Source organism: Sphingomonas sp. AC411, assembly GCF_979253035.1.
Genome location: NZ_CEEDAQ010000001.1, coordinates 285,410 through 514,561 on the forward strand (window position 1 = coordinate 285,410; position 229,152 = coordinate 514,561).

181 protein-coding genes, 2 tRNA genes and 56 pseudogenes (2 of these 239 only partly in view) are annotated in these 229,152 nt (G+C 64.7%); 107 read left to right on the top strand and 132 right to left on the bottom strand.

Going from position 1 to position 229,152, the window contains the following annotated elements; genetic code table 11:
* Positions 1–29 carry the 3' end of a hypothetical protein gene (locus tag AC0IX7_RS01490; protein ID WP_471810133.1) on the top strand. It extends 205 nt beyond the left edge of the window, so the window shows 29 of its 234 coding nt (coding positions 206–234); its start codon lies beyond the left edge, outside the window; it ends in the stop codon at positions 27–29.
* Between the two features lie 180 nt (positions 30–209).
* Here the strand turns inward: AC0IX7_RS01490 and rpoC are convergent, their stop codons facing one another.
* Entirely contained in the window at positions 210–4,496 is a 4,287-nt protein-coding gene (gene rpoC, locus AC0IX7_RS01495) for a DNA-directed RNA polymerase subunit beta' (RefSeq protein ID WP_471810134.1), read from the bottom strand.
* A 125-nt stretch (positions 4,497–4,621) separates the two neighbouring features.
* Positions 4,622–8,776: a DNA-directed RNA polymerase subunit beta gene (rpoB, locus tag AC0IX7_RS01500; protein WP_471810135.1), complete on the bottom strand. Its 4,155-nt coding sequence runs from the start codon at positions 8,774–8,776 to the stop codon at positions 4,622–4,624.
* A gap of 466 nt (positions 8,777–9,242) precedes the next feature.
* Here rpoB and AC0IX7_RS01505 point away from each other — a divergent pair, with 466 nt between their 5' ends.
* Entirely contained in the window at positions 9,243–9,665 is a 423-nt protein-coding gene (locus AC0IX7_RS01505; protein WP_471810136.1) for a hemerythrin domain-containing protein, read from the top strand.
* A gap of 160 nt (positions 9,666–9,825) precedes the next feature.
* Here AC0IX7_RS01505 and AC0IX7_RS01510 read toward each other — a convergent pair whose 3' ends face one another.
* A complete protein-coding gene (locus tag AC0IX7_RS01510; RefSeq protein WP_471810137.1) occupies positions 9,826–10,575 on the bottom strand; it encodes a M15 family metallopeptidase in 750 nt (249 codons plus the stop codon).
* A 47-nt stretch (positions 10,576–10,622) separates the two neighbouring features.
* Here AC0IX7_RS01510 and AC0IX7_RS01515 point away from each other — a divergent pair, with 47 nt between their 5' ends.
* From AC0IX7_RS01515 to AC0IX7_RS01530, 4 genes are all read left to right on the top strand, one after another.
* Complete coding sequence (locus AC0IX7_RS01515; RefSeq protein WP_471810138.1) at positions 10,623–11,342, top strand: RluA family pseudouridine synthase; 720 nt, start codon at positions 10,623–10,625, stop codon at positions 11,340–11,342.
* A gap of 18 nt (positions 11,343–11,360) precedes the next feature.
* Positions 11,361–11,786 carry an alternative ribosome rescue aminoacyl-tRNA hydrolase ArfB gene (gene arfB, locus AC0IX7_RS01520; RefSeq protein ID WP_093399511.1) on the top strand — a complete coding sequence of 142 codons (426 nt, stop codon included), beginning with the start codon at positions 11,361–11,363 and terminating at the stop codon, positions 11,784–11,786.
* A gap of 167 nt (positions 11,787–11,953) precedes the next feature.
* Complete coding sequence (locus AC0IX7_RS01525) at positions 11,954–12,445, top strand: GAF domain-containing protein (RefSeq protein ID WP_471810139.1); 492 nt, start codon at positions 11,954–11,956, stop codon at positions 12,443–12,445.
* A gap of 118 nt (positions 12,446–12,563) precedes the next feature.
* Positions 12,564–13,682 (top strand): RcnB family protein, encoded by a 1,119-nt coding sequence (locus AC0IX7_RS01530; RefSeq protein WP_471810140.1) that lies wholly within the window; start codon positions 12,564–12,566, stop codon positions 13,680–13,682.
* Here the strand turns inward: AC0IX7_RS01530 and AC0IX7_RS01535 are convergent.
* The 5 genes from AC0IX7_RS01535 to AC0IX7_RS01555 all read right to left on the bottom strand — a co-directional run bounded on the left by AC0IX7_RS01535 (position 13,669) and on the right by AC0IX7_RS01555 (position 19,002).
* Complete coding sequence (locus AC0IX7_RS01535) at positions 13,669–15,111, bottom strand: hypothetical protein (RefSeq protein WP_471810141.1); 1,443 nt, start codon at positions 15,109–15,111, stop codon at positions 13,669–13,671. The genes AC0IX7_RS01530 and AC0IX7_RS01535 overlap by 14 nt on opposite strands.
* A gap of 418 nt (positions 15,112–15,529) precedes the next feature.
* Positions 15,530–16,924: a dihydrolipoyl dehydrogenase gene (gene lpdA / locus AC0IX7_RS01540; protein WP_471810142.1), complete on the bottom strand. Its 1,395-nt coding sequence runs from the start codon at positions 16,922–16,924 to the stop codon at positions 15,530–15,532.
* 19 nt (positions 16,925–16,943) lie between these two features.
* On the bottom strand, positions 16,944–17,285 hold the full coding sequence (locus tag AC0IX7_RS01545) for an acyl-CoA thioesterase (protein ID WP_093399601.1): 342 nt from the start codon (positions 17,283–17,285) through the stop codon (positions 16,944–16,946).
* Between the two features lie 43 nt (positions 17,286–17,328).
* Complete coding sequence (locus AC0IX7_RS01550) at positions 17,329–17,541, bottom strand: hypothetical protein (RefSeq protein WP_248521393.1); 213 nt, start codon at positions 17,539–17,541, stop codon at positions 17,329–17,331.
* A 108-nt stretch (positions 17,542–17,649) separates the two neighbouring features.
* Positions 17,650–19,002 (bottom strand): pyruvate dehydrogenase complex dihydrolipoamide acetyltransferase, encoded by a 1,353-nt coding sequence (locus AC0IX7_RS01555; RefSeq protein ID WP_471810143.1) that lies wholly within the window; start codon positions 19,000–19,002, stop codon positions 17,650–17,652.
* A 134-nt stretch (positions 19,003–19,136) separates the two neighbouring features.
* Here AC0IX7_RS01555 and AC0IX7_RS01560 point away from each other — a divergent pair, with 134 nt between their 5' ends.
* Complete coding sequence (locus AC0IX7_RS01560) at positions 19,137–19,592, top strand: universal stress protein (protein WP_471810144.1); 456 nt, start codon at positions 19,137–19,139, stop codon at positions 19,590–19,592.
* A gap of 59 nt (positions 19,593–19,651) precedes the next feature.
* Here the strand turns inward: AC0IX7_RS01560 and AC0IX7_RS01565 are convergent, their stop codons facing one another.
* Positions 19,652–20,224: a hypothetical protein gene (locus AC0IX7_RS01565; protein WP_471810145.1), complete on the bottom strand. Its 573-nt coding sequence runs from the start codon at positions 20,222–20,224 to the stop codon at positions 19,652–19,654.
* Between the two features lie 300 nt (positions 20,225–20,524).
* On the opposite strand from AC0IX7_RS01565, the gene AC0IX7_RS01570 reads away from it, so the two are divergent.
* Positions 20,525–21,829, top strand: coding sequence for a M20/M25/M40 family metallo-hydrolase (locus tag AC0IX7_RS01570; RefSeq protein ID WP_471810146.1), 1,305 nt, complete (start codon positions 20,525–20,527; stop codon positions 21,827–21,829).
* Between the two features lie 34 nt (positions 21,830–21,863).
* On the opposite strand, the gene AC0IX7_RS01575 is transcribed toward AC0IX7_RS01570, so the two are convergent.
* Positions 21,864–24,167 (bottom strand): putative bifunctional diguanylate cyclase/phosphodiesterase, encoded by a 2,304-nt coding sequence (locus AC0IX7_RS01575; protein ID WP_471810147.1) that lies wholly within the window; start codon positions 24,165–24,167, stop codon positions 21,864–21,866.
* Positions 24,168–24,357: 190 nt separating this feature from the next.
* Positions 24,358–26,117 (bottom strand): annotated as a pseudogene (locus AC0IX7_RS01580) (fatty acyl-AMP ligase).
* 106 nt (positions 26,118–26,223) lie between these two features.
* On the opposite strand from AC0IX7_RS01580, the gene AC0IX7_RS01585 reads away from it, so the two are divergent.
* From AC0IX7_RS01585 to AC0IX7_RS01610, 6 genes and pseudogenes are all read left to right on the top strand, one after another.
* Positions 26,224–26,445, top strand: a complete 222-nt coding sequence (locus AC0IX7_RS01585) for a hypothetical protein (protein WP_471810148.1) — start codon at positions 26,224–26,226, stop codon at positions 26,443–26,445.
* An 11-nt stretch (positions 26,446–26,456) separates the two neighbouring features.
* Complete coding sequence (locus tag AC0IX7_RS01590; protein WP_471810149.1) at positions 26,457–26,798, top strand: hypothetical protein; 342 nt, start codon at positions 26,457–26,459, stop codon at positions 26,796–26,798.
* A gap of 150 nt (positions 26,799–26,948) precedes the next feature.
* A complete protein-coding gene (locus AC0IX7_RS01595) occupies positions 26,949–27,659 on the top strand; it encodes a cold-shock protein (protein WP_471810150.1) in 711 nt (236 codons plus the stop codon).
* Between the two features lie 68 nt (positions 27,660–27,727).
* Positions 27,728–28,153, top strand: a complete 426-nt coding sequence (locus tag AC0IX7_RS01600) for a DUF192 domain-containing protein (RefSeq protein WP_471813684.1) — start codon at positions 27,728–27,730, stop codon at positions 28,151–28,153.
* A 379-nt stretch (positions 28,154–28,532) separates the two neighbouring features.
* Positions 28,533–28,924: pseudogene (locus AC0IX7_RS01605) on the top strand (NADH:ubiquinone oxidoreductase subunit NDUFA12).
* Between the two features lie 197 nt (positions 28,925–29,121).
* Positions 29,122–29,355: pseudogene (locus AC0IX7_RS01610) on the top strand (DUF2155 domain-containing protein); the annotation flags it as partial.
* Positions 29,356–29,390: 35 nt separating this feature from the next.
* Here AC0IX7_RS01610 and aat read toward each other — a convergent pair.
* The 4 genes and pseudogenes from aat to AC0IX7_RS01630 form a co-directional block, all read right to left on the bottom strand.
* A complete protein-coding gene (aat, locus tag AC0IX7_RS01615; protein WP_471810151.1) occupies positions 29,391–30,122 on the bottom strand; it encodes a leucyl/phenylalanyl-tRNA--protein transferase in 732 nt (243 codons plus the stop codon).
* A pseudogene (locus AC0IX7_RS01620) lies at positions 30,119–30,827 on the bottom strand (ParA family protein). Before AC0IX7_RS01620 ends, aat begins: the two are co-directional and overlap by 4 nt.
* A 134-nt stretch (positions 30,828–30,961) precedes the next feature.
* Positions 30,962–31,345 carry a hypothetical protein gene (locus AC0IX7_RS01625; RefSeq protein ID WP_187503350.1) on the bottom strand — a complete coding sequence of 128 codons (384 nt, stop codon included), beginning with the start codon at positions 31,343–31,345 and terminating at the stop codon, positions 30,962–30,964.
* A 179-nt stretch (positions 31,346–31,524) separates the two neighbouring features.
* Entirely contained in the window at positions 31,525–31,746 is a 222-nt protein-coding gene (locus tag AC0IX7_RS01630; protein ID WP_471810152.1) for a hypothetical protein, read from the bottom strand.
* Between the two features lie 233 nt (positions 31,747–31,979).
* Here AC0IX7_RS01630 and AC0IX7_RS01635 point away from each other — a divergent pair, with 233 nt between their 5' ends.
* From AC0IX7_RS01635 to AC0IX7_RS01735, 21 genes and pseudogenes are all read left to right on the top strand, one after another.
* Positions 31,980–32,948: a cysteine synthase A gene (locus AC0IX7_RS01635; protein ID WP_471810153.1), complete on the top strand. Its 969-nt coding sequence runs from the start codon at positions 31,980–31,982 to the stop codon at positions 32,946–32,948.
* Between the two features lie 71 nt (positions 32,949–33,019).
* Positions 33,020–33,289, top strand: coding sequence for a hypothetical protein (locus AC0IX7_RS01640; RefSeq protein WP_471810154.1), 270 nt, complete (start codon positions 33,020–33,022; stop codon positions 33,287–33,289).
* Between the two features lie 1,260 nt (positions 33,290–34,549).
* Positions 34,550–35,498, top strand: a pseudogene (gene rsmH / locus AC0IX7_RS01645) (16S rRNA (cytosine(1402)-N(4))-methyltransferase RsmH).
* Positions 35,495–35,992 (top strand): hypothetical protein, encoded by a 498-nt coding sequence (locus tag AC0IX7_RS01650; protein ID WP_471810155.1) that lies wholly within the window; start codon positions 35,495–35,497, stop codon positions 35,990–35,992. The pseudogene rsmH and the gene AC0IX7_RS01650 overlap by 4 nt, the downstream one beginning before the upstream one ends.
* A 6-nt stretch (positions 35,993–35,998) precedes the next feature.
* Positions 35,999–36,193 (top strand): hypothetical protein, encoded by a 195-nt coding sequence (locus AC0IX7_RS01655; protein WP_471810156.1) that lies wholly within the window; start codon positions 35,999–36,001, stop codon positions 36,191–36,193.
* Positions 36,190–37,909 (top strand): annotated as a pseudogene (locus AC0IX7_RS01660) (peptidoglycan D,D-transpeptidase FtsI family protein). Before AC0IX7_RS01655 ends, AC0IX7_RS01660 begins: the two are co-directional and overlap by 4 nt.
* A gap of 10 nt (positions 37,910–37,919) precedes the next feature.
* Positions 37,920–39,334: pseudogene (locus AC0IX7_RS01665) on the top strand (UDP-N-acetylmuramoyl-L-alanyl-D-glutamate--2,6-diaminopimelate ligase).
* Positions 39,335–39,457: 123 nt separating this feature from the next.
* A pseudogene (locus AC0IX7_RS01670) lies at positions 39,458–40,846 on the top strand (UDP-N-acetylmuramoyl-tripeptide--D-alanyl-D-alanine ligase).
* Positions 40,847–41,917 carry a phospho-N-acetylmuramoyl-pentapeptide-transferase gene (mraY, locus tag AC0IX7_RS01675; protein WP_332797461.1) on the top strand — a complete coding sequence of 357 codons (1,071 nt, stop codon included), beginning with the start codon at positions 40,847–40,849 and terminating at the stop codon, positions 41,915–41,917.
* A pseudogene (gene murD / locus AC0IX7_RS01680) lies at positions 41,914–43,288 on the top strand (UDP-N-acetylmuramoyl-L-alanine--D-glutamate ligase). The gene mraY and the pseudogene murD overlap by 4 nt, the downstream one beginning before the upstream one ends.
* 65 nt (positions 43,289–43,353) lie before the next feature.
* The gene (locus tag AC0IX7_RS01685; protein WP_254686375.1) at positions 43,354–44,535 is read left to right on the top strand and encodes an FtsW/RodA/SpoVE family cell cycle protein; all 1,182 of its coding nucleotides are present in this window, start codon (positions 43,354–43,356) and stop codon (positions 44,533–44,535) included.
* Positions 44,532–45,673, top strand: a pseudogene (gene murG / locus AC0IX7_RS01690) (undecaprenyldiphospho-muramoylpentapeptide beta-N-acetylglucosaminyltransferase). Before AC0IX7_RS01685 ends, murG begins: the two are co-directional and overlap by 4 nt.
* A pseudogene (gene murC / locus AC0IX7_RS01695) lies at positions 45,670–47,099 on the top strand (UDP-N-acetylmuramate--L-alanine ligase). Before murG ends, murC begins: the two co-directional pseudogenes overlap by 4 nt.
* A gap of 68 nt (positions 47,100–47,167) precedes the next feature.
* Positions 47,168–48,031: pseudogene (gene murB / locus AC0IX7_RS01700) on the top strand (UDP-N-acetylmuramate dehydrogenase); the annotation flags it as partial.
* Between the two features lie 127 nt (positions 48,032–48,158).
* Complete coding sequence (locus AC0IX7_RS01705) at positions 48,159–49,082, top strand: D-alanine--D-alanine ligase (protein WP_471810157.1); 924 nt, start codon at positions 48,159–48,161, stop codon at positions 49,080–49,082.
* The gene (locus AC0IX7_RS01710) at positions 49,079–50,053 is read left to right on the top strand and encodes a cell division protein FtsQ/DivIB (protein ID WP_471810159.1); all 975 of its coding nucleotides are present in this window, start codon (positions 49,079–49,081) and stop codon (positions 50,051–50,053) included. Before AC0IX7_RS01705 ends, AC0IX7_RS01710 begins: the two co-directional genes overlap by 4 nt.
* 1 nt (position 50,054) lies before the next feature.
* Positions 50,055–51,315 (top strand): annotated as a pseudogene (ftsA, locus tag AC0IX7_RS01715) (cell division protein FtsA).
* A 113-nt stretch (positions 51,316–51,428) separates the two neighbouring features.
* A pseudogene (gene ftsZ, locus AC0IX7_RS01720) lies at positions 51,429–53,017 on the top strand (cell division protein FtsZ).
* A gap of 354 nt (positions 53,018–53,371) precedes the next feature.
* A complete protein-coding gene (locus AC0IX7_RS01725) occupies positions 53,372–54,736 on the top strand; it encodes a tetratricopeptide repeat protein (RefSeq protein WP_471810161.1) in 1,365 nt (454 codons plus the stop codon).
* Positions 54,676–55,581, top strand: coding sequence for an SPOR domain-containing protein (locus AC0IX7_RS01730; protein ID WP_471810163.1), 906 nt, complete (start codon positions 54,676–54,678; stop codon positions 55,579–55,581). Before AC0IX7_RS01725 ends, AC0IX7_RS01730 begins: the two co-directional genes overlap by 61 nt.
* Positions 55,578–56,744 carry a deoxyguanosinetriphosphate triphosphohydrolase gene (locus AC0IX7_RS01735; protein ID WP_471810165.1) on the top strand — a complete coding sequence of 389 codons (1,167 nt, stop codon included), beginning with the start codon at positions 55,578–55,580 and terminating at the stop codon, positions 56,742–56,744. The genes AC0IX7_RS01730 and AC0IX7_RS01735 overlap by 4 nt, the downstream gene beginning before the upstream one ends.
* Before the next feature lie 199 nt (positions 56,745–56,943).
* Here AC0IX7_RS01735 and AC0IX7_RS01740 read toward each other — a convergent pair whose 3' ends face one another.
* Complete coding sequence (locus tag AC0IX7_RS01740; RefSeq protein WP_471810167.1) at positions 56,944–57,237, bottom strand: hypothetical protein; 294 nt, start codon at positions 57,235–57,237, stop codon at positions 56,944–56,946.
* Positions 57,238–57,705: 468 nt separating this feature from the next.
* Between AC0IX7_RS01740 and AC0IX7_RS01745 the strand changes: the two genes are divergently transcribed.
* From AC0IX7_RS01745 to AC0IX7_RS01765, 5 genes and pseudogenes are all read left to right on the top strand, one after another.
* Positions 57,706–57,882, top strand: a complete 177-nt coding sequence (locus AC0IX7_RS01745) for a hypothetical protein (RefSeq protein ID WP_471810169.1) — start codon at positions 57,706–57,708, stop codon at positions 57,880–57,882.
* Positions 57,883–57,927: 45 nt separating this feature from the next.
* Positions 57,928–58,857 (top strand): annotated as a pseudogene (locus AC0IX7_RS01750) (DUF1800 domain-containing protein); the annotation flags it as partial.
* 120 nt (positions 58,858–58,977) lie between these two features.
* Positions 58,978–60,131: pseudogene (locus AC0IX7_RS01755) on the top strand (DUF1501 domain-containing protein).
* Between the two features lie 227 nt (positions 60,132–60,358).
* A complete protein-coding gene (gene argS / locus AC0IX7_RS01760; protein ID WP_471810171.1) occupies positions 60,359–62,083 on the top strand; it encodes an arginine--tRNA ligase in 1,725 nt (574 codons plus the stop codon).
* Positions 62,083–62,814 carry an SPOR domain-containing protein gene (locus AC0IX7_RS01765; protein ID WP_471810173.1) on the top strand — a complete coding sequence of 244 codons (732 nt, stop codon included), beginning with the start codon at positions 62,083–62,085 and terminating at the stop codon, positions 62,812–62,814. The genes argS and AC0IX7_RS01765 overlap by 1 nt, the downstream gene beginning before the upstream one ends.
* A gap of 328 nt (positions 62,815–63,142) precedes the next feature.
* Here the strand turns inward: AC0IX7_RS01765 and AC0IX7_RS01770 are convergent, their stop codons facing one another.
* Positions 63,143–63,412, bottom strand: coding sequence for a hypothetical protein (locus AC0IX7_RS01770; RefSeq protein WP_471810175.1), 270 nt, complete (start codon positions 63,410–63,412; stop codon positions 63,143–63,145).
* Between the two features lie 254 nt (positions 63,413–63,666).
* Here AC0IX7_RS01770 and AC0IX7_RS01775 point away from each other — a divergent pair.
* Both AC0IX7_RS01775 and AC0IX7_RS01780 read left to right on the top strand, forming a co-directional pair.
* Positions 63,667–65,972, top strand: a pseudogene (locus AC0IX7_RS01775) (ribonuclease R family protein).
* 49 nt (positions 65,973–66,021) lie between these two features.
* Entirely contained in the window at positions 66,022–66,318 is a 297-nt protein-coding gene (locus AC0IX7_RS01780) for a hypothetical protein (protein WP_471810177.1), read from the top strand.
* Between the two features lie 179 nt (positions 66,319–66,497).
* Here the strand turns inward: AC0IX7_RS01780 and AC0IX7_RS01785 are convergent.
* Positions 66,498–67,654: pseudogene (locus AC0IX7_RS01785) on the bottom strand (saccharopine dehydrogenase family protein).
* Between the two features lie 110 nt (positions 67,655–67,764).
* On the opposite strand from AC0IX7_RS01785, the gene AC0IX7_RS01790 reads away from it, so the two are divergent.
* Positions 67,765–68,136 carry a TfoX/Sxy family protein gene (locus AC0IX7_RS01790; RefSeq protein WP_471810179.1) on the top strand — a complete coding sequence of 124 codons (372 nt, stop codon included), beginning with the start codon at positions 67,765–67,767 and terminating at the stop codon, positions 68,134–68,136.
* Positions 68,137–68,574: 438 nt separating this feature from the next.
* Here the strand turns inward: AC0IX7_RS01790 and AC0IX7_RS01795 are convergent, their stop codons facing one another.
* Positions 68,575–70,350: an ABC transporter transmembrane domain-containing protein gene (locus AC0IX7_RS01795; RefSeq protein WP_471810181.1), complete on the bottom strand. Its 1,776-nt coding sequence runs from the start codon at positions 70,348–70,350 to the stop codon at positions 68,575–68,577.
* Between the two features lie 162 nt (positions 70,351–70,512).
* On the opposite strand from AC0IX7_RS01795, the pseudogene AC0IX7_RS01800 reads away from it, so the two are divergent.
* Positions 70,513–71,744 (top strand): annotated as a pseudogene (locus AC0IX7_RS01800) (polyhydroxyalkanoate depolymerase).
* Positions 71,745–71,781: 37 nt separating this feature from the next.
* On the opposite strand, the gene AC0IX7_RS01805 reads toward AC0IX7_RS01800, so the two are convergent.
* The 3 genes and pseudogenes from AC0IX7_RS01805 to AC0IX7_RS01815 form a co-directional block, all read right to left on the bottom strand.
* Complete coding sequence (locus tag AC0IX7_RS01805) at positions 71,782–72,264, bottom strand: pyridoxamine 5'-phosphate oxidase family protein (protein ID WP_471810183.1); 483 nt, start codon at positions 72,262–72,264, stop codon at positions 71,782–71,784.
* 384 nt (positions 72,265–72,648) lie between these two features.
* A complete protein-coding gene (locus AC0IX7_RS01810; RefSeq protein ID WP_471810185.1) occupies positions 72,649–73,827 on the bottom strand; it encodes an acetyl-CoA C-acyltransferase in 1,179 nt (392 codons plus the stop codon).
* 131 nt (positions 73,828–73,958) lie between these two features.
* Positions 73,959–74,392: pseudogene (locus AC0IX7_RS01815) on the bottom strand (MaoC family dehydratase).
* Positions 74,393–74,549: 157 nt separating this feature from the next.
* Between AC0IX7_RS01815 and putA the strand changes: the two are divergent.
* Positions 74,550–77,553 (top strand): annotated as a pseudogene (gene putA / locus AC0IX7_RS01820) (bifunctional proline dehydrogenase/L-glutamate gamma-semialdehyde dehydrogenase PutA).
* Between the two features lie 357 nt (positions 77,554–77,910).
* On the opposite strand, the gene AC0IX7_RS01825 reads toward putA, so the two are convergent.
* On the bottom strand, positions 77,911–79,086 hold the full coding sequence (locus AC0IX7_RS01825; protein WP_471810187.1) for a mechanosensitive ion channel family protein: 1,176 nt from the start codon (positions 79,084–79,086) through the stop codon (positions 77,911–77,913).
* A gap of 11 nt (positions 79,087–79,097) precedes the next feature.
* Positions 79,098–80,152, bottom strand: a pseudogene (locus AC0IX7_RS01830) (DNA topoisomerase IB).
* Positions 80,153–80,214: 62 nt separating this feature from the next.
* Here AC0IX7_RS01830 and AC0IX7_RS01835 point away from each other — a divergent pair.
* Positions 80,215–80,778: a type 1 glutamine amidotransferase domain-containing protein gene (locus AC0IX7_RS01835; RefSeq protein ID WP_332797440.1), complete on the top strand. Its 564-nt coding sequence runs from the start codon at positions 80,215–80,217 to the stop codon at positions 80,776–80,778.
* Here the strand turns inward: AC0IX7_RS01835 and AC0IX7_RS01840 are convergent.
* On the bottom strand, positions 80,732–82,135 hold the full coding sequence (locus tag AC0IX7_RS01840; RefSeq protein WP_471810189.1) for a putative O-glycosylation ligase, exosortase A system-associated: 1,404 nt from the start codon (positions 82,133–82,135) through the stop codon (positions 80,732–80,734). The genes AC0IX7_RS01835 and AC0IX7_RS01840 overlap by 47 nt on opposite strands.
* A complete protein-coding gene (locus tag AC0IX7_RS01845) occupies positions 82,128–82,283 on the bottom strand; it encodes a hypothetical protein (protein ID WP_254686305.1) in 156 nt (51 codons plus the stop codon). Before AC0IX7_RS01845 ends, AC0IX7_RS01840 begins: the two co-directional genes overlap by 8 nt.
* A 97-nt stretch (positions 82,284–82,380) precedes the next feature.
* Between AC0IX7_RS01845 and AC0IX7_RS01850 the strand changes: the two genes are divergently transcribed.
* From AC0IX7_RS01850 to AC0IX7_RS01865, 4 genes and pseudogenes are all read left to right on the top strand, one after another.
* Complete coding sequence (locus AC0IX7_RS01850; RefSeq protein WP_471810190.1) at positions 82,381–83,592, top strand: TIGR04063 family PEP-CTERM/XrtA system glycosyltransferase; 1,212 nt, start codon at positions 82,381–82,383, stop codon at positions 83,590–83,592.
* 118 nt (positions 83,593–83,710) lie between these two features.
* A complete protein-coding gene (locus AC0IX7_RS01855; protein ID WP_471810191.1) occupies positions 83,711–83,896 on the top strand; it encodes a hypothetical protein in 186 nt (61 codons plus the stop codon).
* Positions 83,887–84,450, top strand: coding sequence for a hypothetical protein (locus AC0IX7_RS01860; RefSeq protein WP_471810192.1), 564 nt, complete (start codon positions 83,887–83,889; stop codon positions 84,448–84,450). Before AC0IX7_RS01855 ends, AC0IX7_RS01860 begins: the two co-directional genes overlap by 10 nt.
* Positions 84,451–84,689: 239 nt before the next feature.
* Positions 84,690–86,257: pseudogene (locus AC0IX7_RS01865) on the top strand (spinster family MFS transporter).
* A 327-nt stretch (positions 86,258–86,584) separates the two neighbouring features.
* On the opposite strand, the pseudogene AC0IX7_RS01870 reads toward AC0IX7_RS01865, so the two are convergent.
* Together AC0IX7_RS01870 and thpR are read right to left on the bottom strand one after the other, a co-directional pair.
* A pseudogene (locus tag AC0IX7_RS01870) lies at positions 86,585–87,120 on the bottom strand (superoxide dismutase family protein).
* 84 nt (positions 87,121–87,204) lie between these two features.
* A pseudogene (gene thpR / locus AC0IX7_RS01875) lies at positions 87,205–87,729 on the bottom strand (RNA 2',3'-cyclic phosphodiesterase); the annotation flags it as partial.
* Positions 87,730–87,850: 121 nt separating this feature from the next.
* On the opposite strand from thpR, the gene AC0IX7_RS01880 reads away from it, so the two are divergent.
* The 6 genes from AC0IX7_RS01880 to AC0IX7_RS01905 all read left to right on the top strand — a co-directional run bounded on the left by AC0IX7_RS01880 (position 87,851) and on the right by AC0IX7_RS01905 (position 91,056).
* The gene (locus AC0IX7_RS01880) at positions 87,851–88,600 is read left to right on the top strand and encodes a Bax inhibitor-1/YccA family protein (protein ID WP_187503400.1); all 750 of its coding nucleotides are present in this window, start codon (positions 87,851–87,853) and stop codon (positions 88,598–88,600) included.
* An 87-nt stretch (positions 88,601–88,687) separates the two neighbouring features.
* Positions 88,688–88,918 carry a hypothetical protein gene (locus AC0IX7_RS01885; RefSeq protein ID WP_471810193.1) on the top strand — a complete coding sequence of 77 codons (231 nt, stop codon included), beginning with the start codon at positions 88,688–88,690 and terminating at the stop codon, positions 88,916–88,918.
* Entirely contained in the window at positions 88,915–89,088 is a 174-nt protein-coding gene (locus AC0IX7_RS01890; protein WP_471810194.1) for a hypothetical protein, read from the top strand. Before AC0IX7_RS01885 ends, AC0IX7_RS01890 begins: the two co-directional genes overlap by 4 nt.
* Positions 89,089–89,096: 8 nt before the next feature.
* Positions 89,097–89,465, top strand: coding sequence for a transglutaminase-like domain-containing protein (locus tag AC0IX7_RS01895; protein WP_471810195.1), 369 nt, complete (start codon positions 89,097–89,099; stop codon positions 89,463–89,465).
* Positions 89,466–89,966: 501 nt separating this feature from the next.
* Positions 89,967–90,227, top strand: a complete 261-nt coding sequence (locus AC0IX7_RS01900) for a hypothetical protein (protein ID WP_471810196.1) — start codon at positions 89,967–89,969, stop codon at positions 90,225–90,227.
* 274 nt (positions 90,228–90,501) lie between these two features.
* On the top strand, positions 90,502–91,056 hold the full coding sequence (locus tag AC0IX7_RS01905; protein ID WP_471810197.1) for a hypothetical protein: 555 nt from the start codon (positions 90,502–90,504) through the stop codon (positions 91,054–91,056).
* A gap of 367 nt (positions 91,057–91,423) precedes the next feature.
* On the opposite strand, the pseudogene AC0IX7_RS01910 reads toward AC0IX7_RS01905, so the two are convergent.
* The 4 genes and pseudogenes from AC0IX7_RS01910 to AC0IX7_RS01925 form a co-directional block, all read right to left on the bottom strand.
* Positions 91,424–92,150 (bottom strand): annotated as a pseudogene (locus AC0IX7_RS01910) (extensin-like domain-containing protein).
* Between the two features lies 1 nt (position 92,151).
* A complete protein-coding gene (locus AC0IX7_RS01915; RefSeq protein ID WP_471810198.1) occupies positions 92,152–92,889 on the bottom strand; it encodes an NUDIX domain-containing protein in 738 nt (245 codons plus the stop codon).
* Positions 92,890–92,995: 106 nt separating this feature from the next.
* Positions 92,996–93,646 (bottom strand): FAD:protein FMN transferase, encoded by a 651-nt coding sequence (locus AC0IX7_RS01920; protein WP_471813685.1) that lies wholly within the window; start codon positions 93,644–93,646, stop codon positions 92,996–92,998.
* Positions 93,535–93,971: pseudogene (locus tag AC0IX7_RS01925) on the bottom strand (FAD:protein FMN transferase); the annotation flags it as partial. The pseudogene AC0IX7_RS01925 and the gene AC0IX7_RS01920, both read right to left, overlap by 112 nt.
* On the opposite strand from AC0IX7_RS01925, the gene AC0IX7_RS01930 reads away from it, so the two are divergent.
* Complete coding sequence (locus AC0IX7_RS01930) at positions 93,877–94,071, top strand: hypothetical protein (protein ID WP_471810199.1); 195 nt, start codon at positions 93,877–93,879, stop codon at positions 94,069–94,071. The pseudogene AC0IX7_RS01925 and the gene AC0IX7_RS01930 overlap by 95 nt on opposite strands.
* Here the strand turns inward: AC0IX7_RS01930 and AC0IX7_RS01935 are convergent.
* From AC0IX7_RS01935 to AC0IX7_RS01990, 12 genes and pseudogenes are all read right to left on the bottom strand, one after another.
* Positions 94,038–94,889: a DUF4198 domain-containing protein gene (locus tag AC0IX7_RS01935; RefSeq protein ID WP_471810201.1), complete on the bottom strand. Its 852-nt coding sequence runs from the start codon at positions 94,887–94,889 to the stop codon at positions 94,038–94,040. The two genes, AC0IX7_RS01930 and AC0IX7_RS01935, sit on opposite strands and share 34 nt — an antisense overlap.
* A 25-nt stretch (positions 94,890–94,914) precedes the next feature.
* Positions 94,915–95,407 (bottom strand): annotated as a pseudogene (locus tag AC0IX7_RS01940) (DUF2271 domain-containing protein).
* A gap of 11 nt (positions 95,408–95,418) precedes the next feature.
* Positions 95,419–96,069, bottom strand: a complete 651-nt coding sequence (locus tag AC0IX7_RS01945) for a PepSY-associated TM helix domain-containing protein (RefSeq protein WP_471813686.1) — start codon at positions 96,067–96,069, stop codon at positions 95,419–95,421.
* A gap of 237 nt (positions 96,070–96,306) precedes the next feature.
* Complete coding sequence (locus AC0IX7_RS01950) at positions 96,307–98,628, bottom strand: lanthionine synthetase LanC family protein (protein ID WP_471810203.1); 2,322 nt, start codon at positions 98,626–98,628, stop codon at positions 96,307–96,309.
* Complete coding sequence (locus tag AC0IX7_RS01955) at positions 98,519–99,676, bottom strand: hypothetical protein (protein WP_471810205.1); 1,158 nt, start codon at positions 99,674–99,676, stop codon at positions 98,519–98,521. The genes AC0IX7_RS01950 and AC0IX7_RS01955 overlap by 110 nt, the downstream gene beginning before the upstream one ends.
* A gap of 73 nt (positions 99,677–99,749) precedes the next feature.
* Positions 99,750–100,718: a hypothetical protein gene (locus tag AC0IX7_RS01960; protein ID WP_471810206.1), complete on the bottom strand. Its 969-nt coding sequence runs from the start codon at positions 100,716–100,718 to the stop codon at positions 99,750–99,752.
* A 576-nt stretch (positions 100,719–101,294) separates the two neighbouring features.
* Positions 101,295–102,730 (bottom strand): annotated as a pseudogene (locus AC0IX7_RS01965) (NAD-dependent succinate-semialdehyde dehydrogenase).
* 188 nt (positions 102,731–102,918) lie between these two features.
* Positions 102,919–102,993, bottom strand: a tRNA-Glu gene (locus AC0IX7_RS01970).
* Between the two features lie 82 nt (positions 102,994–103,075).
* Positions 103,076–104,448: pseudogene (locus tag AC0IX7_RS01975) on the bottom strand (class II 3-deoxy-7-phosphoheptulonate synthase).
* 98 nt (positions 104,449–104,546) lie between these two features.
* On the bottom strand, positions 104,547–105,485 hold the full coding sequence (locus tag AC0IX7_RS01980) for a D-2-hydroxyacid dehydrogenase (protein ID WP_471810208.1): 939 nt from the start codon (positions 105,483–105,485) through the stop codon (positions 104,547–104,549).
* Between the two features lie 234 nt (positions 105,486–105,719).
* Positions 105,720–107,186, bottom strand: coding sequence for a cysteine--tRNA ligase (gene cysS, locus AC0IX7_RS01985; protein WP_471810210.1), 1,467 nt, complete (start codon positions 107,184–107,186; stop codon positions 105,720–105,722).
* Between the two features lie 23 nt (positions 107,187–107,209).
* A complete protein-coding gene (locus AC0IX7_RS01990) occupies positions 107,210–108,121 on the bottom strand; it encodes a dioxygenase family protein (RefSeq protein WP_471810212.1) in 912 nt (303 codons plus the stop codon).
* A 249-nt stretch (positions 108,122–108,370) separates the two neighbouring features.
* Between AC0IX7_RS01990 and rpsU the strand changes: the two genes are divergently transcribed.
* Both rpsU and AC0IX7_RS02000 read left to right on the top strand, forming a co-directional pair.
* Positions 108,371–108,577: a 30S ribosomal protein S21 gene (gene rpsU, locus AC0IX7_RS01995; RefSeq protein ID WP_055878578.1), complete on the top strand. Its 207-nt coding sequence runs from the start codon at positions 108,371–108,373 to the stop codon at positions 108,575–108,577.
* Positions 108,578–108,720: 143 nt separating this feature from the next.
* Entirely contained in the window at positions 108,721–109,290 is a 570-nt protein-coding gene (locus AC0IX7_RS02000; protein WP_471810214.1) for an FKBP-type peptidyl-prolyl cis-trans isomerase, read from the top strand.
* A gap of 520 nt (positions 109,291–109,810) precedes the next feature.
* On the opposite strand, the gene AC0IX7_RS02005 is transcribed toward AC0IX7_RS02000, so the two are convergent.
* Together AC0IX7_RS02005 and AC0IX7_RS02010 are read right to left on the bottom strand one after the other, a co-directional pair.
* Complete coding sequence (locus AC0IX7_RS02005) at positions 109,811–110,038, bottom strand: hypothetical protein (RefSeq protein ID WP_187503383.1); 228 nt, start codon at positions 110,036–110,038, stop codon at positions 109,811–109,813.
* Between the two features lie 127 nt (positions 110,039–110,165).
* Positions 110,166–111,014, bottom strand: coding sequence for a metallophosphoesterase family protein (locus tag AC0IX7_RS02010; RefSeq protein ID WP_471810216.1), 849 nt, complete (start codon positions 111,012–111,014; stop codon positions 110,166–110,168).
* 243 nt (positions 111,015–111,257) lie between these two features.
* Here AC0IX7_RS02010 and AC0IX7_RS02015 point away from each other — a divergent pair, with 243 nt between their 5' ends.
* Positions 111,258–111,584, top strand: coding sequence for a PDZ domain-containing protein (locus tag AC0IX7_RS02015; protein WP_471810217.1), 327 nt, complete (start codon positions 111,258–111,260; stop codon positions 111,582–111,584).
* Positions 111,581–112,156 carry a M48 family metallopeptidase gene (locus AC0IX7_RS02020; protein WP_471810219.1) on the top strand — a complete coding sequence of 192 codons (576 nt, stop codon included), beginning with the start codon at positions 111,581–111,583 and terminating at the stop codon, positions 112,154–112,156. Before AC0IX7_RS02015 ends, AC0IX7_RS02020 begins: the two co-directional genes overlap by 4 nt.
* Here the strand turns inward: AC0IX7_RS02020 and wecC are convergent.
* Together wecC and wecB are read right to left on the bottom strand one after the other, a co-directional pair.
* Positions 112,113–113,433, bottom strand: a pseudogene (wecC, locus tag AC0IX7_RS02025) (UDP-N-acetyl-D-mannosamine dehydrogenase). The gene AC0IX7_RS02020 and the pseudogene wecC overlap by 44 nt on opposite strands.
* On the bottom strand, positions 113,423–114,565 hold the full coding sequence (gene wecB / locus AC0IX7_RS02030; protein WP_471810221.1) for a non-hydrolyzing UDP-N-acetylglucosamine 2-epimerase: 1,143 nt from the start codon (positions 114,563–114,565) through the stop codon (positions 113,423–113,425). Before wecB ends, wecC begins: the two are co-directional and overlap by 11 nt.
* A gap of 147 nt (positions 114,566–114,712) precedes the next feature.
* On the opposite strand from wecB, the gene galU reads away from it, so the two are divergent.
* Positions 114,713–115,585 (top strand): UTP--glucose-1-phosphate uridylyltransferase GalU, encoded by an 873-nt coding sequence (gene galU, locus AC0IX7_RS02035; protein ID WP_471810223.1) that lies wholly within the window; start codon positions 114,713–114,715, stop codon positions 115,583–115,585.
* A gap of 253 nt (positions 115,586–115,838) precedes the next feature.
* Here the strand turns inward: galU and AC0IX7_RS02040 are convergent, their stop codons facing one another.
* From AC0IX7_RS02040 to AC0IX7_RS02070, 7 genes and pseudogenes are all read right to left on the bottom strand, one after another.
* Positions 115,839–116,600, bottom strand: coding sequence for a HesA/MoeB/ThiF family protein (locus AC0IX7_RS02040; protein WP_471810225.1), 762 nt, complete (start codon positions 116,598–116,600; stop codon positions 115,839–115,841).
* Positions 116,597–116,839: a hypothetical protein gene (locus AC0IX7_RS02045; protein WP_471810227.1), complete on the bottom strand. Its 243-nt coding sequence runs from the start codon at positions 116,837–116,839 to the stop codon at positions 116,597–116,599. The genes AC0IX7_RS02040 and AC0IX7_RS02045 overlap by 4 nt, the downstream gene beginning before the upstream one ends.
* A 228-nt stretch (positions 116,840–117,067) precedes the next feature.
* A pseudogene (dut, locus tag AC0IX7_RS02050) lies at positions 117,068–117,504 on the bottom strand (dUTP diphosphatase).
* Positions 117,501–118,687 (bottom strand): annotated as a pseudogene (gene coaBC, locus AC0IX7_RS02055) (bifunctional phosphopantothenoylcysteine decarboxylase/phosphopantothenate--cysteine ligase CoaBC). The pseudogenes dut and coaBC overlap by 4 nt, the downstream one beginning before the upstream one ends.
* Before the next feature lie 10 nt (positions 118,688–118,697).
* The gene (locus AC0IX7_RS02060; protein WP_471810229.1) at positions 118,698–119,777 is read right to left on the bottom strand and encodes a hypothetical protein; all 1,080 of its coding nucleotides are present in this window, start codon (positions 119,775–119,777) and stop codon (positions 118,698–118,700) included.
* A 2-nt stretch (positions 119,778–119,779) separates the two neighbouring features.
* Positions 119,780–121,313 (bottom strand): annotated as a pseudogene (gene ubiB, locus AC0IX7_RS02065) (2-polyprenylphenol 6-hydroxylase).
* A 295-nt stretch (positions 121,314–121,608) separates the two neighbouring features.
* Positions 121,609–122,373, bottom strand: coding sequence for a class I SAM-dependent methyltransferase (locus AC0IX7_RS02070; protein ID WP_187503372.1), 765 nt, complete (start codon positions 122,371–122,373; stop codon positions 121,609–121,611).
* A 56-nt stretch (positions 122,374–122,429) separates the two neighbouring features.
* Here AC0IX7_RS02070 and mutM point away from each other — a divergent pair.
* From mutM to dnaA, 3 genes and pseudogenes are all read left to right on the top strand, one after another.
* A pseudogene (mutM, locus tag AC0IX7_RS02075) lies at positions 122,430–123,243 on the top strand (bifunctional DNA-formamidopyrimidine glycosylase/DNA-(apurinic or apyrimidinic site) lyase).
* A gap of 106 nt (positions 123,244–123,349) precedes the next feature.
* Positions 123,350–123,612, top strand: a pseudogene (rpsT, locus tag AC0IX7_RS02080) (30S ribosomal protein S20).
* 446 nt (positions 123,613–124,058) lie between these two features.
* The gene (gene dnaA / locus AC0IX7_RS02085) at positions 124,059–125,555 is read left to right on the top strand and encodes a chromosomal replication initiator protein DnaA (protein WP_471813688.1); all 1,497 of its coding nucleotides are present in this window, start codon (positions 124,059–124,061) and stop codon (positions 125,553–125,555) included.
* Positions 125,556–125,761: 206 nt separating this feature from the next.
* Here the strand turns inward: dnaA and trpS are convergent.
* The 3 genes and pseudogenes from trpS to secB all read right to left on the bottom strand — a co-directional run bounded on the left by trpS (position 125,762) and on the right by secB (position 128,889).
* Positions 125,762–126,770: pseudogene (gene trpS, locus AC0IX7_RS02090) on the bottom strand (tryptophan--tRNA ligase).
* Between the two features lie 8 nt (positions 126,771–126,778).
* Positions 126,779–128,342: pseudogene (gene murJ, locus AC0IX7_RS02095) on the bottom strand (murein biosynthesis integral membrane protein MurJ).
* Between the two features lie 25 nt (positions 128,343–128,367).
* Positions 128,368–128,889 (bottom strand): protein-export chaperone SecB, encoded by a 522-nt coding sequence (gene secB / locus AC0IX7_RS02100; protein WP_471810231.1) that lies wholly within the window; start codon positions 128,887–128,889, stop codon positions 128,368–128,370.
* A 166-nt stretch (positions 128,890–129,055) separates the two neighbouring features.
* Between secB and AC0IX7_RS02105 the strand changes: the two genes are divergently transcribed.
* The 3 genes and pseudogenes from AC0IX7_RS02105 (at position 129,056) to AC0IX7_RS02115 (ending at position 131,678) form a co-directional block, all read left to right on the top strand.
* Positions 129,056–129,700, top strand: coding sequence for a Tim44/TimA family putative adaptor protein (locus tag AC0IX7_RS02105; RefSeq protein WP_248525037.1), 645 nt, complete (start codon positions 129,056–129,058; stop codon positions 129,698–129,700).
* A gap of 46 nt (positions 129,701–129,746) precedes the next feature.
* On the top strand, positions 129,747–131,060 hold the full coding sequence (gene mltA / locus AC0IX7_RS02110; RefSeq protein ID WP_471810233.1) for a murein transglycosylase A: 1,314 nt from the start codon (positions 129,747–129,749) through the stop codon (positions 131,058–131,060).
* Positions 131,035–131,678, top strand: a pseudogene (locus tag AC0IX7_RS02115) (Smr/MutS family protein). The gene mltA and the pseudogene AC0IX7_RS02115 overlap by 26 nt, the downstream one beginning before the upstream one ends.
* Before the next feature lie 159 nt (positions 131,679–131,837).
* Here the strand turns inward: AC0IX7_RS02115 and dapE are convergent.
* The 9 genes and pseudogenes from dapE to AC0IX7_RS02160 all read right to left on the bottom strand — a co-directional run bounded on the left by dapE (position 131,838) and on the right by AC0IX7_RS02160 (position 138,976).
* A pseudogene (gene dapE, locus AC0IX7_RS02120) lies at positions 131,838–132,952 on the bottom strand (succinyl-diaminopimelate desuccinylase).
* Positions 132,949–133,620, bottom strand: coding sequence for a glutathione S-transferase (locus AC0IX7_RS02125; RefSeq protein WP_471810235.1), 672 nt, complete (start codon positions 133,618–133,620; stop codon positions 132,949–132,951). The pseudogene dapE and the gene AC0IX7_RS02125 overlap by 4 nt, the downstream one beginning before the upstream one ends.
* A gap of 67 nt (positions 133,621–133,687) precedes the next feature.
* Positions 133,688–135,115: a S41 family peptidase gene (locus AC0IX7_RS02130; RefSeq protein ID WP_471810237.1), complete on the bottom strand. Its 1,428-nt coding sequence runs from the start codon at positions 135,113–135,115 to the stop codon at positions 133,688–133,690.
* An 82-nt stretch (positions 135,116–135,197) separates the two neighbouring features.
* The gene (gene yihA, locus AC0IX7_RS02135; protein WP_187503431.1) at positions 135,198–135,815 is read right to left on the bottom strand and encodes a ribosome biogenesis GTP-binding protein YihA/YsxC; all 618 of its coding nucleotides are present in this window, start codon (positions 135,813–135,815) and stop codon (positions 135,198–135,200) included.
* Positions 135,816–135,874: 59 nt separating this feature from the next.
* A complete protein-coding gene (yidC, locus tag AC0IX7_RS02140) occupies positions 135,875–137,584 on the bottom strand; it encodes a membrane protein insertase YidC (RefSeq protein WP_471810239.1) in 1,710 nt (569 codons plus the stop codon).
* Positions 137,581–137,837 (bottom strand): annotated as a pseudogene (gene yidD, locus AC0IX7_RS02145) (membrane protein insertion efficiency factor YidD). The gene yidC and the pseudogene yidD overlap by 4 nt, the downstream one beginning before the upstream one ends.
* A gap of 201 nt (positions 137,838–138,038) precedes the next feature.
* Positions 138,039–138,396, bottom strand: a pseudogene (rnpA, locus tag AC0IX7_RS02150) (ribonuclease P protein component).
* A 56-nt stretch (positions 138,397–138,452) separates the two neighbouring features.
* The gene (gene rpmH, locus AC0IX7_RS02155) at positions 138,453–138,587 is read right to left on the bottom strand and encodes a 50S ribosomal protein L34 (RefSeq protein WP_031393806.1); all 135 of its coding nucleotides are present in this window, start codon (positions 138,585–138,587) and stop codon (positions 138,453–138,455) included.
* Between the two features lie 92 nt (positions 138,588–138,679).
* Positions 138,680–138,976: a hypothetical protein gene (locus tag AC0IX7_RS02160; RefSeq protein WP_471810242.1), complete on the bottom strand. Its 297-nt coding sequence runs from the start codon at positions 138,974–138,976 to the stop codon at positions 138,680–138,682.
* Between the two features lie 129 nt (positions 138,977–139,105).
* On the opposite strand from AC0IX7_RS02160, the pseudogene AC0IX7_RS02165 reads away from it, so the two are divergent.
* Positions 139,106–140,242 (top strand): annotated as a pseudogene (locus tag AC0IX7_RS02165) (YifB family Mg chelatase-like AAA ATPase); the annotation flags it as partial.
* Between the two features lie 168 nt (positions 140,243–140,410).
* Here AC0IX7_RS02165 and AC0IX7_RS02170 read toward each other — a convergent pair.
* From AC0IX7_RS02170 to AC0IX7_RS02310, 29 genes are all read right to left on the bottom strand, one after another.
* Complete coding sequence (locus AC0IX7_RS02170) at positions 140,411–140,770, bottom strand: hypothetical protein (protein ID WP_471810244.1); 360 nt, start codon at positions 140,768–140,770, stop codon at positions 140,411–140,413.
* 56 nt (positions 140,771–140,826) lie between these two features.
* A complete protein-coding gene (locus tag AC0IX7_RS02175; RefSeq protein WP_471810245.1) occupies positions 140,827–141,039 on the bottom strand; it encodes a hypothetical protein in 213 nt (70 codons plus the stop codon).
* A gap of 81 nt (positions 141,040–141,120) precedes the next feature.
* On the bottom strand, positions 141,121–144,885 hold the full coding sequence (locus tag AC0IX7_RS02180) for a hypothetical protein (protein ID WP_471810246.1): 3,765 nt from the start codon (positions 144,883–144,885) through the stop codon (positions 141,121–141,123).
* A gap of 39 nt (positions 144,886–144,924) precedes the next feature.
* On the bottom strand, positions 144,925–147,309 hold the full coding sequence (locus AC0IX7_RS02185; RefSeq protein ID WP_471810248.1) for a gp53-like domain-containing protein: 2,385 nt from the start codon (positions 147,307–147,309) through the stop codon (positions 144,925–144,927).
* Positions 147,246–148,013, bottom strand: a complete 768-nt coding sequence (locus AC0IX7_RS02190) for a hypothetical protein (protein ID WP_471810250.1) — start codon at positions 148,011–148,013, stop codon at positions 147,246–147,248. Before AC0IX7_RS02190 ends, AC0IX7_RS02185 begins: the two co-directional genes overlap by 64 nt.
* Before the next feature lie 39 nt (positions 148,014–148,052).
* A complete protein-coding gene (locus AC0IX7_RS02195; RefSeq protein ID WP_471810252.1) occupies positions 148,053–148,751 on the bottom strand; it encodes a hypothetical protein in 699 nt (232 codons plus the stop codon).
* A gap of 68 nt (positions 148,752–148,819) precedes the next feature.
* Positions 148,820–149,182 (bottom strand): hypothetical protein, encoded by a 363-nt coding sequence (locus AC0IX7_RS02200; RefSeq protein ID WP_471810254.1) that lies wholly within the window; start codon positions 149,180–149,182, stop codon positions 148,820–148,822.
* A 7-nt stretch (positions 149,183–149,189) separates the two neighbouring features.
* Positions 149,190–149,795 (bottom strand): hypothetical protein, encoded by a 606-nt coding sequence (locus AC0IX7_RS02205; protein WP_471810256.1) that lies wholly within the window; start codon positions 149,793–149,795, stop codon positions 149,190–149,192.
* On the bottom strand, positions 149,752–153,234 hold the full coding sequence (locus AC0IX7_RS02210) for a tape measure protein (RefSeq protein WP_471810258.1): 3,483 nt from the start codon (positions 153,232–153,234) through the stop codon (positions 149,752–149,754). The genes AC0IX7_RS02205 and AC0IX7_RS02210 overlap by 44 nt, the downstream gene beginning before the upstream one ends.
* Positions 153,235–153,241: 7 nt before the next feature.
* Complete coding sequence (locus tag AC0IX7_RS02215) at positions 153,242–153,634, bottom strand: phage tail assembly chaperone (RefSeq protein ID WP_471810260.1); 393 nt, start codon at positions 153,632–153,634, stop codon at positions 153,242–153,244.
* Entirely contained in the window at positions 153,564–154,016 is a 453-nt protein-coding gene (locus AC0IX7_RS02220; RefSeq protein ID WP_471810261.1) for a hypothetical protein, read from the bottom strand. The genes AC0IX7_RS02215 and AC0IX7_RS02220 overlap by 71 nt, the downstream gene beginning before the upstream one ends.
* Positions 154,017–154,143: 127 nt before the next feature.
* Complete coding sequence (locus AC0IX7_RS02225; RefSeq protein ID WP_471810263.1) at positions 154,144–155,064, bottom strand: phage tail tube protein; 921 nt, start codon at positions 155,062–155,064, stop codon at positions 154,144–154,146.
* A 78-nt stretch (positions 155,065–155,142) separates the two neighbouring features.
* A complete protein-coding gene (locus AC0IX7_RS02230) occupies positions 155,143–155,541 on the bottom strand; it encodes a hypothetical protein (RefSeq protein ID WP_471810265.1) in 399 nt (132 codons plus the stop codon).
* Between the two features lie 53 nt (positions 155,542–155,594).
* Entirely contained in the window at positions 155,595–155,879 is a 285-nt protein-coding gene (locus AC0IX7_RS02235) for a hypothetical protein (protein WP_471810267.1), read from the bottom strand.
* A 17-nt stretch (positions 155,880–155,896) separates the two neighbouring features.
* The gene (locus AC0IX7_RS02240; protein ID WP_471810269.1) at positions 155,897–156,085 is read right to left on the bottom strand and encodes a hypothetical protein; all 189 of its coding nucleotides are present in this window, start codon (positions 156,083–156,085) and stop codon (positions 155,897–155,899) included.
* Positions 156,086–156,245: 160 nt separating this feature from the next.
* Positions 156,246–156,536 carry a DnaT-like ssDNA-binding protein gene (locus AC0IX7_RS02245; protein ID WP_471813690.1) on the bottom strand — a complete coding sequence of 97 codons (291 nt, stop codon included), beginning with the start codon at positions 156,534–156,536 and terminating at the stop codon, positions 156,246–156,248.
* Positions 156,533–156,724, bottom strand: a complete 192-nt coding sequence (locus AC0IX7_RS02250; RefSeq protein ID WP_471810271.1) for a DnaT-like ssDNA-binding protein — start codon at positions 156,722–156,724, stop codon at positions 156,533–156,535. Before AC0IX7_RS02250 ends, AC0IX7_RS02245 begins: the two co-directional genes overlap by 4 nt.
* A gap of 74 nt (positions 156,725–156,798) precedes the next feature.
* A complete protein-coding gene (locus tag AC0IX7_RS02255) occupies positions 156,799–157,767 on the bottom strand; it encodes a hypothetical protein (protein WP_471810273.1) in 969 nt (322 codons plus the stop codon).
* A gap of 104 nt (positions 157,768–157,871) precedes the next feature.
* A complete protein-coding gene (locus AC0IX7_RS02260) occupies positions 157,872–158,510 on the bottom strand; it encodes a hypothetical protein (RefSeq protein ID WP_471810274.1) in 639 nt (212 codons plus the stop codon).
* Positions 158,511–158,616: 106 nt separating this feature from the next.
* Entirely contained in the window at positions 158,617–158,826 is a 210-nt protein-coding gene (locus tag AC0IX7_RS02265; protein WP_471810276.1) for a hypothetical protein, read from the bottom strand.
* Positions 158,807–159,334, bottom strand: a complete 528-nt coding sequence (locus AC0IX7_RS02270; protein ID WP_471810278.1) for a hypothetical protein — start codon at positions 159,332–159,334, stop codon at positions 158,807–158,809. Before AC0IX7_RS02270 ends, AC0IX7_RS02265 begins: the two co-directional genes overlap by 20 nt.
* A complete protein-coding gene (locus tag AC0IX7_RS02275; protein ID WP_471810280.1) occupies positions 159,331–159,657 on the bottom strand; it encodes a hypothetical protein in 327 nt (108 codons plus the stop codon). The genes AC0IX7_RS02270 and AC0IX7_RS02275 overlap by 4 nt, the downstream gene beginning before the upstream one ends.
* Positions 159,658–159,814: 157 nt before the next feature.
* Complete coding sequence (locus AC0IX7_RS02280) at positions 159,815–161,008, bottom strand: minor capsid protein (protein WP_471810282.1); 1,194 nt, start codon at positions 161,006–161,008, stop codon at positions 159,815–159,817.
* A gap of 7 nt (positions 161,009–161,015) precedes the next feature.
* Entirely contained in the window at positions 161,016–161,573 is a 558-nt protein-coding gene (locus AC0IX7_RS02285) for a DUF4055 domain-containing protein (protein ID WP_471810284.1), read from the bottom strand.
* Positions 161,570–162,436: a hypothetical protein gene (locus AC0IX7_RS02290; protein ID WP_471810285.1), complete on the bottom strand. Its 867-nt coding sequence runs from the start codon at positions 162,434–162,436 to the stop codon at positions 161,570–161,572. Before AC0IX7_RS02290 ends, AC0IX7_RS02285 begins: the two co-directional genes overlap by 4 nt.
* 128 nt (positions 162,437–162,564) lie before the next feature.
* A complete protein-coding gene (locus tag AC0IX7_RS02295) occupies positions 162,565–163,809 on the bottom strand; it encodes a phage terminase large subunit (protein WP_471810287.1) in 1,245 nt (414 codons plus the stop codon).
* A gap of 40 nt (positions 163,810–163,849) precedes the next feature.
* A complete protein-coding gene (locus AC0IX7_RS02300; RefSeq protein WP_471810289.1) occupies positions 163,850–165,484 on the bottom strand; it encodes a collagen-like domain-containing protein in 1,635 nt (544 codons plus the stop codon).
* Positions 165,481–165,789, bottom strand: coding sequence for a hypothetical protein (locus AC0IX7_RS02305; protein WP_471810291.1), 309 nt, complete (start codon positions 165,787–165,789; stop codon positions 165,481–165,483). The genes AC0IX7_RS02300 and AC0IX7_RS02305 overlap by 4 nt, the downstream gene beginning before the upstream one ends.
* A gap of 27 nt (positions 165,790–165,816) precedes the next feature.
* Positions 165,817–166,818, bottom strand: coding sequence for a hypothetical protein (locus tag AC0IX7_RS02310; protein WP_471810293.1), 1,002 nt, complete (start codon positions 166,816–166,818; stop codon positions 165,817–165,819).
* Positions 166,819–166,986: 168 nt separating this feature from the next.
* Here AC0IX7_RS02310 and AC0IX7_RS02315 point away from each other — a divergent pair, with 168 nt between their 5' ends.
* On the top strand, positions 166,987–167,631 hold the full coding sequence (locus AC0IX7_RS02315; protein WP_471810295.1) for a hypothetical protein: 645 nt from the start codon (positions 166,987–166,989) through the stop codon (positions 167,629–167,631).
* Positions 167,632–167,680: 49 nt separating this feature from the next.
* Here the strand turns inward: AC0IX7_RS02315 and AC0IX7_RS02320 are convergent, their stop codons facing one another.
* The 6 genes from AC0IX7_RS02320 to AC0IX7_RS02345 form a co-directional block, all read right to left on the bottom strand.
* Positions 167,681–167,929: a hypothetical protein gene (locus AC0IX7_RS02320; protein ID WP_471810297.1), complete on the bottom strand. Its 249-nt coding sequence runs from the start codon at positions 167,927–167,929 to the stop codon at positions 167,681–167,683.
* Between the two features lie 22 nt (positions 167,930–167,951).
* Positions 167,952–168,458 carry a hypothetical protein gene (locus AC0IX7_RS02325; RefSeq protein ID WP_471810299.1) on the bottom strand — a complete coding sequence of 169 codons (507 nt, stop codon included), beginning with the start codon at positions 168,456–168,458 and terminating at the stop codon, positions 167,952–167,954.
* A gap of 227 nt (positions 168,459–168,685) precedes the next feature.
* The gene (locus tag AC0IX7_RS02330; protein WP_471810301.1) at positions 168,686–169,354 is read right to left on the bottom strand and encodes a recombinase family protein; all 669 of its coding nucleotides are present in this window, start codon (positions 169,352–169,354) and stop codon (positions 168,686–168,688) included.
* A gap of 338 nt (positions 169,355–169,692) precedes the next feature.
* Positions 169,693–170,064 (bottom strand): hypothetical protein, encoded by a 372-nt coding sequence (locus tag AC0IX7_RS02335; protein ID WP_471810303.1) that lies wholly within the window; start codon positions 170,062–170,064, stop codon positions 169,693–169,695.
* An 83-nt stretch (positions 170,065–170,147) separates the two neighbouring features.
* The gene (locus AC0IX7_RS02340; protein WP_471810305.1) at positions 170,148–170,714 is read right to left on the bottom strand and encodes a hypothetical protein; all 567 of its coding nucleotides are present in this window, start codon (positions 170,712–170,714) and stop codon (positions 170,148–170,150) included.
* A gap of 22 nt (positions 170,715–170,736) precedes the next feature.
* Positions 170,737–171,576 (bottom strand): hypothetical protein, encoded by an 840-nt coding sequence (locus tag AC0IX7_RS02345; protein WP_471810307.1) that lies wholly within the window; start codon positions 171,574–171,576, stop codon positions 170,737–170,739.
* Positions 171,577–171,658: 82 nt separating this feature from the next.
* Between AC0IX7_RS02345 and AC0IX7_RS02350 the strand changes: the two genes are divergently transcribed.
* On the top strand, positions 171,659–172,396 hold the full coding sequence (locus tag AC0IX7_RS02350) for a hypothetical protein (protein ID WP_471810309.1): 738 nt from the start codon (positions 171,659–171,661) through the stop codon (positions 172,394–172,396).
* A 91-nt stretch (positions 172,397–172,487) separates the two neighbouring features.
* Here AC0IX7_RS02350 and AC0IX7_RS02355 read toward each other — a convergent pair whose 3' ends face one another.
* Positions 172,488–172,790: a hypothetical protein gene (locus AC0IX7_RS02355; RefSeq protein WP_471810310.1), complete on the bottom strand. Its 303-nt coding sequence runs from the start codon at positions 172,788–172,790 to the stop codon at positions 172,488–172,490.
* A gap of 702 nt (positions 172,791–173,492) precedes the next feature.
* Between AC0IX7_RS02355 and AC0IX7_RS02360 the strand changes: the two genes are divergently transcribed.
* Positions 173,493–173,672 (top strand): hypothetical protein, encoded by a 180-nt coding sequence (locus AC0IX7_RS02360; RefSeq protein ID WP_471810312.1) that lies wholly within the window; start codon positions 173,493–173,495, stop codon positions 173,670–173,672.
* Positions 173,673–174,024: 352 nt separating this feature from the next.
* Here the strand turns inward: AC0IX7_RS02360 and AC0IX7_RS02365 are convergent, their stop codons facing one another.
* Both AC0IX7_RS02365 and AC0IX7_RS02370 read right to left on the bottom strand, forming a co-directional pair.
* Positions 174,025–174,885 (bottom strand): hypothetical protein, encoded by an 861-nt coding sequence (locus AC0IX7_RS02365; protein WP_471810314.1) that lies wholly within the window; start codon positions 174,883–174,885, stop codon positions 174,025–174,027.
* Complete coding sequence (locus AC0IX7_RS02370) at positions 174,882–175,196, bottom strand: hypothetical protein (protein ID WP_471810316.1); 315 nt, start codon at positions 175,194–175,196, stop codon at positions 174,882–174,884. The genes AC0IX7_RS02365 and AC0IX7_RS02370 overlap by 4 nt, the downstream gene beginning before the upstream one ends.
* Positions 175,197–175,495: 299 nt before the next feature.
* Here AC0IX7_RS02370 and AC0IX7_RS02375 point away from each other — a divergent pair, with 299 nt between their 5' ends.
* From AC0IX7_RS02375 to AC0IX7_RS02385, 3 genes are all read left to right on the top strand, one after another.
* Entirely contained in the window at positions 175,496–175,726 is a 231-nt protein-coding gene (locus AC0IX7_RS02375; RefSeq protein ID WP_471810318.1) for a hypothetical protein, read from the top strand.
* Between the two features lie 166 nt (positions 175,727–175,892).
* Positions 175,893–176,144, top strand: coding sequence for an HNH endonuclease signature motif containing protein (locus AC0IX7_RS02380; RefSeq protein WP_471810320.1), 252 nt, complete (start codon positions 175,893–175,895; stop codon positions 176,142–176,144).
* A gap of 9 nt (positions 176,145–176,153) precedes the next feature.
* Positions 176,154–176,312 carry an AP2/ERF family transcription factor gene (locus AC0IX7_RS02385; protein ID WP_471810322.1) on the top strand — a complete coding sequence of 53 codons (159 nt, stop codon included), beginning with the start codon at positions 176,154–176,156 and terminating at the stop codon, positions 176,310–176,312.
* On the opposite strand, the gene AC0IX7_RS02390 is transcribed toward AC0IX7_RS02385, so the two are convergent.
* Positions 176,309–177,073, bottom strand: coding sequence for a hypothetical protein (locus tag AC0IX7_RS02390; RefSeq protein WP_471810324.1), 765 nt, complete (start codon positions 177,071–177,073; stop codon positions 176,309–176,311). The two genes, AC0IX7_RS02385 and AC0IX7_RS02390, sit on opposite strands and share 4 nt — an antisense overlap.
* A 75-nt stretch (positions 177,074–177,148) precedes the next feature.
* On the opposite strand from AC0IX7_RS02390, the gene AC0IX7_RS02395 reads away from it, so the two are divergent.
* The 4 genes and pseudogenes from AC0IX7_RS02395 to AC0IX7_RS02410 all read left to right on the top strand — a co-directional run bounded on the left by AC0IX7_RS02395 (position 177,149) and on the right by AC0IX7_RS02410 (position 179,399).
* The gene (locus tag AC0IX7_RS02395; protein ID WP_471810326.1) at positions 177,149–177,463 is read left to right on the top strand and encodes a hypothetical protein; all 315 of its coding nucleotides are present in this window, start codon (positions 177,149–177,151) and stop codon (positions 177,461–177,463) included.
* A gap of 212 nt (positions 177,464–177,675) precedes the next feature.
* Positions 177,676–177,963, top strand: coding sequence for a C40 family peptidase (locus AC0IX7_RS02400; protein WP_471810328.1), 288 nt, complete (start codon positions 177,676–177,678; stop codon positions 177,961–177,963).
* 70 nt (positions 177,964–178,033) lie between these two features.
* Positions 178,034–178,306: pseudogene (locus AC0IX7_RS02405) on the top strand (DUF1064 domain-containing protein); the annotation flags it as partial.
* A gap of 208 nt (positions 178,307–178,514) precedes the next feature.
* Positions 178,515–179,399 carry a hypothetical protein gene (locus AC0IX7_RS02410; RefSeq protein ID WP_471810330.1) on the top strand — a complete coding sequence of 295 codons (885 nt, stop codon included), beginning with the start codon at positions 178,515–178,517 and terminating at the stop codon, positions 179,397–179,399.
* Positions 179,400–179,632: 233 nt separating this feature from the next.
* On the opposite strand, the gene AC0IX7_RS02415 is transcribed toward AC0IX7_RS02410, so the two are convergent.
* The 7 genes from AC0IX7_RS02415 to AC0IX7_RS02445 form a co-directional block, all read right to left on the bottom strand.
* A complete protein-coding gene (locus AC0IX7_RS02415) occupies positions 179,633–180,466 on the bottom strand; it encodes a hypothetical protein (protein WP_471810332.1) in 834 nt (277 codons plus the stop codon).
* Positions 180,467–180,498: 32 nt separating this feature from the next.
* On the bottom strand, positions 180,499–180,804 hold the full coding sequence (locus AC0IX7_RS02420; protein WP_471810334.1) for a hypothetical protein: 306 nt from the start codon (positions 180,802–180,804) through the stop codon (positions 180,499–180,501).
* 112 nt (positions 180,805–180,916) lie between these two features.
* Entirely contained in the window at positions 180,917–181,429 is a 513-nt protein-coding gene (locus AC0IX7_RS02425) for a hypothetical protein (protein WP_471810336.1), read from the bottom strand.
* Entirely contained in the window at positions 181,426–182,223 is a 798-nt protein-coding gene (locus tag AC0IX7_RS02430; RefSeq protein WP_471810338.1) for a hypothetical protein, read from the bottom strand. The genes AC0IX7_RS02425 and AC0IX7_RS02430 overlap by 4 nt, the downstream gene beginning before the upstream one ends.
* Before the next feature lie 419 nt (positions 182,224–182,642).
* Positions 182,643–182,903, bottom strand: coding sequence for a hypothetical protein (locus AC0IX7_RS02435; RefSeq protein ID WP_471810339.1), 261 nt, complete (start codon positions 182,901–182,903; stop codon positions 182,643–182,645).
* A 73-nt stretch (positions 182,904–182,976) separates the two neighbouring features.
* On the bottom strand, positions 182,977–183,657 hold the full coding sequence (locus tag AC0IX7_RS02440; RefSeq protein ID WP_471810340.1) for a hypothetical protein: 681 nt from the start codon (positions 183,655–183,657) through the stop codon (positions 182,977–182,979).
* A gap of 365 nt (positions 183,658–184,022) precedes the next feature.
* The gene (locus AC0IX7_RS02445) at positions 184,023–184,757 is read right to left on the bottom strand and encodes a recombinase family protein (protein ID WP_471810342.1); all 735 of its coding nucleotides are present in this window, start codon (positions 184,755–184,757) and stop codon (positions 184,023–184,025) included.
* 29 nt (positions 184,758–184,786) lie between these two features.
* Between AC0IX7_RS02445 and AC0IX7_RS02450 the strand changes: the two are divergent.
* From AC0IX7_RS02450 to AC0IX7_RS02465, 4 genes and pseudogenes are all read left to right on the top strand, one after another.
* Positions 184,787–185,170 (top strand): annotated as a pseudogene (locus tag AC0IX7_RS02450) (magnesium chelatase subunit ChlI family protein); the annotation flags it as partial.
* Positions 185,171–185,236: 66 nt separating this feature from the next.
* Positions 185,237–185,321 (top strand) — tRNA-Leu (locus tag AC0IX7_RS02455).
* Positions 185,322–185,486: 165 nt separating this feature from the next.
* A pseudogene (locus AC0IX7_RS02460) lies at positions 185,487–185,948 on the top strand (alpha-hydroxy-acid oxidizing protein); the annotation flags it as partial.
* Between the two features lie 41 nt (positions 185,949–185,989).
* Positions 185,990–186,598 carry an alpha-hydroxy-acid oxidizing protein gene (locus AC0IX7_RS02465; RefSeq protein ID WP_471810344.1) on the top strand — a complete coding sequence of 203 codons (609 nt, stop codon included), beginning with the start codon at positions 185,990–185,992 and terminating at the stop codon, positions 186,596–186,598.
* Between the two features lie 6 nt (positions 186,599–186,604).
* Here the strand turns inward: AC0IX7_RS02465 and AC0IX7_RS02470 are convergent, their stop codons facing one another.
* Together AC0IX7_RS02470 and gntA are read right to left on the bottom strand one after the other, a co-directional pair.
* Entirely contained in the window at positions 186,605–187,192 is a 588-nt protein-coding gene (locus AC0IX7_RS02470) for a DUF1989 domain-containing protein (protein ID WP_471810346.1), read from the bottom strand.
* A complete protein-coding gene (gene gntA, locus AC0IX7_RS02475) occupies positions 187,185–187,694 on the bottom strand; it encodes a guanitoxin biosynthesis heme-dependent pre-guanitoxin N-hydroxylase GntA (protein ID WP_471810348.1) in 510 nt (169 codons plus the stop codon). The genes AC0IX7_RS02470 and gntA overlap by 8 nt, the downstream gene beginning before the upstream one ends.
* Positions 187,695–188,042: 348 nt before the next feature.
* Between gntA and AC0IX7_RS02480 the strand changes: the two genes are divergently transcribed.
* From AC0IX7_RS02480 to AC0IX7_RS02495, 4 genes are all read left to right on the top strand, one after another.
* The gene (locus AC0IX7_RS02480) at positions 188,043–188,717 is read left to right on the top strand and encodes a Crp/Fnr family transcriptional regulator (protein ID WP_413243621.1); all 675 of its coding nucleotides are present in this window, start codon (positions 188,043–188,045) and stop codon (positions 188,715–188,717) included.
* A 54-nt stretch (positions 188,718–188,771) separates the two neighbouring features.
* Positions 188,772–188,966, top strand: coding sequence for a hypothetical protein (locus AC0IX7_RS02485; protein WP_471810350.1), 195 nt, complete (start codon positions 188,772–188,774; stop codon positions 188,964–188,966).
* A 106-nt stretch (positions 188,967–189,072) separates the two neighbouring features.
* Positions 189,073–191,208: a M3 family metallopeptidase gene (locus tag AC0IX7_RS02490; protein WP_471810352.1), complete on the top strand. Its 2,136-nt coding sequence runs from the start codon at positions 189,073–189,075 to the stop codon at positions 191,206–191,208.
* Positions 191,208–192,503, top strand: coding sequence for an MFS transporter (locus tag AC0IX7_RS02495; RefSeq protein ID WP_248521788.1), 1,296 nt, complete (start codon positions 191,208–191,210; stop codon positions 192,501–192,503). The genes AC0IX7_RS02490 and AC0IX7_RS02495 overlap by 1 nt, the downstream gene beginning before the upstream one ends.
* A gap of 41 nt (positions 192,504–192,544) precedes the next feature.
* Here the strand turns inward: AC0IX7_RS02495 and AC0IX7_RS02500 are convergent.
* The 6 genes and pseudogenes from AC0IX7_RS02500 to AC0IX7_RS02525 all read right to left on the bottom strand — a co-directional run bounded on the left by AC0IX7_RS02500 (position 192,545) and on the right by AC0IX7_RS02525 (position 197,779).
* A pseudogene (locus tag AC0IX7_RS02500) lies at positions 192,545–193,860 on the bottom strand (ATP-binding protein).
* A gap of 60 nt (positions 193,861–193,920) precedes the next feature.
* Positions 193,921–194,622: a response regulator gene (locus AC0IX7_RS02505; RefSeq protein ID WP_471813692.1), complete on the bottom strand. Its 702-nt coding sequence runs from the start codon at positions 194,620–194,622 to the stop codon at positions 193,921–193,923.
* Positions 194,508–194,924 carry a hypothetical protein gene (locus AC0IX7_RS02510; RefSeq protein ID WP_471810353.1) on the bottom strand — a complete coding sequence of 139 codons (417 nt, stop codon included), beginning with the start codon at positions 194,922–194,924 and terminating at the stop codon, positions 194,508–194,510. The genes AC0IX7_RS02505 and AC0IX7_RS02510 overlap by 115 nt, the downstream gene beginning before the upstream one ends.
* Positions 194,885–195,238, bottom strand: a complete 354-nt coding sequence (locus tag AC0IX7_RS02515; protein WP_471810355.1) for an EF-hand domain-containing protein — start codon at positions 195,236–195,238, stop codon at positions 194,885–194,887. Before AC0IX7_RS02515 ends, AC0IX7_RS02510 begins: the two co-directional genes overlap by 40 nt.
* A 133-nt stretch (positions 195,239–195,371) precedes the next feature.
* Positions 195,372–196,148 (bottom strand): acyl-CoA thioesterase, encoded by a 777-nt coding sequence (locus AC0IX7_RS02520; RefSeq protein WP_471810357.1) that lies wholly within the window; start codon positions 196,146–196,148, stop codon positions 195,372–195,374.
* A gap of 128 nt (positions 196,149–196,276) precedes the next feature.
* Positions 196,277–197,779, bottom strand: coding sequence for a class I adenylate-forming enzyme family protein (locus AC0IX7_RS02525; protein WP_471813694.1), 1,503 nt, complete (start codon positions 197,777–197,779; stop codon positions 196,277–196,279).
* Positions 197,780–197,940: 161 nt separating this feature from the next.
* On the opposite strand from AC0IX7_RS02525, the gene AC0IX7_RS02530 reads away from it, so the two are divergent.
* Complete coding sequence (locus tag AC0IX7_RS02530) at positions 197,941–198,555, top strand: glutathione S-transferase family protein (RefSeq protein WP_248521778.1); 615 nt, start codon at positions 197,941–197,943, stop codon at positions 198,553–198,555.
* Positions 198,552–199,349 (top strand): SDR family NAD(P)-dependent oxidoreductase, encoded by a 798-nt coding sequence (locus AC0IX7_RS02535; protein ID WP_471810359.1) that lies wholly within the window; start codon positions 198,552–198,554, stop codon positions 199,347–199,349. The genes AC0IX7_RS02530 and AC0IX7_RS02535 overlap by 4 nt, the downstream gene beginning before the upstream one ends.
* Before the next feature lie 441 nt (positions 199,350–199,790).
* Here the strand turns inward: AC0IX7_RS02535 and AC0IX7_RS02540 are convergent, their stop codons facing one another.
* Positions 199,791–200,486 carry a glutathione binding-like protein gene (locus AC0IX7_RS02540; protein WP_471810361.1) on the bottom strand — a complete coding sequence of 232 codons (696 nt, stop codon included), beginning with the start codon at positions 200,484–200,486 and terminating at the stop codon, positions 199,791–199,793.
* A gap of 554 nt (positions 200,487–201,040) precedes the next feature.
* On the opposite strand from AC0IX7_RS02540, the pseudogene AC0IX7_RS02545 reads away from it, so the two are divergent.
* A pseudogene (locus AC0IX7_RS02545) lies at positions 201,041–202,305 on the top strand (spinster family MFS transporter).
* 98 nt (positions 202,306–202,403) lie between these two features.
* Here the strand turns inward: AC0IX7_RS02545 and AC0IX7_RS02550 are convergent.
* Both AC0IX7_RS02550 and AC0IX7_RS02555 read right to left on the bottom strand, forming a co-directional pair.
* Positions 202,404–202,778, bottom strand: coding sequence for a hypothetical protein (locus tag AC0IX7_RS02550; protein ID WP_471810363.1), 375 nt, complete (start codon positions 202,776–202,778; stop codon positions 202,404–202,406).
* A 96-nt stretch (positions 202,779–202,874) separates the two neighbouring features.
* Entirely contained in the window at positions 202,875–204,119 is a 1,245-nt protein-coding gene (locus AC0IX7_RS02555) for a TetR/AcrR family transcriptional regulator (protein WP_471810365.1), read from the bottom strand.
* Between the two features lie 155 nt (positions 204,120–204,274).
* On the opposite strand from AC0IX7_RS02555, the gene AC0IX7_RS02560 reads away from it, so the two are divergent.
* The 8 genes and pseudogenes from AC0IX7_RS02560 (at position 204,275) to AC0IX7_RS02595 (ending at position 211,512) form a co-directional block, all read left to right on the top strand.
* The gene (locus AC0IX7_RS02560; RefSeq protein ID WP_471810367.1) at positions 204,275–205,558 is read left to right on the top strand and encodes an acyl-CoA dehydrogenase family protein; all 1,284 of its coding nucleotides are present in this window, start codon (positions 204,275–204,277) and stop codon (positions 205,556–205,558) included.
* Between the two features lie 183 nt (positions 205,559–205,741).
* Positions 205,742–206,824: a Zn-dependent alcohol dehydrogenase gene (locus tag AC0IX7_RS02565; RefSeq protein ID WP_471810369.1), complete on the top strand. Its 1,083-nt coding sequence runs from the start codon at positions 205,742–205,744 to the stop codon at positions 206,822–206,824.
* Positions 206,825–206,844: 20 nt separating this feature from the next.
* Positions 206,845–207,888, top strand: a complete 1,044-nt coding sequence (locus AC0IX7_RS02570; protein ID WP_471813696.1) for a phosphotransferase family protein — start codon at positions 206,845–206,847, stop codon at positions 207,886–207,888.
* 118 nt (positions 207,889–208,006) lie between these two features.
* The gene (locus tag AC0IX7_RS02575; protein WP_471810370.1) at positions 208,007–208,771 is read left to right on the top strand and encodes an SDR family oxidoreductase; all 765 of its coding nucleotides are present in this window, start codon (positions 208,007–208,009) and stop codon (positions 208,769–208,771) included.
* A 15-nt stretch (positions 208,772–208,786) separates the two neighbouring features.
* Positions 208,787–209,582 (top strand): annotated as a pseudogene (locus AC0IX7_RS02580) (SDR family NAD(P)-dependent oxidoreductase).
* A 235-nt stretch (positions 209,583–209,817) separates the two neighbouring features.
* On the top strand, positions 209,818–210,849 hold the full coding sequence (locus AC0IX7_RS02585) for a TonB family protein (RefSeq protein ID WP_471810372.1): 1,032 nt from the start codon (positions 209,818–209,820) through the stop codon (positions 210,847–210,849).
* Positions 210,850–210,896: 47 nt separating this feature from the next.
* Positions 210,897–210,974: pseudogene (locus tag AC0IX7_RS02590) on the top strand (superoxide dismutase); the annotation flags it as partial.
* Positions 210,975–211,074: 100 nt separating this feature from the next.
* A complete protein-coding gene (locus AC0IX7_RS02595) occupies positions 211,075–211,512 on the top strand; it encodes a superoxide dismutase (protein ID WP_471810374.1) in 438 nt (145 codons plus the stop codon).
* A gap of 115 nt (positions 211,513–211,627) precedes the next feature.
* Here the strand turns inward: AC0IX7_RS02595 and AC0IX7_RS02600 are convergent, their stop codons facing one another.
* From AC0IX7_RS02600 to AC0IX7_RS02615, 4 genes and pseudogenes are all read right to left on the bottom strand, one after another.
* Positions 211,628–212,206 (bottom strand): septation protein A, encoded by a 579-nt coding sequence (locus AC0IX7_RS02600; RefSeq protein WP_471813698.1) that lies wholly within the window; start codon positions 212,204–212,206, stop codon positions 211,628–211,630.
* Between the two features lie 213 nt (positions 212,207–212,419).
* Positions 212,420–213,353 (bottom strand): annotated as a pseudogene (gene ftsY, locus AC0IX7_RS02605) (signal recognition particle-docking protein FtsY).
* Positions 213,350–214,596: pseudogene (gene mtaB, locus AC0IX7_RS02610) on the bottom strand (tRNA (N(6)-L-threonylcarbamoyladenosine(37)-C(2))-methylthiotransferase MtaB). Before mtaB ends, ftsY begins: the two co-directional pseudogenes overlap by 4 nt.
* A 398-nt stretch (positions 214,597–214,994) precedes the next feature.
* Complete coding sequence (locus AC0IX7_RS02615) at positions 214,995–216,539, bottom strand: putative bifunctional diguanylate cyclase/phosphodiesterase (RefSeq protein WP_471810376.1); 1,545 nt, start codon at positions 216,537–216,539, stop codon at positions 214,995–214,997.
* Between the two features lie 317 nt (positions 216,540–216,856).
* Here AC0IX7_RS02615 and ffh point away from each other — a divergent pair.
* The 3 genes and pseudogenes from ffh to rimM all read left to right on the top strand — a co-directional run bounded on the left by ffh (position 216,857) and on the right by rimM (position 219,824).
* A pseudogene (ffh, locus tag AC0IX7_RS02620) lies at positions 216,857–218,404 on the top strand (signal recognition particle protein).
* Between the two features lie 122 nt (positions 218,405–218,526).
* Positions 218,527–218,973 carry a 30S ribosomal protein S16 gene (gene rpsP / locus AC0IX7_RS02625; protein ID WP_187504196.1) on the top strand — a complete coding sequence of 149 codons (447 nt, stop codon included), beginning with the start codon at positions 218,527–218,529 and terminating at the stop codon, positions 218,971–218,973.
* 350 nt (positions 218,974–219,323) lie between these two features.
* Positions 219,324–219,824: a ribosome maturation factor RimM gene (gene rimM / locus AC0IX7_RS02630; protein WP_471813700.1), complete on the top strand. Its 501-nt coding sequence runs from the start codon at positions 219,324–219,326 to the stop codon at positions 219,822–219,824.
* A 64-nt stretch (positions 219,825–219,888) separates the two neighbouring features.
* Here the strand turns inward: rimM and AC0IX7_RS02635 are convergent.
* A pseudogene (locus AC0IX7_RS02635) lies at positions 219,889–220,793 on the bottom strand (NAD(P)/FAD-dependent oxidoreductase).
* An 82-nt stretch (positions 220,794–220,875) separates the two neighbouring features.
* On the opposite strand from AC0IX7_RS02635, the gene AC0IX7_RS02640 reads away from it, so the two are divergent.
* The 4 genes and pseudogenes from AC0IX7_RS02640 to rplS all read left to right on the top strand — a co-directional run bounded on the left by AC0IX7_RS02640 (position 220,876) and on the right by rplS (position 222,638).
* Entirely contained in the window at positions 220,876–221,148 is a 273-nt protein-coding gene (locus AC0IX7_RS02640; RefSeq protein WP_471810378.1) for an AbrB/MazE/SpoVT family DNA-binding domain-containing protein, read from the top strand.
* A complete protein-coding gene (locus AC0IX7_RS02645; protein ID WP_471810380.1) occupies positions 221,141–221,524 on the top strand; it encodes a PIN domain-containing protein in 384 nt (127 codons plus the stop codon). Before AC0IX7_RS02640 ends, AC0IX7_RS02645 begins: the two co-directional genes overlap by 8 nt.
* Positions 221,521–222,220, top strand: a pseudogene (trmD, locus tag AC0IX7_RS02650) (tRNA (guanosine(37)-N1)-methyltransferase TrmD); the annotation flags it as partial. The gene AC0IX7_RS02645 and the pseudogene trmD, both read left to right, overlap by 4 nt.
* Positions 222,221–222,245: 25 nt before the next feature.
* Positions 222,246–222,638, top strand: a complete 393-nt coding sequence (gene rplS, locus AC0IX7_RS02655; protein WP_055878492.1) for a 50S ribosomal protein L19 — start codon at positions 222,246–222,248, stop codon at positions 222,636–222,638.
* A 932-nt stretch (positions 222,639–223,570) separates the two neighbouring features.
* Here the strand turns inward: rplS and AC0IX7_RS02660 are convergent.
* Positions 223,571–224,110, bottom strand: a complete 540-nt coding sequence (locus AC0IX7_RS02660) for a pseudouridine synthase (protein ID WP_471810382.1) — start codon at positions 224,108–224,110, stop codon at positions 223,571–223,573.
* A gap of 119 nt (positions 224,111–224,229) precedes the next feature.
* Between AC0IX7_RS02660 and AC0IX7_RS02665 the strand changes: the two genes are divergently transcribed.
* Both AC0IX7_RS02665 and AC0IX7_RS02670 read left to right on the top strand, forming a co-directional pair.
* Complete coding sequence (locus AC0IX7_RS02665) at positions 224,230–224,727, top strand: DUF488 domain-containing protein (RefSeq protein WP_471810384.1); 498 nt, start codon at positions 224,230–224,232, stop codon at positions 224,725–224,727.
* 193 nt (positions 224,728–224,920) lie between these two features.
* On the top strand, positions 224,921–225,484 hold the full coding sequence (locus AC0IX7_RS02670; protein WP_471810386.1) for a hypothetical protein: 564 nt from the start codon (positions 224,921–224,923) through the stop codon (positions 225,482–225,484).
* Between the two features lie 109 nt (positions 225,485–225,593).
* Here AC0IX7_RS02670 and rpoD read toward each other — a convergent pair whose 3' ends face one another.
* Both rpoD and dnaG read right to left on the bottom strand, forming a co-directional pair.
* Entirely contained in the window at positions 225,594–227,621 is a 2,028-nt protein-coding gene (gene rpoD / locus AC0IX7_RS02675) for an RNA polymerase sigma factor RpoD (RefSeq protein WP_471810388.1), read from the bottom strand.
* Positions 227,621–229,152 (bottom strand): annotated as a pseudogene (gene dnaG / locus AC0IX7_RS02680) (DNA primase) (it continues 329 nt past the right edge of the window). The gene rpoD and the pseudogene dnaG overlap by 1 nt, the downstream one beginning before the upstream one ends.

The following is a 229,152-nucleotide window of genomic DNA, read 5'->3' on the forward strand; positions in this document are numbered from 1 at the left end:
CATTCGCCGGGGGCGGGGGTGCGTTGTAGCATCGTCGAGGTGGGAGGGCTGGCCACGTACGTCGTGCCCTCACCCTCGCCGCCTTCGGCGTCTCTCCCTCTCCCGCTGGGAGAGGGAAGGGGCCCGTTCGCACAAACGAAAAGGCCGCCGTCCGGTGTCCCGGACGGCGGCCTTGTTTCAGTCAGCGCCTGAGCGTCCGACGGAACCGATTACTCGGCTTCGTTCAGATACTCGCCGGCATCCGCGTCGGTGCCGGTGCCCGAGGTGACGACCGCTGCGAGCGGATCTTCACCCACACCACCAGCGTCACGCGGCGAGCGCGCGAGTTCGGCGGCGTGCTCGTCGGCAGCCGACATCGGTGCCACGATCGACACCTCCGCCATCTTCCGCTGGGCGACGCGCATCGAGGCGTCGCGGCTGTTGGCCACGACCCGCAGGCGGTTGAGGCCTGCACCGGTGCCTGCCGGGATGAGCCGGCCGACGATCACGTTCTCCTTCAGGCCCATCAGCATGTCCTGCTTACCCTGGACAGCCGCTTCGGTGAGGACGCGGGTGGTCTCCTGGAACGATGCCGCCGAGATGAAGCTGCGGGTCTGCAGCGACGCCTTGGTGATGCCGAGCAGGATCGGCTTGCCCTGTGCGCGGGCCTGCTTCTTCTCGAGCTTCTCGTTGGTCGCGTCCATTTCCTCGCGATCGACCTGCTCGCCCTTAAGCAGCGTCGTGTCGCCGCCGTCGGTGATCTCGACCTTCTGCAGCATCTGACGAACGATCGTCTCGATGTGCTTGTCGTTGATCTTCACGCCCTGGAGACGATAGACCTCCTGGATTTCCGACACGAGATACTCGGCGAGGGGTTCGATACCCATCGTCTCGAGGATGTCGTGCGGATCGGGCGAACCGCCGATCAGATTGTCGCCGCGCTTGACGTAATCGCCTTCCTGGACGTCGATGACCTTCGACTTCGGCACCAGATACTCGACGACGTCGCCGCCATCCTCGGGCTGGATGCCGATCTTGCGCTTCGCCTTATAGTCCTTGCCGAACACCACGCGGCCCGAGATCTTGGCGATGATCGCCGAGTCCTTGGGGATACGTGCCTCGAACAGCTCGGCGACACGCGGCAGACCACCGGTGATGTCGCGCGTCTTGGCGCTCTCGCGGCTGACGCGGGCCACGACGTCGCCGCCCTGGACCTGTGCGCCGTCCTCGACCGACAGGGTCGCACCGATCGCCAGCATGTAGCGACCGGTCTCGCCCGACGTCTCGTCAAGCAGGGTCAGGCGCGGACGCAGATCCTCCTTCGACTTGGTCGCCGCACGATATTCGATCACGACGCGCTGGGCGATACCCGTGGCTTCGTCGGTCTGCTCGGTGAGCGTCTTGCCCTCGATCAGGTCGACATACTTGATCGTGCCCGGGTTCTCCGTGATCACCGGCATGGTGAACGGATCCCACTCGGCCATCCGGTCGCCCTTCGACACGATGTGACCATCGTCGAACAGCACGTACGCACCGTAGGGGATGCGATCGACCGAGAGCTCGCGGCCGTCCATGTCGACGATCGCGATTTCACCCGAGCGGCTGAGCACCACACGACGACCACGCTGGTCGACGATGATACGCAGATCGCGGAACTGCACCGTACCGTCGGCATGCGCCTCGAGGTTCGACGTTTCGTTGAGCTGCGCCGCACCACCGATGTGGAACGTACGCATCGTTAGCTGCGTGCCCGGCTCACCGATCGACTGCGCGGCAATGACGCCGACAGCTTCACCGATGTTCACCGGCGTACCGCGGGCGAGATCGCGCCCGTAGCACTTGCCGCAGACGCCGATCTTCGACTCGCAGACCAGCGGGCTGCGGATCTTGCACGATTGCGTGCCGAGGCCTTCGATCGTCGTGATCATCGGCTCGTCGAGCAGCGTGCCCGATGGGATGACGACCTTGCCGGTCTTCGGATCGACGATGTCCTCCGCGGTCGTACGACCGAGGATGCGCTCGCCGAGGCTTGCGATGGTCGAACCACCCTGGAGAATGGCCTTCATCTCCAGAGCGCGGGTCGTGCCGCAATCCGGTTCGATGATGACGCAATCCTGCGACACGTCGACCAGGCGACGCGTCAGGTAGCCCGAGTTCGCCGTCTTCAACGCCGTATCCGCGAGGCCCTTGCGAGCGCCGTGGGTCGAGTTGAAGTACTCAAGGACGGTCAGGCCTTCCTTGAAGTTCGAGATGATCGGCGTCTCGATGATCTCGCCCGACGGCTTGGCCATCAGGCCGCGCATGCCGGCAAGCTGCTTGATCTGCGCCTGCGAACCACGAGCACCCGAATGGGCCATCATGTAGATCGAGTTGATCGGCTTTTCACGGCCGGTCTCCTCGTCGACCTTCACCGCACGGATCTCGTCCATCATGGCGTTCGCGACCTGATCGCCGCAACGGCTCCAGGCGTCGATCACCTTGTTGTACTTCTCCTGCTGCGTGATCAGGCCGTCCTGATACTGCTGCTCGAAGTCCTTCACGAGCGCCTTGGTGTCGTCGACCAGACCAACCTTGGCGTCCGGAATGATCATGTCGTCCTTGCCGAACGAGATGCCGGCGCGGAACGCGTGGCGGAAACCGAGCGTCATGATCGCATCGGCGAACAGGACGGTCTCCTTCTGGCCGGTGTGACGGTAGACCTCGTCGATCACGTCGCCCACGTCCTTTTTGGTGAGGAGGCGGTTGACGGTGTCGAACGGCACCTTGTGGCTATGCGGCAGGCATTCGCCCAGCAGCATGCGGCCCGGCGTCGTTTCGTACCGCTTGAGGTACTGCTTGCCCTTCTCATCGGTCTGCGGAACGCGGCTGATGATCTTGGTATGCAGCGTGACCGACTGCGCGTTCAGCGCCTGATGCACTTCCGCCATGTCGGAGATCAGCATCCCCTGGCCCGGCTCGTTCTCCTTCATCATCGAAAGATAATAGAGACCGAGGACCATGTCCTGCGACGGCACGATGATCGGCTTGCCGTTGGCGGGCGACAGGATGTTGTTCGTCGACATCATCAGGACGCGCGCTTCCAACTGCGCTTCGAGCGACAGCGGGACGTGAACGGCCATCTGATCGCCATCGAAATCGGCGTTGAACGCGGAGCAGACCAGCGGGTGAAGCTGGATCGCCTTGCCCTCGATCAGAACCGGCTCGAACGCCTGGATGCCAAGACGGTGAAGCGTTGGCGCACGGTTCAGCATGACCGGATGCTCGCGGATCACCTCGTCCAGGATATCCCAGACTTCCTTGCGCTCCTTCTCGACCCACTTCTTGGCCTGCTTCAGGGTCATCGACAGACCCTTGGCGTCGAGGCGTGCGTAGATGAACGGCTTGAACAGCTCGAGCGCCATCTTCTTTGGCAGGCCGCACTGGTGCAGCTTCAGCTCAGGCCCGGTCACGATGACCGAACGACCCGAATAGTCGACGCGCTTGCCGAGCAGATTCTGGCGGAAGCGGCCCTGCTTGCCCTTGAGCATGTCGGACAGCGACTTCAGCGGACGCTTGTTGGCGCCCGTAATCGTGCGACCGCGGCGACCATTGTCGAACAATGCGTCGACGGCCTCCTGGAGCATGCGCTTCTCGTTGCGGACGATGATGTCCGGCGCACGAAGCTCCATCAGGCGCTTCAGGCGGTTGTTGCGGTTGATGACGCGGCGATACAGATCGTTCAGATCCGACGTCGCGAAACGACCACCGTCCAGCGGCACCAGCGGGCGCAGCTCGGGCGGGATGACCGGCACAACCTCGAGGATCATCCACTCGGGGCGGTTACCCGAGTCGATGAAGCTCTCGACGACCTTCAGGCGCTTGATGATCTTCTTGGGCTTCAGCTCGGACTTGGTAACCGCGAGCTCTTCGAGCAGCGCGGTGCGCTCACCGACGAGATCGAGCGATTCGAGCATGATGCGGACCGCTTCGGCACCGATACCGGCCGAGAACGCGTCCTCGCCATACTGGTCCTGTGCGTCGAGGAGTTCGTCCTCGGTCATCAGCTGGTACTTTTCGAGCGGGGTCAGGCCCGGCTCGATGACGATGTACGCCTCGAAGTACAGCACGCGCTCGAGCTGCTTCAACTGCATGTCGAGCAGCAGGCCGATGCGCGACGGCAGCGACTTCAGGAACCAGATGTGCGCGACCGGGGCGGCGAGCTCGATATGGCCCATCCGCTCGCGGCGGACCTTCGAGACGGTAACCTCGACGCCGCACTTCTCGCAGACGATGCCCTTGTACTTCATGCGCTTGTACTTGCCGCACAGGCACTCGTAGTCCTTGATCGGACCGAAGATACGCGCACAGAACAGGCCGTCACGCTCGGGCTTGAACGTGCGATAGTTGATGGTCTCGGGCTTCTTGATCTCGCCGAACGACCACGAACGGATCTTGTCCGGGGACGCGATGCCGATCTGGATCTGGTCGAACGTCTCGGCCTTGGCGACCGGATTGGCGAAGGGGGTCATCTCGTTCATTTTATTCTCCATTCCCCTTCCGCAAGGCGGGAGGGGCTAGGAGGGGATGTCGTAGCCTCTCGGGGTGGCGCCTGTGGTCAGGCCCTCCTCGACCCCTCCCGCAAGCGGGAGGGAGGAGTTGAGGCTTACTCCGCCGCGATCTGGATGCCGTCGCTGTCGAAGCCGGGCTCCGACTGCTTCAGGTCCACATTCAGGCCGAGCGAGCGCATTTCCTTGACGAGCACGTTGAAGCTCTCCGGAATGCCGGCCTCGAACGTGTCGTCGCCCTTGACGATCGCCTCGTAGACCTTGGTGCGGCCGACAACGTCGTCCGACTTCACCGTCAGCATTTCCTGCAAGGTGTACGCCGCGCCGTAGGCCTGGAGTGCCCAGACCTCCATCTCGCCGAAGCGCTGCCCACCGAACTGCGCCTTACCACCCAGCGGCTGCTGCGTGACCAGCGAGTACGGCCCGATCGACCGTGCGTGGATCTTGTCGTCCACCAGATGGTGGAGCTTCAGCATGTAGATGTAGCCCACCGTCACCTTGCGATCGAACTTGTCGCCGGTACGTCCGTCGAACAGGTCCGACTGGCCCGACGGATCGAGACCCGCCAGTTCCAGCATCGCAGACACGTCCGCTTCACGCGCACCATCGAACACCGGCGTCGCCATCGGCACGCCGCCCTTCAGGTTCTTGGCCAGCTCGACGATCTCGTCACCCGAACGGGCGTCGATCTCGGCGTGATACTGCTCGCCGTACACCGTCTTGAGGCGATCGCGGACCGCCTCCGGCATCGCGCCGGGCTTGGCCTCGGGGTTCTCCTCGCGCCAGGTCTCGAGCGCCTGGGTGATCTGCTGACCAAGGCCACGTGCGGCCCAGCCCAGATGCGTCTCGAAGATCTGCCCGACGTTCATGCGCGACGGCACGCCCAGCGGGTTGAGCACGATATCGACCGGCGTACCGTCGGCGAGGAACGGCATGTCCTCCGCCGGCAGGATGCGGCTGATGACGCCCTTGTTGCCGTGACGGCCGGCCATCTTGTCGCCCGGCTGCAGCTTGCGCTTCACCGCGACGAACACCTTGACCATCTTCAGCACGCCCGGCGACAGCTCGTCACCACGCTCCAGCTTCTCGCGACGATCGTGGAACTTGTCCGTGATCAGCTTGGCTGCGTCGTCGTACTGGATCTTGACCGCTTCCAGATCGCTCTGGACCTTGTCGTCGGCGACCGCGAACTTCCACCACTCGTGGCGGTCGACGCTGTCGAGCAGATCCATGTCGATCACGACGCCCTTCTTGACGCCCTTCGGCGCCGAGGTGGCGGTCTGGTCGAGCAGCATCTCGCGAAGACGCGACCACGTCGCACGGTTCAGGATCGAACGCTCGTCGTCCGAATCCTTCTTCAGGCGCTCGATCTCCTCGCGCTCGATCGCCATCGCGCGCTCGTCCTTGTCGATGCCGTGACGGTTGAAGACGCGAACGTCGACGACCGTACCCGACACGCCCGGCGGCAGGCGAAGCGACGTATCGCGCACGTCGCTGGCCTTCTCGCCGAAGATCGCGCGGAGAAGCTTCTCCTCCGGCGTCATCGGCGATTCACCCTTCGGCGTGATCTTGCCGGCGAGGATATCGCCCGGCTCGACCTCTGCACCGATGTAGACGATGCCCGCCTCGTCGAGGTTGCGAAGCGCTTCCTCGCCGACGTTCGGGATGTCGCGCGTGATGTCCTCAGGCCCGAGCTTCGTGTCGCGAGCCATCACCTCGAACTCGTCGATATGGATCGACGTGAACACGTCGTCCTTCACGATCCGCTCGGAGATCAGGATCGAATCCTCGTAGTTGTAGCCGTTCCACGGCATGAACGCGACGAGGCTGTTGCGACCCAGCGCCAGCTCGCCGAACTCGGTCGACGGGCCGTCGGCGAGCACGTCGCCGGCACGAACCGCATCGCCCACCTTCACCAGCGGACGCTGGTTGATGCAGGTCGACTGGTTCGAACGCTGGAACTTCATCAGCGTGTAGATGTCGACGCCCGACTTGCCGGCATCGATCTCGCCGGTTGCCCGGATCACGATACGCGCCGCGTCGACCTGGTCGACGATGCCCGCACGCTTGGCCGAGATCGCGGCGCCAGAGTCACGTGCCACGGTCTCTTCCATGCCGGTGCCGACGAACGGCGCCTCGGCCTGGACGAGCGGCACGGCCTGACGCTGCATGTTCGAGCCCATCAGTGCACGGTTGGCGTCATCGTTTTCCAGGAACGGAATGAGCGATGCGGCGACCGAGACGAGCTGCTTGGGGCTGACGTCCATCAACGTGATGTTGTCGGGCAGCGCCATTAGGAATTCGCCAGCCTGACGCGACGACACCAGTTCTTCGACGAAGCCGTTCGACGAATCGAGCTCGGCGTTGGCCTGCGCGATCGTGTGCTTGGCCTCTTCCATCGCCGACAGGTACACGACGTCGTCGGTGACCTTGTGGTCGACGACCTTGCGGTACGGCGTCTCGATGAAGCCGTACTTGTTGACGCGCGAGAAGCTGGCGAGCGAGTTGATCAGACCGATGTTCGGGCCTTCCGGCGTCTCGATCGGGCAGATGCGGCCGTAATGCGTCGGATGAACGTCGCGGACTTCGAAGCCAGCGCGCTCACGCGTCAGACCGCCTGGTCCAAGTGCCGACACGCGACGCTTGTGGGTGACTTCCGACAGCGGGTTGGTCTGATCCATGAACTGCGACAGCTGCGACGAGCCGAAGAATTCGCGGACCGCGGCAACCGCAGGCTTCGCGTTGATCAGGTCGTTCGGCATCACGGTCGAGACGTCGACCGACGACATGCGCTCCTTCACGGCACGCTCCATGCGGAGCAGGCCGACGCGGTATTGGTTCTCGAGCAGCTCGCCGACCGAACGGACACGACGGTTACCGAGGTTGTCGATATCGTCGATTTCGCCCTTGCCGTCCTTGAGGTTCACGAGCGTCTTGATGACCTCGAGAATGTCCTCGGTGCGCAGCGTCGTCACGGTATCCTCGACGTCGAGGTCGAGACGCATGTTGAGCTTCACGCGACCGACGGCCGACAGGTCGTAACGATCCGGATCGAAGAACAACCCTGAGAACAATGCCTCGGCCGTCTCCAGCGTCGGCGGCTCGCCGGGACGCATCACGCGGTAGATGTCGGACAGCGCCTGCTCGCGCTCCTCGGCCTTGTCGACCTTGAGCGTGTTGCGGATCCACGGACCCGTCGCGACGTGATCGATGTCGAGCAGGTCGAGACGCTCGATGCCTGCCTGGTCGAGCAGTTCGAGGTTCTCGGCGGTCACTTCGTCACCGGCTTCGATGTAGATGCGGCCGGTCGACTCGTCGATCAGGTCGTATGCCGAATAGCGGCCGAAGATTTCCTCGGTCGGGATCAGCAGGTCGGTCAGGCCGTCCTTGAACGCCTTGTTCGCAGCGCGGGGGCTGATCTTCTGGCCGTTCGGGAACACGACTTCGCCGGTCTTCGCATCGACGATGTCGAACATCGGCTTCTGGCCACGCCAGTTCTCGACCTGGAACGGAACGATCCAGCCACCCTGGCCGCGGACAAACGTCACGCGGTTGTAGAAATAGTTGAGGATCTCTTCCGAGGTCATGCCGAGCGCGTAGAGCAGCGCCGTCACGGGCAGCTTGCGCTTGCGATCGATGCGGACGTTGACGATGTCCTTCGCGTCGAACTCGAAGTCGAGCCACGAACCGCGATACGGGATCACGCGGGCAGCGAACAGATACTTGCCCGATGCGTGGGTCTTGCCGCGATCGTGATCGAACAGGACGCCCGGCGAACGGTGCATCTGCGAAACGATGACACGCTCGGTGCCGTTGATGAAGAACGTGCCGTTCTCGGTCATGAGCGGCATGTCGCCCATGTACACGTCCTGCTCCTTGATATCGATGACCGACTTGGCCTCGGTATCGGGATCGACCTCGAACGCGGTCAGACGCAGCGTGACGCGCATCGGCGCGGCGTAGGTGATGCCGCGCTGGCGGCATTCCTCGACGTCGAACTTCGGCGGCTCAAGGACGTAGTCGTCGAAATCGAGATAGGCGGTGCCGGCGAAATCCTGGATCGGGAACACGCTGCGCAGCGTCTTCTCGAGACCCGAAACGTGGCCGATCGACTTGTCGGAGCGCAGGAACTGCTCGTAGCTCTCGCGCTGGACTTCGATCAGGTTCGGCATCTGCACCACTTCGTGGATGTTGCCGAAAACCTTGCGGATACGGCGCTTTGCAGTGCCGTGTTCGATCGCCTTGGATGCCATAGGTTTTATTTCGCCCTATAAAAACTGATCGGGTCAGCCGTAAATTCGTGCTTAGGAACCCCTAAGCGGGACGCACGTTAACGCAGAAAGGCCGCGCGCATCGTGTGCGGCGGCTCTCAGCGTATGAAACCTCGGTATCCAATACGATCGACACGCTGCGCGACGGCATGTCATTTCCCGGATGCTGGGGTGAGAGGCGGATATAGGCGCGGCACCGCGTTCTGTCAAAGGGCTGGTGTCGAAATGCGGCACGATACGTTGCCGCCGGGGCTCGCAATGGGTGGTTTTGGAGCGTCGCCAGTGACGAAAATACTATAGATTGTGGATCGCCTGCACCGCTAGGCGCATCCGCAGCAAGGCGTCGATCGTATACGTACGGGGGATACGACAGGATGAACGACAAGGTGGCAAGCGACAGGGTGATGGTCCAGGCGGCCTCGGACGAGGATCGCGCAACTGGGCGCAGTTGATCGACGATCACAAGCAGATCGCCGAGCAGTGCATCGTCCTCGCCGACCTGGCGCAGGGCTCACGCGAACAGAGCGGCCTCGCCTCGCGAAAGCTGATCGAACTCGCGGTCACCGTCGCCAGGCATCTCGACCTCGAGGACGAAGTGATCGACCGCACCGTGGTGGCGATGGAGGCGAAATATTCGCCCGACACGATCGCGACGATGGAGGAGAATCTCGACATCCTCCGGTCCGACTGGAAAGCGTTCATCGGCCGCTGGTTGCCGGTCATCAAGCCAGACGAATGGGAAAAGTTCGGCGTCCAGGCGGAGTCGATGCTCGACCGGCTATCGAGCCAGGTGATGCTCGAGACCGAGATCCTGTACGATTATGCGCTGCGTGACGGCGTGGTGCGTCCGGGTGGCGCGGTGCTGCACTGATCGGGCTGCAGGATCGCTGATTGAACCGATCCTCCCCGCCAGGGGAGGTGGCACCGAAGGTGAGGGAGGGGAGGCAAGCGCGACCTCTGTTCCGTGTCTTCCCCTCCGTCTGGCAAGGGCGAGCCACCTCCCCTGGCGGGGGAGGATCGACCCCTTGGCGTCAGCGGCGCCTTTTCTTCGACCGGGACGGCGGTGGCGCAACCGGCGTGGGCAGCGGCGGCGGTGCGCTGAACTTCACTACCAGAGGCACCACCCCAGGGTCCGCCGGGTATTGCCGTCGCGCGCGCGCGAACACGAACCGCGCCTTCGCTGCCCCACGCGCATTACCGCTCGCGCCCACCCAGCGCCAATGCCAGGGCTCCCACTTCACGTGCTGCTTGTTCCCACCCGGAAAGCTCTGTTCGAACCCGAACCGCGGGGCGTTCAGGCGAAGCCAACGCGCAGCAGGGGTCGCGGCCATGCACGCCTCCGCATCGGGACACCCGTTCGCCGGCCGCACCGCGAAATCCAGAGCATAGCCGGTCGAATGCTCGCTATACCCCGGCGGAGCGACCGAGATCGCGCGATCGGCCGCGCTGCTGGTCTCGCCCCGGCAGAAGACGCTGCGCTGGCGGGCGATCGACCGCTGGCACGACAGCGCGCGGAGCTGGCCCATCACCGAGGGATCGCCCTGCGCCGCCGCGAACAGTCGCAACAGATCGGGCAGCATGTCGGCACGCACCACGCACGGATTGCCCACCGAATACTCCGACGGCAGCGTGACCAGCTCGCTTTCGGGCGCATCGCCATAGGGCAAATGCCCGAACGCGCGGCCATCCGGCGCGATCGCCGCGCTCTGGCCTTCGCACAATTGTGCCTCGGCGACCGTCGGTGCCAGGACCAGAACAAGGGCAACTATACGGTGCAACATCGTGACGGCTCTGGCACGCAGGCGCTAATGATGGCAAGGGCGGCGCCATGCATGGTGAACGCGTACTCTTCCTCGACGGCGAGGCCCTGGTAATCGACAAACCCGCGGGGTTGCCGGTCGATCCACCCCGCGATGGCTCGCTGAGCCTCGAAAATCATCTCGAAAGCCTGAAGTTCGGCTTCCAGCGCTGGCCGAAGGCGGTCCATCGCCTGGACCGCGATACGAGCGGATGCCTCCTCCTGTCGCGCAACCCGAAGGCGCATGCCCGGCTGCAGCAAGCGTTCGAACAGGGTCTCGTGTCGAAGCGCTATGTCGCGCTGCTCGACGGCGTGGTCGAAGGCACGTCCGGCCTGATCGAGATGGCGCTGGGCAAGGTCAGCACCGCCGAGACCGGCTGGCGGATGGTCGAGGATCCCGACGGCAAGAAGTCGCGCACCAAGTGGCGCTTGCTCGAGATCAAGGACGGCCGCTCGCTGGTCGAATTCCTGCCCGAGACCGGCCGCACGCATCAGATCCGCGTCCACGCCGCGAGCGGCCTCGGCGCGCCGGTGGTCGGCGACGGCGTGTACGGCCAGGCGGACGGGCTCGGCATGATGCTCCATGCGCAGCGGCTGATCGTACCGCGTCCGGGCAAGCCCGACGTGCTCGCCGAAGCGCCGCTGCCCGAAAGGTTCGCCAAGGCCGGTTTCGCCGACGAGGTGACGCCAGCCGCCGACGTCGCTCCGGTTGCCAACGCGGTGACGACGCCCGATTCCACCGACGGCTGAGAGCCGAGGGAGGGGCTTATGGTCGCGATCCCGATCACCCGGTCGATCTCGATCGACGACAGCGAACTGATCGAGAGCACGACCCGCTCGGGCGGTCCCGGTGGCCAGCACGTCAACACCACCGACAGCGCGGTGATCCTGCGCTTCGACGTCGGCCTCTCGCCCGGCCTGCCGCTGGCGGTCAAGAACCGCATTGCCGTGCTCGCGGGATCGCGCCTCACCCGCGACGGCGTGCTGGTGCTGCGTAGCGAAGGCTCGCGCTCGCAGCTGCTCAACCGGCAGGAAGTCCGCGAGCGGCTGGTCGCGCTGATCAAGGAAGCGACGATCGTCCCCAAGGCCCGCCGCGCGACCAAGCCGTCCAAGGCGGCGAAAGCACGACGGGTCGATACGAAGAAGGTGCGGAGCGGGGTCAAGGCGGGACGCGGCAAGGTCCGCGACGATTGAGCGGCCATGCCCGTGGGCGGGTCGTCGACGTTCGTTGGGCGGGGCTAGCCCACGACCTTGCGATCCTCCCTGGCGGGGAGGATCACCACATTGCCGTTGGGTCACCCTAGCGTTTGCCGGGTGACGGATTTGAGGAGCGTTAGCTGCCTCTCAATCAAGGAAGACCGATGTACCAGTTCGATATCTCCGCCGGCACCAAGGCCGATCTCTACCGCGACCTGCTCGCCGCGCTCGACGCGCTGACCGCGGACGAGCGTGACCCGATCGCCAACATGGCCAACGCCGCCGCACTGATGTGGGAATATCTCCCTGACCTGAACTGGGCGGGCTTCTACCGGCTGGTGCCCGAAGCACAGGGCGGCGAACTCGTGCTCGGGCCGTTCCAGGGCAAGGTCGCCTGCATCCGCATCCCGGTCGGCAAGGGCGTCTGCGGTGCCGCCGCCGCGACGCTGACGACGCAACTGGTCGAGGACGTGCATGCGTTCCCCGGCCACATCGCCTGCGATGCTGCGAGCCGCTCCGAACTGGTCGTGCCGGTGACCAAGAACGGCACGCTGGTCGCGGTGCTCGACCTCGACAGCCCCGAACCCGCGCGGTTCGATGCCGAGGACGCGGCGGGGTGCGAGGCGCTGGCGGCACTGCTCGGCGAGCGGCTGTAGGACCTGATCCGTTTCGGGACGGTACGCTCGCTGGTGACTCCTCTGCGGCTTTGGTAAGCAACCCGTTAAGAAATCCGGCGTTTGCGCGGGATAGGGTGGCGGAACCAGGGAGACGGACATGCGGAGCCTTTTGATCGCGAGCGCAGGGCTTGTCGTCGTCAGCGGCGCAGCGGAGGCCCAGCAGCGCCCCGGCACCAGCTACGGCGTGCCGGGTGCGACGATGCAGGCGCCGATGGCAAACCCTCGTCGCCCGGGACCTATCGCCGCGCGTCCGCCCGTCGTTCACACGTCCTCCCGACCGGTCGGATCGCAGCGGGCCGCAACGCGCCGCCAGCCGCGCTGGGGCAGCAAGATCGGCGGGCGCTGGTGGGGCGGCGCCAACGCGCCCGGCGGTTGGGCAGGATACCGTCGCCCGCATCGTGGTTGGGCCGTGCCGACCTATTGGAACGCACCGCGCTTCTATATCGGCGACTGGTCGACCTATGGCCTTTCCCGACCGCCGCAGGGTTATAACTGGGCGCGCTATTACGACGATGCGGTGCTGATCGACTCGCGCGGATCGATCTACGACACGGCGAGCGACATCGACTGGGATCGCTACGACTCCAACGGCTACGTGGCCGTGAGCCCCCGCGACTATGCCGCCAACGACTCGGTCTATGCCGGGCCGAGCGACCGCGGATACGCCGCGCCCTATGACGATCGCGGTGCGCCTCGGCGTGACACCGGTCTGGGTGGCGCAGCGATCGGCGCGGTTGCCGGCGGCGTCGCGGGCAACGTCATCGCGGGTCGCGGCAATCGCCTGGGCGGGACCCTGATCGGTGCTGGCGTCGGTGCCGCGGCGGGATACGCGATCGAAAAGACCGAGGACCGGGGCCGCCTTGCGTCACCTCCGCCACCGCCCCCTCCACCAGCACGCGTTTCAGGATACGGAGCCGGCTATCCGCCCCCGCCGGCCTACGCAGCCGAGTACGCACCGCCGCCGCCCGCTTATGCCGACGATTACGCGCCCCAGCCCTACGGCGGGGACTATGCCCCGCCGCGCAGCTATACGGTCGCGCCGGGCGGCACATGGGTCTCACCCGACGGCGCGACGACGGTTACGACAACGAGCGGCGGCGCATATCCGGCGGGTTCGACGACGGTGATCGTCCAGTCTGTACCGGTTACCACGACGACAACGACGACCACCCAATATTACGATGCGTATCCTCGACGGAAGGTCAGGCGGCGCTAAAGGGCGGCTCAGCCGAGCATACCCGCGTAACTCTGCGGTGGCAGGGAAGCGTCGCGCGCGCGGCTAGCCCGCCGAAGATCACCAGGATGAGAGCCCCGCCGCCGATGGTCAGCGTTCGCAGCGGTGGGGTTCGGTCGGCGAGCAGGACCACAGCCACCGCCGTCGCGATCATCGGCCACAGGTGATAGCGCAGATCCGAGGCGATGCTGAGGACCGCGAAACTCGCCTCCAGGGCAAGCGCGGACACCAGCAGCGCGGTGGCGAAGTCGCGCACGGCGTCGCGTCGGCGCGACAGGCATGTCGCCAGTGCGGTGATCGCGACGACGATCCATGCGATCGGCCAGCCCAGCGGCGTCTCGACGGTCGCGGCGGTCATGCCTTCCCAGGTGCGGGCGGCGGCATTGGGGTCGGCGAGCCCGAGCGTATTGGGTTCGGACGCGGTCGGTGGCGCGGCGCTCGGCCAGTGGAACGGTACGAGCCAGCGGTCGGTCGAGTTCAGATGCGCGAAGCGGTGCGTGGCGTAGGCGATCGGGTGATGCAGCGCCGCGGACGCCAGCGTGACGTAGAGCGTCGCGGTCGGCAACGCTCTCAGCCGCGCCATCGTCGTCCCGCAATGTACGTCGTCGCCGAGCGGATCCCAGAAGAACGGTTTAGCGCAGTGGCGGGCGATCACGGTCGCCGCTTCCGCCTGCGTCAGGCCGGTAGTGGTGCTGTCCGGCACGCGGGCGGCGATGCCGGCCGAGTCGTAGAGTGCCTGCGTCGCCTCGACGCCGCTGCGTTGCGCGTCCAGGACTTGATGGTTGATGATCGGCGCGACGCCGAGGACGACGACCACCGCGATCAGGCCGGTGACGGTCTTGGCGAATAGGCCGGCGGGCGCGGCGCGAGCATCACCACCAGCGGCACGACGATGAACACGGCGTTCGCCCGGACCAGCACGGCATAGGCGAGCAGCAGCGTCACCGGTATCCACATCGCGCCGGGCAAAGGGCGGCCCGCGAGGCGCCACCAGCCCACGATCCCGACTGCGGCGAGCAACGCGCCGGCAAGTTGCGCGTCCTTGAGCACGACACCCTGCCAACCGAGGAACGGCGGTAAAGGCCGATGACGAGGATCGCGAGCGCGCTGCGGGGCGCCCGAGGCGGGCAAGCGCACCGGCGATCAGGCCGAGGCCGAGCCAATAGGTGACGAGTTGCACGACGAGCATCGGCGTCGCGCCGGGCCCGAACGGTGCCATCACCGTCCAGATGCGCGCCATGATCGGCGGGTGCCAATCGTCGTACACGCCCGACAGGACCTGCTGATATTGCGCGACGGTATCGTACATCGCGGTGCCCGGCCAAAAGAGCGCGAGCGACGCGACGCACAGCGCGGTTGCGGCGAGAATGGCGATGCGAGCGGTGGCGCGTGGTACGGGTTCGATCGACATTCGCGGGTCCTGCACCGGGGGCTTGTGTTCGCGAAATCGTGGAGCGCTGGACCCCACGACCGCCACGCCCCTTCGATGGGACATGAGCGACGGTCAAGCAAGATAGGGCCGAAACGGGATGGTTTGCCCGACTTAACGGGTCGGCCGGGTGCAAAATGGTCGGGGGTGGGCTGCGTGCACCCGCCTGCCGTCATCCTGACGAAAGTCAGGACCCAGAGCCAAGGGCGCTGCGGTTGGTACCCTGGGTCCTGACTTTCGTCAGGATGACGGGGAAGGGCGGTATAAGCGCGTATCCTCCCCGCCAGGGGAGGTGGCGCCGAAGGCGTCGGAGGGGAGGACACGGAACCAAGGTTGGCGTTTACCGCCCCTCCGTCTGGCAAGCGCCTGACACCTCCCCTTGCGGGGGAGGATCGCAGGGTCAGTAGTGGATCGCGCGGCCGTACGCCGCCAGCACGCTCTCGTGCATCATCTCGGACAGCGTCGGATGCGCGAACACCGTCTCCATCAGTTCGGCCTCGGTCGTCTCGAGCTGGCGCGCGACGACATAGCCCTGGATCAGCTCGGTGACTTCCGCGCCGACCATGTGTGCGCCGAGCAGTTCGCCGGTCTTCGCATCGAACACGGTCTTGACGAAGCCTTCCGCCTCACCCAGCGCGATCGCCTTGCCGTTGCCGATGAAGGGAAATTTACCGACCTTCAGCTCGTAGCCGGCTTCCTTGGCCTTCGCCTCGGTCATGCCGACGCTCGCGACCTGTGGGCGCGAATAGGTGCAGCCGGGGATGTTGGCCTTGTCCATCTGGTGCGGCGAACCGCCGGCGATCTTCTCGACCGCGATGATGCCCTCATGGCTGGCCTTGTGCGCCAACCACGGCGCGCCGGTGACGTCGCCGATCGCCCAGATGCCGTCGACGTTCGTACGTCCATAGCCGTCGGTCTTGATGTGCCCGCGGTCGGTCTCGACGCCGAGCGCCTCCAGCCCGATATTCTCGGTGTTGGGGACGATGCCGATCGCGATGACCGCGTGGCTGAAGGTCTCTTCCGAAACCTTGCCGTCCTTCGCCTTGATCTTGGCGGTGACGCCGTTCGCCGACGGGGCGAGCCCTTCGAGGCCGGTCTGGGTCAGCAGCTTGATGCCCTGCTTCGTCAGCGCCTTGTCCATGAACGCGGAGACTTCCTCGTCCTCGACGGGAAGGATGCGCGGGAGCATCTCGACGATCGTCACGTCGGCGCCCATGTCGTTGTAGAAGCTGGCGAACTCGACGCCGATCGCGCCCGAGCCGATGACCAGCAGCTTGGTCGGCATCTCGGTCGGCACCATCGCATGACGATAGGTCCAGATCCGCTCGCCGTCGGCTTTGGCGAACGGCAGGTCGCGCGCCCGCGCGCCGGTCGCGACGATGATGTTCTTGGCTTCGAGCTCGACCGTCTTGTCGCCCTGCTTGACCGACAGCTTGCCCTTCGCCGTCACGGTGCCGACGCCTTCGACGACGGTCACCTTGTTCTTCTTCATCAGGCCCTTCACGCCCGCATTCAGCTGGCCCGCGACCTTGCGCGACCGGTCGACGACCTTGGCGAGATCGAAGCCGACATTGTCCGCCTTGAGGCCATAGCTCTCGGCGTTCTGCATGTAGTGATAGATTTCCGAGGTGCGGAGCAGCGCCTTGGTCGGGATGCAGCCCCAGTTGAGGCAGATGCCGCCCAGCCGCTCGCGCTCGACGATCGCGACCTTGAGGCCGAGTTGCGACGCGCGGATCGCGGCGACGTAGCCGCCGGGGCCGGAACCGAGGATGACGAGGTCGAAAGTATCAGCCACGTGAGAGTCCTTCAGAAAATCAGTTGGTTTCGGGCGGCACGGGCCGCGGTTTGCGGTCGTCGCCGACCGCCACGAAGATGAAGCGCGCCTGGGTCACCTTGCAGCTGTCGTTGCTGTGGCGCGCGCGACGCCAAGCCTCGACTTCGATCGTCATCGAGGTGCGACCGACCGCGATCAGGTCTGCGTAGACCGACACCTCGTCGCCGACGACGACCGGCATGTGGAACTTCATCGCGTCCGCCGCGATCGTGACGGCACGGCCGCCGCTACGCCGCGACGCTACCGAGCCGGCCGCGAGATCCATCTGGCCCATCAGCCAGCCGCCGAAGATGTCGCCGTAAGGGTTGGCGTCGGCGGGCATCGCGGTGACGCGGATCGTCGGGGCCTTATTGGGGGCAGGTCGGTCACGCTTCACTCCTGCGGGTCGTTTGGTCGAGACGACGCGCGCGGCGCAAAGGCCCCACGCCCATCAGCACGGTCGCGACCATCGCCGCCGCACCGCACGCCCAGATCACGTCCTGCCCGAGCGGATAGGACCATGCCGCCGCCCAGGTGATCGCGATTGCGACGACGAGGCCTGCAAGGATGTGCAGGATCTCGATGGTCGTCTGCTTCATGTCGAACACCCCTAAACCGTTCGTGCCGAGCGTAGTCGAGGTACATGGGTCTCATGCCCTTCGACTTCGCTCAGGGCGAACGGGGTAGGGGAGGCGGTCGTCACGATCTTACGCCAGCATGCCCAGCGGGTTCTCGACGAGGTGCTTGAACGCCTTCATGAACTGCGCGCCGTCGGCACCGTCGATCGCGCGGTGATCGAAGCTGCCCGTTGCCGACATCACGGTCGCCACGGTCAGTTCGTCGCCGACCACGAACGGACGCTTCTCACCCGCGCCGACCGCGAGGATCATCGCCTGCGGTGGGTTGATGACCGCATCGAACTGCGTGATCCCGAACATGCCCATGTTGCTGATCGAGGCGGTACCGCCCTGATATTCCTCGGGCTTCAGCTTGCCGTCGCGGGCGCGGGCGGCGAGATCCTTCATCTGCGTCGAGATCGACGACAGCGACGCGGTGTCGGCACCGACGATGATCGGCGTGATCAGCCCCGACGGCGTGCTCACCGCGACCGAGATGTCGGCGCGCTGGAACGTGATCAGCTGGTCGGGCGTGAACATCACGTTGCAGGTCGGTACCTGCATCAGCGCGACGGCCTGCGCCTTGATCAGCAGGTCGTTGACCGACAGCTTTACGCCGCGCGATTCGAGGCTCTTGTTCAGCTCGCCACGCAGCTTGAGCAGCGCGTCGAGGCGGATGTTCACCGTCAGATAGATGTGCGGAACGGTCTGCTTCGACTCGGTCAGGCGACGCGCGATCGTCTTGCGCACGTTGCTGAGCTTGGTCGCCTCATGCGGGATATCCGGCACGGTCGCAGGCTTGGCGGCAGGTGCCGGAGCAGCGGAGACGGTCGGCGCAGCAGCTTCGGTCTTTGCAGCGGCAGGCGCCGCACCCGGCTTCGCGCTCTCGACGTCGGCCTTGACGATCCGACCCTTCGGCCCCGAACCCGATACGGCACCGAGATCGATACCCTTGTCGGCGGCGAGGCGACGCGCGAGCGGGCTGGCCTTCACGCGGTCACCGCTGGCGGCGGGCTTTGCCGCACCGGCGTCGTCCGGACGACCATGATCCTCGGCCGAAGCCTCGGTGCGCTCGACCGGCTTGGTCTCGCTGCCGGTGTCGTTGGGATCCTTCGGGTCGGGCTTGGCTTCCGATTCCTTGGCGGCGGGCTCGGGCGTCTCGCTCTTCGCAGGTGTCGAAGAAACGGAGGACGCATCCTCGCCCTCTTCGGCGATGATCGCGATGACCGTGCCGACCTTCACGTTGTCGGTACCCTCGGCAACGAGGATCTTGACCACGGTGCCTTCGTCGACGGCTTCGAATTCCATCGTTGCCTTGTCGGTCTCGATCTCGGCCATCAGGTCGCCGGATTTCACGACGTCGCCTTCCTTGATCAACCATTTGGCGAGGGTACCCTCCTCCATGGTCGGGGACAGGGCAGGCATCTTGATCTCGATCGACATGGATTTCCCCAGGGCGTGACGTAACGGCATGCCTACTCGCGCTCTCGTCCGCTCGGGTCAACCCCGTCGGCGCAACTCGGCGGTCTTGCGTCGTGCACGGCTTCGGGCCACCTACGTCGCATAACGGGGCCAAAATGCGCATTTATCTGGTGGTTATCGACGACAGTCCCGAAGCCGGCATCGCGTTGCGCTTTGCCGCGCGGCGTGCCGTGAAGACCGGCGGCGGCGTCGAGATCCTGACGGTGATCCCGCCGCAGGAGTTCATCGCGTTCGGCGGCGTCCAGGCGACGATCGAGGAAGAGGCACGGCTGCATGCCGAAGGGCTGGTCGCGGGGGCAGCTGGTACATTGCTGGAGGAATCGGGGCTGCGCCCGTCGATTACGGTCCGCGAAGGCGAGGGGCCGAAGATCATCCGCGAGATGATCGAGGCAAATCCCGAGATTGCCGCGCTGGTGCTTGGGGCCGCGGCGACCGGTGCGCCGGGCGAACTGATCGCGCATTTCACCGGTGCCGATGCTGGGGCGCTGCCCGTGCCGGTGATGATCATCCCGGGATCGCTGACCCGCGAGGCGATCGACCGGTTGAGCTGAGCCCGGTCAACTGCCTGTGTCAGCCGGCCGCCTTGAGTGGGCCCCGTCAGCCAGCCGCCTCAGCCAACCGTAACCGGCGCCTTGGTCGAGAGCAGCCGCTCGATACGCTCGATCCCGGTCCGGGTCAGCTGGACCGCGTCGAGGTCCCTGTCGATCTGTTCGATCAGAGACTTCGCCTGGAGCACGTGCAGCCAGCGCATCAGCGTGGCGCGTGACAGGCTGAGCTGCGCGACGAGCGATTCCACCGTCGCGATCCGGCTCTCGGCCTCTGCGACATAGACGATCAGCAAACTGGCCCAGGCGTGATCCGCAAACAGGTCGGCCCCCAATATCGTATCGCGGGACCGCATGACGTCGAGCAGATCCCTAGCCCGACGCCACAGCCGATAGGGCACAGTATCGGCAGCGGCGAGGCTGGTAACCGCGGGCAGGGCGCGCGGCACGGTCGACAGCGTACCGAAGAGATATCCGTCGCTGCAACTGCCGATTCGCGAAACCTGGACTTCGAGCGTGATGACCGCACCGTCGCCGCCGATATACCGTTTTCGTATTCGCGCCGAACTCCCATTGGGTTGCAGTGCGGCGACCTGTGCAAGGTTGCGCGCAATGTCTCCCGGGTGGGTGATGGACATATACGACCGGCCGACCAGCTGTTTTTGTGTGCGCTGCAATGTCGTCGCGACGGATCTCGTCGATCGTCTGGATAACCCCTGCAGCGGTCGAAATCGAATGCCCCAATATCATCTCGGCTCCCTGTAACCTCGACGGCGCTTTTAGTGTTTTGCTTTATCTGTCTGAAACATAGATCATAACCATTAAGCGAACTTATATTGAGCTGTGTGCCGAGTTACGGTTCGGGATGCGCGGCGGACGCAGTTCGATTGCTGCATTTCCCGGCTTGAGCCGCGCCGCCGATACGGGCACGATTGGCCATGCCCTTATTCGCAGTCCCGCTGCTTCTCGCAGCCGCCGCCCCGATTTCTTCCCCGCCCGCCCGTCTGCCCGCGCCATCCGCGGCCCGGCTCAAGGCCGACGTCACCGCGATGGTCGGCTTCGGCACGCGCCACACCGCGTCGACTACTACCGATCCCAAGCGCGGCATCGGCGCCGCGCGGACCTGGGCGGCGCAGCGTTTTACCGAGATCGGCGCGACCTGCGGCGGCTGCGTCACGGTCGAGCGGATCGCGCGGACCTTCACCGGGCCGCGTGCACCGATCGGGGTCGTCGTCGAGGACGTACTCGGCATCCAGAAGGGCCGCGACCCGAACCGCGTGGTGATCGTCGGCGCGCATATCGACAGCCGGGTGACCGACGTGATGAACGTCACGTCCGATGCGCCGGGCGCGAACGATAACGCGTCGGGCGTTGCGCTGGTGCTGGAGGCGGCACGATTGTTGTCCCAACGCCAGTTCGATGCGACGATCGTCTACGCGGTATTCTCGGGCGAGGAACAGGGGCTCTGGGGCGCTGAACTGCTCGCCGACACCGCCAAGGCGCGCGGCTGGAAGGTGTCGGCGATGCTCAACAACGACATCGTCGGCAACACGGTCGGGCACGGCGGCGTACGCGTCGCCGACAAGGTCCGCGTGTTCTCGGAAGGTATCCGCGCCTCCGAGGATCTGGTCGCGCAGCAGGGCCGCCGGGCCGAGGGTGGCGAGGACGATGGCCCCAGCCGCGCGCTGGCCAAGGCGATCGACGGGATCGCGGGCACCGTTCCTGGCGGGCTCGACGTGATGCTCGATCGTCGACCGGACCGGTTCGGCCGTGGTGGCGATCATGAGCCCTTCCTCAAACTGGGCTATCCTGCCGTGCGCTTCTCGGTCGCCGCCGAGAATTGGGACCGCCAGCACCAGGACCTCCGTACCGAGAACGGCGTCGTCTACGGCGACACCATCGAAGGCATGGATTTCCCGTATCTTGCGAAAGTCACTGCGATCAACGTCGCCACCCTGGCACGTATTGCCGGTGCACCCGCTGCGCCGGACGAGGTGACGATCGCCGGTGCCTTGTCGCGCGACACGACGGTCAAGTGGACCGCTGTACCCGGCGCGGCGGGATACCGGGTCCGCTGGCGCCGCAACGACGCGCAGGACTGGGCGGAGACGCGCGACGTGACGGGGACGCAAACGCTGCTCGTGCAGGTGCCGGTGGACGACAATTTCGTCGGCGTCTCGGCGCTGTCGGCGAATGGCGCGGAAAGCTTGGTGAGTTTCGGGGGACGAGAGCGGCGGCGGTAACAGCGCTCCATGGGTAGCCGTCCGCCAGGCAAGGTCAGGCGGCGGCCGATGCTTTCCAACGGCGATTGACGAGGGCACGCGCGTCCGTGACCGACATCGGGCGCCCGAAATAATAGCCTTGGGCCATGGTGCAGCCGAACTCTTGGACCATCTTATGCTCCGCGGCAGTTTCCACGCCTTCCGCCGTCGTCGCCATGTCGAGGCTTTCGGCAAGCGCAATCACTGCGCGGACGATCGCGACGGCTTCGCGAACGCCTTTGGCCGCGTCGTGAATGAAACTGCGATCGATCTTGATCGACGAGAACCGCGTACGGCTGAGATAGCCGAGCGAGGAATAGCCGGTGCCGAAATCGTCGAGGCTGAGATGCACGCCGAGACCGAGCAGTCGGTCCAATACTCGAGTCACCCCGAGCCCTTCGTGAAGGAACACGCTTTCGGTCACTTCCAGCTCGAGGCGTTCGGGAGAAAGTCCGGCGTTCGACAGTGCCGATGCGATCGTGGTGAGGAAGCCGGGATTCTGCAGTTGGTTTGCCGATACATTGACGGCGATGCGGATATCCGACGGCCATTTCGCCGCCTCGGCGCAGGCGGTGCGCAATACCCAGGCACCGATCGGCGCGATCAGTCGTGCGTCCTCGGCGAGCGGGATGAACTTGCTCGGCGGAATCGTACCGAATTCCGGACTTTTCCACCGCAGTAGCGCTTCGAAACCCCTGAGTTGTCCAGCTTCTGCATCGACGACAGGCTGATATTCGAGGTGCATTTCGCCGTTTTCGACCGCGGTTCGCAGCGCCAGTTCCAGCACGCGGCGTTCTTCGGCCTGTACGTGCAATTCGGGCTCGTAGGTACGAAACACGCCACGACCCGCATCCTTGGCGCGATACAGCGCCAGGTCCGCAGAGCGCACCAGCATTTCCGCGGTACGCCCGTCCCGAGGGCCGATCGCCAGGCCGATGCTCGCGCCGATATACAGCGTGTGGGCGTCGATCTCGTACGGCAGCGACAGCGACTCGATGATACGCTGCGCAAGTCGTTCGATCGCGACGGTGTCGCTGGCGTCCCGGACGACAACGGCAAATTCGTCGCCGCCCAACCGACCGCATAGATACGCCTCGCCCATCAGCTGATCGAGGCGCTCGGAGACCTGGCCGAGCAGGCGGTCACCGATCGGATGGCCGAGCGTATCGTTGACTGCCTTGAAGCGGTCGAGATCGAGCATCATGAACGCGTAACGTCCGCCGGACCGGTCGGCCTCGGCGATCGTCTTCACCAGCGTTTCGTTGACCATCAGGCGGTTGGGTAGTCCGGTGAGCGTATCGAACCGCGCCATGCGATTTATCCGGTCGGCCGAGGCGCGTTGTTCGGTTACGTCGGAGGCCACACCAAGAAAACCGACAAATTCGCCGAGATCGCCGAACCGGGGCGAAGCCGCGAGTTCCCACCAGCGGTCCTCCCCGTCGATCTGCACCGGCAAGCGCAGATCCCGGAAACTTTCGCGCGCCTTCAGCTTTTCGGCGAGCGTGCGCAGCCCCGCGGCGAAATTGCCCGTCTCCCAGGTCGGCCCCGCGAGAACCTGGAGGAACGGCATGCCCTCGATCCCCGCCGGATCGAGCCGGCAGGCATAGGCGAACCGCGCCGAGGCCCGGACGATCCGACGCGCGGTATCGGTTTCCCACAGCCAGTCGGCATCGGTCTGCTCGAATTCGCGGAGCAGCAGGCTGACGGTCTCGTTGCGTTCGCCGAGCGCGATCTCGCCGGCGCGGATCAGCACGAGTGTCCGCGCACGGCTGACGCAGATGATCATCAGCATTGCCGTAAAGGCGAATATCCCCATCGCCGCCGCGACCGTCCCCGCCATCGCAAGCTGGATGACCATCGCGGCGCCGAGATACCCGAGGAACACCAGCGTCGCGAGCACCAGCGGCGCCATCGCGAACGCCGCCGCCGTCATCAGTACCGCGAGCGTTATCCCCAGCCCGGCGGTCGTCCCCGACGGCGCATGCGTGCAGAACAGCACGGGTACCGCGGACCAGGCCAGGGCGAGCGCCAGTCCGTCCCATCCGGTGTTGCGCACGTCGCGGACGCTCGCATAGCTGTCGCCGCGATGGTGGGTCGCCAGACGACGAAATGCGACGGTGAGGGCAATGGCGACGACCGCCGCGAACCACGTCGCGATCTCCCAGAATGGCGAGAGGCCGTCGAGCAACGCCGCGGTCGTCAGCGCCGCGAGGAGATTGGCCGTGAGCAGGAACAACGCCATCCGTCGGCCTGCGAACAACTGTGCGGCGCGAATTCGGCTCCATTCGGCCGGGTCCGCGCCATCGCGCAAGCCCAGCAACGTAGGAATATCGACCGTGGTCCGGCTCGATAGAAAAGGCGATCTGGTACTCACGACGTCAGTTTTAAGACACGTTGGTTAGCGGAACGTTCGCATAGCACCGAAATGGATGCAATCGCTCGGCAGAAAGGGGCTAAGTTACGGCTCGGTCAGTCTTTCTCGGCTGCAGTTTATTTACAGGACGGCGATGTTACGCCGCGATGTCATACGGCTTTATGTCGCCGCTGAGATACAGGTTGCGCGCCTTCGCCCGGCTGAGCTTGCCCGAAGAGGTGCGGGGCAGGGTGCGCGGCGGGATCAGTTCGATCAGGCAGTTCATGCCCGTCACCGACCGCACCCGCTCGCAGATCTCGTCGCGCAGGCGCAGCCGTTCGGCCTCGTCCGAGCTGCGGCACTGGACCAGCACCGCGGGGTTTCCTCGCCACCGGGGTCGTGATCGCAAACGCGGCGATGTCGCCGGCCTTGAAGCCTGGAAGCTGTTCCACCGCCCACTCGATATCTTGCGGCCAGTGGTTCTTGCCGTTGACGATGATCATGTCCTTGGCGCGGCCGACGATGTAGATGTAGCCGTCCGACATATAGCCCATGTCGCCGGTATCGAGCCAACCGTCCGACATGCACGCCTCGGTCGCCGCGTCGTCGCGGAAATAGCCGACCATCACCGACTTGCCCTTGCACCAGACCTTGCCGATCGCGCGCTCGGGGAGGGGTACCGTCCTCTTCGCGGATCTCGATCTGCATGTCGCGGACCGGCTTGCCGCAGTTGACGATCGCACGGTAGCGCTGAGGACGGTCCCCGCCACGCGAGCCGCCCGACAACTGCGTTTCCTCGACCAGCTCGACGCGGATGCCTTCGCCCGGCGGCATCAGCGAGACCGCGAGCGTCGCTTCGGCGAGGCCGTAGCTCGGCAGGAATGCGCTCGCCTTGAAGCCCGCATCGGCGAACGCGTCGACGAACGACTGCATCACGTCGGGACGGATCATGTCGGCGCCGTTGCCCGCGACGCGCCAGCGCGACAGGTCGAAGCGGTCGCTCGCCTTGGTCTGCGACGACATGCGGCGCGCGCAGATATCGTAGCCGAAGGTCGGCGAATAGCTGAGCGTCGTGCCAGTGTTGCGGCTGATCAGATCGAGCCAGGCGAGCGGACGGCGCGCGAAATCCTCGGTCTTGAGATAATCGGTCGAGACCTGGTTGGCGATCGGCGACAAGAAGCAGCCGACCAGCCCCATGTCGTGATACCAGGGCAGCCACGAGACGCAGCGATCGGTGTCGCAGACTTCCATGCCGTGGCTGTGCGCGGCAAGGTTGTTGAGCAAAGCGGCGTGCGTGATGACGACACCGTGCGGGAAGCGGGTCGAGCCGCTGGAGTATTGCAGATACGCGATGTCGTCGGGCTTGGCCTCGGGCAGCGTCGCGACCGGCGCGTCCTTGGCGGCGAACTCGGACCAGTCGATGCCGATGGTGCCGGACAGGCGCGCGGCTTCGCCGGCCATCTGCGCGAGTTCGGGCGGGAAGATCAGCATCTTCGGGTCGCAGCTGGCCAGCTGGACGCGGAGCTGTTCGATATATGAATCGCGGCCGCCGAACGAGGTCGGCAGGGGCAGCGGCACGGGCCATGCGCCGGCATAGACGACACCGAAGAACAGCGCTGCGAATTCGGGGCCGGTCTCCGCGACCAGCGCGATGCGGTCGGCAGGGGCAACGCCGGCGGCGATCAGGCGGTCGGCCATCGCGCGGGCGTCGGTGCGGAGCTGCGAATAGGGGTAGGGCTGCGACAGCGTGCCGCGCGCGTCGTGGAAGTTCAGGCCGCGGTTGCCGCTCGCGGCGTAATCGAGCGCTTCACCCAGCGTGCCGAAATCGGCGAAACGGCGCGGCAGGGCGTCCTCGGTCGGCGTCGCGACGATCGTCGCCGCGGTCTGGCCGTCCTTCTGAAGCGTCTCTGTCGTCATCGCAGTTCCTGTCTTTGGCGTCTTGCCCGGCATGGCGGCTGAACGCAGCACACCTATTTCTAGTCTAGCCGTTCAACTTCGGGTGTCAGTGTGGCACAATGATGGCGTGTCCGACGATGACGACCCCGATCGCGCGACTGGGCGCCCCAAAAGCCGTGGCAAGTCGGGCGCGCCAGGGTTTGGACCAGGGTTTGGAAGCGCACGCGCGGGTACCGGTGGACGTGGGCGTACTACCGAACGTGCTCCGCCCAAACCGCTAGACGCCGCGGCGCTCGAGCGGATGGCGCTGCGCTATGTCGAGCGGTTCGCGACGACGCGGGGCGGCTGACCGATTATCTGATGCGCAAGATCCGCGAGCGCGGCTGGGACAGGGGCGCCGCCGCGGCACTGGCCGAGCCCGCCGAACTGGCGCAGCGGATGGCCGATCTCGGCTATGTCGACGACCGGGCCTTTGCCGAACAGCGGGCTGCTGCGATGCAGCGACGCGGGCTCGGCGCGCGGCGGGTCGCGGGAGCGTTTCGCGAGGCGGGGATCGACGAGGGCGATGCGGAGTCGGTGGCGCCCGCGATCGCCGATCGCGCCGTCGAATCGGCGCTCGCCTTTGCACGGCGCAAGCGATCGGGCCTTACGGGAATGGCGACGGCGACCGGAAGCTTCACGAAAAACAGCTCGCGGCGATGATGCGGGCGGGCCACCGGTTCGATCTCGCGCGCAAAATTGTTGCTGCGCCGCCGTCCGACGCGCCCGAATCGATGGATTTCGACTGAGGATCGCATCGGGTTCGTTGCGGTTGCGACGAAGCGTGCTAGCAAGGGGCTCAGGGGTGTAACAATGCGTAACGACACGCAGCAGGATGCGAACATGACGGCGCAGGCCGTATCGGCGATGATCAGAGTCCCGGGATCGGTTTCGCAACCTGTCCTGGAGGCGGCGGAGGAATCGGTTTCGGCTGATGCCGTGGCTACCATCGACGAGGGTGGGGGCGATGGGCGCGCGGTCGATGGGCGCGGGGTCGATGGGCGTGCGGTCGACGTGCGCGCGATCGGCGGCGTGATCAAATGGTTCGACGTCACCCGCGGGTTCGGGTTTGCGGTCGCGGACGACGCGGCCGTCGGCGATATCCTCGTGCATTTCTCCGTCCTGCAACCGCATGGTCGTCGCAGCCTGCCCGAGGGCGCGCGGGTCGAGACGCTGGCGGTGCAGCGCGGGCGCGGATTCCAGGCGCGTGAGATCGTCTCGATCGATATGACCAACGCGGTCGAGGAAACGGTTCGTCCTCCCACCTCGCCTGATCGGATCGATCCGATCGCGATGATCGACGCCGCCGGGCCGTATGAAGCGGCGGCAGTCAAATGGTTCAACCGTTTGAAGGGCTATGGTTTCCTGGTACGGGGCGCCGATGGCAGCGACATCTTCGTCCACATGGAAACGCTGCGCCGCGCAGGGATCGAGTCGGTCGAACCCGATCAACCGCTGCGCGTGCGCGTCGTCGCCGGGCGCAAGGGGCCGCTGGCCGTTGCGGTCGAAGAGGATCTGGGATGAGTTTTGTTGCCAAGGCCGTGTTGGCGGGGGTGCTGGCGCTGGGCGTCGGCGCCGGGGGTGTCGCGTACATGAACAGCGACGCTAAATCGGATGTGGCGACCGTCGCCACGTTGCCGCTCTCGATCAAGAGCACGAACGGGACTCACACGTTCAAGGTGGAGAGCGCCAAGACGCAGGACGAGCAGGCGCGCGGGCTGATGTTTCGCACCGACCTGAAGCCCGATGGCGGCATGCTGTTCTGGCCGTATCCGCCGACTGGCGGCGCACCGGTCGCGGCGAGTTTCTGGATGAAGAACACGCCGAGCTCGTTGGATATCCTGTATATTCGCGCTGACGGCACGATCGCCCGGATCGCGGAGAATACGGTGCCGTTCTCGGAAACGCCGATTCCCTCGGGCGAGCCGGTCGGTGCGGTGCTGGAACTGATCGGCGGCAGGGCTGCGGAGCTGGGGATCGCCGAGGGTGATCTGGTGACGTGGGACAAGGCGAAGTAAGCAGGCGAACCGTTCGATCGATTACACCACCCCGGCCTTCGCCGGGGTGGGTATTTGGCTAGCCGACGTCTCCAGCGAAGTGTCTCCCCGCGAAGGCGGGGACCCAGCCTGGGCTCCCGCCTTCGCGGGAGAACAAGTGGGGTTGCATCCAAGGCATAACGATCGCCTCCACGGCGGACCTTTACGATCCTCCCCCGCAAGGGGAGGTGGCAGGCTTCAGCCTGACGGAGGGGAGGTAGGCGATACCTCGGTTCCGTGTCCGCCCCCTCCGTCGCCTGCGGCGCCACCTCCCCTTGCGGGGAGGATCTTGCAGGCGCTATGCGCGCGCCTTCCGATGATCATGGTTGAAGCCCGCCCCCACTCGGGTTAAGCGCGGCGCATGGGCTTTCTCGCATCGACATTCACGTGGTGGAACGGCGCCACCCTCGGCACCAAATTCGGCCTGCGCAGCATGGCGAAGATGGGGAGGACGCGCTCGGCAACGTCTATTACCAGGGCGGCAAGGACACCGCGGGCAACCCGCGCCGCTGGGTGATCTACCAGGGCGCGACCGACGCCAGCCGGGTGCCGCCGGCGTGGTTCAGCTGGCTGCACCACCAGGTCGACGACGTGCCCGATCGCGCGCTGCCGCCGGTCCGCACCTGGCAGAAGCCGGCGGTGCCGAACATGACCGGTACCGCGCTCGCCTATCGTCCCGCCGGTGCGCTCGAAAAGGGTGGCAAGCGCGCCACCGCGACGGGTGACTACGAAGCCTGGACGCCCGAAGGGTGATCATGCGCTGGCTCGCCGCGGCCGTGTTGGTCGTGGCGTTGGCGGTGGGCGGCTGGTTCGGATACCGCGCGCTCACCACGCCTGCGACGCCGGTTGCCGCAGTCCAGCAGGACCTGCCGGGCGCGGACGAGCCGGGCAATTCGTCGATCGAGACGATCGAGACCGGTGCCGCGGCGATCGCCAATGGCGGCACGCCGATGGCGCAGCGCGTCGCGGTGCTGGGCCTGCTCAACAAGCGTAATGGCGAAACCCGCGAGGTGACGCTGAAACCCGGCCAGGCGACGCGGATGGGCGATGTCGTGCTGCGGCTGCGGGCGTGCGAACAGACCGCGCCGTGGGAGCAGGAGCAGCTGACCGGTGCGTTCGTGCAGGTGCTGGTGCGCGGCGTCGACACGCGCTGGCGGCGGACGTTCTCGGGCTGGCTGTACAAGGAACGCCCCGCGCTGAACGCGGTGCAGCATCCGGTCTACGACGTCTGGACCAAGAGCTGCGCGATGACTTTCCCGGCGACCGGCCCCGATACCGCACCGCCCGCCGAAGCCTTGCCCGCCAAGCGATCGAGCGCACGGAAATCGCCGGCTGCCGAGGCTGCCCCGGCGGCGGACGACGGCTTGAGCGCACCGTCGAGCGCCGCGCCCAGCAACGCGACGTAATCCGCCCGGTCGATCTCGATCGCGCCGAGCGAGGCGAGGTGCGAGGTCTGGAACTGGCAATCGAGCAAGGTGAAGCCGCCGGCGCGCAGCCGTGCGACGAGGTGCGCGAGCGCGACCTTCGACGCGTCGGTGGCGCGGCTGACCATGCTTTCGCCGAAGAACGCGCGGCCGAGCGACAGGCCGTAGAGCCCGCCGACCAGCTTGCCGCCGTCCCAGCATTCGACCGAATGCGCGAACCCCATCGCGTGGAGGGTCTGGAAGACGCGTTCGATACCGTCGTTGATCCAGGTCTCCGGGCGGCCCTCGACGCTCTCGGCGCACATCTGCACGACGCGGTCGAAGGCGGTGTCGACGGTGACCTGGAAGCGGTCGGCGGCGATCGTCTTCCTGAGCGAGCGCGAGAGTTGGAAACCGTCGAGCGGGAGGACGGCGCGGCGCCGCGGCTCGACCCAGTAGACGCTGGCGGCGTCGCGGCTGTCCGCCATCGGGAACACGCCGACCGAATACGCGCCCAACACCAGTTGCGGGTCTAAAATATCGCTCATGCGGTCAGCCGGTGTTCGATCCGGCGCCAGAGGTCCGCGAACGCGAGCGCAGCGGCGGACTTCGGGGCGAACACGCCGACCGGGGCACGCTTGACCGCCATCGACTCGATCCCGCTCGCCATCGGGATGACCGGCCAGTCGGGATGGCGTGCCAGGGCGTCCGCATGCAGCGCGCGGCGCTTGTCGACCATCACGTGGACGGGGAGCAGCGGCGTGCGACCGCCGAGATGCTGGACGACCGCGTCGTACGCGCGGGTCGAGAGCGGGGAGGATGACGGGAATGACGATCAGGTCGGCGGCGCGCATCACCTGGTCCGCGGTCTCGGTCAGCCCCGGCGGGCAATCGAGGATCACGCGGTCATAGGCCTTCAGGTCGGCGAGCAGCTTCGCGAGGCGCTTCTTCTTGTCGAGATCGTGGAACAGCTGGTCGAGCCCGCGCAACGACGCATCGGCGGCGATCAGGTCGAGATGCGGATAGGCGGTCGGCCGCGCCTGCTTGGTGACCGCGACGTCCTTCGAGAACATCGCCTGCGCCTGGTCGACCCTATTCGCGCCCCCGAGCACCCAGGTCGAGGCGGCCTGCGGGTCGAGGTCCCAGAGCAGGGTGCGGCGGGCGGACAGGGTTGCGGCGCACCACGCCAGGTTCACCGAAAGCGTCGTCTTCCCGACGCCGCCCTTGAGGCTGTAGATCGCGACTGTTGCCATGCCGCTACGGTGCCGGTCCGCGGCGGCGAGGGCAAGAGCGTGCGACACAAAGAAAAACGGCCGGCGAATGATCCGCCGGCCGTCAGGACTATCGATATAGCGCCTAAATCAGGCGGTTAGATCGGGCGCCTAGATCACGCGTGGCAGATCTGGGCCGACTTGCCCGGTGCGGTCAGCGTAACCTTGGCGTCGTCACCGGTCATCGACCAGCCACCCTCGGCGGTCATCGGCGCACCGGCGACGTCCGACTTCAGCGTGGTTGCGGTTCCGTCCTTCTTGGTGCGGACCCGAGCCTGCTTGTCGCCCTGGAAGAACGTCACGTAGAGCAGGCTGTTGTCCTTGCAGCGCAGCGTCACCTCGGACTTGATCGCGGGCGGCAGCTCGACCGGCGCGGCGTTGGCCAGCGTGTTCGCCATCGGATCGGGATTGGTATCCACCACCTCGGGCGCGGCGGGCTGGGAGTTGCAGGCGGCCAGCGCAAGCAGCGCGGCAACGGCGGAGATGGGGAGGATCTTCATAACGGAATCTCGCTTCGCGCATGCAGCATGGAGCGTCAAGGTTAATGGCCCTTTCCCACCACGGCCAGCGACCAACGCGCGACGAACGGGTGCCTACCGGTGACGAACCGGAGGGGTATCAAGACCACAGACACCAATTCACGCGATAGAATCAGGCCGACGGAATCCGCCCGGGGGAATCAGGCCGGGTCATCCCGTTCGGCGATACCGTTCTGTGCCGCCACCCGGTCTTCGAGCAGGGCCAGCGGAGTCGCGATATGCGCCGCGATCAGCGTATCGCCGACCGCCTCCATCATGGCCAACGCTTCCCGCAACAGGGCCAAGGCATCCAGATAAGTTTCCACGGTGACTACCCCCTGCAGGCAAAGGCCGCTTCGCGTAGCCGAAAGCGGCGAGACCAAGTCGTATGAATTAACATAGGTTAGACTTCGTTCCACGCTGTTTTATTACAGCGCGACTGGTAGATTGGCGCGTCGGCGATGTCATTACGGCAAATGGACGTGGTGAAAATCGACCGAAACCAATCGGGACCTTGGGGGCGGGGCGGGGGTATCCAGGCTGGCGCGGCGACGCGTTTAACGGCGCAAACTTTCCCTCGCTTGCTCCGGGCGGGTCGCGGCGCCACATATCGACGATGCAAACGACACCCGACACGCTCGCCCTCATCGGCAATACTCCCCTGGTCCGGCTGAAAGGACCCAGCGACGCCACCGGCTGCGATATCTTCGGCAAGTGCGAATACGCCAACCCCGGTGCGTCGGTGAAGGATCGCGCCGCGCTGTTCATCGTCGAGGACGCCGAGCAGCGCGGGTTGCTCCAGCCCGGCGGCACGATCGTCGAGGGGACCGCGGGCAATACCGGGATCGGCCTCGCGCTGGTCGCCAATGCGAAGGGCTACAAGACGATCATCGTCATGCCCGAGACGCAGAGCCGCGAGAAGATGGACACGTTGCGCGCGCTTGGTGCCGAACTGGTACTGGTCCCCGCCGCCGCCTTCTCCTCGCCCTGCCATTTCGTCCATACCTCGCGGCGGATCGCCGAGGAGACGCCGGGCGCGATCTGGGCAAATCAGTTCGACAACACCGCCAATCGCCGCGCGCACATCGTCGGTACGGCCGAAGAGATCTGGGCGCAGTTGGAGGGCCAAGTCGACGGCTTCACCTGCGCGGCCGGAACCGGCGGGACGATCGCCGGGGTCGGCCTGGGGTTGAAGGCGAAGGACGAAAGCGTCTGCATCGCGCTCACCGATCCGCACGGCGCGGCGCTGTATAACTATTATGCGCACGGCGAGTTGAAGTCCGAGGGATCGTCGGTCGCCGAGGGGATCGGTCAGGGGCGTATCACCGCCAATCTCGAGGGCGCGCCGATCGATACGCAGTTCCGGATTTCCGACCAGGAGGGCTATGCCTGGGTCCGCCGCCTGCTCGACGAGGAAGGGCTGTGCCTCGGTCTCTCGTCGGGCATCAACGTCGCCGGCGCAGTGGCGCTGGCACGGCATCTGGGACCGGGCAAGCGGATCGCGACCATCCTGTGCGACACCGGATTCCGCTATCTTTCGACACTGTATGACCCGACGTGGCGCGAGGCGAAGGGCCTCGCTTGAGCGTCCAGCCCGGCGGAAAACCGCCCCGGCATCGACAGGCGGGCGGTGGTCGGGTATCGGAACGCGGTAAGATGAAGTTACCACACGAACCCTCGCAGACCATGCAGCGGATCAAGGTCGGGATGATCGGCCTGGCGGCGGTCGTGCTGCTGATCGGACTGGCGAGCGCGATCATCGGTTCGACGAATCGCGAACGACCGGTCGCCACCGCGGGCACCGCGCAGGCGGACGTGGTGGCGAACATGGTCGTTTCGAACAGCGTCGCGGTGGCCGGCTCGGGCGAGCCGCTCGCGGAGATGGGCGTGGCACCGAGCGCGAACGTGCAGGCTCCCGCACAGTAATACCAGCGTAGCGCCGCACTATCTCGCTCCCCCTGGAAGGGAGGGGCTGGGGGTGGGTTGGTCCGCTTGGTCACTGGCGGTCGATCATGCGGAAGCCGACCCACCCCGACCCCTCCCTTCCAGGGAGGAAGCGTTGTCCTTCGATGACGTGTAACGCGCTCTGGCTGCCGGCCTCCGAGGGACGAGCGCTCATGGTCGATTCTGACAGCGTGGTGGTGGCCGGTGCGGGCGAGCCGCTCGCGGAGATGGGCGTGGCACCGAGCGCGAACGTGCAGGCTGTCGCACAGTAATCGTCAGCCTAACGCCGCAGTATCTCGCTCCCTCCCTGGAAGGGAGGGGCTGAGAGTGGGTTGGTCCGCTTGGTCACTGGCGGTCGATCTGCGGAAGCCGACCCACCCCGACCCCTCCCTTTCAGGGAGGGGCGAGCGTCGTCCTCTGATGACGGGTGGCGAGCCCTCGCTGTCGCTGGCCGCAGGGCAGGCGCTTCCCTTTGGACTATCCCCGAATTTCCCCAGGACTGATCGGGCTCTGCAGCAGGTAACATCCAATCTGCGGGTAAATTCCCCCGGACTGCCCCCGGACTGAACGTCGAAACCGGCGTGAAATCCGTCCAATCCCCAAAAATCCCGTTGCGTCCCCGCATGGCTATGATAGATGGAGGTTAATAGGGGCACGTTCACCGTTAGCTTTAAAGCGCGGCCGGAGCGCGACGATGGTCGCTTTCCGGGATGGTGAAACGTGTGCGCCATTTCGAAGGGTTTTGGCGTGTCGGTTCGTGGTCGCTATCAAGGAGACGGTATCGGCCTTGTCGACGACAAGGGCCGGGTAGCCATCCCTTCGGCACTCCGCGCCACCCTCTCCGCAAATGCGCCCAAGGCGAACGGCAAGGACGGCGGGACCATCATCATCGGCGCGCATCAGAAGAATCGCTGCCTGGTCGCGTATGATCCCGGTTACGTCGACATCCTCGCCGATCGACTCGATCGCCGCGAATCCGAGAACACGTCCGAGAGCGGCGAATACGACTATAACATCAAGCGCGCCGCCGCGTCGGGCGAAGCGGTGCCGTTCGACGGCTCCGGGCGCTTCATCATGCCTGCGTTCCCGCGCTTCTATGCGGGCATCAAGGGCCATGCGTTCTTCTACGGCGTGCTCGATTACATCGAGATCTGGGACCCTGCGACGCTGATCGCCACCGACGGCATGCCCCCGTCGTCAAGGAAATGGCGCGCTTCTATATGGCCGAGAAGGGGTTGCGCTGTGAGCACTCCTGAAGCTCCGCATATCCCGGTATTGCTCGACGAAGTTCTGGCCGCGCTTTCCCTGAGCCCGGCGAGACGATGGTCGACGGCACGTTCGGTGCGGGCGGCTACACGCTGGCGCTGCTCAAGTCCGGTGCGCGGATCGTCGCGTTCGACCGCGATCCAGACGCGATCGCGAATGGTCGCGCGATGGAAGAAGCCGAAGAAGGCCTGACGCTGATCGCCGCGGACTTCTCGGCGATGGCCTCGGAACTCGAAGCGCGCGGGCTGGCACCGGTCGACGGCGTGACGCTCGATATCGGCGTGTCTTCGATGCAGCTCGACCAGGCCGAGCGTGGCTTCTCGTTCCAGTCGGATGGCCCGCTCGACATGCGGATGGCGCAGGCCGGCATGTCGGCGGCGGATTTCGTCAACGAAGCGGACGAGAACGAGATCGCCGACGTGCTCTATCAATATGGCGACGAGCCCAAGTCGCGACGCGTCGCGCGCGCGATCGTCGCGGCGCGCCCGCTGACGCGGACCGGCGAGCTGGCGCACATCGTCCGCCGCGCGCTCGGCTATAAGGCGCACGACAAGAAGGACCCCGCGACGCGCGCGTTTCAGGCGATCCGCATTCACGTGAACCGCGAACTGGGCGAGCTGGCCGACGGATTGCTGGCGGCCGAGCGCGTGCTCAAGCCCGGTGGCCGGCTCGCCATCGTGACCTTCCACAGCCTCGAGGACCGGATGGTGAAGCGCTTCCTGCGCACGCGTTCCGGCGGCTCGCCTTCAGGTTCGCGTCATCTTCCGCAGGTGAAAGCCGTTGCGGAACCTAGTTTTTTCACGTCGGCCGCGGTGTTCGCGCCAGCGAGGCCGAGATCGCACGCAACCCGCGTGCGCGCTCGGCGACATTACGGACGGCGCGGCGGACCTCCGCGCAACCCTGGACGGAAGAGGTGACGACATGACGGCGGCGTATCGGATGAAGGGTGTGGGCTGGTTCGGGGGCTGCGTGGCCGTCGTGCTCGGTTTCTACCTCGTGTCGCTGCAGGTCGCCGCCGAGCGCAAGAAGCTGGAGGCGGTCAATGGTCAGATCCGCGTCGCCCAGCGCGATATTCGTGCGCTCGAGACCGAGTTCGACACGCGCGGCAATCTGGCGCAGCTCGAGCGCTGGAACGGTGACACGCTGGCGCTGTCGGCGCCGACCGCCGGCCAGTTCGTGGTGAGCGAGGCCGCGCTCGCGGCGCTCGACGTCAACAGCCTTCGCGCGGACGGGGTCCAGACCGCCGCGCTGCTCGTGCCGTCGGGGGCGGGGGCCGTCGTTTCCACGTCGACCGTCCCGGTGACCGCTGCTCCGCCAGTCGTGAAGCTTTCCCCCGTTGCTCCAATTCAGATGGCGCAGGTCAGCGCACCGCGCGCGATGAACGTCGCGATCCAGGCTGCGTCGAAGACCGCGCTCTAGCCGGTCGTGATCCGCGCGTCGGTATCGACGCCACGCTCAGCCGAGGCTGCGCTCGTCCGCGCCGCCAAGACCGAGCGCCTCGCCGCCGTCGCGAAGGTTCGTCCGCAGGCGGTTGCGATGCTCGACCGCAAGCTGCTGTCCGATACGACGCTGGGTGACATCATGAGCGGGGCCCGCTCCGAGAGCCGTAAGCGGCGGTGACCGCCTTGGTCGCCCGGCCTGTCTCGCAACAGCGTAGCGCCAACCAGCGTCACGCCCTGGTGGCGACGGCGCACACACGCCTGATGATGTTGATGTTCCTGTTCGGCGCAGCGGTGCTGGTGGTGGTCGGACGGCTCGGGATGCTGGCGGTGCAGGCATCGCTGGCCGATCCGCAGGCGCGCTCGGTCGCGATCGCGGCGCGCGGCGATATCGTCGATCGCAACGGCTCGCCGCTCGCGCGGACGATCGATGCGTGGACGGTCGCGGTTCACCCGAAGAAGCTGATCGGCGATCCGACCGAGATCGCCAGCAAGCTCGCGGCGTTGATGCCCGAGGCCGGCGACCAGGCGCATTATTATGCGCTGCTGACGTCGCGAAAGAACTTCATCTATCTCCAGCGCCGTGCGTCGCCGGCGCTCGTCGAGCAGGTCAATGCGATCGGCGAGCCTGCGATCGTGTTCGACCGCGATACGCAGCGGTTGTACCCGCAATCGACGATGGCGGCGCATGCGCTCGGCTTTCTGTCGACCGCGGGTCACGGCATGAGCGGGATGGAGCGCGTGCTCGACGAGCGGCTGACCAACCCCGCGCTCAACGGCACGCCGGTCGCGTTGTCGCTCGACAACCGCGTCCAGGCGGCGATGGAGAGCGAACTCGGCCGCGCCATGACCACCTTCTCGGCCCGCGGCGCTGGCGGCATCGTCCTCGACGTGGCGACCGGCGAGGTGATCGCGATGGTCTCGCTGCCGACCTTCAATCCCAACCGGGTCGGCATGTCGGGCAGCGAGGAACTGCGCAACGTCACGACGCAGAGCGTGTTCGAGCTGGGATCGACGTTCAAGCCGATCACGATGGCGACCGCGATGGATACCGGCGTGGTGACCTCGTTCGCCCGGCGTTTCGATGCGACGCATCCGCTCCAGGTCGGGCGTTTCACGATTCACGACGAGCGCGGCGATCCGAAGCGCTGGCTGAACATGGCCGAGACGCTGATCTATTCGTCGAACATCGCCACCGCGCGGGTTGCCGACGAGGTCGGTCCCGCGAAGATGCAGGCGATGTTCAAGAAGCTGGGCTTCGATACCAAGCCCGACATCGAACTGCGCGAGAAGGGCCGGCCGTTGTGGCCGAAATACTGGGCGCGGACGACGACGATGACCACCGCCTATGGCCACGGTATCGCGGTGACTCCGCTGCATCTGGCGAGCGCATATGCCGCGCTGGTCAATGGCGGGATCTGGCGGCCGGCGACCTTGCTGAAGGTCGCGCCGGGGCATGCGCCGGTCGGGCGTCGCGTGATCAGCGAGCAGACCAGCGCACGGATGCGGCAGATGTTGCGGTTGATCGTGCAGCGCGGCACCGGTCGCAAGGGCGATGCGCCGGGTTACCGCGTCGGCGGCAAGACCGGGACGGCCGAGGCGGCAGTCTCTGGCGGGTATGATCATTCGCGCAACGTGGCGACATTTGCCGCGGCATTCCCGATGGATGCGCCGCGCTATGTCGTGCTGGCGATGCTCGATCTCGCCGCTCGGTACCAAGGAAACCTTCGGGTGGAAGACGGCGGCGTGGAATACCGCGCCCGTCGTGGGCCGGACGATCTCGCGCGTCGGGGCGATCCTGGGCGTGGTGCCCGATGCGCACCGCGATATCGACGTGTCTGACATCGTGCCGACTTTGTGGCAGGACCCGTCGCATACGCAGCCGACCGGGCAATGAGGACTATTGCATGAAACTCGCAGCGCTGACCGACGGGACGGAAGAGGCGCAGGTGACGGGGTTCGCGATCGATCACCGCAAGGTCGCGCCGGGCACCGTGTTCGGCGCGTTCGAAGGCGCACGCGTGAACGGCGAGGATTTTATCGCCGACGCGATCCGTTCGGGCGCGATCGCGGTGGTCGCGCGGCCGGGGCTGACGGTCGAGGGCGCGACGTACATCGCCGACGACAACCCCGCGAACGGTTCGCGCAACTGGCCGCGAAGTTCTTCGCGCCGTTTCCCGAGACGTCGGTGGCGATTACCGGCACGAACGGGAAGACGTCGTGCGTCGAGATGACCCGGCAGTTGTGGCGGATGGCGGGGTTCCATGCGGCCTCGATCGGGACGCTCGGGGTTACGACGGCTGACGAGCGGGTGACGACCGGGCTGACGACGCCTGACGTGGTGACGTTCCTGTCGAACGTGGCGGGGCTCGCGCGCGAGGGTGTGACGCATCTGGCGTTCGAGGCGTCGAGCCATGGGCTGACGCAGTACCGGACCGAGGGGCTAAAGGTGACCGCGGCGGCCTTCACGAACCTCAGCCGCGACCATCTCGATTATCACGGCGACATGGCAGCGTATTTCACTGCCAAGATCCGGTTGTTTTCGGAAGTGTTGTCGCCGGACGGTACGGCGGTTGTGTGGGCGGACGATCCGCAGTCGGCGCGGGTGATCGATCTGGCGCGGGAGCGTGGCAATCGGCTGGTGACGGTCGGGACGCAGGGCGAGACTTTGCGGCTGGTGGGCCGCGATCCGACCTTGCTGGGGCAGGGGCTGGCGATCGAGGCTGAGAAGCGGACCTACGAGGTGACGCTGCCACTGATCGGCGCATATCAGGCGGCAAACGCGCTGGTATCCGCCGGGCTCGTGATCGCGACCGGCGGCGACGTGGCCGCGACGATCGCCAACCTTGCGCGGTTGCAGCCGGTGCGCGGGCGGCTGGAGCGTGCGGTGATCGCGAAGTCGGGTGCGCCGGTTTATGTCGATTACGCGCATACGCCCGATGCGCTGGAGGCGGCGATTGCGGCGCTCAAGCCCCATGCTGGAGGCAAGCTGATCGTGGTGTTCGGTGCAGGCGGCGACCGCGACACCGGCAAGCGCGAGACTATGGGGCAGGTCGCGGTGCAGCACGCCGACCGGGTGATCGTCACCGACGATAATCCGCGGACCGAGGATGCGCGGGCGATCCGCTGCGATGTCCTGAAGGGCGCGCGCGGGGCTGAGGAGATCGGCGACCGGCGGGCGGCGATCGGGGCTGCGGTGCGCGAGGCTGGGCCCGAGGACATCGTGTTGATCGCGGGGAAGGGCCACGAGCAGGGCCAGATCGTCGGCGATCTGGTCCTGCCGTTCGATGACGTGACAGTGGCGCGGGAGTGCGCGGCGTGAGGGGGCGACGTCTTCATTCCCCTCCCGCTTGCGGGAGGGGCTAGGGAGGGCGCGACGTACGTACTGGCGTCCGGTTCGTTTGGCTCGCCCCTCCCGACCCCTCCCGCAAGCGGGAGGGGAGCAGTGAGTCTCTGGACTTCCGCCGAGATCGCGGCCGCTACTGGCGGTGTCGCGTCTGGTGATTTCTCCGTCAGCGGCGTCGCGTTCGATTCGCGCGAGGTTGGCGCGGGCGACTTGTTCGTGGCGATGAAGGGCGAGGCCAGTGACGGACACCTGTTTCTCGACCAAGCCTTCGCACAGGGCGCGGCGGGGCGATCGTGTCCGAGCCTTGCGATCATCCGCACGTGCTTGTCGCGGACAGCTTCGTCGCGTTGCAGGCGCTTGGGCGGGCGAGCCGGGCTCGGAGCGGTGCCAAGATCATCGGCGTCACTGGCTCCGTGGGCAAGACCAGCGCGAAGGAGGCTCTCTTCGCCTGTCTCGACCGCGCAGCCCCCGGCGAGGTGCATCGGTCGGTCAAGAGCTACAACAATCATACCGGCGTGCCGCTCAGCCTCGCGCGGATGCCTCGGGATGCGAAGTTCGGCGTGTTCGAGATGGGGATGAACCATGCCGGTGAACTCGCCGAGCTGACGCAACTCGTCCGCCCGCATATCGCGATGATCACCGCGATCGCGCCTGCGCATACCGCGTTCTTTCCCGACGAGAGCGCGATTGCGGATGCCAAGGGGAGATCTTCGCCGGGCTTGATCCGGGCGGAACGGCGATTGTGCCTTATGACAGCCCGCACCGCGATCGGCTGCTCGGTCACGCCGCGCCGCATGCCGCGCACATCGTCACGTTCGGTAGCGAGAAGGGCGCCGATGTCCGCGCGATCGAGGCGATGCGGCTGCCGACCGGCGGGACGTTCGTCACCGCGCGCATGGGGCAGGGGGCCGAGCACGAACTGAGCTTCACGGTCGCGCAGCCCGGCGCGCATTGGGTATCGAACGCGCTGGGCGTGTTGGCGTGCGTGCGGGCGGCGGGGGCGATCTCGGTTTGGCTGGGCTCGCGCTGGCCGAGCTTGGTGGGCTGCAAGGTCGCGGCGCGCGGTCGCTCGTCGAGGTTGGCGACGGGCAGGCGCTGGTGATCGACGAGAGCTACAACGCCAACCCCGCCTCGATGCGTGCAACGCTCAGCGTCCTCAGCCACGAACCCGGCCGGCACATCGCGGTGCTCGGCGAGATGCGCGAGCTGGGCGAGGGCTCGGACGACTATCATGCCGGCCTCGCCGAGCCGATCCTCGCCGCGCGCGTCGAAATGGCGCTGCTCGTCGGTGAAGCGATGGCGCCGCTTGCGCAGGTGCTTGAGGGACAAGTCGAAACCGTCCATGTGGGCGACGCTGCGGCCGCGCTCGCGTCGTTACGGACGATCCTGGCGCCGGGCGATGTCGTGCTCGTCAAGGGATCGAACGGGGTGGGCCTCGCCCGCGTCGTGGCTGGTCTTCAAGCTGGCCTCAAAGGCGGGATTAACTGAATGTTGTACTGGCTCGCCGAGCATCTGGGGTTTCCCGGCCTGCTGAACCTCATCCGTTACCAGACGGTGCGGACCGGTGGTGCGGTGGCGACCGCCTTGATCATCGGCCTGATCATCGGGCCGAAGTTCATCGGCTGGTTGCGCGTGCGGCAGGGCAAGGGGCAGCCGATCCGCGCCGACGGCCCGCAGACGCATCTGTCGAAGCGCGGCACGCCGACGATGGGCGGGCTGATGATCCTGACCTCGATGTGCCTGGCCATCTTCCTGTGGATGGATCTGAGCAACCCGTATGTCTGGGCGTGCGTGTTCGTGACGCTCGGCTTCGGGACGATCGGGTTTCTCGACGATTACGACAAGGTGCGCAAAGCGAGCACTGCGGGGATTAGCGGGCGGACGCGGCTGCTGCTGGAGTTCGCGATCGCCGGGATCGCCGCGACGATCATCATGTCGCAGAACGGGCCGCATCTGTATCTGCCGTTCACGTCGCGCATGTATCTCGACCTCGGCTGGTTCTTCCCGGTGTTCGCGGCGTTCACGATCGTGTCGTTCGGCAATGCCGTGAACCTCACCGACGGGCTCGACGGTCTGGCGACGATGCCGGTGATCATCGCCAGCGTCGCGTTCATGGTGATCGTGTACCTGGTCGGGAACGTGAAGTTCGCCGATTATCTCGGTATTCCGCATGTGCCGCGTGCGGGTGAGCTGGCGATCTTCTGCGGAGCGATCGTCGGGGCTGGGCTCGCGTTCCTGTGGTTCAATGCGCCGCCGGCGGCGGTGTTCATGGGTGATACCGGGAGCCTCGCGCTCGGTGGCGCGCTGGGGACGATCGCGGTCGTCGCGCATCATGAGATCGTGCTGGGGATCATCGGCGGGCTGTTCGTGATCGAGGCGCTGTCGGTGATCATCCAGGTGTTCTTCTACAAGCGCACCGGCAAGCGCGTGTTCCGGATGGCGCCGATCCACCATCATTTCGAACAACTCGGCTGGGCCGAGGCGACCGTCGTGATCCGGTTCTGGATCATCGCGCTGGTGCTGGCGCTGGTCGGCCTCTCGACGTTGAAGTTGCGGTGATTATTGCGAAGGCCTGGCGCGGGAAACGCTATGCGGTGCTGGGGCTGGCGCGGTCTGGGGCTGCGACTGTGCGGGCGCTTGTGGCTGGTGGGGCGAGCGTTGTCGCTTGGGATTCGGATGAAGTTCGGCGTGACGTCTTTGCTCCCTCTCCCCTCAGGGGAGAGGGTTGGGGTGAGGGGCAGCCCAGCAATGCTGCGCCTGGAACAGCTCCTCACCCAACCCTCTCCCCGGAGGGAGAGGGCTTTTAGAGATCGCACCGCTTGATGACCTCGCCGGGTTCGACGCGCTCGTCGTGTCGCCGGGAGTGCCTCTGAACACGCATCCGCTCGCGGCAACCGCGCGTGCGGCCGGCGTGCCTGTCATCGGCGACATCGAACTCTTCGCGCAGGCCCGCGCAGACCTCCCCCGCACAGGGTCGTCGGCATCACCGGCACCAACGGCAAGTCCACCACCACCGCGCTCGTCCACCACATCCTCAAGACCGCCGGCATCCCGACGCTCATGGGCGGCAACATCGGCCTGCCGATCCTCGAACAGCAACCGCTCCCCGAGGGCGGCGTCTATGTGCTCGAACTGTCGAGCTACCAGATCGACCTGACGCAGACGCTTGATTGCGACGTCGCGGTGCTGCTCAACATCACGCCGGATCATCTCGATCGCTATGACGGCTTCGAAGGCTATGCGGCGTCGAAGGCGCGGCTGTTCGCGATGCAGTCGGTCGAGCATGACGCGGTCATCGGGATCGGCGATGCGCCGTCCGCGCAGATCGCGCGCGGGCTGTCGGCGAAGGGCGAGCATCTCACCAAGATCGCGCCGGGCGTGTGCATGGATCAGAGCAACTGGCCCGCGCTCCAAGGCCCGCACAACGCGCAGAACGCGCTCGCTGCGATCGCGGTCGTGAAGGCGCTGGGGGTTAGCGAGGTCGATATCGATCGTGGCCTCACCAGTTTCTCCGGCCTGCCGCACCGGATGCAGCAGATCGCCTCCTATGGCGGCGTCGCCTATGTCGACGACAGCAAGGCGACCAATCCCGAGAGCACCGCGCCCGCACTCGCTGCGTTCGACCGGGTCCACTGGATCGTCGGTGGCCGCGCGAAGGGGGACGACCTCGACGCCTGCAAGCCAGCCTTTGGTCACGTCGTTCGCGCTTACACCATCGGTGAAGCGGGGCCGCGGTTCGCTGAAATCCTGAAAGACTCCATGCCCGTCGAGAATGTCGGCACGCTCGACGCCGCCGTCCGCATCGCCGCCGCCAACGCCAAGCCCGGCGACACGGTGTTGTTATCCCCAGCCTGTGCTAGCTTCGACCAGTTTCGCGATTACGAAGCGCGCGGGGCGGTGTTCCGCGCTGCGGTGGAGTCGCTGGCATGACCGATATGCGCGCTGGGACCATGGATATGGGTGTGTCCGGACAGAAGAACGGGATCGTCGCGAAGATGAAGCGGCGCGGCGGGCGGGGCGACCAGTCGCCGCTCGGCACGTGGTTCTGGGATATCGACCGGATGCTGCTGTTGCTGACGCTGTTCCTGATCGCGATCGGGCTGATCGCGGTCGCCGCGGCGTCGCCGGCGAGCGCGGTTCGCTATTCGGGTGAGCATCACAAGATCGCGCCGCTCTATTATTTCTGGCGGCAGTTGATGTGGGTCGGGGTGTCGCTCCCCGTGCTGTTCGGCGTGTCGATGATGCCCGTCTCGATGGCGCGGCGGATGGCGATCGGCGGGTGTGCGCTGTTCGTGCTGATGTTGATGGTGACGCCGTTCATCGGGGTCGAGGCGAACGGCGCGCGCCGCTGGCTCGGCGTCGGGTTCGCGCAGTTCCAGCCTTCGGAGTTCCTGAAACCGCTGTTCATCGTTACCGTCGCGTGGCTGTTGTCGTTGCGTGCGAAGGATGCCGAACTCCCGACCGTGTTGATTACCGGCGCGATGACCGCGGGGGTCGCGGTGCTGCTGATGCTGCAACCCGATTTCGGCCAGACGATCATCTTCTGCTCGGTATGGCTGGCGCTGCTGATGATCGCGGGGACGCCCGTGCGGATACTCGTCGGGCTCGTCGCGCTCGCGCCGGCCGGGCTGGTCGCAGCCTATATATTCTACGGCGTGGCGCGGTCGCGGATCGATGCGTTCCTGTTTCCGGGCGTCGAGGGCGAGGGTGCGTCGGATCATTTCCAGACGAATGCCGCGCACAACACGCTGACTGCGGGCGGCTGGACCGGCACTGGGCCTGGCGCGGGGGCGGCGAAATTCGGGCTGCCCGAGGCGCATACCGACTATATCTTCTCGGTGATCGGCGAGGAATTCGGGCTGATCGCGTGCTCCGTGATCGCGGTGATCTTCCTCGCGATCGTGGTGCGCGTGTTCGTCAAGCTGCTGGACGAGCAGGACGAATTCAAATTGCTCGCCTCGGCCGGGCTCGCGACGCAGTTCGGTGCGCAGGCGCTGGTGAGCATGGCGGTGAACACCGGCCTCGCGCCGTCGAAGGGTATGACGCTGCCGTTCATCAGCTATGGCGGCTCGTCGATGGTGGCATTGTCGGTCGGCATGGGGTTGCTGCTGGCGTTTACCCGGCGCAATCCGTTTCTCACGCGGAGCCCCTATGTCGTCCGCTGGAGTGGTGAATGAGTAAGCATTACGTCTTAGCGGCCGGTGGCACGGGCGGACACATGGTCCCGGCAGCGGCGCTCGCGGCCGAGCTGACCAAGCGTGGCCACCGCGTCGCTCTCGTGAGCGATGCGCGCGGCGTGCGGTTTCCGGGGCTGTTCGAGGAAATCCAGACGCATGTCCTGCCGGCTGGGCGGTTCAGTGGCGGGCCGCTGGGCTGGGCGAAGGCGACGCGCGAGATGTGGCGCGGGCGGGCGATGGCGCGCGAGCTTTACCGGACGTTCAAGCCCGCTGCGGTGATCGGCTTCGGTGGGTATCCCGCGCTGCCGGCGTTGCTGGCTGCGTTCGCGGACAAGATCCCGACCGCAGTGCATGAGCAGAATGCGGTGCTGGGCCGGGTGAACCGCTTTGTTGCAGGGCGCGTGGATGCGATCGCGACGTCGTCGGAGCCGACCGAGCGCCTCGCGCCGAAGCTGCTGGGCAAGACGCATCTGGTCGGCAATCCGGTGCGCGAGGCGGTGCTGGCATTGCGTGCGCGCCCGTATCCGTTGCTGGAGGAAGACGGCATTTTCCGCGTGCTCGTGACCGGGGGAGCCAGGGGGCGAGCATCCTGTCGCAGGTGGTGCCCGATGGTCTGGCGATGCTGCCGGTGACGTTCCGGCGGCGGTTGCAGGTGACTCACCAGGCGCGGATCGAGGATATCGACGCGGTGCGCGCCAAGTACGCCGAGCATCATATCCCGGCCGAACTGGCGACGTATCTGCCCGATATGCCCGAGCAACTGGCGTGGGCGCATCTGGTGATCGCGCGCGCGGGGGCGTCGACGATCTCTGAGCTGACTGCGGCGGGGCGGCCGGCGATTTTGGTGCCTCTGCCGAGCGCGACCGACGATCACCAGACGGTGAACGCGCGCGAGATCACGAAGGCGGGCGGCGCGCGGACGATCGCGCAGGGAGACTTTACCGCAGTGGAACTGGCCAAGCAGATGCAGAAACTCGGGCTCGATCCGGCCGCGTTGCAGAACGCCGCGGGGCGTGCGCGGAGTTGCGGACGGCCCAATGCGGCGAGCGATCTGGCCGATCTGGTCGAGAGCCTGGATGCGCCGGTGTCGCGTATTCCGGTCGGCGCCCCCTCCAAGCCCAAGGCGCAGTTCGCATGAAGGGCGTCGCGACGGATATCGGCACGATCCACTTCGTCGGGATCGGCGGGATCGGCATGTCGGGCATCGCCGAGGTGATGAAGAACCTCGGCTACCGCGTGCAGGGATCGGACGTGGCCGAGGGCTATGTCGTGCAAGGGTTGCGCGACAAGGGCATTCCGGTGGCGATCGGTCACGCCGCGTCGAACATCGGCGACGCCGCTGTGGTGGTCGTGTCGACCGCGATCGTGCGCTCGAACCCGGAGGTCGAGGCGGCGCTCAATGCGCGCGTGCCGGTGGTGCGGCGCGCGGAAATGCTCGCCGAGCTGATGCGGTTGAAGTCGACGGTTGCCGTGGCGGGGACGCACGGCAAGACCACGACGACGTCGATGGTGGCGGCGTTGCTCGATGCGGGTGGCGTCGATCCGACCGTCATCAATGGCGGCATCATTAACTCGTACGGGTCGAACGCGCGACTGGGTGCGAGCGACTGGATGGTCGTCGAGGCGGACGAGAGCGACGGCAGCTTCCTGCGGCTCGACGGGACGATCGCGGTGGTTACCAACATCGATCCCGAACATCTCGATCATTACGGCTCGTTCGACGCGGTGAAGGATGCGTTCGTCGAGTTCGTCGAGAACGTGCCTTTTTATGGCGCGGCGCTGCTGTGTCTCGATCACCCGGAGGTGCAGGGGATACTGCCGCGGGTGCGCGATCGTCGGGTCGTGACCTATGGTTTTTCGGCGCAGGCTGACGTGCGCGGCGTCGAGGTAACGCCGATCCCGGGCGGCAATCGCTTCGATTGCGTTGTTCGCGAGCGCGACGGCGCGACGCGGACGATCGCGGGAATCGAGATGCCGATGCCGGGGCGGCATAACGTCCAAAACGCGCTGGCGGCGATCGGCGTAGCGCTGGAACTCGGGATTGCGGATGCGACGATCCAGCAGGGGTTCGCCAAGTTCGGCGGCGTGAAGCGGCGCTTCACCAACGTTGGCGAAGTGGCCGTCGAAGGTGGGAGCGTCACGATCATCGACGATTACGGCCATCACCCGGTCGAGATCCGCGCGGTGCTGGCGGCGGCACGTGAAGGCGTGAAGGGGCGCGTGATCGCGGTGGTGCAGCCGCATCGGTATTCGCGGCTGGGCAATCTGATGGAGGATTTCCAGACGGCGTTCAACGACGCGGACCGGGTGCTGGTGACGCCGGTCTATGCGGCGGGGAGGCCCCTGTGGAAGGCGTCGATGCGGCGGCTCTGGTCGAGGGGTTGAAGCGGCGTGGGCACCGGTTTGCGGGTGTGGTCGCGGACGCTGACGCACTGGCGGTGGAACTGGCGGCGACGATCGAGGCTGACGACATGGTTGTTTGCTTGGGGGCTGGCGACATCACGAAATGGGCGGCTGGCCTCGCCGATGCGATTGCCATTGAGCGCCCAAAGGTGCTGGCGTGAGTTCTGCATCTCCTTGTTTCCCCGCGAAGGCGGGGACCCAGACTGGGCTCCCGCCTTCGCGGGAGAACATCAGGGGGAGTGTCGAGGCTAGTGGTTCGCTCGCCGACTTTATCTGGTTTCGTACCGGTGGTCCGGCCGAATTGCTTGTGCGACCAGCGGACGTTGATGATCTTGCCGAAATGCTGAAGACGCTCGATCCTTCGACGGCCGTCCTACCGGTCGGCGTAGGCTCGAACCTGATCGTGCGCGACGGTGGCGTACCCGGTGTGGTCGTGCGTCTCCCCAAGGCGATGGCGAAGGTTTCGGTGCAGGACGGTCGCGTTCGTGCCGGGGCTGGGGCAATGGGGATTACGGTCGCCAGCGCCGCGCGTAATGCTGGGATTGCCGGGCTCGAGTTTCTGCGCGGGATTCCGGGCACCGTCGGCGGTGCGGTTCGGATGAACGCGGGTGCTTATGGCCGCGACGTCAGCGATATTCTGGTTGAGGCCACTGTGGTTACGCGGGACGGTTCGGTCGAAGTCTGGCCTGCTGAGAAGCTTGGTTTTACCTATCGCCATTCGGACTTGCCGGCCGGCGCGGTCGTGGTCGAAGCCGTATTCTCCGGCACTCCCGGAGATCCGGCGGTGATTGGTGCGGAGATGGATCGGATCGCGGCCGAGCGCGAGGCTTCGCAGCCGCTCCGCTCGCGGACCGGTGGGTCTACGTTCAAGAATCCCGAGGGGCACAAGGCTTGGGCTTTGATCGACGCGGCGGGGTGTCGGGGGCTGACTCGCGGCGATGCGCAGGTCAGCGAGAAGCATTGCAATTTCCTGCTGAACCTCGGGTCCGCGTCGAGCGCGGAGATCGAGGCGCTGGGTGAAGAGGTACGGGACAGAGTGAAGGCGCATTCGGGGGTGACGTTGGAATGGGAAATCCAGCGGGTTGGCATTTCTCTCCCTCCCGCTTGCGGGAGGGGTCGGGGAGGGCGGTCTGGATACCGGCATCTCGCATCAACCCCTCCCGACCCCTCCCGCAGGCGGGAGGGGAGCAGTGAGAGGTCCTCTTCACATCGCGGTTCTCATGGGCGGCTGGTCGGCGGAGCGTGAGGTTTCGCTGATGTCGGGCAATGGTTGTGCGGACGCGCTGGAGTCGCTCGGGCACCGGGTTACGCGGATCGACATGGGGCGCGATGTTGCTGCCAAGCTGGCTGAGGCGAAGCCTGACCTCGTGTTCAATGCACTGCATGGGACGCCTGGCGAGGATGGGTCTGTGCAAGGGCTGCTCGACCTGATGGGTCTGCGCTACACGCACTCCGGTCTTGCGACTTCCGTGATCGCGATCGACAAGGTGCTTACCAAGCTGCTGCTCGTCCCGGCGGGAGTGCCCATGCCGGGTGGGCGGATCGTCAAGTCGGCGGACCTGTTCGAGAGCGATCCGATGGCGCGGCCGTATGTGCTGAAGCCGGTCAACGAGGGATCCTCGGTCGGCGTGGCGATCGTCACCGACAGCGGCAATTACGGCAATCCGATTTCGCGCGACAGCGTCGGGCCTTGGGGCGAGTTCGAGGAACTGCTCGCCGAGCCGTATATCCGTGGGCGGGAGCTGACGACGGCCGTGCTGGGCGGCAAGGCGCTCGGCGTGACCGAGTTGAAGCCCAAGAGCGGCTGGTATGATTACGACGCGAAATACACCGACGGGATGACGGTGCACATCTGCCCGGCGGAGATTCCCGACGAAATCACCGACGCCTGCAAGAGCCTTGCGCTCGAAGCGCACCGGCTGCTCGGCTGCAAGGGCGCGTCGCGGTCGGATTTCCGCTGGGATGACGAGCGCGGCGTCGACGGGTTGTTCCTACTCGAGGTCAATACGCAGCCGGGGATGACTCCGCTGAGCCTCGTTCCCGAACAGGCGCGGCATATCGGCATGAGCTATGCCGAACTGGTGCAGGCGATCGTCGACGAGGCGCTGGCGGATCATCCGCTTGCGCAAAGCGGGGCGCCATGAGCCGCACGATCAAGCGCGGTCCGCCGCCCAAGCGGCCCGCCCCGCGGCGGAAGGTCGCGGTCAAGAAGGTGTCGGTGATGGACCGGCTGGTCGGGATGCTCCCGGTCAGCGAGGAGACGCTCAAGAAAATTGCGACCTGGTCGATCCTCGGCGCTGGTGGGGCGGTGGCGATTGCGGCGGCGACGTGGGTCGGCATCCCCGGCATGATCGGTGCCGCTCTGGCCGAAGGCGCCGGGCGCGCGGGTTTCAAGGTCGAGCAGATCGAGGTGACCGGCCTCAAGCGGATGGACCGGATGTCGGTCTACGCGGTCGCGCTGGAGGACAAACAGAACCAGACGTCGATGCTGTCGGTCGATCTGGAGGCGGTGCGGCAGAAACTGCTGCGCTACGGCTGGATCGCGGACGCGCATGTGTCGCGGCGGCTGCCCAACACGATGCTGGTCGATATCGTCGAGCGCACGCCCGCGGCGGTGTGGCAGGACAATGGCCAGCTCACACTGATCGATTCGTCGGGTGTGCTGCTGGAGCCGGTGCAGCCCGATGCGATCCCGAATCTCCCGCTGGTGATCGGGCCGGGCGCGGATCGGCAGGAGGCGTCGTACCAGATTCTGCTCGCCGCCGCGCCCGCGCTGAAGCCGCGCGTGAAGGCGGCGACCTGGGTCGGCAATCGGCGCTGGGACCTCACCTTCGAGAGCGGCGAGACGTTGGCGCTACCCGAGGACGGAGCGCCCCGAGCGCTTGTGAAGTTCGCCGAGCTGGACGGCGCGCGGCCGTTGCTCGGGCGCGGCTGGATCCGGTTCGACATGCGCGATCCGACCAAGCTGGTCGCGCGCAAGCCGGGCGCGAGCCTGGCGCACAGCGTCGACGTGCCGGCCCCTGCCAGTGTGGGGGCCAGCGTGCCGGAAACGGGCGAGACTACGAATACCCCGTCGCAAACGGCGGGCGCGAACGTAACGGGCGGGGAGGGATGACATGGCAAAGGTGGCACCGGAAGGGCTGATCACGGCGCTCGATATCGGGTCGTCGAAAGTTTCGGCGATGATCGCGCAGAAGGGGACGGGGGCGAGCTGATCGTGCTCGGCACCGGCCAGCGCGAGAGCCGCGGCGTCAAGCGCGGCTATATCGCCGACATGGCGACGACCGAGGCGGCGGTGCGCGAGGCGGTCGAGCAGGCCGAGCGGATCGCGGGGATCAACATCGAGAATGTCTGGGTCGGGTTCTCGGCTGGCGGGCTCGTATCCGATGTCGCCGAGGTCGAGTTCGAACTGGGCGGCCACCGCGTCGAGCAGCAGGATATCGATGCGTTGCTCGCTGCGGGGCGCAACTCGATCGATCCGCAGGGTCGCATGGTGCTGCACGCGCAGCCCGCGCTCTATACGCTCGACGGGCTGACGGGGGTGAAGACGCCGCTCGGTCTGCATGCGGATCGGCTCGGGGTGCATATCCATGTCGTGGCGGCGGACGGTTCGCCGGTGCGCAATCTCGATCTGTGCGTGCGGTCGGCGCATCTCGAGGTGAAGTCGATCATCGCCTCGCCGGTCGCGACGGGCCTTGCGTGCCTTAGCGACGAGGAGCGCGAGCTTGGCGTCGCCTTGGTCGAGATGGGGGCGGGGATCACCAACGTGTCGCTGTTCGCAGGGGGCATGCTCGTCGGCCTGACCTCGATCCCAATCGGCGCGCAGGACATCACCGACGACATCGCCAGCGCGTTCGGCACGCGGCGGCAGAATGCCGAGCGGATGAAGTGCTTCCACGGCTCGGCCAACGCGTCGCCCCGCGATAATCACGACATGATCCCGGTCATGCCGATCTCCGCCGAGGACGGCGCGGGCGAGGGGCTCAGATCACCAAAGCGCAGCTGATCGGGGTGATCCGCCAGCGGCTCGAGCATCAGATGGGTGAGGTGCGCAACGCGCTCACCAAACTGAAGTTCGAGGGGCCGGTCGGGCGTCAGGTCGTGCTGACCGGCGGCGGCGCCGAGCTGAAGGGCATCGCCGACTATGCGCAACAGGCGCTCGGGCGGTCGGTGCGGATCGGTCGACCGCGCGGGCTGACCGCGCTGCCGGAAGCGCATGGCGGACCGGCGTTCGCGACGCTAGCGGGGTTGGCCTTCTATGCGGCGACCAACCCGATCGACCTTCGCGGGCTCGCGCCGCAGCGGACGACGGTGCACCGGCCAAAGGGAATGGGCATGGTCCGCAAGTTGATTCAGGCGGCACGCGCGAATTATTAAGAGTTTCGAGGGCGCTGGCGTTATTTCGGCTGGAACCGGCCGTGGCGTTGGTGCACACAGATTAATCAGGGGCCCGGCCGTAGCGTATCTACCGGGTTGTGCGGAGAACGGCGATGAGCATCGAATTCCTTAGTCCCGAAGTGGACGATCTGGCCCCCGCATCGCGGTGATCGGCGTCGGCGGCGCGGGCGGCAACGCGATCGCCAACATGATGCGGGCCGACGTCCAGGGCGTCGACTTCCTCGTGGCGAACACCGACGCGCAGGCGTTGAAGCAGTCGACCGCACCGCAGCGGATCCAGCTGGGTACCAAGATCACGCAAGGTCTCGGCGCCGGTTCGCGTCCCGAGATTGGGCGTGCGGCCGCCGAAGAGACGATCGACCAGCTCGCCAAGATGCTCGAAGGCGCGCACATGTGCTTCATCACCGCCGGCATGGGCGGCGGCACGGGCACGGGCGCGGCACCGGTCATCGCCAAGGCGGCGCGCGACATGGGCATCCTGACCGTCGGCGTCGTGACCAAGCCGTTCGCGTTCGAGGGCAACCGTCGCGCGAAGTCGGCCGAGGGCGGCATCGACGAGCTGCAGAAGTATGTCGACACGCTGATCGTCATCCCGAACCAGAATTTGTTCCTCATCGCCAACGCAAACACGACCTTCAAGGAAGCGTTCACGATGGCGGACGAGGTGCTCCAGCAGGGCGTCCGCAGCATCACCGACCTGATGGTGATGCCGGGCCTCATCAACCTCGATTTTGCCGACGTCCGCTCGGTGATGCAGGAGATGGGCAAGGCGATGATGGGCACCGGCGAGGCAAGCGGCGACAACCGCGCGCTCGAGGCGGCGCAGAAGGCGATCTCGAACCCGCTGCTCGAAGGCGTGAGCATGCGCGGCGCGAAGGGTGTCATCATCTCGATCACCGGCGGCGACGACATGCGCCTGCTCGAAGTCGACGAAGCCGCGAATCACATCCGCGACCTGGTCGATCCCGATGCGAACATCATCTGGGGTTCGGCGTTCAACCAGGAGCTGGAGGGCAAGATCCGCGTCTCGGTCGTCGCGACCGGAATCGACGCTGATGCGCGCCCGCCCGAGGTTGCGCCAGAGCCGACGCGCTCGTTCAGCTTCGGGTCGCGCAAGACGGATGAGAACACGTCGTTCCGCCCGAGCGAGCCGGCTGCGGCGTCGGCCGCGCCCGCTGCGTCGGCCGCTGACGAAGAGCCGCTCGACCTGAATGCGTCGTCGGAAGTCGAGCCGTCGTCGTCGAAGTCGGACGACGAGCTGGTGCTCGGTGCCGAGACGATCGTTCCGCAGGCAGCACCATTGGCCGCGCCCGCGCCGGCCGCACCGGCGCCGCAGCCGGCTCCTGCGCCGCGCGTCTATGGTGACGAGCCCTATGGTCGCGGTCCGATCGCACGTCCGGCCTCGGCATCGGCCGTGCCGCCGGCCCGTGCGCCGATCGCACCCGCCATCCCGGCGCCGACGCCCGCTGCGGACGAGGGTGGCGCGCGGCGCCGCTGGCTTGCGCCGGGTGCCGAAGCGGCTCCGGAGGCGGTTCCGGCCGCACCGCGCGTGAAGCTGGGTGGTACGCTGTTCGAGCGCATGTCCAACGCGGCCCGCGGCGCGGCGAAGGAAGACGGCGAAGCGACCCCGCAGGATCCGCTCGACATCCCGCGCTTCCTGCATCGCCAAAACAACCAGTAAGCCTGCGCGCCGTTCTCTTGGTCTGGCGGGAGAACGGCGGGGCTAGATGGGTTGGTCGGGGTGTCGTTCTGCAACATCTTCACCTCCCCGGCGGGGGCCGGGGCCCAGTTGCGAGGTTGATGTAACGGAACGTTTTCGATCGGTATTTCCGTCTCCCAACTGGACCCCGGCCTTCGCCGGGGAGGCGGCATTGCAGAGTGAGCGCTTTTCCAAGATCGCATATGTCGAATCCGCAGATCGTAATCCTCGCCCGTTGCTTGCCCCTCGGTGCTGCACTCGTCGACACCCCGCCCCAGTTCGCCGCGCCCATGCGTCGGAGACATTGCCGGTTCGGTCGGGCTGGCGTCTAGACAGATGATCCTCATGACCCGCTCGTCCCATCATCTCCTGACTGCCGCGCTGGCGCTCGTGCTGGCTGCCGTGCCGTGCGCGGTCGTCGCGCAGGAAGTCGTGCAGGCGATCCCGGGGACGACCGATGCGGACAAGCTGGGCGATCTCATGCGCCGGGTCGCGAGCAATCCTCGCGACGTCGATGCGCTGATCCGGGCGGGCGACCTTTCGATGGGGCTGGGCGATCTGAGCGGCGCCGCGGCGTTGTTCGCACGCGCCGAGAAAGTGAACCCGCGCGATGGTCGGATCAAGGCGGGGATGGGGTCGATCCTGGTCCGATCGGAGCGGCCGGGCGAGGCGCTGCGCTATTATGCGCAGGCGGAAAGCCTCGGTCTCGACCCGCGGAATTTCGCGGCGGATCGCGGGCTCGCCTACGATCTGATCGGCCAGCAGGATCGTGCGCAGCGCGATTACCGGGTCGCGCTCCGTAATGCGCCGGATGACGAGACGATCAGGCGCTACGCGCTGTCGCTCGGCATTTCGGGGAAGCCGGAACTCGCGATCCAGCAGCTCAATCCTCTGCTGCTCAAGAGCGATCGCGGTGCATGGCGCTCGCGCGCGTTCATCATCGCGATGAACGGCGACGTCGCGGGTGCCGAGAAGATAGCGACCACGATGATGCCCGCCGGCACCGCGCAGGGTCTGCAACCGTTCTTCCAGCGTCTGCCGACCCTGCCGGCGAGCGACCGTGCGTTCGCGGTGCATTTCGGTGAGGTCCATGCGACGCCGGCGCGCTTGGCGGATGCGCGGATGGCGCCGCCGCTAGGCATCCTCGCCGCCGATCCGACCGCGCCGGTGATGATGGCTGCGGTGCCGCAGCCGGTCGTCGTCGCTGCGTCCGGCAAGACCAAGCGCGGCCGTCGCAGCAAGCCGGGCCGGACCGAGATGGCCGCGACGACGCGCGCCACAACGCCGGTCCCCGTTGTAGCGACGCCTACTCCGGCCACCCCCGCTCCGACTATTCCCGCTGCGGTCGCACCGCCGGTTCAACTCGCGTCGTCGTCGGTCCCGATGGTGCAGGCCATGCCTCCGCAATCGACAGCGGCGCGTGTCGCGACACCGCAGCCGACCTATCGTGCACCGCAAGTCGCGCAGACCACCACCGTCGCGCCGCAGACACAGGCACCGGTCGCCGTGGCACGCGTCGTGCCGACACCGACGCCGGTGCCCACCTCCGCGCCGACTTCGACAGGGCGCTGCCCGCGACCACCGTCACGCAGATGGCGGCCGTGCCCGCGGGGCGGATTCAGTCCGAAAGCAACACGCGCGTGGCCAATTCGATCGCGGCCGCGGCGCTCGCGTCGACGGGTACGACGGCCAAGCCGGTAGCGCCCACCCTCGTGACACCGGCCCCGGTGCAACAGGCCTCAGTCCAGTCGCAGCCCGTGACACCGGCGCCGGTGCAGCAGGCTTCGGTCCAGCCAAGGCCGGTTCAGCAGGCCAGTGCCGCACCGCTGCCGACTCCGGGCTTCTCCGCAAATGGAGCGACGACGACTACGACGCCGGTCGAGGTCGCCGCGGCGATGCCGCCGCGCGCAGTGGCGGCGAGTGAGGATTCGATCCTCGCGCGGATCGTTGCCGGGTTGTCGATCCCGGCGTCAGAGCTCGATGTCGCGCCGATGCGCCCCGCGCCTGTCGTGACGCAGGCCGCTGTGCCGGTCTCCGACGACGCCGAGCGCGTGCTCGCCGAGGCGAAGGCCAAGCTCCAGCGCGATGCGGCGGCAAAGAAGATTGCGGCCGAGCAACTCGCTGCCGACAAGAAGGCTAACCTCGACAAGAAGGCGGCGGCGCGAAAAGCCATCGCCGACAAGAAGGCGCTTGCCGAGAAGAAGGCGGCCGCCGCCGAGAAGCTTGCTGCCGACAAGGCTGCGGCCGAGGAAAAGCGGATCGCGCGCGCCAATCCCGAACGCATCTGGGTACAGGTGTCGACGGGCGCGACCGAGGGCGATCTGCCCAAGGCGTGGAAGGGTGTGAAGGCCAAGGCGCCGGCCGTGGTCGGCAGTCGCAGCGGCTGGACGACTCCGTGGAAGGCGACGAATCGCGTGCTGGCCGGGCCGTTCAAGACCGATGCGGAGGCGCGCACCTTCGTCAATCAGCTCGCCAAGGAAGGCGTTTCGACGTTCAGCTTCACCAGCGAACCGGGCCAGGTCATTACGAAGTTGCCGTCGAAGTGAGTTACCGCGCGCCCTGGGCTTCGGACCCGGCGCGCAGCAAAGGACGGCTTCAAGAGGAACAGAACGGGTCCGTCCGTGGCCCTCGCGATGCCTTTCAGCGCGATCGAGACCGGATCATCCATTCGATCAGCTTCCGTCGCCTGCGCCACAAGACGCAGGTGTTCATGGCGCCGGACGGCGACCATTTCCGGGTACGTCTGACGCACAGCCTGGAAGTCGCGCAAATCGGCCGGACGATCGCGCGGACGCTGGCGCTGAACGAGGATCTGACGGAGGCGTTGTGTCTGGCGCATGACATCGGCCATCCGCCGTTCGGCCATGCCGGCGAGGATGCGCTGAAGGCGGCGCTGACCGGACAGGGTGGGTTCGACCACAACGGTCATACGCTGCGCACGCTGATGACGATCGAGCGGCCGTATCCGATGTGGAACGGGCTCAACCTGACATGGGAGACTCTCGAGGGTCTCGCCAAGCATAATGGGCCGGTGCGGCATCCGGGCTGGGCGCTGGCCGCGGCGGATGCGGAGTTTCCGCTTGCGCTGACCAGTTTTTCGTCGCTGGAGGCACAGGTCGCGGCGATCGCGGACGATATCGCGTACGACAATCACGACATCGACGATGGCTTGCGCGCCGGACTGTTGACGCTCGACCAGATGCTGGCGGTGCCGCTGGTCGCGAGCGGCTGGGACGACGTCCGCCGGCGGTTCCCGGACGTTGCGCCGAAGCGGCTGGTCGGCGAACTCGTCCGCACGCAGATCGGTACGATGGTCAACGATCTGATCGCCGAAACCCGCCAGCGGATCGCGGCGAGCGGCGTTGCGAGCGTCGACGACGTCCGTGCCGCCGGGCAGTGCCTGGTCGGGTTTTCAAGTGAGATGCGCGAGGCTGAGCGTGATCTCAAGCGCTTCATGTATGCCAATCTGTATCATCACCCGCGCCAGTTGGCGGCGGCGGATGCGGCACACGGCATCGTGTCCGGACTGTTCGCGGTGTATCGTGACGATCCCGCGACGATTCCCGAGGAATGGCGCGAGCGGCTGCCGTCCAAGGATCCCGACCGTAGCCGGCATATCGCGGATTTCATCGCGGGGATGACGGACAGGTATGCCGTGTCGCGCTACCGCGAATTGGTTGGCCCGATCGATCTGCCCGAGGGGTTCTGAGCGACTGATCCTCCCCCGCCAGGGGGCGCCGAAGGTGACGGAGGGGAGGACGCGCAACGGATGTTGGCGCTTACCTCCCCTCCGTCTGGCAGTCACCCCCCCCCGGCGGGGGAGGATCGAAACAGTGCATTGCCCCAAACGCAAAACGGCGGCCGGACCGTGGTCCGACCGCCGCTGCAATCACTAAAACCCAGTTAGTTCAGCGCGTGACCGAAGCGATGCCGCCGGCTGCGCCAGTGGCTTCGGCGGTCTTGAATGCGACCGGGACGCCGCCCGACACACCCGATACGCGATCGCCGCGGACGATCAGGTGGAACTTCTGGCCCGACGGGTAGCGACGGCCGTCGATGACCTGGCGGCCACCGTCCTGGGTCGAGGTGTAGACATAGGTGCTGCCCTCATGGACGAAGCTCTGCTTGGACTCTGCGGCCATGCCGATCGTCGAGGTGAGGGCGGCTGCTGCTGCTGCGATGATCTTGAAACTAGTGCGCATGATCGTGTCTCCCGCGTTGTGCGTCGAGCCGGATCAGGTCTTCTCCCAACTCTCGAGTCGGATAAATATTGCGGTGCAGCATAAGCCGCAATTGCAAAGCCGGCGATCACGCTTGCGTGCGCTGCAACGACGTATCGACCTGACGATGCGGTGAACTGCGGCGGTGACATAGTTCCGCGACATCTCAGGCGCATAGCCGACGCGAAGGAGAGGATCGTGTCTGCTTCCAGTATCGCGCTCAATCGGTTCGGCCTTGGTGCGAGGCCCGGTGAGGGCGTCTCCGGGGACCCGGCGAAATGGGTGCTCGCGCAGTGCGAGCGCTTTGATGCGCGGCCCCCAGCAATTGCCACCGCGCCGTCGACGTCGAGCGTTTCGGCGACCCTGGCGACGTATTTTGCGCAGCAGAGGATGATCAGGGCGGAGTTCGGACCCCGTAGGCCGAAACCGGCGCCGGGCGCCGCGGCGCCGATGAACGCGCCGGGCACCTCTACGCCGATGGCGGCACCCGCCTTGCCAGCCACGATGGCCCCGCCCGCCATGCCCGGTCCAGCCGCAGACAATCCCGGCGAAGCGGCCCGGCGCGCCGCGCGGCAACTCGCCGGCAAGCAGAGTCGCGACGATTACGGCGGCGCGGTTGCGGCCTGAACGATTGCCGCGCTGACGAGCGGTGCGCCGTTCGTCGAGCGGCTCGTGCATTTCTGGGCGAACCATTTCGCGGTTTCCACCGACAAGCTCGAAGTCACCGGGCTCGCCGGGCCGATGGAGTTCGAGGCGATCCGCCCGCACGTCCTCGGCAATTTCGCCGACATGCTGAACGCGGTCGAGCGTCATCCGGCGATGCTGCTGTATCTCGATCAGGCCGTATCGGTCGGCCCCGACAGCCCGTTCGCCGCGCGCCGACCCAAGCGACGCACCGGCCTCAACGAAAATCTCGCGCGTGAAATCATGGAGTTGCACACGCTCGGCGTCCGCAGCGGGTATACCCAGGCCGATGTCACCGAATTCGCGCGGGCGATGACCGGCTGGACGGTCGCGGGGATCGGTCGCGGGCCGGGTGCGCGCATGCGGGATGACGCGCGTCCTGGCGCGTTCTTGTTTCTCGCTGAGGTGCATCAGCCGGGCGACCGGACCGTGATGGGCAAGCGCTATCCCGCGGCAGGCGAGGCGCAGGCACAGGCGGTGCTGGCCGATCTTGCGATCCATCCGGCGACCGCGACTCATATCGCGACCAAGCTCGCGCGGCATTTTGCGGGCGACACGCCGCCGCCGGCGATGGTGAAGCGCCTCCAGGCCGCGTTCCTCACATCGGGCGGCGACCTGCCGACTGTCTATCGCGCGTTGGTGGCGTCCCCGGAAGCTTGGGTGACGCAGCCGGTGAAATTCAAATCGCCGTGGGAATGGTATGTCTCGACGCAGCGTGCGCTCGGCACGACCATGGTCCAGCCCGGTGTGACGGTGGGCATGATGAACCAGCTCGGCCAGCCGGTGTGGAAGCCGGGGCAACCGGTCGGCTACGACGATATCGCTGCAGCCTGGGCCGGGCCCGACGCGATCCTGCGCCGCGTGGAGGCGGCGGAGCGATTGCTGCGCGTGCCGGGCCGGTCGATGCCCGTGCGCTGGCGCCGACGCTGTTCCCGGCGTCGCTCAGTCCTGCCACCACGCAGGCGATCGCCCGCGCGGACAGTCCGGCGCAGGGCTCGCGTTGCTGCTCGTCGCCCCCGAATCGATGCGGAGATAGTCATGCTCGACCGTCGTTCCTTTCTCTCGACCGGTACGCTCGGCGTGCTAGCGTCCGCCTTCGCGCCGCGCATCGCCTTCGCGCGGGCCGCGACCAACAAGCGGTTCGTGTTCGTCATCCAGCGCGGGGCGGCGGACGGGCTCGGCACGATCGGTGCGGTCGGAGATCCCGCGTTCGCCGGGGTCAGGGGTGATCTCGCGGCCGACTTCGCCACCGGCACGAAGCTCGACGGCATGTTCGCGTTGCATCCGGCGATGACGGCGAGCGCGGGTCTCTACAAACAGGGCCAGGCGCTGTTCGCGCACGCGATCGCCTCGCCCTATCGCGACCGCTCGCATTTCGACGGGCAGAACGTGCTCGAGACGGGTGGCGCGAGTGCGTATCAGGTCCGCGACGGGTGGCTGAACCGACTGCTGGGCGTACTGCCCGCAGACGAGGCGCGCGCGATCGCGGTGGCGGCGACCGTGCCGATGGCGCTTCGCGGCCGGCGTGAGGTGGCGTCCTACGCGCCGTCGAACCTGCCGGATGCGTCGGACGACCTGCTGCAACGCGTGGCGATGCTCTACGACGGCGACCGGCAATTGCATGCGCTGTGGAGCGAGGCGATGGCGACACGCCAGTTGACCAGCGATCTCGGCCAGGACGGCGGCCGCAATGCCGCCGCGACCGGTGCGCTGGCTGCACGGTTGCTGAAACCCGACAATGGCGCGCGGATCGCGATGATCGAGACGGGTGGCTGGGATACGCATACGGGGCAGCGCGGGCGGCTCGCGGCGCAGTTGAAGGGCCTGGATGCCATGATCGCTTCGCTGCAGGCGGGGCTGGGGCCTTTATGGGCGGACACGATGGTGCTGGTAGCGACCGAGTTTGGGCGGACTGTGGCGGTGAACGGCACCGGCGGCACCGATCACGGGACGGGTACGGCGGCGATGCTGTTCGGGGGCGGCGTGAAGGGCGGGCGGGTCGTGTCGGACTGGCCGGGGCTGGCCCCGCCGCGCTGTACGAGGCGCGCGATCTGAAGCCGACGATGCAGCTGGATGCGTTCATCGGCGGGGCGGTGTCGTCGCATTTCGGCATCGAGCCGGCGCGGGCGATGGCGGCGCTGTTCCCGGCGAGCGCGAAGACGGCCGCAGTCGAGGGTTTGGTGCGGGTCTAAGGTCGTTCTTTTCATCTTGCCGCGACACACTTCTGTTCCCTCGCGAACGCGAGGAACAGAATCTCGCGCGGCGCCTGTGGTTTAGCTGGGCCCCGCGTCCGCGGGGAACCGTTAAAGCTTTCCATTGTGACGGACGGGAACTGACCGCGTCTACGCGACGGGATTAAAATTGAGCGCCGTGCCGCTATGGTCTAGAGCGCGCGCTTCCTTGTGATACCGGAATTGCCATGACGCTCTACGCCCGTTTCGCCGCGCATATCGATGCGGCGCTCGACACGCTGACCGCGGCGGGGACGCTGCCGACGGGGCTCGACCGCAAGAACGTGACGGTCGAGCCGCCGCGCGACACGAGCCACGGCGATCTCGCGACCAACGCCGCGATGGTGCTGGCCAAGCCCGCCAAGACCAATCCGCGCGTGCTGGCCGATGCGCTGGTCGCCGAGCTGTCGAAGCTCGAGGACGTCGCGTCGGCGAGCGTCGCCGGGCCGGGCTTCATCAACATGAAGCTGACCGACGACGCGTGGCGCGCCGAACTCGCGGCGATCCCCGAGGCAGGCGCCGATTACGGCCGGTCGACGCAAGGCGCGGGGATCACCGTCAACATCGAGTATGTCTCGGCCAACCCGACCGGACCGATGCACATGGGGCATTGCCGGGGTGCGGTGGTCGGCGATGCACTGGCCAGCCTGCTCGAATTCGCCGGGCACCGGGTGATCCGCGAATATTACGTCAACGACGCGGGCGGCCAGGTCGACGTGCTCGCGCGCTCGGTCCACCTGCGCTACCGCGAGGCGCTCGGCGAGACCGTCGAGATCCCCGAGGGCCTGTATCCCGGCGACTATCTCGTCCCCGTCGGCCAGTCGCTCGCGAAGGAGTTCGGCGGCCGCTACGTCGGCGCGCCCGAGAGCGAATGGCTCGCCGTCTTCCGCACGCAGGCGGTCGCGGCGATGATGGTGGTGATCCGCGCCGATCTCGCGCTGCTTGGGATCGAGCACGAGGTGTTCTCGTCCGAGGCCGAACTGCAGGCCGCAAAGAAGCCCGAAGCGGCTGAGGCGGAGCTGCGGTCGCGCGATCTCGTCTATGACGGTGTGCTCGAAGCGCCGAAGGGCGAGACGCCCGACGATTGGGAGCCGGTCGAGCTGCCGCTGTTCCGCTCGACGCAGTTCGGCGACGACCAGGATCGCCCGATCAAGAAGTCGAACGGATCGTGGACCTATTTCGGCGCCGATCTCGCCTATCATTTCCAGAAGAGCCAGAGCGCCGACCAGCTGATCGACATCTGGGGCGCGGATCATGGCGGCACCGTGAAGCGGATCGTCGCGGCGGTGGCGGCGCTGACCGGCGGCAAGACGCGGTTCGACGTGAAGCTCGTCCAGATGGTCCGGCTGCTGCGCAACGGCGAGCCGGTCAAGATGTCGAAGCGCTCGGGCAATTTCGTCACGCTCGCCGACGTCGTGCGCGAAGTCGGCAAGGACGTCGTCCGCTTCACGATGCTGACGCGGCGGTCGGACGCGCAGATGGATTTCGACTTCGCCAAGGTGGTCGAGGCGTCGAAGGACAACCCGGTTTTCTACGTCCAGTACGCACACGCCCGCATCGCATCGCTCCATCGGCGCGCGGAAGAGGCGGGAATTACGCCGATTGCGGCCGATTTGTCCCGGCTTGATACGGACGAACTTGCGCTCGTGCAGCTCGCGGCGCAGTTTCCACGGCTTGTCGAGATTGCCTCCACGGCGCGCGAGCCGCATAGAATCGCGTTCTATCTCTATGACTTGGCGGCGGCCTTCCATGCGCTGTGGAATGTCGGCAACGACCGTCCCGATCGCCGCTTCCTTGTGATCGAGGATCCGCAGGCGACGGCCGCACGGCTTTTCTTGGCGTCCGCTATAGGGCAGATTATTCATAATGGCCTCGCCATCATGGGTGTCGAAGCGGTTTCGGAGATGAAGTGATGGCCGACGACATGGATCTGCGCGAGGAAGACCGGCTCCCTTGGCTCGAAACCGTCGAGCCGGACGAGCAGGACACGGTTGGCATCGGCCGCGTGATCGCGCTGGTCGTACTCGGCTTGGCGGTGCTCGCAGCGATCATCTTCGGCATCTACAAGCTGCAACAGCGCACACCCACGGGCGACGGCCAGCTGATCGCCGCGCAAGAGGGCGACTATAAGGTCAAGCCTGACGATGCCGGCGGTCTGAAGGTCAAGGGCGAGGGCGACTCGGCCATCGCGACGAGCGCGGGCAAGTCGGGCAGTGGCGCGATCGACCTGCGCGGCGTGCCGGAAGCGCCGGTCGACGGCAAGCGTGCGGTGGCGCCCAAGACCTCCGACGTGGCAGGTCGCAACGCCGTCGCACAGGTGCCGGCCTCGAGCGGCCGTCTGGTCGCCGCCGCACCGATGGCGCCGTCACGCTCGGGCACCGCGAACGCGGCGACGGGTGGCTCGCTGGTCCAGCTCGGCGCCTATCCGAGCGAGGCGGTCGCCAACGCGGCATGGACGAATTTCTCGAAGCGGTTCGCCTATATCGCGGCGCTGGGCAAGTCGGTCCAGCCGGTCGCGACGGGGGGCGCACGCTGTACCGGCTGCGCGTCAATGCGGGCAGCGCGAACCAGGCGGCGGATATCTGCGGTCGGTTGCGCGTGGCGGGCGAGACGTGCTTCGTTGCGAGCTAAAGTCGCTGGCTGATTGACCACCTAAGTCGCCCGCGAGGGCGGGGGCGGGGGCCGGGCCACGTAGCGAGTGAGCTTTGGACCCTGCGCGTTCGCGGGGAGCGGTCGAGCTTTTAACGGACGGGTGGCAGAGATCACCGGGCATCAACCGCATGTCTACGTGACGGCCGCATAACTGACGATGCCCGACCGATCGACACTCGCCAGCCGATTCGAAGACCCGCTGTGTCCGTCCGGTCGCCCCCACGGGGAAATCTTTACCTGCACCGGGGATCGATGAGATCGCTGGCGGCCAGTTGGCGCCGCGTGGCTATCCCCGCGTCGTTGTCGATCGGTCTGCTGCGTTACAGCGAACGACGGTGCTTCCCGCCGTATTTACGCCCGATATAGTCGCCGATCTGCGCGACTTCGGTTGCTGCGGCACGTGCGCCTTCCATCTGGCAGGGCAGCGGATCGCTGTCATGATTGACTACCCGCGCCTGGACCTTGTCACACAGCTCCTCGATATCCGCGCGCGATAGCACGTTCTTCTCGCGCAGCAGGCAGATAAGGCTCTGCAGGATGACGAGGTTCTTGTCCTCGGGGTCCGCTTCGAGCTTCAGGGACATTGCCATGATCTCTCTCCTATGCTGTTTTCAACAGACTATGCCTATCTGGGTGTGTTGCAAGCGTTAAAGCGAGATTGCGTACCGATTGCTCGAAAGTATGGTCTATCGGTGTGGTGCGCGTCAGCAGCCCGGCGTACCGGTTCGATGATACGCAGTCGCTCTTGCCCAATCGCGCGTCGTTCCAGCGCCGGGCGCGCTACGGCGGAATCGCGGAGCGGTTCCGGGGTGACGGAACGGGTCGGCGTCCTTATCTTTGTGCCATGTACAAACCAAAAGCCGGTCTTCCCACGCGCGAGCACATCCTCGACTTCATCGCCAATTCCGACGTGCCCGCGGGCAAGCGCGAGATCGCCAAGGGCTTCGGGCTCAGCGCGCAGGACAAGATCGGGCTGAAGGCGCTGCTCAAGGACATGGCCGACGAGGGGCTGATCGACAGCGCCCCCGGTCGCGCGTTCCACAAGATGGGCGGCATCCCGAAGGTGACGGTGCTGCGGATCGCGGACGTCGACGATGGCGGCAATGTCTGGGCGGTGCCCGAGCGCTGGAAGCGGAAGGCGTGCCGCCGCCGCGTTTGCGCGTACGCGAGCGCAAGCGGGGTGCGCTGGAGGTCGGCGAGCGGATCCTTGCGCGGACCGAGGAGGCGGGGAACGGCTGGATCGCGCATCCGATGAAGGTGCTCGCCCCTGCCTCCGAACAGGTGCTTGGCGTGTTGCGCGAGGATGGTGGGCGGCTGTGGCTGACCGGCGTCGACAAGCGTGAGCGGCGCGAGTTTGCGGTGGCTGATGCGGGCGGCGCGGCACCGGGCGATCTCGTGCTGGCGGAACTCGCGGGAAAGCCGCCGAAGATTGCCGCGCGCGTCGTGTCGAAGCTGGGCGATCCGTTTGCGGCGCGCAGCTTCTCGCTGATCGCGATCCACAAGCTCGGGATCCCGGACGTGTTTTCGCAGGAGGCGCTCGACGAGGCTGAGCGGGTTTCGAAGTTGCCACTGGGAGAGGGCCGCGAGGATCTGCGCGATCTGCCCATCGTCGCGATCGATCCCGAGGATGCGCGGGATCATGACGATGCGGTGTGGGCGGAGGCCGATGACGATCCCTCCAACGCTGGCGGGTGGAAGGCGATTGTCGCGATCGCCGATGTGAGTTTCTATGTGCGGCCGAAGTCCGAGGTCGACCGCGAGGCGCGGCGGCGCGGGAACTCGGTGTATTTCCCCGACCGGGTCGTGCCGATGCTGCCCGAGATCCTGTCGGCCGAGGTGTGCTCGCTGAACGAGGGCGCGGACCGGGCGGCACTCGCGTGTCATTTGCGGATCGGCAAGGATGGGTCGCTGAAGTCGTGGCGGTTTACGCGGGCGGTCGTGCGCATCGCGGCGAACCTGGCGTATGAGGAGGCGCAGGCGATCATCGACTCTTCCTCCCCTCCCGCTTTGCGGGAGGGGTCGGGAGGGCGGTGCCGCACTCGATTCTACCGTGAGTCAGGAAGCCCCTCCCGACCCCTCCCGAAGACGGGAGGGAGATATGCTGGCCGTGTTGCAGCCACTCTGGGCGTGCTGGCATGCGCTCGCCAAGGCGCGTGATGCGCGTGCGCCGCTCGACCTCGATCTGCCCGAACGTCGTGTCGTGCTCGACGAGAAGGGTCGGATCATGTCGGTATCGCCGCGCGAACGGCTCGATGCCCACCGGCTGATCGAGGACTATATGATCGCCGCCAACGTCGCCGCCGCCAAGGCGCTGGAGGCGAAGAAGGCGCCGGTCATGTACCGGATCCACGAGCCGCCCAGCCGCGAGAAGTTGATGGCGCTGAAGGAGTATCTCGAGACGTTCGACGTGCCGTTCGCGCTGGGGCAGGTCGTGCGTCCGGCGACCTTCAACCATATCATCGAGCGGATCGGCGATGCCGATTTTCGGCCACAGGTGATGGAGCAGATCCTTCGTACGCAGACCCAGGCCTATTACGCGCCCGGCAATCATGGGCATTTCGGGCTGAGCCTCGGCAGTTACGCGCACTTCACGTCGCCGATCCGGCGTTATGCCGATCTGCTCGTCCACCGCTCGCTGGTGTCCGCCTATGAGCTCGGCGAGGGCGGGCTGCCGGCGGACGACGCGGCCAACATGGAGTCGGTTGGCGAGATCATCAGCCGGCTCGAACGCCGGGCGATGGAGGCGGAGCGCGACACCACCGATCGCTATGTCGCGGCGTTCCTGTCGGAGCGCGTCGGCCAGGTTATGGACGTGCGGATCACCGGCGTGACGAACTTCGGTTTCTTCGCGACGGTCGAGGGGATCGGCGGCGATGGCCTGATGCCGGTGCGCGACCTGGGCGGCGAGTATTTCCGCTTCGACGAGGGTGCGCGGACGCTGACCGGCGAGCATAGCGGCGACGTCTTCGCGCAAGGCCAGACGCTGGAGCTGCGGCTGGCGGAGGCGAACCCGGTATCGGGGGCGTTGCGCTTCGAGATGCCCGAGGGGAAAGGCGCTGCGCCCCGATGCGCGGCGGACGCAAGCCGGCGCGAGAGATCAAGCGGCGCGGACGCCCGGCGAACATCCGGCATCAGGGCAAGCGGCGTTAGGATTTGCGCAAACCCCCGCGTTATGCGACGTCTGAGCGGGGAGACTGGTATGTGGAGATTAGGTCTAGGCCGGTCGCGGCGGCGGATCGTCAATGATTTCGTCGCAGCGAAGGCGACGACGGCTGCGCGCGCGATCGCATATGAACCGGCTGACCAGCGTACGTTTCGACGCCTGTGCGGCTATGGCGCGATCGTCGAAGACGGCGCGGGGCGCTATCATCTCGACGCAGGCAGGCTCGGCGCGTTTCGCGGTGCCGTGCGCAGGCGGGCCGCGGCGATTGCGGCGACGTCGGGCGTGGTCGCCAGTGCAGCCGCCGCGGCCACGGTGTTCGCGCTGGCTGAGTGACCGGGGAGGGGTGACGGGGGCGTTGATCAGAATTGCCCGGTATTCGTCATGCCGGGCTTGTTCCGGCATGCACCGTTCCGCCTACTCTGCCGCCGACGAGTTTGCTGATCGGTGGCCCCCGGAACAGGTCCGGGGTGACGGAGTGAGCCGGTAAGCAGTAGACGCAACACCCCGTCACATTACCCGACCGTAAAGCTCAGCCCCGCCTTTGCCACCAACCGATCGCGCAGTTTCGTGCCCATCAGCGCGCCCGGCGTCCAGATCCCGCCGTCGCCCTCGACGTCCTGCACGAGGCACAGCCCCGCCTCGGCGATCATTTTGCTGGTCGAGCCATAGCCTGGATCGCGATCGCCCGTGACGACCGCATCGATCCGCTCGCCGTCGGGCATCAGACCTGCGAACAGCAGATCGTAATGGCCGGCGTCGCGTTCCTCCTTCGATGGTCCCTCGCCGGGCTTCGGCCCTTTGTCGCCCGAGAACGGGTTGAACTTCGCGATCGCCTCGGCCGCCACCTTGCCGAGATCGCCGAGCCCGGCGACCATCATCTCGTCATAGACGAAGTCCGCGCCATAGGCCTCGCCAAGCAGGAAATTGGTGCGGTGGACGTTCTTGGTGTTGATCGGCGCCATCACGAAGGGTGCTACCCACGCGGAGATGGTCGTGTCGTATTCGGGGATCAGCCCGGTCGGCTGGTGCGGTCCGCTGAAACCCGGCGTCAGCGCAAACGGGCTGGTCAGCAGCTTGACGATGCCCGGATCGCGGGCGGCGGCGGCGAGTGTCGCCTTGAGGCTGGCCGCGGTGCCGCCCGAGAACGTGCCCTGCATTTTGCGCACGCGGCCTTTCACGCGGGGCGCTGGGATGCCGTGTTGGCCTTCGCGGCGTCCTGTAACGTCAGCACGCCGAGATCGAAGGGGATCGAGTCGAACCCGCACGAGAACACGATCCGGGCGCCGGTGCGCGTCGCTTCGCCTTCGTGCGCGTCGATCATGTGGCGCATCCAAGCCGGCTCGCCGCACAGGTCGACATAACCCGTGCCGGTCGCGGCGCAGGCGGCGACGAGGTCAGAGCCGTAAAGCTGGTATGGTCCGACCGTGGAAATGACGACGGTGGCCCGCTCCGCCATCGCGCGAAGGCTGGCGGGGGTGTCGGAGTCGGCGGTGATCAGCGGCGTGTCGGCGGGCGCACCGATCAGATCGCGGACCTCCTGGAGCTTCGTCAGCGAGCGGCCGGCCATCGCCCAGCGGACGCCGGTCGGGTAGGTCTGGACGAGATATTCGGCGACCAGCCGACCGGTGAACCTGGTCGCGCCGTAGATGACGATGTCGAAGTCACGCATATCCGTCTCCTGTTTTGCCGAGTTTTGCGCGCGCGGGCGCGTCGTCGCAAGCGAAACGCCAATATGGGCCAGGACTCGCCATCTGCGGACCGATCTGCCAGCATTGGCGGATGGCATCCGATCGCAAAACCGTCGCGTTTATCGTCGACCAGCTCGCCGCGGCAGGGGATGTCTCCGCAAAGCCTATGTTCGGCGAATACGGACTCTATTGCGATGGCCGGATGGTCGCGATGATCTGCGACGACCAGTTGTTCGTGAAACCGACCGTAGGCGGTCGCGCGTTTGCGGGCGCGATCGACGAGGCGTCGCCCTATCCAGGGGCGAAACCGTGCCTGCTGGTCGACGCCGACCGTTGGGACGACGCAGATTGGCTAGCCGACCTCGTCCGCATCTCGACCGCGGAATTGCCGCTGCCGAAACCGAAAGCCGAAGGCGAAGAAGGTCTAGGCGGATCGATGTTCAGCGGTTGCCGGTCATTATAGCCCAATAGCGCCGTCATCCCGGACTGGTTCGACCGCTATCTCGGTCGAACACCCAAGATTGTTTCCCGCCAAGGCGGGGATCCAGACTGGGCTACCGCCTTCGCGGGAGAACAAGAAAGGGCATAAAGGGCATAGTGCCGAACAACTGCCGACAGCCACGCCGCGATCTGCTCAACGCGGGAGCCTGAGAGCACGACTGCTTCTCCCCTCCCTGGAAGGGAGGGGCCGGGAGTGGGTAGGTTTCCGCATCGGGTAACGTTAGCGGCACAAGCGAGCCGACCCACCCCAACCCCTCCCTTCCAGGGAGGGGAGGAATGGTGGAACCCCGGCCTCCGCCGGGGAGGTGATTGTCGGTCGGGCTTGATCACCGACCCAGTCCAGGGCGGCCGAGAAATTGTGGAACTGTCGTGACCCGAAATGGCCGATCTAGCTCAAGCCCTACGCTGCCTCGTTAAACTGCAGGCTCGCCAGCCGCGCGTACAGCCCACTGTTCGTCATCAACGACCCATGCGAGCCCTCCTCGACGATCTGGCCATCGCTCATCACGATGATCCGCTCCGCCGCGCGCACGGTGGCGAGGCGGTGGGCGATGACCAGCGTGGTGCGGTTCGCCATCAGCCGTTCGAGGGCTTCCTGCACCAGTCGCTCGCTTTCTGCATCGAGTGCACTCGTCGCCTCGTCGAGCAGCAGGATCGGCGCATCGCGCAGCAACGCGCGGGCGATCGTCACGCGCTGGCGCTGGCCGCCCGACAGCCGCGCGCCGCCTTCGCCGAGGAACGTGTCGAGCCCCTCGGGCAGTTTCCGCAGGAACTCGGCGGCGTTGGCGGTTTCGGCGGCGGCCCAGAGCTGGTCGTCGGTCGCGGACCAGTCGCCGTAACGCAAATTGTCGCGGGCCGAGGCGCCGAAGATGATCGTCTCCTGCGGCACCATCGCGATCCGCGCGCGGACCTCTGCCGGATCGGCATCACGCAGATCGATTCCGTCGAGCGTCACGCGGCCCGCGTCGGGATCGTAGAAGCGCTGGACCAACTGGAACAACGTCGTCTTGCCCGCGCCCGAGGGGCCGACGACGGCAACCGTCTCGCCCGGCGTCACGTTGAGTGAGAAGCCGTTGAGCGCGGCTACGTCGCGGCGCGTCGGGTAATGGAACTGCACATTCTCGAACGCGAGCGCGCCCCGCGGCGGCTGCGGTAATGCGACCGGGTTGGCGGGTGCGGCGATTTCGGGCTTTTCGCGCAGCAGCTCGGACAGCCGCCCGGCGGCACCGGCTCCGCGCAACAGATCGCCATAGACTTCGGTCAGCGCGCCGAATGCGCCTGCGACGATGCCGCCGGTCAGCACGAACGCGGCGATCGCACCGCCGCTGATCCGCCCGGCGGCGACGTCGATCGCGCCTTCCCACAACACGAGCGTGATCGACCCGAAGACGAGCCCGATGACGATTGCCGTCATTACCGCGCGCAACAGGATCCGCGCACGCGCCGCCGCAAACGTCGCGGCCACCGCGTCCGAGAAGCGGATCGCCTCGCGGTCTTCCTGGCCGAATGCCTGCACCACCTTCATCGCGCCGAGCGTCTCGGTCGCGATCGAACCGACATCGGCGACGCGGTCCTGCGACGTGCGCGAGTAATTCCGCACGCGTTTGCCGAGCAGCGCGATCGGCAGGATGATCAGCGGAATGCCGATCATCAGCATGCCCGCGAGCTTTGGCGAGATCGCGAACAGATAGATCAGCCCGCCGATCCCGGTGAAGGTGTTCCGCAGCGCGATCGACACCGTGCTGCCGACGACCTGTTCGATCAGCGCCGTGTCGGAGGTCAGGCGCGAGGCGATTTCGGAGGGGCGGTTCTCCTCGAAGAAGCGCGGCGTCAGGCGGAGGAGGTGGCGCTGCACGGTCGTGCGGATGTCCGCGACGACGCGCTCGCCCAGCCACGAGACGTAATAGAACCGCACCGCGGTCGCCAGCGCGAGCACGACGACGATCATCAGCAGATAGTGGAACGAGGTGCCGACCGAGCCGCTCGCGCCGGGGCCGAAGCCGCGGTCGATCACGCGCTTGAACCCGTAGGGAATGCCGATCGTCGCCGCCGAGGTCATCATCAGCGCGAGGCCCGCGAAGGCGATCTGTCGGGGATATTGCGAGGCGTGCCGCCACACCATCGCGAGATCGCCGATCCGGCGGGACGTCTTCTCTTCGGGTATCGGCTTGGGCATGCGCGGGGCCTAGCAGTGGCGAGGGTGGCGCTCAACGAGAACCGGGCGTCGTGAAGGGCGGCAATCGATCGCCCTCGACCACAGCACCGGTCGATCGCGCGTTGCACTGCGGCAAAATTGCGTTACCACCGTCCAAAGCCCGATGAGGTGAGAGGATACCGCATGCTCTACGATGCCTATGAATTCCAGCGTTCGATGATGGCCGGTGCCAGCAGGATGGCCAGTTTCGGCGCGGACATGCTCAACAATCCGGCAAACCCGTTCTCCTATTTGGGCGGCGGCGCGATCATCGGATCGGCGTTGGAGGTGTTCGCACACGCGAATACGACTCGTGGAAAGCCTGCCTTCGGGCTCGACTCGACGACGATCGACGGCCGCGAGGTCGCCGTCCGCGAGGAAATCGTGCTGCGAAAGGAATTCGGGCAGCTGAAGCGCTTCGTGCGCGAAGGTATCGATGGCGGTCCGAAGCTGCTGATCGTCGCACCGATGTCTGGGCATTATGCGACGTTGCTGCGCGGCACGGTCGAGCGGATGCTGCCGTTTGCCGACGTTTACATCACCGACTGGCGCGACGCGCGCAGCGTGCCGGTGTCGGCCGGGCGGTTCGATCTCGACGATTACATCGATTATCTGATCGCGTTCCTCGAGCAGATCGGCCCGAACGAGGGGCAGGGGGCACGCACATGCTCGCCGTCTGCCAACCGTCGGTACCGTGCTATGCTGCCGTTGCGCTTATGAGTGCGGATAATAATCCGTGCCGACCGAAGACGCTGACGATGATGGGCGGTCCGGTCGACACGCGTGAGGCGCCGACCGCGGTGAACACGCTGGCGACCGACCGGCCGCACGCGTGGTTCGAGCAGAACGTGATTGCGACGGTGCCGGGCAATTACCCTGGTGCGGGGCGGAAAGTGTATCCGGGGTTCCTGCAGCTCGCCGGGTTCATGTCGATGAACCTGGGCAACCACATGGTATCGCATTGGGAGATGTATAAGCATCTCGTCCAGGGCGACGGCGCGAGCGCGTCGCAGAGCCAGGATTTCTACGAGGAATACCGCTCGGTCTGTGACATGACCGCGGAATTCTATCTCCAGACGATCGACGTCGTGTTCCAGAGCCATGCCTTGCCGCGCGGGATCATGACGCATCGCGGGCGGCTGGTGGATCCGGCGGCGATCACCGACATCGGTCTGCTCGCGGTCGAGGGCGAGCGCGACGATATCTCTGGGCTGGGGCAGACCAAGGCGGCGCTGACGCTGGCGACCGCGCTACCCGATGAGAAGAAGCGCTATCTGATGGCGGAAGGTGCCGGTCACTATGGCATCTTCAACGGCTCGCGCTGGCGCGACAAGATCGCCGCGGTGGTCGAAGAGTTCATTACCGCGAATGGGTGAAAAATGGGCAGCCCCGTGAGGGCTGCCCGAGATTGGATCAGGCGATCGAGTTGACCACCGCGTGGCTGCTCGACTCGTCCGACTGGATCGTACCGCCGAACAGCATCTTGAGGCGGCCGCCGATCGAGATGTCGGTTTCCCACAGCTCGGCGCTGTCGATGTCGAAGCGTAGCAGCGTCAGGTTCGGGTCTTCCTTGCCGCCCGGAAACCATGCCTCGACCTGGTTGTTCCAGAGCTTGTCGATCTGCGTGCGGTCGTTCGACGTCGAGACGTCGCCGGACATGCAGGCGAAGAAATCATGACCCTTGCCGACGAACTGCGCCATCGCCGCGCCGCCCTTGGCTATGCGGTTGTCACGACCGGCGAAGAAGAACAGCGTGTTGGGCTGATCGTCGTCGATCTGCGCGGTCATCGGTTCGGAATGCTGGCCATCATGCAGGCCGATCATGACGAACGGGCTGGCCTTCAGCTTGTCGATGAACTTCGCTGCGACTTCCTGTGGGGTATCCTTGTCGGCCATCGTCATTCTCCTATGGGCTTGGATTGCCACTGAGAACGGGCGGGGCGGAGGTTGGTTGCGCGAGTGCATACGATGTCGCTTGGTGAAAGCGCGAGTTGCACGTCATGGTGCTGACGGCAGCAGTTCAGCTGTCGACCAGAAAGGATCGAGAATGTCTCTCACCGATCTGTGTCTGATACTAGGCGTGCTCTTTGCCTTCGCGACCTTGGTCGTGAAGATCATCGAAGTTGCACGTCGAGGATAAGCACACGGGCGGGGTTTGGCCTGCAAGCCAAGCCCCAAACGTGATTAGAGCCCCGACCGCTGCAACGGTCGAGGCTCCCAGAAAGGCGAGAATGTCCTTCGCCGATCTCTAAATATCCCTTCGGCGGATACCTTGCAAGGTCACAGGACCTCGAACAACCCGGCTGCACCCATGCCGCCGCCGACGCACATCGTCACCACGACATACTTGGCGCCGCGACGCTTTCCTTCGATCAGCGCGTGGCCGGTCGCGCGGGCGCCGGTCATGCCGTAGGGATGGCCGATCGAGATGGCGCCGCCGCTGACGTTGAGCCGCTCGTCGGGAATGCCGAGCGTGTCGCGGCAGTACAGGACCTGCACCGCGAACGCCTCGTTCAGTTCCCACAGGCCGATATCGTCCATCTTCAGGCCGAAGCGCTTTAGCAGCTTGGGGATCGCTACCACAGGCCCGATGCCCATCTCGTCGGGCTCGGTGCCGCCGACCGCCATGCCGACATAGCGACCGAGCGGCTGGAGACCACGCTGCGAGGCGATCTTCTCCTCCATCAGTACCGATGACGACGAGCCGTCGGAGAGCTGCGAGGCGTTGCCGGCGGTGATCGTGAAGTCGGGGCCCATCACGGGTTTCAGCGACTGGAGACCTTCCAGCGTGGTGTCGGCCCGGTTGCCCTCGTCCTTGGTGATGGTCACGTCCTTGTACGTGACCTCCTTCGTCTCCTTGTTGACGATGGCCATGTTGGCGTCGACGGGGATGATCTCCGCGTCGAAATAGCCTGCGGCCTGCGCGGCGGCGGTGCGCTGCTGCGACTGAAGCGCGTAGGCGTCCATCGCGTCGCGGCTGATGCCGTAGCGCTTGGCGACGACCTCGGCGGTCTGCAGCATCGGCATGTAGACGTCCTTGTGCATCGCGATCAGCTGGGGATCGAGGGCGACGCGCATCTGCGGGGTCTGGACGAGGCTGATGCTCTCGACACCGCCGCCGATCGTGATGTCCATATTGTCGGTGATGATCTGCTTGGCGGCGGTGGCGATGGCCATCAGGCCCGACGCGCACTGGCGGTCGACCGACATGCCCGAGACGGTGACCGGGAGCCCGGCGCGCAGCAAGGACGTGCGGGCGATGTTGCCGGCCTGGTGGCCCTGCTGGAGCGCGCAACCGAAGACGACGTCGTCGACTTCGGCGCCGTCGATGCCGGCACGCTCGACCGCGGCCTTGATCGAATGCGACGCCAATGTCGGCGCCGGGGTGTTGTTGAAGCCGCCGCGATAGGCGCGACCGATGGGGGTGCGGGCGGTGGAGACGATGACGGCTGAACGCATGGGTGTTCCTCTTTTCTGCTCCCATTCAGGTTACGGGAGGGGTTGGGGGAGGGGTGGCCAAAGCAGCCGGCGCAATCGCGGCTATCTCGGACCCTCCTCGACCCCTCCCGCAAGCGGGAGGGGAATTAGTTTCAAACGAAAATCTGACTTATCCATTCCGCGATCAGGGCGGGCTTTCCTGGCCCTCGATCTCGACGGAAAACGCGTTGGTCTGCTGCCATTGGCCGGGGCGCTTTTCGTCGAACGAGAGCAGCTTGAAGCGACCGCGTACCTTCGAACCCGAGCGGACCGGCGTCAGGAAGCGGACCGAGTTGCCGCCGTAATTGACGCCCATCTTGGCACCCTCGATCTGCGGGGCGTCGGGCACCTTCGACGAAAGCAGCGGCATCAGCGACAGCGTCAGGAAGCCGTGTGCGATCGTGCCGCCGAACGGGGTCTGCGCCGCGCGAACCGGATCGATGTGGATGAACTGGTGATCGCCGGTCGCATCGGCGAATTTGTCGATCATGGCCTGCGTGACCTCGACCCAGTCGGAAACCGTCTCGGTGCCGATGCGCTGCTGCATCTGCGCGGTGGTGATCGTCGCCACGGCATTCCCCTCAAAGCTCATTTGGCGCTAAGCGCTGAAATGTCTCTAGGCGTACAGGCAAGCGGATCGCAAGCCTCACCCAACCGGAAGCTGGAAAATGTCGACTGCCGTAACGTCCAATGCCCGTGATATCATGGCGAAGCTGTACCGCGCGAGCGAACCCGATGTTCTAAAACCCTTGCTGGACCGCGCCGCGCTCGATTCGGATTCGCGTGAGCGGGTGATGGGGCATGCGCTGGGGCTGCTCGCGGACCTGCGGGCGGCGCAGAGCAAGGGCTGGGTGAACCAGTTCCTCCAGGAATATCGGCTCAATTCGTCGGAGGGCGTCGCGCTACTGTCGCTGGCGGAAGCGTTCCTGCGCGTGCCCGATCCCGAGACGGCGGATTTGCTGATTGCCGACAAGCTGGGCGATGCCGATTGGCGGGCGCATGCGGGGAAATCGAACTCTAAGCTCGTCAATTCGGCGACCTGGGGGCTGGTGGTCGGCCGCGTGCTGGTCGGCGAGGGATCGACCGGGCCGCTGCGGCGCCTGATCAGCCGGGCGGGCGAGCCGTTCGTGCGGCAGGCGGTCGGCGCGGCGATGAAGATGATGGGCGAGATCTTCGTGATGGGTCGCACCATCGACGAGGCGATGAAGCGGATGCGCCGGCCGGAGAACAAGGGCTTCACGGCCAGCTTCGACATGCTCGGCGAGGCGGCGCGGACGCATGCCGATGCGCAGCGATATTTCCAGGCGTATGTCGGTGCGGTCGACGCGGTCGGGCGCGATCCGGCGGCGGGGCACTCGATCTCGGTCAAGCTGTCGGCGCTGCACCCGCGATACGAGGTGGCGCGGTGGAGCGAATGCGTCCCCGCGCTGACCGAAATGCTCGAGGCGCTGGCGGTGCAGGCGGCGTCGAAGGGCATCGCGCTGACCGTCGATGCGGAGGAATCCGAGCGGCTGGAGATGAGTCTGGACATCATCGGCACGGTCGCGGGGCTGCCGTCGCTGAAGGGCTGGGACGGATTCGGCATGGCGGTGCAGGCGTATGGCAAGCGCGCGCGGCCGGTGATCGAATGGGCGAACGGGCTGGACCGCGTGATGAACGTACGGCTGGTGAAGGGCGCGTATTGGGATAGCGAGATCAAGCGGACGCAGGTCGAGGGACTGGCGGACTATCCGCTGTTCACGCGCAAGGCGGCGACCGACGTGTCGTACCTGGCGGTGGCGAGGACATGCTGGCGGCGGAGAATATCCGGCCGGCGTTTGCGAGCCACAATGCGCTGACGGTCGCGACGATCATGGAATGGGCGGGCAACTCGCGCGATTTCGAGTTCCAGCGGCTGCACGGGATGGGCGACGGGCTGTACGAGCGGCTGGTGCAGGAGAACGGGTATCATTGCCGGGTTTATGCGCCGGTCGGGGGCATCGGGATTTGCTCGCGTATCTGGTTCGGCGGTTGCTGGAGAATGGGGCTAATTCCAGCTTCGTGCACCAGTTGGCGGATGAGCGGCTGACCGAGGCGGAGATTCTGGCGGATCCTGTGGCGAAGATCGCTGCGGTCGGGGGAAGCGGCATCCTAGCATTCCGTTGCCAGTGGATTTGTTTGGGGCCGGGGGCACCGGAATTCTGCCGGGTTGGATTTGAGTGATGTGGGGACGCTTGAGGCGACGGTTGCTGCCGTTTCTGCTCCCCTTCCGCTTGCGGGAGGGGTCGGGGAGGGGCCGACCTATCCTCCACAGGTTCCGAGCGCGGGTTGGTCATCCCCTCCCCGACCCTCCCGCGAGCGGGAGGGGAGTTCTGTTGCGGCTGCCATTGGTCGCGCGCATGCGGCGTTTCCGGCTTGGTCTCGGACGCCGGTGGATGATCGGGCGGCCTGTCTGGAGCGCCTCGCCGATTTGCTCGAGAAGCACCGCGACGAGCTGATGGCGATCTGCGTGCAGGAGGCGTTCAAGACGATCGCGGATGCGATCGGCGAAGTGCGCGAGGCGGCCGATTTCTGTCGCTATTATGCGCAGCAGGCGCGGACGAACCTTCAGGCGATCGAGCTGCCGGGGCCGACCGGCGAGCGCAACATGCTGCATATCGAGGGCCGCGGTGTCTGGGCGACGATCGCGCCGTGGAACTTCCCGTTGGCGATCTTCCTCGGCCAGACGGTGGCGGCGCTCGTGACGGGCAACAGCGTGGTCGCCAAGCCCGCGCCGCAGACGCCGCGGATCGCCGCGCTTGCGGTCGCGCTGGCGCATGAGGCGGGGTGCCGGCCGACGTGCTGATCCTCGTCACGGGCGGTACCGAAGTCGGCGCTGCGCTGACCGCGGACGCGCGGATCCAGGGGTCGCGTTCACCGGGTCGACCGCGACCGCGCGCAAGATTGCGCGGGCTCTGCTCGACGACGACACGCGGCCGATCGTGCCGCTGATTGCCGAGACGGGCGGGATCAATGCGATGATCGTTGATTCCACCGCGCTGCCCGAGCAGGTGGTGGCGGACGTGATCGCGTCGTCGTTCCGGTCTGCGGGGCAGCGGTGTTCGGCGTTGCGGCTGCTGCTGGTGCAGGAGGATATCGCCGACGGCGTGATCGAGATGCTGTCGGGCGCGATGGAGACGTTGCGGATCGGGCGCTCGGGTGATCCGGCGACCGATGTCGGGCCGGTGATCGACCAGGCGGCGTACGACAAGCTGATGGCGTACCGTGAGAGCGTGCGCGGGCAGTGGCTGAAGACGCTCGACGTGCCGACGGATGGGCTGTTCGTGCCGCCGACATTGGTGCGGATCGGCGCGATCGAGGATCTGAACCAGGAATGGTTCGGGCCGATCCTGCATGTCGCGACCTGGGAGGCGGGCAAGCTCAGCGAGACGATCGCGCGGGTGAACGCCAAGGGTTACGGCCTGACGATGGGGCTGCACAGCCGCATCGCGCGGGCGGCCGAAGTGATCGAGGCCGAGGCTGCGGTGGGGAATCTGTATATCAACCGGTCGATGATCGGCGCGGTCGTCGGGTCTCAGCCGTTCGGGGGCGAGGGTTGTCGGGGACCGGGCCTAAGGCTGGTGGGCCGCGGTATTTGTATCGGTTCTGTGCGGAGCGGGCGGTTTCGGTGGATACGACGAGTGCCGGGGGAATGCGACGTTGCTGTCGTTGGATGAGGGTGGGATTTAGTTTCGGCCCGACAGAACCCAGGTCCCCGCATTATAGGGCCTCCCGGCGGTAGCGCCTCCCGGCGGAGGCCGGGGTCCAGGTGGGAGACGTTGCTGAAGGGTGTTGCGCTTCGTTACTGCGACCTCTCCAACTGGGCCCCGGCCTTCGCCGGGGTGGTGTTAGGGCATGGGGGCGAGCTCTTCATGCCCAGTTTGTTCGGCAGCCGTGTTCACGGTACTCCAGCAAGCATTGTTTCCCCGCGAAGGCGGGGATCCAGACTGGGCTCCGCCTTCGCGGGAGAACAAGGTCGGGTAAGGCCGCCCTAACCGGCGCGGACATACCCGAACGCGAACGCCGGTGAACGCGCCAGGCGATTAATCAGGCGGGCGTTGCGTCCGCGCCCGACAGTCGCCCTTCCGGATACGGCATCACCATAGACCCATCCGGCGCGGCCATCATGTTGACTTGGGTGGGGAAGGCGATCTCGATCTTCTCGTCGTTGAGGCGCTTCAGGATCGCGATGCCGACTGCGGTGCGGCCGTCGTAGAAGCTCGCATAATCGGGGCCCTTGCTGTCGAACTGGACCTCGAAGTCGAGGCTCGACGCGCCGAAGCCGGTGAAGCCGGCGCGGGTGAAGATCTTGTCGTTGGCTTCGACGATCTCCTTCAGCATCGCGGGGATGCGCGAGCAGACTTCCGGGGGCGTCGAATAGGTGACGCCGATGAGGAATTTCGCGCGGCGGTGATTGCGCTGCGTGTTGTTGAGGATCTCCTTGTTGAGGAGGTTCTTGTTCGAGATCACGCGCTCCTCGCCGTCGATCCCGCGGATGCGCGTGGATTTCAGGCCGATCGCCTCGACGCTGCCCGAGGCCGTATCGTAGCTGATCGAGTCGCCGCGGCGGAACGGGCGATCGAAGATGATCGCGAGCGCGGCGAACAGGTCGGCGAAGATGCCCTGCGCTGCAAGGCCGATCGCGATGCCGCCGACGCCGAGACCCGCCACCAGGCCGGTGACGTTGACGCCGAGATTGTCGAGCACCACCACCAGCGCGACCGCGAAGACCACGAACGTGACGAGCAGACGGATCAGGCCCATCGCCGAGAGCAAAGCCTCGCCCGAATAATGTTCGGACTGCGTGCGGTGTTCGATCGCGCCGAGGATGATCTCGCGAACCCAGACGGCGGCCTGCATGACGGCGGCGACGGTGAAGAGGAAATCGATCGTCTTCGATACCTCGCCGGGGGCGGCGGAATAGCCGGAGACGAGTTTCGCCGCGAGCATGACGATGAAGAAATTGCCGGTCCGTGCGATCGCCTTGCCGACGACCAGCCCCCAGCCGTTCAGCGCGCGCGGGCGTTCGCAGAGCTTGCTGCCGAACCGGCGCGCTGTGTGGAGGACGATGACGATCACAGCACCGATCCCGAACGCAATCAGGATCTGCAGCCAGTATGCCTGAACCCAGGCGATGCTGGCGGTGACGAAGCCCTGGGCGTGATCGCCGACGTCGCTTGCGTCGAAGATCGGTTGCTTGGCGGCGGAAGTGGTATTGGTCATGGAGATACTCGTCAGGCCGCTTTTGCGATGGTTGCAACGGCGGGCGTGCCGGCTTCGAGGAAGGTGATCAGGCCACACTCCTCGCGGCTCATGTAGCGCTTGGCGCGGGGGAGGCGGAGGGCCTTGCGGAAGGTCGACTGGCCGGTCTTTACCAGCGCGATCAGCGACGGGTGGACATAGCTTTTCCGCGCGATCGCGTGGGTGTTGCCGAGGCGGGCGACGACGGGTTCGAGCATCGCCTTCAGGCTTAGGTCGCGCTCGGCCGAGGCTAGCGCCTCGAACGCGGCGACGCTGGCGGCCCAGGTGCGGAAGTTCTTCGCGGTGAAATCGGTGCCGGTGACGTCGCGGATGTAGCAGTTCACGTCGGTCGAGGTGACGGGATGCGCAACGCCTGCGTCGTCGAGCCATGCGAACAGATGCTGCTCGTCGAGGTCCTGGCATTTCTTGACGAAGCTGCTGAGCGAGCGGTCGGTGATCTTGAGCGTCCGCATCTTGCCGGACTTGCCCTTGTACTGGAGTTTCAGCGTCGCGCCCTTCACTTCGCCGTGGCGCTTGCGGAGCGTGGTCGCGCCGAAACTCTCGTTGGCGGCGGCATAGGCTTCGTTGCCGATGCGGATGTGGCCGCCGTCGAGCAGGCGGATGACGGCCGCAACCGCGCGCTCGCGGGTCAGCGAGCGTTTGCGGAGGTCGGCCTCGACCGCCTTGCGGATCTTGGGGAGGGCGTGGCCGAAATCGGCGCAGCGCTCGTATTTGGCGGCCTCCTGCGCTTCGCGGAAGCCGGTGTGATAGCGGTATTGCTTGCGGCCCTTCTCGTCCCAGCCGACCGCCTGGATATGGCCGTTGGGCTTGGGGCAGAACCACGCGTCGCCATAAGCGGGGGCAGGCCGATTGCGTTCAGCCGGTCGATCTCGTCGCGGTCGGTGATGCGCTCGCCCCTGGCATCCCAATAGCCCCAGCCGTTCCGCATCTTCTTGCGGGTGATGCCGGGCTTGGAGTCGTCGGAATACACGATCTTGGTGGGCAATGCGGTGGTCCTTCCGGTCTCGAAATGTTCGGGGGGACGCATCGTTCCGGAACGACCCGCGCGACGCGGGGTTGAGGGGCACGGGATTTCACTGGAGACATGACATGACCGATCTTTCCCAAGCTCGCGTATTGATGCTCGCTGCCGACGGTTTCGAGACCGTCGAGCTGTTCGAACCGCGCAAAGCGCTGGAGGCGGCGGGTGCGAAAGTGCAGCTCGCCTCGATCAAGATGGACCCGATCCAGGGCATGAAGGGCGACATCAACAAGGCCGAGACGGCGACGCCCGACCTGACGCTCGACGAGGTCGATACCGACGATTACGACGCGCTGGTGCTGCCGGGCGGCGTCGCCAACCCCGACACGATGCGCCAGCAGGAGCGCGCGATCGAGATCATCACCGAGTTCATGGAGGACGGCAAGATCATCGCCGCGATCTGCCATGCGCCGTGGCTGCTGGCCGAGGCCGACGTGATCGACGGGCGCCGCGTGACGAGCTTCCCGTCGATCCGGACGGACCTGGAGAATGCGGGCGCGGACGTGGTGGACGAAGAGGTCGTGGTCGACGGCAACCTGATCACCAGCCGTAAGCCGGATGACATCCCCGCGTTCAACAAGGCGATCATCGCGGCGCTGGAAGAAGAACTGGCGGACGAGCCGGTCGACTGACGCTATCTGCTCCCCTCCTGCTAGCGGGGAGTGCTCGGCGCATCGGGCGGAACGTCTGTTCGCTGCGCTTGCGCGTGAGATAGGTGTCGAGACCGATCTGCGCGCCGATCAGCATGTAGACGAACGGCTGAAACGCGATGCCGACGAACGCCGCGCCGAACAGATAGATGATCTGCCCGCTCTGAAGCGCGGCTGCGAGCGGCCCCGCCCAGGCGAATTCGCCGGCCGGGTCGCTATAGCGCCGGCGGAGGATCTCCATCCTGAAAACGCCGATGAAATTGATCGCGAGCCATAGCGCAAGCCCGAGATAGCCCTGTTCGCCCAGCATCTCGAAATAGGCGCTGTGGAACGCGCGGGCCTTGTCGGTCTCGACCCGCGGGCCGGGTGCAGCGGCGGCGCCGGTGCTCTTCAGGTCGTAGCGGATGCGGTTGCCGCGATACGCCTCGAAGCCGCCGCCGAACGGATGGGTCTTCGCGTATTCGATCGTCCATTTCCACACCGCCAGCCGCGTCGAGGCGGATTCGTCCGCGTCATAGGTCTTGATGGTGTTCATCCGGTCGGTGAACGCGGAGGGCAGGAACGGGATCGCCGCCAGCCCGAGCGCCGCCACCGCCGCAAGGTACAGCGCCTTGCGCTTCACCGCGCGCACCGACAGCACCGCCAGCAGCCCGATGCACACGAGCCCGGTACGCGTCGAGGTGCCGACCGGGATCAGCAGGCACGCGAACACCAGCGCGAGGCAGAAGCCCTTCACGCGCCAGTCGGGCCTGAAGATCGTGCCGTGGACCATGAACCAGAAGATCAGCGGGATGATCGCGATCGCCACCGCGCTGATCGTGCTGCCCTCGTACAGACCCGAATTATTGTCGACCATGAGGTTCAACTGGCCGTAGCCGCCGCCGCCGCTGGCGATCGTCTTGATCCCGCCGACGATGATGATCGACGAGGCGGAGAGGATCATGAACAGCAGCAGCGCCTCGATGCGCAGTCGCGTGCGCAGCGTCAGCGGCAGGAAGGCGGCAAAGATCAGCGTCTTCCAGACCCAGTCCCATTTCTCCTTCGCCTCGACCGGAAAATCCGCACCGATCGTCGTCACCCAGCAATAGAGCATGAGCAGCACGATCAGCACCTGCCGCCCGCCGACGCGGGTGTCGCGCTTGTCGTCCGCGAGGATCCACCCGCCGACCGCCAGCGCGACCGCGATCAGCGAGATCGGCACGCTGTTGAGCAGGAGGTAGGTCAGCCGCTGCGGCGAGACGATGTCGATATAGACATAGACGAGCACCAGCAGGAACGGCCGCTTGAAGCCCATCGCGAAGAACGCGAGCAGGAAGGCGATGAACGCGAGATCACGCATCGCTGCGGGGTTTCTCTATTGGCGCGCGCTTCTTGTCGGGCGCGTCGTGCGGGCTCGGCTCGCGGTCGAGGTCCGGGCGCTTGAGCAGCAAGAACGCGGCGAGCATCATCAGCCCGTGGCTGAGGCCGAGCGCGAGATTGTCGATCATGGGACGGCCTCCTTTCCTGTGAGGGCTTTTCGAGATTCGTGCGTAGCCATAGTCGGTTGACGCGCCGTTAAGCGATCTGTGGCGGACGACGTCCACGATGCGTATCCTTCATATTCTCGATCACGGCCTGCCGCTGCAAAGTGGCTACACGTTCCGCACCCGGGCGATCCTCAAGGCGCAGGAGGGGCTGGGGTGGACCGTCGCGGCGGTCACCGGCCCGCGCCACGGCGTTGCGCCGGCGTCGGTGGAGTCGGTCGACGGGCTGACCTTCTACCGGACCGCGGCCGGTGTGAAGCCGGGTCCGGTCGGCGAGATGGTCGGGATCGCGGCGTTCGCCAGAAGGATCGAGGCGGCGGTCGATGCCTTCAAGCCCGACATCCTCCATGCGCACTCGCCGGTGATTGACGCGCTTGCCGCGCTGATCGTGGCGCGCAAACGGAAACTGCCGCTGGTGTACGAGATCCGCGCGTTCTGGGAGGATGCGGCGGTCGGCAATGGGACGGGGACCGCGACGTCGATGCGCTACCGGGCGACGCGCGCGCTGGAGACGTGGGCGGTGCGGCGCGCGGATGCGGTGGCGGTGATCTGCGAAGGCCTGCGCGGCGACCTGGTCGCGCGTGGCATCGCGGCGGACAAGATTATCGTCTCGCCCAACGGCGTCGATCTCGACCTGTTCGGGAACGCGCCGCCGCGCGACGATGCGCTGGGGGCGGAACTCGGGCTCGATGGCGCGGACGTGGTCGGATTCATCGGCAGCTTCTACGACTACGAAGGGCTCGACGACCTGATTGCGGCTATGCCGGCTTTGGTAGCCAAGCGGCCCAAGGCACGGCTGGTGATGGTCGGCGGCGGACCGATGGAGGCGGCGCTCCGGGCGCAGGCGGAGGCGTCGCCGGTGGCCGACGCGATCCGCTTCGTCGGGCGCGTGCCGCATCAGGAGGTAGAGCGTTATTACGGGCTGGTCGATATCCTCGCTTACCCGCGCAAACGGATGCGGCTGACCGATCTGGTCACGCCGCTGAAGCCGCTCGAGGCGATGGCGCAGGGGCGGCTGGTGGCGGCGTCCGATGTTGGCGGACACCGTGAATTGATCCGCGACGGGGAGACGGGGACGCTGTTTCCGCCGGATGATCCGCCGGCGATCGCGACGGCGTTGGCGGCGATGTTCGCGGATCGATCGGGCTGGGACGAGCGGCGGGCGCGGGGACGTGCATTTGTTCGCGAAGAGCGTAACTGGTCGTCAAACATTCGCCGCTACGATCCTTTGTATCGGCGGCTGATGATGGCCGCTGCACGGGAAAATCGATGATTGCGCTGACCCGCCAGACCTTGATCCGCTCGCTGCCGGTGTACGGCGCGGTGGTTGGCGGCCTGATCGCTGCAACGGCCGTGCTGCTGGCGTCGATCGAAACGCTGGAGTCCGCGGTGTGGACGACGGGGGTGGCGGCACTGGTGCCCGCTGCCGCGCCGCCGCTCGGGACGACCGCGCGCCGCTGTTGGCGCTGGGGAGTGGGGCGCTGGTCGCGGCGTTGCTGTGGTCGTCGCTGTTCCTGCTGTTCGGTCCGGGCGGGGTGTTGCGAAGGCATCGCCGCGCGAGGACGGCGTGCCGGTGATCCGCCGCGCCGACGCGCATCCCGACGCACCGCCGCGCAAGCCGATGTCGGCGGCGGACCTTGGTACGCCGATGATGGAAGTGGGTGTCGGGGCTGGTCTTGGTACTGGGCTTAATGCTGGGCGCGACGAGCGGACGATCCCGGCCGATCTCGATCAGCCGCTCGCCGCATTCGATCCGCACGCGATCCGGCCGGTGCCGATGGAGCCGGTGCGGCCGGTTTCTCCGTTGGCGCAGGCGATGGTCGCACCGGTGGTGGAGTCGTCGTCGACGGCGGAGCCCGACACGTTCGTGACGGCGCCGTTGGTGGAACCGGTCGAGCGGCCGGTGGAGGTCGCGGAGGACGGGGTTGCGGAAGCCGGTTTGGCTGAGGACGGGGTGGCGCAAGGCGGGGCGGGGAGCGCGGGGCGCCCGAAATCAATGCGCCGACGCCGATCGCCCGGCCCGCGCGTGCGACGGGCGAGCCGACCTCGCCGCCGACGATCGAGGCGCTGTTGCGGCGGCTCGAACAGGGTGCGCTGCGTCGGGGGCGTATCGGTACGCATTGAGGCTTGAGCCCACCGCTCCCCAGGAGGCTGCCCCGAACTGCTCCCTCCCTGGAAGGGAGGGGCTGGAGTGGGTAGGCCGGCTTTGCCACCGTCGGGCGAACTTGGGGAAGCCGACCACCCTCAACCCCTCCCTTTCAGGGAGGGGAAGGATCGGGCTTGCTTTGGCGTACCCGATCGCCTCGAAAGCGCTGTTTCTCTCTTCTTCCCTCTGATACCCATAGCTCGAAAACATAACGAGGAGGGGTCATGGCGGGTGCCGAAACCATCGTGGGCGAGCGGGAGGCGGGCGCGTCGCGCTATGCCTGGTACGTGCTGTCGGTCCTGTTCCTCGTCTATGTCCTGAACTTCGTCGACCGGCAGATCATCTCGATCCTGGCGGAGGACATCAAGCGCGACCTGGGGTTGAAGGATCAGGATCTCGGCTTCCTGTACGGCACCGCGTTCGGCGTGTTCTATTCGCTGTTCGGGATCCCGCTCGGGCGGCTGGCGGACAATTGGCACCGCGTGCGGTTGATGACGATCGGGTTGTCGCTGTGGTCGGTGATGACCGCGCTGTCGGGTTTCTCGCGGACCGGCGGGCATCTGGCGGCGGCGCGGATCGGCGTCGGGATCGGCGAGGCTACCGCAAGTCCGTCCGCCTATTCGATCATCTCCGACTATTTCCCTAAGCGGCTCCGCGCGACCGCGCTGTCGATCTATTCGGCCGGGCTTTATGTCGGCGGCGGCTGTTCGTTGTTCATCGGCGGGCTGATCGTGCAGGGCTGGAACAAGGCGTATCCGGGCGGCGGACCGCTTGGGCTGGTCGGCTGGCAGGCGGCGTTCATGGCGGTCGGCCTGCCGGGGCTGCTGCTCGCGATCTGGATCGCGACGTTGAAGGAGCCCATTCGCGGGCTGGTCGAGGGACTGCCCGAGCCGGAGAAACATCCCGCGCCGTTCAGGGCTTTCGGTGCCGAATTGGTGACGATCGTGCCGCCGCTGACGTTGATCGGTGCGGCGATGGGCGGTGCGCGGGCGCTCGGGTATAATATCCTGGCGCTCGCGGTGGTGACGGCGGCGGTGTCGGGATTGGTCGCGGCGGGCGAGCCGTGGCCGCAATGGGTGGCGATCGGGATCGGCGTCTATGCGGTGTTCTCGTGGGCGTCGGCGCTGAAGCGGCGCGATCCGCCGACCTTCGCGCTGATCGTCGGGACGCCGGCGTTCCTGTGCACGGTGGTGGCGTATGGGCTGAACGCGTTCCTGAGCTACGCCGCGAGTTTCTGGGCCGCGCCGTACGCGTTGCGCGAGCTTGGTGCGACGCCGGCGTCGGCGGGGTTCATGATCGGCAGCCTCGGCGCGACCGCGGGGTTCCTCGGGCTGACGATCGGCGGGGTGGTATCGGATCGGCTGCGGCGGGGCAATGCGGCGGGGCGGCTGTGGGTGGTGATCTTCGGGGCGGTGGTGCCGGTGCCGTTCCTGATCCTCGCCTTCACCGCATCGTCGCAGACCGCGTTTTATGCGGGGATTTTCTGGCTCAGTTGACCGCGTCCTGCGCCTTGGGTGCGGCGGCGGCGACCACGCAGGACATGGTGTTGCCGCGGATGCGGGGGACGGCGACGGCGACGTTCTTTATCGGGACGACGCTGATCGGGCTGGCGCTCGGGCCGTATATGGCGGGGCGGGTGTCGACGCTGACCAGGAGCCTGTCGATCGGGATGCTGTCGCTGCTGGTGGTGACGCCGGTGACGTTGGCGTGTGCGGTGGCGGCGTACCGGCTGGCGCCGCGGGCGGAGGCTACGCGGGAGGCGCGGGCTCGGGCGGCGGGAGAGGTGGTTTGAGGGTTTTTGCGATCCTCCCCCGCAAGGGGAGGTGTCGCCGTAGGTGACGGAGGGGAGGATGCGGAACCGCGGGTATCCTCTCCTCCTCCTCCGTCTGGCAAGGGCCAGCCACCTCCCCTGGCGGGGAGGATCGACCCATTTCCTAGTTCGGGCTGCCTGCCTCTTTCCGTTCGTCCTGAGTGGCCGTCGAGTAGCTGCGGTAGCAGCGTATCGAGACGGCGTATCGAAGGACAGGTTGGTGCGCGGAACCTGTGCTTCGATACGAGCCCTCGATACGCTTCTGCGAAGCTTCTCGGTCTCTACTCAGCACGAACGGTAGTTGGGGTCTTACCCCGCCTGGAACACGCCGCAGGCGATCCGTCCGCCGCTGTTGCCGGCCGGGTCGGTCATCAGGTCGTCCGGACCCGCATGCACCACGAAGGCCGAGCCGTCCGCGTCCATCAGGCCGGCCATCGTCGCGCCCGGGATCGTGATGCCGAGCGTGCCGCGACCATCGGTGCCGATGATCAGGTTGGGGAGGTCGCCCTCATGCGGGCCCTGCGGGTTCATGCTGCCGTGCTTCATGCCGGTCGGGTTCCAGTGGCCGCCCGCGGTGGTGAAGTCCGGCGCGTCGCAGCGGCCGACCATATGGATGTGTGCGCCGTGCGTGCCGGGGGCATCGCCTTGGCGTCGAGCGTGAAGCGGATGCCGCCCGCCACTTCGGTGGCGGTGGCGCGGCCGACGTCGGTGCCGGTCGCGGTCTGGAGCATTGCGGTGGCGCGCTGGCCGCCCGCCATCGGCGTGCCCGTGTCCATCCCGCTCTTGTCGCAGGCGCTGAGGCCCATCGTCGCCGCGCCGAGCAGTGCCAGTGTCGCAATCCGCATGTCGTTTCTCCCTGTTGATCTCGTGATCTCTTGGCGAACCCTTCGCCGTCGCTCAGGTTCCGTCCCGCTATCGAGCGCCCAGCGTGCGACCGGTTCGTAGGTCGCGCCGTCGCGGCCGAGATGGCTTTGGTACAGCACGAGATGGGGTAGCGGGAAGGGCGCGCTCGACAGGGCGGCGTGCGCTGCCAGCCACGCGTCGATCGCAAAGCCGACACCGGCCGATCGCGCCAGTCGCGCGACCGTGATGTGCGGCAGATAGGCGCGGCGTTCGGGTTCCAGCCCCGCCCGGACGCAGGCCTGGTCGACCTTGCGGTGGAGCGCGGCGAAGGCGTCGTGCGGCGTCACGCCGACCCAGAGCGTATCGGTCCGGCCGCGCTTCTCGAAGCGCCCGACTCCGGTCAGCGACACGCGCGGCGCCGGCGCGACGACCTGGCTCAGCGCGACCGCGATATCCTCGGCGACGGGCCGCTCGACCGCGCCGATGAAGCGCAGCGTGAGGTGCAACTGCTCGTCGTCCTGCCAGCGTGCGGCGGGGACGCCCTCCATTATGTCGAGCAAGCTCTGACGGATAGCCGGCGGTGGGCGGAGGGCGACGAACAGGCGGATCATGGTGTGCGGCAGGTTAACCGCGAACCACGGCGCCGATGCAACCACTCAGCTGAAAAGCGTCCTGTAAAAGACGATATTCACCGTAACCGGCATTATGCCGGACAAAGGAGCTGATTTCACAATGGCTAATTGGTCTGACCCCCGGCCCCGCGCCGCGCCGTTCGGAACGACGGCCACGGGCCAGCGTACCGAGGCCTATGACGCTGGTCTCCGGTCGTACATGCTGTCCGTGTATAACTACATGGGCTCGGCTGTCCTGCTGACGGGCATCGTCGCGATGCTGTTCGCATGGGGCGGCGCACAATCGCCTGCCGCCCAGGTGTTCATGAGCGGTGGCATCCTGAAATACGTCATCATGTTCTCGCCGCTCGCGATCGTGTTCGGCATGAGCTATGGCCAGAACAAGATGTCGACGGGCACGATGCAGATGCTCTTCTGGGGCTTTGCCGTCCTGATGGGCCTGTCGATGTCGACCATCTTCCTGGTCTATAGCGGCACGTCAATCGCCGGTGCGTTCTTCGCAACCGCAGCCGGTTTCGCCGGTCTTAGCCTGTACGGCTACACCACGAAGCGCGACCTGTCGGCGTTCGGGACGTTCCTGATCATCGGCGTCGTCGGCCTGCTGGTCGCGAGCCTGATCAACATCTTCCTGCAGTCGAGCGTGATGCAGCTGGTGATCAGTGCGGTCGGCGTGCTGCTGTTCGCGGGCCTCACCGCCTACGACACGCAGCGCACCAAGGCGCTGTATGCACAGGTTGCCGGCACCGACATGATCGGCAAGGTCGTGATCATGGCGGCACTGAGCCTCTACCTCGACTTTATCAACATGTTCATGTTCGTGCTGCGTCTGTTTGGTAGCAGCCGCAACTAACGCCCGCTAAGGGTGTGACGAACGCAGGGCTCGGCGGGACACCGCCGGGCCCTTTTCTTTGGCCTTGACACAGGAATGGGACGCACGATGCGGCTCTCGATCGACGTGCGTCTGGATTACGGGATCATCGGGGACGCCGATGTGCTCCTCCAGATCGAGGCGGCGGCGATGGCCGACCAGACGATCGAGTCCGAGTCCCTCACTCTGTGGTCCGACAGCCCGATCCGCGCGGTGCGCGGCGAGGACGGATCGGCCAGCGCTGCTGGTCGCGTGGGCATGGCCGCTTTACCGCCGAATATAAGGCCGTGGTTGCCGTGAAGCGTGAGCGGGTGCAGCTCGAACTGTATCCCGCGACGCCGCCGCGGATGCTCGACGGCGAGCTGACGCCGTATCTGATGCCGAGCCGCTATTGTCCGTCGGACCGCTTCGAGGGGTTCGTCGCGCGCGAGTTCGGGGGCTGGAAGGTGGTCCGCTCGCCGCCGCGCTGACCGAGTGGGTGTACCAGTCGCTCGACTATCGTTGCGGGTCGAGCAGCGGGGAGACGACTGCGCTCGATACGTTTGCTTCGAGGTCCGGGGTATGCCGCGATTATTCGCATCTGCTGGTGTCGCTGGCGCGGGCGGGCGGAATCCCGGCGCGGTGCGTGTCGGCCTATGCGCCGGGAGTCGATCCGCCGGACTTCCATGCGGTGGCGGAGCTGTGGCTGGCCGGCGACTGGCGACTGATCGATGCGACGAAGATGGCGACGTGCAGCGACATCGCGCGGGTGTGTGTGGGCCGCGACGCGACGGATATCGCGTTCATGACGGTGTTTGGGCAGGCGTATCTGTGGGAGCAGACGGTGAAGGTTACGCCGCTGGATTGAGGGGGCCGCTCTCTCGCTGGAAGGAAAGGCAGCAGGGGAACGGTCTGCTCTCCGTTTTGCCTTCTTTGCCCCTCCCTGGAAGGGAGGGGCTGGAGTGGAGTCGGGTTCCGCATGCTCGGACCGTTGGGGCTCAGGCCGGCCTACCCACCCCCGACCCCTCCCTTTCAGGGAGGGGAAGGAAAGGGTCGACGGTGGCGGTTGCGCCGATCGATTGAGGCGCTGCCATCTCGCTGGAAGGAAAGGCAGCAGGGGGAACGGTCTGCTCTCCGTTCTGCCTTCTTTGCTCCCCTCCCTGGAAGGGAGGGGCTGGGGGTGGGTCGGGTTCCGCATGTTCGGACCGTTGGGGCTCAGGCTGGCCTACCCACCCCGACCCCTCCCTTTCAGGGAGGGGAAGGAAAAGGGCGGACGGGGGGTGGCGAAGCGGCACGACCTGGAGGCGGGACAGGAACGCTCTGCCACTTGGACCGTTGATCATCGCCAAGATTAAAGAGGGACGTCGCAATGACCGACATAGACAAGAGCGCGTTGGACAGCCTGTCCGTAGCGCCCGACGACAAGGATTCCGAGGGCAAGAGCTCGGGTCGCGATCCGCGCCAGGAAGCGGGGCAGGACAAGTCGATCGGCAAGCGTCTGCAGAAGAACCCGGACAGCGCCGATGCCCGTCTCGACAACAGGCTCGACGAGATCGATGGACGGCAGCGACCCGTTGTCCGCGACGCAGCCGGGCTCCAATCGCGAGGCGGCAAAGTCGTCGGGGTATGACGAGGACGCCGAGCGGGCGCTGCGCGAAAAGCAGGCGTAACGCCCTCGTCTGCACAACGAACGAGCGCCGGTCGGCAACGACCGGCGCTTTTGTTGCCCAAACGCCGCGCAAGACGATCAAATCGCTTAGTTTCGTTCGGTTCGTCGCAGCCTTGTTGCAGCGCAACAGCTTTCATGGTGGCTTGGTGTTACGGAAAGATGACGCGCGATAGGGTCGTTGTTAACCATCCAGGCGCATAGTCTGCCGGTTCCTTGACGAGAGCGGGGTGACGACATGGCTTCCAGAATGAAACCGGCACAGGGCTCGATGACGCTGGCCGAGATGAAGGAATTTGCGAGCTTCCCGAGTTCGACGCAGCGGTACATCCGCCGCTCGCTCGACGTGGGGCTCGACCGCGAGGACGCGATGCTGCGCTGGTCGCGCGACGTGGTCGAGGCGGCGAGCATCCGGGCGCAGGCGCGTCTCTACAACAACCTCCCTGACCTGCGCGCGATGGTGCCCGACGATAGCGGGCTGGATGCGATCGAGCCCTTCCTGGCGCCGCTGATGACCCTCGTTGCGTTCGATCTGGGGCAGGGGCGTCTGACGAGCTTTTCGGCGCTGCGGTTCCTGTACGAGCGGTTGATCGGGGCGGAGGTTCGGCCTTGGTTGCCGTCGGCATTCTGTGCGGCGGCGGCGCTCCCGCACCTGCATCCGGAATTGCGGCGCAAACTGCTCCAGTCGATCAGCGAGGCTGCGGCGACCGCGTCAGGCTGGTCGAACCGGCAGCCGGCGTTCTTTCCGTATTGGGTGGAGAAGGTGGATTCGGGGACGACGCTGGCGAGTTGAAGTTTGGCTTTAGCCAATCCTCCCCGCAAGGGGAGGTGGCGGCAACGCCTGACGGAGGGGAGGCACGCGAAACATCTGCTCCGTGTCCTCCCCTCCGTCACCTTCGGCGCCACCTCCCCTTGCGGGGAGGATTGAAACTTTTCACTTGGGCTGCAACGGGCTTCGGCCGCGCGCTCCTCACCACCCCGGCGGAGGCCGGGGCCCAATTGGTGAGGTTGTCGTAACGATGCGCTACGCTTGTCATTGGCGTCCCCCAATTGGGCCCCGGCCTTCGCCGGGGTGGTAGAGAAGGGGTGCGCCGCTGTGTTTTGGAAGGCGTGGTTACGCGCTCCAAATCCGAGCTACCCGGTCACTCCAGTCATCCCGTTCACCGACACGCCCGCCAGCCCATCGATCCACGGTTCGCCTGATCCAGATGCAAATGGTCGGCATGCGCGGCGTTGTAATCGGGGAGAGCGTCGTCGCGAACACCTTGCACGCTCCGTCTCGCACTTCGCGGAGGAAGGCCGACTTTGCATCGTCGCCCTTCCAGTCGCGCGCGACGGTGATGCGGGTGCCGTTGGTCAGGCGGAAGCCGGCGATGTCGACCGCGTCCGCGGTGGAATGTTCGCTCCAGTTCCCGCATCGCGACCGTAGATCCGCCGGCAACTATAGCTGCCGAAATGATCGATGCTGGCCACTCGCGCGCCGAAATGGTGCTCGGCTGCGGGCTGGACGACGTCCCATTCCCACATCGACAGGGCCGCGGCGACGGGGCAGGCGATGCCGAGCCCGGCGGGCACGAACCCGATCTTCCGCGCGCCGCCGGTCAACCTGACGCCATCCGAATAGCCGCATTGCCCTTCGCCCTTGCGCGGTGGCAGGACGGTGTAGCGCGCCCCCGCACGATCAAGCAGCGCGCGGCATTGCGGGAAATCCTCGGTCAGCGCGGTCAACTTGCGACCGGTGAACATACCGATCGGCTGGCCGAGATCGAGCGGCGCCCAGGGCACATCCTGCGGGCGGCCGCGCGCCATCGACCAGAGCATCAGCGCGAGCGTCGCGACGATCGCCAGCCCCACGAGCCAGCCAAGGGTGAGCCGCACCGCCCGCACGTCAGCCGCGCACCGCGTCCGACATCGGCTCCGACGTCACCGGATAGCCGAGATCGTCGGGGATGCAGAGATGCTCGACGCCGTCCCGTATCTCGGTCCACGGCGTCACCGTCCGCACGGGATGCGCGCGCGCGTCGGTGACGGCCGCTTCGAAATCGGGGAACTGCGCGAGCCGTTCGAGATTGCGGCGGGTCGGAAAGATGATCGTCGCGCGGCCCGCATCGGCGTCGGCCAGCACGTCGGCCGCGGTCGCCCAGAACAGCCGGACATTCTCCGTCGCATCGACCCGGGCCTCGGGCGCATCCGCAGAGAGCCGCGCCAGGTAGAAGCGCGTATCGAAGATCCGGGCATGCGCATGCGCCGGCCGCCAGCGTGCGAAATAGGTGAGCGCGTCGAGGTCGAGACTGGCGCCGGCTTCCGCCAACGCCTCGCCGAATGCGGTGCCGGCGTGCAGCGAGGCGCGCAATCGCTCGAACGTGGTCGGCGACGGCATCGGCGACAATCCGACGGGAAGCCCCGCCTCCTCGATCGTCTCGCGGATCGCGGCGATGCGCGCGGCGGTGTCGTCATCGGCCTGGCCCGACAACGCGGCCAGCGCATGGTCGCCGGGATCGACCCGCCCGCCTGGAAACACCAGCGCGCCGCCGGCGAACACCATCGCCTTCGCCCGCTCGACCATGAGCAGCGTCGGTGCGCCATCGCCGGACTCGCGAAACACCACCAGGGTCGCGGCGGGCAAGGCGGGGAGGCGAGCAAGGCGGGGAGAGCGTTGCGGTCATAGCCGAGCGATAACGCGCGAATGTCGGATCGGGTAGCGGCGCGTCGACCTGGGGCGGCGGCTCCCGTCAGTCGAACAGCATCGCGGCCAAGCCGGGGCTCAGATACTCGCATGTGTCGCCATCGACGAGCGTGACCAATCGTGCGGCTAGCCCCTGTTCGCGGGCCAGTTCGAGGCCCGCGACCGGACCGAGCACGGTGAGCGCGGTGGCCCAGGCGTCGGCGTCCATCGCGGTCCGGTGGATCACGCTGGCCGATACGATCCCGGTGTCGATCGCGCGGCCCGTGCGCGGATCGAGCGTATGCGCGCCGCGCCGGTAATCGCCCGAGGTCGCGACCGCCATGCCGTGCAGCGCCACGCGTAACGGCGGCAGGATCGTACCGGTCGGGGTTTCGAGATCGACCCACCACGGATCGCCGTCGGGCCGCATTCCCGCGCCGACGAGTTCGCCGCCGATCTCGACGAGGTGATGGACGAACCCCGCGGCTTCCAGCAGCGCGGCGACCGCATCGACGGCATATCCCTTGGCGATTCCGAAAGGTCGAGTGCGATGCCGCCCGGCTGGAGCAGATGCGTGCCGGTCGCGGACCTGGACGTTCTGGAGGTAGACGTCGTGGAAGTAGACAGGGCGAGGTGGCGCCAGCCTGATCTGGCCATCGCCGCCTCGATCTGCGGCTCGCTGGGCAAACCCTCGACAGGGATCGGACCGAACCCCCAGGCATCGACGAGCCGGCCGATCGCCGGATCGAACGCGCCCCGGTCGTCTCGGCGATGGCGAGCGCGCGGACCATGACCCGTGCGAAGTCGGTCGGGAGCGTCGTCCATGTCCCCGCTGCCGCGCGATTGAAGCGGGACAGCAGCGACGTCGGTACCCAGTGACTCATTGCCGCGACGATCCCGGCGAGCCGCGAGACGATCGCCCGGTGGATCGCTCGCTGGATCGCAGCCGTGTCACAGTCCCGCGGGGCGGCGAGTTGCGCGTGCCAGGTCGTGCCCATCGTCTCGCCGCGCAGTGCGATCACGATATCGGAGGGATCGGGCATTGCCGGCGCGATCGTCGCCGGCAATGCGATCCGCGTCGTGGGAAGGGGCCTGCTCACCCGGGATGGTTACGGCGTCAGCACTTCGAGCGTCGTGACGTAGCTCATCCGGCGTTCGGTCGCCCGCGGGCTCGTCGCCTTGGCGTCGGTCATCGTCGCGCTGAGCCAATACATACCCGCGGTCGGCCAATCGACGCTGAGCATGCCGTCCGCGCCGGTGGTCAGTTCGCGTGCGCCTTCGTCGTTGCGGTAGCGCTTGCCGCCGGGGATCACGGTGACCTTGATGCCGGCGGTTGGCTTGCCGTCGACCAGGAAACGGAACTTGGCGGTCTCGCCCGCGACCAGTTCGTCGGGATGCGTGACCGGTGCGAACTCCAGGCCCTTGCCGGTGGTCTTGAAGACGGTGGTGGTCGGTGCGCCGGCGGTCACGAAAATCTCGTTGCGGCCGGTAACCTCGGTGACCTTCACGTCGGTCGCGTTGGCGGGAATGTCGGCGACGGTCAGCGGGGCGGGCGCGTTCGGCTGCGGTGGACCGCGACGGCCGAGGCGCTTCTCGACGCCGTCGACCTTGAAGCTGCCCATGACGGCGGACATCTGGGTGCCGATCTTCCATGTGCCGGGCTTGTCGAGCTTCACGTCGAAGACCGAGCGATAGCGGCCGGTCGCGCCGTTCTGGAGCGTGCCTTCGCTGCCGTCGGGCTGCCAGACCTTCATGCCGTCCAGCCTGAGCGGCTGGTGGTCGAAGAAGAACAGGTCGTTCGACACTGCGGCGTCGACCGTCACCCAGCCGTCGGTCCCCGAGAACACGGTGGCGGACGGCAGCAGCCACATGCGGTGCGCGGACAGCGCGGTGGGGATCGACAACAATGCGGCGGCGGCCAGCAAGCGTGCCGCAAAAGACGTCTTGGCGAGAGGCTTCATGATGTGATCCTTCAGCAAGCCCATCTCAGCGGGCGGAGACGGCGATGGCGCCAAGTTCGGTCTTGCCCGTGGTGCGGGCTCCGGCGGTAAGCGGTACGGAGACGAGTTCGCGGCCGCCGGTCTCGCGGGCGGCTTCGACGGTCAGGATATAGTTGCCGGGCTTGAGATTGGCGGGCAGCGGGATGGTGTACTGGCCGGGCCCCCGCGTGGCGCCGCTGATGCCGTCGGCGGGCATGTCGAGGCTGCGGCCCCCTTTCGCCACCATGCACGCAGGTCTGCGAGCCATTTGGTGCCGGGGTCGTTGCCGCGCTTCTTCAAATCGTACCAGACCGCCAGCGTGCGCGGGCACCGCCGCCGACCGGCTCGAGCCAGATGGCGACATAGGGCTTGTGATATTCGGCGACGTTCAGCCGCGGGACGGTGATCGTGACGGTCCCCGCAGGCGCGGCGCTCGCGGGCGGTACCAGCGCGGGCGCGGTGATCGCTCCGCCGAGCAACAGGAACGCGGTTGGACGCATGGCAGGACCCCTCAATGGATAAACAGGATGGCGAGCAGGACGGGAATGGCGAGCCCGGCGGCAACGATCGGCCAGGTTGCCGGTCGATGGCGTGCGTGGAGCTGCAACAGGAGCAGCCCGGTCAGCGTGAACAGGATACACGCGCCGGCGAAGATATCGATGAACCAGCTCCACGCTGCGCCCGCATTGCGACCCTTGTGGAGATCGTTGAGGTACGAGATCCAGCCGCGATCGGTCGTCTCGGCGGTTATCCGACCGGTCGCGCGCGCGATGCTGACCCAGGCATCGCCGCCGGGACGGGGCAGCGCGACATAGGCGTCGGTGTCGGACCATTCGACCGGCTTGCCTGCGGGATCGAGACCGATCGCGGCGGCTACGCCCTTCGCGACCGGCGTTGGGAGTGGCGCATCGGCGGCATGCGGTGCGGTCAGCATGCGGAGTAGCGGCGCCGGCAGCATCCCCGTCTTTTCGGCCACGACCGGCTTGGCGCCGATCGTCGCCGCATGGTTGAGCGTGATGCCGGTAATCGCGAACAACAGCATGCCGACCAGGGACAACGCTGCGCTGATCCAGTGCCAAGTGTGCAGTTGCTTGAGCCACCAGCCCCGCCATTTGCGCTTTCGCTTGGCGACGACGGGCGGTGGGGCGGATCCCCGGGAGATGAGAGACTGTGGCAGAGGCTGGGGCGTGTTCACCGCCACCGCCTATCGCGTCGCCAAACGGGAATCAAGGCTATTGAGAATTGTTAGCAAAAAGTCGTGAGGTGCTCTAGTCGGCGAACTCCGGCGATCGGATGCGCGATTGATTGACGATGGGATTTGCCGAAGACGGGGCGAGCAGCAGGACCGACGGTGTCGCCGCGGGATCGAACGCCCGAAGGTAGAAATGACCGGTGCCGGCTAGGCCCAGCATAAGACTGGGGATTCGCCGGCGCCGGGCGTGCCCGACGGCCAGGGGCGACCAGTTGCGCCATAGGTGTCGATCCCGTGCCGGGCGATTTCGTCGACGATCGTTCGCGCCTCGGCATCGCCGCTCGCTGTGGTCCAGCTCAGGAACAGTTCCGCATCGCCGGCCGCGCCGTGGCACAGCGAGTAGTTGCAGCTGCTGCGCGCGAGTTGGCCGATCACCGATCGGGCGGTGATCCGCAAGGCGGACTCGATCGCCGGGCGCATCATCGCGTCGCCGGTGAGGTCGAAGGCCCGAATGCGCGCGAGACCGATGCCGACCGCGCCGTGGCACCAGGCGGCGGGTGCGGCGCCCAACGGCTTGCCTGCATCATGGCTGCGCAGATCCGGCCATTGATCGCTCGCGGTGTCGAACCAGCTGTCTTCATAGGCGAACGCGGCGCGTCCCGCGGCGGCGAACCGATCGTCCTCTGTCACCGCGGCAAGTTCGAGCAACGCCCAGCCGACCCCGCCCGCGCCGTGCGACAGGCCGGTCAAATTGGGGCGGCGTTGGGCGCGAAAGTCCGCGACCAGATCGTCCGACAGGCCGGATAGATCGACCAGTTCGGCCATCTCGCCCATCGCGTTCCAGGACATGCCGCGGTCGCTGGTCTCCGCGCCGTCGAGCAGGCGTTCCCCTGCGACGGTCGCGGCATCCGTGAGCGAGGGCGCGTCATAGGCCGCGCCCAGGGCAAGCAATACGGGGATGGCGCCGGCATTTCCGGACATCACGTCGATCGCGACGCGCCCCTCCGGCGACAACGCCACCGCGCGGTGGACCATCGCCAGGCCTTGCGCGACGAGGTCTTCGCGACCGAGTGCGGAGCCAGCCTGCATCGCGGCATAGCCGATCCCGAGAAACCCGGTGTAGAACCCCCGGTGGAGCGCGTCGGGGATATCGGCCGCGCGATCGAGCGCATGTGCGATCGCGCCGGTGGCGGTGCGTGCCGCCAGCGGATCGCCCGTCGCCCGGTGCAGCCGCGCGAGGAACAGGCCGATCCCTGCGGTACCGTCGTACAAGGTCGGACCCATCGTGCCGCAGCCAAGCACCTGCGTGCCGGTGAAATCCTCATGGACCGGGCCGAACCAGTTGCACCGCGCATCATGCCACACCGCATCGCGCGCGAGCTTGGTGCCGATATCGAACGCGGTTTCGAGATAGAGGGGTTCATGGTCACTGTATCGCCTGCTGCGAGAGCATTGGGGAACGTCGTACTGGTCGTCGGACCCGGCGTTGAGCCACAGGGCGTCGGCGCGCAGGCCGGCCTCTGCGATCCTTGCCGTCAGCGTTGCGGCGAACAGCGGTGCGGCGAACCCGCCATCGGCCCGCGACGCGGCGAGCGCCTGTGCGACCAGGCGGCTGCGGGCCATGCCGAAGCTCTCGCGGTTGCCGGGATCCTCGGCAAAGCCCAGCCCGGGCGCCAGGCGCCTCGCGAACAGCGGCACGGGCTGGTCGAGCAACGCGGCGAAGGCGGGGTAGGCCGCGAGAAGGATCGTCGATACCGCCGGGAACAGGTGCTGCGCGACATACAGCACCGCGTTGTCGCGACGGGTGTAATCGGCGCTGCGCACGACGATCTTGAAATCGAACGGTATCCGGTAGCGATTGAGCAGCGCGGTCAATCCGGTCACCAGATCGACCGCGCCGCCGATCCGCACGTTCCAGTAGAAGCGGACCATGGGCGCGAGATCGTTCACGTCGCGAAACGCTTCGCCGAACGCGTAATAGAAGCCGGGTTGCGCAGTGGCCGATCCGCCGGCGATCTGCACCGCCAGCGCGCTTCCCTTCGGGATCGGCATGACGCCATCGATGGCGAGGAACTGGCCGGGCACGAACCGGCGGGTGCGGCCGTGGCGCGTGGCCAGCACGCTGCCGTTCGTGTCGCTCCCGCTGAAGATCCATCCCTGTTCGGCGCGCGATCGGCTGGTATTGGCGCGTTCCAGGGCGGTCGTCAGGTCGGCGGGTTCGACCGCGGCGACGGCATCGTCCCTGGGGAACACCCGCGCATAGGCATGTTCGTAGACCACCGGCATCAGGGCGGTCGCTAGCGCATCTTCGGTCGCGGCGCCGTTGACGCGCCCGACCGACACGTCGTCGAGCAGGATCGCACCGTCGTCGCCGATCCGCAGCGCCGCGACGAAGGGGCGAGTTCGCTCGTGGTGCCGGTCACGCCGCGATTGCCTGGTGGGGCGCCCGGTCAGGCGCCCGGTCGAGCACCCGCGCGGCCGGATCGACGATGCCCAGCAATTCCTCCGCCACCCGGTCCGGATCGGCAAGGATGTTCAGCGCGGTCTGGGCGAGCAGAATGGCGATCGGATCGGTCGTCTGGCTCCAGGCGCTACGCTCGAAGGCGGTCACCATCATGCGCGCGGCCAACATGCCGATGCAGCGTTTCAGGAAGCCCGGCGCGTCGCCCCGATAGGCGTCGCTGGCGGTGATATACGCCGCCCAGAACGACGCGATCGCCGGCTGGACCGACGCGAGTGGCACGGTCGCGCCCGCGAACAGCGCGGCGGGATCCGATCCCGCGGGCATCGAGCCGATCCAGAAGGCGAGATAGGATTGCAGCATGCTGCCGACGTCCCAGGCGGCGTCGCCGATATCGGCCAGTTCCCAGTCGATGATGTAGAGTCGCCGGTCGGCCAGCGCGTCGCCCTCGGTGCGAGCAGGCAATTTTCCCAGCGCATGTCGGTATGGATCAGCGTGTCGCGTTTCCACCCGTCGCGCAGTTCGCCGAGCATCGCACCCGCGCCGGGCGCCGCGAGCAATATGTCGAGGAGCGCCGATGCCGCCGGACTGCGCCGCATGCCGCTGACATCCGCCTCGCCGTGGAGCCGCAGAATCCAGGGCGATTGCTGAGGGAACAGCGCAGCTTGCGGCGCGCCTTCGACGAAGCGGATCGCGTGATAGGCGGACAGGGGCGGTCCCCAGTCGTGCGGCGAGATCGACCGGGCAGGTCCCGAGCTTGCGGTGGACTGCGGTCAGCGTCTCGCTGTCCGGAATCAGATCGTTGATCAAGATGCCCTGCTCGGCATCGTGGAGCCGGAACTGCGGCAGCAGATCGCGCAGCGGGCGCAGGCGTTCGTCGCCGAACGCGCCGCGATAGACCTCCGCTTCGCGCGCGATCGTCTCACGCGTGCCGGGCTCGGTCTCGATCGCCTGCTTGATGAAATACGCCGGGCCGTTCCGCTGCTTGAGCATCACGAACCGGTTGCGGCTGCGGCTCATCGTCAGGACCATGCCGCCATCGACGATTCCCGCGCGGTCGATCAGGCCCTTGCCTGTCAGGTAGCGGATGAGATTGCGCGTGACGATCGGGTCCATGCGGCCTGCCATATGCGAGGGAAACCTGCGAAGAACCGCCGACCCGTGAGGGCCGACGGCATTCGGCTATCGATCAGAAGGTACAGCCTGCCGACCACATGACGTGCTTGCAGTCGAGTTCGACCTCGGCGGCCTGCGGTTGGCCGGCAAAGGTGCAGCCCGCCGTCCACATGACGTGCTTGCAATCCGTGGCCGCGACGTTTTCCTCGGGAACCGCCACCAACGTGCAGGCGAGGGTCGTCAGGACATGCCCGCAATCGGCGACCGATTCAGCAGCCTGGAACGTGCACCCTGCGGTCCACAGCACGTCCTTGCATCCGGGTGTCGCACCCAGCGCACCGGTCTGCTCGTCACCCAACGTGCAGGCCAGCGTGGTCAGCACGTTGCCGCAATCCACCGCTGCGGCCGGCTGTGCAGCGCCCAGCGTGCAGAGGGTCGTGGTCAGGAGCTGGACGCATTCGACCGCGTTCGCCTGTTGTCCCGCGAACGTGCAGCCCGCCGTCCACATGACGTGCTTGCAATCCGCCAGCTGTGCGTCGCTGCCGGCGCCGGCCGGTACCGGCGCGCACCAGGTCGGTCGTGCAGTGACGAGTGTGACGCACATCGCGTCCCCAGCCGCGGGAGCCTGCGCATCGAGCGTGCACGCCAGTGTGGTGAGCACGTTGCCGCACGCCGCGCCATAGCCGGCCGCCTGCTTCCCGACACCCTGTCCGCCCTGGAACGTGCAGCCCAGGCTGAACACGGTTTGCACGCACCCGACCGCAGCAGCAGGGGCGGCTTGCGGTGCACCGAGCGTACAGACGAGCGTGGTCAGCACGTTGCCGCAATCCACGGCTGCCGCCTGCTGGCCGGCAAAGGTGCAGCCTGCGGTCCACATCACGTCCTTGCAGCCGGGCGTGCCGGCTCCTGCGCCGACCGCCGTGTCCACGCCGATCGTGCAGAAGATCGTACCCGTTATGATCGGGCAACCGACCGCGGGGCTGCCGCCGCCATACCGTTGCTGAACGGAGCCACCGAGATAGTTCTGAGCGTAACCAGTCATAGCGCCTTCTCCTATGTTTCCGGAATATCCGGAGCGATGAGGCGATCGTGGGGGCTGTTTTGCCAAGGCACAGGTCGCCGCAACCAGCAGCACGTATTGGTGCACTGATCTTTTGAATAGAATCCAAGAGTAAAGGTCGGCTCGGCTCTTGACTCTAATGACAATTGTGTAGACTGAGATTTAGTTAATCAGTCGTCAATGAATCGAATACTGTTGTTCGATGATTCTTGAGCTATCAGCGTCATGATCCGATTGGGATTTGGCCGCAATTGGCAATTGAACCAAATTCGATTGTATTTGGCGCAAAGCATCCGAGATGGACAAGTTCTGTCGTAAGCACAGATAGCTATGCTTGATCGGCAAATAAAAGTTTCAGAATTGAGACTGGGTGGTGCCAAGCGCTTGAGACCCGGACTGGCCCTGATCGGGGGCAGGGGTAGCGGTATTGCGCTGATATGGAGATATCTTGGCCGGTGTTCGGCCGGAGTCGTCGGGTCGGGGGCGACCCGCCGGGATCGCCAGTTCGGCATTTTCCGGCAGGTCGCGTTCGTTGGAGGTAGAGCCGCGGGGCCGCGATCAGCTGATGTGGACTGCCTTGGTGACGAGATGCGCGGTGATGCCCTCGGGCCCGTCTTCCGAGCCGTGGCCGCTGTCCTTGACGCCGCCGAACGGGCTGTCGGGATAGCTCAGGCGGACGGTGTTGATGCCGACCATCCCGGCCTCGATCGCATCGCCGAGCAGGTTCTGGCGCCGGCCATTCTCGGTGAAGCAATAGGCGGCCAGCCCGAACGGCAGGCGGTTGGCTTCGGCGATCGCATCCTCGTCGCTGCCGAAGCGGCTGAGCAGGGCGACCGGGCCGAACGGTTCCTCGTTCATCGCGCGCGCCGACAGTGGCACGTCGGACAGGACGGTCGGCTGGAAGAAGAACCCGCCTTGGCCGCCATAGTCGCCGCCCGCCAGCAGCTTGGCACCGTGGTTGGTCGCGTCGCCGACCAACTCGGCGATCGCATCGGGGCGGCGGGCATTGGCCATCGGACCCATCTGACTCGCCGAATCCATGCCGTCGCCGACCTTCAGGCCGCGGGTCCGTTCGGCAAACCCCGCGGCGAAGCGGTCATAGATGCCGTCCTGCACGTGGAAGCGGGTCGGCGCGACGCAGACCTGTCCGGCGTTGCGGAACTTGTGCGCCACCAGCGTGTCGAGCGTCTTGTCGAGATCGCAATCGTCGAACACGAGCACCGGACCGTGACCGCCAAGCTCCATCGTCGTGCGCATCATCGTGTCGGCGGCCAGCTTCATCAGCGCCTTGCCGACCGGTACCGACCCGGTAAAACTCAGTTTCCGCGTGATCGGCGAGGCGAGCAGATGGCGCGAGACCATGTCGGGCACGCCGAACACGCACTGCGCGACGTCGCCGGGCAGGCCGGCATCCTGGAAGCACTTGAGCACTTCGACCGCGCTGCCGGCGGTTTCCTCGGACGGCTTGATGATGATCGAGCAGCCCGCCGCGAGCGCCGGCGCGATCTTGCGCACGACGTTCATGATCGGGAAGTTCCACGCGCAGAACGCGGCGACCGGTCCGACCGGCTGGTGAAGCACGAGGCTGCGGGTGCCCGAGGGGCGGGGCAGGACGCGGCCATAGACACGCAGGCCTTCGGCCGCGTGGAAATCGAGCAGTGCGGCGGCGAACGCGACCTCGCCCTTGGCCTCCGCCTGGATCTTGCCCTGTTCGAGCGTGGCGATGCGCGCGATATGATCCCCGCGCTCGCGCAGCAGTTGCGCGGTGCGCGTCAGGATCGCGGCACGCTTTTCCGGCGGAGTGGTGCGCCACGCGACGAACCCGCGCTGCGTCGCCTCGAGCGCCCGATCGAGATCGGCGGCGCTGGCGAGCGGCAACGCGGCCTGCCCCCACCGGTCGCCGGATTGAGCACGTCGCGCGTGTCGCGACCGTCCCCGCTCAGCCATTCGCCGGCGATATAAAGCCCGAGTTTGGTATCGTAGGTCGCAGTCATCAGCGTCTCTCCGTTTGCGTCGATCGAACTGTCGGGCTCATGTCGTTGCGGTACGGCGCGAATGTAACCCTATCGCGGGAGAATCGGGAGAAGGTCGCGTGGCGATCGACGGACCTGCGGCACGGGTCGCGGCTAATGTCGGCGGGGCGGTCGGCGGCCGACGATCGAGCCTGCGATGATGGAGAAGCTGGTGACCCCTACGAGAATCGAACTCGTGCTTACGCCGTGAGAGGGCGTCGTCCTAACCGCTAGACGAAGGGGCCGTTAGCAGATGCGGGCGTCTACGGAAGGTGGTGGCAGGCGTCAAGACACCTGCCGACTTTTCCTGCGACGCCCGCCGTTTTGTCAGGCCGCGACCTTCTTGCGTTCGGCCATTTCCTCGTTGAGCATCTCGGCGAGGAGGAAGGCGAGTTCGAGGCTCTGGCTGGCGTTGAGGCGCGGGTCGCAGTGGGTGTGATAGCGATCCGCCAGCGATTGCTCGGTCACGTCGACCGCGCCGCCGGTGCACTCGGTCACGTTCTGGCCGGTCATCTCGGCGTGGATGCCGCCGGCGTGCGTGCCTTCCGCGCGGTGGACCGCGAAGAAGCCGCGGACTTCGGCGAGGATGCGGTCGAACGGCCGCGTCTTGTAGCCGTTGGCGGCCTTGACGACGTTGCCGTGCATCGGGTCGCAGCTCCACACCACCGGATGGCCTTCGCGCGTGACGGCGCGGACGAGGCGGGGCAGGTTCGCCTCGATCTTGTCATAGCCATAGCGCGTGATCAGCGTCATCCGGCCGGGGATGCGGCCGGGGTTGAGCGTGTCGAGCATCCTCAGCAGGGCGTCGGGCTCCAGGCTAGGCCCGCACTTGATGCCGATCGGGTTGCCGATGCCGCGGAGGTATTCGACGTGGCTCGAGCCCTCGAACCGGGTGCGATCGCCGATCCAGAGGAAGTGCGCGCTGGTGTCGTACCAGTCGCCGGTCAGCGAATCCTGCCGGGTCAGCGCCTGCTCGTACTGGAGAAGCAGCGCCTCATGGCTGGTGTAGAAATGCGTCTGTGCGAGCTGTGGCACGGTCTCGGGGTCGATCCCGCAGGCGGCCATGAACTCGAGCGCCTCGCCGATCCGGTCCGCGGTCTCGGCATATTTCTTCGACCAGGGCTGCGGCCCATGAAGTCGTGAGTCCAGCGGTGAACCTGATGGAGGTTCGCATAGCCGCCCTGTGCGAACGCGCGCAGCAGGTTGAGCGTGGCAGCCGACTGCGAATAGGCGCGGATCATGCGCTGCGGATCGGGCGCGCGGGCCTCTGCGGTGAAGGCGATGTCGTTGACGTTGTCGCCGCGGTACGACGGCAGCTCGACGCCGCCGATCGTCTCGGTATCGGTCGAGCGCGGCTTCGCAAATTGCCCGGCCATGCGCCCGAGCTTCACGACCGGCAGCTTCGATGCAAACGTCAGGACGACCGCCATCTGCAGGATGACGCGGAACGTGTCGCGGATGTTGTTCGCGCTGTGCTCGGCGAAGGACTCGGCGCAGTCGCCGCCCTGGAGCAGGAACGCCTTGCCGGCGGCGACCTCGGCTAGGCTCGCGGTCAGGTTGCGCGCTTCGCCGGCGAAGACCAGCGGCGGGAAGGTCGCAAGCTGATCGGTCGCGGCGGTCAGCGCGGCGGCGTCGGGGTAGGTGGGGAGCTGCCGTGCTTCGTGACGCGTCCAGCTGTCGGGGGCCCAGTTCGCGGCCATATCATGTCGTCCGATTGATGAATTGTGGGGCTGGCCATGCGCGAAAACGCCTTTTCGCGCAATGAAGTAAAGCTTTGGGGCGGGTGTGCCGGCTGGTTTCAATACCCTGCGTCGAGGTCCGCGACGTTCTTCATCGACGTGCCCGCCAGGAACGCGGCGAGGTTCTCGAGGAACAGCGCGGCGCCGCGCGCGAACATCGTGGTCTGGCTGCGGCCCGACAGATGCATCGTGACGATGGCGTTGGGCGTCGACCAGAGCGGGTGATCGGCGGGCAGGGGCTCGGGGTTGGTCGGATCCAGCACTGCGCCCGCGATCCCGCCGTCGGTGAGCGCGGCGATCAGCGCGTCGTCGTCGATCATGTCGCCGCGGGCGATATTTATCAGCCACGCGGAGGGCTTCATCGCCGCGAGTTCGTCGTGGCCGATCATCGCGTGCGTGGCACCGGTCGAAGGCGCTGCTAGGACGACCCAGTCGAAGTCGCCGAGTTGGTCGCGCCAGGCATCGGGCGTGAGCGTGCCGTCGCGGCCGGTGCGTGTGACGCCTGTGACGTCGACGCCGAACGCGCTCAGGCGGTCGCCGATCATCCGGCCGATCGTGCCATAGCCGATGATCAGCGCCCTGGTGCCGGCGAGTTCGATCTTGCCGGGCGCGTCCTTCAGCCATTCGTGGCGGTCCTGCGCGCGGAGGACCGTGTCGAATCGCTTGGCGGCGACGAGTGTGGCCATCACGGCGTATTCGGCGACCGCTACCGCGTTGATGCCGGCACCGTTGGTCAGCGTGACGTCATTGTCGCGCAGGGTATCGAGCGGGAATGCGTCGAGGCCGGCGTAGATCGTCGAGACCCATTTGAGATCTGGCCCGGCGTGGCGGATCGCGTCGGCGACGAGTTCGGTCGGCTGCATGTCGACCCAGGCGATGTCCGCGTCCGCGATCATCGCGTTGGCCTCCGCGGGCTTGGCGAACCAGGCGGTGTCGAGGTCCGCGGGGAGGTGCGGTTCGAGGAGGGGGCGGGCGGCGGCTGGGAGGACGGCTTTCATTGGGGGAACATCGGTTGGTGGCCGGGAGAGTCAAGTTTCGGGGTGGGGCGGGGGCCGCGTATTGAGTGGGTTAGTACGCTACAACCCAATCTCGTCATCCCCGCGCAGGCGGGGATCCATATACTCAGGGTTTGCGATTTATTCGTAAGGCCGGCCAGTATGGGTTCCCGCCTCCGCGGGAATGACGACCGTACGATGATGGCGACCTTATTCTTCCCCTAGCTACTCGGGAACTCACTCCACCGCGGTCTTCCAGTCCCAGCCTAGCGAATCGCCGTCCATGACCTCGACGCCGGCGGCGGCCAGTTCGTCGCGGATCGCGTCCGACGTGTCGAAGTCCTTGGCGGCGCGGGCGTCGCGGCGGGCCGAAAGCCGTGCGGCGATGGTGGCTTCGTCGATCGTCGCGGTTACCGGGCGGATGCGCAGGTCTTCGCGGCGGATCGTTCCGAGATCGAGGCCGAGCACCGCGTCGAAATCGACTAGCGCGTCGAGCCGGTCCGCGGGTGCGATACGCTTGTCCGCGAGCAGTTCGTCGAGGATCGGCAGCGCGCGCGGGGTGGCGAGGTCGTCGGACACCGCGGCGTCGAGCCGTTCGCGGTAGTCGCGCGCGCTACCAGAGGGACCGCCGGGGCCGCGGGCGGCCAGCGTCTCGACGGTCATCGCGAGCCGCTTCAGCCGTGTCTGCGCCGCAGCGAGGTTCTCCCACGAGAATTCCAGCTCGCTGCGATAATGCGCCTGGAGGCACATCAGCCGGTAGGCGAGCGGGTGGAAGCCGCGGTCGACGAGCGTCTGCAACGTGGTGAACGCGCCGCCGGACTTCGACATCTTGCCCGAGCGTTCGACCAGGAAGTTGTTGTGCATCCACAGCGTGGCGCCGGTATCGCCGCACTCGCAATGCGCCTGGTTCTGCGCGATCTCGTTGGGATGGTGGATCTCGCGGTGATCGATCCCGCCGGTGTGAATGTCGAACGTGTCGCCGAGATACTGCTTGCTCATCACCGAGCATTCGAGATGCCAGCCCGGCGCGCCGCGACCCCAGGGCGAATCCCATTCCATCTGGCGGTTCTCGCCGGGCGCCGAGGTGCGCCAGATCGCGAAGTCCTGCGGATGGCGCTTCCCCTCGACCGGATCGATCCGGCTTTCGCCCGCATCGTCCTGGGATCGGGCGAGGCGACCATAATCGGGCACCGTCGAGGTGTCGAAATACAGCCCGTCCGGGAGTTGGTAGCAATGCTTGTCCGCGATCGCCTTGCCGAACGCGATCATGCCCTCGATGTGATCGGTGGCGAGCGGGAATTTGCTCGGCGGGCGGATGTTGAGGTCGTCGAGGTTGCGTTTGAAGGCCTCGGTATAATGACGTGCGATCGCCCAGATATCCTGGCCGCTGGCCTTCGCTGCCGCTTCCATCTTGTCGTCGCCGACATCCGCGTCGGAGATCAGATGGCCGACGTCCGTGATGTTGATGATGTGGGTGAGCGGATAGCCCTTCCACGTCAGCACCCGGCTGAGCGTGTCGGTGAAGACGTAGGCGCGCAGATTGCCGATATGCGCGTAGTTGTAGACCGTCGGGCCGCAGGAATAGATGCCGACATTTGTGGGGTCGATCGGGGTGAACGTCTCGAGCTGTCGCGAGAGGCTGTTGTATAGCGTCGTGGGGAGCGGGTCATGCGCGCCTCTTAGCGACCGCGCGGGCGGCGGCAAATAGCCCGCCTACTCGCCGCCCGTCAGCGCGTGATGCCGATCACGGCGCTTGCGGTGTAGCCGTCGGCGACGGAGCCCGAGAAGGTCGGGGTCTGCGGCGCGACCTGCACGGCAGTGTTGTCGCCGAAGACGGTGTCGCTCGACGTCGAGATCGTGGCGAACCGCGTCGCGCTCTCCGGATACAGCGTCGTGTCCGCATAGGCCGCGTTGCAGAGTGCGGCAGGCATGGCGAGCTGCGACGTCAGTATTGCATGGCGGCCGCCGGTCGCTGCGGTCAGGCTCGAGAAGACCTCGAAATGCATGTGCGGATAACGGCCGTCGTAACAGCCGGGGACGATCGTCGTGAAGGTCACCTGGCCTGCCGCATCGGTGACCTGGACGCCGCGCAGATAGCTCTCGGTCGGCGCGCTGTAGAGGGAATAGTTGCCGTTGCGGTCGCACTGCCAGAGATAGACCGCGTAGTTGGCGAGCGGCGCGCAGGTCACGTCGACGTCGACCAAGGTCAGCGTGATCGTCAATTGCGTCCCGGTCGCGACGGTGGTCGTGCCGATGAAGCTCGCGCGGATGTCGCTGCGGACGATGCCCGACACGGTCAGCGCGTTGGCGGTCGATCCGCTCGAACCGTTGGTGCCGTCGGCGGGGTAGGGGCCGGCGGTTTCGGTCGGATCGGCGATGCAGGTCGTGGCGGTCGTCGTCGCGGTTGACGTCGATGTCGGCGTTGCGGTGGAGGCGAGGGTCGGGGTGACGTCGGTGACGATCACCACGTCGTCCGACGACTCGGCATTGCCGCAACCGGAGAGCAAGGCGAGCGTGCCTGTGCCGGCGAACCACTTCAGCGCGTCCCGGCGGGCGAGCAGCGTCCGCATCACCGCCATGTCCTCGACCAGGCTGTGGCCGTGGCCCTCGGCGTGGGGGCCTTGGTCGTGATGGTGCATGATATGGCCTATCTGGTAAGGAAGGCCGTCTGGCGAAGACGTGTGGCCCGGGTGTTTCGCGGTGTTGCGGTGTGTGTCCGCGATCGGTCTGCACATCGAGGTGGCGCACCCGCCCCGAGCGGACGGTCGCTGGCTTTGGTCGCGGGTTTGGCTTGAAACGCTGGCGGACCCCTGATAGGGGCCCCAGTTCATGCGGCGCGGACCTATTCGCGACGGCAAAAATCTATTCGACCGGAGCTAAACGGGTTTATGCAGATCATCGTACGCGACAACAACGTCGACCAGGCCCTTCGCGCGCTCAAGAAGAAGCTGCAGCGCGAAGGCGTGTATCGCGAGATGAAGCTGCGCCGGCACTATGAGAAGCCGTCCGAGAAGCGCGCACGCGAGCGTGCAGCAGCGATTCGTCGTTCGCGCAAGCTCGACCGCAAGCGCGCCGAGCGCGACGGCGCACGGTAAGATCTAATCGACCAGACCCGGTGATCGGGTCGGGTCGGTATTTACGGGGCGGCCGAGAACGGCGCCCCCGCTTGCTTTCCAACGGCACGCGCGGCGCTCCGGCGTGACCAGATGATCCCAGATGATCTGAGGGCCTTGATCCGATGTCGACCGTCACCGCAGTGCCGCTGCAGCCCACCAAGCGCAGCTATCTCGTCTATCTCTGGGCCGGTATCGCGCTCGCGCTGATCGCCGCGGTCGCGCTCGCGCGCCAGGGCGACGATCCGCTAGCACGCAATGCCCGCGCCAAGGGCGTGGTCGTGACCGCGTCGGGTCTGCAGTACAAGGTGATCGCGCCCGGCAAGCCCGGTGCGGCCAAGCCGACCGATGCGGACGTCGCGCTGGTGAACTACGAGGGCAAGCTGCTCAACGGCACCACCTTCGACAAGTCGCAGCAGCCGACGCCGATGCCGGTGACCGGCGTCGTCCCGGGCTTCTCCGAAGCGCTGAAGCTGATGCCGAAGGGCTCGAAGTATCGCTTCTGGATGAAGCCGGCGCTGGGGTATGGCGACAAGGCGGCCGGGCCGATCCCGGCGAACTCGACGCTGGTGTTCGACGTCGAACTGCTCGACTTCCTGCCGCAGAGCGTGGTGCAGCAGATGCAGGCCCAGGCGCAGATGGGTCGTGCGCCGGGCGGTATGCCGGGTGGCGCACCGGGCCAGCCTCAGCCCTGAGTGATGGCCGGCAGATTGCCGGCGTCACGATCCTGAGCAACGTCTCCATGGATTCGCAAGCGCGCTCCCGGTCGTTCGGGGGCGCGTTTTTCGTTTGGGCGGGTGGTGCCGCTGGGCGGGGGCGCGTCGCCAACCTTACCTGAGTAAGTGACAGGCGCAGTGCGGTAACGCGGTGTCAGACATTCGGCCGCGTCTGCGACGCCCTGCCGATTCATGTCTCCAACTAGCCTCTGCGGGAAAACGGCGAGATGTCGGCGGTAGAGGCCGGGCGCGTTTACGCGTGCTCGTTCGTGAATATCGATCCGGCCTAAAGCGCCCGGCGGAGGATGTCCTGCGAAGTCAGGTCGTGCGCGTTGGTGGTCGCAACCCTCAGTCCTTGCGGCGCTGCAACAGGGCGCGGCGCGGTCGGGTCAGCAGGCTTTCGGGTAGACGATACTGGAGTATCGGCGCGGTCCGCATCTGCGGCGGGCAAAAAATAGCGGCCCGAAGACCGCTATTTCTCGAAACAAAGTCGTAAGACTTAGTTGCTGTCCGAATCGTCGTCGTTGTCTGCAACGATAACGATACCGGCGACAACTGCAGCTGCTGCGAGAACCGCAACGATGATGCCGCCGCCAGCCAGCTCGTTCTTGTCAGCCGAAACCGAACCCGAACGAACGGTAGCCGACGAAGTTGCCGGTGCTGCCATGGCCGGAGCAACTGCCATCGTGGCTGCTGCTGCGGTCAGGAGATATTTCCCAAGACGCATGATGAACTCCCTTTGTGCTCGTCAGCCCGGCATTGGCACGAAACCGCCACCGAGGCAACCGAGGTCTAGATAACCGTGCGAAGTCTTCCGCACTGTTGCGGCAGTGCAACACACTGCCGCCCCCTCCTTATACCGATCCAAAACCGTGGGAGAAGCGGCAGTTTGCTTGTCGTAGGTTATTTCGCGCCAACCTGATCCCCCGTCCGGCGGGATCCGCCGCGGTCTGCAACGACCATGTCTCGGCACCCTCGATTCCGAGCGCGGTCAACCGGCCCGAGGCGTAGGCGCCCGTATCGATGCCGATCCGGTGGCCGCGCCGCTCGACCTCGTCGGTCATCGTGTGGCCGTGGACGATGGTCTTCTCCAGCGTCGAGCGATGATCGAGGAACGGATCGCGGATCCAGCGCAGGTCCGACGTCCGCTGCAGGTTCAGCGGCGTATCGGGACGCACGCCAGCGTGGACGAATGCGTAGTCGCCGATCACGATCATGTCTTCGAAGCGGCGCAGGAACTCCCGGTGCTGGTCCGGCACCAGCGCGTCGATGCGGTGGACGAGTTCCTCATAGTCCAGCCGTTCGTATTCGGTCGGGTCCATGCCGTAGCTGAGGATGGTCTCGCGGCCGCCGATTCGGCAGAACAGGCGTAGCGCCTTGGGTTCGCCGTCGAGCGCGCCGAGGAAGATTTCCTCATGGTTGCCGAGCAGGAAGCGCACGTCGGCGCGCGCGGCGGCAAGATGGCGCAGGCGGTCGATCACCGCGGCAGAGGCGGGGCCGCGATCGACGATATCGCCGAGAAACACGATGGTCGTCTCCGCGGGGCCGCGCGCGCGCTCGTCCGCCTCGATCAGGCCGATCAATTCGTCGAGCAGGTCCGCACAGCCATGAATATCGCCCACCGCATAGACGCGGCGACCGTCGGGGATCCTGGGCTGGTTCGTCTTGGCGCTGCTACGGGACTTGAAAAGCTTTGAAATCATGTCGCTATCGATGGGGAGGGAAGATGTACCAGAGCTGATCGGACGCGCGGTCGCATAGGATGTTCCACGGTCGGTCGCAATGTATGCCAAGCGTCTGCGATCGGTGCCTATGCGGCATGACGCGGCCGTGCGCGATGGCTAAGGAAGGTTCATGTCGATGATCCCCGCCTGCTGCCGCTCCTGCTGCTCACCGCCGCGTCGCCCGCCAAGGAGGTCGCGCCCAGCCCCGCGTTCTTCGAGACGTTGCGTGCAGCCGACCTCCGCCTCGCGACGATCGCCTACCGGCTGACGACCGCCAACGCTGCGCTGTGCGATCGACAGCAACCGCAGATCGGAATGCCGATCCATGCGCTGACGCAATACGGGCCGGCAGCGCGCCCGTCCGCGGCGACGGCGTTCGGCTTCGAATCGACGGTCGGCGTCGAGGCGGTCGTGCCCGGAGCGCCCGCGGACCGGGCTGGTTTGCGCGCGAACGACTCGATCTTCACGATCAACGACACCGAGCAACCCGGGCTGCCGGGTGCGGATGCCACAGAGGGCGCGGGGCACGCGATGCGGCGGAAGCGGTGATTGCGGCGGCGCCGATCGCCAAACCGTTGCGGCTGACCATCCTGCGCGGAGGGAAGCGTTTGCCGATCGCGGTGCAGCCGGTCGGGGGGTGTCGCTCGCGGTTCGAGATCCTGCTGGGCAGCGGGCTCAGCGCAACGGCGGATGGCGCGATCGTGCAGATCGGCGAGCGCTTCTTCGAGGATTATACCGACGAGGAGATCGCGGTCGTCGTCTCGCACGAGCTGGCGCACAACATCCTGCGCCACCGCGACAGGCTCGACGCCGCGAAGATCAACCGCGGCATGCTGGCGGAGCTGGGTCGCAACGGCCGGTTGATCCGCGAGACCGAGGACCAGGCGGACCTGCTCGGGATCTACCTGCTCGCCAATGCCGGATACGATCCGATGTCGGCGCCCAAATTCTGGCGGCAGAAGGGCGGAACGATCGACGGCGGGCTGTTCCGCAGTCGTACGCATGCCTCGTCCAAGGCACGCGCCGAGGTGCTTGAGGCCGCCGCGCGCGACATCGCGGCGACCTCGACGCGGCCGATCATCCCGCCAGTCGTTGCGACTCGAAACGTGCCGTTGCGCTGACTGCGGGCAGCGACGGGCGCGGCTGGTCCGGCCAGATACCGCGCGTGTCGAGCACTGCCTTGTCGGCGCGCTCCTCGAGCGGGATCGACTTGAACACGTCGTGGTCGACCAGCACGATCATGATCGAACATGTCTCGATTGCGGTATCGACGTCGATCAGTGTTGCGCCGGTGCCCGCCAGCACGGTCGGCAGCGTCTGCGCATAGGGCTCGACGATCCGCACCCGGTCGCCGAACTGCCGCGCGACCGCTTCGGCGACCTTGAGGGCAGGGCTCTCGCGGAAGTCGTCGATGTTCGCCTTGAACGCGAGGCCGAGGCACGCGACAATTGCGTCCGGTGACGCCTCGACGAGAGCGGCGACCTGCGCGATGACGTGGTCGGTCTTGCCGTCGTTCACTTCGCGCGCGGTACGGATCAGCGGCGTCTGGTCGGGGGCGGCATGCACCAGGAACCACGGATCGACCGCGATGCAATGCCCGCCGACGCCGGGGCCGGGCTGCAGGATGTTGACGCGCGGGTGACGGTTGGCGAGGCGGATAACCTCCCAGACGTCGACGCCCATCGTGTCGGCGATCAGCGACAATTCGTTGGCGAACGCGATGTTGACGTCGCGAAACGCGTTCTCGGTGAGCTTGGTCATTTCCGCGGCGCGCGCGGTGGTGGTGACGCAGGCGCCGCGCACGAACCGGCGGTAGAAGGTGAGGGCCTTGCGTGCGCACCGCGGCGTGATCCCGCCAATGACGCGGTCGTTGTCGATCAGCTCGACCAGGATGCGGCCGGGCAGCACGCGCTCGGGGCAATAGGCGATCGCGATGTCCGCCTGGTCGCCGGTCTTGCCCGGTACGCGCAGATCGGGCCGCAAGGTCGCCAGCAGATCGCGGACCTTCTCCGTCGTGCCGACCGGGGAGGTCGATTCTAGGATAATCGTATCGCCCGCCTTCAGCACCGACGCGATGGTCGTCGCAGCGTCGAGGACATAGCCGATGTTGGGCGCATGATCGGCATCGAACGGTGTCGGCACGGCGATGACAAAGACATCCGCCGGCTCGATCGCGGTCGAGGCGCGCAACGTGCCGCGCGCGACGACGCCGGAGACGAGACCATCGAGATCGACCTCCTCGATATGCACCCGGCCCGAATTGACGGTCTCGACGACCGATCTCGGTCACGTCGACGCCGAGCACCTGCGCGCCGGTCCGCGCGATGATCGCAGCGGTGGGAAGGCCGATATAGCCGAGCCCGAGCACGACGACGTTGAGGTTGGTATCAGACAGCATGCCCGGCGCCCTTTGCGAGTGTTTCTGCGATTGTCTCGGCGATCCTGGCCGCGGCATGACCGTCCCCGAACGGGTTATGGGCACGCGCCATCGCGGCATATACGCCTGCGTCGTCGAGCAGCGTGAAGATTTCGGAGACGATGCGGTCTTCGTCGGTCCCGATCAGCTTGGCGGTGCCGGCGGCCACGCCTTCCGGCCGCTCGGTCGTCTCGCGCATCACGAGGACGGGCTTGCCGAGCGCGGGGGCCTCCTCCTGCACGCCGCCCGAATCGGTCAGGACGATCTCCGCCATGCCGAGCGCGCGGACGAAATGCGGGTAATCGAGCGGCTCGATCCGTGCGACGTTGGCGCGATCGCCCAGGATCGCGTCCATCACGGAGACGACGTTGGGATTGGGGTGGACGGGGAACAGCACCGCCACGTCGTCGCGCTCGGCGATCCGACCGATCGCGCGGGCGATCGCCGCCATGCCGTCGCCGAAATTCTCGCGCCGATGCGTAGTGACCAGGACGATGCGCTTGCCGGCGAAGCGCGCTGCAATGGCGTCGAGACCCGCCGCCAGTGCAGGATCCGCGGCGACACGGTCGGCGGTCCAGTGCAGCGCGTCGATCACAGTGTTGCCGGTGACGTGGATCGTGTCGGTAGGGATCGTCTCGCGCCGCAACGCCTCGGCTGCGGTCTCGGTCGGGGCGAAGTGCAGCGCGGCGATCGGCGCGACGATGCGGCGGTTCACCTCTTCCGGCCAGGGCTGGTAGATGTCGCCCGAGCGCAGCCCTGCCTCGACATGCGCGACCGGCACCTTGCGGTAATAGGCGGCGAGCGCACCCGTCATCGCGGTCGCGGTATCGCCCTGCACCATGACGAGATCGGGCATCTCGGCGTCCATCACTTCGCCAAGTCCGGTGAGCAGTCGCGCGGTCAGGCGATCGAGCGTCTGACCCGGCTCCATGAGGTCGAGATCGATGTCGGGCGACAGATCGGCGATGGCGAGGACCTGGTCGAGCAACCCGCGATGTTGCGCGGTAACGCAGGTTCGCACCGCGAGGCCAGGCGTTGCCGCCAGCGCACGGATCACCGGAAAGAGTTTGATCGCTTCGGGGCGCGTCCCGAAAATGACGAGGATCTTGGACATGGAACCTCTCTAGCCGACGATATTTAATGACGCGCTAACCGGTTACAGCGTTTCTTTGATCGGGTGATCGGAATTGCGCGGGTCCGTAACGACCGGTAAATGGTGCAGCGCAACTAAACGACCTCGAAGACATAATTGGAGCTCCGAATGACGATCAAGCCGCTTCGCAAGGCCGTATTTCCCGTTGCCGGGCTCGGCACGCGCTTTCTCCCCGCGACCAAGTCGATGCCCAAGGAAATGCTGACCGTCGTCGACAAGCCGCTGATCCAATATGCGGTCGAGGAAGCGCTCGAAGCGGGGATCGAGCAGATCATCTTCGTCACCGGTCGCGGCAAGGGTGCGCTCGAGGATCATTTCGATATCTCGTACGAGCTCGAGGACACGATGCGCGCGCGCGGCAAGTCGCTCGACGCGATCAGCCAGATCCGGATGAAGCCGGGTTCGCCGGTCTATGTCCGCCAGCAGGAGCCGCTGGGCCTCGGCCATGCGGTATGGTGTGCGCGCGAGATCGTCGGCGACGAGCCGTTCGCCGTCCTGCTCCCCGACGAGCTGATGGTGGGCAAGCCGGGCTTCATGAAGCAGATGGTCGAGGCGTATAACCAGGTCGGCGGCAATGTGATCGGTGCGCTCGAAGTGGCCGATTCCGAGACCGACAAATACGGCATCATCTCGCCCGGCGCGATCGATGGTCGTTTGACCGAGGTGAAGGCTCTGGTCGAGAAGCCCAAGCAGGGCACCGCGCCGTCGAACCTGATGATCCCCGGTCGCTATATCCTCCAGCCGGACGTGATGCGCATCCTGGAGAACCAGGAGAAGGGTGCGGGTGGAGAGATCCAGCTGACCGACGCGATGGCGCAGCTGATCGGCAACCAGCCGTTCCATGGCTTCACCTTCGACGGCCAGCGTTACGATTGCGGCGACAAGGCGGGGTACATCCAGGCGAACCTGGCGATCGCGCTGTCGCGGGCCGACATCGGTCCGGCCGTGCGCGAGTTCGCCAAGGGGCTGCTGAAGGGCTGAACCGGGTCGTTGCCGAGCCGTTACCCCGAACCGGTTCGGCACGTATTCGCGTCAAACATGTAACGGTCATTCCCGCGCAGGCGGGAACCCGTATTGGCAAACCTCGCGACATGATCGCGACCTCCTGAGCATCTGGGTCCCCGCCTCCGCGGGGATGACGTTACAGGTGGAAAAGGGGGCGCCGAATGGTTCCGACTGGTTCGGGGCCACCGGAACACGTCCGGCATGACGACGTCGGTGGTCGAGCGTGCGCCTAGCCGCGCGTTGTACCGCAGGCGCGGCAACCCGGATCCTTCGGCAGGCGGATCGACCGGAAGCGCAGCGCCAGAAGGTCAATCAACAGCAACTTGCCCGCGGGGTCGTCGCCGAACGGGGCGATGGCGCGCAGGACTTCCAGTGCGGCGAGGCTGCCGATCACGCCGGTGACGGGGCCGAGGACGCCGTCTTCCGCGCAGCTCGTCTCGGCCCGCTCGGGGTCTTCGCCGACGAAGCAGCGGTAGCACGGCTTGTCCGCTTCCCAGCCGCGATATGTGGCGAGCTGTCCCTCGAACTGCCCGACAGCGGCGGAGACGAGCGGGATCTTCGCGACATGCGCGGCGTCGGCGACGCAGAAGCGGGTCGCGAAGTTGTCGCAGCCGTCGAGCACGACGTCGGCCCCGGCCAGCAGGCCCGCGACGTTCGTCGGATCGATCTGCACCCGGTGGGTTTCGACCGCGACATGCGGGTTGATCCGCTGGACCGCCGCTGCTGCCGCCTCGACCTTCGCGATGCCGGTATCCACGGTGGTGAAGATCGTCTGGCGTTGCAGGTTCGACGGCTCGACCCGGTCGTCGTCGATCAGGATGAGGCGACCGACGCCGGCGGCCCCCAGATACTGGATCGCGGGCGAGCCGATCCCGCCTGCGCCGACGATCGCGACGGTCGCCGTCTTCAGTCGCGCCTGCCCGGAGCCGCCGAATTCCTTTAGGACGATATGCCGCGCATATCGGGTGAGTTCGTCGTCGGAGAGGATCATGCGCCCCAGGCGAACGTCAGGCTGGTGCGATACCAGGTGTCCGTATCGGTATCGACCACGTCGATCGAATCGCGCGCGCCGAGGATGACGCCGGCCGCATATTGCTCGACCGTCGGGCAATCGATCGCGCGCGGGGTGATGCGGCGGACGCGGCCGTCGCGCGTCATCAGCACCGCGAGGTCGAGGCTGAGCGACCAGCCCTGCACCGTCCGGACCGCCTTCGCGCAACGCCCGGCCATGACCTCGCCGTGGACATAGGCCGAGGTGTTGGCGAGCGTGGTCGCCTGGCGACGGATGCGCAGGGGGCAGCGTGCTCCAGTCCTGTGGGGGCAATGGGCCGGATACTGGGCCGGATACTGGGGCAGATGCGGGCACCGTAGCGGGCGGCGTCGCCGGGATCGTGGGGACGACCTGCACCTGAGCGATCGGAGGCGCCGCGGCTTGGAGCAGGAGGAGGAAGGCGGCGATCATCGGCCGGTCGATCCGAAGCCGCCTGCACCGCGGGTGGTGTCGTCGAGCGTCGCGACTTCGTCGAGCGTGGCGCGCAGGACGACCGCGGGAACGAGCTGCGCGATGCGGTCGCCGCGCGCGATCTCGAATGGCTCCTGGCCGAGATTGGCAAGGATCACCTTCAATTCGCCGCGATAGTCGCTGTCGATCGTACCGGGCGTGTTGAGGCAGGTGACGCCGTGCTTGAGCGCGAGGCCGGAGCGGGGCGGACCTGGACCTCGTGCCCGTCGGGAATGGCGATCGCGAAGCCGGTCGCGACGGCGGCGCGGTCGCCGGGGGCGAGCGTCAGTGCCTCGGCGGAGACGACGTCCATGCCGGCGGCGCCGTCGGTCGCGTAGGCAGGCAAAGGCAGGCCCTCGCCGTGCGGGAGGCGTTTGAGTTCGATGCGGATCATGATGCGGCTTCTAGCGCATCGGCGATGCGGTCCGCCAGTCGGGCGGCGACCGCGTCCTTGGGCAGGCGCTCCCAGCTCTCGACGCCGGCAGCCGTGACGAGATGCACGCTGTTGTCCGCGCCGCCCATCACGTCGCCCGATACGTCGTTGGCGACGATCCAGTCGGCGGCCTTGCGAACGCGCTTGGCGGTGGCGTGTTCGAGCACGTGTTCGGTTTCTGCGGCGAACCCGATCAGGAGGCGAGGGCGGTGCGGGCTGCGCGCCAAAGTCGCGAGAATATCGGGATTTTCCGCAAGCGTCAGCGTCGGCGTTGCATCGCCTTTCTTGATCTTCTGCTGGGAGGATTCGACATGCCAGTCGGCGACCGCGGCCACCATGACGGCGGCGTCGGCGGGCAGCGCGTGGTCGACGGCGTCGGCCATCTCGCGTGCCGTTTCCACGTCGATCCGGTCGACCGCCGGCGGGGTCGCGAGCGTCACGGGGCCGGCGACGAGCGTGACGCGTGCGCCGAGTTGTGCCAGCGCCGCGGCGATCGCGAAGCCCTGTTTGCCCGAGGAGCGATTGGCGATGTAGCGGACCGGGTCGATCGGTTCGTGAGTCGGGCCGGCGGTGACGAGGACGTGGCGGCTCGTGAGGCGCTTGCGCGGGCCGGGAGCAAGCATGTCTTCGATCGCGGCGAGGATCGCGGGGGCTCGGGCAGGCGGCCGGGGCCGTATTCGCCGCACGCCATCGCGCCTTCGTCGGGTTGCATCACCGTCACGCCGTCGGCGCGGAGTTGCGCGACGTTGCGGACGGTCGCGGCGTGGGTCCACATCCGGACGTTCATCGCGGGCGCGACCAGGACCGGCTTGTCGGTAGCGAGCAGCAGTGTCGTCGCGAGGTCGTTCGCGAGTCCGCCGGCCATGCGCGCGATCAGGTCGGCGGTGGCGGGGGCGACGACGATCAGATCGGCCTGGCGGCTGAGCTGGATATGGCCCATCTCGGCCTCGTCCTTGAGATCCCAGAGCGTCGTGTAGACCTTGTCCTCGCTGAGTGCGGCGAGCGTCATCGGCGTAACGAAATGATGCGCCGCCTCGGTCATCACGCAGCGCACCGCATGGCCGCGGCCTTTCAGCAGGCGGATCAGTTCGGCGGCCTTGTAGGCGGCGATCCCGCCACCGACGATCAGGAGAATGCGCGTCATGAGGGCGTCTTTAGCGGATAATCCGCGTCACGGTAATGCGTCGGCTGTCGAGCGCCGCATGGACCAGATCGCGCAGGCCGTCGGGGACGAACACGAGCCCGGTGAGCAGCAACGGCGTGACCAGCAGCGCCCAGTGCGGCGTCTCCTCGGTGCCGAACACGGTGATCAGCAATGCGGTGAGGACGATCATGGCGAGCGCGCGCAGGGCGAGGGGATCGCGCCATGTCGCCCAGCCGAACAGCGCGAGGCCGACGATCGGCGCCGCGAAACCCAACGGCAGCCAGGCGAGTGCGGTGGCCGAGATCGTGGCGGACACGAACGCGCCGAAACCGAGCAACCCGGCCCACTCGAAGACCATGTCGTCGAGTGGCTTGACGACCTGCACCACGGCATAAGCGTGGATTGCCAGTACGAGGGCGGCGACGATCAGCGCGGCGGCCCAGCCTAGCGCCTCGCGCCGCTGACGTTCGGCCAGCGCGAACGCCAGCATGACGATCAGATAGAGCGCGGCAGTCTCGCGGAGCACGGCCGCTGCAACACCGAATGCGATCGCGTCGACATAATGGCCGTGCCGCCTGATCGCGAGCGAGAGCGTTATCGCGAGCCCGGCCCAGAGATCGGGCAATGGCGCGAGCGAGGGCTGGAGCAGCGGCGCGAGGCTGGCGAACAGCAGCAAAGCGACCGCCGTCTGCGCGGCGCGCGTCTTCAGTACCGGCTGCATACGGCCATGGCAGGCGACCGCGACCGCCGCGGTGAGCAGGTAGACCATCGCCATCACCGCTATGTTCGGCAGCGCGGCCTCGATCACCGCGAGCGTGGGCAGGCGGAACGCGGTGAATGGCGCGAGCGGATAGCCGCCGGCGCGCAGTGCATCCGCGGCTACCGCATAGTAATTGCCACCGTGGCGAACGCCGTCCACGATCATTGCGTATAGCGCGGTATCGGTATGACCAGGCGCTACGGACAGCGCGGCGAACGTCGTGGTCAGGATCAAGGCCAGCAGCGCGACCACCGCGCGGGCGGCGGGTTGCGAGATGTTTGCGAACCTTGACGGCGCCGCGAGCCAGACCGGGGTCAGCGGGCGGCGCATCGTCACGTCACGCTGAACCACGTTCCTGCGATGCCGACGAGCGCGGCGATCACCGCCACCGCCGCATAACGCCAGCCGCCGCCGATCCGGATGACTTCGATCTCGCGCAGCGGCGGCATCGGGGGCGCGCCGCCGGGGGCGGGGTAATGCGCCTCGATCCGGCGGACCAACTCGGGCAGGCGGGTGAGCGTCTGGAAGTCGGCGATCAGGCGGTCGGCGATCGCGGCCTCGGGGCCGAGTTCGCCGCGGATCCAGTCGCGGACGAACGGCTCGGCGGCTTCCCACAGGTTGATGTCGGGGTTGAGGCTGGTCGCGACGCCCTCGACCATCACCATCGTCTTCTGGAGCAGCAGCAGATGCGGCTGCGTCGCCATGTCGAAATCGCGCGTGATCGAGAATAGACTGTCGAGCATCATGCCGATCGACATGTCCTTGACCGGCAGCCCGCGCATCGGCTCGCCGACCGCACGCAACGCGGTGGCGAACTCGGCGACGTCGTGGTGCGCAGGGACGTAGCCGGCCTCGAAATGGATCTCGGCGACGCGCTTATAATTGCCGGTGATCAGCCCGTAGAGGATCTCGGCGAGCCAGACGCGCGCGCGGCGGTCGATCCGGCCCATGATGCCGAAATCGATCGCGGCGATCCGGTTGCCGGGCAGCGCGAACAGGTTTCCCTGGTGCATGTCGGCGTGGAAGAAGCCGTCGGCGATCGCCTGGCGCAGGAACGCGCGGACGAGCGTGTTGGCGAGGCCGGGCAGGTCGTAGCCGGCGGCGACGAGCGCCGGGCGATCGGACAGCTTGATGCCGTCGATCCATTCGATCGTCATGACCTTGTTGGTCGAGCGCGCCCAATCGATCGCGGGGATGACGAAATCGGGCTCGGCGGTCATGCCCTCCGCGAGTTCGGACGCCGAGGCGGCTTCGCGGCGGAAGTTCAGTTCGCGCAGGGTCCAGCGTTTGAACGTCTCGATCGTGAGGCGCGGGCGCAGGCGCATCGCTTCGGGGCTGAGCGCCTCCAGTTGGGCCGCGGCCCAGCTATAGGTGTCGATCGCGCGCGCGAAATCGTCTTCAACGCCAGGGCGGAGGACTTTCACCGCGACCTGGCGGCCATCGGTGGTGACCGCGCGGTGGACCTGCGCGATCGATGCTGCGCCGACCGGAATCGGTTCGATCCGCGAGAACAACGTCTCCAGCGGCTTGCCGAAGCTCGCCAGCATCGCCGCCTCGATCGTCTCGTAGGGGACGGGGAGAGCTGGTCCTGGAGCCTGAGCAGATCGTTCGCCGCGTCCTCGCCGACGAGATCGGGGCGGGTGGCGAGCGTCTGGCCGAGCTTGATCGCCGCGGGTCCGATCGTCTGGAACGCGTCGGCGTAACGCGGCACTGCGGGCACGCGCGCGCCGAACCGGGCGATCCGGGCGAGGCGGCGGACGGGGCTGGCGTGTTCGGGTCACGCTCGATCCCGCGCAGCGCGCCGTGGCGAGCGAGGATGCGGCCCCATTTTAGGAGACGCCATATGTGGGTGGTTGAGGCGGTCACTGGGCCGGAGCGCCTTGAGAAGGGTTATGTTCACGCGAAGGCGCGAAGGCGCGAAGAGAGATTTGTTCACGCGGAGACGCGGAGACGCGGAGAGAAAGAAGAAGTGGTTTGCGCGGAGGCGCGGAGGCGCGGAAATGTGGCGCCTCGCCGCGCTTGCGGCTTTTCATCATGAGCGAAGCGGTTGCAAAGCGCTGGCGCGCAAGAGGCTTCTTGGCGCTTTCGCCCTTACTTACTCTCCGCGTCTCCGCGTCTCCGCGTGAACACATCTTTGCGTCTTCGCGCCTTCGCGTGATCACTATATCTTCCACCCACTGTGGATCGCGACGAGTCCACCCAGCAAAGGCTCGACCTTGGTCTGCACGAAGCCCGCGTCCGCGATCATGCCCTTGAACTTTGGCATGTCGGGGAAGCGCCGGATCGACTCGATCAGGTAGCGATAGCTGTCGGCATCCTGCGCGAGCAACTGGCCGAGCTTCGGGACCATCTTGTGCGAGTACGCATCGTACACCTCGGCGAACCCAGGCCACACCGTCGTGGAGAATTCGAGGCAATAGAAGCGCCCGCCACGCCGCAGGACGCGGTGCGCTTCGCGCAGAGCCTTGGGGATGTCGGTCACGTTCCGGATGCCGAACGCGATCGTGTAGGCGTCGAAGAACTTGTCGGGGAAGGTCAGCGTCTCCGCATTGGCTTCGGTCCAGACCAGGCCGTCGATCCCGCGCTTCTGAGCGCGCTGCATGCCGACTTCGAGCATCTGCGGGTTGATGTCGGCGACCGTGATCGACGCGCCCGACGGCTCCATGCGGAACGCGATGTCGCCGGTGCCGCCCGCCATGTCGAGGATCTGCTCGCCTTCGCGCGGTTTCACGCGGCGGACGAAACGGTCCTTCCACAGCCGGTGCATGCCGCCCGACATCGCATCGTTCATCAGGTCGTATTTGCCCGCGACGTTCGAGAAGACGCCGCCGACGCGGGCGGTCTTCTCGGTGGCGGGAATGTCTTCGTAGCCGAAGGAGACGGTATCGGGCGTCGAAGCGGGCGCGGGCGCGATCAAGTCGTTCATATCCTGCGCTCTAGCCGCGCCTTGTGGCGCGAGCAAACGCAACCTAGCTGCAAAGCGTGCCAGAATTACCAGAAGTCGAAACCACCGTGCGCGGGCTGGAGCCCGTGCTCAAGGGCCAGCGCCTGACCTCGGTCGAGCCACGCCGCGCCGACCTGCGCAAAGCGATCCCGGTCGACCTGCGCCAGCGGATGACCGGGGCGACCGTCACGACGCTGGGGCGGCGCGCCAAATACGGCCTGATCGATACCGATCGCGGGGATACGCTGATCTTCCACCTCGGCATGTCGGGGCGCTGGCGAGTCGATCCGAGCGAACTGCTCGCGCACGATCACCTGCTGATCGGCACCGCGGCGGGCCGGACGGTTGCGCTCAACGACCCACGGCGATTCGGCTTTCTCGATCTTTGGGCGACCGAGGACATCGCCAATTACCCCCGTTCCTCAGCATGGGGCCCGAGCCGCTCGGGCGAGACCTGACCGCCGCGTATCTGCTGGAGGCGCTCGAAGGGCGGGGGCGTCGATCAAGGCGATGCTGCTCGACCAGCGGATCGTCGCGGGTCTCGGCAACATCTATGTGTGCGAGGCGCTGCACATGGCGAAGATCGCGCCTAGCCGGGCGGCGGGACGGATCTCGCTGTTTCGACTCGAGCGGCTGGTCGAGGCGATTCGGACAGTGTTGACGGCGGCGATCTTGGCGGGTGGGTCGTCGCTCCGCGATTATGTGCGGCCGGACGGCGAACTTGGCTATTTTTCCAAGCAATGGCGCGTCTATGGTCGCGAGGGTGGGGCGTGCGAATGCGGCTCCACCGTCAAGCGCCGCACCGAAGGCGGGCGCTCGACCTTCTGGTGTCCGAAGTGTCAGCGCGGCTGAGCGTTTCGGTTGACGCGCAGGAGCAAAGTGAGTAGGGCCGCGGCTTCGAGAGGGCGTAGGAGCAATCCGGCGCCCCTTTTATTCATTCGAACATCCAGAGGGCTTCATGGCGAACACGCCGCAGGCGAAAAGCGTATCCGTCGCAACGACCGTCGCGCGGAAGTGAACGGCAACCGAGTCGGCCGTATCCGTACCTTCATCAAGAAGGTCGAGGCCGCACTGGCGTCGGGCGACAAGGGCGCAGCGACCACCGCACTCGCGGCCGCACAGCCTGAGCTGCAGCGTGGCGTCGCCAAGGGCGTGCTGCACAAGAACACCGCGAGCCGCAAGTTCGCGCGTCTGACCAAGGCCGTGACCGGGCTCGCCTAAGCGAACGATCACTGTCGAAAGCGGATCACCCGTCGGGACATTCCCGGCGGGTTTTTGCGTGTGCGAAGGAACCTCCGGAGAGTCCGCATAACCCTAGGATTCTGCCACGATTCGTGTGCGAGAGAATCACGTCATGCAATCGCCGAAATTGCAAAAAATGCGTAAACACAGCGACTTATAAAAATATCGACGCATTTCCGCGGCTTGATCAAGTCAACCCGCTTTATTTCGAAAATGTGACGCGTCGGGGCCTTGCTCGGATCGCTGATCGCTTCATAACGGGGCTCACAGCGACGGTGGTTTCCACCGCTGCATCAACAAACAGGGCGAAGATGCCGGATGACCCTTAGGGTCGTCTGGGGGCCATTTTCTGTCGGGACTATGTCACCTGCACGCCTGTCGTGCGGGGTCGGAGAAGTGTGCGCGTGACGAAGTGGCAAGGACCGATGACCCACGCGACCGAGGCCGAGAAGGCCTGGGCCCGCGTGCGTGCGTCCTTGCGCGAGTCGGCGGGCGCGCGGCTGTTCGAGCAGTGGCTGAAACCGATCGAGCTGATCCCGGGCGAGGACCACGACACGATCCGTCTCGCGCTCCCATCGGCGTTCATGACCAACTGGGTCCGCAATCATTACGCCGACCGACTCGTGCTCGAATTCAAGCAGATCCTGCCCAACGTCCGCACCGTCCAGATCGAGACCCGGGCGCCGGGTCGCGCGCCCGTCGTACTGGCGATCGAGCCGGTGGCGGATCCGGCGGTCGTAGAGCCTGCCGCGCCGAAGCCGGTCGTCGAAGCCAAGCCGGTCGCAGAACCCCAGCCGGCTGCGCCTGCACAGGTATCGATGAAGTTCGGTGTCGATCCGTCGCTTAAGCCTGCACCAGCGGTCGTCGAGGCAACGGCGGCGGTCGGCGTGCCAGCCGAACGCCCGCCGCTTGATCCACGCTATACCTTCGAGCGATTCGTCGTTGATCCGTCGAACAAGGTCGCGTTCAACGCGGCCAAGGTGCTCGCCGAGCCGGGGCCGGTCCGGTTCAGCCCGTTGTTCCTCCACAGCGGCACGGGGCAGGGCAAGACCCACCTCATGCACGCGATCGGCCACGCGTTCCTCGAGCATAACCCGCACGCGATCGTGCTGTGCATGTCCGCCGAGCGGTTCATGTACGATTTCGTCGCGGCGATGCGCGCGCGCGATACGCATGCGTTCAAGCAGCGGCTGCGCGGTGCCGACCTGCTGCTGATCGACGATCTCCAGTTTATCGCCGGCAAGGACGCGACGCAGGAAGAATTCTTCCACACGGTCAACGAGATCATGGCGGCGGGCAAGCGGCTGGTGATCTCCGCCGATCGCTGCCCGCAGGCGCTGGAAGGCGTCGAGGCGCGGATCATCAGCCGGATGGCGGTCGGGCTGGTCGCGGACATCAAGGCGCCCGACCTGACGCTGCGCCGGACGATTCTCGATCGGAAGCTGGTCGACCTGCCCGACATGCGCGTGCCGACCGACGTGCTCGACCTGCTCGCCAGCCGCATCCATGCGAACATCCGCGAGCTCGAGGGCGCGCTCAACCGCGTCGTCGCTTATGCGCAGCTGACCGGCGACACGATCGACCTCGATTTCGCGGTGGCTACGCTCGGCGAAGTCCTCCGTGGCGCGCAGAAGCGCGTGACGATCGACGAAATCCAGAAGCTCGTGTCCGCGCATTTCGAACTGAAGCCGCTCGACCTGATCTCGGCGCGTCGCGCGCGCGCCGTGGCACGGCCGCGGCAGATCGCGATGTATCTGGCCAAGCGGCTTACGACTCGGTCGCTGCCGGAGATCGGACGGAAGTTCGGCGGGCGCGATCATTCGACGGTGATCCATGCGGTGCGCAAGATCGAGGAACTGCGCGATCTGGATCGCGATATCGATGCGGCGGTCCGCGTGCTGATGCGTGAGCTCGAAGGCTAGCCTTCCCTCCTTGTTCCCCCGCGAAGGCGGGAGCCCAGACTGGACCCCGCCTTCGCGGGGGAACACACTTCATTGGCATACTGAAGTCTTCCCCTCCCTGGAAGGGAGGGGCCGGGGTGAGTCGGCCAGCTTGTCGCACCGGTTCCATGATGCGGCTGGCGACCCACCCCCGCCCCTCCCTTTCAGGGGGGCAGGTCGGTTCGCGTTTAGACCTGCAACCCCATTGCGTCCTGCGTCGCCTTCAACACCGGTGCCGCCAGCGCGCGCGCTTTCTCCGCGCCTGCCTGCAGTACCGCCGTCACCGCACTGCGATCATCCAGCAACCGCACCATCTCATCACGGATCGGGCCCAATTTCGCCACCGCTAGGTCCGCTAGCGCGGGCTTGAACGCGCCGAAGCCCTTGCCGCCGAACTCGCCGAGCACGGTCGCGATATCGCTATCCGCCAGCGCGGCGTAGATCGTCAGCAGGTTGCGCGCCTCCGCGCGATCACCCAGTTCCTCGACCGTTGCCGGCAAATTGTCGGGATCGGTCTTCGCCTTGCGGAACTTGTCGGCGATCGTGTCATCGCTGTCGATCAGTTTGACCACCGACTGCTCGGACGGATCTCGATTTGGACATCTTCGCCGAGGCATCGCGCAACGACATGATCCGCGGCGCGGCCTTGCTGATCAGCGGCGCTGGCAGCGTGAACAGGTCCACGCCATAATCGCCGTTGAACTTGGTCGCGATGTCGCGCGCGAGTTCCAGATGCTGCTTCTGGTCCTCGCCGACCGGCACGTGCGTCGCGTTGTAAAGCAGCACGTCGGCCGCCATCAGCACCGGGTAGTCGTACAACCCGACGCTCGCGCCTTCGCGGTTCTTGCCCGCCTTGTCCTTGAACTGGGTCATCCGGTTCAACCAGCCGACGCGGGCGACGGTGTTGAGCAGCCACGCCATCTCGCTGTGCGCCGGCACCCGCGCCTGGTTGAACAGGATCGACTTCGCCGGATCGATGCCGGCTGCGATCATCGTCGCCGCGACCTCGATCGTGTGCGACGACAATTCCGCCGGCGCGATCCATTCGGTCGGCGCGTGGAGATCGGCGATGAAGAACATCGACTCGCCACCCTGTGCCGCGACGTCGTCCTGGAGGGCAACCCATTGCTTCACGGCGCCAAGGTAATTGCCGAGGTGGAGATTACCGGTTGGCTTGATGCCGGAGACGACGCGCATAGAAAAACCTATCTGGAACGACGCAGAAGCGTGGAGATGTCGCCCAGCCGGAACGCGCCGGTGAGCAATGTCGCGATCGCATAGACCACGCCGCCGGTGGTAACCAGCACCAGCATGGCCCCCAGCGCTGGATGCTTGTGCCGGTCACGAACGGCTGGAACAGGTCGTTGAGGAAAAACATCACGACGCCCATGATCAGCGCGGCGACCAGCAGCCGCCACGTCCGCCGGCGAAGCCTGGCGTCAGGCGTGAAATGCCCGCGGCGGACGAGCGTGCGGTAAAGCATCGCGACGTTGACGGTGCTCGCGATCGCGGTGGCGAGCGGCGGGCCCATGTGGCCGAGCGGCTTGATGAAGGCGAGGTTGAGGACGAGGTTCACGACCATCGACATCGTCGCATAGCGTACCGGCGTCTTGGTGTCCGAGCGTGCGTAATAGCCGGGCGTCAGGACCTTCACGAGGATGTACGACGGCAGGCCGATCGAGAAGGCGGCCAAGGCTTGCGCGGTCAGCACGCTGTCGTCGAGCGCGAACTTGCCGTGCTGGAACAGCGCGCCGACGATCGGCACGCCGCACACGATCAGCGCGACCGTGGCGGGGAGGGTCAGGAACAGCGCCAGTTCCATGCCGCGGTTCTGCGTTGTCATCGCCTCGGCCTCCTCGCCGCGGCCGAGCTGGCGCGAGATGGTGGGAAGCAGGACGGTGCCGAGACCGATGCCGATCAGGCCGAGCGGGAGCTGGTTCAACCGGTCGGCGAAATAGATGTACGAGACCGAGCCAGCGGGCAGCAGCGCGGCAGCGAGCGCGGTCGAGACGACGAGGTTGATCTGCACCGCGCCGGCCCCGGCGGCGGCGGGCCAGATCAGCGACATCAGCTTCTTAACGTCGGGATTGAGTTGCGGACGCTTGAGCCGCAGCTTCACGCCGGACGCGCGACAGGCCCAGATCAGCCACAGAAGCTGCAACGCGCCCGACACCGTCACCGCGATCGCCTGGTTGCGCGCGGTCAGCAGCGGCTGGCGTTCGTGGAACAGCAGCAGCGCGGCGATCAGCGTCGCGTTGAGCAGGATCGGTGCCGCCGCGTTGATCCAGAACTTGTGCAGCGAATTGAGGATGCCACCGAGCAGCGACACGAGGCTGATCAGCAGCAGATAGGGAGGGTGATCCGCGACAGATGGACGACATAGTCGAACCGTTCCGCGTTGGCGCCGTTGAACCCGAAGGTCAGCAGCCACGTCATCGGCCACGCCGCGAGTTCGAAGATCGCGGTCATCAGGATCAGCGTCGGGAGCAGCACCGACAGCGCATCCTCGGCGAACGCGATCCCGTCGGGCAATCCGCGCCCGGTCTTGTCGCCGACCTTCCGATTGAACATCGGGATGAACGCCGCGGAAAACGCGCCCTCCGCGAAAAGGGCGCGGAACATGTTGGGGAGGCGGAACGCGATCAGGAACGCGTCCGACGCGAACCCCGCGCCGACGAACCGCGCGAACAGCGAGTCGCGCACCAGCCCCAGGACACGGCTGGCGAGCGTCAGCCCGCCGACCGATCCCAGCGCCTTGGTCAGGTTCATCTACGCGCGCTCCACCTCCGGTCGATCAGGCCTGGCCGAAATCGCCGACGTTCGGCTGGATGCCCTGCTGCTCCGACTGGGTCAGGTACAGCTGGCCGAAATCGATCGGCTCGAGCAGCAGCGGCGGGAAGCCACCGTCACGCACCGCATCCGACAGCACGCGGCGGGCGAACGGGAACAGCAGGCGCGGTGCTTCACCCAGCAGGAACGGCTGGACATGCTCGGCCGGAATGTTGCGGAGCCCGAAGAGCCCTGCGTACGAAAGGTCGACGATGAACGCGACCTGCCCGTCGGTCTCGGCACGGACGTCGATCTTCAGCACGACTTCGTGCACCTCGTCGCCGACCTGCGCCGCGCCGATGTTGAACTGTACGTCGATCGCGGGCGGGGTCTGGTTCTGGTAGACTGCAGGCGCGTTCGGGTTCTCGAACGACAGATCCTTGACGTATTGCGAGATCAGGCCGGCGGCGGGAACCGTGTCCTCTCCGTTCACGAACTGGTCGCCCATCTGGTCGGGCGCGGTCACGCCATTGTCCTGATCATCCATTCGTCGTGTCCTTGCGAAGAAGCGTGAAATAGGGACCGAAGCGGCACGCTTGCGCGTTCATGTCGGTCAGGGGCTGCGAGTAGCAGTGCCGACCGGGCGTTTCAACGGGCCCGGGTTTGAATAAGCGCAGCTTTGGCCTATGTTAGCCCGAAGATCGGAGGCACGGTTGTTTTACGTAGTTCTTCTCGCGATGGTTGCAGGCTTCTTGGCGATGCGACTGTATAGCGTGCTCGGCAAGCGGACGGGGCATGAACAGCCCTTGCCGCGCGCGGCCGAGGACCGTCCTGCGCTCGCCGCCGTTCCGCGAACGGTGGATGCGACGCCCGAGCCCCGCGAGGTCGCCAGCCGCAACATCGAGCCGCGCGCCGAAGCAGGCCTGCGGTCGATCGTCGCCGCCGAATCCGGGTTCGACGTCAACCAGTTCCTCGAAGGCGCACAGGCGGCGTACCGCATGGTGCTCGAGGCGTTCTGGAAGGGCGACGAGGAGCAACTGGGCTATCTCGCCGAGGATGACGTCCGCGCGGCGTTCGCCGAGGCGATCGCAGCGCGGGTCGCGGCGGGCGAAGTGCTCGACAATCGTCTCGTCTCGATCGAGCGCGCGGTGATCTCCGATGCGAGCGTGTCGGGTCGCGATGCGCGGATTACGGTGCGGTTCGACGCGGACATCGCGGCCGTCACGCGCGACGGCGAGGGCAATGTCCTGGCCGGGTCGCTGACCGACGCGGTCGAGACGCACGACGTCTGGACGTTCGCACGGACGCTGAAGAGCAGTGATCCGAACTGGAAGCTCGCCGACACCGACGAGGCGTGACCGTGCGCTTCAGGGGGCGGGGCTCGGCGGACTTGGTCTCTCGCTGATGTTGAGCGCGTGCGTCGGTGGCGTCGCGCCGCCGCGTTCGGGTCCTGCGCCGGTCGATCGGGGCGGTACCGCCGACCGCGAACCTTCGCGCGAGCCGGTGCGTGTGCATCCTTCGCGCGATACGGGTGCTTCGCCCAACATCCGTGGCATCCAGATGCCGGCGCGGATCGTCGGCTCTGTGCCGATGTTGTCGATTCCCGTGGTAACGCCGACGGCACCGACCAATGCGGTTGCTGCCGGCGTGATCGCCGGTCCGCCGGTCGCCAGCCTGCCGATCGACGAGACGCAGGCGCAGTCGGCGTTGTCGGCGTTCGTCACGAGCTGTCCTTCGCTGATGCGTCGTACCGATACGTCCGGCTTAACGCGTGGCACCGATTGGCAGCCGGCTTGTGCGGCGGCGGCCGCGGTTCCTCGCGGCGGTGCGCGGACCTTTTTCACGCAGTGGTTCGAGGCGGTGCAGGTCGGTGACGGCAAGGCGTTCGCGACGGGCTACTACGAGCCTGAAATCGCCGGCTCGCTCGAGCGTCGCGATGGCTATGCGCCGATCTACGGGCGGCCCAACGACCTGATCGACGTCGATCTCGGTGCGTTCTCGACCAGCTTGAAGGGCAAGAAGATCCGCGGTCGCGTCGATCGCAGCAATTTGGTGCCCTATTACGACCGTACCGCGATCGAGCAGGGTGCGATCTCGGGGCGGGCGCCGATCCTCGCCTGGGCGCGCGATCCGGTGGAATTGTTCTTCCTCCAGATCCAGGGTTCGGGGCGACTTCGGTTGCCCGACGGCGAGATCCTGCGGATCGGCTATGCGACGCAGAACGGCCGCGATTATACCGGCATCGGCGCGCTGATGAAGTCGCGCGGGTTGCTGCAACCGGGGCAGACCTCGATGCAGGGGATCGTCGCCTGGCTCCACGCGCACCCGGCCGAGGGGCAGGCGATCATGCGCGAGAATAAGAGCTTCGTGTTCTTCCGCGAACTGGAGGGGGCACCGTTGGGGGCACTCGGCCTGCCGGTCACCGGCCAGGTGAGTGCGGCGGCGGACGTCAAGTTCGTGCCGCTGGGCGCACCCGTGTTCCTGTCGCTCGATCGGCAGGATGCGAGCGGCTTGTGGGTGGCGCAGGACACCGGCGGCGCGATCAAGGGGAGCAATCGCTTCGACACGTTCTGGGGCGCCGGGCCAGCGGCGGAGTCGACCGCAGGCGGGATGGCGGGGCGTGGCACCGCGTTCCTGCTGTTGCCGATCGGTACGGTTCAGCGTCTCAATGGCCAAGCGAATGGGGCGCAATATGGCGGGCCGACCCCTCAACCCTGACCCGCTCACCCCCGAGGAGGCGCAGCTCTGGGCGCGGGTGATGCAGACCGTCCGGCCGATGCGCTCGGTCGCGGTTCGCATTCCCGAGCGCGCGCCGCCGCTGCCGCCCCCGCCGAAGCCGGTGATCGGGCCCAACGGCAAGGTCGTTCCGCCGCCACCGGCGCCGCTGGGCCGGGTGAAACCGATCGTTCGTACCGTCGTCACGCCGTTCGCCAGCCGCCCGGGTGCGAAACCGGTGGTACCGCCGCGGCCGGTCGCCAAGCCGATCACCGCGAATACGCTGGATGGTGGCTGGGACAAGCGGCTGACGCGCGGCGTGGTCAGTCCGGATAGCTCTATCGACCTTCACGGACATACGCTGGCGTCCGCGCATACGTTGCTCGACGTTGGTCTCGGGCGGGCGATCGCGCGTGGCGACCGCGTGCTGCTGCTGGTGACGGGCAAGCCGCCACGACCCGAGAGCGAACGTCCGCATGCGCGCGGGGCGATCCGGTCGGCGGTGGCGGACTGGCTGGCGGGGTCGCGTCATGCGGACTCGATCGCGGCCGTGCGCGGCGCGCATCCGCGGCATGGCGGGCAGGGGCGTTGTATATCGTGCTGCGCCGCGGGCGGGATTAGGCGACATTAGGACTAATCCTCCCCCGCCAGGGGGAGGTGGCGCCGAAGGCGACGGAGGGGAGGAACACGCCACGGCGGTTCTTCCTTACCTCCCCCTCCGACTGGCGAGAAGCCAGCCACCTCCCCCTGGCGGGGAGGATTAGATACTGCGTCGCCGATTTATCGCAGCGCCCGGTCGATCACGCCGGCATAGATATCCGTCAGCGCCAGCAGGTCCTCGACCGCGACTGCTTCGTCGACCTTGTGCATCGTCGCGTTGATCAGGCCGAACTCGACCACCGGGCACAGCTTCGAGAGGAAGCGCGCGTCGGAGGTGCCGCCGGTGGTCGACAACTCCGGCGTGATGCCCGTCGATGCGATGATCGCGTCAGACAGCAAAGCGGAAAACGCACCCGGCTCGGTCAGGAACGCTTCGCCCGAGACCTTGCCCGTCACTACCGCACCCGGCGCATGGCGTTCGGCAATCGTGTGAATGCGCTCGATCAGGTCGGCCCCGCGATGCCGATCGTTGAACCGGATGCTGAGCCGTGCCGACGCCTTGGCCGGGATGACGTTGTGCGCGGGGTTGCCGACCGTGATGTCGGTAACCTCGATGTTCGATGGCTGGAACCAGTCGGTCCCTTCGTCGAGCACGACGGTTTCAACCTCGGCCAGGATCGCGATCAGTCGCGGGATCGGGTTGTCGGCGAGGTGTGGGTAGGCGACGTGACCCTGCCGCCCGGGCACGTCGATCCAGATGTTCACCGAGCCGCGCCGCCCGATCTTCACCATGTCGCCGAGCCGTGCGGTCGAGGTGGGTTCGCCGACCAGGCAAAGATCGGGCACGATGCCCCGCGCGGCCATCCGCTCCATCAACGCGACGGTGCCGTAGGTCGCGGGGCCTTCCTCGTCGCCGGTGATTATCAGCGACAGCGTGCCGGCATCGCTGCGGCTGGCGGCAGCCACGAATGCGGCAACCGCGCCCTTCATGTCGACAGCGCCGCGTCCGTACAGCAGCCCGCCGCGGACTTCGCCGGACCAGGGGAACCGGTCCAGCCCTCGCCCGGTGGAACGACGTCGACATGACCGGCGAACGCCAGATGCCGTGGTCCGGTCCCGCGTGTCGCGAGCAGATTCTCCACCGGACCGTCCGGAGCCTCGCCAACGACGAACCGATCGACCGCAAAGCCGAGCGGCTCCAGCGCCGCCTCCAGCACATCGAATACCTCGCCGCGCGCCGGCGTGACGCTATCCGCGCGCAGCAACGCCTGCGTGAGCGCGACGGGGTCGATCATGCGGTTGCGGGCGTGGGCTGCTCATATTGCTCGAGCACCCATTCCTCTTCCTGCGCGGCCGCGATCCAGTCCTGTATGAAGGGATGCTCGAACATCGCCTGCATGTAGCCGGCGGCAAAGCGCGCGATCGGCAGCTGGTAGGTGACGATCCGGGTAACGACCGGCGCGAACATGATGTCCGCCGCGCCGAACTGGCCGAACAGGAAATCGCCACCACCGCCGAAGCGCGCGCGAGCCTGCGCCCAGATCTCCATGATCCGCTGCAACTCGGCGAGCACGTCGTCGTCGGGCGTGCGCGCCGGAAACACCTGGCGGACGTTCATGCTGTGCTTGCGGCGCAGCGCGGCAAAGCTCGAATGCATCTCCGCCGCCATCGACCGCGCCATCGCCCGTGCGGCATTGTCCTCGGGCCAGAAGCGCTCGCGCCCGACCTTGTCGGCGAGATAGTCGACGATCGCGAGGCTGTCCCACACGACCGCGTCGCCGTCCCACAGGATCGGCACCTTGCCCGACGACGGCGCGAATTCGTTCCCTGAGCGGCGCTTTTCCCAATCGGCGTCGTACATCGGCACGACCACCTCCTCGAACGGCAGCCCGGACTGCTTGCACGCGAGCCAGCCGCGCAGTGACCAGGAGGAGTAGGCCTTGTTGCCGATGATCAGTTTCATGCGCGCGGTGCTAGGCGAGGGGACGGAAAGAGGCAACTCGCTCGCAGTCCCCTCTCGTGTCGTGCGGTCAGAACAGGCCCGGCACTTCGCGCTGTGCGGTGCCCGGGCGATCCGACATCAGCAGGTCGCGCCGCGTGTCGGCGGTACGGAGCGATCGTGCGTTCGCCGCGCCCGTGATCGGCGTACAACTCCGCCCAGCGAGAAAGTTCAGGGCTTGGCGCGTCGACGATTCGAACGGGTCGCCGAGCTGGTAGCCGATATCGTCCGACGCCTGGCAGGACGCCTCGACCTTGGTGGCCAGCCCGTCATAGTAATCCCCGCTGCGCGCGGCGTTCTGGGTCGCAAGCGCCACCACGCGCAGGCGATCGTCGCACGCTTCCCTGTCGAGCGCGATCTGGCCGACCGGCTTGCCATAGGTGTTGGTGCCGATCAGTCCGGCGTTGCTGTGCAGGTACGGCGTGAACGCGTTGATGACGAGTTCGCTCGCCGACGCCGTGCCGCCCGTGCCGATGAATGCGATCCGCGTGGGCGCGATCGATTCGGGCTGCGGCGCGAAGAATCGTGTCGTGTTGTTCGAGGCCTTCTCCGTGCGGAAGGTGACGTAGTCGAAGACTTCGGAGGTCGACCGGGCACCACCGAGCAGATCGCCCAGATACTCCGCCGTCTCGATCAGGCCACCACCGTTGTAGCGCAGATCAATGATGACTTTCGTGACGCCCTTGGCGCGGAAATCGGCGAAGGCGGTCTTGAGCGCGGGCTCCGCGGTTTTGATGAACGTCCGCAGATTGATGTAGCCGACGCTCTGCCCGCCATCCTGGATGATCTTCGCGCCATAGCGGCTCGAGACCGGCAGCAACGAGAAGTCGGTCTTGGTAACGGTGACGGTACGCGTCCCCGCCGCGTCGTTGATCTGCATGACCCGTGCGGTTCCGGCGGTATCGGGGCCGAGCGCGGTAGTCAGCCCGGCGGTGCCTTCCGCGGCGACGATCGCACTGACGGTTCGAAGGGTGGCGGACGTCGTACCGATCGCCAGGATCTCCGTACCGCGATCGATCCCTGCCGCGAGCCCCGGCGCGCCTTCGAACGACTCCGCCGAGAACAGCCGCTGGCCGGACTGATCCAGCGCGAACCGGATCCCGAAGCCTGCGCTGGACCCGGCATTATAATAGGCGTTCTCTTCCTTGATCGACGTCAGATAGGTGAAAAACCGGTCTTTCCGCTGCGCCCGCGCGGTGGCGGTGAGCGCGTCGATATAGTCGTCGACCGTCGTGTAGGACGCGGTGCTCAGCGTCGCGGGCAGCGTGTCCGGGAACAGATACCATTCGCGGATTTGCGCCGCCGCCCAGTCCTGGCGTTCGCGCAGCGAGCATCCCGTGGAGGCCGTCGGAGCCGGCGCGGGCGTACTGCCGCCGGTCGAAATCGTGCCCTCGTCGCTGCCCCCGCAGCCCGACAGCATCACCGCCATCGCCAACATTCCCCCGAACGCCCTACGCATATCGTACTCCCCTTTACGGGAAGCTACGGAGTTTGACGAACCGTGTCAGCCGGAAACCGAAGATCGGTCCGCAACCGTTCGTTTAGCTGACCGCTTCGACGACTGCTGCGCGGAGTTCGGGGATACCCATCCCGTATTCGCTCGACGTGACGAGGATGTCGGGATGCGCGGCCGGACGCTTGCGCGCCTCGATCGCGGTGCGCTCGGTCACCTCGACCAGTTCGGACGCCTTGATCTTGTCCGCCTTGGTCAGGACCATGCGGTAGCTGACCGCGGCCTTGTCGAGCATCTCGAGGATCTCGCGGTCGACGTCCTTGATGCCGTGACGCGAATCGATCAGCACGAGCGCGCGCTTCAACACGTCACGACCGCGCAGGAAATCGTTGATCAGGAATCGCCATTTCTTGACGACGTCCTTGGGTGCCTTGGCGAACCCGTAGCCGGGCATGTCGACGAGGCGGAACGCGAGCGGGGCGCCGACCTCGAAGAAGTTCAGCTCCTGCGTACGGCCCGGCGTGTTCGACGTGCGTGCCATCGAGTTGCGCCCGGTCAGCGCGTTCAACAGCGACGACTTGCCCACGTTCGAGCGGCCGGCGAACGCCACCTCGGGCACCGACGCATCGGGTAGGAATTCGAGCGTCGGTGCCGACTTCAGGAAGCCGACATGCCCCGCGAACAGCTTTCGCGCATGCTCCAGCATCTCGGGCGTGAACGGCGCTTCCGTCTGCTCCAGGTCTGGACCTAAGTTGGGAACGTCGTTCACTTGGTCACCGGCACTTTCAGGCCCGGATGGCGGGCGTAGAGCAGCTTCTGCTGGATGATCGTCAGGACGTTCGACGTGATCCAGTACACCTGAAGGCCGACCGCGAACGGCGCCATCACGAACATCAGGACCCATGGCAGCAGCTTGAAGACCTGCTTCTGCGTGTCGTCCATCGGCGTCGGGTTCAGCTTGAACTGGAAGTACATGCTGATGCCCAGGATGATCGGCACGACACCGATCGCGATCATGTGCGGCGGCGTGAACGGCAGCAGGCCGAACAGGTTGAGCGGCGTGAGCGGATCGGGCGCGGACAGATCCTTGATCCACGCGACGAACGGCTGATGACGCATTTCGATCGTCAGCATCAGCACCTTGTAGAGCGCGTACATGATCGGGATCTGGAGCAGCGTCGGCGCGCAACCCGCGAGCGGATTGACCTTCTCCGCCTTGTACAGCGCCATCACTTCCTGCTGCATGCGGACCTTGTCGTCCTTATACTTCTCCTGCAGCAGCTTCATCTTCGGCTGGACGGCGCGCATCGCGGCCATCGACTTGAACTGGCGCTGCGCGATCGGAAACAGCAGGCCGCGGATCGTCACCGTCAGCAGGATGATGGCCACGCCGAAGTTGCCGACCATGCGGAACAGCCAGTCGAGATAATAGAAGATCGGCTTCTCGACGATCCGGAACCAGCCCCAGTCGATCGCGTAATCGAGCTTGGCGACGCCGCCGGCCTGATCGGTGTAGCGATCGAGCAGGCGGACTTCCTTGGCGCCGGCGAAGAAGCGCGACGTCTGCGTGATCGACTGGCCGGGTGCGACCTGCTTGGGCTGGAGCGCGTAGTCGGCCTGGTACGCCTTGTTGGCGCCGGCGCGGAACTGGCCGTCGAACGCCTGGCCTTGATCGGGGACGAGTGCCGTGAGCCAGTATTTGTCGGTAAAGCCGAGCCAGCCGCCGGTCGTCGTGAACTTCTGCGTGGCCTCGTCGATGTCCTTGTAGTCGGGGCGGTAATGCGCGCCGCCATTGTCGACCGACATCGGCCCGACATGGATCGTCATCGACGACGGATCCTTCGAGATGCCGACCCGGTTGACGAGGCCATAGGTGGCGACGGGGACGGGCGCGGTGCCGGCGTTCAGGACGGTCTGGCGGACCGTGAACATATAGTCCTGATCGACCGCGATCCGAATGCGGAAGCGCTGGCCGGTGGCGTTGGTCGCGTCGAGCGTGACCGGCGTGGTCGGTGTCAGCGTGGTCGCGCCCGAAGGGGTCCAGACGGCGTCTGCTGCGGGCGGTGCGAGGCCCTGCGCGCGCCAGCCGAAGCTTGCGAAATACGCGTCGGGCGCACCGGCGGGCGAGAGCAGGCGGATCGGCGGCGAGTTCTTCGCGACCGTCTCGTCATAGCCCTTGAGCACGAGATCGTCGATCCGCGCGCCCTTGAGGTTGATCGAACCGGACACGCGGGGCGTCTCGATACGGATGCGCGGGGTGCTGGCGATCACGGCGTTGCGATCACCGATGGCTGCGGCACCGTCTGCGGCTGGATCGGCCGCGGGGTTCGCGACCGGCTTGGTCTTGCCGCCTTCGATCTTCGTGACCGGTGGATTCGCGGTCGGGAAGAACTTGCCCTGGATCAGCGGCCATCCGAACAGGATCAGCGCCGCGATCACCGCGAACAGCACGAAATTCTGCTTGTCGTCTTTCACAGGGCGGCGTCTTTCAATTTCTTGTCGATATCTGGGTCGCGGTCAGGAACCGGGTCAGGTCCGTACCCGCCCCACGGATGGCAACGCGCGATGCGCTTCGCCGCCAACCAGCCCCCTTGAGCGCGCCATAGCGCCCAACGGCCTCTATTGCATAGGCTGAACACGAAGGATCGTAGCGGCAACTCGACGGCAGGACGAGGGAAGGGCCGAGTTGCCAGCCGCGGGCGATGAGGATGAGGAGGCGGGCTAGCATGGTGGGGCCGACGCTATATTGCCCTCAAATTGTTTCCCCGCGAAGGCGGGGACCCAGACTGGGCTCCCGCCTTCGCGGGAGAACAAGGAACGGGGTAGGCGCGTCGAGCAACACTCGTTCCTCCGCCATCTCAACCCCGCGCCACCCCGGCGAAGGCCGGGGCCCAATTGGGGGACATCGATAACGAGGCGCAGCCATTCATCACGGCCGCTTTCCCAATTGGGCCCCGGCCTTCGCCGGGGTGGTGGCCTGCGCTGCTGTGGTGGTGTCCGCTGAGGCGGTTGCAGCAGCTTGCGGCGTAACCTTTCGGAACGCCTTGCCAAGCTCGGTCCGCAACAAGGCGTAGTCCCGCTCGACGCCGCCGTTCCGCCCGATCAAAACATGATCGGCCCCGGCAACGCCGCGCTCCGCCAACAGCTCGCGCGCCAACGCCCGCAACCGCCGTTTCATGCGGTTCCGGACGACGGCGTTGCCGATCTTCTTGGTGACGGTGAAGCCGATTCTGCATCGTCGCGTCACCGTCATCGCGGGGGCGCATGAGCAGGACGAATCCCGGCATCGGTGCGCGCTTCCTCGCATTCGCCGCGAGAAAATCGCGGCGCTTGTCTAGAATTGTTAGGCCGACAGCTTCTTGCGACCGCGGGCGCGGCGTGCGTGGATCACTGCCCGGCCGCCGACCGTCGCCATCCGTGCGCGGAAGCCGTGACGGCGTGCGCGTACCAGGTTGCTCGGCTGAAAGGTCCGCTTCATTGGTCATTCCCTAGGTCATCAAATAGAAAACGGCCGCCACGGGGACGGCCTTGATGGCTGGGCGCTTACGGAAACGAGCCGGGTAAGTCAATTCACACCGGTCGCGGCAGTGGCGCTTTAGCCGCCTTCGCGCGCTCGTGACGGCGCATCGCGCTCTGCCGCCGCATCATCCGGTCGACGAAATGCCCGGTCCGCGGCCAGCGCCGCTTCAACCGCGCCCATTTCAGCCGCGCCCAGCGCGAATTGCGCAGCACGAGCACCATCCCGCCGGCGAACAGGAAGATCCCCGCCGGCCCCGGCAATGGCGCAAGGATCGGCGCGCTCAGGATCAGGACCACCCCGAGCAGCAACTGGCCGATGCGCAGAATAGGGGAGCGGACGGCTTTCACGGAAGGCATGTGGGTCCGGTGTATTAGGTTAACAAGACGGCAGTTGCAGAGGATTCCGGCCGCGCGTCCTTGCAGACAGGGCAAATCGGGTATGAATAAGGCGTGACGTCGTGTCGCGGGGGAGCGGGCATGGCGGCGATCGTAGCGACGGTGGCGTATCTGGGACTCGAAGCGCGCGCGGTCGAGGTGCAAGTCCAACTGATTCCAGGACTTCCCGCGTTCAACGTGGTCGGGCTGGCGGACAAGGCGGTCGGCGAAAGTCGCGAACGCGTACGCGGCGCGATCGCCGGGATGGGGCTGTCGCTGCCGCCGAAACGCATCGCGGTGAACCTGTCGCCTGCGGATCTCCCGAAAGAAGGGTCGCATTTCGATCTACCTATCGCGCTGGCGTTGCTGGCGGCGATGGGGGTGGTCGATGCCGAGGCGCTGGCGGATTACGTGATCGTCGGCGAACTGGGCCTCGATGCACGGATCACCGCCTCGCCGGGCGTGCTGCTCGCGGCGCTGCATGCATCTGAAGTGGGGAAGGGGCTCGTCTGTCCCGCCGCGCAAGGATCCGAGGCGGCCTGGGCGGGCGAGATCGAAGTGATCGCCGCGCCCGACCTGCTGGCGTTGCTCAACCACTTCAAGGGTCACGGCCTGCTTAGCGCACCCAAGCCGGGAATCGCCGAAGCCGCCGATCACGGTCCGGACTTGCGCCAGGTGAAGGGGCAGGAGACCGCCAAGCGCGCGCTGGAGATCGCCGCGGCAGGTTCTCACAATTTACTGATGGTAGGTCCGCCGGGGTCTGGGAAGTCTCTCATGGCGTCGTGCCTTCCCGGCATCCTGCCGCCGCTGGACCCCGCCGAGGCGCTCGAAGTGTCGATGGTCCAGTCGGTCGCCGGCACGCTTTCCGGCGGTCGCCTGACCCGTACACGCCCGTTCCGCGCGCCGCATCATTCCGCATCGATGGCGGCGCTCACCGGCGGGGACTGAAGGTGAAGCCGGGTGAAGTCAGCCTCGCCCATCTCGGCGTGTTGTTTCTCGACGAACTCCCAGAGTTCCAGCGCGCCGTCCTCGATCTCGCTCCGCCAACCGCTGGAGACGGGTACGGTCAGCGTTGCCCGCGCCAACGCGCACGTCACATTCCCCGCGCGCGTCCAATTGATCGCGGCGATGAACCCCTGCCGGTGCGGCCACCTCGGCGATGCGAGCTTGGCCTGTGCGAGGGCACCCAAATGTGCCGCGGATTACCAGGCGAAGGTGTCCGGGCCTTTGCTCGACCGTAATGCGGCCCTTTTCAAGTCGAAAGATTGGCGGCTTTCCGCCGTTTAGAATGGGAGCAACGCCTTACGCTTGCGCGGCGGAACGATGAGCTTCGCGAGCTTCGCCTTCATGTCGTCGGGCAAGTCCGGGTTTTCGACGAACGCCGCCAGTAGGATCAAGCGGGCTTGCTCAATCGGCATTTCGAGGCCGGTTTAGCTCTAGGGGTTTCTGCCCTTCGAGCATCCGCACCCGTTCTTTAACGCGGTTCATGTCCGCTTCGTATGCGTTGTCGCGGGCGTCCTGAGCCGCGTCTGAGCGCTGTAGATCGCCGATCGTTTTCGCACTCGCGCCCTGTCCAGACTGGAGGCCATCGATCGACTTGCTGAGCGCGCTCACGTCGGCACTCATCCGGGTGACGGTGTTGTTGAGGTTCAAAAGCTGCCCGCCAGCCCAAAGGATGAGCGCCAAGATTACCGCGCCGATAATCGAAGCCGCGTGCTTAGCGATGCCCCGTTCTTCCGGGGGCGTGAGGGCGGCGAGCGCTGCCACTAGATTAGGATCGGGTGCCGGTGAGGCCGGGGCGCGCTTGCGCGGTGCCGTAGCCATTACTCACCGCCTTTATCGGCCTCGGTAGTGTCGCCTTCGATCTTGGGAGTGTTCGAACTCCACGCCGCCGCCAGCGGGATGAAAAGGGTTAGCATGGTATCGACGTGCTCGATATCGAGGGCAACGCCGCCGATCGCGAGCGCGCCAGCCATGATAACGGATGCGAGGGCGCGACGGGTCGCACCGTTGCCGAGATAGACGGCGAGCGCCACGGCATAGCTTTTGAGGTTCTTGATCATCTCTTATTTAGGGAAGGGAGCCCGTGAGGCCGATCAAGGCCCCACGGGGTTGGCTCAGGGTTTGTAAGGCCGGTTGTTCGTAACCTGATGATACTTGAACCAAGTCGAACCGGCTTGCCCCGGACCCTTCGCGGTTTCGGCGGTGAGCTTTTCCTGAAAACGGGCTTCCGCGATCGTAACTGCTTGGTCGATATCCGTTCCGGTCATCCCCAAATCCTTGATGATCGCGGGGCCTGCTAGAAGCTGATCCATCGCCTGCCCGTCGCGGTCATAGTTCTGCCCATCGCTCACGAAGGTATCCCACGAAGGCGCGGGGCGCGCGGCCTGCACCGCTGCGAACGTCTGGTGAAGCTTCGACACATCGCCACCAGCCGCCCGAATTTCCGCCTCGGTCCAATAGCTGGTGAGGTAATCGGAACCCGATGCGTTGATAAGCAAGCCGTCCTTAACGCGACCGATCATCCGCTTACGGTGCATCGCAAGCAACCACTCGATCACCGCCTTAACCTTTGGCGAAGCGGCCTTGAGCGCGTCGATAAAGCCGATCTTGTTCGCCGCATGAAGCGCGCTCAGCCAATAGCCCGAAAAGAAATCGTGGCAATGAACGCCAATGTCGGTGAACTGGCACGGACCAAAGCGAGCCGCACCCGCGAACACTGCCGAACGCTGGTCAATCTCGCCGCCGCTCATGATGTTGGCGGGCGGATTGAGGAAACCGGGCGTCGCGGCATACCAAAGATCATAGAACGTCTCGAAGTCGAACGTAATAAAGTCCATCACTTCCGCGCGGCTGTAGAGACGATCCGAGTTGTTAGACGCCGTTTTCCACGCAAGGGCGGCGTGCAAGAACTTCCATGCCGCGCCACGCTCGTAAAACTCGGTCGCGCTATCCGTCTTGCCGAGAATGACGTTATCGTAAAGCTTCGCCTGATCAAAGAAACGGTGCCCAAGGAACGCAAACTCAGGCGTCTGCCAAAGCATCGAGCCCCAATGCGGCAACTGGTGAGCGTGCGCCTCATCGATCATGTTGGTGCCGAAAATCGGGCGATCGGAAGCCATGCCCGCGTAAGGAACCTTGACGCGAAGCGGCGACGCCGACGACTGCCATTCGTATTGGCGTCCGCCCTGAGCGTAATACGCCTGAGACGCGGGAGTCGCGGCCTGTCCGGGGCCATAATAGTGGTTCCGCATCGTGATGTTGCGGCGCATGTTGCCCTTATAGAGCGGGCGGTTGCGGCCATTCTCGAATGAGTGGAACGGATCGGACGCATAGCCGGTGAGGTAGTCGAGGCTAATCGACTTCATCGAACGGCCATCGTGAGGGCGCTTAGCGTTCACGTCGCGAACATACTCAGCCACCATTTCCGGCATAATCTGGCGATCGTCACGCGCGCCGCCCGAACCCGTCACGGGGCTTCGCCCCATCTGGTTGAACGGGGTGTATTTCAGCCAAATACCAGCGTTCGGAACGATGCCGTCTGAGTTGTAAACGCCGCCCTTCCACGGGTCTTGAGTGTTGGCACCCGCCGTGATGATGTCGGCGTAAGTCGTCGGCTCCCACGACATTGCGCGATAGTTGCCAAAGCCGTTCGCCTGTCCGTCGCCGAACACGCGAGCATCACCGCCGTTGACGGAAAAGCCCGTCTTAGCGGCGAATGGAACGCGCATGTCGTATGCGGGGACATTCTTCCAAACGTCGGCTTGCGAGTATGCAACCGGCTCATGCGAGCGCCAGACGACGCCCGAACGGGTCGTGCCGAACGGGTTCCACTGGTTGTTAGCCGTGATGATCGCGACGCCGCGACCGTCGTAAGAACCCTGCCAAGCGGGCTTGCGGTTTGCCGAGTTGAGCGGCTCACCGTTGGGCATTTCGATGCGCGAAAGCACCGTGCCGTTCACGTCCTCGATCCGCCACTTATGCGGCACCATGTAAGAGTCCTTGCCGGTCGGATCGCCGAACGGGTTGTAAGGCATGGTTGCGGCGTCCCAATCGTAACCGAACTGGAACTGCACATACGTGCCGATGCGGATGCCTTCGCAATAATACGCGATGCCGTTAATAACAGGCACCGGGCCTTGCGGTAGAACCTCGGTCCAAGTCGGCTGAGACGTGTAAAGGTTCGCGTCCTCAAACTTGCAATTCTGAGCGCTAGGCTTCGTCATCACAAGGTGAGCCGGATGCGAGACGCCTACGCCCGTGCTCCAATCCTCAAGAACTGCCTTGTAAGCGCGTCCAGCGGGAACAACCATTTCGCCAACCACGATTTCGATATCATAAGTCTGGATACCGTTCGCGGTGTAGGTGAGGTGATAGGCGGGCTGGTTGGTCGAGATCGAACGCGCGTCAACGACAAGCGCCTGCAAGTCGGCGCGCGTGATCGGGCCATCGCTCACCGCCTCGAAGTTGCTTTGCACGTCGGGCTTGCCGACATCGAGAGCGAGATATTCGATTTCGAGGTTGCTAACGCTCTGCGACGTGTTGCCAACCGATGCGTTGATTTCGAGCGCGGCGACGCTCGCAATGCGCGGCTTGCTGGTCGTCTGCTTCGTCTCGCCGATCTTTGTGCCGTTCACGTAGAAGTTTACCGAACCGCCCGCGCCTGTCGGGTTGTCGATATACTCGGCTTCGTAAAGCTGGTTGGTGCCGAGAACGCGCAAGTCGCTTGAGTCGCTCGTGATATTTTCGGTCGAGCCATTGCGATGGATTTTAAGCTGTAGCGTCGAGCCATCCCAATAAGGCCCGAACGTCAAACCGCCCGTCGAATAGTCCATCAAGTTCATGAGGATGGCTTCCGATGCCGTCGCGGGAACGACGCCCTTCCACTTCATGCGAAAGGTCGGCGGGGTCTGGGTGGTGACTTCGTTAGCCGACGAACCGAAATCGAGGCCGAGCGCGTCCGTGAAAAGGTAAGAGCCGTTGTTTACGACAACATGGCCGTTGCGGAAGTCAAAGCCGGTGCCCGACTTGTTAAAGCCCGCCATAGACGGCACGGCATCGCCAACGGCGGGGTAAGGTGCGCCCGTGCCGCCAAGCGTCCACTTGGTCGAAGTCGGCACGATAATGCCGGTCTTGCGCTCGATCCGAATGGGGAGGGCTTCCGGGATGTTGACGGTGAAATCGGCGTTCGATCCGCCGACGAAAATGCCAAGCGGAATGATGGTGCCGGGGGTGCCGTAGATGGTCGAGGAACCCGATAGATCGATCGGCTCAGTAGGAACCTCGGGCTGCGGAAGCGGCGCATTCGTGAGGCCAAGCGTGATCGCATAACCGGAGGTCGTCGCCTTGATCCAAAGGCCGATGCCAGCGTTGGGCTTGTCGTATGGCAACACGACTTGCGACGACTGAGTAAGGGTGATGCCGGGTTCGCCGGTCGCGACGGGCACGATGAGGTTTACGCCTGAGCCGCCAGCGGGCTGGCCTGCATACTCAGTGAGGCCGATCACCGCGCCAAAGCCGACATCGCCGTTCTTGCCTGCGGGGCCTTGCTTACCCTCGGGGCCTTGCTTGCCCTCGGGGCCGCGCGAAGCGTCTACAAGATCACCGGCAATATCGATGATTTCGTTTACCTTGACGCTCAGATTATAGTTGTCGGGCTGCAACGGCGCGAACGTGTATTCGAGGTCGGAAGCGGTCGGACCCGAAAACGGCTTGGTGAGGGTGAGCGAGTTAGCGCCGTTGATCGACGCAACCGGGTAGCTCATGCCTTCGATGATGAGCAAAACGCCGGGGTAGTTAACCGCCCAATTGGTGCCCGCACCAGTAACCTGAGTGGAGTTGTTCGTAAGGGCAACGGTGCCGGTCGATTCAAAAATAGCCATACGGTATTTATTAAGATGACGCGGCACCCCGCCCGAAGCTCAGTATCCCCAAGCTTGCCAGTCGAAACCGTCAATCGAGCGATCCTTAGAGGTTGCCTGAGCCATAAACTCAGCACCCCCGTTGTTGCGGTTCGCCGTCGTCTGCATCCACAAATCTCGATCGCGGTTGTTCGCGACGGTGATGTAAGGCGTGGCGCTCAGGCTTTGGAGTTGGTTCGGGAACGGCATCGGGAAGTTGATAAAAATCGCCTGCTCGAAGTTGATAAGCCCGCGATAGCTTCCCCATTGCATGATCATGCCGCCCGGAAATACCTGATAACCGCCGTTCGGGTTGCGAAGTGACTGCTTGGCGATGAACTCAAAGTCGATCGTGCCCGGAACAAGCTTATCAACGCGGACATTGGGCATGTAGATGCCTTCTTCGTCGCCATAGAAAATCTGTCGCGTGCCGGTGCCGTCCGGGGTCGTGATGCGGAAGCTATCGGTGAGAAAGTTGATCGCGCTTACGCCATTGTCGATCGCCAACCCCATGCCCGCGATATACTTTTCACCGTTTTGCGTCGTCTGCACTTTAAGCGTGTATTCAGCGCCGATGCCATCAACCTTAGAGGCATAGGTGCTGAAGTTTTCTTGAAGCTGCGCATAGTTCATGTTGTCGAGGCGTGCGGTAAGGCTTCGCGTTTCTTCCGCGCGTGCCTCATTGGCGTTCGCCGCCGTCTCTTGGGTCGTCTGGATCACGCCGTAAACGGCATCAACGCGACCATCGACGTTGCCCACGGCATCCGCGACGTTGCCGACATAACCGCTCAGCGCGTCATAAGACGATGAGATAGTATCGATGCGCCCCGCCGTCGCTTCGTTCGCATCGACAACCGTCTTTTCAACCGTCTGAATAGCCGCTTCACGCGCGAGCTTTTCCCCGTTGAGATCGGTTTCGAATTTGACGCCAAGCTCCTCGATCGACGTTCCGATTGCGCCGTTGCTGTCCGCGATGATCTGCTTAACGTCGTTGATCTGTCCGGTGATCGTCTCGCCAATCGAGTTGGTGAGGCTAATTTCCATCTGGTCGATCGATTCCGCTAGAACCTTGTCGCCTTCCGCGCGAACGCGGCGTTCCTCAACCATGCCCGCCGATGCGCTTTCGCCATATTTGGCGATCGTGGAAACGATCTGTTCCGCCATCGCAACCTTGGTGTTGGCGATCGTCCGGTTTACTTCGAGAAAGCCCGCCTCAACGGTATCCTCGCCGTTCTTAACGCGGCTGGTAAGTTGCGTGATTTCCTCAGCGATGATCGCTCCGTTTTCATCAACGCGCGTGCCAAGGGTCGAGATCGCTACGGCGTTCTTGTCGCTGAGCGCCTTCGACGCCTTGAGGATCGCGCCGCTGCCCTTGAGGTGGAGCGCCGACACATTGTCGATAGGGGTTTGCAAGAGCGGCCCGACAAGATCGGGAAGCTGAGTGCGCACCTTGTCTACGTTGTCCTTCGCGTCGTTGGCGTTCTTGACCGCCTCATCAAGCTTCGCGCCGTCGATCGGGCTCAGGTCCGCAACGCTGGTAGGCTGTCCCGCGTCGAGCTTGGCAATACGCGCAAGGGCGTCCAGCACCGCTTGGCGGTTCGTGTAATAGCCGACGAAGCGAGCGCGGAACGTCGCGCCGTCAATCGTGGTATCACGGTCGATATCGCTGAGCGCCGGGTTGAGGGTGGCGATGTAGGCGGTAAGGGCCGCGTAGGCGTCCGCTAGGGCCTGAGCATCGGCGTTGAGGCCACGGGTGCGAGCTTCCGCAACAATGCCCTGAGCTTCCGCCGTGATGGCCTCATATTCGGTGAGCCAAGCCCGCTTTTCGGTGCGGTCGAGGATCGAATCCTTAACCGCGTCATCAAGGCGCTTGATCGCCAGCAACGACGATGCGCGAGCCGCCTCAGCGCGTTCCTTTGCGGCCTTTGCCGCCGCGATCAACGCCAGTAGATCGGCACCCTCAGCGTAGATCGCGGGGCTGATTTCTGTCGCTGAGTGAACCGCCCAAACCGGGGTGTGCCCGATAACGACTTTCCACGATGGCGACGCCGGGGCTTCGAGCGCGATTGTGTCGGGGAGCACGAACGGTGCCGCTGAGCCGTCGCTTGCCAGCTTGCCGGGGGCCTTGGTCGAGTTGTTCGGTGCGAGGTGAAGGACGCCCTTCGAATCCGTGATTAGCAGGCGTGACGAAGCGAAAGCGTATTCACGCACGAGATCGCCGATCGTCGCGTTTTCGGTTTTGTAGAGCGAAGCCAAGCGGGTGCCCGTGGCGAAGCTCGAAGCGATGCGCGCGGGCACGATGCCTGAGCGCTTCACAAGCTCGCCAGCGATAGCCGTAGCGGTCATGGGGGTGCCGATGTCGGCGGTGATCTTCGCGTTGCCGGGATCGCCACCAAGGCGGAACATGCCAGCGCTAGGGCACGATGCCCACTCACCCGGCTTGAGGGAAGCGCCACAAGGGCCGCGTAGCTGGTCGCGACCGTCGCCGGGGCACCAAGGCTGAGCGCGCTCGAATATACCGCGTTGATCGGTGTCGCCGCGTAGGCGTTCACCTGATAGATGAACTTGATAGTGTCGAACCGCACCGGTTCTACGTTGACGCACTCGCCGAATGAGATCGGCTTGAGGGTGCCGGTGATCGCGCTAGGCCCTTCGAGCCCGCCCGTTCCCGCGTAGGTGCGATCAAGCAACTCACGGTTAAGCTGAGCCTCAGCCCCCAAGAGCGAGAAACGCGCCGTGCGGCTATCGGCTTCGATGAAAGGGCCGATCTTGCCGGTGTAGGTTTGGCGATAGCTGGCGAAAGGTGCGCCCATTTCGCCGATCCAGATAGTTGCATCCGCGCCGTCGAAGTCGAGCTTGCCCCAATGTTTATTGTCGAGGGCGCGGCTAAGGATTAGATCAACCTGCCCGTAAGACACGGTTAGAGGCTGAGTGCGACCGTCGCCCCAATAGCTGATAGAATGTTCGGGATCACCTGTAATCGCGGGAACCCAAACCTTACCGTCAAGGAAAACGCCCTCAGCCTTGGCGTGAGCCGCCGACAAGCGCACGACATTGATAAGCTTAGTGTCCGGGTTAACGGCGCTGATTTCGATAAGGATATTCCGCATACGATATTTATGCGGTTTTCGGGATCGGCTGGCGGACGCTTAGGGCGCGAACGCCAGAATCGTGCCAACGAAAACCCAACTATCGAAGTTGACCGCTTCGCCGGAAGCCTTCGAAGTGATGCGACCATAAACCGCATCCGTCTGCCAAGTCTCGGGTGCTCGATTATCGCGAACGAACAAAAGGCCCGAACTTGAGCCGACTTCCAAAATTAGCGGAAACCAAGTTTCGCGCCATGCCGCGTCCGTGATGCCGGTTGTGGTGATGTCCCACGCCGGGAGCACGTCGTAACGATCGACATCCTCGAAGCCGGGGCCGATGGTAATAGGGCTGCGATCTTCGAAGTTTACCTTCGCGCCAAACTTCACGCCGTAGGTTCGCGTCGCCGCGCCGATTACCAGCCGCTGAGCCTGCACATAGCCGCGCGGGTGTCCGGGGGCGGTGATGGTGATGCGAACGAAACGGTCGGTGCGAACGGAAGGGAGTAGGGCAATCGTCTTGGCGCTAAGTTGCTTGGGTTTCTTGCCAGTCCAAGCCGCAACGGTGCCGCTGTCATAGTCGCTCACGTCGCTGGTGGTGCCGGTCTGCACCCGCACGCCATCGCTCGCGCGTAGGTTCGAACCGACAAGCGCGATGGTGTCATATTCGACGGGATCGGGGCCTAGATCGATCGTGAACGATGCGCTCGCCAGCGATCCGCGCCAGACGTAACCGGGCTTGTCGTTGTTGAGATTGCCCACCGTCGTGCCGTCGATCGGTGCGGGGCTGTTCGCGTCCGTAAACGCCAGCGGGGCAACGAAAAGCGCGCTCATCCGCGCACCATCAAAATGGTGCGGTTAGAAAGATCACGCACCTTCATATCAATGACGGTGTAGATTTTCGTCGGGTCCGCTGCCGGATGCTCGGGAAAGTTAAGCATGAAGCGGGGCGGGCCATCGATAAAGTCATCACGATTGATGGCCTCAGAGAGCGTAACTCGAATGGTTCGCGTGCTTTCGCCCGACTGGTCAAAGATTTCTTGCGCGAGAGCTTCACCGCCCTCTTCATCAAGGGCGGTGTTAATCTCGATAACTTTCGAGTTGGGATAGAGCGCAAGCGTCCCGTCAACCTTCCGCATCGCGTAACGATACGGTTGGGTGACGAGCATTGCGCGATCGGGATTAGAAGCCATCACCTATTTAGTAGGTTTTGCCCATGTATTGCCCGTTGTATGCCAAGTCGTCGTTAGCGGCGACGGTGCCGTTATTGCCGAGCTTGGCGATACCCTGCGCAATCTGCTTGAGCCAACTTTCCTGAATGGCGTTGCTGTTCGCCTGAGCCTGATAGTGAGCCGCCGCCGATGCCGCCTGAGCCTGAATAGCCGCCGTGGTGGTATCCGCTGCCGCCTTCGTGACATCGAAGCCCGCCGCCGTGTTGAACGCCTTCGTCACATTTTCCGCCAGCGCCTGAGTGGTGCCGGTGAGCATCGAACGGATAGCCTGAAACTGCCCGGTCGCCGTGCCGTAGATATCACCCGCAAGGCTGAAAATCGACTGTCCAAGCTGAGTGAACGCCGACTGATCAACGCTCGCATCACCCGACGCAATGCGCGCCTTGTAGGTGTCGAACTCAGCCATCTTAGCGTTAAGCTGGTCCATCTGAGTGACGCCCGAACCTTCGCCCTTGAATGCGGCGAGGAAGTCGGTGAGGCTCGCAAGCTGTTCCTTGAGCGCGTTCTTGAGCTTTAGGGTGCGATACTCATCAATCTTGGTGAGGTCTTCCGTGGAAGCGCCAACCTTGAGCATCGTTTCGCGAAGCGAGTTGAGCGGGGTAACGATCGAGATCGATAGCCGCGCCGACTGGATCGGTCATAGACTTGTAATCGTCCATTGCCGATTTCCAATCCTTAGCAAACTGGATTGCGCTATCTGCTCCAAGGCCAGCCAAAGCCTTTTGGACGATCGGCGCAAGTCCGGTGATCGCACCATCGGCGATGGCGTCCTTGATCGCCGCCGCGATTGCTGCCGCTTCGTCCTTGCCCTCATAGATGAGGCCGCTGATCTTTTTCGATTTCTTCGTATCGACGTTGGTTGCGCCGGTCGAGCTTACGCGGAAGCTGTCCTTATACTTGCCAACCGACACGTTGAACGCGCCCACGGTGCCGCCAATCTGCGATGCCAGCGAAGCCAAGCCATCCTGAATCGACGCCGCCGTTCCGGTAAGCGCCGTGCGAGCGCTGCCCTTGTTGCCGCTGATAGCGCTTTCGCCCGCGCCCGTGAGGATCGCCTTCCCCTTGGGGGCCTTCGAGAACAACGAACCGATGAGCCCGCCACCAAGCGAACCGACAATCGAGCCGATCGGGCCGAACAAGCCGCCCACGGTTCCGCCGATGCTGGCACCCTTCGAGAAACCCTTACCAAGCCCCAAGAGGTCGCCGACGCCCGCGACCATGCCGCCAACCTGAGCGCCCGCCTGCATCTTGGTGAGGCCCTTGGTGAGGCCGGTAGCGAGATCGGTGGAGAACATCGACTTGAAGTCGCCAAAGCCCTTCGAAAGGCTGCTGAGCGGGCTCTTGATCGCTTCGCCGATCTTGGGAAGGCTGAACTCGCTCGCGCTGTCCTTGTATGCGCCTTCGCGCTTAAAGAGCTTCGCGAACATGCCAGCGGGGCCGGTGAGATCGCCGCTCATCATTTCGGCAATCTTCTCGAAGCCATCCGCAAACTTGCCGAGCACGCCACCAAGCTTCCCGCCGAACGTGTCGGCGAGATCGTCGAACATATCTACCCATTCGCGCGTGGTTTCGGCTTTGATCTTGCCGAGCGCGTTCTTATGGGTCGTGTAAATTTCGCCCTCAAGCTGCTTACGGGCTTCCGGGGTAAGGTCCATCTTGGCGAGTTGCGCCATGCCTTCCTTGAACTGTCCGTTAGCCGTATCGATACGCGCGTTCCGGCTGGCGGTCGGCGACATATCGAGCACTAGCTTGATAGCGTCCTGTTCGATCTTGAGCTTAGCGGCCTCGAAGCCCGCAACGATCTGGTCGCGGAACGTGTCGGGCATATTCCCGCCCGCTACGCTGTCCGTGTAAGCCTTATACTGAGCTTCGATCGTCTTGAGGTCATCCGCCGCTTTAGCGCCCGACGACATCGAAAGGGCGAAGTCCTGCGCTTCCTTCAAAAGCTCATTCTGAGCCTTGAGCGCCGCGTTCTTCTCAAGCTGGATACGAAGCGCGTCCTCAGCCGACTTGTAGGCGATGGCATCGATATCGACGCCACGGTTCTTCGCATCGATACGCGCCTTGAAAAGGTCGTCTTCGACGCCGCGTTGCTGTTCGGTGAGGCCCTTAGCGCGGCCTAGCTCAACGGTGTATTCGTTCTGAGCCTCGAAAGCGCGCTGCTTGAGGGCGGTGATCGCCTTAGCCGTGTTAAGCTCACCAAGGGCCGCTGAAATGCGCGTCTTCTCGCTAGCCGAAAGCTCACGCTCAAGGATTTTGCGAAGCTCAAGGCCCTTGTTATATTCCTCAGCCTGAAGCGTGAGCATCCCCGCCGCCGTCGCCTGATCTTTAAGTGCCTTCCAAAACTCGTTTTCGCGCTTGAGACGATCCGCCGCCGCCTTCGCCGCCTTATCCGCGTCGCCGTCCTTGCCAGCCGTAGGGCTGATCTTGGGGGCCGGTCCCGCAAGCGAGTCCAGCGACGGACCCGCCGCTTTCTTGTTGCGAGCAAGCATGCGGTTCATGGCGCGATCGGCCCCGGCTTCGTCATTATAGGTGGCGACGCCAATACGCCCCACGGCGTTGAGCGCGCGGCCCGTGTTGGTGAATAGCGGCTTCGACGCGAGCGCCTTTGCCTTATCCCACTGCCCGGAAAGCAACGCGGTGATCGCCTGCCCAAGGGTCGAGAACATGCCGAGTAGGTCGTTGATCGCGATCTGGAAAATCTGAGGAAGCGCCATCGCAACCGCCTTCGCGCCGCGAAGGATACCGAACATGCTGTTCGTCCACGAGCGGCCCGACGTTTCCCACTTGATGCCCAGCCAATCGAGGGCCGCGCCCATGCTGCCCATGATCATTGACGACGCGCCGTTGATCGCGGTTCCGATTGCCGAGAACACGCCGCCGACGATCGCGCCGATAACCTGAGCGACTTCGCCGATCATGTTGAACTGGAAGGTGAGGTTTTCCATGATCGACACGCCCGAACCGCCGCCCGTGTTGATCGCTGAGAATAGGTCGCCGATGCCGCCAAGGATCGAACCGACGCCCGAAACCATGCCCGCCATCGCGTTGCCCACGCTCACCAGTAGCGGGGTAATCGACGTGATGCCGTCCGTGATCATGTTGATGATACCGGCAACGCTCGAAGCTAGGCCCGCATCGCCGATTGCGGCGAGGGTCTGGTTCCAAGTGTCTTCGAGGTTGCTCATGGCACCCCCAAAGGTCTTCATCTGCTTTTCCATGGCACCGGCAAACTGAGTGTTTCCGATCGCCATCAAGTAGTTTTGGATTTCGTTCGAGTTGTTGCCGATTTTGGTCGTGACGCCTTGGAAGGTGAAGGCAACCTTATCGCCCTCAACCTTGCTCTTAATGCCGAATTCTTTCAGGCGCTCAAACTCACCGGTCGAAGCGTCCGCGACGGCTTCGATCATCTGGTTAAGCTCTTTGCCCATCGCGCTTGCGGTGTTGCCATAGCTCAGCATCGCGGCCTCAGTCGGCTGCAATCCAAGCGCCTTCAACTTAATGAAGCCTTCGACGGACTGGTTGAGCGAGAACGGGGTTTTCTGAGCGAACTCAACCAAGCGATCCATCGCCTGAGTTGCTTTCTCAGCGTCGCCAAGAACGGTGGTGAGCGAGGCGCGGAAGCCCTGCATTTCGGCACTCGCCTTAACCGCCGCCGTGCCGAGCGCGATGAGCCCGCCAGCGATAGCCGCAACGCCAATAGCGGCACCAGCCGTAGCGATGCCACCAAGCGCGCCAGTCATGCCGCTAAGCTTGCCCATTGCGGCCTGCGCTGCGCTGCCGAGCCCGCCGAACGATCCGGTGAGCGAACGCACGTTGTTGTTCGCCGCGTTAACTGCCGCACCCGCGCGCGTAGTCGCACCGTGAGCACCGTTAAGGTTGTTCACCATCGACTGTAGCGCCGGGTTCACCCCGCCAAGCTGAGTGTAAGCGCGTTGAAGCTTAGCAACATCCTGAAGCGCCGCGTTCATGTCGGAGCGGATGCGAATGATTTTGTCGTTTGTAGCGGCCATCACCTATTTATTGACTTGGCGCGTTCCTCAATCGGATAGCGTTTTGCCAGTTGGCATCCATGTTTTCGATTACTCGAATAAGGATGTCGGTGTCGGTGCGGCTAAAGCCGTGATAGTTGGCGTAAGCGACGATCTTATCCCAAGGGATAGCGCCCGCGCTCATGCCAACTTGGCGCATGGTTCCAAGCTCGCGAAAGGCGCGATAGAACGACATTTCGTAAGGTGTGAGAGTTGGGCACTCACTCAGAATTTCGCGCGCTACGTCGCCTTGAGGCCCATCGATGCACGCGGCTGCTTTGAAGTTGGCAAGGTCATCGCCGTGCTCAACTTCAAAGAGTAAGCGCCCGATTAGTTTCCTCGGGAAGGTCCATCTGCTCTTCCGGCTGGAAGTTGCGAACATCGCGCGCGAAGGCGGCTAGCTCACGAAGCACGTAGAGGGCGCGAACGTCGCCAAGATAAGCGATAGCCGTATCCTTCGCGAACGGAATGGCCTTGCCCTTTTCGTCCTTGATTTCCCAATCGACAAGCGAAAGCTCAACGAAGACTTCGACGTTCTTTTCGTCATCCGACTTCGCCGCGTAAGCCTCATTGGTGCGGCCATTCTTGGCGGGATACTTGCGCTGGAGACGCTCAAGCGTCACGCGGTAGCGCGGGGTAAGCTCATCGAAAAGGCAGAGCTTAAAGCGCCCGTAGTGGTTGCCCACTTCATCGATAACGGAAGTCCAAACGCCTTCATCGGCCTGAGCTTCATCGTAACGGGCGGGGAAGTGAAATGCGGTCATTCTAAAGATAGCTCCTACAAGAGATATCTTATTTATCGTGATCGATCGAAGGCCCGTATGAGCGCATGAAAAACGCCGCCCGGAAGCCCGGACGGCGCTTAACATCGCTTACTTGTAGGAGGGGCGATTAGATAAGCTCAGTGAACATAGCCGCATAGTCTGCGGTCGGGTCATACTGAGCCGTGAGCACGAGGTTCACAAGCTGCTTGGAACCGTTCGCTTCGCTGGTCGGGAAGCTGCCCACGCACGCCGGGAGCGTGAAGCCGTAGCCGTTCGCGCCGTCGCCAAGCTCGATACCAACGGCAACCGGGGTGTCGTCGTTGAAAAGGCGCTCAGGGGTCAAATCCTTGCGGAAAATCTTCGCCGTCACCTTGACGATGCGGTTAGCGTTCGTGCCGATTTCGAAGGCGTCACGCTCACCAAGCGCATAGTTGGGCTCGCGAGCCTGCTCAACGGTGATTTCCAGCGACATATAACGGGCGGTGAGGCCAGCGATGTTGATCGTGCCGATATCGCGACCGACAAGCTCCTGACCCTTTGGGGTCTTGACGTAGGTCGCGCCGATGATCGCGTCTTCGTCTTCCTCAAACGCGCCGCTCACGTAGTCGAACGTAACCTGAGCCTTGGACTCAGCGTCAACCGTGATGGTCGCTTTCGAGATATGCACGTTGCGATGACGGAAATAGATTTTGCCCGCGTCAACGGTCATCTGCTCTTGGACGGTGAACGACGTATCCTTGTTCGAACCGATGTAGTTCTTACCGGTGTCGCTCTTGACTGCCGAGAAAGCGGCGGCGAGGAAGTTTGTGATAACCGGATCGCGGCGAAGCTCAAACTTCATCGAGCCCGAACCCGAACCGGCAACCTTGCGGATGCCTGCCATGTCGCGCGACTGCTTCATGGTTTCGCTGTTAAGGTCGTTCATGTTGAACGCCATAGTAGCGCCGCCATTGGTGATATCAGCCAGATTGAATACGGGGTTCGCGTTCGTAACGCCCTTCACGTCCTCAATCGAAACGGCATAAATGTTGTCTACGGGATTGCTCACAAAAAAGCTCCTAAATGAGTTGATAGGAGCGAAGTGGCTCCGCCATTATTTATGAGAGGCGGGGCCTTTGGAGCGGTTTTAGTGGCGGGCTCGATACTTCACGTTGATGATCAAGCGCATGAACTCGCCTTCGTCTGCACCATTACGGAAAGACGCGGTTTCGCAACGAACGCGACCGTCGTTCGAACGCCAGTCACGAAGGATCGTCGCGGCTCGATCGGCGAGGTTCCACGCTACGGCGTCGCCATCGCTCAAGAGCGAATAGATATCGATCCAGACAAGGCCGATAGCTTCGTAATCCGGGTCGAGGCTGAGGGTTAGTCGAGCTTCATCGATCGGATCGACGCGAAGCACGCAATACGCGGTATCCGGCTCATCCTGAGCGGTATCGACGCCGGGGATGATCACGGGTGTAAGATCGCCCCAAGCATCAAGGAACCGATCGCGAATGGCGGTAATATCGTCGTGGTGCGTCATCCGATATTTAGGGTAATCAATCGGGGTGGTGCGTCATCCGATATTTAGGGTAATCAATCGGGGGCGTGCTTAATCACGGCTCGCTCAACGAACCCGGCTGGCGTCTGCTTAGAGTGCCCGTCGTTAAGCCGTCCGATATGCGGCTCACGGTTATAGATTTCCATCTTCAGCGGGTCGGTAGTGTCGAGTTGCCAGCCAAGGCGAGCCTTACCGGTATCAACCGGGGTGCCGACTGGCGGGGCTGAGGTAAGCTCAACTAATACGTCGCTCATCAAGTCTTCGCATTCCTCGATCATGATTTCGCGAAGCTCATCGGCGAGCGTTTCAAAGTCGCTCATGTCGATTGTGAGACTAATCACTTGAGCACCGCGATGACGATGAAAGGCGAGCCGCCATCTGGTGCGACTTCCTCAGTTTCGAGAATGTCGCCTTCGAAGTTGCCCAGCTTGAGCCGATCGCCACGCTTGGCGGCGACGCTCAGCTTCGCGATCGACTGAGATACGATCGTTCCGTTTTCGAGCTTGAGGTTGCGCTTTGCCAGCACGCCGTGCCCGGTGAGGATCGCGATCGTGACGACTCCTTGCGCCCCGCCGCGCGATCGGCGTTCGATTGTGCGGCCTCGGTCTTGCGGGTGATGGTGGCAACCGGGAGGTTGAAGGCGTCGAATAGCTCAGCCGTGAGGCCCCGGAAGTCGTCAAAGATGCTCACCGGGTGAGGCGTCCCATGATGAGCGCGCCGCCAGACGGGCGGGCAACCAACAGGGCAAGCATCGCCGTGATCGCCGGGTAAGGGTCGGACGGTGCCGCGTCGTATTCGGTCGTAAGCTCGCCAACGCCTTCGAGCTTTTTGGTGCTCTTGGACGTGCCGCGCTCAGCCGGGGCGATGAGAGGCCCCTTGAGGGCGTAGGAGGCCAGCAAGATGGTTGCGGCGACGATCGCGGCGGGAACCGCCGTAGTGCCCGCCGTAGGCCACTGGAGGCCCTGTCCGGGGCTCAGGCGAGCGCCGGGGCTGGAAAGCGAGCCTCGATGTAGTCGGTAGCCAGAATGAGCTTCGCGGCTTGCGTCGCGTCGTCTTCGTCCGTCCAAGCCGTGTTGAGGCGAGCCGCGTGGTAGTCCGCCGCCTGCGCAAGTGTCGCGTAGCTGTTCGCGCCGGGGGTGCCGGTGCCATCCTCAGAAATCATCATGAGGGTATTTATGAAGAGCAAAGAAAAAGCGGCTGAGTTGCCCCAGCCGCTTAATCCCTTGGAGGTGGTAAGGATTACGCCCCAACGCCCGTGGCGCTGTGGACGATCTTACGGAAGCCGAAGTCCTTAACCGGAACCTCGATTGCCCACTGAGCGGCTGCGGCAAGCTCAACGGTCGTCGGAACAACCATCGAACCGGTCCAGTTCGCGCCCTGCGGGTGAATCACGAACGAACGACGCGAGTGCAGGATTTCCGCACCGCCGCCGCCGCCGCCGTTGGCGAGACGCTCAACTTCGACTGCAACCTGATACGGCACGGTGCCGAAATCGAAGCCCAGCGAATTGGAGCGAGCGAGAACGGTAACGCCAGCGCCGAACGCCGAAGTCGTGATAAGGCGCTTGCCCTGATACTCATCGAACTTCGTATCGGTGCGCGACTTGGGCACGAAGGCGTTGCCTTCCTGCTTCTTCATGAGCGCGCGGATCGCCGGGGTGACGAACATGATGTCGAAGCTCTCCGAGTTTTCCTCAGCGGTCGCCTCCGCGTCGATAATAAGTGCGTCCGAGAATGCGCCGGTCGTGGTGCCAACCTTGACGGCATTGCCGCCAGCGGCGAGCACGCCGTTGATCGATGCGACGGCATACTTCTTGATGATGCCATCCCAATAAGCGGCGATACCAGCGGCGATGCCACCGTTCGCGTTATACTGGGTCACCATCTTGGTGAGGTCCGTGACGCCCCAACCGTAGTTGAGATCGAAACGAAGGCACGAAAACTCGTCTGCCGTCAGGTTTCCAGTCGAACCCTGATCGTTGATGTTGTCATTCGAGACGTTCACCTCATCGGTGCTGAGCGGCAGGAGGTAAGGGATCGAACCCTTGCGCGGCCCGCCCTGCATAAGCATCGCGGTTTCCGGGGAAGTAACGGTAAGGCCCGAACGAACAAGCTCGTTTTCGGTGCGCGTGAGGAAGTCAACCGAACCGGCGAGACGCTTTTCGGTGCCGCCGACAAGGTTAGAAACAGTAGTGCCGACAATAGCCATGTAATTCAAGCTCCAACAAATGGGTTAAACGGCCCGCGTTGGAGCCGTGGAGACTTAAAGAATCTCCACGGTTATTTAGGATTGTCGGTGTGTCGTAAGCCGATTTAGGACGCGAGGTGCGGCATTCCCCAGCTAGTTGCCAGAGCTTTCATCTCAGCCGGGTTTTCGATCACGGCCTTATCCCACGCTTGAAGTTCGTCGTGCGACACGGGCGGCTTAGTGAAGCGGGGCGCGGTGGTGGTGGTGTTGCCGGTCGCACCAGCGCCGGTGCCCGCATTGGCGGCGACATAGGCCATGGCCTGCTTGGACTTGAAAAAGTCCGTCGTCGCTTCCTCAAACGCAATGCCATCCTTCGTGACGGCTTCGCCATTCTCGATCTTAACGCCAGTCTTCATGCGAAGTAGCGCTTCGACGGCTTCCGCGTGATCGGGCATCACATGGTTTGCGGTGATCGCGTTCTTGATCGCGTTATCGATGAGCAACTCACCAAGGCGCGTATCACGGGCGGTAAGATCGGCGTTCGCCTTATCAAGCGCTCGCTGTAGCTTGCCAAGCTCCTTTTGGTGCTCAGTTTTTGTGTTGTCGGCTGCGTCCTCGCGCTCTTGCTCGATCTTGCTCAGGCGGCTTTCGAGATCGCGGGTTTTGTCTTTCTCATCGCGAAGGCTCTTGCGAAGCTCGTTGTTATTCGCCTTGAGGCCCGAAACGTCTTCGTTGGTCTCGGTATCAGTGATTTTATCGGTCATATTCTCCTTCAGGGGCTTCCCCATCGTGGTTGCGGGCTTCCCGCGTTGAGCGCCGGGGCTTCCCCAGCGATCAACTATTTATCCCCACGCCCCGGAAGGATCGGGATTAGTCGTCGCCAGTGTCGAAGTAGTCGGCGGGAATATCGCCCTGATAGATCGGGTCCGTGATGATCAGCCGCACCGCATCGAATGCGCGGCACGCAACTTCCCAATCGACTTGCGTCGTGAGGAAGTCGATTTCCTGAGCATCCTCAAGAGTGAGATCATATCCCTTAGCGATCACGTCGCTAAGGGCATCAAGCGTTTGCGGCTTCATCAAGCAACTCCTCGATTAGTTTGACTAGATCGGGGTCCGCCAAGTCGGGGCGTCCCATCATGTATGCGCTAAAGCTTTCCGCGAACCATTCGAACTCGTTGGTCGTTGCGTAGGTGGTGCTGAGCTGGTTCTTGCGTTCGATGCCGCGCCCGCCAATGTTGCCGGGGGCCGCGCCATGAAACTTAGTAAAGAACATTGACGACAAGCGGTCTTCGAGCGGCGGGTTGTTCTTCCGGTTGCCGATGTAGCGGCGACCGTTCTTTTTCCACATCTGATGCACCTGATGCGCAAGTTCATGGTAGAGCGTCGAACGCATCTTATCGATGCCGCTAAAATACTTGTCGTTCGTGTAGGGTCGAAGCTTGATATCGTCGCCAACCTTCCACTCGCTCACGGGCTCGCCGCCGCCTTGGCGTTCCATCGTGCGGATCGTGCCGCGAAGCTTAAACTCTTTGTTTGCGAGCTTTTTGTAAGCCGTCACGAGTTCGCGACTTTCCGCCGCGATCAAAAGCGTTGATCACGGTTCGCGGGATCGCTGCCCAAGGCGATGCCCTGTTCACGAAGCTTTACCAGTTGTGCGCTCATGCGATCGATTTCGGCTTTCAACTCCACTTGCTGCTTACGGGCTTTGATCAACGCGGCGGACTCCGCCCCGGTTTCCTTTAGGCCAACGCGGCTTGCAAAGCCATTAAAGTGCGTCGCGTTGATGTTAAGGATGCCATCGCCCATGCTGGCGATTGCGTTCTGTCCACCAACGCCCTTGATGCCGCGAAGGCGCGGAACCGCAAACGCATCGGTGATGCGATTAACCTCGGGCCAAAGTGCCGCCATCGCCGAAGCCGCTTCGTCGCTAAGGTTGGTGCCAAGCGATACCTTGCCAAAGTGCTCAGGCTTAACGCTTCGATACTCGGGGCGCGTCTCATAGATCGGCGAGCTTGCCGCCTCAGCGATGCCGGGGTGAGTCGCTTCGTCGCTTCACGCTTCGAGATCACGGGAACCGTGTTGTCGTTGATTGCCGGGTCGATCGCGCTGGTGAGACGCTTAGGAGGCTCAGGCGCGCGCTCAGGGGCAGGCTCGGGAGCCTTGGGGGCTTCCGGCTTCGCCTTGGGCTTGGCGGGGCTCTTTGCGCCTCCCTCGCCGAATAGGCGCTCATCGAACTGGCGAAGCTCGCCAAGGGTCTTGAAGCTGCCGCCCCCTCACGAAAATAGCCCTGAAAATCGAAGTCCGGGTTCGCGCGGAACACGTCGCCGCGCGCCTTGCCCTCCATTATCTCATCCTGCACGGCTTCCGGCTGGTCGCGTAGCCATTCGCCATATGGCTTGTGCTTCGAACCCTCGTTGTCGCGGCGGGGTAGGAGCATCGAACGGCAACGCGGATGCGCGGGCGGCTGCGGATGCTTGCTGCCCTTTTCGTAAACGGTGCCGCTACGGCTCATGCAAACTTTGCTGGTGCGATCGTCGAGGATGGCGCTCCACTCGACGTATCGAACCGATTTCATCCGCGAATAGGACTCGTTGCGAGCCGCGTTCTGGATCGCGCCGTTAGCCGTCAACGCAATGGTCGTCGCGTCCTTGCGGCTGGTCTGGAGGATGCTTTGCTTACCGTCCGGGCCTAGCGTGTATCCGCTCGCCTTCGTGCCCCGGATACGCGCGACAAGCTGCCCGGTTGACTGGCCTTCGAAAATCCCAAGACGAAGCGCGCCTTCGAGACGACGCAAGCGGCCCGCTTCCTGAGTGCTCAGCCACGGCATGAGCAAGGTGTGCCCATCGTCCGCGAACGGAAGCGGGGTGTTCTTCACAAGGGCCTTGATGAAATCGGCGCTCGGAATGGTCGTGCGGAAGTCCACAACGCCGCCAGCGCTCTTAACGGCCTTCGCCGCGAACTCAGCTTCGTGCGCGCCGATAGCCTCAAGCTCGTTCGTGAGCCCAGCCGCGCCGTTCTTGTATGCCTTCGAGTTAACTTCGCGGACGGCGACGAGCATTTCCTCAAGTCGCTTAGTCGTCGCCGGTCCACGGTCGAAACCATCGGCCTCGATGCGCGCGTAACGCTTCGTAATCTGGTCAACTAGATCATCGTCAACGGCATTAAGCTGACTAACGAAATCGTTAGCCAGCCCTTGCCCCATTCCCTGAGCCGCCGTTACGTGACGGTAGAGAATATCCCTGAGTTTGTTATCGTCCACCTCCTATTTAGGAGGCGGGCGGATCGTCTTGCCCGATGTTGTCGTCTGCTACCGGCATTACGATCGGGGATGGCATGTCCGCCAACTCTTCCGAAAGCTCACGGTCGTTCTCTTCGCGATCGAAAGTCGAGGGAATAACCTCGTTCGCTTCGAGCATGTCGAACCACTTGTTCTTTGATAATTCGCGACTGTCGCGAAGCGACTTACGAAACGCCCAATCCTGAGCGGTAAGCGGGATCGCGTTGAAATCGGTGCTACCTTCGTAGGTGATGGCATCCTCGGGAAGGTCGAGGAACCAAGAAACCCAACTAAGGCTGTCGTTGAGTCCACCATCACGCGAACGAATGAAGTTAGCCACAACGGCGTTTTCAGCGGCGCGACGGATCGCTTCCGTTTCCGCCGCTTCCGCAACTCGCTTGTCGTCGGCAAGCATACGCCCGCCAACCTTCGCCATATCTGCCTTGAGGCTTTCAACCTCAGCGCGAAGCTCACTAATCTGACTGCCGTTCCATTCGAGGAAGCCAAGAACCGCCTCTTTCGGATCGCAATCGAACCGCCAGATCATGCCGGGGGCAATGCTAATCTCGCCTTCGCCTTCCGTGAGTTTTTGATGACGTAGGGGATCGGCGAGCAACTCCACCAATGGCACTGAGCGAGGTTTGATTGCGCGATGTATAGCTGAGCGTTGAGCGAACAAACGTCGGCGAGCGGTGCCTTGATCGGCTCAAAGGTTTCCTCAGTCGCCACCAGCGTAAACGGGATTTCGTCCAGCGTCTGGCGGGTGCGGCCCTTTGTCGGCGTGATCGTTTTGACAACGCGCCACTGTCCGCGCGTCTGTTCCCAAAGGTTCACCCGATAAACTCCACCATCAAGGCGTAGCTCACGGATCGTGGTTAGGGCCGCGTTGTCGTAGAGGCGCACGCGAGTGACGCGCTGGCGGTTGTTGATCGTGGCGGTTTCAATACCAAGGATCGATTCAGCCGTGAACATCGAGATAAACGGACGAACGCCAAGCTCGATCGCCTCCGCCTGAGAGACAGTGCCGACGCCCTCGGGATAGTCCACCACAAGGCCAACAAAGTTGGTGATGAGCAACTCTGCGAAAATCTTATCGGCGAGCTTGTCGAGAGTGAAACCCTTAGCCGTGATCGTGTTGAGGATATCGAGCGTATTGACCGGCGCGGTAATCGTCGCGGGCTTACGGGTTGCAAGCGCGCGATAATTTTCAAACGCTTTCGATGCGCCGGGGAAAAACGGCGTGCGCTTCTTAAAGTTCTCATACGCCGTAGGCGTCATGTTGTCGTCACGCGGAAGGAAGCGTTCGCAACCGATCTTTTTAACGGCGCGCTCGCCGATAACTAGGGCTCGGTTAGTCTTCCATTCGTCGATGAAATCGGAAAGGGCGGGGTCGCGGTCGTCAATAAGCATCCGATATTTAGGTTGCTTAACTTCCCATGTAGCCCTTGAGCCTGTGAACCTTTACCGGGCCTGCCCCACGTTCACCCGATAGGTGCGTAAGCGCGTAAACGAGAGCATCAACGCGATCGGGCGAACCCTTAAAGCTTGGCGAGATCAAACTCGATCATCTGTTGTTCAAGCTCAGGGAAAACGCGCGAGTGCGACACGCGCCCGCGTTCATAAAGAACGGCGATCGGTTCCGCGCGAAGGCGCTTACCGCGTCCGTGAGCGTCAACGAACTTGTGAGGTGCGCTAGGAGCGACGCGGAACAAGAGGCTTTCGAGGATATCGCGCCCGTAATCCTTTTCCGTAAGAATCCAGTTGGCATCATACTTGGCTTGAAGGCGAAGCGCTTCCTTGATCCAATCGTCGGGCTTAGCCTTGAGCGTCGCGTCTTCTAAGACGTGCATGTTACCGTCGCTGTCGCGGCCCGCGACGATCATACCGGTATGATCGCTGTTTTTATTGGCGGTGCCTGCCGGGTCGATCGCAACGACGATTTCGCTAAGCGTGGCCGGGTTAATCTGCTTGCGTCCGATCGCGCTAAGGTTGAACAAGGCGTGAGGGTTGTCCTCAGTCCACATACCGTGTTCGTCGCGACGGCGCTGTTCCTCAGTCATCGACTCGAAGTCTTCGAACAATGACGCCGGAAGGTTGGCCTTGTTGTCGATCGCGTTAATCGTGAGGTAGCGGTAAGTCTGATCGTGGCGCGGGATCGGTTTACGCTCGCCGGGAACGACGCCCTCAACGAACACTTGATAATCCCAAGAGCTTTTGAACGTCGGGTTAAGGTCGAAAAGCATCTTGGTTTCGAGTGGCGGGCCATCGGCTTTGCCGGTAGGTCCAAGCGTCGGGATGCTTTCGGATAGACGCCCGCGAAGCGTCATAACCGTCTTGTAATCAACGAAGTTGGCTTCGTTGAGCATGATAGTAGAGAACTTGAGGCCGCGAACCTTATCGGGATCGTCCAGCCCCATGAATAGAAATTTCGAGCCGTTGGGCAGGCGAACCGTTAGATCGGATTGGTTGATATAGTTTTCAGGCGCGGCTTTAAGGTCCGCATACCAACCCGGCATGAGGATATCTAAAGTTTCTGGGAATGACTCGTCAAAGAGGTTTCGTTTACAAGAGACGCGGCTTTGGTGAAAGAAACCGTGCGTCGATCCGGGCGCGCGCAAGGCGCGAAAGAACATGCCCGTAATCTCGGCAATGGTCTTACCTGAGCGGACGCCGCCAGCGGCTAGAATGTTGCGAACGGACGGATCGGCGATCCACTGGAAAAGCTGGAGGTGCTTTGGCTGGAATGTCGAGGTATTGATTTGACTAGGGACGATAGAGGCCATCCCATATTTAAGCTAACGGGGGCATTGCTGCCCCGCTCACTCAATAAGTGCCGTAAAGGTGCTCGATATAGCCACGGCTAATGTTGATCGCCGTCTTAGTCGTCGTCGTGCCGGTGCTAATCCAAGTCCTCAGATAGTAGCGGCCTTCCGGCAAGCCGGTAGTTGCGCCGCCCATGTTGTAAGGCCCGTTACGAACGATCGCCGTAGTGTTCGAAAGGCCCGTTGGCGCATAGAACATGAAGGTATAGAACGCGCCACCAAGGTTGGCGGGCATGTTCATATCGGTCTTCGTAACCGTGCCGGTAGCGCGCGTGATGTAGAATAGGTTCGTATCACCAGCGTTCGCCCCAAAGCCCAGCACGTTCGTTAGCGTGGTCGGGTCTTGATCGATCGGCGCGTTAAGATCGTTCGTAATGCCGACGAACCAACGCTGCCCAGCCGTAAGGGTCGGGATGCGAAGTCGAATGGTCGCGTAAAGCCCGCCAACGCCCGTGGTAAAGCTCTTGATCATCGGGCTGGTGCAAACCATCCCCGCAACCGAATTCGCCGCCGCTGCCGTCTCATAGCTAATCTGCGGTTCGCAAAGCGCCGCGCTGTTCGCCATCGAAACGCCCACGGGGGTGCCGTAATAGGCGGCATCCCAAGCCTTGCGGTGAATGTTCACGCCATCGCCGTGCGCCAACCATTCGCGTTGCGAGGAGAAGCCCGTCGAAATCCCAAGCGGAAATTCGCTCGCCGTGTTGTAGATATCCGACGTGCTTAGGAACGCGCGGTTCGCGATGTTCGCGGCTCGCACGACTGAGGTGTTATCGAGCAAAAGGTTGCCATCGGCGTTGATCGAAACCTTAGTCGCCGCCGCCAGTGCCGCACCGTTACGATACTGCACCTGTCCGTTCGAACCCGCCGTCGCGAGGAACGTCTTGGTCTGCCACGAAGCCGCATAGTCGGTTGCCGCCGTCTTGGTGAGAATTTGGTTGGTGGTGCCGCCAGCCGGGAGGCCATTGGTCGCCGAACCTGCGGGGCCTGCGTCGCCCTTGATCCCCTGAATACCTTGGTCGCCCTTATCGCCCTTCTCACCGGGCAAACCCTGAGCGCCAGTGTCGCCCTTGTCGCCTTTGAGGCCGGGAAGCCCTTGGATACCATCTACGCCGTCCTTGCCGGGGGCACCGGGGACACCATCCGCGCCGGAATCGCCCTTATCGCCCTTGAGGCCAGTGTCGCCAATATCGCCCTTGAGGCCGCGTGCGCCGTCCTCGCCGGGATCGCCTTTCGCCCCGCGCGCGCCATCGTCACCCTTAGCGCCGTCTGCTCCGGTTAGGCCGCGTTCGCCACGCTCACCGTCTGCCCCAGCGTCGCCCTTGTCGCCTTTGTCGCCTTTGAGGCCGGGTGCGCCGTCCTTGCCGGGGGCACCATCAACGCCATCACGCCCAACGATGCCATCGGCACCCTTGGCACCATCATCGCCCTTCGCGCCGTCCTTGCCGTCGATGCCATCGCGACCGTTAGCGCCGTCCTTGCCGTCGATACCGTCGCGGCCATCCGCGCCGGGAGGCCCGCGCTCGCCGGGATCGCCCTTGTCGCCCTTAACGCCGATGGTCGAGGGCTGAGCCTGCGTGATGATCGTGTTGGGGAGCGGCGGGGTGATGATGATCACGCCATCTTTGGGCGCGCTCACTTGGGCTCACCCTTGTAGCCGGTGCGCACGATGGTGCCGCGCTCGATCACCTTGGGAAGGCCGGTTTCGTCGATGATCGCAAACGGGCTAGGCACGCTCGGGAGCGTCTCAACCTGAGCGCGGGTGAGCGTGAGGCGAAGTGAGGTCGCATCAACGGGATCGACGGGAAGGCGAAGGCGAAGCTTAGCGCCCGGAACCTCGAAGTAGATGCTCGCGCCGGAAAGATCGACGGGCTGGCCGTCAACGATCGACTTAACTAGGGCGCTGTATCCTTCGCGGCCATGAACGGTGATGGTAGTTTCCATCACCTATTTAGATTGGTCGTTTCCCTGCTACCCCTCGCGAGCAAGTATCGAGACAACTGCAACGGTAGAGGCGGTTGCCTCCACACATAAAGCGGCCAGTTGCCGCGTTGCGGTTCGGCGATGTTGGAGGTTTAGCGCAAGCGCCAGTGATGCTCGGTGGTGAGCCCGGACTTCCTTGTAGCTGTCACCGGGGAACACATGCCCGACATAGGCTTCGAGCATTCTGTTTGCATCGGTCTTGCTGGCGGTCACCCCGTCCACTGTCTGGTGGATGGTTGGATCGAACACCGCCTGTGCGAGCGAGATGATCACTTCGCGGCATAGGAGGCCGATTGCTTGAAAGTCTTCCTCAACCGAAGCCGTGGAGAATTGCGTCCGCGCCTTTGCGAGTGCTCGGTCCACCCGGTCCCACCCCGTTGCCTCGCGCTTGGGGATCGGGATCGTGGAGCGCTTCGCTACCGATTGGATCGCCGGGGCGAACATGGTGCGGATGTATTGGCGGCGCGGGGCATACGCACCGAGATGTTCGCTCCAATGATGATACCAATCCCATAGGTCGGCATGAGGGTTCGAGTATTCGATATCGGCGGGAATGGTCTCTTTGATGCGAGCTTCTCTTGCGATGTAATAGTCGTTCACCTCTTGGATACGTGAGCCACCGGTTGCCACGGAAATCATCATGCCACGATGGATAACGAGTTCGCCAAGTAGTGCAGCCATACCTGCGACTTCTTCGAACGTCGGCTCTACAAAAATATCGTCAAACGTCCGTAAGAGTTTGAAACCGTTCGATATCGCTTCTGCGATACGCTTGCGATCTTCGGGCGGAAGTGATCGCAAGGCTTCGTTGATTGGAGCCGGGGCCTTGACGGTCGCGACTTCTGCTTGAAGGTTGGTATACCAGTCGTCATCAACGAAGCCGCCCTTGATCGGGTCAACCGAGATCGTGCATTCACTCAACAGAAGTGAGAGATCGAACCGTTGAAGGCTTTCGAGGAATTTGCGTGCGGAGATCAGAGCATCGGACATGCCTCGGTGTAAGCCGCGTGATGAGTCTATAGCAAATCCAACCAACCGTGCCCCATAGAGAGAGAACGTGGGTGCGGCAGGTAGGGGATTATGGCGAACGCAAACGGTAGGTGCGTGGTCTGTGGCGACGGTCCTACCGTTAAGTCGCATCTGTTTCCTCGCGCCCTCATGCTCGCGATGCGCGGCGATGCGAAGTCGCTTGTTCAGGGCGACCGCTTCTCAAAGGGAATAAGGCTTCCCCAGAATGGTGATTGGGACGACCTGATATTGTGCGACGCCCATGAGAAACAGATAGGCCGGGGCGACGACTATGCGGTGAGGCTGCTACGGCGTGCGCCAGACGCACCCATGATTATGGATGGTCGAGCTACGTTGCTCGCTAACCCCGAACCCGACTTACTCGTCCACTTTATCTACGGCACCGTCTGGCGACACGTCGTGAGTGGTTTGCGTAGGGGAGAACCCTTGCACTTGGGGCCTTACAAGGATGAGTTACTTTCGCGGTTGCTAAACAACGGCCCCTACGACTTCCAAACGATGGTAGCACGATCCGGCATGATGCTGCGCGAGCTTGGTCCTATCGACATGGCGCTCAACCCATACCGTGTGAAAATGATGCAGCGATGGGCGTGGCGGTTCGCTTTGAATGGCTTCGAATTCTACCTCTTCACCGCGCGCGGTAAGTTGCCGGATATTTGGAAAGAGTATGTTGCGAACGATAACCGCGCCTTGATCGCAGCTAACGGGCATGGCGTAGACATCCGAGCCATGCCGTCGCTTCGACCGATCATCGATCTGATGTCGGGTTCTTAACCGATCCCCAACGCCAAATTTGATCTGGCGCTTGGTTGGGGGGGGCGCATTATTCGACGTGCGCAAGCGTGTCGGGATGCTTCGCGATCTTGGCGCGGATGCGGTTTACGTCGCGTTCGAACGATCGTGCCACCTTGGCATGGAATAGGAGGAATTCGCCCCGGTCGAGCTTATGGGGGTCGTCCTGCCAATCCTTGGTGGCAATGTTGGCGACTTGCGCAAACGCTTTGTCGCGCACGGTTTCGTTGAAGGCGAGCATTTCATTAAGCTGGTCGAGGGTGTAACGGGCCTTGGGCATCACGGGGTTCCTATTGGGCGGGTTAGGCGGTTGCGAGGGCGGTCCTGACGGCCTGCTTGATCGTCTTACGAAGGAAGCGCGGGCTCACCTTTTTCGGAACCTTGATACCGCGCTTACGCTGCGAAGCGGTCTGTAGGTTCATTTCGTTAAGCCAATCGGCATCGCTGATATCGAGGGCGGTTAGGCAATCGCCGATAAAATCCGATTCAACCGGCTTGCCCGCCAATGCCGAGAACCCCTCAAGGGTCTTAGCCCAAGTATCGAGCCAAAGGATGACATTCCAAGCCCATCCCCAAGCCTTAACCTCGCCGTCTGGCGAGCACGACAAATCAATAACGATCATACCGGCATGGTTGCGCATCGTTACCGAAACGCCGCCGCTCACATCCGGGGTAATCGTGGTGCAACCATCGTCGATGGTCTTTGCGTCGCTGTTGCCGAGCATTTCGAGAATGAACCCAACCAAGGGCACGTCGTTGAGGGCGTCAAGGTTCTGCGGAGCGCGGAAGTAGGGGGTCGAGGTAAGCATTGCGTAGGGCCTTCGTTAAGGTCGCGGCGTCGTTGCCGTAAACCCTACCTACGTGCCCCCTTGTCCGATTCGCATTATTTGATTTCGAAACTTTATCGGCGGGGTTCGAATGCGCCCGTTAAGCGAAAGGCCCGCTCGGGATGGTATCCGAACGGGCCTCTCATGGAAATCAAAGGGAGCACAACGCAACTTACCCCCGATTGTAGCGCGATCGGGGGCGGGGCGCATTATTCGATGCGTGCCAATACCGTCCTCACGCCTTCCTTGTTCCACCGTCCGCCCCGCCGTGTCGTGATACCTTGCGCGTTAAGGTGATCGGCGATCGTCTGTAGGCTGGTGGCACCGTCTTTACGGGCTTGCTCGATCGCACCCCTGAGATCGTTGGCATAGGCATCGGCGAGCTTGCCCCTAGCGGCCCCTGAGAGCGTCGCCAGAGCCTTGCCGTCTACGGGCTGGCCTCGGTATCCCCCAAGCTGCTTACCCTGCGCCTTGAGGGCTTCTAGGGCTTCCTTGGTGCGTCGGCTGATCGTCTCGCGTTCGTGCTGAGCGACTAGCGCCATTACCCCTACCGTCATCGTGTTAGCTTCCGGCATGTCGGCGCATATGAACGACGCCCCGCTATCCCTGAGCGTTAGGAGGAACGCCGCGTTACGGCTCAGCCTGTCGAGTTTGGCAACGATAAGGGTCGCCTTGCGAATACGGCATTGAGCGAACGCCTTGTGAAGCTCGGGCCGATTGTCGTCGCTCTTGCCGGATTCAATCTCGATAAACTCAGCGTGTAGCTGGTCGTCGTCGCCGATGTAGTGGGCGATAGCCGCGCGCTGCGCTTCGAGCCCTAGCCCGCTGTCCTCTTGGCGCTTGGTGCTCACCCTCAGATATGAAACGAAACCCGCCATACGCGGGGCATAGCGGGTGCGACGGTGCCGGGGCAATGTCGAGGTCATGCCGGGGATACCGGAACCGTTTCCTCGCTCAGATAGGCGATCCGGGGGTTGCGAGCGAGCATGAGCAAGGGCGATGCGAAGTTCATGGCGTTGTGATCCTTGGCGAACACGACGCATTCCCACTCCCTTGTAGGCGCTTGGGCAGGGGTAGGAGGCCCCTACGGTGCGTGTAGATCACTCGGGTGCATAGTGCGGCCTGAGCGTCCGTCTCAGCGTAGGTGCCATCCGCAAAGCGAGCGACGGTGCCCCGCCCGGTAGGGGCGGGGATCGTGGCGGGTCCAAGGTTGCTCTTACGCATTGGCTTCAACCTTCCATGTCGAGTTGCGGAACGTGCCGATCGCCTCGGGATCGTCCTTGTTGGTGATGATGAGCTTGAGCGCCGGGGCGTAGCGTCCGCCGCCAGCGAACCGGGGCAAGGGCTTGATGCCGTGGCGCGATCGTGCGCCCCACGCTGGCGACACGCTAAGGCGATCCTCAGCGGCACCCTCATGATCGCCTTCGATGCGCCACCAGTCGCCTTCATAGAAACCGAACCGGCGAGGGTCGGTAACATCGGAAGGCGAGAGCTTTACGACGTAGCAGGGAGCGCCCGCGTCGATCGTGCGGATGACTTCGAGGTTATGGGCGCGAGCACCCCAGCTTGGGCAGGTCGAAAGAGGCAAAGGGCATCCCCTAAAGGTTGTTGCCCCTGATTCGCTCTTCGTCAGGTTTATGTCAACGGTCGTTGTCGCTTTTCTTACGGAGCTTAAACGTCCATCGGTTCCGCGTCGTCGTCGTCTCGATCGTCGGTAAGCTTAGGCGGATCGATCGTATGGAAGGCGATCGTCGGAAGCATGACGGGCGCGACGCTCATTGTATGTTCGTGCTGAGTGCGCTCAGCGAGCACCTTGCTTGCCATCGTGCGCGCAATCTTAACGTCATACTCAGCAACCAAAGCATCGCGCTGTCGATCGCCAGTCGAATATCCTTCAACGCCGCGCGTAATCAATCGCACGTCTTCGAATACTGTAACGTAATGGTCTTCGAGCGCGTCTTTATAGCGAGCATTGAACTCAGGATCGCGGCGACACTTCGCGCTAAGGGCTGATTTATGAAGTCCAAGCGATTTCATGACGTGAGCGCTTATCTCGCCGTTCGAAATACGCTCAAGAACCTGATTCCACTGGTCTTCGCTCACCAGTGCGACGAACTTACCGCCCTCATCGATCTCTTGAGCGCGCTTTGTGCCCATGGCTTGGCGGTGTTCGGCACGCAAGGCGAGGGCTGCGCTCACCTTAGCGCCATGTTCTGAGGATGATGGTTGATCGGTCATCCACTATTTAAGCTCAGGAACGCTAAACGGGACGGGAAGGGGTAAGCATCCTTGTGGCGCGTGCGCCGGTGATGACATAATGCTTAGGTCTACCATCGGATGACAGTAGGCGCGTAAACTCGATGCGGATCGTGTTGCCGGTTCGGTTTAGATACTGGTCAAGGCCGTAGGAAAAGACCCTGCCGATAGCGGCAAGCGTCTCCTTTCGCATCGAAATCGATATGTTCCGGTCGATAGTCGGGTCGTAGATAAGGCCCCGTCCGGTGTTTCCATAAAAACCTCTTACGGTTACGTCCTGTGTCATCGGTATCCGTTCGGGTATCGAAGCTTTAATATACTCCTTCGTAGCGGGGTCTAAGGTTCCCATGGTGCTGAACCCGCCAGTCCATTCCATCGAGGTGGCGCTCGGCCCGATGGCCTCATGGGCTCTGCGAAGAGAGGGCTCTACTGCGAGGACAAGTTCCTCAACCTCACCGGCTCGATCTTCGAGGAGGGCTTCAGTTTCGGCGTTGATCGGCTCTGCTGGTAAACCGAAGTTTCTCTGCACGACGCGCCTAACGAGGCCATAAAGCAAATTCTCGCTATCGGCGTCCGGGATGTCGAACACTTGCTCGGCATCGCCAGTTAACAGCACTTTGAACCTTGCCAAAATACTGCCTTGAGCGATTGGCTCAGCTAGAACGATGTGACGCCCTATAAACTGGCCCTTGTAGCGAATAACGCCTGTTTCGACGTAGTTAGCGACAAGTGAGAGAGTGTAAGCGGCCCCAGCGAGGGCATTATAGCCGTCGAAGCCCTCCATGATGTGGCGTTCGGCAAGCCCGCCGCGCAATTTTAGCTCAAACGAGGCCATATCCGGCATTGAATCGCTCCCACTGGAACCTTGTTTCAGCTATTACTGGTGAAACAGTCAACCTGACCTACGCCATGCGAGTGTGCGAAATATGATCCCCGACGTTGCGATTGGTGCGATTTTAGCGGCTATCATTGGTGCCATGCTTTCGCTGGCGGGTCTGATCGTCGCTAAGGAATCCAAGGTTTCCGAGTTCCGGCAGGCTTGGATTGACAGCCTGCGGAGCGAACTGGCTTCGTTCGCCAGTAATCTTAATTCTCTGGCCGATGCTGATACGATCGACTTTGAGTCTGATGCCAAACGATATGACGCCGTGAAGGAGCAAACGGGAAAGCTAAACGAGTCATACTACAGTATCGCGCTTCGCCTAAATGTTGAGGAGGATTCTTCGAAGGCGGTGCGGGACTCGATGCTAAAGCTATCCCGAGCTATTAAAGACCCTTTGCTTGCTGCGGAACTAGACTTTGACGCTGAGCAAGGAGAGTTTATTAGGGCGTCCAATACCTTGCTCAAGGAAGAGTGGAAGCGTGTCAAGGCCGGTGAAAAGGTGTATCAACGCACCCGCAGCATAGCGATCGGCGTGATTGGCGTTTTTGCTCTGGCAATCGTTGTTATTATTGCCGTCAATTTCGCTAATCGAAAGCCCGTCACGGCTAAGGGCGGCAATCCTCAAACCGCCATAACCGTGCCAGACGCAGCTAAGCCGGTAATCATCACGCGCGAGCAAAAGGTGACGGCGCTACCAACCACGCCGGTTCACCCACTCAGCAATCAGGCTGCTGCGAGCAACGCGACGGATAGCGTAAAGGTTGAGGAGAAAGCGAAGTAGGCCGTATGCAAGGCGCGTCGTCGCCTAGCTGCCCGTGGCCCGCATTATTCGTATCACCTTGCCGCTCTAGTGCTGGTCGCCTTGACGAAGCTCACAAAGCGCGATGCTTCTCTTTGCGCTCGCCGTCCTTCATAAGGACGCAGATGTAAGCACGGTCGTTGAAGTCGTCGCCAATCGAAGCTGCATATGCCCTAGCGTTATCCTCGCACTGCCGAACCCCGGTAGCGTGGCCGATCATCTTGTTATCGGACTCATCGTCGTTTTCGACGTTCTTCCAATACCAGACTTCGTAATCAGCCTTGTTCTCGACATAGCTGCACGGGTAGTCGGAGGCGTATTTGTCGCACCCGCAAGCCGACAAAAATAGCATCACGGCCAAGCTAAAGCGCTTCATTTCGCTTTCCCTGTCCCGGTCGAGGGTGGTTCGACGTATTGCCACGGTGCATCGAGAGCCGCCCCTCGGAAAACGTAAGTTTCTGCCCAATAACGGCGCACTGTTCGAGATAGATAAGGTGGCTGATAATATCTAAGTCCGCTGTCATCGCGTTCATTACTTCCGGGGAAACGCTGCGGACCTTAGCCGCACTGGCTCCGGGTTTATTTTTCGGGTGAACCTCGAATTTGTCGTATCGGACGATGGCCCCAAGGTGAACGATAGCGTTCCGCGTCTCACTGATTATCGTGATCTGATCGAACGCGCGCGTTAGCAGAGGGAGTCGGGTTTCCCCGCTGCCTTTCGTAGGCGCTTAATTGTCGTGATCGCCGCACCAAGTCGCGTGTTATCGAATATAACGCTGGCGGCGGCATCGGATAGCGCGCTTTCGAGTGTGAGTAGGTGAGTGATTTGACGTTCAACACTCGCAAAGCGGTGAATGAAACGCCCTAGCGCCTCCCAATACTCCCTGCGCCGCTTGGTTTCGGGGCCGGATAGATCGATGTTCAGGAGCACCATGCTTCCGTCATATCGTCAGATGTTCAGGTCGCCACCTAAAACCGGACCTCAGGCGGGTTTGCGCATCGCGCGGCCACGGTTTACCTCCTGCTCAACGGGAACGGGGAGCACGACGCGATGTCAGCGCTAAAAACGCTATTCGATATGATCGTCCTCGGTCTGCTCGGGTTTGTCGTCCTCGGGCCTCTTGGCTTGATGCTCGGCTTGGTTGTCGCGGCCCTGCTTTCGGTAGCGCGGGCGTTGAAACCGGCCCGTCCGAAACCATCGGGACCAAAGCAAAACTGGCTCGAAAACGTCTTTGATCGAGTGTTGGGCAAGCCGTAGTTGGATCGATCGGGCTCGGCTTCCCTCACCCGTTTTCAAGTTCGCTGGCGGCGCGAGGGGCAGGGGCGGCGCGCAAGGCAAAATCTTAATTCAGGACGCGCAAGCCTTGTGACTTCGAGACAGATTGGTTCCTTTCGCTTCGAGCAAGTCATTGCTTGCCTCGATCCGATCCCGCTTTGCGGGAGTTCCATACCTGCCCAGATTGGGCAGGGTCTTTATAACTATCTCTTCAGATGAAAGATTAGAGATGCTTTATAAAGAGTCTGCCCAATCTGTCGATTTGGGCATTCTCCTAGACCCTGCCCAGCCAAAACTAGCTAATTTGGGCAGATTACTAGACCCTGCCCACGCCTCATTGCGTAGATTGGGCAGGGTCTACGGCTTGCCCAAAGCGAGCAAACTCATAGGTGCCGGTTGCCCAATCCCATGCCGTGCGTGATGCGCGGCACTGTAGCACCATCTTGCCACCAAGGAGGTTGCCCTTGCTGGTGCGGGTGTCGAGTCGGGGAAGGTCGATCTTGACCGCGCCCTTATCGTCCATCGCATAGATCGTGATGCTTGGGTTGAGCGCCTCCATGCCTGCCCGATCGGCGACGAAGAGGAACCCGCTAACGTGAGGTGAGCCCGCCTCTTGCGCGCGACCATCGGCGCGGACGAACCCGAACAGATTGTCGCCGGGGATGTTGTCCACCGCCCCGGTGATCATGTCGGCGAACGCTTGCGTGAAGTTGCCTTCGCGGACGTGCTTGCGCGTGTCTTCCTTGGCGCGGGCACCGTTGCGCCATTCCAGCCAACCAACCCAATCGGGGTTGCTGGTCTGCTTGTTCGATCCGACAAACAGTTTGAGGTTGCCCCGGTAGCGCATGGCTTCGCGTTCCGGTCGATCGCGTGCCGTCTGCTTAGGCTTGCCGTTATCGTTCACGCTGAATTCGATACCGGTAGCCTTGAGCAACGGGCACGGCGGCACCAGCTTAGCCTTGGCGAACGGGGTCTTCCACTCGAAGCGGTGAGCAAGACGTTCAAGAACCTGCGGCTCAGCTTTGGCATATTCAACGAACGCCTCGAATAGGGCGTTACCAGTGAGTTTCGGGGCTGGCAGGTGCTGGCGTGGTATCGGGGCGCTATCGGCCTCCACGGGGCGCATAGGGGCCTTGGCGAGGCTATCGCCAGACTGAGCGCGCAACCGTTCCAAGATGGTGCGAGCGTCGCTCATGCTTCACCACGGGCGATCAACACGGCGAGCGTGTAGCACTTGGCGGCGGTAGCCTTGATCGTGATAGCGGGAGCGGTGCCGTGATCCTTGACGAGGAAGTCGGCGGCGACTGGCACAAGGCGCGTCATGTCGGGCTCATGGGGCTGGTAGACGGGTGAATCCACGTCGTCGGCGAACATGAGCGCAAGCGCTTCGTCATGGTCGGTAAGGTGCGTCGTGAGGTCGAGTGCGAGGCTGTCGATCGTCTCAGGCGAACGCCCGCCGATGCTGATAGATTTGATCTCAGCGAGTTGGGTAGCGAACTTAGGCATAGGGTAGTCTCCAAAGCAAAAGCGCCCGGTAGTGTAGTGCCTACCGAGCGCCCGAGACTTTTGCTTTGGAGTTTGTGCGACGATCTTACCGCACATTCTATTTAAGCTCAATATTCGAAACGTCCGCCATAGGGTCACTACACCCCGTGCATCGATTATTTAGGAGAATGCCTGACTCCCGCGCACCGCCGCAATATTGATCTGCGCAGTCCGCGTAAAATGGGGCTTACGGCAGGCGTTTTAGCTGTTCTGACTAAATAAAACTGTGGCGGCAATGAAGCCGCTTTGGAGTTAGAACAATGACAATTGAAAACCTACTGATCACGCTTCTTGGCGTGTCATACTTCGCCATGTTCGGCGAGCTTGTGCGTCATATGATCCGCGCGCACCGCGCTGAAGCTGCCCTTGCTCGCATCGAAGCGGTGATCAACGAAACGGGCGTTGCACTGGTCGAGCACGTCAACGAACCGGTCTACCGCCTTGGAGGCGTTGAGCCGGTCGGCACCGTCACGAAGCTGGCGGTCTACTAAGATGGCCCGCCCTCGCACCACGCCGTTGCCGTCGATCGCTGAGCTTCGCGCTCAGTTCGATTACCGCCCTGAGACTGGTGAGCTTATCCACAAGCTACGCCCCGGAGACGGTTCCTACACGCTGCGCTTCAATCGTCGGTATGCTGGCAAGCCTGCCGGAACCGTCATGAACATCGGCTATTTGTTCGTTCGCCCCATCGGCTGCAACATGATGCTTGGGCACCGTGTCGCATGGGCGATCCACTACGGCGAATGGCCCGTTGCGGAAATCGATCACAAGAACGGTAACAAGCTCGATAACTCGATCGCCAATATGCGAGCCGCGACGCGATCTCAGAATCTGCGTAACACGCCTAAGCAAGGTAAGTCGCCATACAAGGGCGCGACCTATCGCCGCCACTGTCCTAACCGGCCTTAGGAGGCCCGTATGCGCGTCAACGGTAAGCGCGTCTTTCTCGGGTGCTACGCGACTCCTGAGCTTGCGGCTGAGGCTTACGCGCGGGCCGATCGCGAATATAGCGGCGAGTTTGCCTATACGCCTTCCGGCAAGATCAACGCGACGATCCTATTCAGGGTGGCTGCTTAAAGCTCCTCGCCGATCACGGGGAGGGTGCCACCTAGCCGTTGAAAGATTGTCTTGCGCCCAAACGCGGCGTCATCAACCTTCGTCTGTATTTCATCGCGCAATTCACGCCATGCATTCATCCTTGCGGAAAACGCTTGATATAATCGAGCGCAATCTTGACTTCGAAAGTTTGCGGCGTTCGGTAGCACTTCCTCAAATGTTCCTTCAGGAAACGAAATGAGGGTGTCAATCAGGTCTGGATCATAGGGGCGAGCGATACTCAGCCAATGGGAGTAGATGCTCGTCCACTCGCCCTCAAACTGCATAAGTAGCATTTCCTGCGTATCGCTCAGTTTTCCGTATTCATGCGCCAGCTTGTCGATAGGGCTTGCCGCTTCCTCTAGCTCAGCGGTTAAGTTTTTAAGCCGCTCGCGATCGTTCAAGGAGCCAAGCGCTGAATACAGGCTTTTGATCTGGTTTCGCGCGTCAATGATCTCCCGTTCAAGCGGATAGACAAATTCATTCAGAGCGCGATCGGTGCCAAAGCGTGCGCGAAAGGTGACACGTCCAACGGTATCCCAGAATAGCCAAAGCGCTGCGCAGATGAAGGCAGGGACGCCTATGATACTGCCCCACGGCATGTTCAGGAGGTTGGCGGCGCTCCAGCCCCCGGTCGGCGTAATGGCGTCCAGAATTTTACCAACAAGCCATGATCGCGCATCGGTCGCGATAGCCGCGCCAGCCACAAGCAACGCCGTGATGCCGAATGTTTTTCCGTTCATGCGTCATCGCTAATAGGCGTGAGGCGTAGTGTCATTGGAAATGCAGCAAACGGTATCGTTCATCTTAAATAGTAGATGCCTCTCATTCCTCACGATGAAGCCAAGCAACTGCTAGATGCCCTGAGCGGCGATCCTGAGACGATCGCCGCTCTAAGCGCCTACATCGCCTCACAAGCGGCCTTAGAGCGTTGGGATGCCGCCACGGTCGGGCGAACCGCTGCCGCCGCTGAGCGCCGGTCTACGGAAGCGATCCACCGCAATGCCACGCTCGCCGACGATCTCGCAAGCGCCCGCGATCGGATCGATGAACTTGAGGCCGATCAACGCCAGCTTACCGCCGCTTTTATCGAGCTAGTAACCGAAATCGAGGCCCTAAAGCGCCGCGCCTAAATACCCGATGAAATGGTATGAAGTCGCAAAGTCCCTCATCGGCACCCGTGAAATCGTCGGGCCTAAGCATAATCCAACCATCCTTGGTTGGGCTAAACGCCTTGGTTCGCGCGTGCTCGGCATCGCCATCGTTGATGATGAAACGCCGTGGTGCGGCACCTTCGCGGCGCATTGCGTTGCGGAGGCTGGCCTAGAAGCCTCCCAAGGTCGCCGTGCGCGCGTCCTCATGGGAAGCATGGGGCGCGAACCTGCGCGCCGATCGCCTCGCACCCGGTGCGGTGCTGGTGTTCAAGCGCCCCGGTGGCGGTCACGTCGGCTTCTACGTCGGCGAGGATGCGACCGCGTATCACGTCCTTGGTGGTAATCAGTCCAACGCCGTGAATGTCACCCGCATTGCCAAGGATCGATGCGTTGCGCGTCGCTGGCCTACCGGTGTCGCCGTCGTCGGTTCGCCAGTCTGGATCGGTTCGGGCGGTAAGCTGAGCACGAACGAAGCATAATGGCGGGCAAGTTCAACAATCGTCGCACCGTCGTTGATGGCATCACCTTTGATAGCAAAGGGAAGCGTCGCGTTACGTCGTGCTCAAGCGTCGCGCGGATGCTGGCGAGATTACGAACCTCGAAACTCAAGCGAGCTATCGCCTTGATGTGAACGGGCTAAAGATCGCAATCTATCGAGCCGACTTTCGCTATCAAATTGATGGCGTCGAGGTTGTCGAGGATTTCAAGAGCCCCGCGACGATCACGCCGACATTCAAACTCAAGGCCAAATTGATGAAAGCCATTCACGGCATCGATATTCTCATCACCATGAAAGCCGATCATCCGATTACTGCCACCTAATTGGGCGCGTGCTATGATGCGCAAGCCGGAAGCTTTTAGCTCCCGCTTAACCCGGACGGGTGGCACCTTTCAAGTTGGTGAGTTTGAGCGCTTGCCTTTTTTGTTCAGCGCGCTGCCCGTCCACCTCCCGTAAGCTCCTCATTGTCGGGCACTCGAAACTAAGTTAAGCCGCGTCCCGTTAAGCGATTATCGAAGCGGAGTATGAAGCATGGCTAAGGGCGGTTTCCTCGCACTGGTAGACGACAAGCTTTCTGAGGCGTTCGCGTATGTTGCGCCCGATTTTACCAAGGTGCGCGCCACCTTCCTGCGCGGCCTCGCTAAGGTCAGATCGACGTTCAACGAAGGCAAGCAAAGCAACAACCCGCAATCTCAGTGGAGCGCGAATAACAACGTCGTGCGGTTCACCCCCAAGATGATGAGCGCACCCGTGAAGCTCCACGGCAAGGATGAATTCCACATTCCATCCGAACGCTTTTTGAACGCCCTTGCTGAGCTTCGCAAAGAGGTCGAAGCGGGCGAGCACGATACGGTGCTTCACGAAGCTGAGTCGGGCGCAATGAAGGCGTCGGCGGGGCGCGGTAGCGATGCCCGTATGCAGCAAGCCGGGAGCGTCCGGGCTGGCTGGTCGCCGGAACGTCGTGCGAAGTATGAAGCGACGCAAGCCGCCAGAAAGGCGGGAAGCCCGCCTAAACGCGCGCTCAGGGGCAAAACAAAGGGAGCCCGCGAAGGCTCCCCTTTTTCGTGTCTAGCGCCGGTGGAGCGTCTTAGGCCGCTCGATCGTATGCCTCAGCATCCTCGGCGGTCGCGAATAGAACCCCAGCTTCGTGCCCAAGATCGCGCTCAGGGTCGGCGGGGTGGTGATGCCGATGTCTGCCGCAAGGCCCTTTGCCTTCGCGACGTTCTGCCCGTCCGGGTTGCCGTGGCGATCATAGAACGCGCGGGGAAGCGCTCAGCGTCGCGCGCCTCACGGAAGCGCTCAGCATCGTTCGGGCTCACCGTGGTGGCAACGATCACCTCAACCGTGCGGATGCTGCCCGTGAGGCTGGCGATCGTGTCGAAGGGTGCAGGATCGCGAGCGACGATCGTTAGATGATCCGGGCCAACGTGCGTGCTCACGATGTTAGCGAGGGCGGCAACCCGGCTGGCGGTGTCTTCTATTGCTGGCATCCATTTACCTCCGTCAAAGTTTGCGATCGTTGCGAGAAATTCGTCTTCCGTATGATCGCCGTGGAATGGCTGAGCATGGGGAGCCGTGCGGGTATTCTTACGCCAGTGGAACATAAGGCGTCCTCCTTAAAGTTCTTTTACCGTTGTGCCGGGTCGGGATCATGCGTGCGAATGGCCTGCCTTCCACCGCCAAGCGGTAGCAACGTGCGCGTCGCGTTCGATCTTGTCCTTGATCGGCGTGACGACGCAATTTGCCATGATCGCCCGCAACCGTTCATAATCGACGTAGAAGTTTTCCGCCTCAAGCTTAGCTTTGATCTCGCCAACTGTCGTCATATCGTCGGTTCCAATCATGTTTAAGAGCTTGCCATACTTGCGCGTCCTGCCGTTGTGATGCGCTTCGAAGTGTTTAGGGGTCGCCAAGTAGGCGTTAAGATCGCGTCCGCACTGGCCTGCATCGCCCGTGATCGTAAAGTGCTCAACCGTGGCATTGCGATCGTGGCGCTTAAAAGTGATCTTCCATACGCCTTGCCGCTTAACTTCGAACATATGGCGCGTTTTTTCGTCACGATAACCAAGTTGACGAGCCTCGATCATGATACCGTCGTAAAGACGGATAATCGGAACAAACTCGCGATCATCGGAATAGTTGAGCAAGCCCAGATGCGCCCAAAGCTTTCTGCTCAGTGGCTTTAGATTGTCCTTCGTAACGGCTGGCGCTTCACTCGCCGGGGCGGGCTCAGGGGCGACAAGGCGATAGAAATATTCGCCAAGCCCGCCCTTGCGCCGTGTAGCAAGGCCAACGTCAACGAGGTGGCGCAAGCGACGGTTCGTCGTCCCTTCCGTAAGCCCGTGCGACTGGTCGAGCGTCCGATAGAGGGCGTGCGCGCCGCGTTCCTCAGTAGCGCTCAAAGCGTCGAGGAACACGCTGTCAGGAACCTTGCGCGACGCCGGGGCGGGCTCAGACGGGGCCTCGGCGGGCTCGCGCTTCATGGCGGCGCTCAGCTTTCGAACATCCTTCGCACTTACGCTACTGAACACGTCGCCAAGTGAGCCGCTCCACTCGTCTTCGCATTCCCAATAGTGAGCGTCGCCAACCGGAGCCTCATTTTGCGCAACTTATACTCGCCAAAGAACGGGAAGTAATCGAGCTTTAGGGCGTATTCGTCGGGCTTGCCTTTGTTGAACCTCACGTTCGCCACTTCGTCAGAGTCTTCCGGGGCGGGCTCAGGGGCAACCGCCGCGCCATCGTCCGCCTTCACCTTGTCGCCACCATCCGGCGAGGGCGTGCGCAACTTCCATCCCAAGGGCTTGGCCTGAGTTTCGATCAAGCGCGCGTGCGACTTGGCGAGGGGTTAGCGCTCAGGTGCATACGGAAGCGAAGCGCCGGTTCGCCGTTCGTGTAGCCTTCGAGTTTGGCGAGGGCATAGAGCGGTGCAACCTTCATGAACTCGCCGGGGTGTTCCTTCGAGGCGCGCACCAGCGCCCGGAATAGCGCATTATCGTTTTCGTCCACCATCGACGGAATGCCAAGCTCAGGAACGGGCCTGCATACCGCGACGCCGGGGTTTCAACCTTCACCGCCTTGGGCTGGTCGCCGGGGGCCTTGGCAAAGTTTGCCTTTTGCCCGGTCACGCGCTCGATCGCCGCCATCATGTCGCCAAGCCCGCCAGCCGGTGCCGGTGCCGGTGCCGGTGCCGGGGCCGGGGCCGGGGCCGGGGCCGGGGCCGGGGCCGGGGCCGGTGCGGGCGCAACGATCCGCTCAGGTGCCGGAACGTGGTCGGGCATGAAGGCAACCGGATCACCAGCGAACGTCTGCGCAAGCATGGCTTCCCAATCGTCATAGATGGCGCTCAGGTCTTCATGAATGTTGCCCTCGGCATCGCGTGCCGCGATCGGACGGGTTGCCCGGTAGGTGCCGCCGACACGCTCGATCAAGCCGGGGTATTGCTTCACCAAGCGGTCATAGATCGCGCGAGCATCCTTTGCGTGAGCTTGCGCCAATCGGGTTCCGGTCGCGAGTTGTTCGCTTCCGCGACGACGCCGCGAAGGTTGATCGGCTCAGGGGCGTGCGTATCGAGCGCCGAAATCAGTTCGCGCATACGGAGGGTCACAAACCGGGGCGTCGGCTGCTTATCAAAACCCTTGTAAGTCGGCATAGGCTCACCGCCCGCAAGCGTCGCGTCTGCCCGCTCAATCGCCGCATCCCAATCGAAGCCATCCGGGGTGTCGAAGTCGGCGATGCGATGAGCGAGACTGTCGCCCGTGCTCATCGCGTCGGCATACTGCGCAAACAAGCGGTCGAGAATGCGGTAAGCGCGTTCCTCGCTCATCATCACCAGCCCGCCAATACCCCAAGCGTCGGTAATCGCGCTGTCGATATCAATCGGATCGGGTGCTTCATAGTTGAGGTGGCGCAAGATGTGGTGACGCTGCGCGCGTTCCTCAGCCTCCAAAAACTCAGCATCGAACGCCGGTTCAAACGGTTCGGTTTCCGGCTCAGCCGGGGCCGCAACCGGATAGGCGCTCATCGTTGCCTTTGGCGCAATGTCGAGGTCATCAACGATGGCGAGGAGGCGGCTTCCGATTTTGCACGCCTGATCCTTCCATTTGTCGCGCTCACGTCCTGCGGCTTCCGCCCGCGCTTTCCAGCCCTCGCGCTCAGCATCGGCCTTAACGCGATCCTCATCGGCGGCTTTGAGCGCTTCGATCATGTCGGTGAACTCGATCTTACGGGGCTGGTCGGTCATGTCTTAATCCACTGCTTAGCGTCCTGCTTATGGCGCTTAAAATGCCAGACTTAGCAAATTTGTCCACTAAGGTTTTGACACGCTCAGCTTAATGTTGCAGCGATCTATAATCGTTTATCGTTTTTAGGCTCAGGAATGGCTGATTTCTGCGGGTTTGCGATGCTTAACGCTCAGGTCCGCAAAGTTCGCGCGTTGCAAACTTACCACATGCAAGGAAAACTTTAGCTGAGCGGGAACCTTCGTTAAGAGATTATCGAGCCTGAGCTTTAGCGAACAAGCTTAGGAGAATCGCCCGCGCTGCATCGCTGCTCGCACCCTCGATCATGGCGCGCTGAGCGTCCGTGAGGGTGGAGGGGATCGTGAGGGGCTCAGGGGCGCGCTTGCGGCTCATGAGGGCGTCGCCGGGGCGCGTGCGCGTTCTAGGGCAAGCCATAGGGCTTGGAGGTCGGCGAGGGCACGGATGCCCAATAGGGCGGGCATCGAATTGGCAAGGTGTCATCGTTGGCGGCACGCCGCCAGATAATCACGGGTGCGCCGATCGTATGAACGCGGCGCTCAGGTCGCTGAAACTCTTCGATCACCGCGCGCGCATAGGTGCGCCAGACGCGCCGCTTTTCGTCGGTGGTGTCGGCGTTCGCTCGGTCGCGAAAATAGAAGTCAACGATGGTGGTAGGGATCACCCCTATTTAGGCCCTGAGCCCGTTTTCGCGGTCCCCTTAGCCGTCTTCCGTCGAACATATCCCTTTGAGGCCGCTATCTGGTCGGCGTCGAGGTCATTCGAAACGGTTTCCTTCCGGGTGCCCCCTTCGATCGTCGTAACCTTGCCATAGCCGGGGCCTGCCCCATCGCGGTGAAATCGAGGTCGCTCAGGATGTAGGGTTGAGGCTCAACCGCATTCTTACGCAAGTTTCCGCCGCGTGGCTGGCACGTCGCGTTTGCGATCGAAAAGAGCCGCGCGCGATCAACAACCAAAACCGACACGATGCCGGTAGCGGGGTGAAAAGTGATCTTGTCGATAAGTGCGCCAAGCGCGGCCTTCACCCGGCTGCGAGCCTGAAAACGAATATCGGGATCGTCGGCGTTCATAAGCTCGCGAACCTCACCAACGCGCTTGAGGTGCTCGGCTGGCGATACCGCGCCCCGTGCGCTTGATAGTGCCGCCTCAGCTTGGTCGAGGGCTTCCTTGGCGTCCGCAAGCTCGCGTTGGCGCATGGCGAGGCGGGCCTTAGCCGCTTCACCGCCGCCGCCCTCGATCGCGTCCATAACGAACTCAATCTTGCGCTCAGTCTCAGCGATCGACGCCTTAGCCGTATGAACCGCCGCCTCTAGCGGTGCCGTGTCGTTGGCCTTCGCACCAAAGTGCTGATCATCCATCGCCAGCGTAAGGATCGTGTCGAGGATAGGCCCCTCAACCTTGTCGTAAGCCCAGCCCATCACGTTATCGCACGACTTCGCGATTTTGGCGTTCGTGCAATAGAGCGAATAATGACGGCGCGTTACGCCCGCCTTGTTGATCTTGTAGGCGGCTGAGCCTAGCGCGGCCATCTGCCCGCCGCACGTCGCGCACCGTGCCCGCGTTCCTAGCAGGTTCGAAAGCGACGCCCCGCGCCCTTGACGCTTGAGCGCCTCAGAAATCCGCGCCTCATTAGCGCGCGTGAAAAGCGCCGGTTCGATGATCTTGGGGTAAAAGTCGGCGATCGGCTCAAGCGCGATTACCTCGCCGCTACGCGGGCGCTGATAGGGTTGCCATTCGCCCATGACGGCACGGTTAGCGAGGATGCGCCCGACATAGGTAGGGCTCAATGCGCCGGGGCCTTCCGTTCGCCCGCGTCTAGCTCCCACGTCGCGTAGCGCGAGTCATCGCGCGCCATGTCGTTAAGCGTCTTAGCGGTGAGCCCCTTTCCGATACCGGCGACGCGGTTTTCGAAAATCAGGCGGATGATCTCAAGCTTCACGGGCGGCACGAAAAATGAGCCGTCTTCCGCGATCTCAACCCATTTCGGACGACGGTGGTTACGCTGAATCTTGGCGATGTCGCCGTTGCGGGCCGCTTCCCGCTTTTGCTCCCATGCCGCCGCGACGCGCGTAGATTTCTTGCGGCTTTCGGTGTGCGATCCGAACGCGGTAATGAGGATCATCATAAGCCCGCCCATGTCGGTATCGAGCATGTCGCGGGTGATCATCTGCCCGGTGTTCACAACCGCGATCGAAAGCCCCTTACGGACTAGCGGCGACAACCAACTGAGCATGAGGTCGGCGGGCTGGCGGCTCAGGCGATCCAACTCCTCAACGACTAGCACCAGATTGCGGGCGTCGCGCGCGCCGCTCATGATGCTGTCGCGGAATTGGCCTAGCTGCCCCGTCTCGATATTCGCGCCCGTGTAAGCGCTCTTGCCGCGATCGATAAGCGGGTCGCCGATCGACTCCCAACCGCGCGCCTCGATAAGGCCGGTGGTCGCCTCGATCTGGCGGGCGAGGGTCGAGCCCTTCGTTTGTTCCATCGAGGACCAACGAGCATAGGCGATAGCGAGCATGGCAGGCCTTCTACTTGAAAAGAGCCTCTTTGCTAGATAGGATCGACCTGCACATCGACGTTCAGGCGGTCAGCGCCGCCGACCTGATCCTGCCGCCGCCGACTGAAGGCTCGGCCGAGGTCGCCGCCCGCGTCGCCGCGGCCCGGGCGATCCAGACCGACCGCTACCGCGATCATCCGGTTCGCACGAATGCGGAGGCGGATGGCGCGTTGCTCGATGCCGTCGCCACCCCCGACGAACCCGGCCGAAAGCTTCTCGCCCAAGCCGCGGAAGCGATGCGGCTGACGGCCCGCGGCTATACGCGTATCCTCCGCGTCGGCCGTACCATCGCCGACCTCGCGAACAGCGAGACCGTCGGCCGCATCCACATCGCCGAAGCGCTCAGCTACCGCCGCCAACCACCGCGGAACTGAACGGATGCGTTTTCCGGTCAAGACAGCTTGCGGCGGAGGAAAGCTTCGTCTAGCCAACCCGCCGCTGCCCCTGTGGCGAAATTGGTAGACGCGACCGACTCAAAATCGGTTGCCGCAAGGCATGCTGGTTCGATTCCGGCCAGGGGCACCATTTCCAAATAGTCCGTCTGCAAGGCCGCGCGTACGTTTGTGCGCAACGTCCGATTGCAGTCTTTCCGCCACTCCGCCACGATCGTCGCAAACAGACATGCGAGAGGTCCCGATGGCGCATTACGGCGATTTTCAGAACGCGATCTATGGCGCTGGCCTGCGCGGCATGGTGCCGACGCTGCCGGTCGATTTCGCGACGCTCGAACAGCGCGCGAGCGCGGCGCTGCCGCCGGCGGTGCTGTCGTATCTTCAGGGCGGGTGCGGGGACGAGTTCACGCAAGGCGAGAATGCGCGCGCGTTTCGGCATTGGGGACTCACGCCGCGGATGATGGTCGATTGCAGCCGGCGCGACCTGTCGATCGACCTGTTCGGGATGACGCTGCCGACGCCGCTGTTCATGGCCCCGGTCGGGATCAACGGGATCTGCACGCAGGACCAGCATGGCGACCTCGCGGCGGCGCGTGCGTCGGCGATCACCGGCGTGCCGCTGATGGCGTCCACGCTGTCGAACGATCCATTGGAAACGGTCGCGGAGGCGCTTGGCGAAACGCCCGGCTTCTTCCAGCTCTACACGCCCAAGGACGTCGGCGTCGCGGAGAGCCTGGTCCACCGCGCGGAGGCGGCCGGGTATAAGGCCATCGTCGTAACGCTCGACACCTGGGTAACGGGATGGCGACCCCGCGACCTGAACGCGGCGAATTTCCCGCAGCTGCGCGGGCACGTGCTGATGAACTATTTCTCGGACCCGGCCTTCCGCAAATTGCTCGCCAAACCGCCCGAGGAGGATCCGCGGCGGCGATCGGCGCCTGGGCGGCGACGTTCGGCCGCGTGCTGACCTGGGCGGACATGCCGTGGCTCCGGTCGCTGACGAAGCTGCCGATCGTGCTCAAGGGCATCTGCCATCCCGACGACGCCCGCCGCGCGATCGACGAGGGCGCGGATGGCATCTACTGCTCGAACCATGGCGGACGGCAGGCGAATGGCGGGATCGCCGCAATCGACATGCTGCCGGATGTCGTCGCCGCCTCCGGATCGACGCCGGTGCTGTTCGATTCAGGTGTCCGGTCGGGGACCGACGTGGTCAAGGCACTGGCGCTCGGCGCGGCCGCCGTCGGGGTCGGCCGGCCCTATACCTATGGGCTGGCGCTCGACGGTGCAGCGGGCGCGGCGCATGTCCTTAAATGCCTGCTGGCCGAGGCGGACCTGCTGATGGCGGTCAACGGCTATCCGACGATCGCCGACGTCCGCGCGGCTGGGGCGGTCCGGCAGCACCCATGACGATGCTCAGTCGATCCGGTACTGGATCGGCTTGAAGCTGCCGCCGTTGGATTGCAGCGCCGAGCAGGCGGTCATGCCGATCACCAGGTCCATTGCCGCACGGAAGACGATCGTGTCGCCGGCCTTGCTCAGCGGCGGCTCGACGGTGAACTCCCCGGTTTCGCCGTTGATCGGCACGTTCATGAAGCAGTTGAACGCCACCGGGATCTGGTCGGGCTCGATATCCCACGGCGCAAGCGCTTCGGCGAGATTGCCGAAGCAGCCGCGGTGCGGATCGGTATCGCCATAGATGATCGCGAAGGTTTCCTTCGAGCATGGCGTCAGCAAGAAATCGTGCCGGCCGACGTCGTCCGAGACGATCTCCAGCATCACGTTGCTGCGGTTCGAATACAGCAAGTCGCCGGTCGTCAGATACAGCCGGCTCGCATAGTCGAGCGTCCGCCCCGAAGAGATCGCCTCGCGGATGTCGGCGCGGTTATACGCCAGCAAGTCCGATACCTGGCGACCCTCGGGATCGATCACGGTCAGCGTCTGCCCCTTGTCGAGCGTGAAGCCGGCGCCCGAGCGCGGCGGGATCGTCTTGATATCAGCCATGCGCGTCACCTCGCTTGAAGGGGCATTTCCAGGATTCGTCGACCACGCGGCCGCTATACTGCCGCGCTTCGCTGCTTTCGCCGTGACGCGCCAGCATCGGGTTCATCGATCCGGCGAGTTCGAGATCGCGCGCGAGGATCGACGAGCGCAACTTGTCGTAGCGCTGCTGGGTACGCAGCACCTCGAACTGGTCGTGCAGGTTGAAGACCATCGCCGGCGATTCGAATTTTCGCGCTGGGCGGCTCGCATTCGGATGCAGGCCGACGACGAAAAACGCCTCGCCGGCAAAGCTCAACGAGAAATGGGGATCGTCGGGATCGCTGCTGACCGACAGGTCGGGCCGATAGCCGAGCCACGAGTCCTTGTCGCTGAGCGACTGCGCGCGCGCCCAGAGATGCGCCTCGAACTGCTCTTCGGACAATAAGGCAGGGGCCTCGAACAGGATGATGAGCGTCCGAAATATCGCGCGGTCCTCGCGGTATTTGCGAACGGTTTCGCCCAAAGCGGGGAAATTCTCATGTCATCCCAAGCAGATCGCACGTCGCGCGCGACGAGAATGTCCATCTGTCCTTTGGCGAGCGCGGACTTTGCTCCGACACACGGAAACTGCGGTGCCTGCACCGTTTCGATAAACTTGCGCGCGAGGGATGGTCGTTTTGGAAGATTGGCTGATACATGGTCGGGGAGGAACCCGCGAGCGGGGCCAATGTTTCGCCCGCGACATAATCTTTGATATGTATCAGTACGAATCCCGATCTGTTCTTTTACGCCGCAGGGCGGTACGGGAATGCGCGGAAAAGGGGCCTGGATGATCTCGGAAAAGTTTCTCATGGGGCGCGGCCGGCATGAGTTGAGCGATGAAGAAAAGCAGGTGCTGGAGGACAGCATCGAATCCGTGCGGCACGTGCCAGCGCGCAAGCAGATCGTGCGCGCGGGCGCGCTGATCGAAACGAGCACGCTGCTGCTCGAAGGGTTCGTCTGTCGCTACATGGACGACCGCGAGGGCCAGCGGCAGCTGGTCGCGGTGCACGTGCCCGGCGATTTCGTCGATCTCCACGCCTTTCCGATGAAGCGGCTCGATCACGACATCGCCACCCTGGGTCCGGTCAAGATCGCCTGTTTCGAACATCGGACGCTGCAGACGATCACCGAACGCTATCCGCACCTGACGCAGAAGCTGTGGTTCAGTACGCTGCTCGACGCGGCGATGCACCGCGAGTGGATTTTCCGGCTCGGCCGCCTTGGCGCGGAAGGACGGGTTGCACACCTGTTCTGCGAGATGAACGCGCGGCTGGAGATGGTCGGGATGGCCGCCGACGGGCGATACATGCTGCCGATGACGCAACCCGATCTGGCCGAGGCGAGCGGATTGACCGGCGTGCATGTAAACCGCGTGCTGAGAGCATTGCGCGAGAAGAATCTGCTGACTTTCAAGGCAGGTGAGGTGAATATTCTGGATCGTAAGGCGCTCGCAGCCGTTGCGGAGTTCGAACCACAATATCTCTATGGTTCCCGAGGCGACTGACTGCGGCCGGCAGCAGCGGATCGCTGCCGGAACCGACGAAGCTGGAGCGCGATAATGTTGAAGCCGGAAACGATACCGGGCGTAGCGGCGGCGGAGAATGGTCTGGTCATGCTAGATGGGCCCGTCGGGCTGGCGATCGCGATGACCCCGGAGGCGGCGGCGGAGACCGGTCGCCGGCTGATCGCCGCGGCGGAGATCGCAGCGACCCAGGTGGCCACCAAGGCGACCGACGAACTGCCGCTGGACTGAGCGGAACGGTCGCCCGCCGCGGCGGGTCAGGGGCTAATTGCCCCGTGCCGCTTCCTCTGTGTGACTTTATCTCTATGCTACCCGGTACATCGACCGGGAGATCCATGTGCAGTTTCTATACCTCGCCGCCAGTGCCGTTGCGCTGATGGCGTCTACATCCGTCGTCGCGCAGACTGGTGCAGCCACCACGACACCCGCCGCGAACCTCTTGCTCGCCGACTGGACCGGCCCGACCGGCGGGGTGCCGCCATGGGACAAGGTTCGCCCCGAGTTGTTCCCGCAGGCGTTCGAGACCACGCTGGCCGAGCGCACCGCGGACTACCGCAAGATCGCCGACAATCCCGCCAAGCCGACCTTTGCAAACACGATCGTGCCGATGCAGCTTGCCGGCAAGCGTTACGGCCAGGTGATGACGCTGTTCGGCGTGATGACCGGCAACATGAACACGCCAGCCTATCAGAAGCTCGACCGCGAATGGTCGCCCAAATTCTCCGCAGCGTCGGATGCGATCACGTTCGACAAGCCGCTGTTCGCGCGCATCCAGGCGATCTACGACACGCGCAATTCGAGCGGGCTGAACGCGCAGCAGATCCGGCTCGTGACGCGGATCTACGACAGCTATGTGCGGCAGGGCGCCAAGCTGAACGATGCGCAGAAGGCGCAGCTTTCGCAGTATAACCAGCAGCTTGCGACCGCGTTCTCGACGTTCGGCGAGAAGTTGCTCGCGGACGAGAGCAAGGCGATCTCGGTCACCGACGAGGCGCAACTCGCCGGGTTGCCCGATAGCGTGAAGGCGGTCGCCAAGGCTGCGGCGGCCGAGCGGAAGCTGCCGGGCTTCGCGATCGTCAACACGCGGTCGGCGGTCGATCCGGTGCTGACCTATGCCACCGACCGGGCGCTGCGCGAGAAGGTGTGGCGTGCGTTCGTCAACCGCGGCGACAATGGCGGTGCGAACGACACAAACGCAACGATCGCGCAGATCGTCAAGCTGCGCGCCGATCGCGCGCACCTGCTCGAGTTCAAGACGCATGCCGACTGGCGGATGCAGGACACGATGGCGAAGACGCCCGCTGCGGCGATGGACCTGATGATGCGCGTCTGGCCCGCCGCGAAGGGACGCGTCGCCGAAGAGGTCGCGGACATGCAGAAGGTCGCGGGCACCTCGCTGACGATCGAGCCATGGGATTACCGCTTCTATCAGGAGAAGGTCCGCAAGGCGCGGTACGACTTGGATCAGGCGCAGCTGAAGCCGTATTTCGAGCTCGGCAACATCATCCAGGGGTCGCTGTACGCCGCCAACCGGCTGTACGGGCTGAACTTCAAGGAGATCACCGGCACCGTTCCCGTGTTCGAACCGAACATGCGGGTTTGGAGCGTGACGGACAAGGCTGGCAAGGACGTCGGGCTGTTCTATCGCGACGATTTCGCGCGGACCGGTAAGCGATCGGGCGCGTGGGCGAACACGTATCGTGGCCAGCGTGGCCTCGCGCCGGCACAGCTCGTGCTGTCGTCGAACAACAATAATTTCGCCAAGGGTGCGCCCGGCGAGCCGATCCTGATCAGCCTCGACGATGCGCAGACGCTGTTCCACGAGTTCGGCCATGCGATCCATGCGATGCTCCAGAACGTCTATTATCCAGGGCTCGCCGGCACGCCGCGCGACTTCGTGGAGTATCCGAGCCAAGTGAACGAGCATTGGCTGCTGACCCGCGACGTGCTCGACAAATACGCGCGGCATTACCAGACCAAGGCCGCAATGCCGCAGGACCTGCTCGACAAGATCGAGAAATCGCGCACCTTCAACCAGGGCTTTGCGACCACCGAATATCTCTCGTCGGCGATCGTCGACATGAAGATCCACACCGTGCCGGACGGCGTGATCGACCCGGATAAGTTCGAGGCCGCGACGCTCGCCGAGATCGGCATGCCGAAGCAGTTGGTGATGCGTCACCGCGTGCCGCAGTTCCAGCACCTGTTCGCGTCGGACAGCTATTCGGCGGGCTATTACAGCTACCTCTGGTCCGAGACGATGGACGCCGACACGTTCGCGGCATTCGAGGAAGCGGGCAGCCCATGGGACAAGGCGACGGCGGACAAGTTCGCCAAGGTCCTATTGTCGACGGGTAACGAGACCGATCGTGCCGAGGCGTATCGCGCCTTCCGCGGTCGCGATCCGGACGTGAACGCACTGCTCAAGAAGCGCGGCTTTGTCCCGACACAAGCGGCGCAGGGAGCTAAATGATGGCGAGCAGCACACTTCCGCCCGAGAAGAACCACCGTCTCAAATCCATCCTCGGCGGGTCGGCAGGCAACCTCGTCGAGTGGTTCGACTGGTACGTCTATTCCGCGTTCGGGCTGTATTTCGCGCCGGTGTTCTTCCCCAAGGGCAATTCGACCGCGCAATTGATGAGCGTCGCCGCGGTGTTCGCGGTCGGCTTCCTGATGCGGCCGATCGGTGCGTGGGTGATGGGCATCTATGCCGATCGCCACGGGCGCAAATCAGGCCTGACGCTGTCGGTGACGCTGATGTGCGCGGGCTCGTTCCTGATCGCGATCACGCCGGGCTTTGCGACGATCGGCTGGATCGCACCGGCGCTGTTGATCCTCGCGCGGCTGATGCAGGGCCTGAGCGTCGGCGGTGAATATGGCGCGAGTGCGGTGTATCTGTCGGAGATGGCGGGCAAGTCGCGACGCGGCTTCTTCTCCAGCTTCCAGTACGTCACGCTGATCGCGGGGCAGTTGCTGGCGCTCGGCGTGCTGCTGCTGTTGCAGTCGACGCTCAGCGAAGGGCAGCTCGACGCATGGGGTTGGCGCATTCCGTTCGCGATCGGCGGCGTGCTGGCACTGGTCGTTTTCCGTATTCGTCGCGGGTTGCTCGAGACGGAGAGCTATCAGAATGCGAAGTCGGACGGCGCGCCGAAATCGAGCGGGTGGCTGCTGTTCAGCAAATACCCGCGCGAGGCGTTCACCGTGCTGCTGCTGACGGCCGGCGGTACGCTCGCCTTCTATGCGTATACGACGTACATGCAGAAGTTCCTGGTTAACACGAGCGGGTTCAGCCGTGAGTCCGCGACGCTGATCATGACCGCGGCGCTGGCGCTGTATGCGGCGTTCCAGCCCTTGGCGGGGGCGTTGTCGGACCGGATCGGTCGGAAACCGCTGATGGTCGGGTTCGGGATCGCCGGCGTGCTGTGCACGGTGCCGATCTTCACCGTGCTCGAAACCGCGACCAACCCCTATTTGGCGTTCGGCTTGGTGGTCGGATCGCTGTTCATCGTCACCGGCTACACCGCGATCAACGCGGTGGTGAAGGCGGAACTATTCCCCGCGCATGTCCGCGCGCTCGGCGTGGCGTTGCCGTATGCGCTGGCGAACACGATGTTCGGCGGCACCGCGGAATATGTCGCGCTGTGGCTCAAGAACGAGGGCATGGAGCGTGGATTCTATTGGTATGTGACCGCGATGATCGGCGTGTCGCTGATCGTGTACCTCCGCATGAAGGATACGCGGACACACAGCCAGATCCTGGAGGATTGAGCTACTGCTCCTCTCCCCTCCGGGGAGAGGGAGCAGAAGAGTTATCGCGGCAGTTCGATGATTGCGTCGAGGCCGCCTTCGGCTCGGTTGACCAGGCGGATCTCCCCGCCGGCCTCGCGTACGATCGCCTGCGCCAGGGCCAGCCCGAGGCCGATTCCCCCGTCTCGCGGTTGCGCGAACTCTCCAGCCGCGTGAAGGCGTCGAACACGTCGCCCATCCGGTCCTCGGGAATGCCGGGGCCCTGATCTGCCACGACGATCGCGACCGTCTTGGCACCCGCCTCGACGCGGACCTCCGCCGAGACGCCGTATTTCACCGCATTCTCGATCAAATTGCGCACCGCACGTCGCATCAGCGACGGGCGCAGGCGCATCCGCAGCCGGTCCGCCTCGACGAAGCTCACCTCGCAGCCGAGATCGCGGAAATCCTCGACCACCGCGTCGACCAGCGCGGCCAGATCGACATCGGTCGGCGGCTCGCTCGGCCGCCCGAGCCGCGCGAGCGACAGGATATCGTCGAGCGTCCGGTTCATCTCCGCCACGGTGTCGATCATCTTCGCGCGATCCGTGTCGTCCTCGACCGACTCGATCCGCACCCGCAGCGCGGCGAGCGGCGTACGCAGGTCGTGCCCGATCGCGCCAAGCATCCGGTCCTTCTCGTCGAGCATCCCCGTCACGCGCAGCCGAAGCGCATTGAACGCGGTGATCAGCGCGGCGACGTCGTCGGGGCCGCGCGCAGGGAGCGGCGGGCTCGGTTCGCCCGGCCGGAACCGCTCCGCCGCCTCGCGCAGATCGCGCAACGGTCGCGACATTCGGCGGACGATCCACAGCACCGGTAACAGGACGACGATGTAGAGGATCGCGGTCTGGCTCAGCAATGCGACCAGCAGCCGCCAGCCCGGCTGAGGCCAGGGCGCGGTGATCGTCAGCCAGCCGCGGCCGGGCTGTTCGACCGACATCAGCAACGTGGCGCCATCGCGGTTGCTACGGCGGACCCCGGCCCGGCGGCGGGTGTCGCGATCCCCGCCGGTATCCGCCGATGTCGACGGCTGGAGCCCGGTATCGATCCGTCCGACCGTGACGCCCTGATCCGCGAGTTGGCGGCGTAGCTCCGCGGCTACCTCGGGGTGGCGCTCATACCCCGATGGCGGGATCGGGTTGGCGGCAAGCCGGCGAACGCGACCGCGGTCTGCAACGAGGGGGCGACCGCCATGCGCCTCCCGGTCGAGCGCATCGGCGATCCGCGTCGCGACCGGCCGGGTAGCCTGAGAAAGACGAAATTCGATCCGATCGCGAAGAACCAACCCGAAATTGATCGCCTGCGCGACGAACAGCGCCAGTGCGATCAGCAACGCCATCTGGCCCGCGAGGCTCCGCGGCCAAGGCCGGATCATGGTTGCCGGATCACCGGCGGCGCATCACAGCCGGGTCACTTCGGCGGCGAGCGTATAGCCGCCGCCCCAGACCGTCTTGATCAGCTCGGGCGTCTTGGCATCCGCCTCGATCTTGCGGCGCAATCGGCTGACCTGGTTGTCGATCGCGCGATCGAACGCCGCCGCCTCGCGCCCCTGCGTCAGGTCGAGCAACTGGTCGCGGGTGAGCACCTGGCGCGGACGGGTGACGAGCGCGAGCAGCAGGTTATACTCGCCGGTCGACAGCGGCACCGACACGCCCTCGCGGTCGACCAGCGCTCGCTCGCCCGATTTCAGTACCCAGCCGGCAAAGGCATAGGCGTTCGCCTCGGGCGCATGCTGCCGCGCACCGCCCGCGGTCGCCCGCCGCAGGATGACCTTCACGCGGGTCGCGAGTTCGCGGGGCGAAAACGGCTTCACCACGTAATCGTCGGCGCCCATCTCCAGCCCGATGATCCGGTCGGTCTCCTCGGTCCGCGCGGTCAGCAGGATCACCGGCACGTCGCTGGTCGCGGCGATGTGGCGGCACAGCGACAGCCCGTCCTCGCCGGGCATCATGATATCGAGAATGACGAGATCGATCGCATAGGCGGTCAGCCGCGTCCGCGCGCTCTCCGCATCGCCCGCTTGCGTGACGCGAAACCCCTGTTTGGTGAGGTACGCGGCCAACGGCTCGCGGATCGAGCGCTCGTCGTCGACGAGCAACAGATGCGGCATATCTCCCATCGGGGCAGTGTCTCAGCATGGCGGCTGTCCAGGGGAAGCACCGGGGACGCGGTGCCTCCCCTTTCCGGATTATCGAGCAGGGGCGGAGACGGGGCGGGCCGGGTTACGCCCTCGCGGCGTTCGCGCCGGTCGACGCGGCGCATCTCGGCGGCATTGGCGCGCTCGGTCGCGTCGATCGTGCCGTCGCGGTTGGCGTCCATCCGGTCGAACCGCTTGAGCGCGCGCGCCTCGAACTCCTCGCGCGTCACGCTGCCGTCCCGGTTCGGATCCATCCCGCGACCCATGCCGTCATGCTTGCGACCGCCCGGCGGGGAACGGGCACATCGCGACCGTTCGCCACCATCCGGTCGTGCATCGCGGTGCGATAGGCGCGCATCTCGCCGGCACTGACGCGGCCGTCGCGGTCGGTATCCATCTGCGCGAACCGGGCGTCGGCCTGCGCGATCGCCTCGGCGCGCGTGATGACGCCGTCGCGGTTCGCATCCTGCCGCATCGGCGGACGTGGGGTCGCGGGGGCAGGGGCGGGGGCGGTCTGCGCGCTGGCAGCGGACGTGATCGCGCTGGCAGCGAGCATCAGGGTAAGGACGGTCTTGCGCATGTCGGACTCCGGCTGTGTGGGACGAGTTCCCACTGAATGACGACGGTCTAAACCCCGGTTGTCGCAGCGTTTTGCCGTCGGGCTGCCAATGTGTCGCAAGATATGTCGGGCGCGCACGCGCCCTCCGCTGGCGTCACGCGAAGATCGCGACGCTCTGCATCTGTTCGGCGATCGGCGTGCCGTCGGTGTTCCAGATCGCCATCTGCTGGCTCGAGCTGCCCTCGCGCGTGTAATCGGTGGTCGCGCGGAGCAGCCACCAGCCGTCGCTCGTCACCGGCTGCGGCCCGAGGATGTTGAGCAGCCACGTCATCGAACTGAGCGGAGCGGGGGCCCCGAGCAGCTTCAGCGCGGCGGGCGGCAGGCAATCGGCGATCGCGATCATCTCGACCATCGGATCGAGGCCCTCGCGCTCGACCAGCCGCGCCCAGCGCAGCCACTCGGCCGGCCCGACACTGTCGTCTCGGCGGTCGAGTAGGTCGAAATTACGCGAGAACGCCACCGCGCTGTGGCCGCGGAAGGTCTGCGTGTCGGCGGTCGGCATCGGGAAGTGGGGCGCCCCGCCGGTCTGATGATCGACGCGCGACTCCACCGCGCCCATGAAGACGAAGGTCGCACGCAGGCCCAGCCCGGCTGCGCTCTCGACATCCGCCTGGACGAACGCCGCGTTGCGACCGCGCCGCAACCGGCTCGCGCGGATGGTGATATCACCCGACAGCGGCCCGATGAACGACACCTGCGCGGACCGCAAGGGCGGCAGGTCGGTGTCGGACTTCTGCGCGGCATAGAGCGCGAGCGCGGCGGAGAATCCGCCATAGGCGGTGCGGCCTTGCAGCCAGTTCTCCGGCACGGTGCCGCGCCAGCCGCCCTCGGTCGGCTCCAGCGCGTCGATCGCCTGTTTGAGACTGGTCATCGGTTTAGCTTTCTCGTCTGCGGGTGATTGCGCGTAGAACGCCGATTTCGCCTCCGTCGTCATCCTGACGAACGTCAGGACCCAGAGCCAAGGACCGGGGCGCTTGTGGCTCTGGGTCCTGACTTTCGTCAGGATGACGGGACTTTTGAGGCGAGCCGATCGCGGAGTTCGCGCTTAAGGACTTTGCCGATCGCGCTGCGTGGCAGTTCGTCCGCGACGTGGAGCGCCGACAGCCGCTGCGTCTTGCCGAGCTGCGCGTTCGCCCACGTCAGGATCGAAGGCGCATCCTCGCTTGCACCATCGCGCGGGACGTAGAAGCCGACCGGCGTTTCTCCCCAGGCGTCGGACGGAACGCCAATCACCGCGCAGTCCGCAACGTCGGGGTGCTGCGCCAGCGCCGTCTCCAGGTCGGACGGATAGATGTTGAACCCGCCCGAGATGATCAGGTCCTTCTTCCGGTCCATCAGCGTGAGGAATCCGTCCTCGTCGAACCGCCCGACATCGCCGTGGCGGATATAGCGGTTGCCGGCTTCGTCATACCATTCGGCATCGCGCGTCGCTTCCGAGCGGCCGTGATAGCCGTTCATCATCGCCGGGCTGCGACCGACGACTTCGCCCATCTCGCCCGGCGCGACCTCGTTGCCGTCGTCGTCGATCAGGCGGATCTCGTGCCCCGGCATCGGCTGGCCGACGGTGTGGAGCTTGGTCGGGTTGGCGGTCGCGTTCAGCGCGCAACTCGCGCCGCCCTCGGTCATGCCGTAGAATTCGACCAGCAATCCCGGCCAACGCGCGACCACGTCGGCCTTCAGCGCGGCGGAGAAGGGGGCGCTGGTGCTGGTCTTGAAGCGGAAGGCCGACAGGTCGAAGTCGTCGAAATCGGGCAGCGCCATGATCCGCTGATACTGGACCGGGACCAGCATCGTGTGCGTCGAGCGGTACCGCTCGGCGAGTTCGAGATACGCGCGGGCCTCGAACTTCTTCATCAGCACGACGGTGCCGCCCCAGCCGAGCGTCGGCAGAAAGCTTACGAGGGTGGTATTCGAATAGAGCGGGGTGGCGATCATCGTCACGGCGGTGTCGAACCCCGCGGCGCTGTTGCGCGCGATATGCGCCCAGCGCATCGCGTGGCTCTGGACGATGCCCTTCGGCGTTCCGGTGGTCCCGGAAGAGTAGATGATGTTGAACGGGTCTTCGGGGGCGATCGCGACGGGCGTTGGCTCAGCTTTGGGGGAGCGAGCCAGTCCTCGAAAGCCTGAAAAGCTAGTTCCCCGCGAAGGCGGGGGCCCAGTCTGGACCCCGCCTTCGCGGGAGAACAAGATCGGGCGGGCCGTCAGTTGCTGTCCCTCCAGCGCCCGCGCATTCTCCCCATCGAGGAACACGATCGGCGCGCCACTATCGGCAATCATCGCCGCGATCGCCGCTGGCGTAGCGGACGGCGCGATCGGCGTCGCGACGCACCCCGCGCGTACCGCACCAAGGAAAGCGGCCGCATAGTCCGTCGTCGGCGCCGCGACGATCGCCACTGCGGTCCCCGGCGCCACCCTGTCGCGCTGCAACGCCGCCGCCACCCGGTCCATCGTCGAATCGAGCGTCCGATAGTCGATGCTACCCTGAGAATCGGCAACCGCGATGCGATCCCCCGTTCGAGCGCATGCGCGTGGATCAGATCGGGCAGCGTGGCGAAGCCCGTGGCGAGCATGTCTGCGGCAGTCGTCATCTGCGCATCGCTAGGCGAACCCGTCCGGCAATGCCATACGGTATATTCGAAAACCGGAATCGAGGAGAGACGGATTTGCTGTTCTACGATAGCGCGCTGCCAGCGCCCAACCCGCGTCGCGTCCGCATCTTCCTCGCCGAAAAGCACGTCCGCGTGCCGATGGCGCAGATCTCGATCCCCAAGGCCGAGCACAAGTCGGCCTCGTTCCTTTCGGTCAATGCACTGGGGCAAACACCCGCACTGGCGTTCGACGATGGTCGCGTGCTGACCGAAAGCGTCGCGATCTGCCGCTATTTCGAGGTGCTGCACCCCGAGCCGCCGCTGTTCGGCCACGGCGCGCACAACATCGCCGAGATCGACATGTGGACGCGGCGGATCGAGCTGCGGCTGATGACGCCGCTGTCGATGGTCTGGCTGCACACGCATCCCTGGACCGCGCGAATCGTCCAGCCGCAATATACCGAGTTCGGCGAGAGCCAGCGCCCGCGCGTGCTGGCGGCGATGACGGAGTTCGATCATGCGCTCGATGGTCGCGACTGGCTCGATGGCGAGCGCTATACGATCGCCGACATCGTCCTGCTGACGACGATCGACTTCGCGAAGTTCGTCGGCATCGCGGTACCCGACGAACTGACGCACCTGAAGGATTGGCATGCCCGTGCGTCGGCTCGTCCGAGTGCGCAGGCATGAGCGACGTCATGCAGGGTGCGGTCGCGATCGTGACCGGCGGCGGCACGGGGATCGGCGCCGCGGTCGTGCGCCGGCTGGCGGCGCGCGGCGTGTCATGCGTCATAAACTACGCGACCAGCCGCGACGAGGCCGAGGCGCTCGCCGCAGAAGTGAGGCAGGGCGCGATCGCGGTGCAGGCGGACATCGTCGACGATGCTGCCTGCCGAGCGCTGGCCAAGGCGGCCACCGACGCGTTCGGGCGGGTCGACTTCCTGGTCAACAATGCCGGCCGCACCAAGTTCGCCGCACATGAGGATCTCGACGCGCTCGACGCCGAGGACTTCCTCGACATCTACCGGCTGAACGCGATTGCACCGTTCCAGATGGTCCGCGCCTGCGCCCCGGCGTTGCGCACGAGCCCGATGGGTGCGGTCGTCAACGTGGCGAGCGTCGCGGGGGTGTTCGGGATGGGATCGTCGGTCGCGTACGCCGCGTCGAAGGGCGCGCTGGTGACGATGACGAAGAGCTTGGCGCGCGTGCTGGCGCCGGAGATCCGGGTCAATGCCGTCGCGCCGGGGTATGTCGCGACCGGCTGGTACGAGAAGAAGCTGGGCGAGGAGGGGTTCGCGAAACTCAACGCCAAGGTCGCGTCGTCGGTACCGATGGGTTTTGCGACCGGGCCCGACGACGTCGCGGGGCCGATCGAGATGCTGCTCGATCCGATAAGCCGGGCGATGACGGGCGAGGTGTTGCTGCTGGATGGCGGCGGGCATCTCGACGTCGCCCTCTCGCGGCGGCCGGGTCGGGACGAGTGAGGGGATCAATGATCTCGGTAAGCGGCGAAAGTTCAATCCTCCCCGCTAGGGGAGGTGGCGCCGTAGGCGACGGAGGGGGAGGGCACGGAACGGCAGCCGCTCCTTTCCGCCCCCTCCGTCTGGCAAGGGCCAGCCACCTCCCCTTGCGGGGAGGATTAACAAGGTCCGCATCGCGAACTTAGCGAGCGGCAAACCGACGTCACGAGCCAAGCTGCCCGATGCGGGCAGTTATTGATGCGGGCAGTTGAGGCATCACCCCGGCGGAGACCGAGGCCCAGATTGAACGGCTCCTGTGACGAAGCGCTGCTTTAAATTTTGCAGCGTCACCCAACTGGGCCCCGGCCTTCGCCGGGGTGGCGTTTGAAAGCGCAACCTCGCCTTCACGTTGCCTTCACACAGAATGGCAGGAGAGGATTTACCGCACCCCGCCTTACGGCCCCCTTACCGAGCAGCCGCAGTCTGCCCGAACAATGTCTTCTTCGCCTCGTCGGTCATCGGGACGTTGGTGTCATGCACCGCCTTGCCCTTCTCATACGCCGCGATCGTCGCCGGCCGCGCCGCGATCGACTCGAACCAGCGCTTCAAATTCGGGAAATCCTCCAGCCGCTGGCCCTGTGCTTCGTACGGCACGATCCACGGGTATGCCGCCATGTCCGCGATCGAATACTCGCCCGCGATGAAGTCGCGCCCTTCGAGCTGGCGGTCGAGCACGCCGTACAGCCGGTTGGTCTCCTTCACGTAGCGATCGATCGCGTACGGAATCTTCTCCGGGGCATACCGATTGAAGTGATGATTCTGCCCGAGCATCGGCCCGAGACCGCCCATCTGCCACATCAGCCACTGGTTCACCGCAGTCCGCCCACGCAGGTCGCCGCCGCCGAACCGTCCGGTCTTCTCAGCCAGATACAAAAGGATCGCACCCGATCTGAAGATCGAGACGGCTTCGCCGCCATCCGCGGGTGCGTGATCGACGATCGCCGGCATCCGGTTGTTCGGCGCGATCTTCAGGAAATCGGGTGCGAATTGTTCGCCCGCACCGATGTTTACCGGCTTGATCGTGTACTCGAGCCCCGCCTCCTCGAGAAACAGCGTGATCTTGTGGCCGTTGGGCGTGGGCCAGTAAAACAGGTCGATCATCGGGGTGCTCCGTCGATTGTGTCGTAGTGCAGATGGGGCAGGGCACGGCGTGCAACAAGCGCAACACGGCGGTCGGATTCGCCAAGAATGCGGCGGCGGGCAAAAGTCGCTTTGCAACGCCGCGAATCTATGCGAGGGAGCCGCATACCCGGTATTCAGATTGCCCGGACGCTCCGCTCCATCGACGATGCGAAGACGAGCCCGGCCACGACGTTGGAGAGGGGATAAGGCGGAAGAGCGACCCGAATGAGGACGCATCTTCCGCCGTCCTTCTCGCGAACCGCCGGTTACACCGCGAAACCCGCAAGACTTTGCTCGGTCGCGACAAACCCGCCCGGCATCGTCATGCCCTCGGCTCGTCGCAGATGTACGGGGATTGCAGCTTTAGCTTGTCTGGTACGGTCGCCATGCCCTAGCGTAAGGTCTGTTTCGACTTCGAGGTATTGCCGATGGCCGTCGCGTATCAGTCCCATCTCGAGATCGCCGATGCCTTGGCGATGAAGCGACGGGGCCTGACGCTCGCGCTGCTCACCTTCACGTATTTCTTCAGTTACATGGACCGTCAGATCCTCGCGATCCTGCTCGAGCGGATCAAGGCGGACCTGTTGTTGACCGATACGCAGCTCGGGCTGCTGTCGGGGCTGGTGTTCGCGATCTTCTATGCGACGCTGGGAATCCCGGTCGCGCGACTCGCGGATCGGACTAGCCGGCGCAACATCATCGCGGCCAGCCTGACGATCTGGAGCGCGATGACCGCGCTGTGCGGGCTTGCGCAGAACTTCACGCAGTTGATGCTGTTCCGGATCGGCGTCGGCATCGGCGAGGCGGGGTCGAGCCCGCCCAGCCATTCGATCATCGCCGACCTGTATCCGCCCGAGAAGCGCGCGAGCGCGATGGCGGTATATTCGCTCGGCGTGGTACTCGGCGCAGGCTTCGGCACGCTGATCGGCGGAGTCGTCGCGCACTCTACGGCTGGCGGATCGCGATGATGACGGTCGGCCTGCCGGGAATCGCGCTCGCGGTCCTCGTCCGCCTGTTCATGGTCGAGCCGCGCCGCGGCCTGTCCGATGCTGCCCGCGCTACCGAGGTGAAGCCGATGCCCAGCGTCGCGCAAGGCTTCGCGTCGATGTGGGCGAGTGCCCCGGCGCGGCATCTGGTGGTCGGTGTCACGCTCACTTCGATGATCGGCTATGCGCTGACCGGCTGGGGGCCGAGCTATATGCAGCGCTCGCTGGGCGTCTCGATGCTCGATATCTCGCGTTATGTCGCGTTGCCGGGGGCGTTGTTCGGCGCGGTCTCGGCGCTTGCGGGCGGCAAGATCGCGGACGTGCTGGCGAAGCGCCACGGGCTGCATGTGCAGGCCTGGGTCGTGCTGGGGATGAAGGGGCTGTCGCTGCCGTTCGCGCTCGCCTTCTACCTGATCGATGCGCCGGCGATCGCGATCGGCAGCTATTTCGTCTCGCTGATCTTCGCCAATTCTTATCTCGGGCCGAGCTTCGCGCTGATCCAGCATCTCGCGCCGTTGCAGATCCGCGCGATGTGGGCGGCGATCACGCTGCTGGTGATCAACTTGGTCGGGCTCGGGCTTGGGCCGACGCTGGTAGGGTGGCTGAGCGATCTGTTGAAGCCGGGATTCGGCGAGGATCTCGCTACGGTATGCTCTGGTGATCATCGTGTTGATGACGCCGTGGGCGCTGTTCCATTATTGGCGCGCCGGGGTTCTGTTGAAGCGGGACGAAGATTTGGCCAGGTGACGTACGCCTTCTTCGCCATCCTGACGAAAGTCAGGACCCAGGATCGCAGGGGATGGCGTTCGTAACTTTGGGTCCTGACTTTCGTCAGGATGACGGGGTGGGGGCGGGCGTTGGCGATCCCCACACGGTCGCAAGATGATTGAGGGGATACTGCTTACTCGAGCTATCCGTTGGGCCCGTCTTCCAGCATCCACGCCAGCGCACTCGCCCGGTCGTCGAACACCGCCATGTCGTCGCGCACCGACGCGATCCGCTTGACCTGCAACCGCGCGAGCTTGCCGTCGGTATACAGCGCGACCTTGCGCGACTTCAGCGGCATCGACACCGCGACGCGTTGGAGCATTGCGATCACTTCCTGTGGCTGAATCGCGGACTTCGAGAAATTGCAGAGCAGCATGTGGCGTTTGCCGGTTGCCAGCACGCGCCGTCCCTCGCGCTCCAGGTCGCGCAGGAATTCCTCGACATGCGCGATCGTCCAGAAGCCGGACGCGTCGACCTCGATGATACCCGTCGCAAGATCGGTCGTTATGGTGTGCATGCGGCCTCCGTGAAGGCCAGAAATCAACTGTCAGCGGTTAATGCGGCGTAACCAAACCGTTCCGGCTGCGAACGTCGACCAGTCTGGGGAGAACGGTCAGGCCTTCGCCATCCGATCGTCGAACAGGCCGTACATCAACGTCGAGGCATACATCGCGATCGCCCGTTCACGCGGCATCGTCGACGCCCACTTCCGCATGTCGAACGCCGCATTCTGGAGCGCCATCAACGCCTGCGCCGCGATCAGCGCATCGACCGCGCGGATCGAGCATTCGCCGATCCCGTCCATCATCATGCCCGCATAGCGCCGCGCGATGCCGTTCGAGCGATCGACCATCGCATTGCGCACGCCGACCGGCAGGCCGCTCAGCGCCGTGGTACGTAGCAGCGGCCCGCGCTCGGCGAACTGGACGTCGAGCAAGGTCGCGACGGTGCTCGACAGCTTGTGCCAGTAACTGCCGCCCTCGGCTTCGCCGCGGCTCTGTGCATCGGCGATGGTGTCGAAGCTGCGACGGTAGCAGGCGATGACGAGATCGTCCTTCGCATCGAGATGGTGGTAGAAGCTGCCCTTGGTGACGTTCAGTTCGGATGCGATCTTCTGCACAGATGCGCCGCGATAGCCGAGTTCGTTGATCAGGCGCGTCGCCGCCAGCAGGAACGCCTCGCGCCCAGGCTCCGCCTCGTCATGGCTCAGATCGAGCAGGGTGGGCGACCATTTGGCGTCCTTGCCCGCGATGCCGTGCGCGAACACGTCCATCAGCCGTTCCTCGACGCGCCCGTACTGATCGGGCTCGTAGCGCGTCAGCCAGATCGGCAACCAGAACGTGTTCTCGAGCAGCACATGCGCGCGTGCGCCGTTGAGATCGGTCTGCGCGCGCGAAGAGGCCGGCCCCCACAACAGGCGCGTGCGGCGGAACACCTCGCGCCAGCCCGCCATCAGCCGGCCGCGCATCGGCTCCTCGGTCGCGCGCAGATCGGAGAGGACCGCGAACGCCTTCTCCTCGCCGCGCTGGATGCGGGCGAGACGATCCATATTGAGCGCGAGGTAGCGCCGCACGCGCTCCTCCGGCGTCGCCTCCTCCATTGCGACGTCGAGCATCGCGATCAAGGATCTGAGCGTGTTCTCGAACGCCGCCGCCGCGAGGTCTTCCTTACGCTTGAAATAATAGGTAACGCTGGTCGTGTTGAGCCCGACGCGCCGCGCCACGTCCGCGAACGTCATGCCCTTGGCACTCTGTTCGTTGATCGCTTCTGCCGCCGCGGCGAGGATCGCGTCACGCTTCGCACGGAAGCGCTTGGTCCCCTGTTCGCTCTCGTCGCTGGCCTCTGCCGGAACCTTCATCGAAACACCCTAACAGCTTCGATTTGAAGATACAGTGCTTTTTAGGCGCTTTCAGGGCGGACTTGAAAACACGCTTTCCGGGCCCCGCACACGCTTTACCGAATACGCGGTATGGTCTAACCCGTCTCAAAAGCGATGACGAACGGAGAGCCCGCATGGATTTTACGCTGAGCGAACGAGAGACGTATTTCCGGGATCGGGTCCGCGATTTCATCGACCAGAATATCCGCCCGCGGCAGGCCGATTACGACCACCAGGCGCATGAGGGCGAGCGCTGGAAGGTGATTCCGGTGATCGAGGAGATGAAGGAGAAGGCGAAGGCCGCCGGCCTCTGGAATTTCTTCATGCCGCCGCATTCGGGCCAGACGCACGTCGATGATTCTTTCGCGTTCGAAGGCTCCCAGCTGACCAATCTCGAATATGCGTTATGCGCGGAGGAGATGGGCAAGGTCGGCTGGGCGAGCGAGTGTTTCAACTGTTCGGCGCCCGATACCGGCAACATGGAGGTGTTTCACCGCTATGGCACGCGCGAGCAGAAGGACCGGTGGCTCGGGCCGCTGATGCGCGGCGAGATCCGTTCGGCGTTCCTGATGACCGAGCCCGCGGTGGCGTCGTCGGATGCGACCAACATCGAGACGTCGATGGTGCGCGATGGCGATCACTACGTGATCAACGGCACGAAGTGGTGGTCGAGCGGCGTCGGTGATCCGCGCTGCAAGATCGCGATCGTCATGGGCAAGACGAGCTTCGAGGGTTCGCGGCACCAGCAGCAGAGCCAGATCCTGGTGCCGATGGACACGCCCGGGGTGACGATCAAGCGGATGCTGTCGGTCTATGGTTACGACCATGCGCCGCACGGGCATGGCGAGGTGGTGCTGGAGAACGTCCGCGTGCCGGTCGAGAACGTGCTGCTCGGCGAGGGCCGCGGGTTCGAGATCGCGCAGGGGCGGCTCGGGCCAGGCCGTATCCATCACTGCATGCGCACCATCGGCGTGGCCGAGACCGCGATCGAGGCGATGGCGCGGCGACTGCTCGACCGCGTCGCGTTCGGCAAGCGGATCGCCGACTTCTCGGTCTGGGAGGAGCGGATCGCGACCGCGCGCATCGACATCGAGATGACGCGACTGCTCTGCCTCAAGGCGGCGGACATGATGGACAAGGCGGGCAACAAGTCGGCGCAGATCGAGATCTCGATGATCAAGGTCGCCGCGCCGAACATGGCGCTGCGGATCCTCGACGACGCGATCCAGGCGCATGGCGGCGGTGGCGTCTCTGGCGATTTCCGGTTGGCGCATGACTGGGCGGCGATGCGGACGCTGCGGTTCGCGGACGGCCCGGACGAGGTCCACAACCGCTCGATCGCGCGCAACGAGTTCGGGAAGTATGGCGACTTCCGGAAAGGTGGCGTGTCGAGCGGGGATGTCGGGGTGAGCCGGTAACCCCATCCGCATCCTTCCGTTCGTCCCGAGTAGGCATCGAGCTTGTCGAGATGGCGTATCGAGGGACCTGTAGCCGAACGCAGGTCCTTCGATACGGGTTCTCGACTTCGCTCGACCCCTACTCGGGACGAACGGCAAAATTTGTAACGGTGTTTTTACGGCAGTGTTTCCGGAGCTCAGTGCATGAAAGCCGCAGTCCTTTTCGAAGCCGACACTCCGCTCAGCATCGAGGACGTGACCGTCTCGAAGCCGACGGCCCACGAGGTGCTTATCCGCACGATGGCGGTCGGCGTGTGCCGGTCCGACCTCCATTTCGTCGACGGCGCCTATCCGCACGCCATGCCGACGATCCCCGGCCATGAGGCGTGCGGCGTCGTCGAAGCGATCGGCGACGAAGTGCGCGGCGTGAAGGTCGGCGACCATGTCGTGACCTGTCTCTCGGCCTTCTGCGGCCAGTGCGAGTTCTGCGTCACCGGGCGGATGTCGCTGTGCATCGATGCCAGCGTGCGCCGTCCGAAGGGCGCCGCACCGCGCCTCATGCTCGGCGACCGGCCGATCGCGCAGATGCTGAACCTCAGCGCGTATGCCGAGATGATGCTGGTCCACGAACACGCGTGCGTCGCGATCGACCGCGACATGCCGATGGACCGCGCGGCGTTGCTCGGCTGCGCGATCACGACGGGGGCGGGGGCGGTGTTCAACACCACCGACGTGACGCCGGGCGAGACGGTGTGCGTGGTGGGTTGCGGCGGTATCGGCCTCGCGGCGGTCAATGCGGCCAAGATCGCAGGCGCGGGGAAGATCATCGCGCTCGATCCGGTGCCTGAAAAGCGCGCGATGGCGGAAAAGCTCGGCGCGACGCACAGCATCGACGCGCTGTCCGATACCGCCGCCGATCAGGTCGTGGAGATCACCAAGGGCGGCGTGCATCACGCGATCGAGGCGGTCGGGCGTACGCAGTCGGCTGCCACGGCGGTGAAGGTCCTGCGACGCGGGGGCACTGCGACGATCCTCGGGATGATGCCGCTCGGCGAGAAGGTCGGGCTGTCGGCGATGGACCTGCTGTCGGGCAAGCGGTTGCAGGGCGGCTTCATGGGCTCGAACCGCTTCCCGGTCGACATCCCGCGGCTGGTCGATTTCTATATGCGCGGGCTGCTCGATCTCGACACTATCATCGCCGACCGGATGCCGCTGGAGCGGATCAACGACGCGTTCGACGAGCTTCGTCGCGGTGACACCACCCGCAGCGTGATCACCTTCTCGTGACGAGCGACGCAGCCACCAGCATGGTCGGCACGATCGAAGTCGGCGAGCGCGACAAGCTCGACCTCGACGCACTCGGGACGTGGATGACGGGCAACGTGCCGGGTTATGCCGGGCCGCTCACCTACGCTAAGTTCGCCGGCGGGCAGTCGAACCCGACCTACCGCCTTGATACGCCGACCCGCGCCTACGTCCTGCGCCGGAAACCGTTCGGCCCGATCCTGCCGAGCGCGCATGCCGTTGATCGCGAATACCGTGTCATCGCGGGGCTTCATCCGACCGGCTTTCCCGTGCCGCGCCCTTATGGTCTCTGCGAAGACGCGGCCGTGATCGGCTCGGCCTTCTACGTCATGGAAATGGTCGAGGGCCGGACGATCTGGGACGGCGCGATGCCGGGCGCGGCTCCGCCTGAGCGCACCGCGCATTACGAAGCGATGGTCGACACGCTCGCCGCGCTCCATAACACCGATTATGCGGCCGCGGGGCTGGGCGACTACGGCAGGCCCGGCAATTATTTCGAACGTCAGGTCGGCCGCTGGACCAAGCAATACCGTGCCGCCGAGACCGAACATATGGAGTCGGTCGAGCGGCTGATCGAATGGTTGCCAAGAACGCTCCCCGAGCAAACGCGGACCTCGATCGTCCACGGCGACTACCGCATCGACAACATGATCTTCGCACCGACGGAGCCGAAGGTCATCGCGGTGCTCGACTGGGAGTTGTCGACGCTCGGCGATCCGCTGGCCGACTTCTCGTATCTGCTGATGAGCTGGGTGACCGAACCCGAAGGGCGCTCGGGCGTGCTCGGCATGACCGGGCCGGAGACGGGCATCCCGACGATCGAGCAGGTCGTCGAGCGTTATTGCGCCGCCACCGGCCGCGACGGCGTGCCCGATCTCAACTGGTATTTCGCCTACAACCTCTTCCGGCTGACCGGTATCGTCCAGGGTATCAAGAAGCGCATCGTCGATGGCACTGCATCGAGTGCGCAGGCAGAGAAGACGGTGGCGAAGATCCACGGGCTGGCGGACGCTGCCTGGAGCTTCGCGGTGAAGGCGGGGGCCTGATTCCCTCCCGCTTGCGGGAGGGTTTATGGGAGGGGCTGACCTGGCCTCGGTTTGAAACGTTGCGGAAAGATCGGGCCCTCCTCGACCCCTCCCGCATGCGGGAGGGGAGCAGTAGAAGATGTCGCAGTTCGATCTGACGGGACAAGTCGCCATCGTTACCGGATCCTCGCGAGGGATCGGCCTCGCCTCCGCGCGAGAACTGGCCGAGCACGGCGCGAAGGTCGTGATCTCCAGCCGGAAACAAGACGCCTGCGACACCGTTGCCGCGGAACTCAACGCCAGGCACGGAGACGGCACCGCGATCGCCATCGCCGCCAACATTTCCGACAAGGCTGGCCTCCAGAACCTCGTCGACCAGACCCGAGCCCATTTCGGCCGCATCGACACCCTAGTCTGCAACGCCGCCTCGAACCCCTATTACGGCCCCCAAGCCGGCATCGCCGACGACCAGTTCCGCAAAATCCTCGACAACAACATCGTCTCCAACCACTGGCTGATCCAGATGGTCGCGCCCGAGATGCTGGAGCGCCGCAGCGGCAGCATAATCATCATCTCGTCGATCGGCGGACTGCGCGGTTCACCGGTGATCGGCGCCTATTGCATCAGCAAGGCCGCCGACATGCAACTCGCGCGCAACCTCGCAGTCGAGTTCGGCCCGTCCAACGTCCGCGTGAACTGCATCGCCCCAGGTCTGATCAAGACCGACTTCGCGCGAGCGCTGTGGGAAGACCCGCAACGGATCGAGGCGGCGAACACCAGCGTGCCGCTCCGCCGGATCGGCGAACCCGAGGAGATCGCCGGCGCGGTCGTCTTTCTCGCCTCGCAGGCCAGCGCCTTCATGACCGGCCAGACGATGGTCATCGACGGCGGCGTCACGATCTAACCGGAAGGGAACCCCATGCGTTTCGAGAACAAGTCGATCATCGTCACCGGCGCAGGTTCGGGCATCGGCCGCGCCGCCGCGCTCCTGTTCGCGAGCGAAGGGGCAAGGTCATCGTCGCCGACAAGACCGAGGGTGCCGACGAGACCGCGCACATGATCACCGAGGCCGGCGGCATCGCGCACGCGATCCGGATGGACGCCGGGCTGGAGGAGGACGTGATCCGCACGGTCGCGCTCGCGTGCGACAGTTTCGGCGGACTCGACGTGATGTTCGCCAATGCGGGCATCTCGGGCGGCATGGCGAACCTGTTCGACACCGATGTCGCGCTGATCACCGAGGTGCTGCGCGTCAACCTGATCGGCCCGTTCCTCGCGATCAAGCATGCCGCGCCGCGTATCGCCGAACGGGGCAAGGGGGCTATCGTCCTCACCGCGAGCGTCGCCGGCATCCGCTCGGGCGCCGGCTCGCCCGCCTATTCGGCCTCGAAGGCCGGCGTCATCAACCTCGCTGCCGTCTCCGCGCAGCAACTCACCGGCTCGAACGTCCGCGTCAACGCGATCTGCCCCGGCCTGACCGAGACCGGCATGACCAAGCCCGTGTTCGATTACGCGCGCGAGGCGAACAAGATGGACCGCGTCGGCCGCCTCAACCCGCTCCACCGCGGCGCGCAGCCCGAGGAACTGGCGAAGGTGGCACTGTTCCTCGCCTCCGACGACGCCAGCTACGTCAACGGCCAGGCGATCGCGGTCGATGGGGGCTCTCGTCGAGCCACCCGGTGACGCGGCAGGAATACGGCAAGACCGCCGCCTGACTTGCGGTTGTAACGGCAAAGCGACAGGATATGCGTGTAACAGGGAGTATGCGTGATGAGGCTGTTCCGGTTGGTCCTGTCGATTTTGCCTGCCGCGACCGTATCCGCAGCGGCGCAAGTTCCGCCGCCTGTAATTAGCATACCATTCCCGCATGCCGGACCTTCGGCTGGGCCTGCGAGCGGGCCGGTCTTCGTGACCTGGACCGCTACGGACATACGCTGCGCCGGTGTTCCCGTGGCATTCCAACGGCCGCCGGCGGTCATGCCCGCGTTCGGCTGGTCGTCCAGTATCGGCATGAAGCCAGTGGCGTACAGCTTCACGATCGATCCGACCGGTCGTCCGCTGGACATCAAACGCGTCGCGAAGGGGTATGTGGTTGCAGGCGAGGATCTCACACCGGCGCTGGCGGTCGGGCAGTTCGCGGCCGGTGCCGCGCGGAGCGCGTGCAGCCTGACTTTCGTACCCGCGCCACAACCTATCGCTGCCGCACCGGTGGCGTCGGTGATGGCCTATACGATGTTTCCCCAGCAAACGCCGACGGCGGAGATGTGGGCGAGCGTGAAGCCGACTGGCTCCACCTGCTACGATCCGCCGCCGCAGGTCCGCAACCGCGCATTTCCGGATTTCGACGCGATCCCGAAGCAACCGGGTCGGCAAAGTTGGAGCATGATCGGCTTCGACATCGACGAGGCAGGCAAGCCTATCCACGTGAAGCCCGTGGCAGGGAACGGCAATGCGGCGCTGGAAGCGGCGTCGATGACCGCGATCACGGAGTCGCGGTTCGCGCCCGGCGCCCGGATCGGCTGCCAATATCCGTATTGGGTCGGGTCTGCGACCATGCCGGCGCCGCCGATGCCGGAGGAAGCGAAATTCCGTGCGGCCGCGGCAACCTGTCCTTCCAAAGCTGAATGGGCTGTGGAGCCGAACCTTACCTATCCCGAGCAGTTTCGGCGTCGCGCGGTAGAGGGATGGGCCCTGGTTGGCTACGATGTCGCGCCGTGGGGCCAGACGGGCAACGTCCGTGTCCTCGCGGCGCAACCCGCCGAGGAGTTTGGCGAGCAGGCGGTGCGGTTGTTGACGGCGGCGAAGCGGGCACCGTCCGCAACTGGCTATACCGGCTGCATCGACCGGGTGCATTTCCGGATGGGGCCGACCGTACGGAAGCCCGGCGCGCCGCCCGTCATATTCGATCCCCGCAACCCGCCTATTGAACAACAGGCATTGCACCCGGTCCGCTTGCGTAACGACTTTGTGGGGACCATTTGAGCGCGCGGGCGTTTCACGTCCGACCCCATTCATGAAGGAGAAACCCCATGGCTTTCGAACTCCCACCGCTGCCTTACGCTTATGACGCGCTCGAGCCGGTGATCGACCAGGAAACGATGAAGTTTCATCACGACAAGCATCACGCGGCGTACACCGCAAAGCTGAACGAAGGCGTCGAGAAGGATCTCGGCGCTGCAGGGCAAGTCGATCGAGGACATCCTCGGCATGATCTCGTCGCAGCCGCCGCTGGTGCGCAACAATGGAGGTGGTTTCTGGAACCACGACTTCTTCTGGAAGACGATGGCGGCCAAGAACGGCCAGACACCGTCGGGCAAGCTGGCCGAGGCGATCGATCGCGATTTCGGCAGCCTCGACAAGCTGAAGGAAGAGTTCAACACCAAGGGCGCGGGACAGTTCGGCTCGGGCTGGGCTTGGCTGATCGCGGATGCGAGCGGCAAGCTGAAGGTGACGAGCACGCCGAACCAGGACAACCCGCTGATGGACGACGCCAAAGAGCCCGGCACCCTGTTGCTGGGCAACGACGTGTGGGAGCACGCCTATTACCTGACGTACAAGAATGACCGTCCCGGCTATCTGAAGGCCTGGTGGGACATCGTAAACTGGGATGTCGTCGGGGAGCGCTACGCGAAGGTTGCGGGCTGAGTGAAGTTCCCTCCCGCTTGCGGGAGGGGCTAGGAGGGCTCGACGTCCGTACTGGCGTCCGGTTAGTGCGGCACGCCCTTCTCCAACCCCTCCCGCAGGCGGGAGGGGAGCAGGATTACCCTTCGGGCGGCAGGTCGGTTATGGCTTTGTCGCCCGTTTGCAATCCGTGCTTCAACAGCATCGGGATGTTGGCGAATGCGAACAGCAACGTCAGCGGGATCGCACCCCAGAGCTTGAAGCCGACCCAGAAATCCCAGGTCGTGTTGCGCCACACGGCTTCGTTCAGCACTGCCATGAACACGAAGAACACCGCCCAGTTGCGCGTCAACTTGCGCCAGCCATCGGCGGAGAGGCCGGGATAGGCGGTGCCAAGCAGCGACTGGAGCAGCGGGCGGCCGGTGACTAGCCCAAAGGTCAGGATGGCGGCGAACATCGCGTAGATGATCGTCGGCTTCATCTGGATGAAGCGCTGGTCGTGGAAATAAATCGTGAGCCCGCCGAACACGACGATCAGCGCGCCCGACAGCCACAGCATCGGCGAGATGTGGCCGGTTTTAACCTTCGACACGATCATCGCCGCGACCGTGGCGATGATGAACGCGGTGGTGGCGGCGACGACGCGGACGATCGGCAGGCCGGGCGTGAGGAAGTTCACCGCGAAGAAGATCGCGAGTGGGCCATAATCGATGGCCATGCGGAGGCCGGGGACAGGGGGCTTGGTCACTGGGTTTTTGGTTCCTGGCGGAGCGGTGTGCGTGCGGGCATGTACCTCGATACAGGCTCTCGACAAGCTCGATCCTTACTCGGCACGAACGGGATGGGGGTAGGCATGTGGGTCCAACCACCCGTTCGTCCCGAGTAGCCGTCGAGCTTGTCGAGGCGGCGTATCGACGGACAGTTCCGCGCGTTATTTCCGAACGCTCTCGACCCCGGCGATGATCCGGCTGACCTCGTTCGCATCGAACGGCCGCAGGTCGGTCATGCCCTCGCCGATCCCGATCGCGTGTATCGGCAGGCCGTATTTCTGCCGCCGCAACGAGAACGCCGCCGCGGGCGGTGCCGTCGAGCTTGGTCATCACCAAGCCGGTGACGCCTGCGACCTCCTTGAAGACCTCGATCTGCTGGAGTGCGTTTTGGCCGGTGGTCGCATCGAGAACGAGGACGATGTCGTGCGGGCTCTCGGGATTGATGCGGCCGAGGACGCGGCGAATTTTCGCCAGTTCGTCCATCAGTTCGCGCTTGTTCTGGAGGCGGCCGGCGGTGTCGACGATCAGCACGTCGATGCCGGTTTCGGTCGCCTTCTTGACCGCATCCCAGACCACGCCCGCCGCGTCCCCGCCCTCGGGGCCAGTCACGATCGGCACGCCGACGCGCTCCGCCCAGGTGCGGAGCTGGCCGATCGCGGCGGCGCGGAAGGTGTCGCCCGCGGCCAGCATCACGCCGTAGTCCTGCTCCATCAGCAGATGCGCGAGCTTGGCGATAGTGGTGGTCTTGCCCGATCCGTTGACGCCGATGACGAGGATCACCTGCGGGCGCGGGAAGGCGTCGATCTCGATCGGCTTGGCAACCGTGGCGAGCACCTTCTCGACCTCCTCCGCGACGATAACGCGGATCCCGAGCTCCTCCATGTTGCGCTCGAAGCTGCCCTCGGCGAGGCGGTGGCGGATGCGGCCGGCGGTCTCGGGGCCGAGATCAGAGGCGATCAGCGCTTCCTCGATGTCGTCGAGCGTCGCGTTGTCGAGCCGCGCGCCGCCGAGGCCGGCGAGGTTGCCGACGAGCCGGTCGGAGGTGCGCTTGAAGCCGCCGATCAGTTTGTCGTGCCAGGTTGGGGTGGTGCTCATGATGGTTCTCGTGTTGCGCTGAGGCGATTGCCGTCGGCGCCGGTGATCGTGATGCGGACGATGTCGCCGGGTAAGGCGGGTTCGTCCAGTACGACTTCTGCGAAATTGCCGATATGGCCGCGGTCGCCGGGGCGTTCGACGAGTACGTCCTGCGAGGTTTCTACCAGTGTTTGGAGCCAGTTCGCTCTTGCCGTTTCGCCGGCTTGGCGGAGTAGGGCGGCGCGTTGGCGGCGGACTTCGGGTTCGACTTGCGGCATCCGCGCGGCAGGGGTGGCGGCGCGCGGCGAATAGGGGAAGATGTGCGGGTGGACGATGTGGCAGTCGTCGATCAGCGCAAGCGTGTTGGCGAACATCGCCGCGTCCTCGGTCGGGAAGCCGGCGATCAGGTCTGCGCCGATCGCGATATCGGGGCGGGCGGTCTTCAGGCGTTCGACCAGCGCGACGCTTTCGGCGCGCGAGTGGCGGCGCTTCATGCGCTTGAGGATCATGTCGTCGCCGGCCTGGAGCGAGAGATGGACATGCGGCATGATGCGCGCTTCGCCCGTGAGCAGCGCGAAGAGGTGGTCGTCAATCTCGATGCCGTCAAGCGAGGACAGGCGCAGGCGTTCGATCTTTGGCACGTGGTGCAGGATGCGTTCGACGAGCTGGCCTAGCGTCGGTGCGCCGGGAAGGTCGGGACCGTAACTGGTGAGGTCGACGCCGGTGAGGACGATCTCGCGGTGGCCGGCGTCGACAAGGTGGGCGATCCTTCCGACGACCGCGCCGGCGGGGACCGAGCGGCTTGGCCCGCGGCCGAACGGGATCGCGCAGAACGTGCAGCGATGGTCGCAGCCGTTCTGGACCTCGACGAAGGCGCGGGCGTGCGCGGAGAAGCTGGCGGCGAGATGGGGGCGGTCTCGCGGACCTGCATGATGTCGGAGACGACGACCGGGGCTTCGGTCTGCCAAGCTTGCGACGTGAGCTTGTCGGCGTTGCCGACGACGCGGTCGACTTCGGGCATGGCGGCGAAGCTGGCGGGGTCGATCTGCGCGGCGCATCCTGTGACGACGATCTGTGCCTCGGGGCGGTCGCGTTTCGCGCGGCGGATCGCCACCCGCGTCGCCTTAACCGCCGCGTTGGTGACCGCGCAGCTGTTGACCACGACCATGTCCCGCCCGGCGACGAGCGCGCGGATGGTCTCGCTTTCGGCGATGTTGAGGCGGCAGCCGAGGCTGATGACCTCTGGCGCGGGGGCGGATGACATGGGGCGCGATTTAGGAGGGGCGGGGGAAGTCCACGCTTTGCGGTTTGTGGTCTGTGGGAAATGCCCGGCTGTCCACCGCCGTTCTCCTGCGGATGCAGGAGCCCAGGGTATCAAACGGAGCGCTGCTTGGTCCTGGGCTCCCGCCTTCGCGGGAGAACAGATTGGGAGTGGGCCTTCACCCACACCACCCCGGCGAAGGCCGGGGCCCAGTTGGGGATCGTTGCTAACTACGGCCTATCCGCGGTTACTGCGACCTTTCCAATTGGGCTCCGGCCTCCGCCGGGGTGGTGCTTGGTAGATGGGGCACAGTGCTCGCAGTCAGCTCGCCAATCGAGGCGCAATCCCTCGCGGTGGTGGCGCATCGCGGTCTGGGCGCTGTGCCAGGAGCCGCTTTTCCGCTAGCAAGCGCCGGACCTGTGCCGTGCCGAGCGGTCGCCCGTACAGATACCCCTGGCCTTTCGCGCATCCGATCGCACGCAGGCGTTCCTCGATCGCGGCGTCCTCGATCCCTTCTGCGGTCGTGGGCAGGTTGAGGCTGTCCCCAGCCGCACGATCGTGTTCACGATCGCCATGCTCTCGGGGTTGTCCAGGATAGAGGTGACGAAACTCTTGTCGATCTTGATCCGATCGAAGGGCAGCGCCCTCAGATGCGCCAAGCTCGAATAGCCGGTACCGAAATCGTCGAGGGCGAGGCGGATGCCCTGGTTTTTCAGGCTCCCGACGATCGACTGCGCGAGCGGGAGATTGTCGAACAACGCGGTCTCGGTGATCTCGATTTCGAGCCGGCTGGCGGGGAAGCCCGTCTCGACCAGCGTCTTGATGATCTTCTGTGCGAGCCATGCGTCGCGCAGTTGCAGCGGCGAGACGTTGACCGACAGGCTGAGGGCCGCGTCCCAGTCGCGCGCGGCGGCGAATGCCTGGCGCATGATCGACAGCGAGAGCTCTCCGATCAGCCCGATCTCCTCGGCGATGGGAATGAAGACGTCCGGGGCGATCGTGCCGCGTGTCGGGTGTTCCCAGCGTGCGAGGACTTCGAAGCCGGTAATGCGGCCGGTGGTCAGGTCGACCTGCTGCTCGAAATAAGGGACGATTTCCTCCGCGGGGATCGCATGGCGCAGGCCCGCTTCGAGTTCTCCGCGCAGTTGCAGCGAGCGTTCCATCGAGCGATCGAACCAGGCATGCCGGCCGCGCCCCGCGGTCTTGGCGGCGTGGAGCGCGATGTCGGCGTTACGCAACAACCCGTCGACCGAGGCGCAGTCGAAGTCCGAGCGCGCGATACCGATCGACACGCTCATATGGATCTCGACGCCGTTGCTGCGGAACGGGAGCGCGAGGCCGGCGACCATGCGTTCGGCGATCCGATCGGCAACGTTCTTGTGCGCGGAATCGAACACGAACGCGCAGGCGAACTCATCCGCGCCAAGCCGCGCGAGCAGGCTGGCGCCGGGCGCAATCGCCGCGATCGTCTCGGCGACATAGGCGAGCAGCAGGTCGCCGACCGCATAGCCGTGCAGGTCGTTGACGCTTTTGAAATGATCCACGTCGATCGTCAGCATGGCCATCGCCTTTCCGCGGCGGCGGGCGCTGGCGAACAAGGTCGCGCCGTCCTCGGACAGGCTGCGACGGTTGAGGAGGCCGGTCAGCGGATCGCGCTGCGCCAGGGCCTGCGCACGGTGGCCGGCTTCGGTCAGGTCGCTCAGTTCCTCGGCCAGCGCTCGGTAGCGGAACCAGCCGAACAGGATCAGCGAGATATTGAGCAGCATCGTGGCAATCAATGTCCGGTCGATTACCGCGTTGCTGCCGTGCAGGTTCGCCAGCGCCTTGACGAGCACCGTACCGCCGGTGCCGACGAACAGCAGAATGGCGGCGCCCGTCACGGCGCCGGTCATGAATTCCCGACTGATGTTGCGGGGCGAACGCGTCGCCGCCGACTTTGCGGTCATGTGGATGTCCGGTCCTTGATTGGTTGCCGGTGTGCCATGCGAGAAGTGTAGGAGGTGTTAAGGCGGCGTTAGCGCGGGGCAGGGCGTGGCACAGACGCGATTGGTTGCGCGCATCTGTCATGCCGGGCTTGTTCCGGCTTGACCGAGGAAATGGGGCAAGTCGGGACCCGTCTTGCACTTCCACCCCACTTCCAGTAGTGGACCCGCCACGTTCCGTTACGGAGCGCATATGACGAGCATCCAAGGATGCACGCTGGCCGGCGAGGTTTCGCCCGCCGGCGCTTTTGCGTTTGGCGACGGTGATAGGGAGTATTTCGATGTTCGAAAGCCTGAGCGATCGACTTGGCGGCGTCTTCGACCGCCTTCGCGGCCGGGGTGCGCTGACCGAAGCGGACGTGCGTTCGGCGATGCGCGAGGTACGCGTCGCGCTTCTCGAAGCCGACGTCGCGCTGCCCGTCGCACGCGAGTTCGTCGACAAGGCGACCGAGAAGGCGATCGGCCAAAACGTCCTGCGCTCGGTCACGCCGGGCCAGCAGGTCGTCAAGATCGTCAGCGATGCGCTGGTCGAGATGCTCGGTTCCGAAGCCTCGGAGCTGGAGCTGGGCGTTACCCCGCCGGCCGTCATCATGATGGTCGGCCTTCAGGGTTCGGGCAAGACGACCACGACCGCCAAGATCGCCAAACGGCTGGCGGCGGGGCAGGCCAATTTTGGACAGGGCAGTCGCGAGCGCAAAAGGTGCTGATGGCGTCGCTCGACGTCAATCGCCCGAACGCGCAGGAGCAGTTGGCAACGCTCGGCACGCAGATCGAGGTCGCGACGCTGCCGATCGTGGCCGGCCAGCAGCCGGTCGATATCGCCCGTCGCGCGATGCAGGCGGCCAAGCTCCAGGGCTATGACGTCCTGATGCTCGACACAGCCGGCCGACTCCATGTCGACCAGGCGTTGATGGACGAGATGAAGGCGGTCGCCGACGTTGCGAACCCGGCCGAGATCCTGCTGGTCGTCGACTCGCTGACCGGTCAGGACGCGGTCAACGTCGCGCAGAACTTCTCCGACCAGGTGCCGCTGACGGGTATCGTGCTGACCCGCATGGACGGCGATGCGCGCGGCGGCGCGGCGCTGTCGATGCGCGCGGTCACCGGCAAGCCTATCAAGTTTGCAGGGACCGGCGAGAAGCTCGACGCGCTCGAGTCATTCCACCCAGAACGCGTCGCCGGCCGTATCCTCGGCATGGGCGACGTCGTCAGCCTGGTCGAGCGCGCCGCGGAGTCTCATCCAGCAGGAAGACGCCGAGCGGATGGCCGCCAAGATGGCCAAGGGTCAGTTCGACATGAACGACCTGCGCGCCCAGCTGGCGCAGATGCAGCGGATGGGCGGGCTCGGCGCGCTGGCGGGCATGATCCCCGGCATGAAGAAGGCGCAGGGCGCGGTCGCGTCGGTCGGTGGCGAAAAGGTGCTCGTGCACATGGACGCGATGATCGGCTCGATGACGATCAAGGAGCGCAACAAGCCCGAACTGATCAACGCCAAGCGCAAGATCCGCATCGCCAAGGGTTCCGGGACGACCGTGCAGGAAGTCAACAAGCTGCTGAAAATGCACCTCGAAATGTCGACCGCCATGAAGAAGATCAAGAAGATGGGCGGCATGAAGGGCATGATGGCGATGCTCGGCAAGGGCGGCCTTGGCGGCGGTCTCGGCGGGATCGGCAATGCGATCGGCGGGCCGCAGATGGGCGACATGCTCAACAAGGCTGGCGCTGGTGGCCTGCCGGGCGGTTCGTCCGGCGGCGGGCTTCCGGGGCTCGGTGGCCCCAAGATGCCGCAGATGCCGGCCGGTTTCGACGATTTTCTGAAGAAGAAATAACCAACCCAACCCCTGACCGTCATCCCAGCGAAAGCTGAGATCTCCCGGTGAAGGCGAGGGACCTGACAACCACAAGACCCCAGCGTTCGCTGGGGTGACGAAATCCAAGAAGGAATTACGACATGGCAATCAACATTCGCCTCGCGCGCGGTGGCTCCAAGAAGCGTCCTTATTACAAGATCGTCGTTGCCGATGCGCGCAGCCCGCGTGATGGCCGCTTCATCGAGAAGATCGGCAACTACAACCCGCTCCTCGCCAAGGACAACGAGCAGCGCGTGCAGCTCGACGCCGACCGCGCGAAGCATTGGCTGAGTGTCGGCGCGCAGCCGACCGACCGCGTCGCGCGCTTCCTCGACCAGGCTGGCGTGCTCGAGCGTTCGGCACGCAACAACCCGAACAAGGGCAAGCCCGGCGAGAAGGCCACCGAGCGCGCTGAAGAGCGTGCGACCAAGGCGGCCGAAGCTGCCGAGGCCGAAGCGGCTGCAAAGGCTGCACCTGCGACCGGCAGCAACGAAGAGACCGAGCAGGTCGCCGCTGCTGAAATCGAAGACGCTACGAGCGCTTCGTAATATTCGGGGGCGGGGGCTTGGTCCCTCCGCCTCTTCTCCGTCATGCCGGGCTTGTTCCGGCATCCACTCGTCCGTGAATCCGAGAGCATTGGGTACGCGGAACAGTGGACCCCGGAACAAGCCCGGGGTGACGAAGGGCGGGAAGCTTCTCCCGTTCCTACTACGGGTAGCCAACCGCACCCGATCGGCGCGTCATGCGTTCTCCTCTCGGTACCCCCGAAAAGGAGCGCATGATGGCCCCCGAATCCGACCCCCGCACAGCCCCAGCACCCGAGGACATCGAAGATGCCACCAACCAAGGCGTCTCCGCCGACGACCCCGCCGAAGGCTCCGACGACACCCCGGCCGCGATGAAGGCTCCGCGCAAGGATGAAGTGACGCTCGCCGTCGTCATCGGTGCCCACGGCATCGGTGGCGAAGTGCGGCTCAAGGTCTTCGCCGAGAATTTCGGGAGCTATAAGAGCTTCAACAACGGCGCGCTGTCGCTGAAGTCCGCGCGGAGCGGCAACAACGGCATGATCGCGCGCTTCGCCGAGGTCGCTGATCGTAACGCTGCAGAGGCGATGCGCGGTACTGAGCTGACTGTGCCGCGCGCATCGTTGCCGCCGCTTGAGGATGGTGAATATTATCATACCGACGTGATCGGGCTGGACGTGGTGTCGACGGATGGCGAAGCGATCGGTCGCGTAGTCGCGATCGACAATTTCGGCGCGGGCGACGTGATCGAGATCGAACGCCTACCGGTGGACGACAAGCCCGGCAAGCGCTTCATGGTCCCGATGCGTGTCGAAGCAGTCCCCGAGTGGAATGCGGAAAGGCTCGTCGTAGAGGCCTCGTTCGCCGCCGATTAAGTCTTGTTCTCCCGCGAAGGCAGGAGCCCAGTCTGGGTCCCTGCCTTTGCGGGAAACAATCTGCCTATCTTCGCAAAGGCTTCTGTTGGGCGAGCATGTTGCGGATCGTCGTGGCGGCGACGCCGGCCTCGCCCATCGCATGGCTGATCTGGTCCAGACCCTTCACGACGTCACCGGCGGCGAATAGCCCGGGGATCGACGTCCGCTGATGCGAGTCCACCTCCAGGCAGCCATCCTCGGAAGCGCTCGCACCCGCCGCAACGGCGAGTTCCGATCGGATCACCGAGCCTAGCGCCGGATAGACGCTGTCGAACGCCATGCGGCCCTCGACCGTGTCGAGCGCGAGCCTGTCCCCTCGATCGCATAATTGCCGCAGGGACCGCCCACTCGGACGATCCCGGCATCGTCGAGCGCCGCCTCGCATGCGGGATCGAGGTCATGGCCACCCTCGGGCGCGATCAGCGTCACGTCCTTCGTGTAGCCGCGCAGGAACAGTGCCTCGCGCATGCCGTGGCCGCCTGTGCCTATCACCCCGACGCGCTTGTCGGTTACCTCATAACCGTCGCAGATCGGGCAATAGCGGAACAGGCCAGCCTCGAGCGCCTCGTCGTGGATCGCATCGGGCATGTCGGGGCGGTTGTTGACCACGCCGGTCGCGAGCAGGACGCTCCGCGCCCGGGCCCGCCGATCGCCGATCCGCACCGTGAACCCATCGTCGTCCACCTCGATCGCGTTCACCCGCGCACCTTCGCGGACCGCGCCATATTTTTCCGCCTGCGCCAGCATCCGCGCTAGTAGCTCCGTGCCGCGGATGCCTTCGGGATACCCCGCATGGTTATGCGTGCACGGGATCAGCGCCGCGCGGCTGCTGCCGCAGTCGAACAGCCGGATCGAGAGGTGGAACCGCGCGAGATAGATGGCCGCGGTCAGCCCTGCCGGGCCGGCGCCGATGATGATGCAATCGTCCATGCCCCCGCGAGCGTTTCGCAAGCGTAATTGTTCCTTGAGATTTACAGCGATGTATATACACTGCGTATATACGGAGGATGTCATGACGAAGGAATACCGCGCCAAGACGTTCAAGTCGGGCAACTCGGTCGCGCTGCGGCTGCCGAAGGGGCTTGGCATTGAGGAGGGGCGTGAGATGATGGTCCGTGAGGAGTATGGTCGGTTCGTCGTCGAGCCGATCGTGACAGAGCGCAAGAAAATCGACCTGACTGGTATCTACGGTTCGATCCCCGGACTGAAATTGCTGACCGAGGAGGATCGGATCATGGAGCCGCGTGATCTCGACTGGACCGGAGCGTTGCTCAAGCATGAGTGAGCCACGCTTCCTGCTCGACTCGAACATTCTGATATATCTGCTGAAGGGCGTTTCGAAGCGTGCACGAGAGCACGTCGAAAGTTGCGATCCGGGTGAACTGGTTACGTCCGCGATTGCCTTTGCCGAAGTCATGCGTGGCATCGAGCCTGAGGATCGCGTGCAGATAGAAAGTGCTCGGCGGCTATTCGGTCTGATAACGGTGCTGCCGTTCGATATCGCCGCCGCGAGCGCGTACGGGACCGTGCCGTTCAAACGCGGCAAGTTCGACCGGCTGATCGCGGGGCATGCGCTCGCACTCGGCCTGACCCTCGTTACGAACAACGCCGAAGACTTCGCCGACGTGGCGGGCCTTCGCATAGAGAATTGGACGCTGTGACTTTCGCTGCCACGATATTGACGCTGTATCCGGAGATGTTTCCGGGGCCGCTGGGGACGTCGCTTGCCGGGCGCGCGCTGGGGGAGGGGCGGTGGTCTTGCTCGCCGGTGCAGATACGGGACTTTGCGACGGACAAGCACAAGTCGGTGGACGATACGCCGGCGGGGGCGGGGCCGGGATGGTGCTGCGGGCCGACGTGGTAGCCTCGGCGATCGACAGCGTTGCGGATGGGCGGCCGGTGCTGGCCATGACTCCTCGGGGGAAGCCGCTGACCCAGGAGCGGGTCCGCGAGCTTGCGCAGGGCCCCGGCGTCACCATTCTCTGCGGCCGGTTCGAGGGGTTCGACGAGCGGCTGTTCGAGGCGCGGGAGATCGAGGAGGTCTCGATCGGCGACTACATCCTGTCGGGCGGCGAGATGGGCGCGCTGGTGCTGCTCGATGCTTGCATTCGGCTGCTGCCCGGCGTAATGGGCGCGGCTTCTAGTGGGGATGACGAGAGCTTCGAAACGGGGCTGCTCGAATATCCGCATTATACCCGACCTCAATCATGGGAAGGGCGCACGATCCCGCAGGTGCTGCGATCGGGGGATCATGCGAAGATCGCGGCATGGCGCAAACGCCGTGCGGAGATCGATACACGGTCACGGCGACCGGACCTTGGGAGCGCCATGAGGGTGCTCGGGTCCAGTCGCCCTCGGCGCGCAGCGACACGAGGACGAGACATGAACCTGTTGCAGACGATCGAAGCCGAGAACATCGCGAAGTTCCTGGCCAACAAGACGATCCCCGATTTCCGCCCCGGCGATACGCTCAAGGTCGGCGTGAAGGTCGTCGAAGGCGAGCGCACGCGTATTCAGAACTACGAGGGCGTGTGCATCGCGCGCTCGAACAAGGGCATGGGCTCGAACTTCACCGTGCGGAAGATGAGCTTCGGCGAGGGCGTCGAGCGCGTCTTCCCGCTCTACTCGCCGAACGTCGATTCGATCGAAGTCGTCCGCAAGGGCGCCGTGCGTCGCGCCAAGCTGTATTACCTGCGTGGCCGCACCGGCAAGGCAGCGCGTATCGCCGAGCGCCGCGACACGCGCCCCGCCAAGGGCACCGCAGCGGCCGAGTAATCGGAACCTGCTAGAGTTGAGGAAGGGCGCGGGGCGATGGTCCCCGCGCCCTTTTTCGTTGTGCGCGGGGTGGGGGCTGGTTGGGGCGGCAAGTGGTTGGAAGTGCTGTGGTTTCTGCGCAGCGTGCGTTTATGCTGCAGTGCGGAAGTATAGGAAGTATAGACGCTGGGAAGCATTTTCGTCGCGGCTGTGGCGTAGGGGTGTGGGGGCGGTGTCGCGGTTGAAGGGGCGTTCGCTGGCATCCGGCGACGGTGCGCTTTTGCTGGCGTGTAGGACAGTTGATTAGCATTTTGGCGTGAGGTGGCCGTGGTGTCTGCGCTCCTCTTCTGTCCTTGGGCGTGGGAGGCGGTTTTTGGGCGGACAGGGACGCGCATTCCTGCGCAGACGACTTCCGCTTCCTTGTTCTCCCGCGAAGGCGGGAGTCCAGTCTGGGCCCCGCCTTCGCGGGGAACACGCTTTGCTCGGGGATTGGGGTTGCCGTTCGTTGGAGGGCGGCGCCTGCCACGCGGATCGCCTCTTGGGGGACTGCCCCACCCCGACCCTCCCCTGAAGGGGAGGGAGTTATACCTTTCACCCAAACGCATTCCGCATCCCGCAATGCGTCGTCGTCGCCGCGCAGGCGGGGATCCATATCCTCGGGGGTTCTTGATCATACTGCGAGGCCAGCCAGTTTGGTTCCCGCCTCCGCGGGAATGACGATCGTTGGTCGGGCAGGACGTAACCCCCAGCCCGTCATCCTGACGAAAGTCAGGACCCAGAGCCAGGCAGCGCGGCGTTCGTGACCCTGGGTCCTGACTTTCGTCAGGATGACGGCGGGGTGGGGAGGCGTTTCGCTTGTCGTCACGAACGCTGCCGTCCGAAGGGCGTGTCTTGGCGGGCCGTAAGCGCCTCAGATGGCTCGCAGGCGCCCGCACGTCCGCCTCAACCGCCCGTCAGACGTCGCGCCACGCGCCCGGCGCCAGATCAGCCAGCGTCCACTCGCCGATGCTCCACCGGACCAGCCGCAGCGTCGGGTGGTCGATCGCCGCGGTCATGCGGCGGACTTGCCGGTTGCGGCCTTCGCGGATGGTTATCTTCAGCCAGCAATCGGGGATGCTCGCGCGGACCCGGATCGGCGGCACGCGCGGCCAGAGGTCGGGCGCGTCGATCCGCTCGACGTCGGCGCGGGCAGGGCCGTCCTTCAGCACGACGCCCTGTCGCAACCGGTCGAGCGCGGCGGGATCGGCATCGCCCTCGATCTGCACGAGATAGGTTTTCGGCAGCTTGAACTTCGGGTCCGCGATCCGCGCCTGGAGGCGACCGTCGTCGGTCAGCAGCAACAGCCCTTCGCTATCGCGGTCGAGCCGCCCCGCCGGATAGACGCCCGGCACATCGACGAACTGCGACAGCGTCGCGCGCGGGGTCGGACTGTTCACATCGGTGAACTGGCTGAGCACGTCGTACGGTTTGTTGAACAGGATTACCCGAGTCATGTGCCCTTTAGGGCGACGCTGATAGCGGGGTCGAGTACGATGCTATTTCATGGATAGCGCTTTGCGAGAAAGCGCTTCACATTTTTGACTAGGTTGGATGATACGGACGCCACATGACCATGATTTATACGATCGGCTATGAAGGCGCGTCGCTCGCGGACTTCCTTGCGACCCTGCATCAGGCGGGTATTCAGCGTGTCGTTGACGTTCGTGAACTGCCGCAGTCGAGACGTCCAGGATTTTCAAAAAACATTCTTGCCGCTGCGCTTCAGAACGAAAATATCGCTTATGAACATAGGAAGCGCCTTGGTGATCCCAAACCGGGGCGCGATGCAGCGCGCGCCGGACGTCATGATGAATTCAAGCAAATTTTTGCAGCCCATATGGAGACGACTGCTGCAAAAGATGAGCTAAATAATTTGGTCGCGACTCTGGCATCGGAGCGCTGCGTTCTCCTTTGCTATGAAAGAAATCACAAGCAATGCCATCGACAACTCTTGTGCGATGGTCTCCAGAAGCTAGGATCGTTTGAGATCAAGCACATTGGCGTTCAGCCCTTGGCGCGATCTGGGGGGAAGATCGCTGATGGAGCCGAGCGGCACGCTGGAGCATGCTGATGGAGAAGCTTTCGTAGTCATCAAGGCTGCGCCTCGAGTCAGCCAGCAATATGGGGCAACAGTTTGTTGCGCGGCCATAGATAGAAACGGCGCCTGGGTTCGACTTTACCCCGTGTCATTTCGGTACCTCGAAGAGAGGCAAAAATTTCGGCGCTGGGACCGAATTCGGTATCGATGGCGACTACCGCGTGCAGTGGTAGATCGCCGATCTGAAAGTCGGCGCGTCGACGATCGTTCTATTGAGATTATCGGCAGTTTGCCCGCCTCAGAGCGCGGGCCGTTGATACATCGAACCGCTGTTAGCAGCCTAAAAGCCGAATCCGCTGCCGGGCGTAGTTTGGCTCTTCTGAAAATCGAGGTCGTTGACTTCCGTATTGAGCGCCGTTCCGTTGAGGAGGTCGGGCGCGAACTAGCTAGCCGAAAAGCCATCCGCGAGCAGGGCGATATGTTTCAGCTTTCGGAAAACGTAGCATCAGAAGCGTCGCCTTTTGCATTTAAATATACGTATCGCGACGACGACGGGCTTCATACGGGTACTTGCCAAGACTGGGAAACCGAAGCCACTTTTCTTCGCAGACGCGCTGAATTTCAGTCAGAGGCGAAGGCGCTGGACTGGATGCAGCATAAATTTGGTGTCGAATTACCGGCGAGGGGCATCGTGCTCGCGATGGGAACGCATAAGCGACGTTTAGATCAATGGCTCATCAACGGGATTGTTCAGGTCGCTCCTGCGCCCATGCAGCAGAGCCTGTTATAACCTATTCGAGAAAGCATTTGATCTAACGTAAGTTTGTCGGCGGCATATGTGCAAAAAGGCCGCGGTGTTTCCACCGCGGCCCGTTCGTTCGATCAGCAATCCCCAACCCTTACTGGTCGAGGAAGCTCCGCATTTTCCGGCTACGCGACGGATGCTTCAGCTTCCGCAGCGCCTTCGCCTCGATCTGGCGGATGCGCTCGCGGGTCACCGAGAACTGCTGGCCGACTTCCTCGAGCGTATGATCGGTGTTCATGCCGATGCCGAAGCGCATGCGCAGCACGCGTTCCTCGCGCGGGGTCAGCGACGCCAGCACGCGCGTGACCGTCTCCTTGAGGTTCGCCTGGATCGCGGCGTCCACCGGGATGATCGCGTTCTTGTCCTCGATGAAGTCGCCGAGATGCAGATCCTCCTCGTCGCCGATCGGCGTTTCGAGGCTGATCGGCTCCTTGGCGATCTTCATCACCTTGCGCACCTTCTCCAGCGGCATGGAGAGGCGCTCGGCCATCTCCTCCGGGGTCGGTTCGCGGCCCTGCTCGTGGAGGAACTGGCGGCTGGTGCGGACCAGCTTGTTGATCGTCTCGATCATATGGACCGGGATGCGGATGGTCCGCGCCTGGTCCGCGATCGAGCGGGTGATCGCCTGGCGGATCCACCACGTCGCATAGGTGCTGAACTTGTAGCCGCGGCGATACTCGAACTTGTCGACCGCCTTCATCAGGCCGATATTGCCCTCCTGGATGAGATCCAGGAACTGCAGGCCGCGGTTCGTGTATTTCTTGGCGATCGAGATCACCAGCCGCAGGTTCGCCTCGACCATCTCCTTCTTGGCGATCCGCGCCTCGCGCTCGCCCTTCTGGACCATGTTGACGATCCGGCGGAACTCGATGAGCGCCATGCCAGTCTGCTGCGTGATGTCGGCGATCTCGGCGCGGATGCGCTCGACCGCTTCGCCCTCGTTGGCGACGAACGCGGTCCACTTCTTGTCGACCTTGTTGACCGTCGTCAGCCAGTTCTCGTCGATCTCGTGACCGATATAGCGATCGAGGAAGTCCTTGCGCGGCACCTTGTGGCGCTCGGCGAGGCGCAGCATCTGGCCACCCAGCGCGGTCAGGCGACGGTTATAGGCATAAAGCTGATCGACCAGATATTCGATCTTGGCGTTGTGGAACTGGACGCTCTCGACCTCGGCCGTGAGTTCCTCGCGCAGCTTCTGGTACTTGCGCTCGTCGGCGGCCGAGAAATCGCCGCCGATGCCCATCGCGTCGACGCGGCTCTGCTGGATCTTGCTGAACTTCTTGTAGAGCGCGGTGATGCTGGCGAACCGTTCGAGCGCGATCGGCTTGAGCTGTTCTTCCATCTGCGCGAGGCTGAGGGTGTTGTCCTCCTCCTCGTCGTCCGAGGCGCGCGGGGTGCGGCGCTCGCCGTCCTCGTCCTCGTCGGCGGACGGCTCTTCGGGCTCGGCCTCTTCCTTGAACGAAGGGCCGGCGTTCTTCTCGCTGATCTCGCCGTCGTCGGCTTCGCCGTCCTCGGCCATTGCCTCGGGCGCGGGGTCCTTCGACAGCATCGCGTCGAGATCCATGATCTCACGCAGCTGCATCGTGCCCTCGTTCAGCGCGGTCGACCAGTCGATGATCGCGTTGAAGGTGATCGGCGACTCGCAGAGACCCAGGATCATCGTGTCGCGACCCGCCTCGATCCGCTTGGCGATCGCGATCTCGCCCTCGCGGCTGAGCAGCTCGACCGCGCCCATCTCGCGCAGGTACATGCGGACCGGATCGTCGGTGCGATCGATGGTCTCTTTCTTCTTCTCGATCGCGGGGCCTGTGTCGGCATCCGCGTCGGCGGCCTCCGGCTCGTCCTCGTCGTCCTTGGCGGGCTCGGTCTCGCCGTCCTCGCCGGCTTCGTCGTTCTCGACGATGTTGATGCCCATCTCGCTCAGCGCGGCGCTGATGTCCTCGATCTGGTCGGACGACATCTCGCCCTGCGGCAGCGCTTCGTTGAGCTGCTCATAGGTGATGTAGCCGCGCTTCTTGGCGCGCGCGATCACCTTCTTGATCGACGCATCGTTCATGTCGATCAGCGGCGCATCGCCGGTTTCGTTCGTCTCGGCGGGTTCCGCCATGTTCGCCTTAGCCATCAATCGCCCTCGGTACCCAACGCTCGGGCGTCTTCGTTCGACTGTACAAGATTTGCAAGTCGGACTTCCAACGCCTGTTTCTCTCTTACCATAGCCACTTGTCGTTCGAACGCATCTTCGGTGAAGTGCGTCTGCATCGCCGCGGTCGCCTGCTTGAGTGCCGCGTCTACCTCAGGCCGCGCGACCATGATCGCGATCGCCTCGTCGAGGTCGGCACGGACGCGGGCTGGATCGGCCGTGGTCTGCGTGAACGAGTAGGGCATCGTATCGGCTCTCAACAGGTCACTCGCGACTGAATTGAAACCGGACCTCGCCAATATGGTGAGCAAGCGCCCGCTATCAAGCTTCTGGTCCTCAAGTGCAACATCTACGACCGCTTCGAACAATCGCCCGAGATCTCCATCCAGCAGACTAAGGGGCCCCAGCACCTCCATATGGCGGGTGATCTCGGCTGGATGGCGGATCAGCCCGGCTAAAACGCGCTTGGCCAGCGCGTAGTCAATGCCGGCGGCCCAGAAAGCCTTAGTGTCGGCGGTGACTGGCGCAGCGGGGGCTTCCAGCCGCCCTTGGGGCGCTCGCCGCGGGGGACGAAGGGCGCGCGGACGGGTTTGAAATGCTCGTAGAAGCGGTTCTTGAACTCGGCATGGTATTGCTGCTTCACCGACGGGTCGGCGATGCCTTCCGCGAGTTCGTGGAGGCGGCGCTTGAGGCCGGCGCGCTGTTCGGGAGTGTCGAGCGCCTCGGCGGCGACTTCGGACGCCCATAGCCGGTCGACGAGCTGTTCGGGGGTCTTGAGCAACGCCTCGAACGCCCCGGGACCGCCGGCACGGACGAGATCGTCGGGGTCCTGGCCTTGCGGGAGCGTGACGAAGGCGAGGCTGCGGCCGGGCGCCAGTAGCGGGAGAGCGCGGTGGGCGGCCCGGAGCGACGCCTTCGGCCGGCGCCGTCGCCGTCGAAGCAGAGCAGGGGCACGTCGACCATCCGCCACAGTCGTTCGAGCTGCGCTTCGGTGAGCGCGGTGCCGAGCAGGGCGACCGCTTCGCCGAAGCCGGCCTGGGCGAGCGCGATGACGTCCATATAGCCCTCGACCACGAGCACGCGGCCGGACTTGCGCGAGGCGGGGGCGGCCTTGTCGAGATTGTAGAGCGTGCGGCCCTTGTCGAAGAGCGGTGTGTCGGGCGAGTTGAGGTATTTGGGCTCGCCACCGTCGAGCACGCGGCCGCCGAACGCGATCGTCCGCCCGCGGGGGTCGCGGATCGGGATCATCAGCCGGCCGCGGAACCGGTCGTACGGGTCCTTGCCTTCGACCGAGATGAGCATGCCGGACTCGACCAGCATCGGATCGCCGTACTCCTTCAGCGCGGACTTGAGCTTGCCGCGGCTGTCGGGGGCGAACCCCATGCCGAATGCGCGCGCCGTCTCGGGCCTGATCCCGCGGCGGTCGAGAAGCGCGCGGGCTTCGGTGCCGGGGAGGCCGTTCAGTTGTTCGGTGAACCAGTTGGCGGCGTCGGACATGACCTCGTGCAGGCCT

What these genes read in the sequence shown, in the direction of transcription:
- AC0IX7_RS02260 (WP_471810274.1), bottom strand. Translation starts at nt 158,510, where the DNA reads ATGACCGATAAAATCACTGATACCGAGACCAACGAAGACGTTTCGGGC.
- AC0IX7_RS01835 (WP_332797440.1), top strand. Translation starts at nt 80,215, where the DNA reads ATGACCGATCTTTCCCAAGCTCGCGTATTGATGCTCGCTGCCGACGGT.
- AC0IX7_RS01530 (WP_471810140.1), top strand. Translation starts at nt 12,564, where the DNA reads ATGCGGAGCCTTTTGATCGCGAGCGCAGGGCTTGTCGTCGTCAGCGGC.
- AC0IX7_RS01745 (WP_471810169.1), top strand. Translation starts at nt 57,706, where the DNA reads ATGAACGCGCCGGGCACCTCTACGCCGATGGCGGCACCCGCCTTGCCA.
- AC0IX7_RS02265 (WP_471810276.1), bottom strand. Translation starts at nt 158,826, where the DNA reads ATGAAGCCGCAAACGCTTGATGCCCTTAGCGACGTGATCGCTAAGGGA.
- AC0IX7_RS02665 (WP_471810384.1), top strand. Translation starts at nt 224,230, where the DNA reads ATGATTTATACGATCGGCTATGAAGGCGCGTCGCTCGCGGACTTCCTT.
- AC0IX7_RS02285 (WP_471810284.1), bottom strand. Translation starts at nt 161,573, where the DNA reads ATGATCTGGCGGTTCGATTGCGATCCGAAAGAGGCGGTTCTTGGCTTC.
- AC0IX7_RS02640 (WP_471810378.1), top strand. Translation starts at nt 220,876, where the DNA reads ATGACGAAGGAATACCGCGCCAAGACGTTCAAGTCGGGCAACTCGGTC.
- AC0IX7_RS01770 (WP_471810175.1), bottom strand. Translation starts at nt 63,412, where the DNA reads ATGGCAATGTCCCTGAAGCTCGAAGCGGACCCCGAGGACAAGAACCTC.
- AC0IX7_RS01685 (WP_254686375.1), top strand. Translation starts at nt 43,354, where the DNA reads ATGAAGCGGCGCGGCGGGCGGGGCGACCAGTCGCCGCTCGGCACGTGG.
- AC0IX7_RS02330 (WP_471810301.1), bottom strand. Translation starts at nt 169,354, where the DNA reads ATGGCGGGTTTCGTTTCATATCTGAGGGTGAGCACCAAGCGCCAAGAG.
- dnaA (WP_471813688.1), top strand. Translation starts at nt 124,059, where the DNA reads ATGACCCACGCGACCGAGGCCGAGAAGGCCTGGGCCCGCGTGCGTGCG.
- AC0IX7_RS02600 (WP_471813698.1), bottom strand. Translation starts at nt 212,206, where the DNA reads ATGGCCATCGATTATGGCCCACTCGCGATCTTCTTCGCGGTGAACTTC.
- AC0IX7_RS02210 (WP_471810258.1), bottom strand. Translation starts at nt 153,234, where the DNA reads ATGGCCGCTACAAACGACAAAATCATTCGCATCCGCTCCGACATGAAC.
- rpsU (WP_055878578.1), top strand. Translation starts at nt 108,371, where the DNA reads ATGCAGATCATCGTACGCGACAACAACGTCGACCAGGCCCTTCGCGCG.
- AC0IX7_RS01885 (WP_471810193.1), top strand. Translation starts at nt 88,688, where the DNA reads ATGCGGCTCTCGATCGACGTGCGTCTGGATTACGGGATCATCGGGGAC.
- AC0IX7_RS02615 (WP_471810376.1), bottom strand. Translation starts at nt 216,539, where the DNA reads ATGACCGCAAAGTCGGCGGCGACGCGTTCGCCCCGCAACATCAGTCGG.
- AC0IX7_RS02565 (WP_471810369.1), top strand. Translation starts at nt 205,742, where the DNA reads ATGAAAGCCGCAGTCCTTTTCGAAGCCGACACTCCGCTCAGCATCGAG.
- AC0IX7_RS02290 (WP_471810285.1), bottom strand. Translation starts at nt 162,436, where the DNA reads ATGCTTATTGACGACCGCGACCCCGCCCTTTCCGATTTCATCGACGAA.
- AC0IX7_RS02130 (WP_471810237.1), bottom strand. Translation starts at nt 135,115, where the DNA reads ATGCGTAGGGCGTTCGGGGGAATGTTGGCGATGGCGGTGATGCTGTCG.
- AC0IX7_RS02190 (WP_471810250.1), bottom strand. Translation starts at nt 148,013, where the DNA reads ATGCGGAATATCCTTATCGAAATCAGCGCCGTTAACCCGGACACTAAG.
- AC0IX7_RS01980 (WP_471810208.1), bottom strand. Translation starts at nt 105,485, where the DNA reads ATGAAAGCCGTCCTCCCAGCCGCCGCCCGCCCCCTCCTCGAACCGCAC.
- AC0IX7_RS02445 (WP_471810342.1), bottom strand. Translation starts at nt 184,757, where the DNA reads ATGCTCGCTATCGCCTATGCTCGTTGGTCCTCGATGGAACAAACGAAG.
- AC0IX7_RS02440 (WP_471810340.1), bottom strand. Translation starts at nt 183,657, where the DNA reads ATGGGCTGGGCTTACGACAAGGTTGAGGGGCCTATCCTCGACACGATC.
- AC0IX7_RS01550 (WP_248521393.1), bottom strand. Translation starts at nt 17,541, where the DNA reads ATGAAGCAGACGACCATCGAGATCCTGCACATCCTTGCAGGCCTCGTC.
- AC0IX7_RS02540 (WP_471810361.1), bottom strand. Translation starts at nt 200,486, where the DNA reads ATGATCGACCTGTTTTACTGGCCCACGCCCAACGGCCACAAGATCACG.
- AC0IX7_RS02375 (WP_471810318.1), top strand. Translation starts at nt 175,496, where the DNA reads ATGACAATTGAAAACCTACTGATCACGCTTCTTGGCGTGTCATACTTC.
- AC0IX7_RS02340 (WP_471810305.1), bottom strand. Translation starts at nt 170,714, where the DNA reads ATGACCGATCAACCATCATCCTCAGAACATGGCGCTAAGGTGAGCGCA.
- AC0IX7_RS01840 (WP_471810189.1), bottom strand. Translation starts at nt 82,135, where the DNA reads ATGCGTGATCTCGCGTTCATCGCCTTCCTGCTCGCGTTCTTCGCGATG.
- AC0IX7_RS02515 (WP_471810355.1), bottom strand. Translation starts at nt 195,238, where the DNA reads ATGCGCAAGACCGTCCTTACCCTGATGCTCGCTGCCAGCGCGATCACG.
- AC0IX7_RS02575 (WP_471810370.1), top strand. Translation starts at nt 208,007, where the DNA reads ATGTCGCAGTTCGATCTGACGGGACAAGTCGCCATCGTTACCGGATCC.
- AC0IX7_RS02470 (WP_471810346.1), bottom strand. Translation starts at nt 187,192, where the DNA reads ATGGCTGATATCAAGACGATCCCGCCGCGCTCGGGCGCCGGCTTCACG.
- AC0IX7_RS02275 (WP_471810280.1), bottom strand. Translation starts at nt 159,657, where the DNA reads ATGGCGGCACTTTGGCCCGAGGTTAATCGCATCACCGATGCGTTTGCG.
- rpsP (WP_187504196.1), top strand. Translation starts at nt 218,527, where the DNA reads ATGGCAATCAACATTCGCCTCGCGCGCGGTGGCTCCAAGAAGCGTCCT.
- AC0IX7_RS02295 (WP_471810287.1), bottom strand. Translation starts at nt 163,809, where the DNA reads ATGGCCTCTATCGTCCCTAGTCAAATCAATACCTCGACATTCCAGCCA.
- AC0IX7_RS02520 (WP_471810357.1), bottom strand. Translation starts at nt 196,148, where the DNA reads ATGACCAGTCTCAAACAGGCGATCGACGCGCTGGAGCCGACCGAGGGC.
- AC0IX7_RS01595 (WP_471810150.1), top strand. Translation starts at nt 26,949, where the DNA reads ATGCGTAACGACACGCAGCAGGATGCGAACATGACGGCGCAGGCCGTA.
- AC0IX7_RS01805 (WP_471810183.1), bottom strand. Translation starts at nt 72,264, where the DNA reads ATGGCCGACAAGGATACCCCACAGGAAGTCGCAGCGAAGTTCATCGAC.
- AC0IX7_RS01765 (WP_471810173.1), top strand. Translation starts at nt 62,083, where the DNA reads ATGGCCGACGACATGGATCTGCGCGAGGAAGACCGGCTCCCTTGGCTC.
- wecB (WP_471810221.1), bottom strand. Translation starts at nt 114,565, where the DNA reads ATGTCCAAGATCCTCGTCATTTTCGGGACGCGCCCCGAAGCGATCAAA.
- AC0IX7_RS01570 (WP_471810146.1), top strand. Translation starts at nt 20,525, where the DNA reads ATGCCCTTATTCGCAGTCCCGCTGCTTCTCGCAGCCGCCGCCCCGATT.
- AC0IX7_RS02360 (WP_471810312.1), top strand. Translation starts at nt 173,493, where the DNA reads ATGATCGTCCTCGGTCTGCTCGGGTTTGTCGTCCTCGGGCCTCTTGGC.
- AC0IX7_RS01560 (WP_471810144.1), top strand. Translation starts at nt 19,137, where the DNA reads ATGCGCATTTATCTGGTGGTTATCGACGACAGTCCCGAAGCCGGCATC.
- AC0IX7_RS02000 (WP_471810214.1), top strand. Translation starts at nt 108,721, where the DNA reads ATGTCGACCGTCACCGCAGTGCCGCTGCAGCCCACCAAGCGCAGCTAT.
- AC0IX7_RS02430 (WP_471810338.1), bottom strand. Translation starts at nt 182,223, where the DNA reads ATGACCGACCAGCCCCGTAAGATCGAGTTCACCGACATGATCGAAGCG.
- AC0IX7_RS01510 (WP_471810137.1), bottom strand. Translation starts at nt 10,575, where the DNA reads ATGTTGCACCGTATAGTTGCCCTTGTTCTGGTCCTGGCACCGACGGTC.
- AC0IX7_RS01825 (WP_471810187.1), bottom strand. Translation starts at nt 79,086, where the DNA reads ATGACCAATACCACTTCCGCCGCCAAGCAACCGATCTTCGACGCAAGC.
- AC0IX7_RS01900 (WP_471810196.1), top strand. Translation starts at nt 89,967, where the DNA reads ATGACCGACATAGACAAGAGCGCGTTGGACAGCCTGTCCGTAGCGCCC.
- AC0IX7_RS02385 (WP_471810322.1), top strand. Translation starts at nt 176,154, where the DNA reads ATGCGCGTCAACGGTAAGCGCGTCTTTCTCGGGTGCTACGCGACTCCT.
- AC0IX7_RS01725 (WP_471810161.1), top strand. Translation starts at nt 53,372, where the DNA reads ATGATCCTCATGACCCGCTCGTCCCATCATCTCCTGACTGCCGCGCTG.
- AC0IX7_RS02345 (WP_471810307.1), bottom strand. Translation starts at nt 171,576, where the DNA reads ATGCCGGATATGGCCTCGTTTGAGCTAAAATTGCGCGGCGGGCTTGCC.
- AC0IX7_RS02235 (WP_471810267.1), bottom strand. Translation starts at nt 155,879, where the DNA reads ATGAGCGACTTTGAAACGCTCGCCGATGAGCTTCGCGAAATCATGATC.
- AC0IX7_RS01960 (WP_471810206.1), bottom strand. Translation starts at nt 100,718, where the DNA reads ATGACTGGTTACGCTCAGAACTATCTCGGTGGCTCCGTTCAGCAACGG.
- AC0IX7_RS02380 (WP_471810320.1), top strand. Translation starts at nt 175,893, where the DNA reads ATGAACATCGGCTATTTGTTCGTTCGCCCCATCGGCTGCAACATGATG.
- AC0IX7_RS02395 (WP_471810326.1), top strand. Translation starts at nt 177,149, where the DNA reads ATGCCTCTCATTCCTCACGATGAAGCCAAGCAACTGCTAGATGCCCTG.
- AC0IX7_RS02205 (WP_471810256.1), bottom strand. Translation starts at nt 149,795, where the DNA reads ATGCTCAAGGTTGGCGCTTCCACGGAAGACCTCACCAAGATTGATGAG.
- AC0IX7_RS02060 (WP_471810229.1), bottom strand. Translation starts at nt 119,777, where the DNA reads ATGCGCCGCCCGCTGACCCCGGTCTGGCTCGCGGCGCCGTCAAGGTTC.
- AC0IX7_RS02350 (WP_471810309.1), top strand. Translation starts at nt 171,659, where the DNA reads ATGATCCCCGACGTTGCGATTGGTGCGATTTTAGCGGCTATCATTGGT.
- AC0IX7_RS02200 (WP_471810254.1), bottom strand. Translation starts at nt 149,182, where the DNA reads ATGGCTTCTAATCCCGATCGCGCAATGCTCGTCACCCAACCGTATCGT.
- arfB (WP_093399511.1), top strand. Translation starts at nt 11,361, where the DNA reads ATGGTCGCGATCCCGATCACCCGGTCGATCTCGATCGACGACAGCGAA.
- AC0IX7_RS02010 (WP_471810216.1), bottom strand. Translation starts at nt 111,014, where the DNA reads ATGATTTCAAAGCTTTTCAAGTCCCGTAGCAGCGCCAAGACGAACCAG.
- AC0IX7_RS02125 (WP_471810235.1), bottom strand. Translation starts at nt 133,620, where the DNA reads ATGAAACTGATCATCGGCAACAAGGCCTACTCCTCCTGGTCACTGCGC.
- AC0IX7_RS01525 (WP_471810139.1), top strand. Translation starts at nt 11,954, where the DNA reads ATGTACCAGTTCGATATCTCCGCCGGCACCAAGGCCGATCTCTACCGC.
- AC0IX7_RS02215 (WP_471810260.1), bottom strand. Translation starts at nt 153,634, where the DNA reads ATGTTCGCAACTTCCAGCCGGAAGAGCAGATGGACCTTCCCGAGGAAA.
- galU (WP_471810223.1), top strand. Translation starts at nt 114,713, where the DNA reads ATGACGATCAAGCCGCTTCGCAAGGCCGTATTTCCCGTTGCCGGGCTC.
- AC0IX7_RS02070 (WP_187503372.1), bottom strand. Translation starts at nt 122,373, where the DNA reads ATGAACGACTTGATCGCGCCCGCGCCCGCTTCGACGCCCGATACCGTC.
- AC0IX7_RS02510 (WP_471810353.1), bottom strand. Translation starts at nt 194,924, where the DNA reads ATGGGTCGCGGGATGGATCCGAACCGGGACGGCAGCGTGACGCGCGAG.
- AC0IX7_RS02365 (WP_471810314.1), bottom strand. Translation starts at nt 174,885, where the DNA reads ATGAGCGACGCTCGCACCATCTTGGAACGGTTGCGCGCTCAGTCTGGC.
- AC0IX7_RS02220 (WP_471810261.1), bottom strand. Translation starts at nt 154,016, where the DNA reads ATGACCGCATTTCACTTCCCCGCCCGTTACGATGAAGCTCAGGCCGAT.
- AC0IX7_RS01705 (WP_471810157.1), top strand. Translation starts at nt 48,159, where the DNA reads ATGGGCGGCTGGTCGGCGGAGCGTGAGGTTTCGCTGATGTCGGGCAAT.
- AC0IX7_RS02185 (WP_471810248.1), bottom strand. Translation starts at nt 147,309, where the DNA reads ATGTTCCGCCTTGGTGGCGATCCCGGCAACGCGAAGATCACCGCCGAC.
- AC0IX7_RS01600 (WP_471813684.1), top strand. Translation starts at nt 27,728, where the DNA reads ATGAACAGCGACGCTAAATCGGATGTGGCGACCGTCGCCACGTTGCCG.
- aat (WP_471810151.1), bottom strand. Translation starts at nt 30,122, where the DNA reads ATGAGCGATATTTTAGACCCGCAACTGGTGTTGGGCGCGTATTCGGTC.
- AC0IX7_RS02660 (WP_471810382.1), bottom strand. Translation starts at nt 224,110, where the DNA reads ATGACTCGGGTAATCCTGTTCAACAAACCGTACGACGTGCTCAGCCAG.
- AC0IX7_RS02250 (WP_471810271.1), bottom strand. Translation starts at nt 156,724, where the DNA reads ATGATGATTTCTGAGGATGGCACCGGCACCCCCGGCGCGAACAGCTAC.
- AC0IX7_RS01640 (WP_471810154.1), top strand. Translation starts at nt 33,020, where the DNA reads ATGAAGTTACCACACGAACCCTCGCAGACCATGCAGCGGATCAAGGTC.
- AC0IX7_RS02495 (WP_248521788.1), top strand. Translation starts at nt 191,208, where the DNA reads ATGGCGAGCAGCACACTTCCGCCCGAGAAGAACCACCGTCTCAAATCC.
- AC0IX7_RS01710 (WP_471810159.1), top strand. Translation starts at nt 49,079, where the DNA reads ATGAGCCGCACGATCAAGCGCGGTCCGCCGCCCAAGCGGCCCGCCCCG.
- AC0IX7_RS02180 (WP_471810246.1), bottom strand. Translation starts at nt 144,885, where the DNA reads ATGGCTATTTTTGAATCGACCGGCACCGTTGCCCTTACGAACAACTCC.
- AC0IX7_RS01990 (WP_471810212.1), bottom strand. Translation starts at nt 108,121, where the DNA reads ATGCACCATCACGACCAAGGCCCCCACGCCGAGGGCCACGGCCACAGC.
- AC0IX7_RS01780 (WP_471810177.1), top strand. Translation starts at nt 66,022, where the DNA reads ATGTGGAGATTAGGTCTAGGCCGGTCGCGGCGGCGGATCGTCAATGAT.
- AC0IX7_RS01795 (WP_471810181.1), bottom strand. Translation starts at nt 70,350, where the DNA reads ATGCCCAAGCCGATACCCGAAGAGAAGACGTCCCGCCGGATCGGCGAT.
- mltA (WP_471810233.1), top strand. Translation starts at nt 129,747, where the DNA reads ATGTTGAGCGCGTGCGTCGGTGGCGTCGCGCCGCCGCGTTCGGGTCCT.
- rimM (WP_471813700.1), top strand. Translation starts at nt 219,324, where the DNA reads ATGAAGGCTCCGCGCAAGGATGAAGTGACGCTCGCCGTCGTCATCGGT.
- AC0IX7_RS02310 (WP_471810293.1), bottom strand. Translation starts at nt 166,818, where the DNA reads ATGTCCGATGCTCTGATCTCCGCACGCAAATTCCTCGAAAGCCTTCAA.
- AC0IX7_RS02040 (WP_471810225.1), bottom strand. Translation starts at nt 116,600, where the DNA reads ATGATCCTCTCCGACGACGAACTCACCCGATATGCGCGGCATATCGTC.
- AC0IX7_RS02595 (WP_471810374.1), top strand. Translation starts at nt 211,075, where the DNA reads ATGATCTCGTCGCAGCCGCCGCTGGTGCGCAACAATGGAGGTGGTTTC.
- AC0IX7_RS01955 (WP_471810205.1), bottom strand. Translation starts at nt 99,676, where the DNA reads ATGGACCCGATCGTCACGCGCAATCTCATCCGCTACCTGACAGGCAAG.
- AC0IX7_RS01790 (WP_471810179.1), top strand. Translation starts at nt 67,765, where the DNA reads ATGGCATCCGATCGCAAAACCGTCGCGTTTATCGTCGACCAGCTCGCC.
- AC0IX7_RS02535 (WP_471810359.1), top strand. Translation starts at nt 198,552, where the DNA reads ATGAGCGACGTCATGCAGGGTGCGGTCGCGATCGTGACCGGCGGCGGC.
- AC0IX7_RS02415 (WP_471810332.1), bottom strand. Translation starts at nt 180,466, where the DNA reads ATGAAGCGCGAGCCCGCCGAGGCCCCGTCTGAGCCCGCCCCGGCGTCG.
- AC0IX7_RS02355 (WP_471810310.1), bottom strand. Translation starts at nt 172,790, where the DNA reads ATGAAGCGCTTTAGCTTGGCCGTGATGCTATTTTTGTCGGCTTGCGGG.
- AC0IX7_RS01905 (WP_471810197.1), top strand. Translation starts at nt 90,502, where the DNA reads ATGGCTTCCAGAATGAAACCGGCACAGGGCTCGATGACGCTGGCCGAG.
- AC0IX7_RS01810 (WP_471810185.1), bottom strand. Translation starts at nt 73,827, where the DNA reads ATGCGTTCAGCCGTCATCGTCTCCACCGCCCGCACCCCCATCGGTCGC.
- AC0IX7_RS02555 (WP_471810365.1), bottom strand. Translation starts at nt 204,119, where the DNA reads ATGAAGGTTCCGGCAGAGGCCAGCGACGAGAGCGAACAGGGGACCAAG.
- rpoC (WP_471810134.1), bottom strand. Translation starts at nt 4,496, where the DNA reads ATGAACGAGATGACCCCCTTCGCCAATCCGGTCGCCAAGGCCGAGACG.
- AC0IX7_RS02045 (WP_471810227.1), bottom strand. Translation starts at nt 116,839, where the DNA reads ATGGCCGGGCGTTGCGCGAAGGCGGTCCGGACGGTGCAGGGCTGGTCG.
- AC0IX7_RS02645 (WP_471810380.1), top strand. Translation starts at nt 221,141, where the DNA reads ATGAGTGAGCCACGCTTCCTGCTCGACTCGAACATTCTGATATATCTG.
- AC0IX7_RS01590 (WP_471810149.1), top strand. Translation starts at nt 26,457, where the DNA reads ATGCGCAAGATCCGCGAGCGCGGCTGGGACAGGGGCGCCGCCGCGGCA.
- AC0IX7_RS02560 (WP_471810367.1), top strand. Translation starts at nt 204,275, where the DNA reads ATGGATTTTACGCTGAGCGAACGAGAGACGTATTTCCGGGATCGGGTC.
- AC0IX7_RS01935 (WP_471810201.1), bottom strand. Translation starts at nt 94,889, where the DNA reads ATGAAGCCTCTCGCCAAGACGTCTTTTGCGGCACGCTTGCTGGCCGCC.
- AC0IX7_RS02230 (WP_471810265.1), bottom strand. Translation starts at nt 155,541, where the DNA reads ATGACGCACCACGACGATATTACCGCCATTCGCGATCGGTTCCTTGAT.
- AC0IX7_RS02005 (WP_187503383.1), bottom strand. Translation starts at nt 110,038, where the DNA reads ATGCGTCTTGGGAAATATCTCCTGACCGCAGCAGCAGCCACGATGGCA.
- rplS (WP_055878492.1), top strand. Translation starts at nt 222,246, where the DNA reads ATGAACCTGTTGCAGACGATCGAAGCCGAGAACATCGCGAAGTTCCTG.
- AC0IX7_RS01880 (WP_187503400.1), top strand. Translation starts at nt 87,851, where the DNA reads ATGGCTAATTGGTCTGACCCCCGGCCCCGCGCCGCGCCGTTCGGAACG.
- AC0IX7_RS02325 (WP_471810299.1), bottom strand. Translation starts at nt 168,458, where the DNA reads ATGCTTACCTCGACCCCCTACTTCCGCGCTCCGCAGAACCTTGACGCC.
- AC0IX7_RS01545 (WP_093399601.1), bottom strand. Translation starts at nt 17,285, where the DNA reads ATGCCCGCCGACGCCAACCCTTACGGCGACATCTTCGGCGGCTGGCTG.
- AC0IX7_RS01625 (WP_187503350.1), bottom strand. Translation starts at nt 31,345, where the DNA reads ATGAAGATCCTCCCCATCTCCGCCGTTGCCGCGCTGCTTGCGCTGGCC.
- AC0IX7_RS02410 (WP_471810330.1), top strand. Translation starts at nt 178,515, where the DNA reads ATGGCTAAGGGCGGTTTCCTCGCACTGGTAGACGACAAGCTTTCTGAG.
- yihA (WP_187503431.1), bottom strand. Translation starts at nt 135,815, where the DNA reads ATGCTGGAGCATGCGCGAAAGCTGTTCGCGGGGCATGTCGGCTTCCTG.
- AC0IX7_RS02315 (WP_471810295.1), top strand. Translation starts at nt 166,987, where the DNA reads ATGCTCGCGATGCGCGGCGATGCGAAGTCGCTTGTTCAGGGCGACCGC.
- AC0IX7_RS02570 (WP_471813696.1), top strand. Translation starts at nt 206,845, where the DNA reads ATGGTCGGCACGATCGAAGTCGGCGAGCGCGACAAGCTCGACCTCGAC.
- AC0IX7_RS01555 (WP_471810143.1), bottom strand. Translation starts at nt 19,002, where the DNA reads ATGTCGATCGAGATCAAGATGCCTGCCCTGTCCCCGACCATGGAGGAG.
- AC0IX7_RS02370 (WP_471810316.1), bottom strand. Translation starts at nt 175,196, where the DNA reads ATGCCTAAGTTCGCTACCCAACTCGCTGAGATCAAATCTATCAGCATC.
- AC0IX7_RS01845 (WP_254686305.1), bottom strand. Translation starts at nt 82,283, where the DNA reads ATGATCGACAATCTCGCGCTCGGCCTCAGCCACGGGCTGATGATGCTC.
- AC0IX7_RS01850 (WP_471810190.1), top strand. Translation starts at nt 82,381, where the DNA reads ATGCGTATCCTTCATATTCTCGATCACGGCCTGCCGCTGCAAAGTGGC.
- argS (WP_471810171.1), top strand. Translation starts at nt 60,359, where the DNA reads ATGACGCTCTACGCCCGTTTCGCCGCGCATATCGATGCGGCGCTCGAC.
- AC0IX7_RS01740 (WP_471810167.1), bottom strand. Translation starts at nt 57,237, where the DNA reads ATGCGCACTAGTTTCAAGATCATCGCAGCAGCAGCAGCCGCCCTCACC.
- AC0IX7_RS02320 (WP_471810297.1), bottom strand. Translation starts at nt 167,929, where the DNA reads ATGCCCAAGGCCCGTTACACCCTCGACCAGCTTAATGAAATGCTCGCC.
- rpoB (WP_471810135.1), bottom strand. Translation starts at nt 8,776, where the DNA reads ATGGCATCCAAGGCGATCGAACACGGCACTGCAAAGCGCCGTATCCGC.
- AC0IX7_RS01650 (WP_471810155.1), top strand. Translation starts at nt 35,495, where the DNA reads ATGACGGCGGCGTATCGGATGAAGGGTGTGGGCTGGTTCGGGGGCTGC.
- AC0IX7_RS02485 (WP_471810350.1), top strand. Translation starts at nt 188,772, where the DNA reads ATGTTGAAGCCGGAAACGATACCGGGCGTAGCGGCGGCGGAGAATGGT.
- mraY (WP_332797461.1), top strand. Translation starts at nt 40,847, where the DNA reads ATGTTGTACTGGCTCGCCGAGCATCTGGGGTTTCCCGGCCTGCTGAAC.
- AC0IX7_RS02550 (WP_471810363.1), bottom strand. Translation starts at nt 202,778, where the DNA reads ATGCACACCATAACGACCGATCTTGCGACGGGTATCATCGAGGTCGAC.
- secB (WP_471810231.1), bottom strand. Translation starts at nt 128,889, where the DNA reads ATGGATGATCAGGACAATGGCGTGACCGCGCCCGACCAGATGGGCGAC.
- AC0IX7_RS01635 (WP_471810153.1), top strand. Translation starts at nt 31,980, where the DNA reads ATGCAAACGACACCCGACACGCTCGCCCTCATCGGCAATACTCCCCTG.
- AC0IX7_RS01535 (WP_471810141.1), bottom strand. Translation starts at nt 15,111, where the DNA reads ATGTCGATCGAACCCGTACCACGCGCCACCGCTCGCATCGCCATTCTC.
- AC0IX7_RS01565 (WP_471810145.1), bottom strand. Translation starts at nt 20,224, where the DNA reads ATGTCCATCACCCACCCGGGAGACATTGCGCGCAACCTTGCACAGGTC.
- AC0IX7_RS01515 (WP_471810138.1), top strand. Translation starts at nt 10,623, where the DNA reads ATGCATGGTGAACGCGTACTCTTCCTCGACGGCGAGGCCCTGGTAATC.
- rpoD (WP_471810388.1), bottom strand. Translation starts at nt 227,621, where the DNA reads ATGGCTAAGGCGAACATGGCGGAACCCGCCGAGACGAACGAAACCGGC.
- AC0IX7_RS02305 (WP_471810291.1), bottom strand. Translation starts at nt 165,789, where the DNA reads ATGGAAACTACCATCACCGTTCATGGCCGCGAAGGATACAGCGCCCTA.
- AC0IX7_RS02465 (WP_471810344.1), top strand. Translation starts at nt 185,990, where the DNA reads ATGGCGACCCCGCGACCTGAACGCGGCGAATTTCCCGCAGCTGCGCGG.
- rpmH (WP_031393806.1), bottom strand. Translation starts at nt 138,587, where the DNA reads ATGAAGCGGACCTTTCAGCCGAGCAACCTGGTACGCGCACGCCGTCAC.
- AC0IX7_RS02255 (WP_471810273.1), bottom strand. Translation starts at nt 157,767, where the DNA reads ATGGCTATTGTCGGCACTACTGTTTCTAACCTTGTCGGCGGCACCGAA.
- AC0IX7_RS02390 (WP_471810324.1), bottom strand. Translation starts at nt 177,073, where the DNA reads ATGAACGGAAAAACATTCGGCATCACGGCGTTGCTTGTGGCTGGCGCG.